The sequence below is a fragment of the Paraburkholderia sp. GAS206C genome, from assembly GCF_050435645.1.
GTDB lineage: Bacteria > Pseudomonadota > Gammaproteobacteria > Burkholderiales > Burkholderiaceae > Paraburkholderia > Paraburkholderia phenazinium_B.
The window spans coordinates 1-226,993 of the sequence record NZ_JBNDKR010000001.1; the positions used below are offsets into that span (position 1 = coordinate 1).

At 61.8% G+C, this 226,993-nt stretch carries 216 protein-coding genes and 1 pseudogene (1 of these 217 cut by a window edge); 83 read left to right on the forward strand and 134 right to left on the reverse strand.

The window, feature by feature from the left end; translation table 11 throughout:
• The 10 genes from P3T20_RS00005 to P3T20_RS00050 all read right to left on the reverse strand — a co-directional run.
• A partial coding sequence (locus P3T20_RS00005; RefSeq protein WP_429285677.1) for an HPr family phosphocarrier protein occupies positions 1–459 on the reverse strand: 459 nt, incomplete at its 3' end.
• A gap of 89 nt (positions 460–548) precedes the next feature.
• Positions 549–932, reverse strand: coding sequence for a PTS glucitol/sorbitol transporter subunit IIA (locus P3T20_RS00010; protein ID WP_074268627.1), 384 nt, complete (start codon positions 930–932; stop codon positions 549–551).
• Between the two features lie 13 nt (positions 933–945).
• Positions 946–1,980, reverse strand: a complete 1,035-nt coding sequence (gene srlE, locus P3T20_RS00015; RefSeq protein WP_074268628.1) for a PTS glucitol/sorbitol transporter subunit IIB — start codon at positions 1,978–1,980, stop codon at positions 946–948.
• A gap of 48 nt (positions 1,981–2,028) precedes the next feature.
• On the reverse strand, positions 2,029–2,583 hold the full coding sequence (srlA, locus tag P3T20_RS00020) for a PTS glucitol/sorbitol transporter subunit IIC (RefSeq protein ID WP_074268629.1): 555 nt from the start codon (positions 2,581–2,583) through the stop codon (positions 2,029–2,031).
• A gap of 111 nt (positions 2,584–2,694) precedes the next feature.
• The gene (locus P3T20_RS00025; protein ID WP_074268630.1) at positions 2,695–3,090 is read right to left on the reverse strand and encodes a transcriptional regulator GutM; all 396 of its coding nucleotides are present in this window, start codon (positions 3,088–3,090) and stop codon (positions 2,695–2,697) included.
• Between the two features lie 162 nt (positions 3,091–3,252).
• Positions 3,253–4,545, reverse strand: a complete 1,293-nt coding sequence (locus P3T20_RS00030) for an acetoin dehydrogenase dihydrolipoyllysine-residue acetyltransferase subunit (protein ID WP_429285678.1) — start codon at positions 4,543–4,545, stop codon at positions 3,253–3,255.
• Position 4,546: 1 nt separating this feature from the next.
• Positions 4,547–5,593, reverse strand: a complete 1,047-nt coding sequence (locus P3T20_RS00035) for an alpha-ketoacid dehydrogenase subunit beta (protein WP_074268632.1) — start codon at positions 5,591–5,593, stop codon at positions 4,547–4,549.
• On the reverse strand, positions 5,590–6,630 hold the full coding sequence (locus P3T20_RS00040) for a thiamine pyrophosphate-dependent dehydrogenase E1 component subunit alpha (protein ID WP_074268633.1): 1,041 nt from the start codon (positions 6,628–6,630) through the stop codon (positions 5,590–5,592). The genes P3T20_RS00035 and P3T20_RS00040 overlap by 4 nt, the downstream gene beginning before the upstream one ends.
• Before the next feature lie 35 nt (positions 6,631–6,665).
• On the reverse strand, positions 6,666–7,997 hold the full coding sequence (locus P3T20_RS00045) for an NAD(P)H-dependent oxidoreductase (RefSeq protein WP_217272845.1): 1,332 nt from the start codon (positions 7,995–7,997) through the stop codon (positions 6,666–6,668).
• Positions 7,998–8,376: 379 nt separating this feature from the next.
• Positions 8,377–9,366, reverse strand: coding sequence for a sugar-binding transcriptional regulator (locus P3T20_RS00050; RefSeq protein WP_074268635.1), 990 nt, complete (start codon positions 9,364–9,366; stop codon positions 8,377–8,379).
• An 86-nt stretch (positions 9,367–9,452) separates the two neighbouring features.
• Between P3T20_RS00050 and P3T20_RS00055 the strand changes: the two genes are divergently transcribed.
• Positions 9,453–10,292, forward strand: a complete 840-nt coding sequence (locus tag P3T20_RS00055) for a hypothetical protein (protein ID WP_074268636.1) — start codon at positions 9,453–9,455, stop codon at positions 10,290–10,292.
• Between the two features lie 34 nt (positions 10,293–10,326).
• A complete protein-coding gene (locus P3T20_RS00060; protein ID WP_074268637.1) occupies positions 10,327–10,932 on the forward strand; it encodes a hypothetical protein in 606 nt (201 codons plus the stop codon).
• Between the two features lie 20 nt (positions 10,933–10,952).
• Here the strand turns inward: P3T20_RS00060 and P3T20_RS00065 are convergent, their stop codons facing one another.
• The 6 genes from P3T20_RS00065 to P3T20_RS00090 all read right to left on the reverse strand — a co-directional run bounded on the left by P3T20_RS00065 (position 10,953) and on the right by P3T20_RS00090 (position 17,625).
• Positions 10,953–12,911: a hybrid sensor histidine kinase/response regulator gene (locus P3T20_RS00065; RefSeq protein ID WP_429285679.1), complete on the reverse strand. Its 1,959-nt coding sequence runs from the start codon at positions 12,909–12,911 to the stop codon at positions 10,953–10,955.
• Between the two features lie 24 nt (positions 12,912–12,935).
• Positions 12,936–14,747, reverse strand: a complete 1,812-nt coding sequence (locus tag P3T20_RS00070; protein WP_429285680.1) for an ATP-binding response regulator — start codon at positions 14,745–14,747, stop codon at positions 12,936–12,938.
• Positions 14,744–15,835, reverse strand: coding sequence for an ATP-binding protein (locus P3T20_RS00075; protein WP_429285681.1), 1,092 nt, complete (start codon positions 15,833–15,835; stop codon positions 14,744–14,746). The genes P3T20_RS00070 and P3T20_RS00075 overlap by 4 nt, the downstream gene beginning before the upstream one ends.
• Entirely contained in the window at positions 15,820–16,206 is a 387-nt protein-coding gene (locus P3T20_RS00080) for an anti-sigma regulatory factor (RefSeq protein WP_429286171.1), read from the reverse strand. Before P3T20_RS00080 ends, P3T20_RS00075 begins: the two co-directional genes overlap by 16 nt.
• 107 nt (positions 16,207–16,313) lie before the next feature.
• Positions 16,314–16,673 carry an STAS domain-containing protein gene (locus tag P3T20_RS00085; protein ID WP_429285682.1) on the reverse strand — a complete coding sequence of 120 codons (360 nt, stop codon included), beginning with the start codon at positions 16,671–16,673 and terminating at the stop codon, positions 16,314–16,316.
• Positions 16,674–16,707: 34 nt separating this feature from the next.
• Positions 16,708–17,625: an STAS domain-containing protein gene (locus tag P3T20_RS00090; protein ID WP_083611806.1), complete on the reverse strand. Its 918-nt coding sequence runs from the start codon at positions 17,623–17,625 to the stop codon at positions 16,708–16,710.
• A gap of 378 nt (positions 17,626–18,003) precedes the next feature.
• On the opposite strand from P3T20_RS00090, the gene P3T20_RS00095 reads away from it, so the two are divergent.
• Positions 18,004–19,305, forward strand: a complete 1,302-nt coding sequence (locus P3T20_RS00095; RefSeq protein WP_429285683.1) for an MFS transporter — start codon at positions 18,004–18,006, stop codon at positions 19,303–19,305.
• A gap of 61 nt (positions 19,306–19,366) precedes the next feature.
• Here P3T20_RS00095 and P3T20_RS00100 read toward each other — a convergent pair whose 3' ends face one another.
• Entirely contained in the window at positions 19,367–20,374 is a 1,008-nt protein-coding gene (locus P3T20_RS00100; protein ID WP_429285684.1) for a helix-turn-helix domain-containing protein, read from the reverse strand.
• A 398-nt stretch (positions 20,375–20,772) separates the two neighbouring features.
• Complete coding sequence (locus tag P3T20_RS00105; RefSeq protein ID WP_429285685.1) at positions 20,773–21,609, reverse strand: CHAD domain-containing protein; 837 nt, start codon at positions 21,607–21,609, stop codon at positions 20,773–20,775.
• A gap of 380 nt (positions 21,610–21,989) precedes the next feature.
• Between P3T20_RS00105 and P3T20_RS00110 the strand changes: the two genes are divergently transcribed.
• Positions 21,990–23,699, forward strand: coding sequence for a hybrid sensor histidine kinase/response regulator (locus tag P3T20_RS00110; protein WP_429285686.1), 1,710 nt, complete (start codon positions 21,990–21,992; stop codon positions 23,697–23,699).
• A 28-nt stretch (positions 23,700–23,727) separates the two neighbouring features.
• Here the strand turns inward: P3T20_RS00110 and P3T20_RS00115 are convergent, their stop codons facing one another.
• The 3 genes from P3T20_RS00115 to P3T20_RS00125 form a co-directional block, all read right to left on the reverse strand.
• Complete coding sequence (locus P3T20_RS00115; protein ID WP_429285687.1) at positions 23,728–24,621, reverse strand: alpha/beta fold hydrolase; 894 nt, start codon at positions 24,619–24,621, stop codon at positions 23,728–23,730.
• 127 nt (positions 24,622–24,748) lie between these two features.
• A complete protein-coding gene (locus P3T20_RS00120) occupies positions 24,749–25,177 on the reverse strand; it encodes a VOC family protein (protein ID WP_074268647.1) in 429 nt (142 codons plus the stop codon).
• Positions 25,174–25,731, reverse strand: a complete 558-nt coding sequence (locus tag P3T20_RS00125; RefSeq protein WP_429285688.1) for a helix-turn-helix domain-containing protein — start codon at positions 25,729–25,731, stop codon at positions 25,174–25,176. Before P3T20_RS00125 ends, P3T20_RS00120 begins: the two co-directional genes overlap by 4 nt.
• 180 nt (positions 25,732–25,911) lie before the next feature.
• Here P3T20_RS00125 and P3T20_RS00130 point away from each other — a divergent pair, with 180 nt between their 5' ends.
• Positions 25,912–26,469 (forward strand): glycine zipper family protein, encoded by a 558-nt coding sequence (locus tag P3T20_RS00130; protein ID WP_429285689.1) that lies wholly within the window; start codon positions 25,912–25,914, stop codon positions 26,467–26,469.
• A gap of 151 nt (positions 26,470–26,620) precedes the next feature.
• Positions 26,621–27,127, forward strand: a complete 507-nt coding sequence (locus P3T20_RS00135; RefSeq protein ID WP_429285690.1) for a universal stress protein — start codon at positions 26,621–26,623, stop codon at positions 27,125–27,127.
• 82 nt (positions 27,128–27,209) lie between these two features.
• Here P3T20_RS00135 and P3T20_RS00140 read toward each other — a convergent pair whose 3' ends face one another.
• The gene (locus tag P3T20_RS00140; protein ID WP_074268650.1) at positions 27,210–28,793 is read right to left on the reverse strand and encodes a DHA2 family efflux MFS transporter permease subunit; all 1,584 of its coding nucleotides are present in this window, start codon (positions 28,791–28,793) and stop codon (positions 27,210–27,212) included.
• A gap of 258 nt (positions 28,794–29,051) precedes the next feature.
• Here P3T20_RS00140 and P3T20_RS00145 point away from each other — a divergent pair, with 258 nt between their 5' ends.
• Both P3T20_RS00145 and P3T20_RS00150 read left to right on the forward strand, forming a co-directional pair.
• Positions 29,052–30,647 carry an FAD-dependent monooxygenase gene (locus tag P3T20_RS00145; RefSeq protein ID WP_429285691.1) on the forward strand — a complete coding sequence of 532 codons (1,596 nt, stop codon included), beginning with the start codon at positions 29,052–29,054 and terminating at the stop codon, positions 30,645–30,647.
• 203 nt (positions 30,648–30,850) lie between these two features.
• Entirely contained in the window at positions 30,851–31,021 is a 171-nt protein-coding gene (locus tag P3T20_RS00150) for a hypothetical protein (RefSeq protein WP_167379456.1), read from the forward strand.
• Positions 31,022–31,161: 140 nt separating this feature from the next.
• Here the strand turns inward: P3T20_RS00150 and P3T20_RS00155 are convergent, their stop codons facing one another.
• The 7 genes from P3T20_RS00155 to P3T20_RS00185 all read right to left on the reverse strand — a co-directional run bounded on the left by P3T20_RS00155 (position 31,162) and on the right by P3T20_RS00185 (position 37,639).
• Positions 31,162–32,724 carry a methyl-accepting chemotaxis protein gene (locus tag P3T20_RS00155; RefSeq protein WP_429286172.1) on the reverse strand — a complete coding sequence of 521 codons (1,563 nt, stop codon included), beginning with the start codon at positions 32,722–32,724 and terminating at the stop codon, positions 31,162–31,164.
• A gap of 279 nt (positions 32,725–33,003) precedes the next feature.
• Positions 33,004–33,546, reverse strand: a complete 543-nt coding sequence (locus P3T20_RS00160; RefSeq protein ID WP_074268653.1) for a DUF1003 domain-containing protein — start codon at positions 33,544–33,546, stop codon at positions 33,004–33,006.
• A 63-nt stretch (positions 33,547–33,609) separates the two neighbouring features.
• Entirely contained in the window at positions 33,610–34,779 is a 1,170-nt protein-coding gene (locus P3T20_RS00165; RefSeq protein ID WP_429285692.1) for a GNAT family N-acetyltransferase, read from the reverse strand.
• A gap of 236 nt (positions 34,780–35,015) precedes the next feature.
• A complete protein-coding gene (locus P3T20_RS00170) occupies positions 35,016–35,870 on the reverse strand; it encodes a methyltransferase domain-containing protein (RefSeq protein ID WP_429285693.1) in 855 nt (284 codons plus the stop codon).
• A 163-nt stretch (positions 35,871–36,033) separates the two neighbouring features.
• On the reverse strand, positions 36,034–36,366 hold the full coding sequence (locus P3T20_RS00175) for a hypothetical protein (protein WP_429285694.1): 333 nt from the start codon (positions 36,364–36,366) through the stop codon (positions 36,034–36,036).
• 101 nt (positions 36,367–36,467) lie between these two features.
• Complete coding sequence (locus P3T20_RS00180; protein ID WP_429285695.1) at positions 36,468–36,698, reverse strand: hypothetical protein; 231 nt, start codon at positions 36,696–36,698, stop codon at positions 36,468–36,470.
• A 38-nt stretch (positions 36,699–36,736) separates the two neighbouring features.
• On the reverse strand, positions 36,737–37,639 hold the full coding sequence (locus P3T20_RS00185) for a LysR family transcriptional regulator (protein ID WP_074268656.1): 903 nt from the start codon (positions 37,637–37,639) through the stop codon (positions 36,737–36,739).
• A gap of 135 nt (positions 37,640–37,774) precedes the next feature.
• Between P3T20_RS00185 and P3T20_RS00190 the strand changes: the two genes are divergently transcribed.
• Positions 37,775–38,758, forward strand: a complete 984-nt coding sequence (locus P3T20_RS00190; RefSeq protein WP_429285696.1) for an aldo/keto reductase — start codon at positions 37,775–37,777, stop codon at positions 38,756–38,758.
• 131 nt (positions 38,759–38,889) lie between these two features.
• Positions 38,890–39,231 (forward strand): annotated as a pseudogene (locus P3T20_RS00195) (lipocalin-like domain-containing protein); the annotation flags it as partial.
• A gap of 121 nt (positions 39,232–39,352) precedes the next feature.
• Here P3T20_RS00195 and P3T20_RS00200 read toward each other — a convergent pair.
• Positions 39,353–39,718, reverse strand: coding sequence for an RcnB family protein (locus P3T20_RS00200; protein WP_074268657.1), 366 nt, complete (start codon positions 39,716–39,718; stop codon positions 39,353–39,355).
• 340 nt (positions 39,719–40,058) lie between these two features.
• On the opposite strand from P3T20_RS00200, the gene P3T20_RS00205 reads away from it, so the two are divergent.
• Complete coding sequence (locus P3T20_RS00205) at positions 40,059–41,369, forward strand: MFS transporter (RefSeq protein WP_429285697.1); 1,311 nt, start codon at positions 40,059–40,061, stop codon at positions 41,367–41,369.
• Here the strand turns inward: P3T20_RS00205 and P3T20_RS00210 are convergent.
• The 9 genes from P3T20_RS00210 to P3T20_RS00250 all read right to left on the reverse strand — a co-directional run bounded on the left by P3T20_RS00210 (position 41,353) and on the right by P3T20_RS00250 (position 50,843).
• Positions 41,353–41,943, reverse strand: coding sequence for a LutC/YkgG family protein (locus P3T20_RS00210; protein WP_429285698.1), 591 nt, complete (start codon positions 41,941–41,943; stop codon positions 41,353–41,355). The genes P3T20_RS00205 and P3T20_RS00210 overlap by 17 nt on opposite strands.
• Entirely contained in the window at positions 41,930–43,321 is a 1,392-nt protein-coding gene (locus P3T20_RS00215) for a lactate utilization protein B (protein ID WP_074268659.1), read from the reverse strand. The genes P3T20_RS00210 and P3T20_RS00215 overlap by 14 nt, the downstream gene beginning before the upstream one ends.
• Positions 43,318–44,061, reverse strand: coding sequence for a (Fe-S)-binding protein (locus P3T20_RS00220; RefSeq protein WP_074268660.1), 744 nt, complete (start codon positions 44,059–44,061; stop codon positions 43,318–43,320). Before P3T20_RS00220 ends, P3T20_RS00215 begins: the two co-directional genes overlap by 4 nt.
• A gap of 270 nt (positions 44,062–44,331) precedes the next feature.
• Positions 44,332–45,063, reverse strand: a complete 732-nt coding sequence (locus P3T20_RS00225; RefSeq protein ID WP_074268661.1) for a FadR/GntR family transcriptional regulator — start codon at positions 45,061–45,063, stop codon at positions 44,332–44,334.
• 217 nt (positions 45,064–45,280) lie between these two features.
• Positions 45,281–46,180, reverse strand: coding sequence for a LysR family transcriptional regulator (locus P3T20_RS00230; RefSeq protein WP_429285699.1), 900 nt, complete (start codon positions 46,178–46,180; stop codon positions 45,281–45,283).
• 120 nt (positions 46,181–46,300) lie between these two features.
• Positions 46,301–47,074: an SDR family oxidoreductase gene (locus P3T20_RS00235; protein ID WP_074268663.1), complete on the reverse strand. Its 774-nt coding sequence runs from the start codon at positions 47,072–47,074 to the stop codon at positions 46,301–46,303.
• Between the two features lie 126 nt (positions 47,075–47,200).
• Entirely contained in the window at positions 47,201–47,872 is a 672-nt protein-coding gene (locus tag P3T20_RS00240; protein WP_074268664.1) for a lytic transglycosylase domain-containing protein, read from the reverse strand.
• A 157-nt stretch (positions 47,873–48,029) separates the two neighbouring features.
• Positions 48,030–49,229: a pyridoxal phosphate-dependent aminotransferase gene (locus tag P3T20_RS00245; RefSeq protein WP_074268665.1), complete on the reverse strand. Its 1,200-nt coding sequence runs from the start codon at positions 49,227–49,229 to the stop codon at positions 48,030–48,032.
• A gap of 105 nt (positions 49,230–49,334) precedes the next feature.
• Positions 49,335–50,843, reverse strand: coding sequence for an RNA polymerase factor sigma-54 (locus tag P3T20_RS00250; RefSeq protein WP_074268666.1), 1,509 nt, complete (start codon positions 50,841–50,843; stop codon positions 49,335–49,337).
• A 528-nt stretch (positions 50,844–51,371) separates the two neighbouring features.
• Here P3T20_RS00250 and P3T20_RS00255 point away from each other — a divergent pair.
• Positions 51,372–51,704, forward strand: coding sequence for a BON domain-containing protein (locus P3T20_RS00255; RefSeq protein ID WP_074268667.1), 333 nt, complete (start codon positions 51,372–51,374; stop codon positions 51,702–51,704).
• A 115-nt stretch (positions 51,705–51,819) separates the two neighbouring features.
• On the opposite strand, the gene P3T20_RS00260 is transcribed toward P3T20_RS00255, so the two are convergent.
• The 5 genes from P3T20_RS00260 to P3T20_RS00280 all read right to left on the reverse strand — a co-directional run bounded on the left by P3T20_RS00260 (position 51,820) and on the right by P3T20_RS00280 (position 55,362).
• Entirely contained in the window at positions 51,820–52,272 is a 453-nt protein-coding gene (locus P3T20_RS00260) for a PA2169 family four-helix-bundle protein (protein ID WP_074268668.1), read from the reverse strand.
• A 765-nt stretch (positions 52,273–53,037) separates the two neighbouring features.
• Positions 53,038–53,619: a hypothetical protein gene (locus P3T20_RS00265; protein WP_074268670.1), complete on the reverse strand. Its 582-nt coding sequence runs from the start codon at positions 53,617–53,619 to the stop codon at positions 53,038–53,040.
• Positions 53,620–53,681: 62 nt separating this feature from the next.
• On the reverse strand, positions 53,682–54,023 hold the full coding sequence (locus P3T20_RS00270) for a DUF1488 domain-containing protein (RefSeq protein ID WP_429285700.1): 342 nt from the start codon (positions 54,021–54,023) through the stop codon (positions 53,682–53,684).
• A 320-nt stretch (positions 54,024–54,343) separates the two neighbouring features.
• Positions 54,344–54,895, reverse strand: a complete 552-nt coding sequence (locus tag P3T20_RS00275; protein WP_429285701.1) for a type 1 glutamine amidotransferase domain-containing protein — start codon at positions 54,893–54,895, stop codon at positions 54,344–54,346.
• A gap of 116 nt (positions 54,896–55,011) precedes the next feature.
• Positions 55,012–55,362 carry a chemotaxis protein gene (locus P3T20_RS00280; RefSeq protein WP_429285702.1) on the reverse strand — a complete coding sequence of 117 codons (351 nt, stop codon included), beginning with the start codon at positions 55,360–55,362 and terminating at the stop codon, positions 55,012–55,014.
• Positions 55,363–55,662: 300 nt separating this feature from the next.
• On the opposite strand from P3T20_RS00280, the gene P3T20_RS00285 reads away from it, so the two are divergent.
• Positions 55,663–56,901 (forward strand): DNA topoisomerase IB, encoded by a 1,239-nt coding sequence (locus P3T20_RS00285; protein WP_429285703.1) that lies wholly within the window; start codon positions 55,663–55,665, stop codon positions 56,899–56,901.
• 165 nt (positions 56,902–57,066) lie between these two features.
• Positions 57,067–57,741, forward strand: coding sequence for an HAD family hydrolase (locus tag P3T20_RS00290; protein WP_074268676.1), 675 nt, complete (start codon positions 57,067–57,069; stop codon positions 57,739–57,741).
• Between the two features lie 37 nt (positions 57,742–57,778).
• Here the strand turns inward: P3T20_RS00290 and P3T20_RS00295 are convergent, their stop codons facing one another.
• Positions 57,779–58,402: a hypothetical protein gene (locus tag P3T20_RS00295; RefSeq protein WP_429285704.1), complete on the reverse strand. Its 624-nt coding sequence runs from the start codon at positions 58,400–58,402 to the stop codon at positions 57,779–57,781.
• A gap of 338 nt (positions 58,403–58,740) precedes the next feature.
• On the opposite strand from P3T20_RS00295, the gene P3T20_RS00300 reads away from it, so the two are divergent.
• The 4 genes from P3T20_RS00300 (at position 58,741) to P3T20_RS00315 (ending at position 61,796) form a co-directional block, all read left to right on the forward strand.
• Complete coding sequence (locus P3T20_RS00300) at positions 58,741–59,250, forward strand: PRC-barrel domain-containing protein (RefSeq protein ID WP_429285705.1); 510 nt, start codon at positions 58,741–58,743, stop codon at positions 59,248–59,250.
• Positions 59,251–59,349: 99 nt separating this feature from the next.
• The gene (locus tag P3T20_RS00305) at positions 59,350–59,748 is read left to right on the forward strand and encodes a DUF3175 domain-containing protein (protein WP_074268678.1); all 399 of its coding nucleotides are present in this window, start codon (positions 59,350–59,352) and stop codon (positions 59,746–59,748) included.
• 84 nt (positions 59,749–59,832) lie between these two features.
• On the forward strand, positions 59,833–61,152 hold the full coding sequence (locus tag P3T20_RS00310) for a cation:proton antiporter (RefSeq protein WP_429285706.1): 1,320 nt from the start codon (positions 59,833–59,835) through the stop codon (positions 61,150–61,152).
• Between the two features lie 83 nt (positions 61,153–61,235).
• Positions 61,236–61,796, forward strand: coding sequence for an FUSC family protein (locus tag P3T20_RS00315; protein ID WP_429285707.1), 561 nt, complete (start codon positions 61,236–61,238; stop codon positions 61,794–61,796).
• A 93-nt stretch (positions 61,797–61,889) separates the two neighbouring features.
• On the opposite strand, the gene P3T20_RS00320 is transcribed toward P3T20_RS00315, so the two are convergent.
• Complete coding sequence (locus P3T20_RS00320; protein ID WP_429285708.1) at positions 61,890–62,945, reverse strand: aldo/keto reductase; 1,056 nt, start codon at positions 62,943–62,945, stop codon at positions 61,890–61,892.
• A gap of 283 nt (positions 62,946–63,228) precedes the next feature.
• Here P3T20_RS00320 and P3T20_RS00325 point away from each other — a divergent pair, with 283 nt between their 5' ends.
• Positions 63,229–67,887 (forward strand): DEAD/DEAH box helicase, encoded by a 4,659-nt coding sequence (locus P3T20_RS00325; protein ID WP_429285709.1) that lies wholly within the window; start codon positions 63,229–63,231, stop codon positions 67,885–67,887.
• Positions 67,888–68,093: 206 nt separating this feature from the next.
• Entirely contained in the window at positions 68,094–70,097 is a 2,004-nt protein-coding gene (gene pdeR, locus P3T20_RS00330; RefSeq protein WP_429285710.1) for a cyclic di-GMP phosphodiesterase, read from the forward strand.
• 13 nt (positions 70,098–70,110) lie between these two features.
• Here the strand turns inward: pdeR and P3T20_RS00335 are convergent, their stop codons facing one another.
• From P3T20_RS00335 to P3T20_RS00345, 3 genes are all read right to left on the reverse strand, one after another.
• Positions 70,111–70,989, reverse strand: coding sequence for a crotonase/enoyl-CoA hydratase family protein (locus tag P3T20_RS00335; RefSeq protein WP_074268683.1), 879 nt, complete (start codon positions 70,987–70,989; stop codon positions 70,111–70,113).
• Between the two features lie 482 nt (positions 70,990–71,471).
• The gene (locus P3T20_RS00340; protein WP_429285711.1) at positions 71,472–72,575 is read right to left on the reverse strand and encodes a malate/lactate/ureidoglycolate dehydrogenase; all 1,104 of its coding nucleotides are present in this window, start codon (positions 72,573–72,575) and stop codon (positions 71,472–71,474) included.
• A 48-nt stretch (positions 72,576–72,623) separates the two neighbouring features.
• Complete coding sequence (locus tag P3T20_RS00345) at positions 72,624–74,087, reverse strand: M20 family metallopeptidase (protein ID WP_429285712.1); 1,464 nt, start codon at positions 74,085–74,087, stop codon at positions 72,624–72,626.
• 153 nt (positions 74,088–74,240) lie between these two features.
• Between P3T20_RS00345 and P3T20_RS00350 the strand changes: the two genes are divergently transcribed.
• Together P3T20_RS00350 and P3T20_RS00355 are read left to right on the forward strand one after the other, a co-directional pair.
• Entirely contained in the window at positions 74,241–74,549 is a 309-nt protein-coding gene (locus tag P3T20_RS00350) for a superinfection immunity protein (RefSeq protein ID WP_429285713.1), read from the forward strand.
• Between the two features lie 189 nt (positions 74,550–74,738).
• Positions 74,739–75,323, forward strand: a complete 585-nt coding sequence (locus P3T20_RS00355) for a LysE family translocator (protein WP_429286173.1) — start codon at positions 74,739–74,741, stop codon at positions 75,321–75,323.
• A 65-nt stretch (positions 75,324–75,388) separates the two neighbouring features.
• Here the strand turns inward: P3T20_RS00355 and P3T20_RS00360 are convergent, their stop codons facing one another.
• The 3 genes from P3T20_RS00360 to P3T20_RS00370 all read right to left on the reverse strand — a co-directional run bounded on the left by P3T20_RS00360 (position 75,389) and on the right by P3T20_RS00370 (position 78,323).
• A complete protein-coding gene (locus P3T20_RS00360) occupies positions 75,389–75,679 on the reverse strand; it encodes a YodC family protein (RefSeq protein WP_074268688.1) in 291 nt (96 codons plus the stop codon).
• Positions 75,680–76,159: 480 nt separating this feature from the next.
• Complete coding sequence (locus P3T20_RS00365; RefSeq protein ID WP_074268689.1) at positions 76,160–77,665, reverse strand: MFS transporter; 1,506 nt, start codon at positions 77,663–77,665, stop codon at positions 76,160–76,162.
• Between the two features lie 31 nt (positions 77,666–77,696).
• Positions 77,697–78,323 carry a TetR/AcrR family transcriptional regulator gene (locus P3T20_RS00370; protein ID WP_074268690.1) on the reverse strand — a complete coding sequence of 209 codons (627 nt, stop codon included), beginning with the start codon at positions 78,321–78,323 and terminating at the stop codon, positions 77,697–77,699.
• 205 nt (positions 78,324–78,528) lie between these two features.
• Between P3T20_RS00370 and P3T20_RS00375 the strand changes: the two genes are divergently transcribed.
• From P3T20_RS00375 to P3T20_RS00385, 3 genes are read left to right on the forward strand one after another with little or no spacing between them, the layout of a single operon-like run.
• On the forward strand, positions 78,529–79,122 hold the full coding sequence (locus P3T20_RS00375) for a cytochrome b/b6 domain-containing protein (protein ID WP_254369051.1): 594 nt from the start codon (positions 78,529–78,531) through the stop codon (positions 79,120–79,122).
• A 2-nt stretch (positions 79,123–79,124) separates the two neighbouring features.
• Complete coding sequence (locus P3T20_RS00380; protein ID WP_074268692.1) at positions 79,125–79,916, forward strand: molybdopterin-dependent oxidoreductase; 792 nt, start codon at positions 79,125–79,127, stop codon at positions 79,914–79,916.
• A 50-nt stretch (positions 79,917–79,966) separates the two neighbouring features.
• Positions 79,967–80,581, forward strand: a complete 615-nt coding sequence (locus P3T20_RS00385) for a hypothetical protein (RefSeq protein ID WP_074268693.1) — start codon at positions 79,967–79,969, stop codon at positions 80,579–80,581.
• A 93-nt stretch (positions 80,582–80,674) separates the two neighbouring features.
• Here the strand turns inward: P3T20_RS00385 and P3T20_RS00390 are convergent, their stop codons facing one another.
• Positions 80,675–81,100 (reverse strand): OsmC family protein, encoded by a 426-nt coding sequence (locus P3T20_RS00390; RefSeq protein WP_074268694.1) that lies wholly within the window; start codon positions 81,098–81,100, stop codon positions 80,675–80,677.
• A 485-nt stretch (positions 81,101–81,585) separates the two neighbouring features.
• Between P3T20_RS00390 and P3T20_RS00395 the strand changes: the two genes are divergently transcribed.
• Both P3T20_RS00395 and P3T20_RS00400 read left to right on the forward strand, forming a co-directional pair.
• Positions 81,586–81,924: a helix-turn-helix domain-containing protein gene (locus P3T20_RS00395; protein ID WP_143787701.1), complete on the forward strand. Its 339-nt coding sequence runs from the start codon at positions 81,586–81,588 to the stop codon at positions 81,922–81,924.
• Positions 81,924–83,222, forward strand: coding sequence for a type II toxin-antitoxin system HipA family toxin (locus P3T20_RS00400; RefSeq protein WP_074268696.1), 1,299 nt, complete (start codon positions 81,924–81,926; stop codon positions 83,220–83,222). The genes P3T20_RS00395 and P3T20_RS00400 overlap by 1 nt, the downstream gene beginning before the upstream one ends.
• A 24-nt stretch (positions 83,223–83,246) precedes the next feature.
• Here the strand turns inward: P3T20_RS00400 and P3T20_RS00405 are convergent, their stop codons facing one another.
• From P3T20_RS00405 to gltA, 6 genes are all read right to left on the reverse strand, one after another.
• Complete coding sequence (locus P3T20_RS00405; RefSeq protein WP_074268697.1) at positions 83,247–83,801, reverse strand: carboxymuconolactone decarboxylase family protein; 555 nt, start codon at positions 83,799–83,801, stop codon at positions 83,247–83,249.
• Between the two features lie 36 nt (positions 83,802–83,837).
• Positions 83,838–85,184 (reverse strand): aspartate aminotransferase family protein, encoded by a 1,347-nt coding sequence (locus tag P3T20_RS00410; protein WP_074268698.1) that lies wholly within the window; start codon positions 85,182–85,184, stop codon positions 83,838–83,840.
• Between the two features lie 28 nt (positions 85,185–85,212).
• Positions 85,213–86,262 (reverse strand): C45 family autoproteolytic acyltransferase/hydolase, encoded by a 1,050-nt coding sequence (locus tag P3T20_RS00415; RefSeq protein ID WP_074268699.1) that lies wholly within the window; start codon positions 86,260–86,262, stop codon positions 85,213–85,215.
• Positions 86,263–86,527: 265 nt separating this feature from the next.
• Complete coding sequence (locus P3T20_RS00420) at positions 86,528–87,388, reverse strand: MurR/RpiR family transcriptional regulator (RefSeq protein ID WP_074268700.1); 861 nt, start codon at positions 87,386–87,388, stop codon at positions 86,528–86,530.
• Between the two features lie 78 nt (positions 87,389–87,466).
• Entirely contained in the window at positions 87,467–89,740 is a 2,274-nt protein-coding gene (locus P3T20_RS00425; protein ID WP_074268701.1) for an amylo-alpha-1,6-glucosidase, read from the reverse strand.
• Between the two features lie 273 nt (positions 89,741–90,013).
• Positions 90,014–91,315 carry a citrate synthase gene (gene gltA, locus P3T20_RS00430; RefSeq protein WP_074268702.1) on the reverse strand — a complete coding sequence of 434 codons (1,302 nt, stop codon included), beginning with the start codon at positions 91,313–91,315 and terminating at the stop codon, positions 90,014–90,016.
• A gap of 383 nt (positions 91,316–91,698) precedes the next feature.
• Here gltA and P3T20_RS00435 point away from each other — a divergent pair, with 383 nt between their 5' ends.
• Positions 91,699–92,100: a hypothetical protein gene (locus P3T20_RS00435; protein WP_074268703.1), complete on the forward strand. Its 402-nt coding sequence runs from the start codon at positions 91,699–91,701 to the stop codon at positions 92,098–92,100.
• A 38-nt stretch (positions 92,101–92,138) separates the two neighbouring features.
• Here the strand turns inward: P3T20_RS00435 and P3T20_RS00440 are convergent, their stop codons facing one another.
• The 3 genes from P3T20_RS00440 to P3T20_RS00450 form a co-directional block, all read right to left on the reverse strand.
• Positions 92,139–92,939, reverse strand: a complete 801-nt coding sequence (locus P3T20_RS00440; protein ID WP_074269481.1) for an alpha/beta fold hydrolase — start codon at positions 92,937–92,939, stop codon at positions 92,139–92,141.
• Positions 92,940–92,978: 39 nt separating this feature from the next.
• A complete protein-coding gene (locus P3T20_RS00445; RefSeq protein ID WP_074268704.1) occupies positions 92,979–94,031 on the reverse strand; it encodes a rod shape-determining protein in 1,053 nt (350 codons plus the stop codon).
• Positions 94,032–94,245: 214 nt separating this feature from the next.
• Complete coding sequence (locus tag P3T20_RS00450) at positions 94,246–94,914, reverse strand: alpha/beta hydrolase (RefSeq protein WP_074268705.1); 669 nt, start codon at positions 94,912–94,914, stop codon at positions 94,246–94,248.
• A 279-nt stretch (positions 94,915–95,193) separates the two neighbouring features.
• On the opposite strand from P3T20_RS00450, the gene P3T20_RS00455 reads away from it, so the two are divergent.
• From P3T20_RS00455 to P3T20_RS00465, 3 genes are all read left to right on the forward strand, one after another.
• Positions 95,194–96,771: a DHA2 family efflux MFS transporter permease subunit gene (locus tag P3T20_RS00455; protein WP_429285714.1), complete on the forward strand. Its 1,578-nt coding sequence runs from the start codon at positions 95,194–95,196 to the stop codon at positions 96,769–96,771.
• A gap of 127 nt (positions 96,772–96,898) precedes the next feature.
• Complete coding sequence (locus tag P3T20_RS00460) at positions 96,899–97,813, forward strand: glutaminase (RefSeq protein WP_074268707.1); 915 nt, start codon at positions 96,899–96,901, stop codon at positions 97,811–97,813.
• Positions 97,814–98,043: 230 nt separating this feature from the next.
• Entirely contained in the window at positions 98,044–98,829 is a 786-nt protein-coding gene (locus P3T20_RS00465; RefSeq protein ID WP_429285715.1) for a class I SAM-dependent methyltransferase, read from the forward strand.
• On the opposite strand, the gene P3T20_RS00470 is transcribed toward P3T20_RS00465, so the two are convergent.
• Positions 98,807–99,664 carry a DUF817 domain-containing protein gene (locus P3T20_RS00470; protein WP_083611727.1) on the reverse strand — a complete coding sequence of 286 codons (858 nt, stop codon included), beginning with the start codon at positions 99,662–99,664 and terminating at the stop codon, positions 98,807–98,809. The two genes, P3T20_RS00465 and P3T20_RS00470, sit on opposite strands and share 23 nt — an antisense overlap.
• A gap of 340 nt (positions 99,665–100,004) precedes the next feature.
• Here P3T20_RS00470 and P3T20_RS00475 point away from each other — a divergent pair, with 340 nt between their 5' ends.
• The gene (locus tag P3T20_RS00475; protein ID WP_083611728.1) at positions 100,005–101,048 is read left to right on the forward strand and encodes a helix-turn-helix domain-containing protein; all 1,044 of its coding nucleotides are present in this window, start codon (positions 100,005–100,007) and stop codon (positions 101,046–101,048) included.
• Positions 101,049–101,053: 5 nt separating this feature from the next.
• Here P3T20_RS00475 and P3T20_RS00480 read toward each other — a convergent pair whose 3' ends face one another.
• A complete protein-coding gene (locus tag P3T20_RS00480; RefSeq protein WP_074268709.1) occupies positions 101,054–101,719 on the reverse strand; it encodes an NAD(P)-dependent oxidoreductase in 666 nt (221 codons plus the stop codon).
• 100 nt (positions 101,720–101,819) lie between these two features.
• Here P3T20_RS00480 and P3T20_RS00485 point away from each other — a divergent pair, with 100 nt between their 5' ends.
• A complete protein-coding gene (locus P3T20_RS00485; RefSeq protein WP_074268710.1) occupies positions 101,820–102,776 on the forward strand; it encodes a LysR family transcriptional regulator in 957 nt (318 codons plus the stop codon).
• A 99-nt stretch (positions 102,777–102,875) separates the two neighbouring features.
• Here the strand turns inward: P3T20_RS00485 and P3T20_RS00490 are convergent, their stop codons facing one another.
• The 4 genes from P3T20_RS00490 to P3T20_RS00505 form a co-directional block, all read right to left on the reverse strand.
• Positions 102,876–103,307 (reverse strand): hypothetical protein, encoded by a 432-nt coding sequence (locus P3T20_RS00490; RefSeq protein WP_074268711.1) that lies wholly within the window; start codon positions 103,305–103,307, stop codon positions 102,876–102,878.
• A 63-nt stretch (positions 103,308–103,370) separates the two neighbouring features.
• On the reverse strand, positions 103,371–104,612 hold the full coding sequence (locus tag P3T20_RS00495; protein WP_217272846.1) for an MFS transporter: 1,242 nt from the start codon (positions 104,610–104,612) through the stop codon (positions 103,371–103,373).
• Positions 104,575–104,961, reverse strand: a complete 387-nt coding sequence (locus P3T20_RS00500; protein WP_074268713.1) for a YybH family protein — start codon at positions 104,959–104,961, stop codon at positions 104,575–104,577. The genes P3T20_RS00495 and P3T20_RS00500 overlap by 38 nt, the downstream gene beginning before the upstream one ends.
• A 60-nt stretch (positions 104,962–105,021) precedes the next feature.
• Positions 105,022–105,273: a YkvA family protein gene (locus tag P3T20_RS00505; RefSeq protein WP_074268714.1), complete on the reverse strand. Its 252-nt coding sequence runs from the start codon at positions 105,271–105,273 to the stop codon at positions 105,022–105,024.
• A gap of 319 nt (positions 105,274–105,592) precedes the next feature.
• Here P3T20_RS00505 and P3T20_RS00510 point away from each other — a divergent pair, with 319 nt between their 5' ends.
• The 3 genes from P3T20_RS00510 (at position 105,593) to P3T20_RS00520 (ending at position 108,696) form a co-directional block, all read left to right on the forward strand.
• The gene (locus P3T20_RS00510; RefSeq protein ID WP_074268715.1) at positions 105,593–106,498 is read left to right on the forward strand and encodes a PadR family transcriptional regulator; all 906 of its coding nucleotides are present in this window, start codon (positions 105,593–105,595) and stop codon (positions 106,496–106,498) included.
• A gap of 53 nt (positions 106,499–106,551) precedes the next feature.
• Positions 106,552–107,367, forward strand: a complete 816-nt coding sequence (locus tag P3T20_RS00515; RefSeq protein ID WP_074268716.1) for a siderophore-interacting protein — start codon at positions 106,552–106,554, stop codon at positions 107,365–107,367.
• Between the two features lie 69 nt (positions 107,368–107,436).
• Positions 107,437–108,696 carry an MFS transporter gene (locus tag P3T20_RS00520; protein ID WP_074268717.1) on the forward strand — a complete coding sequence of 420 codons (1,260 nt, stop codon included), beginning with the start codon at positions 107,437–107,439 and terminating at the stop codon, positions 108,694–108,696.
• Positions 108,697–108,702: 6 nt separating this feature from the next.
• Here P3T20_RS00520 and P3T20_RS00525 read toward each other — a convergent pair whose 3' ends face one another.
• The 3 genes from P3T20_RS00525 to P3T20_RS00535 form a co-directional block, all read right to left on the reverse strand.
• The gene (locus P3T20_RS00525; protein WP_074268718.1) at positions 108,703–109,479 is read right to left on the reverse strand and encodes an enoyl-CoA hydratase; all 777 of its coding nucleotides are present in this window, start codon (positions 109,477–109,479) and stop codon (positions 108,703–108,705) included.
• 115 nt (positions 109,480–109,594) lie between these two features.
• Positions 109,595–111,319, reverse strand: a complete 1,725-nt coding sequence (locus P3T20_RS00530; RefSeq protein ID WP_074268719.1) for an AMP-binding protein — start codon at positions 111,317–111,319, stop codon at positions 109,595–109,597.
• A gap of 111 nt (positions 111,320–111,430) precedes the next feature.
• Complete coding sequence (locus tag P3T20_RS00535) at positions 111,431–112,564, reverse strand: acyl-CoA dehydrogenase (protein ID WP_074268720.1); 1,134 nt, start codon at positions 112,562–112,564, stop codon at positions 111,431–111,433.
• 258 nt (positions 112,565–112,822) lie between these two features.
• On the opposite strand from P3T20_RS00535, the gene P3T20_RS00540 reads away from it, so the two are divergent.
• The 5 genes from P3T20_RS00540 (at position 112,823) to P3T20_RS00560 (ending at position 118,231) form a co-directional block, all read left to right on the forward strand.
• Positions 112,823–113,866 (forward strand): AraC family transcriptional regulator, encoded by a 1,044-nt coding sequence (locus P3T20_RS00540; RefSeq protein WP_074268721.1) that lies wholly within the window; start codon positions 112,823–112,825, stop codon positions 113,864–113,866.
• A gap of 102 nt (positions 113,867–113,968) precedes the next feature.
• Positions 113,969–115,543: an NfeD family protein gene (locus P3T20_RS00545; RefSeq protein WP_074268722.1), complete on the forward strand. Its 1,575-nt coding sequence runs from the start codon at positions 113,969–113,971 to the stop codon at positions 115,541–115,543.
• Complete coding sequence (locus tag P3T20_RS00550) at positions 115,540–116,316, forward strand: slipin family protein (protein WP_074268723.1); 777 nt, start codon at positions 115,540–115,542, stop codon at positions 116,314–116,316. The genes P3T20_RS00545 and P3T20_RS00550 overlap by 4 nt, the downstream gene beginning before the upstream one ends.
• Before the next feature lie 66 nt (positions 116,317–116,382).
• Entirely contained in the window at positions 116,383–116,646 is a 264-nt protein-coding gene (locus tag P3T20_RS00555) for a DUF4148 domain-containing protein (protein WP_074268724.1), read from the forward strand.
• A gap of 283 nt (positions 116,647–116,929) precedes the next feature.
• A complete protein-coding gene (locus P3T20_RS00560; RefSeq protein ID WP_074268725.1) occupies positions 116,930–118,231 on the forward strand; it encodes an NCS2 family permease in 1,302 nt (433 codons plus the stop codon).
• Between the two features lie 102 nt (positions 118,232–118,333).
• Here the strand turns inward: P3T20_RS00560 and P3T20_RS00565 are convergent, their stop codons facing one another.
• Together P3T20_RS00565 and P3T20_RS00570 are read right to left on the reverse strand one after the other, a co-directional pair.
• A complete protein-coding gene (locus P3T20_RS00565; RefSeq protein ID WP_074268726.1) occupies positions 118,334–118,624 on the reverse strand; it encodes a DUF1488 domain-containing protein in 291 nt (96 codons plus the stop codon).
• Between the two features lie 335 nt (positions 118,625–118,959).
• Positions 118,960–119,160, reverse strand: a complete 201-nt coding sequence (locus P3T20_RS00570) for a DUF2964 family protein (protein WP_074268727.1) — start codon at positions 119,158–119,160, stop codon at positions 118,960–118,962.
• A 277-nt stretch (positions 119,161–119,437) separates the two neighbouring features.
• Here P3T20_RS00570 and P3T20_RS00575 point away from each other — a divergent pair, with 277 nt between their 5' ends.
• Positions 119,438–121,453 carry a sigma-54-dependent Fis family transcriptional regulator gene (locus P3T20_RS00575; protein WP_074268728.1) on the forward strand — a complete coding sequence of 672 codons (2,016 nt, stop codon included), beginning with the start codon at positions 119,438–119,440 and terminating at the stop codon, positions 121,451–121,453.
• A 98-nt stretch (positions 121,454–121,551) separates the two neighbouring features.
• Positions 121,552–121,854, forward strand: a complete 303-nt coding sequence (locus tag P3T20_RS00580; protein ID WP_074268729.1) for a 2Fe-2S iron-sulfur cluster-binding protein — start codon at positions 121,552–121,554, stop codon at positions 121,852–121,854.
• Here P3T20_RS00580 and cysC read toward each other — a convergent pair.
• Positions 121,851–122,438 carry an adenylyl-sulfate kinase gene (gene cysC / locus P3T20_RS00585; protein WP_074268730.1) on the reverse strand — a complete coding sequence of 196 codons (588 nt, stop codon included), beginning with the start codon at positions 122,436–122,438 and terminating at the stop codon, positions 121,851–121,853. The two genes, P3T20_RS00580 and cysC, sit on opposite strands and share 4 nt — an antisense overlap.
• A 257-nt stretch (positions 122,439–122,695) precedes the next feature.
• Here cysC and P3T20_RS00590 point away from each other — a divergent pair, with 257 nt between their 5' ends.
• A complete protein-coding gene (locus tag P3T20_RS00590; protein WP_167379457.1) occupies positions 122,696–122,845 on the forward strand; it encodes a hypothetical protein in 150 nt (49 codons plus the stop codon).
• Between the two features lie 40 nt (positions 122,846–122,885).
• Here the strand turns inward: P3T20_RS00590 and P3T20_RS00595 are convergent, their stop codons facing one another.
• Positions 122,886–123,101 (reverse strand): hypothetical protein, encoded by a 216-nt coding sequence (locus P3T20_RS00595; RefSeq protein ID WP_074268732.1) that lies wholly within the window; start codon positions 123,099–123,101, stop codon positions 122,886–122,888.
• 130 nt (positions 123,102–123,231) lie between these two features.
• Positions 123,232–123,426, reverse strand: coding sequence for a YqaE/Pmp3 family membrane protein (locus tag P3T20_RS00600; protein ID WP_429285716.1), 195 nt, complete (start codon positions 123,424–123,426; stop codon positions 123,232–123,234).
• A 271-nt stretch (positions 123,427–123,697) separates the two neighbouring features.
• On the opposite strand from P3T20_RS00600, the gene P3T20_RS00605 reads away from it, so the two are divergent.
• The 3 genes from P3T20_RS00605 to infA all read left to right on the forward strand — a co-directional run bounded on the left by P3T20_RS00605 (position 123,698) and on the right by infA (position 125,159).
• On the forward strand, positions 123,698–123,916 hold the full coding sequence (locus tag P3T20_RS00605) for a hypothetical protein (protein ID WP_074268734.1): 219 nt from the start codon (positions 123,698–123,700) through the stop codon (positions 123,914–123,916).
• A 532-nt stretch (positions 123,917–124,448) separates the two neighbouring features.
• Positions 124,449–124,730, forward strand: a complete 282-nt coding sequence (locus P3T20_RS00610; protein ID WP_074268736.1) for a hypothetical protein — start codon at positions 124,449–124,451, stop codon at positions 124,728–124,730.
• 156 nt (positions 124,731–124,886) lie between these two features.
• Positions 124,887–125,159 (forward strand): translation initiation factor IF-1, encoded by a 273-nt coding sequence (gene infA, locus P3T20_RS00615; protein ID WP_042325066.1) that lies wholly within the window; start codon positions 124,887–124,889, stop codon positions 125,157–125,159.
• 112 nt (positions 125,160–125,271) lie between these two features.
• On the opposite strand, the gene P3T20_RS00620 is transcribed toward infA, so the two are convergent.
• The 5 genes from P3T20_RS00620 to P3T20_RS00640 all read right to left on the reverse strand — a co-directional run bounded on the left by P3T20_RS00620 (position 125,272) and on the right by P3T20_RS00640 (position 130,641).
• On the reverse strand, positions 125,272–126,069 hold the full coding sequence (locus P3T20_RS00620) for an IclR family transcriptional regulator (RefSeq protein WP_429285717.1): 798 nt from the start codon (positions 126,067–126,069) through the stop codon (positions 125,272–125,274).
• A gap of 91 nt (positions 126,070–126,160) precedes the next feature.
• Positions 126,161–127,066: an SMP-30/gluconolactonase/LRE family protein gene (locus P3T20_RS00625; protein WP_074268738.1), complete on the reverse strand. Its 906-nt coding sequence runs from the start codon at positions 127,064–127,066 to the stop codon at positions 126,161–126,163.
• Positions 127,063–127,908, reverse strand: coding sequence for a citryl-CoA lyase (locus tag P3T20_RS00630; protein ID WP_429285718.1), 846 nt, complete (start codon positions 127,906–127,908; stop codon positions 127,063–127,065). Before P3T20_RS00630 ends, P3T20_RS00625 begins: the two co-directional genes overlap by 4 nt.
• Before the next feature lie 37 nt (positions 127,909–127,945).
• Entirely contained in the window at positions 127,946–129,394 is a 1,449-nt protein-coding gene (locus P3T20_RS00635) for an MFS transporter (protein ID WP_429285719.1), read from the reverse strand.
• 35 nt (positions 129,395–129,429) lie between these two features.
• Entirely contained in the window at positions 129,430–130,641 is a 1,212-nt protein-coding gene (locus P3T20_RS00640) for a CaiB/BaiF CoA transferase family protein (protein ID WP_429286174.1), read from the reverse strand.
• A gap of 672 nt (positions 130,642–131,313) precedes the next feature.
• Between P3T20_RS00640 and P3T20_RS00645 the strand changes: the two genes are divergently transcribed.
• On the forward strand, positions 131,314–131,889 hold the full coding sequence (locus tag P3T20_RS00645) for an ANTAR domain-containing response regulator (protein ID WP_074268742.1): 576 nt from the start codon (positions 131,314–131,316) through the stop codon (positions 131,887–131,889).
• A gap of 10 nt (positions 131,890–131,899) precedes the next feature.
• Positions 131,900–133,048, forward strand: coding sequence for a CmpA/NrtA family ABC transporter substrate-binding protein (locus tag P3T20_RS00650; RefSeq protein ID WP_429285720.1), 1,149 nt, complete (start codon positions 131,900–131,902; stop codon positions 133,046–133,048).
• On the opposite strand, the gene P3T20_RS00655 is transcribed toward P3T20_RS00650, so the two are convergent.
• The 7 genes from P3T20_RS00655 to P3T20_RS00685 all read right to left on the reverse strand — a co-directional run bounded on the left by P3T20_RS00655 (position 133,045) and on the right by P3T20_RS00685 (position 140,472).
• Positions 133,045–133,407 (reverse strand): BON domain-containing protein, encoded by a 363-nt coding sequence (locus P3T20_RS00655; protein ID WP_074269485.1) that lies wholly within the window; start codon positions 133,405–133,407, stop codon positions 133,045–133,047. The genes P3T20_RS00650 and P3T20_RS00655 overlap by 4 nt on opposite strands.
• A gap of 169 nt (positions 133,408–133,576) precedes the next feature.
• The gene (locus P3T20_RS00660) at positions 133,577–135,013 is read right to left on the reverse strand and encodes an efflux transporter outer membrane subunit (protein ID WP_074268745.1); all 1,437 of its coding nucleotides are present in this window, start codon (positions 135,011–135,013) and stop codon (positions 133,577–133,579) included.
• Between the two features lie 8 nt (positions 135,014–135,021).
• Positions 135,022–136,596: a DHA2 family efflux MFS transporter permease subunit gene (locus P3T20_RS00665; protein WP_074268746.1), complete on the reverse strand. Its 1,575-nt coding sequence runs from the start codon at positions 136,594–136,596 to the stop codon at positions 135,022–135,024.
• An 18-nt stretch (positions 136,597–136,614) separates the two neighbouring features.
• Positions 136,615–137,721, reverse strand: coding sequence for an HlyD family secretion protein (locus tag P3T20_RS00670; RefSeq protein WP_074268747.1), 1,107 nt, complete (start codon positions 137,719–137,721; stop codon positions 136,615–136,617).
• Positions 137,722–137,796: 75 nt separating this feature from the next.
• The gene (locus tag P3T20_RS00675) at positions 137,797–138,228 is read right to left on the reverse strand and encodes a MarR family winged helix-turn-helix transcriptional regulator (RefSeq protein ID WP_074269486.1); all 432 of its coding nucleotides are present in this window, start codon (positions 138,226–138,228) and stop codon (positions 137,797–137,799) included.
• A 162-nt stretch (positions 138,229–138,390) separates the two neighbouring features.
• The gene (locus P3T20_RS00680) at positions 138,391–139,326 is read right to left on the reverse strand and encodes a LysR family transcriptional regulator (RefSeq protein ID WP_074268748.1); all 936 of its coding nucleotides are present in this window, start codon (positions 139,324–139,326) and stop codon (positions 138,391–138,393) included.
• Positions 139,327–139,461: 135 nt separating this feature from the next.
• Positions 139,462–140,472, reverse strand: a complete 1,011-nt coding sequence (locus P3T20_RS00685; protein ID WP_429285721.1) for a LysR substrate-binding domain-containing protein — start codon at positions 140,470–140,472, stop codon at positions 139,462–139,464.
• Positions 140,473–140,733: 261 nt separating this feature from the next.
• On the opposite strand from P3T20_RS00685, the gene P3T20_RS00690 reads away from it, so the two are divergent.
• From P3T20_RS00690 to P3T20_RS00700, 3 genes are all read left to right on the forward strand, one after another.
• A complete protein-coding gene (locus P3T20_RS00690) occupies positions 140,734–141,315 on the forward strand; it encodes a TetR/AcrR family transcriptional regulator (protein WP_074268750.1) in 582 nt (193 codons plus the stop codon).
• A 102-nt stretch (positions 141,316–141,417) separates the two neighbouring features.
• Complete coding sequence (locus P3T20_RS00695; protein WP_429285722.1) at positions 141,418–142,476, forward strand: LysR family transcriptional regulator; 1,059 nt, start codon at positions 141,418–141,420, stop codon at positions 142,474–142,476.
• A gap of 40 nt (positions 142,477–142,516) precedes the next feature.
• On the forward strand, positions 142,517–143,383 hold the full coding sequence (locus tag P3T20_RS00700; RefSeq protein ID WP_429285723.1) for an aldo/keto reductase: 867 nt from the start codon (positions 142,517–142,519) through the stop codon (positions 143,381–143,383).
• A 90-nt stretch (positions 143,384–143,473) separates the two neighbouring features.
• Here the strand turns inward: P3T20_RS00700 and P3T20_RS00705 are convergent, their stop codons facing one another.
• Positions 143,474–144,283, reverse strand: coding sequence for an SDR family NAD(P)-dependent oxidoreductase (locus P3T20_RS00705; RefSeq protein WP_429285724.1), 810 nt, complete (start codon positions 144,281–144,283; stop codon positions 143,474–143,476).
• A 141-nt stretch (positions 144,284–144,424) separates the two neighbouring features.
• Here P3T20_RS00705 and P3T20_RS00710 point away from each other — a divergent pair, with 141 nt between their 5' ends.
• On the forward strand, positions 144,425–145,375 hold the full coding sequence (locus tag P3T20_RS00710; protein WP_074268753.1) for a GlxA family transcriptional regulator: 951 nt from the start codon (positions 144,425–144,427) through the stop codon (positions 145,373–145,375).
• Between the two features lie 153 nt (positions 145,376–145,528).
• On the forward strand, positions 145,529–146,638 hold the full coding sequence (locus P3T20_RS00715; RefSeq protein ID WP_429285725.1) for an alkene reductase: 1,110 nt from the start codon (positions 145,529–145,531) through the stop codon (positions 146,636–146,638).
• Between the two features lie 89 nt (positions 146,639–146,727).
• Here P3T20_RS00715 and P3T20_RS00720 read toward each other — a convergent pair whose 3' ends face one another.
• The 8 genes from P3T20_RS00720 to rhaM form a co-directional block, all read right to left on the reverse strand.
• Entirely contained in the window at positions 146,728–147,552 is an 825-nt protein-coding gene (locus P3T20_RS00720; RefSeq protein ID WP_074268754.1) for an NAD-dependent epimerase/dehydratase family protein, read from the reverse strand.
• Between the two features lie 66 nt (positions 147,553–147,618).
• Positions 147,619–148,926, reverse strand: a complete 1,308-nt coding sequence (locus P3T20_RS00725) for an MFS transporter (RefSeq protein WP_429285726.1) — start codon at positions 148,924–148,926, stop codon at positions 147,619–147,621.
• A gap of 389 nt (positions 148,927–149,315) precedes the next feature.
• Complete coding sequence (gene rhaS / locus P3T20_RS00730; RefSeq protein WP_122158912.1) at positions 149,316–150,323, reverse strand: rhamnose ABC transporter substrate-binding protein; 1,008 nt, start codon at positions 150,321–150,323, stop codon at positions 149,316–149,318.
• Positions 150,324–150,413: 90 nt separating this feature from the next.
• The gene (locus tag P3T20_RS00735; RefSeq protein ID WP_429285727.1) at positions 150,414–151,427 is read right to left on the reverse strand and encodes an ABC transporter permease; all 1,014 of its coding nucleotides are present in this window, start codon (positions 151,425–151,427) and stop codon (positions 150,414–150,416) included.
• Positions 151,420–152,484, reverse strand: coding sequence for an ABC transporter permease (locus P3T20_RS00740; RefSeq protein ID WP_429285728.1), 1,065 nt, complete (start codon positions 152,482–152,484; stop codon positions 151,420–151,422). The genes P3T20_RS00735 and P3T20_RS00740 overlap by 8 nt, the downstream gene beginning before the upstream one ends.
• A complete protein-coding gene (locus P3T20_RS00745; protein WP_429285729.1) occupies positions 152,481–154,010 on the reverse strand; it encodes a sugar ABC transporter ATP-binding protein in 1,530 nt (509 codons plus the stop codon). Before P3T20_RS00745 ends, P3T20_RS00740 begins: the two co-directional genes overlap by 4 nt.
• A 95-nt stretch (positions 154,011–154,105) precedes the next feature.
• Positions 154,106–154,999 (reverse strand): amidohydrolase family protein, encoded by an 894-nt coding sequence (locus tag P3T20_RS00750; RefSeq protein ID WP_429285730.1) that lies wholly within the window; start codon positions 154,997–154,999, stop codon positions 154,106–154,108.
• Between the two features lie 17 nt (positions 155,000–155,016).
• Positions 155,017–155,340, reverse strand: a complete 324-nt coding sequence (gene rhaM, locus P3T20_RS00755) for an L-rhamnose mutarotase (protein ID WP_429285731.1) — start codon at positions 155,338–155,340, stop codon at positions 155,017–155,019.
• A gap of 207 nt (positions 155,341–155,547) precedes the next feature.
• Here rhaM and P3T20_RS00760 point away from each other — a divergent pair, with 207 nt between their 5' ends.
• The gene (locus P3T20_RS00760; RefSeq protein ID WP_429285732.1) at positions 155,548–156,573 is read left to right on the forward strand and encodes a LysR family transcriptional regulator; all 1,026 of its coding nucleotides are present in this window, start codon (positions 155,548–155,550) and stop codon (positions 156,571–156,573) included.
• A gap of 11 nt (positions 156,574–156,584) precedes the next feature.
• Here P3T20_RS00760 and P3T20_RS00765 read toward each other — a convergent pair whose 3' ends face one another.
• The 5 genes from P3T20_RS00765 to P3T20_RS00785 all read right to left on the reverse strand — a co-directional run bounded on the left by P3T20_RS00765 (position 156,585) and on the right by P3T20_RS00785 (position 162,680).
• Positions 156,585–157,367 (reverse strand): SDR family NAD(P)-dependent oxidoreductase, encoded by a 783-nt coding sequence (locus P3T20_RS00765; RefSeq protein ID WP_429285733.1) that lies wholly within the window; start codon positions 157,365–157,367, stop codon positions 156,585–156,587.
• A gap of 91 nt (positions 157,368–157,458) precedes the next feature.
• Entirely contained in the window at positions 157,459–158,637 is a 1,179-nt protein-coding gene (rhmD, locus tag P3T20_RS00770; protein ID WP_074268764.1) for an L-rhamnonate dehydratase, read from the reverse strand.
• A gap of 73 nt (positions 158,638–158,710) precedes the next feature.
• Positions 158,711–160,033: an MFS transporter gene (locus P3T20_RS00775; protein WP_429285734.1), complete on the reverse strand. Its 1,323-nt coding sequence runs from the start codon at positions 160,031–160,033 to the stop codon at positions 158,711–158,713.
• Between the two features lie 209 nt (positions 160,034–160,242).
• Positions 160,243–160,995 (reverse strand): SDR family NAD(P)-dependent oxidoreductase, encoded by a 753-nt coding sequence (locus P3T20_RS00780; RefSeq protein ID WP_429285735.1) that lies wholly within the window; start codon positions 160,993–160,995, stop codon positions 160,243–160,245.
• 146 nt (positions 160,996–161,141) lie between these two features.
• The gene (locus P3T20_RS00785; protein WP_074268767.1) at positions 161,142–162,680 is read right to left on the reverse strand and encodes a sensor domain-containing diguanylate cyclase; all 1,539 of its coding nucleotides are present in this window, start codon (positions 162,678–162,680) and stop codon (positions 161,142–161,144) included.
• A 313-nt stretch (positions 162,681–162,993) separates the two neighbouring features.
• Here P3T20_RS00785 and P3T20_RS00790 point away from each other — a divergent pair, with 313 nt between their 5' ends.
• The 3 genes from P3T20_RS00790 (at position 162,994) to P3T20_RS00800 (ending at position 165,035) form a co-directional block, all read left to right on the forward strand.
• A complete protein-coding gene (locus tag P3T20_RS00790; protein WP_429286175.1) occupies positions 162,994–163,542 on the forward strand; it encodes an RNA polymerase sigma factor in 549 nt (182 codons plus the stop codon).
• Positions 163,539–164,459, forward strand: a complete 921-nt coding sequence (locus tag P3T20_RS00795) for an anti-sigma factor family protein (protein WP_429285736.1) — start codon at positions 163,539–163,541, stop codon at positions 164,457–164,459. The genes P3T20_RS00790 and P3T20_RS00795 overlap by 4 nt, the downstream gene beginning before the upstream one ends.
• A gap of 138 nt (positions 164,460–164,597) precedes the next feature.
• Positions 164,598–165,035 (forward strand): CHRD domain-containing protein, encoded by a 438-nt coding sequence (locus P3T20_RS00800; RefSeq protein ID WP_429285737.1) that lies wholly within the window; start codon positions 164,598–164,600, stop codon positions 165,033–165,035.
• A gap of 48 nt (positions 165,036–165,083) precedes the next feature.
• Here the strand turns inward: P3T20_RS00800 and P3T20_RS00805 are convergent, their stop codons facing one another.
• The 4 genes from P3T20_RS00805 to P3T20_RS00820 all read right to left on the reverse strand — a co-directional run bounded on the left by P3T20_RS00805 (position 165,084) and on the right by P3T20_RS00820 (position 168,745).
• The gene (locus tag P3T20_RS00805; RefSeq protein ID WP_074268771.1) at positions 165,084–165,479 is read right to left on the reverse strand and encodes a hypothetical protein; all 396 of its coding nucleotides are present in this window, start codon (positions 165,477–165,479) and stop codon (positions 165,084–165,086) included.
• Positions 165,480–165,557: 78 nt separating this feature from the next.
• Positions 165,558–166,526 carry a hypothetical protein gene (locus P3T20_RS00810; RefSeq protein WP_074269488.1) on the reverse strand — a complete coding sequence of 323 codons (969 nt, stop codon included), beginning with the start codon at positions 166,524–166,526 and terminating at the stop codon, positions 165,558–165,560.
• 534 nt (positions 166,527–167,060) lie between these two features.
• Positions 167,061–167,900 (reverse strand): hypothetical protein, encoded by an 840-nt coding sequence (locus P3T20_RS00815; protein ID WP_429285738.1) that lies wholly within the window; start codon positions 167,898–167,900, stop codon positions 167,061–167,063.
• Positions 167,897–168,745 carry a DUF2092 domain-containing protein gene (locus P3T20_RS00820; protein ID WP_083611732.1) on the reverse strand — a complete coding sequence of 283 codons (849 nt, stop codon included), beginning with the start codon at positions 168,743–168,745 and terminating at the stop codon, positions 167,897–167,899. Before P3T20_RS00820 ends, P3T20_RS00815 begins: the two co-directional genes overlap by 4 nt.
• 714 nt (positions 168,746–169,459) lie before the next feature.
• Here P3T20_RS00820 and P3T20_RS00825 point away from each other — a divergent pair.
• On the forward strand, positions 169,460–169,864 hold the full coding sequence (locus tag P3T20_RS00825; RefSeq protein ID WP_074268773.1) for a helix-turn-helix domain-containing protein: 405 nt from the start codon (positions 169,460–169,462) through the stop codon (positions 169,862–169,864).
• A 32-nt stretch (positions 169,865–169,896) separates the two neighbouring features.
• Here the strand turns inward: P3T20_RS00825 and P3T20_RS00830 are convergent, their stop codons facing one another.
• Positions 169,897–170,181 carry a hypothetical protein gene (locus P3T20_RS00830; RefSeq protein WP_074268774.1) on the reverse strand — a complete coding sequence of 95 codons (285 nt, stop codon included), beginning with the start codon at positions 170,179–170,181 and terminating at the stop codon, positions 169,897–169,899.
• Positions 170,182–170,211: 30 nt separating this feature from the next.
• Here P3T20_RS00830 and P3T20_RS00835 point away from each other — a divergent pair, with 30 nt between their 5' ends.
• The 6 genes from P3T20_RS00835 to P3T20_RS00860 all read left to right on the forward strand — a co-directional run bounded on the left by P3T20_RS00835 (position 170,212) and on the right by P3T20_RS00860 (position 175,119).
• Positions 170,212–170,505: a hypothetical protein gene (locus P3T20_RS00835; protein ID WP_143787703.1), complete on the forward strand. Its 294-nt coding sequence runs from the start codon at positions 170,212–170,214 to the stop codon at positions 170,503–170,505.
• A gap of 159 nt (positions 170,506–170,664) precedes the next feature.
• Positions 170,665–171,138: a hypothetical protein gene (locus P3T20_RS00840; protein WP_074268775.1), complete on the forward strand. Its 474-nt coding sequence runs from the start codon at positions 170,665–170,667 to the stop codon at positions 171,136–171,138.
• Between the two features lie 307 nt (positions 171,139–171,445).
• Complete coding sequence (locus tag P3T20_RS00845) at positions 171,446–172,099, forward strand: NADPH-dependent FMN reductase (RefSeq protein WP_074268776.1); 654 nt, start codon at positions 171,446–171,448, stop codon at positions 172,097–172,099.
• 367 nt (positions 172,100–172,466) lie between these two features.
• On the forward strand, positions 172,467–172,685 hold the full coding sequence (locus tag P3T20_RS00850) for a transcriptional regulator (protein ID WP_074269490.1): 219 nt from the start codon (positions 172,467–172,469) through the stop codon (positions 172,683–172,685).
• A 137-nt stretch (positions 172,686–172,822) separates the two neighbouring features.
• The gene (iaaH, locus tag P3T20_RS00855; RefSeq protein WP_429285739.1) at positions 172,823–174,277 is read left to right on the forward strand and encodes an indoleacetamide hydrolase; all 1,455 of its coding nucleotides are present in this window, start codon (positions 172,823–172,825) and stop codon (positions 174,275–174,277) included.
• A 101-nt stretch (positions 174,278–174,378) separates the two neighbouring features.
• Positions 174,379–175,119: a CDP-diacylglycerol diphosphatase gene (locus P3T20_RS00860; protein WP_074268778.1), complete on the forward strand. Its 741-nt coding sequence runs from the start codon at positions 174,379–174,381 to the stop codon at positions 175,117–175,119.
• 99 nt (positions 175,120–175,218) lie between these two features.
• Here the strand turns inward: P3T20_RS00860 and P3T20_RS00865 are convergent, their stop codons facing one another.
• The gene (locus P3T20_RS00865; RefSeq protein WP_429285740.1) at positions 175,219–175,713 is read right to left on the reverse strand and encodes a MarR family winged helix-turn-helix transcriptional regulator; all 495 of its coding nucleotides are present in this window, start codon (positions 175,711–175,713) and stop codon (positions 175,219–175,221) included.
• 242 nt (positions 175,714–175,955) lie between these two features.
• Between P3T20_RS00865 and P3T20_RS00870 the strand changes: the two genes are divergently transcribed.
• Entirely contained in the window at positions 175,956–177,044 is a 1,089-nt protein-coding gene (locus P3T20_RS00870; RefSeq protein ID WP_429285741.1) for a fatty acid desaturase, read from the forward strand.
• Between the two features lie 61 nt (positions 177,045–177,105).
• Here the strand turns inward: P3T20_RS00870 and P3T20_RS00875 are convergent, their stop codons facing one another.
• On the reverse strand, positions 177,106–179,310 hold the full coding sequence (locus tag P3T20_RS00875) for an OsmC domain/YcaO domain-containing protein (RefSeq protein WP_429285742.1): 2,205 nt from the start codon (positions 179,308–179,310) through the stop codon (positions 177,106–177,108).
• A gap of 442 nt (positions 179,311–179,752) precedes the next feature.
• Here P3T20_RS00875 and P3T20_RS00880 point away from each other — a divergent pair, with 442 nt between their 5' ends.
• The gene (locus tag P3T20_RS00880; protein ID WP_429285743.1) at positions 179,753–180,562 is read left to right on the forward strand and encodes an alpha/beta fold hydrolase; all 810 of its coding nucleotides are present in this window, start codon (positions 179,753–179,755) and stop codon (positions 180,560–180,562) included.
• Positions 180,563–180,803: 241 nt separating this feature from the next.
• Here the strand turns inward: P3T20_RS00880 and P3T20_RS00885 are convergent, their stop codons facing one another.
• Together P3T20_RS00885 and P3T20_RS00890 are read right to left on the reverse strand one after the other, a co-directional pair.
• Positions 180,804–181,571, reverse strand: a complete 768-nt coding sequence (locus tag P3T20_RS00885; RefSeq protein ID WP_429285744.1) for a hypothetical protein — start codon at positions 181,569–181,571, stop codon at positions 180,804–180,806.
• 60 nt (positions 181,572–181,631) lie between these two features.
• On the reverse strand, positions 181,632–182,552 hold the full coding sequence (locus P3T20_RS00890; RefSeq protein ID WP_074268784.1) for a LysR family transcriptional regulator: 921 nt from the start codon (positions 182,550–182,552) through the stop codon (positions 181,632–181,634).
• 288 nt (positions 182,553–182,840) lie between these two features.
• On the opposite strand from P3T20_RS00890, the gene P3T20_RS00895 reads away from it, so the two are divergent.
• From P3T20_RS00895 to P3T20_RS00925, 7 genes are all read left to right on the forward strand, one after another.
• Positions 182,841–183,494 carry a hydrolase gene (locus tag P3T20_RS00895; RefSeq protein WP_429286176.1) on the forward strand — a complete coding sequence of 218 codons (654 nt, stop codon included), beginning with the start codon at positions 182,841–182,843 and terminating at the stop codon, positions 183,492–183,494.
• 111 nt (positions 183,495–183,605) lie between these two features.
• Positions 183,606–183,896: a XapX domain-containing protein gene (locus P3T20_RS00900; protein ID WP_074268785.1), complete on the forward strand. Its 291-nt coding sequence runs from the start codon at positions 183,606–183,608 to the stop codon at positions 183,894–183,896.
• Positions 183,893–185,794 (forward strand): amidohydrolase, encoded by a 1,902-nt coding sequence (locus tag P3T20_RS00905; RefSeq protein ID WP_429285745.1) that lies wholly within the window; start codon positions 183,893–183,895, stop codon positions 185,792–185,794. The genes P3T20_RS00900 and P3T20_RS00905 overlap by 4 nt, the downstream gene beginning before the upstream one ends.
• A gap of 1 nt (position 185,795) precedes the next feature.
• The gene (locus P3T20_RS00910; RefSeq protein ID WP_429285746.1) at positions 185,796–186,251 is read left to right on the forward strand and encodes a DoxX family protein; all 456 of its coding nucleotides are present in this window, start codon (positions 185,796–185,798) and stop codon (positions 186,249–186,251) included.
• A 15-nt stretch (positions 186,252–186,266) separates the two neighbouring features.
• A complete protein-coding gene (locus P3T20_RS00915) occupies positions 186,267–187,199 on the forward strand; it encodes a glyoxalase (RefSeq protein ID WP_074268788.1) in 933 nt (310 codons plus the stop codon).
• Between the two features lie 57 nt (positions 187,200–187,256).
• Positions 187,257–187,970, forward strand: coding sequence for a YoaK family protein (locus P3T20_RS00920; protein ID WP_429285747.1), 714 nt, complete (start codon positions 187,257–187,259; stop codon positions 187,968–187,970).
• Between the two features lie 14 nt (positions 187,971–187,984).
• Positions 187,985–189,406, forward strand: coding sequence for an alginate export family protein (locus tag P3T20_RS00925; protein ID WP_429285748.1), 1,422 nt, complete (start codon positions 187,985–187,987; stop codon positions 189,404–189,406).
• Between the two features lie 115 nt (positions 189,407–189,521).
• Here P3T20_RS00925 and P3T20_RS00930 read toward each other — a convergent pair whose 3' ends face one another.
• Positions 189,522–190,115, reverse strand: a complete 594-nt coding sequence (locus tag P3T20_RS00930; protein WP_429285749.1) for a cysteine hydrolase family protein — start codon at positions 190,113–190,115, stop codon at positions 189,522–189,524.
• Between the two features lie 143 nt (positions 190,116–190,258).
• On the opposite strand from P3T20_RS00930, the gene P3T20_RS00935 reads away from it, so the two are divergent.
• Positions 190,259–190,693 carry a MarR family winged helix-turn-helix transcriptional regulator gene (locus P3T20_RS00935; protein ID WP_429285750.1) on the forward strand — a complete coding sequence of 145 codons (435 nt, stop codon included), beginning with the start codon at positions 190,259–190,261 and terminating at the stop codon, positions 190,691–190,693.
• A 51-nt stretch (positions 190,694–190,744) separates the two neighbouring features.
• On the opposite strand, the gene P3T20_RS00940 is transcribed toward P3T20_RS00935, so the two are convergent.
• The 9 genes from P3T20_RS00940 to P3T20_RS00980 form a co-directional block, all read right to left on the reverse strand.
• Positions 190,745–191,710 (reverse strand): hypothetical protein, encoded by a 966-nt coding sequence (locus tag P3T20_RS00940; protein WP_429285751.1) that lies wholly within the window; start codon positions 191,708–191,710, stop codon positions 190,745–190,747.
• On the reverse strand, positions 191,710–192,489 hold the full coding sequence (locus P3T20_RS00945) for a VOC family protein (protein WP_429285752.1): 780 nt from the start codon (positions 192,487–192,489) through the stop codon (positions 191,710–191,712). Before P3T20_RS00945 ends, P3T20_RS00940 begins: the two co-directional genes overlap by 1 nt.
• A gap of 26 nt (positions 192,490–192,515) precedes the next feature.
• Positions 192,516–193,475 (reverse strand): PDR/VanB family oxidoreductase, encoded by a 960-nt coding sequence (locus P3T20_RS00950; protein WP_429285753.1) that lies wholly within the window; start codon positions 193,473–193,475, stop codon positions 192,516–192,518.
• A complete protein-coding gene (locus tag P3T20_RS00955; RefSeq protein WP_429285754.1) occupies positions 193,468–193,893 on the reverse strand; it encodes a Rieske (2Fe-2S) protein in 426 nt (141 codons plus the stop codon). The genes P3T20_RS00950 and P3T20_RS00955 overlap by 8 nt, the downstream gene beginning before the upstream one ends.
• A 29-nt stretch (positions 193,894–193,922) precedes the next feature.
• Positions 193,923–194,966: an amidohydrolase family protein gene (locus tag P3T20_RS00960; protein WP_429285755.1), complete on the reverse strand. Its 1,044-nt coding sequence runs from the start codon at positions 194,964–194,966 to the stop codon at positions 193,923–193,925.
• Positions 194,963–196,126 (reverse strand): amidohydrolase family protein, encoded by a 1,164-nt coding sequence (locus P3T20_RS00965; protein ID WP_429285756.1) that lies wholly within the window; start codon positions 196,124–196,126, stop codon positions 194,963–194,965. Before P3T20_RS00965 ends, P3T20_RS00960 begins: the two co-directional genes overlap by 4 nt.
• 911 nt (positions 196,127–197,037) lie before the next feature.
• Positions 197,038–198,378 carry a CapA family protein gene (locus P3T20_RS00970; RefSeq protein ID WP_429285757.1) on the reverse strand — a complete coding sequence of 447 codons (1,341 nt, stop codon included), beginning with the start codon at positions 198,376–198,378 and terminating at the stop codon, positions 197,038–197,040.
• Between the two features lie 126 nt (positions 198,379–198,504).
• Positions 198,505–199,182 (reverse strand): GntR family transcriptional regulator, encoded by a 678-nt coding sequence (locus P3T20_RS00975; protein WP_429286177.1) that lies wholly within the window; start codon positions 199,180–199,182, stop codon positions 198,505–198,507.
• A gap of 29 nt (positions 199,183–199,211) precedes the next feature.
• Positions 199,212–199,928, reverse strand: a complete 717-nt coding sequence (locus P3T20_RS00980) for a GntR family transcriptional regulator (RefSeq protein WP_429285758.1) — start codon at positions 199,926–199,928, stop codon at positions 199,212–199,214.
• Positions 199,929–200,012: 84 nt separating this feature from the next.
• Between P3T20_RS00980 and P3T20_RS00985 the strand changes: the two genes are divergently transcribed.
• From P3T20_RS00985 to bktB, 6 genes are all read left to right on the forward strand, one after another.
• Entirely contained in the window at positions 200,013–200,765 is a 753-nt protein-coding gene (locus tag P3T20_RS00985) for an SDR family NAD(P)-dependent oxidoreductase (protein ID WP_429285759.1), read from the forward strand.
• 14 nt (positions 200,766–200,779) lie between these two features.
• A complete protein-coding gene (locus P3T20_RS00990) occupies positions 200,780–201,979 on the forward strand; it encodes an acyl-CoA dehydrogenase family protein (protein ID WP_429285760.1) in 1,200 nt (399 codons plus the stop codon).
• Positions 201,966–203,033, forward strand: coding sequence for a phosphotransferase family protein (locus P3T20_RS00995; protein WP_429285761.1), 1,068 nt, complete (start codon positions 201,966–201,968; stop codon positions 203,031–203,033). The genes P3T20_RS00990 and P3T20_RS00995 overlap by 14 nt, the downstream gene beginning before the upstream one ends.
• Before the next feature lie 67 nt (positions 203,034–203,100).
• Complete coding sequence (locus tag P3T20_RS01000) at positions 203,101–203,802, forward strand: CoA transferase subunit A (protein WP_429286178.1); 702 nt, start codon at positions 203,101–203,103, stop codon at positions 203,800–203,802.
• Between the two features lie 32 nt (positions 203,803–203,834).
• The gene (locus tag P3T20_RS01005) at positions 203,835–204,476 is read left to right on the forward strand and encodes a 3-oxoacid CoA-transferase subunit B (protein ID WP_429285762.1); all 642 of its coding nucleotides are present in this window, start codon (positions 203,835–203,837) and stop codon (positions 204,474–204,476) included.
• Between the two features lie 17 nt (positions 204,477–204,493).
• The gene (bktB, locus tag P3T20_RS01010; RefSeq protein ID WP_429285763.1) at positions 204,494–205,678 is read left to right on the forward strand and encodes a beta-ketothiolase BktB; all 1,185 of its coding nucleotides are present in this window, start codon (positions 204,494–204,496) and stop codon (positions 205,676–205,678) included.
• A gap of 125 nt (positions 205,679–205,803) precedes the next feature.
• Here the strand turns inward: bktB and P3T20_RS01015 are convergent, their stop codons facing one another.
• On the reverse strand, positions 205,804–206,958 hold the full coding sequence (locus P3T20_RS01015; RefSeq protein ID WP_429285764.1) for a porin: 1,155 nt from the start codon (positions 206,956–206,958) through the stop codon (positions 205,804–205,806).
• A 296-nt stretch (positions 206,959–207,254) separates the two neighbouring features.
• Positions 207,255–208,508 (reverse strand): MFS transporter, encoded by a 1,254-nt coding sequence (locus tag P3T20_RS01020; protein ID WP_429285765.1) that lies wholly within the window; start codon positions 208,506–208,508, stop codon positions 207,255–207,257.
• A gap of 1,147 nt (positions 208,509–209,655) precedes the next feature.
• Here P3T20_RS01020 and P3T20_RS01025 point away from each other — a divergent pair.
• Complete coding sequence (locus tag P3T20_RS01025; protein WP_429285766.1) at positions 209,656–209,898, forward strand: hypothetical protein; 243 nt, start codon at positions 209,656–209,658, stop codon at positions 209,896–209,898.
• A gap of 60 nt (positions 209,899–209,958) precedes the next feature.
• Here the strand turns inward: P3T20_RS01025 and P3T20_RS01030 are convergent, their stop codons facing one another.
• Positions 209,959–210,924, reverse strand: a complete 966-nt coding sequence (locus P3T20_RS01030; RefSeq protein ID WP_429285767.1) for a D-2-hydroxyacid dehydrogenase family protein — start codon at positions 210,922–210,924, stop codon at positions 209,959–209,961.
• Between the two features lie 242 nt (positions 210,925–211,166).
• Here P3T20_RS01030 and tssA point away from each other — a divergent pair, with 242 nt between their 5' ends.
• Complete coding sequence (tssA, locus tag P3T20_RS01035; RefSeq protein ID WP_429285768.1) at positions 211,167–212,207, forward strand: type VI secretion system protein TssA; 1,041 nt, start codon at positions 211,167–211,169, stop codon at positions 212,205–212,207.
• A 70-nt stretch (positions 212,208–212,277) separates the two neighbouring features.
• Here the strand turns inward: tssA and P3T20_RS01040 are convergent, their stop codons facing one another.
• The 10 genes from P3T20_RS01040 to tssI form a co-directional block, all read right to left on the reverse strand.
• Positions 212,278–212,700, reverse strand: coding sequence for a hypothetical protein (locus P3T20_RS01040; RefSeq protein WP_429285769.1), 423 nt, complete (start codon positions 212,698–212,700; stop codon positions 212,278–212,280).
• Positions 212,701–212,711: 11 nt separating this feature from the next.
• Entirely contained in the window at positions 212,712–215,609 is a 2,898-nt protein-coding gene (locus P3T20_RS01045) for a protein kinase domain-containing protein (protein ID WP_429285770.1), read from the reverse strand.
• Positions 215,610–215,619: 10 nt separating this feature from the next.
• Entirely contained in the window at positions 215,620–216,339 is a 720-nt protein-coding gene (locus P3T20_RS01050) for a PP2C family protein-serine/threonine phosphatase (RefSeq protein ID WP_429285771.1), read from the reverse strand.
• Positions 216,336–217,709: a type VI secretion system-associated protein TagF gene (tagF, locus tag P3T20_RS01055; protein ID WP_429286179.1), complete on the reverse strand. Its 1,374-nt coding sequence runs from the start codon at positions 217,707–217,709 to the stop codon at positions 216,336–216,338. The genes P3T20_RS01050 and tagF overlap by 4 nt, the downstream gene beginning before the upstream one ends.
• Positions 217,706–221,290 carry a type VI secretion system membrane subunit TssM gene (gene tssM, locus P3T20_RS01060; protein WP_429285772.1) on the reverse strand — a complete coding sequence of 1,195 codons (3,585 nt, stop codon included), beginning with the start codon at positions 221,288–221,290 and terminating at the stop codon, positions 217,706–217,708. Before tssM ends, tagF begins: the two co-directional genes overlap by 4 nt.
• Positions 221,291–221,294: 4 nt before the next feature.
• A complete protein-coding gene (icmH, locus tag P3T20_RS01065; RefSeq protein WP_429285773.1) occupies positions 221,295–222,698 on the reverse strand; it encodes a type IVB secretion system protein IcmH/DotU in 1,404 nt (467 codons plus the stop codon).
• The gene (gene tssK / locus P3T20_RS01070; RefSeq protein WP_429285774.1) at positions 222,695–224,032 is read right to left on the reverse strand and encodes a type VI secretion system baseplate subunit TssK; all 1,338 of its coding nucleotides are present in this window, start codon (positions 224,030–224,032) and stop codon (positions 222,695–222,697) included. Before tssK ends, icmH begins: the two co-directional genes overlap by 4 nt.
• Before the next feature lie 108 nt (positions 224,033–224,140).
• Positions 224,141–225,694, reverse strand: a complete 1,554-nt coding sequence (tagH, locus tag P3T20_RS01075; RefSeq protein WP_429285775.1) for a type VI secretion system-associated FHA domain protein TagH — start codon at positions 225,692–225,694, stop codon at positions 224,141–224,143.
• A complete protein-coding gene (locus P3T20_RS01080) occupies positions 225,691–226,239 on the reverse strand; it encodes a DUF6931 family protein (RefSeq protein ID WP_429285776.1) in 549 nt (182 codons plus the stop codon). Before P3T20_RS01080 ends, tagH begins: the two co-directional genes overlap by 4 nt.
• 2 nt (positions 226,240–226,241) lie before the next feature.
• On the reverse strand, positions 226,242–226,993 hold the final stretch of the coding sequence (gene tssI / locus P3T20_RS01085) for a type VI secretion system tip protein TssI/VgrG (RefSeq protein ID WP_429285777.1). It continues 1,135 nt past the right edge of the window; only the last 752 of its 1,887 coding nucleotides appear in the window; its start codon lies beyond the right edge, outside the window — the gene reads right to left on this strand; its stop codon occupies positions 226,242–226,244.

The following is a 226,993-nucleotide window of genomic DNA, read 5'->3' on the forward strand; positions in this document are numbered from 1 at the left end:
CTGCTCCTGCTCCTGCTCCTGCTCCTGCTCCTGCTCCTGCTCCTGCTCCTGCTCCTGCTCCTGCTCCTGCTCCTGCTCCTGCTCCTGCTCCTGCTGCTGCGTCTGAGCGGCTTCCGCCAGACCCGCAGCCGCTCCAGGCCCGGTTGCCCCAGCCGGTTCCTCCAGGCCGCCATTCCCGTCATGCCGCGCAAGCGCCACCCCCGCGGTAGGCTCCGAGAGAAACTGCAGCAGCCGGCGCACCGCATCGCTTTCGTCAGAGCCATCGGCTCGCAGCAGAATCTGATCGTCCTGTTTGACGCCAAGCAGCATGAGCTTCACCGCGCTTTTTGCATCGGCGCACGTCGAGCCGCGAAAGACCTGCAGCGAGCAGGAAAACTCTTTCGCGAGTTTGGCGAACTGCGTGGCGGGACGCGCATGCAGTCCTTCGTTTACCTTGACGACGATTGCGGTTTCTAGCATGACAGGACCTTCTTATTCACGGAACACATCCAGCCGATTGCACCACTCTGCCTCATGACCGCGCCATTCCGGCATGACCGCCTGCAACATCAAACATCGACAATCTCGATCACGGTGCCGCTCCGGATCCAGGCGAGCAATGCATCCGTGTCGACCGGTTGCGCGCAGATTTCGCCGGGACGCTCAGCGGTGCTCGAACCGTTGAAATTGATCACCACGTGACCCATCTCGTTCACCTTATTCCATGCCGTCGGCCCCACTGCGGTGACAAACGCACTGACTTCGCCAATGCGCAACTGCGACCCCGCACGCGGCGCCTCCGGATGCAGCTGTTCGGCCCGATGCAGCACGGACACCTCGGCGAGTTCAGGCGGCGCGCCATGCGCGTAGAGAATCATCACGCCGCCTTCCAGCAGGTCCCGCACTTCGGGACCGACCTCCGAGATCACCGTCTTGTAGTAATGCATAGTCATTCCATCTCATCCGTTAAAGTGCGAAGCTCGCCGCCCACGCGATCAGAACCGAAATGGGGCCCATAATCTGCCGGCTGATCAGGACCGCCGGCACGCCGATCCGGATCGTCTCCGGCTTGGCTTCGCCAAGCGCCATGCCGACCGGCACGAAGTCGCAGCCCACCTGGGTGTCGTAAGCGAACAGGGCCGGCAGCGCCATCTGCGGCGGAATCGTGCCGTTGCCGATGGCCGGCCCAATGATGGCCGCGCCGATCACCTGAGCGATCACCGCTCCTGGTCCAAGTATCGGAGAAAGGAACGGCAAGCCGCAAATCGCGGACAGCACGATCAGGCCGACGATGTTGCCGGCGAGCGGTGACAGCAGATGGGCGAGGCCCGTACCGATCCCGGTGGAGTTGATGATACCGATCAGCATCGTCACAAAGGCCATGAACGGCAGCACGTTGCGGATCACCGTATCGATCGCCTTGCGCCCGCTATTGAACAGCACGTTGACGACACCGCCCATGCCGCGCCCGATCCGCGTGATGAAGCCGATCAGGCCGCGCGAGCTTTCGGCTTCGCGCGTGGCAGCACCGACGACACCGCCACCAGCAGGCGCGGCAAACGGCGAGGTGGAGTGACTCGCGCTACGTGCGGCACTCGCGCGCGCATCGCCTGGCGCATCGTCTTCCACCGCCGTCAGGTTTTCCGGCGTGACGCCCGATACATAGGTATCCTCGGTAATGAATTGCGCCAGCGGGCCGGATTGACCCACTGAGGTCAGATTGATGGTCGGAATCTTCTTGCGCGGATAGACACCGCAGCGTGCGGTACCGCCGCAATCGATCACCACCGCGGCCATCTCCGATTCGGGCGGCGGCGTACGGAAGCCATCGACCAGCACACCGCCCGTCATTTCGGCAAGAACCCTCGCCAGTTCAGGAATGCTGCCGCCAGTCACGGCGACGATCTTGTTGCGTTCTGCGGTGGGATGAATCAGGAGCGGGCCACCCCAGCCGTTGGGTCCACGCTCGACCTTCACCGTTCTGTATGCTCTCGTGTCCATTTCAGGTCTCCTCAGTCTCGATGTTGGATTGCCGGCGACGGCAGTGCATCACAGTTCGATGTTTTCCCGGTGAGCCAGAATCCGGGTCAACGCTTCAGTCAGGATGCCTTTCAGCAGATTCACAACGAGACCGACGATCAGGTAGAACAGCGCGAGTTTAGGAATGGAAAACGCCAATGCATGGCTTTCCGCCAGCTTGGTGAGACCAGCCGCCACGCCGAGCCAGACAAACAGCTCGCCTGGATTGCAGTGTGGAAAGAGACCGGTAATCGGATGGCACAGCGAAACAGCGGAATCGTAAAACGCGGGCTTATGCTTCTCTTCGAGAAAAACCCCAAACGTATAGGCCATCGGATTGGTCAGGAAGAACATCGCAAGCAGCGGCAACAGCGTATAACGCGTCACGACATTCTTCGAAAAGAAGCGCGCGAGGCCTTGCACCCGCTGCTCGCCGATCAGGGCGATCAGCGTGTACACCGCGGTCAACAGCACGATCAGCGTGGGCAGGATGCCCACTACGAAGCCCACAAACGTTTTACCGCCGGCATTGAAGATGCCGATGAACCCTTCTGCGACATGCGTGAGCCAATCGAGGATGAACATGGCGAATCTCCCAGATAAACCGAAACGATCGCGAAAAGCTCCGCAAGGCGTGATTCAGCGTGACCCGGCGGAACCGGAAACAACAGTTTGCTGAACTATCTAACCAGGAAATCAGGTGGGCGCTTGCGCCGCGCGTTGGGCGCGCTCGAGGGCATCGGTGGCAGCCTGCGCAATGCTGCGGCGCAACTTCGAAGTCTTCAGACGGGCGTTGAACTCGCTCGTCGACAGGCCGGCAAACCCTTCATGAGGACGGAAACGCGTGAAGACCGTGAGACCGGACATGCTGAGGAACTGGCAGACGCGCAGATCGGGGGACAGCACGACGATAGCGACCGCGCCGCGTCCGAGTTTGACCTTGCAGGCGCCGACGCCGAGAAAGCCGCTCTGCCAGCGCTTTGCAGAGTCACGGATCGCGTCGCCATAGCGGCGCATCTGAAACCATGAACCGACCAGCTGCAACGCCCAGAACACCGCCAGGGCGAGTAAGGCACCGCGCACAAAGTCCATCGTCGTCTCCTATGTCCCATGCAACATAGTTATCTGTGAACATCTTGTACTTTGGATAATACAATTGTTCATCTGGAATATCATTGGGGAAAACGCCATCCATTCCCCTCTCACTCTCTCATCACGCGCTTTGCCGAACGGTTGCACAAGTCGCATGGTGCGCTATCGTATCGCGACACGCGCGCTCGTGTTCGCCGCCGTTGCAGATGCCATGTTTTGCACGACTATACGGGCCACCTGCGCCTCGGCTTCGACGTGCGGTAAATGACCCACACCCGCGAACCGGTGCACCGCGATATGGCCGGGCAAGCCGTCTGCATGCCTAACCGGCAGTATCCGGTCCTGCTGTCCCCAAAGCACGCGTACGGGCATCGTCAGATCGTTGAGCAGATGCCGCAGATCCAGCATTTGGGTGCCGTCGGGAAAGAACGCATCCGCCACCACCGCGAGCCGCTCACGAACCTCTGGGCTCTCCAGTTGCTGCCACGCAGTGGCGACAAAGCCTTCGTCCAGCCGCGCCGGGTCTGCAAATAACTGCTTGAGCCATGGGACGAGACTTGCGCGCCGCGTCGCGTCAGTGAGGCCGCGCAGGAACGAACCGTTGCTCTCGGGTCCCAGACCCGCTGGAGCAAGCAGAGCCAGTGAGCGCACCTCAAGCCGTGAAGCCTGTGCCGAGGTGGCCAGGGCCAAAGCGCCACCGAAAGAATGGCTGACCAGGTGACAACGCTCGATGCCTGCGTCGAGCAAGGTGTGCTCGAGCGCCGCAATCATCTCTTCCAGCGACCCCGCCGCCTCTGCCCGCGATTTGCCGTGCGCGGGCAAGTCCACCGCCAGTATGCCGGCCTCCGTCGCGCCCAGGCGCGCCACCGCCTGCGAGAACGGTCGCCAGCTGTTGGATTCCGCAGCGAAGCCGTGCAACAGCACCAGTGGATCGCCGCTTCCCTTGCGTAACGCGATGCTGTGCAGAAGGTGCGTGTGCGGTGCTCCTGTGACTGCCGGCTCTGGCATCTCCTCTAGCATGGCCGCACGCAGCACATCTTGCGCAGCCACACGTCCATGTGGCCCGGACCCCGCAATCCCCACAAGCTGCAACCCGCGTTCGCGAGCAAGGCGCCGCGCCGCCGGGGTTGCCCGCAAAGGTGCTTGCGTGCCAGCGGCAGCGACGTCGTCCTCCGCGGCCCTACCGCCATGCTCACCGTGCTCGACTAACGCCTCACCCGCCGCATAGATCCACGCTACAGCCGTACCCACCGCCACCGACTCGCCAACCGGCGTATTGATCTGACGGATGATGCCGCTTGCCGGCGCATCGATCTCCATGGTCGCCTTGCTGGTCTCGATCTCGAAGATCAGCATTCCTTCGCGTACCTCGTCGCCTTCCTTGACATGCCAGGCGGCGATCATGCCCTCGGTCATGTCCATGTCGACGCGCGGCAAGATGACTTCGGTCGGCATCTCACCCTCTCCCGCCGACGATGCGCCGCGCCGCCGCGACAATGTCGTCGACCTGCGGAACGGCGGCTTTTTCCAGCTCGGGGTTGTACGGAAGCGGACAATCGGCGCCACCCAGCCGGATCACGGGCGCGTCCAGGTAATCGAAGGCCTCGCTTTCGCAGGCGATTGCAGCGATCTCCGCACCTATACCAAGCTGCTGCACACCCTCGTACACGCAGATCAGCCGCGAGGTCTTGCGGATGCTGGCAATGATCGCCTCGCGGTCGATCGGCCGGATACTACGCAGATCGATCACTTCGGCATCCAGACCTTCCTGCTCGAGTTGCGCCGCGGCTTCCAGCGAGCGGATCGCCATGATCGAGGTCGCCACGATCGTGACGTCGCGTCCCGCGCGACGCACGGCCGCCTTGCCGATCGGCACGGTGTAGTAGCCCTCCGGCACCGGCCCCTTGCTCTTGTACAGCAGCTTGTGCTCGAAGATCATCACCGGGTCCGGGTCTTCCAGCGCGGCCAGCAACAGGCCCTTCGCATCGTGCGGTGTGCTTGGCTGTATCACCTTGAGACCAGGCACGTGAGCAAACCAGGCTTCGAGACTCTGGCTGTGCTGCGCGGCCGCACCGGTTCCCGAGCCCGCTGGAAAGCGCATCACTAGCGGCACGGAAGCCTCGCCGCCGAGCATGAAGCGCATCTTGGCCGCCTGATTGACGATCTGCTCCATCGCAAGCGTGGCGAAATCGGAGAACTGGAATTCGTAGATCGGCCGCGAGCCTGTCATGGCCGCGCCCACCGCGACGCCCGCGCCGCCCAGTTCCGAAATGGGCGTGTCCATCACCCGTTCCGCGCCGAAGCGCTGATAGAGGTCGCCCGTGACCTGAAATGCGCCGCCATAGACGCCGATGTCCTCGCCCATCAGGAACACGCGCTCGTCTCGCTCCATCGCAATGGCCATCGCCTCCTGAATCGCCTGGGCGTAGGTCAGTTCGCGCACTGCGTCGTGCGTCTCCGTCTCTTGCACCGCATGCGTGTGTTCAAGCACGTCCGCTGTCATTGCTCGCTCCCACTGGTCGACGCATACACGTAACGGGTCAGGTCGGCCCGCGCCGGCGAAGGACTGTTCTGTGCAAACTCGAGGCCAGCCTCGATCTGCGCTTCGACTTCTTCCCGCAGCGTGGCGATACTTGCGGCATCGAGCAAGCCGCACTGCAACAATTCGCTCTCGAATCGCACGATCGGATCGCGCGCACTCCACGCGTCGATTTCCTCGCGCGTGCGGTAGCGGTTGCGGTCGCTCTTCGAGTGACCGCGCAAGCGGTAGGTTTCGCATTCGAGCAGCGTGGGGCCGTTGCCCTTGCGCGCATGAGCAACAGCTTCTTCGCTGGCGTTCAGCACCTCGACAAAGCTGTTGCCGTCGACGGTCACGCCCGGCATGTCGTAAGCGAGCGCGCGCTGTGCGATGTGTGTGACCGCCGTGGAACGCTCCACCGACATCGACATCCCGTAGCGGTTGTTCTCGCACACGAAAATCACCGGCAGCTTCCAGATCGAAGCGAAGTTCAGCGACTCGTGGAAGGCGCCCTCGTTATTGGCGCCATCGCCGAAGAAACACATCACCACGCTGTCCTTGCGCTGCCGTTTGATGGACAGCGCTGCGCCCACCGCAATCGGCATCCCGCCGCCCACGATGCCGTTCGCCCCCAGGTTGCCCTGGCTCACATCGGCGATATGCATCGAGCCGCCGCGGCCGCGGCAATAGCCGGTCTCCTTGCCGAAGAACTCCGCGAACATGCGCTTCGGGTCCGCGCCCTTGCCGATGCAATGGCCGTGGCCGCGGTGCGTGGAGGTAATGTAGTCCTTGTCCGTGAGCGGCAGCGTGGCGCCAATCGCGCTCGCCTCCTGGCCGATGGAAAGATGCATGGTGCCGTGGATCAGACCACGCATGTATGCCTGCTCGGCGCTCTCTTCGAAACGCCGCACGAGAATCATTTTGCGCAAGGCTTCGCGCAGCGCCGCGGCATCGTGCCGGAACAATACCCCGCGCAGTGCCGTAGCCGGCCTGGTGGGCAATGCCTCTACAATCTCCTGCATGTCCATCCTCCTTGACGGGGCGGTGCACCCGTTCGTTACGCGACCGCGAGCGGCTTGCCGTAGACCATTTCGTCCTGCAGACGGCGCAGCGCGACGATCTGCGAATCGCTGTCCACGGCGCAGTTGCGATAGGTCAGCAGTTCGCCGCGACGAATCGGTTGCGTGACGCGACCGTTTTCGATCAGCCCGCACGGCACGGCATGCTGCGTGCGCGCATCGCCCACGGTCATGGCCCAGGCGCGATAGTTGTATTCGCCGATCGCGTCGAGCCGCTCGCCCGGTTGCAGGTCTTTCTTGGCGACGGCGCAGACCTCGACGACCGGCACCGGCAACGGCTCCATATCGGCGCGGCGGTACAGCACCGAGCGCGCGCAGGTGAGCGGCACTTCGAGGCTGGTCAGGTGATACGGGCGGTAGAACGTGTAGTACGGCCCCGCGCCGAGCTTCAGGTCCTCCATGCGTTCGCGCAGGCGTGGATGCGCCAGTTCCGCGACCACGAACACGCCGGGCGCTACGCCCTTGCCAATGGTGTAATCGACCACGCCCTTGCGCGACAGGATGCCGCCGTTCGCCACCGGGCACAGCACCTTGTGCAGCTCCTCGAGCGTCGCCGACGGCCCGTGCATGCCGGGCACGTCCGGCGTGAGGCCGGTGGCGTTGCCGATTGCCGCCATCTCGACAGCTGTCTTCGAACCGTCGACGAACTCCACCAGCATGCGAGGATTCATATTGCGGCGTTTGGCCTCGTCCATATAGACGTCGGGGGTCGCGTCGATATTGAGCGGGTTGTTCTTGCCCTTGCCCGCCGCGACGATCGGATAGCCGAGCGCGCTAACGAACTGGATCAGCTCGATGGTCGAGCTCGGTTCGTCGCCCGCGCCCAGCGAATACACCACGCCAAGCCGCTCCGCCTCGCGGCGCAGATAAGCGCCGATGGTCACGTCCGCTTCCACATTCATCATGACCAGGTGCTTGCCGTGCTCCATGGCAAGCAGGCCGATCTGGGCGCCGACCGCGGGCTTGCCGGTCGCATCGATCACCACGTCGATCAGGTCGCTCGTGCAGACCGCGTCGACGTCCTGCGTAATCGCAATCTCGCCGGCTTCGATTGCCTGTTCGAGCGCGCTGCGCGTATCCACCATCCGGTACCCGGTGTCCGCACCGTTGGCGACTCGCACGGCGGCGCGCGCCGCCTCGGGCCGCAGATCGGCGATCGCGCCAATTTCCAGGCCGTGCATCTGCCGCACCTGCGTCACGATATCCGTGCCCATCTCGCCGCTGCCAATCAGACCAATGCGGATCGGACGGCCGGAGGCGGCACGCTTTTCGAGGTCGGCCGCGAGGCCGCTGGGAGTGATGTTGTGCATGGGCATAGCTCCTGAAATTCAGCGCACGAGCGCACGAAGACGTATCGGCAGGCGCCTGTGCGCCCCGAGATAGAATAGAACTTATGTATTTCACAATAGCACTTTGTTCACGCCAGGGACAAGGTCGAGTTTTGTCCAGACAGCGTTTTCAGGCTTGGGATTTACCCGTACGCGGACGCGCGCATGCGACGCGGCGATGGCCGTTTCCAGGGTTTATCTGGAGCGTGGAAGTTCAGAGGAGAACGAACGAGCGCACGAATGCGCAGGCGAACGCTGCTTGATGCGGAGGGCGGAGAAAATGGGGCGGATGCCCGTCAGGTGGCACGACAGGCAGGCGGATCAGCGCACGCCAGCCCGCCGGCCTTAAGATGCGTGCCGCTCAGCCAGGACCGGCAAGCTTGAGGACGTCTTTCGCGGTGTACTCGTCCGTGATGAGAACAGTCGGCCTGATTATCTTCAGCGCGGCAGCCAGTGCCGGCACCTTGCTGGCACCGCCCGCGGCCATCACGCGTACGGGTACCTTCTTGACGATATCGAGCGGCACCGACATCACGCGTTCGTTGATCGGATGATCGACCAGCTTGCCGCTGGAATCGAAGAAATTGAACAGCACGTCGCCCACTGCGCCGGCCTTCAACAACGACGCGCGGTCGGCATTGGAGATGAATTTCGACACATGCGCCGTCGCATCCGCGCCCATGCCTGCGGCACCGAGCACAACTGCGTCGAGCGACTTGGCGAGTTCGAAAATATCGCTAAGGCCACAGCGTTCGATCAGGGTTTGACGCGTGGCCGCGCTATCCACTACCAGCGGTGCGGTCATCAGATAACAATCCGCCTGAAACAACGATGCAAAACGCCAGGCGAATTCAGCCGGGTTGAACTTGCGCGCTTTCATGATGCCGCCGAGCAGCGACACCACCGACACGTTCTCCACCGTGCGCTCGCTCATGAAGGCGAGCGAGCTGACCAGGGTCCGGCCCCAGGCCACGCCAATGCGCATGTCGGCACGCACCAGCGACGATACATAGGCGCCGGTCGCCGCCGCGATCGGACCGGTTGCGTCGGCGCCGCGCGCCGATAGCGGCACGACGATCGCCTCGTCGATGCCGAAGCGGCTTTCGAGCAGACGCTCTGCCTCGACACACTCCGCCAGACGATCGCCGATGCTGATCTTCACTTCGTTGCGCTCGCGCGCAGCGGCCAGCAACCGCACGACGGTCACACGCCCGACGCCCAGCTTCAGGGCGATTTCGTTCTGGGTCATTTCCTCGACGAAATACATCCACGCGGCCCGCAAACGCAGACGCCGCGCGGGATTCTGTTCGTCGTTCTCGACGCTTTCCGGGGCAACACTCGCTTTCTGCAACCTCGGCTCCTAAGATGAAAAAAGGCAATCTATGCACTGAACACTTGTGCTATCTTAACTTCAAATGTTGCAACATTGAGACACCCATGGAGTCAAAATCGCCCTTGCCGCAGCATCTCAGCCGCGACATCAACCAGCTCGGGCTCGCGCTGCGCGATTGTGCGCGTCAACTGCGTTACGCGGCACGCAATGTGCCCGGACCGCTCAGAAGCGACCGGCCCGTGGCGCCGCTCGCGTCTTCCGCAACACCGCTCAAGGCGCCCTCCTATCTGTCGCTCGAATCGGTCGCCCATCTGGCGGACGATCTGATCGAAACAGCCGAGTCATTTGCGGGTCACGCTGTACCAACCTTGCAGGACCACTGGAAATCACCGGTTCTGCTGGAACCCCTCACCACTTACCTCGAGATGGCCACCGGGCCCGCAAAGACGCTGCGCAAATTTTCGATGTCGTATTACGCGGCGGCGAAACGGATGATCATGCAAAGCGGCGCAGCCGACGTGCTGATCTTCGAGCACCGCATCTGCACGACGCTCGAACGCATGGGTGCGGCGTTATCGGCGCCGCAAGCGGCCCGCGCGATGTCCTCGCGCAGCGCGCTATGCCTCGCATGCGCGCAACTCGTGTTGTCGCTGCTCGAGACGCAACCGATCCGCAGTACCCGTTTCGAAGTCCTACCGGATGTGAACGCACCGTGGTGGCTCGTCACGGAACCGAACGCCTACGTGTTCCTGATGCTGTCGTTAGTGTCGCTCGCGAAGGACACCTGTACTTCAGGCATTCCCACCGAGCCGGACGCTGCCGTGCGCTTTTTCTCCGACGTGGTGGGTGCACGCGAAACAGCGTTCAAGCAGGCACTCAAGGGCCCCGAACCGCTGCATGCGCTGAGTCACGAAATCGAGTACGCGATCGCCCATCTTTGCTGAGGCCGGCGCTGCACGTCTGCGAGGAGTTGTGCGAATGAGCCAACCGATCTGTAGCATCGAAGGACAGGAAATAGCGACGTGGAAGCGTGTGCAAAAGCTCACGCTATGCCGCCAGCTTTTGCAACGGTGCTGCGACGAGTACCGGGAACGGCACGCATTGCCGGTCGAAATCGACGACCGCAATTTCACCACGGCATTCTTTGCGTGGATCGACGTCGTCGAGCGCAGTGCAGACTATCGGCGTCAGAACGAGCAGGACTACTTCCAGTTTGTGTTCGGCGTGCTGCTGCGCGACTTGCTGCGCGAGAAAGCGATTCACCTGAAGAAAGACGCGTCGACGCAGTTACGTCCGTCGCCGGGAAACATCGCCGACTGGTGGCCGGCCGGTTACGTGCTGACCCACTTTTGCATCGGCACGCTCAAAGCCACCCTGCGTGAACAGTGCGCGGTGGAAGTGCAACCGTCCGACGCGATCTCTCACCCGGCGGTATGGCAATCGTTTCGCGAGAACATGATCGAAGAGCCGGGCCTTGCCATCGCGTTCTTCGACAAGTTCATGGGACTCGAGCCCAACTGGCGCGAGCCGACCCAGATCAATAACCGGCCGGCCGCAGCGCGACGTCCCGCGAAGATCCAGTAGCGTCTACACAAAACGAACGCTTAGGCCTCCGGCACTCCGCTTCCGGACAGACTCGAGGCCTTGGGGAAGCGAGTCTCGATCACCCGGTGGATCTCCTCCACCGCCACCGGTTTGACCAGGTGATAGTCAAAACCCGCGTCGTGGGATCGCTGACGGTCGCCCGCCTGGCCGTAACCGGTGACGGCGACTAGCAGCGCACCGGCGGTGCTATCCAGCTTGCGCATCTCCTGGGCAAGCTGAAAGCCGTCCATACCTGGCAGGCCCAGATCCAGCAATACGATCTCGGGCTTGAACTGCGCCGCGATTTCCAGCGCCTGCGTCGCCTCGTGTGCAATGCGCACGTCGTAGCCGTCCGCTTCCAGGACCATCGACAGTAAAGTCGCGGCGTCCACGCTGTCGTCCACCAGCAGCAGGCGCAACGCCGGTCCTGCGCTCGGCGCTACCGGCGATGCAGCGACGGACTCGGCCGGCAGCGCCGGCTGCCCCGACTGCACGCGGCGCGTGAGCGGCAAGCGCACCACGAACTCGCTGCCCTGCCCGGCGCCGGCCGAGAATGCCTGGATCTGGCCGCCATGCAATTCAACCAGCGTGCGCGCCAACGGCAGCCCGATACCGAGGCCACCCTCAGAGCGCTCCAGCGAGTTCTGCGATTGCACGAACAGGTCGAAGATATGCGGAATCGTCTCGGCGCTCATGCCAACCCCGTTGTCGCGAACGGTGATTTGCACGTCTTCATCTGACTCGCGCACGTCGATCAGAATTTCGCCTTCCTGCGGCGTATATTTCACCGCGTTCGAGAGGATGTTGCCGAGCACCTGCGCAATCCGCACGCCATCGCCGACGATGTAGAGCGAGTCGTCCGGCATCTCGGTCTTCACCGTATGCGCCTTTTTGGCGAGTGCGGGTGCGACGGTTTCGACGGCTGCCTCGATCGCTGCGGCGAGACTGACGTTCTCCTGGCGCAGCGTGATTTTGCCCTGCGTGATACGCGCCACATCGAGCAGGTCGTCGACGAGCCGGCTCAGGTGCCTCACCTGGCGTCCGATCACTTCGCGCATCGTTTCGAAATTCTGCGTGGTGGGCGCACGGCTCGGATCGAGCAACTCGATCGCGTTGCGGATCGGCGCAAGCGGATTGCGCAGCTCATGCGCAAGCATGGCGAGAAACTCATCCTTGCGGCGATCCGCGTCGCGCAACACCATTTCGTTGGCCTTGCGCTCGGAGATATCGTTGACCACGCCGGCTAGCCGATAGATCGAATCACGCGAATCGCGCACCGGAAAGGCGCGCTCGGCAACCCAGCGCATCGTGCCGTTGGGGCGCACTATCCGGTATTCGATCTCGTATGGCGTGCCGCTGACGAGCGCACGGTACGCCGCCTCGACCATGGCTTCGTCCTCCGGGTGAACCCTGCCTGCCCAGTGCGCCGGTCCCGGCTGCGGCAAGGTCGCCGGGTCTCCCCACAAACGATGATAAGCAGGACTGACGTAAAGCAGTTGATCCGTCGCTGGATCGAGCATCCAGAACACGTCGTCGATGTTTTCCGCCATCTGCCTGAAGCGCTCTTCGCTTTCGCGCAAGGCACCCTCCGCGCGGCGCACGCGCAGCAGCGCACGCACATGTGCGATGAGTTCGGCGGGTTCGATAGGCTCGATCAGGTAGCTGTCCGCGCCGCTGTCGAGCCCTCTGATCCGGTCGATGCTTTGCACAGCCGCAGCAGAGGTCTGCAGCACCAGAATGGCCGCGGTCTCCGGAGAGGCCTTGATCTGGCGGCATACCTCGAAGCCATTGATGTCCGGCAGCTTGACGTCGAGCAGAACCAGGTCTGGCAGCGAGGCGCGCGCGAGTTCGAGGGCCTGAGTGCCATTGGCGGCCTCGATCACCTCGAAGCCGGCACGTGAGAGGATTCGACTCTTCGCATAGCGGGCGCCGTCGTTGTCATCGACATTGAGTATCAGGTTGGCGGTCGCGTCGTTCATGGAAGATTCTTGTCCGTGGATCGGTCAGGGGGCGCTCAACATCGCGTCCAGCGAAGTGAGCAGTTCGTTGCCCGACAGCGGTTTAACAAAGAAAGCGTCTGCGCCAAGAGATTCGGCGCGGCCGCGCTGGTCCACATCGCTCAGAACGATCACCGGCACGTGACGCTTGCGCGAATCGCCAGCGGCTCGCACCACGCCTTCAACGCGGCCCACAACCGAGTCCTGCTCGCGCAATTCGCCTAGCCAGGACCAACCGTCTTCGCGTCCGGATTCCATATCGATCAGCACGGCGCACGCCGCCGTCATCGCCAGGGTCGACCTGGCTTCCCGCACGGTGGCCGCGTTGGCCGAGCGGTAGCGCGTGTTATGCAGGGACGCCTCATAACGCAGCCGGTCATCCTGACTGGTCGAAACAAAGAGCACCATATCGCGCCCGGTATCGGTATCGCTAGCCAGAGGCGTGCGAGGCTCCGGTCCGACGATCTGCGGTAGATAGGCCTGAATGGTCGCCGTGAAAGTCGAGCCCTTGCCCAGCTCGCTCACCAGACCCACCGTGCCGCCTAACAGCTTGCAGAGCTTGCTACATAACGGAAGTCCAAGCCCGGTACCTTTTACATAGGTCTGCAGCCGGTTTTCCACCTGTTCGAATTCTTCGAAAATGCTTTGCTGATGCTCGGGCGCAATACCGATGCCCGTATCCGAAACCGCGAACGTCAACAGTTTCTGATCAGCGTCGTATTGGGCTCGCACACGGACTTCGCCGTGCTCGGTAAACTTTAATGCATTGGATACAAAATTGCGGAGAATCTGCGAAACCTTGCCTTCGTCGGTGTAGACCGGCGGAATCTCATCGCATGGCTCGAACACCAGTTCGACGTCGGCGGTCGGCAAGAGCGGTCGTAGCATGCCGCGCAACGCCGAGAACAGATTAGCCACCTCAAACTCGGCCGGACGCAATTCGACCTTGCCCGCTTCGATCTTGGCGAGATCGAGCAGGTCGTCGACGGTTTCGGAGAGTTCTTCCGCCGCCTTGCGGATGAAGCGCACCTGTTTGGCCTGCTCATCCGTCAAGTCGCCGTCGGTGCGATCCATCAGCAGTTTCGACAGCGCGCGAATCGAATACAGCGGCGAGCGAAATTCATGACTCATGTTCGACAGGAAGCGCGACTTGGCGTCGTCGGCGCGCCGCAGATGGTCGGCGCGCTCGTCCAGTTCCGCGTAGAGCGCAACCACCCCGCGATTGGTGTCTTCCAGTTCGCGGGTAAGCCGCGTGAGTTCTTCCTGGCGTTCCTGCAGTTCATCGAGCGCCGCGGCCAGTTCGCGACTTTGCCACTGCATTTCGTCGAACGAACCTCCCGCGCCTGACGTACCGGTTTGCTGGACGAGCACTGCAGCCGCTTTGTCGACAGCAAGCGGCGCCTGCGCCGACAGGTGCTTCACCAGCGTGACGACGGCATCGCCGTCCACATCGTCAATCGAACACGCATCCATCAGCCGTTGAGCTGCAAGTACCCCAAGCGGACCCGGAACCTCACCGGTGCCAGCGTGTTCTGCGCCGGCTGACCGTTCCAGCAGCTTTGCGACCGACATTGCGGGCGCCACCAGACGGATCAACAGCCCTGGTGGTTGAGTCGCCTTCTCTAGTAAAAATTCCGCGCGTCCGCTGGAGGTCGCGAGAAATACAACCCGTGCGACCTCGAGTACGGAGGTTGCGATGCGGATCTGGTCATGCTTTGTGAAAGCGAGCGCTTCGCTGATTTCGCGGGCACGCCGACGCGCCGCGACTACCGAGAGTTCGCTGTCGAGCGGAAGGACTTGCAGCGGCTCGGCCATCATGCGTCCCCGCTGCGCCGCGCACGCGCGACAAACACCGTCACGTCGTCGCGACCGCGCGTGAAGTCGCGATAGAGCACTGCCGCAATCAATGCCGGATGACGCTGCGCCAGACCCGGATAGCGGCCCAGGTCCCAGCGCGTTGCAAGGCCATCGGAATGGAGAATCAGGAGTCCGTCATAAGGCCAGTCGACCTGAAACTCCTGGGTCTTGCGTATCTGATGACCGACGATGCCCGCGTGCGACACCAGATGGCGATGACTCGACGACGTCCACACGCTCGCCGCGATGTTGCCGACGCCGCAAAAACGTGCGCTGCCGGTAGCACCTTCTCCCGCCTCGGGGGCTGGAATGCTCGCGACGCCGAGCGCGGCTCCGCGTGTAGGCCGCAGCGCTTCATGCGACGCCGCGACAATTTCTGTCACGCTCGCGGCGCCGCGTCGCGCAAACGTCTCCGTGGCGGCGAGTGCTGCTGTGTTGGCAAGCGGACCGTGCCCCAGGCCGTCGGCAACCAGCACCTGGAATTCGCCGTCCGCGTAGCCGCAAATCCACGCATCGCCGCATAGCGTTTCGCCGTGCAGCGGCAGATTGATCGCGCCGTACACAATCGGCGATGGGTTGTCTGGCACGCTCGCATCCGCCCCCGCGGCCCACATCACGATACGCAGTGCCGTACCGCGGTCTGGCACGCTCCAGATGTCGAGCTCGTCGCTGAGCCGTTGAATCGCACCCATGCCGTTGCCGGGACTGCCGGCCGTCGTGTAGCCGTCGACAAAACAGGCGTGCAGATCGAGGATGCCGGGGCCGTTGTCTATCGCGAGCAGTTCAACGCCATAACGGACAGGCAGCGATGAGCCAGATCCGCTCTCGCGGACAATCGGCCGCACCAGCAGTTCGCCGCGTTGCGCATGTTTGAGCTGATTGGTCGCGCACTCGGTCACGATGATCGCCAGCTTGCCGAGCACCGTGTCGTCAAAGCCGACGCTATACGCCACTTCATTGATGCCACGCCGCGCAAACGAAATCGAGCTGGGATCGCCGATCTCGAACCGCCGCTGGGTCACGCTCAGCCCATTCAAAACGGTTTCCATTTGGTCACCGAAATATGTGTACCTTCGCCGGGCGCCGAACGGATATCGAACTCATCGCACAGCCGCTTGGCGCCGCCCAGGCCGAGGCCCAGACCGTTGCCGGTGGTATAGCCGTCGGACAGCGCTCGCGAAATATCTGCGATACCAGGTCCGTTGTCGATGAACTCGAGCCTCAGGCCAATACGGCCATTACGGTGCAACGTGTATAAGTGTACGTCGCCTCCCCCGCCATATATCAGCGTATTGCGTGCGAGTTCGCTGGCCGCGGTCACGAATTTCGTCTGATCGATCAGCGAAAAACCGTGGGCCACCGCCTTCTCGCGCACGAAACGCCGCAACCGCACGATCTGTTCGTCCGAGCGGATCGGCATGATCTCGTCAGGCGGCTGACCGTCAGCGCCTACCGGACCCGCAGTCTTTTCGTCGCTGAGCATGGAGGATAGTGGGCTACGCTCGGTTGTCTTGCCGGGGATCGCGCTCAAAGCGGTGATGTACCGGTCAGGAGCGCCACGCCTTTTTCAACGTTCAGCGCAGTACGCACGCCGGGGAGCGCCAGTCCGAGTTCGACCAGCGTGATCGCGACGGAAGGCTGCATGCCGACCACCACGGTTTCAGCGTCGAGCACACGCGCCATCGCGGCCGTGTCGCCGATCATCCGGCCGATGAACGAATCCACCACATCCAGCGACGAAATATCAATCAGCACGCCTTTGGCGCGGTCTTTGACGATACGGCTCGTCAAATCGTCCTGCAGCGTCATGGCGAGACGATCGTGCATGTCGACCTGAATGGTGACAAGCAGGAGTTTGCCCATCCGCAGAATCGGAATGCGTTCCATTGTCGTGGTCCGGTTGAACCCGCGTGAGCCGGCGTCAGTCGCCGGCGAACTGGTTGCCGCGCAACGGACCGGGTGCGCCGGGCGCTTCGCCATGCGTGCCCGTGCCCGAGACCGACTTGCCGGTGCGGTTCAGCGCCACGACGAATGCGTCCGCGAGCGTAGCCTTGGTGATGACGTTCTGCAGATTCACCCCGAGGTGAACGATGGTCTGTGCGATCTGCGGACGGATGCCGCTGATGATGCAATCCGCGCCCATCAGCCGGGCGGCGGCCACGGTCTTGAGCAGATGCTGCGCAACGAGCGTATCGACCGTGGGCACGCCGGTAATGTCGATGACCGCGATTGCCGCGCCCGTCTCGACGATCTTTTGCAGCAGACTTTCCATCACGACCTGGGTGCGCGCGGAATCGAGCGTGCCGATCAGCGGCAGCGCCAGAATTCCGTCCCACAACTGCACGACCGGCGTCGACAGTTCGAGCAGTTCCTGCTGCTGACGCACGATGACCTGCTCGCGGCTGCTCTGGAAGACTTCGGTGGTGTAGAGGCCCATCGCATCGAACAGCGTGCTGATAGTCCAGGTGAGCTCGGTGAGACTGGCAGGGTCGGCCACGAGTTCGGTACGCAAGCGGGCGAAAAGCGGTTCCTTCAGCGAGAACACGAACATGGCGGTCTCGACCGGCGTAAAGCCTTGCCGCGCGCGCTGCGTCGAAACGTCCGCGAGAAAGCCGCGAACTTCGTCCCACGCTCGAGTCTTGAAGTCCACGCGATCGGACGACTCGAGCGCCGAGCAGACGACGGCGACGAACTGTACGAACTGGTCACGCAACTGCACTTCGGTGACACCGCCGCGGCGCGAAGCAATTGCATACTGCTGCGCCACCCATTCGCCGAGCAACTCGTTTTGTCGTTCATTGAAGAGTCGGGCGAGACGCGATCCGCCAAGCGTTTCCATACAGTGTCCCCAGTCGATGATCAGCTGAAGGCGCAAGGCGCCGGCAATGTCGTTTTGCTCGCGCCCTGACCAACCGCTCAAAAGGCGCAATGGACTTTAACATGCGCCAGGGCGCCCTCACAATGGCACATGCAGATTGCTGCGAGCCTTGCTGGACAGGGCCGACGCCGATCGCAACCGGCCTTCGTGTGCCAGGTCGAATGTGCCTGAAGCCTAATGACCGATGGTTTAAAAGGTAACAATTACCTCGCAATTCGAGGACTCTGTCGAGCTTCAAATGCGCGCCCGTGATATGTTGCGGTGCACCTTGCAGTGAGCCCGCATTTTGCGACTCGAAGCTCACGCATCCACATTGACCACTCCAGAAAAAGAATGCGCATGCCTCCTGTCGCGACAGGCGACGAACCGGACAGTAATCAGGAAGATCGCCGCGAGCTGCTCAAGGCCGTGGTCGCAGCATCGCTCGTAACCGGCTTCGAAATGTTCGATTTCACCGTTTACGGCTTCTTCGCAGCAATGATCGGAGAGCAGTTCTTTCCCGCACGAGACCCGTTGACGTCGCTATTGCTCGCAGTCGGCACGTTCGGTGTGGGCTTCTTCATGCGCCCTCTTGGCGCGATGATGATCGGCGCATACGCGGACCGCGTAGGGCGTCGCGCCGCAATGGTCAGGACAACCTGGATGATGGCGGCAGGCACTGCTGCGCTTGGACTGTGTCCGCCGTTTGCGACGATAGGCGTGGCGGCTCCGCTCATTGTCGTCGCGGGCCGTTCGCTGCAGGGTTTTGCACTAGGCGGCGATCTTGGCGTTGCCGCGAGCTTCGTGATGGAGACTGCGCCCGCAGCGCGCCGGGGCTATCTGCTCAGCTGGCAGTTCACCAGCCAGGGCGCCGCCGCATTGCTTGGAGCAAGCCTGGGAGTGCTACTCAGTCACACACTGTCTCCCGCAGCGTTTACCGCGTGGGGCTGGCGCGTGCCGTTCCTGATCGGCCTGCTGATCGCACCGGTCGGTTTGTACGTTCGCCTTCGGCTTCGCGAAGATCCGCCTCGTGGCGCCACGGCAGAAAACACTAGAATGCCGTTGGCGGAACTGTTTCGCACACACGGCACAACGGTTATCCTGGCCACGCTGATGTTGATGGGGCAAACCTTGCCGGTCTACACGACCGTCTACTACATGCCAAGCTATGTGACCAGGGTGATGCATATGCCCGCCATCACCGGCTACCTGGTATCGGCGTGCTCGACCGTGCTGCTTGTCGGCATTCCTCCCTTTGCCGGCCGTCTCACCGACCGTTTGCGGCGCCGCAAGCCACTGGCGCTCATCAGCTCGGCGGGTATGGCTTTGCTGGTCTATCCCGTGTTCCTGCTGATCACCCACGCGAAAAGCGCGTTGCCTATCCTGTGCGGTGTCGGGTTGATTAGCGTCCTGCTGGCGCTGGGCGCCGGCGTGACCACCCTGCTGGTGCTGGAAGCGCTTCCTGTCAAGGTGCGAGCCAGCGGCATGGCGGTTTCACATGCGCTCAATGTCGCCGTGTTTGGCGGCACCGCTCAATTCATCGTGACGGGACTGATCAAATGGACCGGCGATCCAATGTCTGCGGCATGGTATGTGGCGCCGGCGTGTGCGGTGAGCTTCTGTGCGTTGATGCTGTTCCGGGAGCGGCCGCGCGAACCCTGACTGACAGAGATGGCGCTTGCGTTGGCCGTGCACAAACCGGCCGTGCGTCAGCCAGCCGTGCCTAGGTCGCCTCTGCCGCCAAAGCCCGGAAATCCTGCGGCGCCATATCGAAGGCCCGCCGGAATGCCCGCGTAAAGTCCGAAGCGCTTTTAAAGCCCACGCCGTAGGCGATCTCCGTCACCGTCGCATGCGGGTAGCGCGTCAGATCTTCGGCTGCGCTGCGCAGCCGGAGATGACGGATATACGCGCTCAGACCGCCCTCATGTTCAAACAGGCGATACAGGCTCCTGCGCGGAAACGGCAGCGCGCCGAGCACGCTCTCGGGCGAAAGCGTCTCTTCGTAAAGGTGCGACTTGATATAGCGCCGCGCCTCATCGAACATGACCGACCGGGCCGCCGCGCGAGCATTGCCGCTCAGCCCTGCGTCCTTGCCGAACCCCGCGACGAGCAGTTGCGCTCCCGCCCGGATGGCGCTGTCCGCTTCGCCGGCACTCATGCTGCCGATGTTCTGCGCGAGCGCCGACACGTGCCTGACGATCATCCCCGCGAACGGCGCTGCAGCGGAAAGCGTACGGCAGTGGATAGCTTCCGGATCGGGAAAGACTTCCTGCACGAGTTCGCCGGGTACAAAAAACGTCAGCACCCTGCAGTCGTTGCGCTGCATGCGCACGGGCTGACCCATATCCAGTGCAACGATTTTCGCAACAGCAGGCGTCTCTTCGCGCTGCCTGGGTAGGGCGATGTTCGCGATTCCGCCCTCCAGAAATACGTGGAAGACGAAGTCACGCACGGTGTCGACCGAGATCCGGGCCAGCGAGCGATCGAGCACCATCAGATCGGAGCGGCAGTCGGTGAATACCAGATCGCCGACCTGATAACGATCGATCGAAGCCCGGAAGGGCCTTTCAAGATCGGACCGCGAGGGCAGGACGTCAATAACATGGCCGACGCGATCGCGCCAGGCGAGCAAACGCCGCTGCGGAGGTTCCGCCTGCACATTGAAATGGCTGTATGCAATGCCCTGTTTCATCGGGCGGCGCAGATCAGCCGGATTAACGCGGGAGTTCATGTAACGCAATTCTTGTACTGGAATGGTCCCCCAGAGGTCTGCTGGGGTGGTCGCTCCTGAAATTTAACCGAAAAATTCACCTTGCATGAATTTTTCCCAAACTGGAGGACGAAAAAGAATTCGCCCGGCGTTAAAACCAGCCGGGCGAGTTGCGCAGACGATACAACCAGGCCGCCAATGCGACATATGAACTCTCTCAGGTTCTGGCATAGCCCTCGGAATGGCCAGATCCTTCGCCGACCGTAACCGGTCTGTTTTTCTTATTTTGTTTTTTATTTTTTAGACGGATTGCTCATTGGGTCTCTCCGCCCGCTCTAGCAACCGGACGCCATTCTGACCGTTTTTTACTGGCAGGCTTGACCGTGCGTGCCAGTTTTTGGGAATTTTTTACTGCCCGTTCATAGCAGCTTCGCCGCGGCGCGAACCCGGCGCTTGCGCTGCTTTTCCAGGGCCGCCAGAGCCGTAGCGACAGATCGGCTATTGCTGAACAAGTCGCGGCTGCTGCTCCGTAACAGCTCTTCGCTCGCCACCACGTCGTTCAGTGCGCCGAACCGCTTCTGGAGCTTCTTCAAGCCCTTCAGCGTTTTCAACTGCCTGCTGGACAGCAACGGCTCGAAAAACTCAAGCAGGTAGCGAACCTTCTTCCCTGCCTTGCGGACGTCGTGATACGAGGTGTATTCGGCGCCCTTGGCGTCCCGGGCGCGGCGCATACGTTTGTGGAGCGATTTCTCCGCGGCCGCCACGCGCTTGCGGGCAAACTTCTTCAACGACGTGGGTTTGCGCGTTTGGCGCAAGGTGTCGTTCGCATCGTTCAGGGCGTCCTGCAATTCCGAATTGATGCCGGCATGAGCCAGCCTCTCCCGGCTGTCGCTTAGCGCAGCGGCGCGTGCGGAAAGCAGGCGCTCAGTCGGCGCCCGCTTCTCGCCCAAGGCTTCATTCAGCAACTCGATCAGGATGTCCCAATCGCGGGTTTTGCCGGCCGCGCCTGCGAGAGACCTGAAACGCTCTCCCTGCCGTTCCTCGAGTTCCTCGCCAAGCAGCGGCCGGTAGGCCCAGAGCAGCGTTCGCAGGCGCCTGAGCGCAACCCGCAGCCTGTGCAGCACCTCGGCGTCGGAGTCCGAGCGCAGCGCTGCAGCAGATGAATTCGCCTCGTCAATCAACGGCCTGGCATAGTCCGAAAAGTGCGCTTCAGCGGCGTCGGGTTCGGTGGAGCCCGGCTCCTTATTCGTTTTCATCTCGTCTCCTGCTGGTGGCCGACCGGTTCTGCGGTCACGGCATCCTGCATGCGGGGCACGTTTTGATATCGTAAGCAACCTGCGTACCCACACGCAAGCCGCCACAGCGAAGGCGCACTCGCAGGCGTTCCGGGTTAACCCGTCGCGGATAAAGCCAATTCCTCGACGCGCGCCGTGACCAGAGTACCGACAACGTGTATGTGGACTCACGCCCGCTGCGCGCTAAAGCCTCGTACAATCTTCTTCGGATCAGTTAGTCAATCCTTGTCTTCTGCCAGACCTGCCTTTGCCGCGAGATGTCATCCTATCGTCCTGCGGGGCTTCATGCAGCCTTCCCATCGCAACAATTCACCTGCCCTTTCTCAGCGCGCCTCGATGCCATGGAAAGCAATCACAGACCCGCACAGCCGGATGAACTCCGCATGCGTTCCGCGCGGCCGGCGGACCACGCCGCGGAAAACCGTGTATTGCTGAGGCTCGCGCGCGCCCAGTCGGGATCGCGCGAGCGGCTCTTGCAGGAGATAGCAGACGCCGCCCTGTCGCTCTGCGATGCGGGTAGCGCAGGCATCAGTCTCATGGAAGGCGTCGACGCCGGGCGGCACTTTCGCTGGCTGGCCGTGGCCGGCTTATGCGTAGGCTTGCAAGGCAAAACGACAGCATGGCACGAATGTCCGTGCCGGCTAGCGGTGGAATCCGCAGAACCCCAATTATTTCTTCGCCCGCAAGATAGTTTTCCCAGCCTGCAGTTTCCCGGCGTGGAGATTGTCGAAGGACTCATCGTTCCGATTCCGACTGAGAACGGGCCCGTCGGCGCGATATGGGTGATGTCGCACATCCCGGCACGCCAGTTCGATCTCGAAGACGTGCGCCTGCTCTCGGACCTGGCGGTCTCGGCCGGTGCCGCGCTGACCACCGTGGATGCCCGTGACACCGGCGAGGAAAGCGAGCGCCGGCATAGCGAATTCATAGCGATGCTCGGACACGAGCTTAGAAACCCGATGGCGCCTATCGACAGCGCGGTCGGCGCAGCCATCAAGCTCTGTGCGGAAAACGAAAAAGCGGTCGAAGTCCTGACCATTGCGCAACGGCAGATGAGGCATCTGCGAACGCTGGTCGACGACCTGCTCGATGCCGCGCGACTGAAGCATGGCAAGCTCGCCATCAAACATAGCGATACCACACTCAACGAAATTGCCTTCGATGCCGTGACCGCGGTCAAGCATCACATCCAGTCGCGGCGCCACTCACTCCGGTTGACCGGTCTCGAGAAACCGGTGCCCGTCCGCGCCGATCACATCAGGCTAAGCCAGGTGCTCGGCAATCTGCTGTCCAATGCCGCGAAGTACACGCCGGTCGGCGGGACCATCGAACTGGCGGTAAAGATCGTGGCCGAAGATCGCGAACCGGAACAGAAGGACGTGGTTGTCATCGAAGTGAACGACAACGGCATTGGCATCGACAGCGCGGTCCAGCCGCACGTCTTCGAACTTTTCGCCCAGTCGGCACGCGGCAATGCCCGTTCCGAAGGTGGACTGGGAATTGGTCTTGCCGTGGCCAAGCGCATGGTCGAACTTCACGACGGGACGATCTCGCTGCAAAGTGAGGGCAGCGGGCGAGGCACTTCGGTCACACTGCGCCTGCCCATCCTGAGCGTCCGCGACGAATCGGCGGCCACGGGCGATACGACCGAATCGCTAGGTCTGGGATCGGTGCGTCTGCTGCTCGCCGACGATAACGCGGATGCGTTGCAGTCGCTCAGCATCCTGCTGGAGCTCGACGGACATCACGTCACGATGTGCGACTGCGGACGCGAAGCGGTGCGTCTGATCAAGGAAGAATTGCCCGAGGTTGCCATCATCGATGTCGGCATGCCCGGCATGGACGGCTTCGAGGTCGCCCATGCGGTACGGTCCGACAGCCAGCTCGACGACGTCCTGCTCGTGGCGTTGACTGGCTATGCCGCGGAGTCCGATAAGTCCCGGGCGTTGGCAGCGGGTTTCGACTATCACCTCACCAAGCCGTTGTCGCTCGACAAGCTGCGCTACATCCTGGCGAATCGTGCCGGCGGAAAACTCGGCGGCATTGTCTGACCGGGCGGTATCGCGTCTTCCTCTCTCCTCAACCCGCCCACGCGTTGACATCGAGAATTGCGCCGGCGAACGCTTCCGGTGCCTCCTGCGGGAGATTGTGGCCTGCATTCGGCACGACGCGGTTCTCGTGGCGCCCGGTGAACTGCTTCAGGGACGCCTGCCCTCCTCCCTGCGGCGTAACGCCATCGGCGTCGCCCTCTAGCGTGACCGTTGGTACGGTGATCGACGGTGTGGACGATAAGCGCCGCTCCATTTCATCAAACTGGGGATCACCATCGACGAGTCCGTAACGGTGCCGATACGAATGGATCACCACGTCGACGAAGTCTGGATTATCGAAGGCCGCTGCCGAGCGAGCGTACGTATCGTCGTCGAAGCGCCAGGTGGGCGACCATAACGACCACAGCAGGCGACAAAACTCGAAGCGGTTTTCGGTCAGTCCGGCCTGGCCGCGCTCGCCATGAAAGTAATACTGGTACCACAAGCGATATTCCTTTTCCGGCGTACTCGGCCGCATGGCAGCAGCAATATTCTGGATGTTGTAGCCGTTAACCGAGACAAGGCCGCGCGCTCTGGATGGATACAGCGCCGCCACAATGCACGCGGCGCGGCCGCCCCAGTCATATCCGCCCAGCACGGCCCGTTCGATCTGAAGCGCATCGAGCAGCGCCAACAGGTCCGCACCGAGTGCGGCCTGCTGGCCCGAACGAAGTGTGGTCGAATCGAGAAAACGCGTTGACCCATAGCCGCGAAGATAAGGGGTGATAACGCGCGCGCCTTTGGCCGTCAGGCGTGGCGTCACTTCGTCGTACGCGTGGATATCGTACGGAAAACCGTGCAGCAGAATAACCGGCCATCCTGCGCTATCGCCTTGTTCGTCATAGGCAATCTCGAGCAGATTGGTTGCAATGCTTTTAAGCATGACGCCTCCAGAGCGGCAAGACTAAACAATAAAGCGTTCAGCCGATTATGCCGGAGGATGCAAAGCGTCTGCGGCCAGGACGTAAGCGCGTTTCTCGCCGGGCACTAAGGTCGGCGCGGCGACCCGGTTACGCCGATGAGGCAGCCTTCGCCGGCGCGGACTGGATCATCTTCCAGCCGTTGCCAGCGGGATCGCGGAAACCGGCATCGATGCTGCCGTAGCGCTCCATCGGTTCCTGGGTGAATTCCACGCCGCTCGCTTTCAGACGGTCATAGCTGGCGCGGCAGTCGGCCACTGCGAGGACAAGAGGCGGCATCGCCCCCTTGGCGACCATCGCGCGCAGGGTTTGCGCAGTGGCTTCGTCGTGAATCGGCGGCCCGGGCGTGAACAGCCCGAGCTGGAACGACGGCTGTTCCGGATGCTGGACCGTGAGCCAGCGATAGGAACCGTTACGCACGTCCGTGTGGACATTGAATCCGAGTTTGTCGACGTAAAACGCGAGCGCTTCGTCCTGGTTGTCGACATACAGGCCCACTACATTGATACCCTGGTTCATGACACCTCCTTGATGGATGGCCGCACTGTACCTTTGACCACGCGGCGGCGCTTCTCCAAAACTGCGATCGTCAGATCCGGGCGTTTCGCGGCCTTCACGACACAGGCAGGCATGCGGTCAAGTCCAGGCAGGTTGGCGCGGGCCTCGAGGCGCATGGCACTGGGGCTGCGTCCGGTGATGTCGTGGAATGTGCGGCCGAAAGTGCCGAGGCTCTCCCAACCTGTCGCGAAGGCAATTTCCGTGATGCTTAGCTCGGTGTCGCGCAGAAGCGTGGTCGCCTGCTCGATGCGGCGAGTCAGCAGGTAACGGTGTGGCGGAACGCCGAAGGCCTGCTTGAACGAGCGCGCGAAATGGGCTTCGGAGACGCCGCTGACCTCGGCCAGTCGCTTGACGGGCCATGCCTCGTGCGAGGCGGCATCCATGCGATCTTTGGCGCGCAGCAGACGGCGCAGCAAGGCGGGGTCTTGCAGGGCGCTGGCTTTGACATCGAAGGTGGCTGCTTCGGAGGATCGGGCGAGCGGTCCGCCGCTGTGGTCTGCCCGGTCCCTTGGCATGGCGTCTCCTTGCGCTGCGGTTGCGGTTCGAAACAACGATTATGCACGTTCAACCGTGCGTCCCGAGTCATCGAGCAGCGCTGAGGTCCAACCCACAACACGCAGCGCACTGCATCAGCCTAATTCGCCGCTAAGTTTGCCCCCTCAAGATGGCGTCATCGAATAGAGGAGGCAAACATCATGAAGCTCGTCCGAATCACTCGCCTGGCCCTGCCCGTGGGGCTCGTCGCCATTGCGCTCACCGGCTGCGCCGTTATTCCGCCGTCCGGCCCGTCAGTCGTCGCACTGCCGCCCAGCGGCAAACCGATGAACGTGTTCCAGCAGGAAGACTATGCCTGCCGCGACTACGCGTTCCGCTCCGACAATGCCGGCGCACCGGCCCATAGCGCGATACCGGAAGGCGTCGGCAGTACGGCCGTCGGCACCGTAGGCGGTGCGGCCGCCGGCGCGCTGCTCGGTGCAGCAGCGGGCAATGCCGGCATCGGCGCAGCAATCGGCGCGGGCGCGGGCCTCCTGTTCGGCAGTGCTGTTGGCGCAAACAACACGCAAGCCACCTCGGCCAGCCTGCAGTCGCGCTACGACGCCGCCTACGCGCAATGTATGGCGTCAAAGGGCAACACCATTTCCCAGCCGGCCGTCTATAGCACGGTGCCGGCCTACGCTCCGCCGCCTGTCGCTGTTGTGCCGGCTCCGGTTGTTTACGGCTACCCGCAACGCTACGGTTACTGGGCTTACTGAGCGGGCCTACTGAGCGGGCTCACCAGGCGAACCTGCTGAGCGCCCGCGCTAATTTCCTGCTCACTCTGCCGCGCGATGATGCGGCCATGGATCACGCAGAGCACCAACCTGTTGCCGTGCCCTGCCTGGCAAATACTTGAGGATACCTATCATGTTCAAGAAGATTCTCGTTGCAGTCAGTACAAGTTCCGCCGATAGCGTCCTGGCGCCCGCCATCGAAGCCGCGCGAAAGTACGATGCGCAAGTTGTTGCACTGCACGTAGTCGATCCATCGCCCAGCTATATCGGGGGTGCGGACTGCAACTTCGGCCTGATCGTCGAGGCCATGGAAGCACACGGACACCGGGTCGTCACGCACGTCAGGAGTGTGCTGGATACTCATGCGCTGCCGGCGGAAGTCCGCATGGTGACGCTGCCGTTTTCGGGCATGACGGTGGGTAGCGCGATTGCCGCCGTCGCGGAAGAGACCGGTGCCGACCTGATTCTTCTCGGCAGGCGAAGCGCGTCGCGGTGGCACTGGCTGAGCGAAGACGTGGCAGCGGAGGTGATGCGTCACTCCAGCCAGCCAACGCAGATCGTCAGCGACAAGCCCGTGGCCAATCCGGCGCGCCGTGGCGGCAGACGCTGGATCGATGTGACGGCCGCCGGCACCTGGTAAGGCGAGTGCCTCACCGGTCGGTCGTCACATCTGCATCGCCGCTATTCGAAGTTTCGCACCGTGCCGCAGATCCCGGCCAGGCTCAATGCGCGGCGGACGCTTCTCCAGAGTCCGCTCCGCCCTTCGCCGGCCGGGTGATCCAGATCAGCGGGATGATGAGGATGAAAATGAACGTGGACGCATAGAAGAAGTCGTCCAGTCCCATGACCGCAGCCTGACTCGTGACCATCGATTCAAACATTGCGTGCGCGGCCCCCACGTCCAGATGTAGTTGCGATTGCAACGATGCGATGGCTGAGTTGAAAACCGGATTGTCGATGTTCGCCTGCTCCATGAGTCGAACGTGATGCACGGCAGTGCGGTGGCCCCAGACCGTGCCCGCGATGGACGTGCCGACCGCGCCACAGAAAATACGCGCGAAATTGGAAAGCCCGGCCGCCGCTGGAATACGTTCAGGCGGCAGTCCCGAGAGGATGATCGACACGAGCGGAACGAACCACAGGACGGTCGGAATGCCCTGCAGCAAAGTGGGTATCACCAGATGCCACGCGTCCACCGTACTCAGATACTGCGTGCGCATGAAAAACACGCCCGCCAGACCCACGAAAGCGATGGACACCAGCGTCCGGGCGTCCACCAGCTGCAGCATGCGCCCGATAAACGGCGAAAGCAGAACCGTGAAAATACCGACGGGCGCGGTGACGAGACCCGCGTCGAAAGCCCGATAGCCGAGGTACTCCTGCATCCACTGCGGCAACAGCACGAGGTTGCCGAAGTACAGCGCGTAGGAGACGGAAATCGCAATCGTGCCGCTGCTGAAATTGCGCAACGCGAAGAGCCTGAGGTCGACGACCGGATGCTTCTCGGTCAGCTCCCACACGAGGAAGAACGCAAAGCTGACGAGCGCAATCAGCGCCAGCGCAACGATGAACGAAGACGAGAACCAGTCGAGGTCCCGTCCCTTGTCGAGCATCACCTGAAGCGACCCGACCCATGTGACGAGCAGCGCGAGACCGACGGTATCGATCGGCAGTTTTCTGGTCGGCGTTTCGCGCTTGCGGTAGATGAACCAGGTGGCGCTGGCGGCGATGAAACCAACCGGAATGTTGACGTAAAAGATCCAGGACCAACTGTAGTTGTCCGTGATCCAGCCGCCCAGCACCGGCCCCGCGATCGGGCCCACGGTGGCCGTCATCGCCCAGAGCGCCAACGCCATGTTGGCCCGGGCCTTCGGGTAGGAACTCAACAGGACAGCCTGAGACAACGGAATGAGCGGGCCTGCCACGAGTCCCTGCAGAATCCGCGCGCCCAGCAGGAACGGCAGGTCCGGGGCGATGCCGCAGAGCCACGAGGCAAACACGAACATCAGGATCGCGCCGACGAAAAGCCGGATCTGGCCAATCTGCTGCGTGAGCCACCCCGTCAGCGGAATGGACACCGCATTGGCGGCCGCGAAGATCGTGATGACCCACGTCCCTTCGTCGACGGACACCCCGAGGTTGCCGGACAGATTGGGGACCGCGACGTTCGCGATCGATGTGTCCAGAACCGTCATGAAAGTCGCCAGCGCCACGACGATCGTGGCGATCACAAGCTGGCCGCCACGTAGTGGCGGATGTTGGACGGGTGCTGCGGGTGAGGCGGGAGGGGTCGATTCCTGCGTCATAAATCGTAGCTTGTGGTGTGGGCAAGGACGGCGAACCTGCGTATGGTACGCGCTTCCGTCACATTTATTAAATACTTACACCATCATGCGGCTTTGAAAAAGATTTGCAATCGGGCCTTTCACCAAGACGGCATGTTCGCGGCGTCAGCGGGTAGCGCAGGCGTGCCGTTTGCGTGGGCTGAAAACGGGCTTTACCAGATGGGTCATCCGGCATCTACTCTTGATGCCGATACCCGCCAATCTTGGGAGGAATTCGCCATGGAGCAGCACACCCCTGTTTTGGTCGCCGGCGCGGGGCCGACGGGATTGACACTGGCGCTGACGCTGCGTCGTTACGGCATTGCAACGCGGGTGATCGACAGGCTCGAGAAGCCTGCGGACCTGTCGAAAGCACTCGCCGTATGGCCGGCGAGCCTCGAAGTGTTGAGCAGCCTCGGCGTCGGCGCGGCGTTCGACGAGGCGGCCGTAGCGATGAGCGCAGTGACGTTCGGCGACGGCGCGCGGCGGCTTGCGCGCGTGTCGATGCAAGACGGCATCGACAGCGCTCATCCCAATCCCCTTCTGCTCCCGCAGTCGCAAACCGAAGCGATCCTCACGGCGAAGTTCGTCGATATGGGCGGCGTGATCGAGCGTGGGGTGGAACTGACCGGGCTTAGCGAAGCATCCGACGCCGTGACCGCGACGCTGCGGCATGCCGATGGACGAATCGAGAACACGACTGCCTTGTGGTTGGTCGGCGCCGACGGCGCGCGCAGCGCGGTGCGGCATGCGCTCGATATCGCGTTCGAGGGGGACACGGAACCCGACACCTATCTGCTGGGCGACGTGCGCATCGACGGGGTCGATCTCGACCGGCACAGCATCCATATCTGGTGGCACGGCGGCGGGACGGTCGCGCTGTTTCCGTTCGCTCATGACGTATGGCGGGTGATCAGCCGCCGCGTCGACGATGAAGCGGCGGCGCGCGGCGAAGAGCCGCCGACCCTCGATGAACTGCAGCAGAAGATCACACGCCACGGGCCGCCGGGCGCGACGTTATCGGAACCCGGCTGGCTGTCCACGTTTCGGATCAACGAGCGACTCGCGGCACGCTATCGCACGGGTCGCGTATTTCTCGCGGGTGACGCTGCGCACATTCACAGTCCCGCAGGCGGCCAGGGCATGAACACCGGCATTCAGGACGGGGCGAACCTCGGCTGGAAGCTCGCCTACGTGCTTCAGGGACGCGGCGACGCCGCGACGCTGCTCGATAGCTACGAGGCCGAACGGCGACCGGTTGCGCGCAACGTGATCGCCAACGCGGCAAGACTGCTGCACGTCGGCATGGCGCCGCATCCGCTTGCGCGTCTCGCACGCGACGCAGCAGTGTCCGTGCTCGATCACGTGCCGGCGTTGCAGGAGCGGCTGCGTACCGAGATGGCCGAAACGGACGTAACCTATCACGACGGCCCGCTGGTTGCGCTCGCCGAAAGTGCGCGTCATCCGTCGCGCGGCTTTCCCGGCACACGTGCGCTGGATCTGCACTGGGCCCACGCAGCCGATGGATCGCCGCGCACGCTATGGCCTCTGCTGGATGTACGGCACACGTTGATCGCGTTTCGCGAAGGCAGCGAAGTGTCGCGTGCCGAGACGCTGGCTGCTGCGCATGACGATGCGGTCCAGGTTGTGGCGCTCGATGCTGCTGACGACCCTTCCGGCGACGCGCGTCGACGCTACGGGTTCAAAGGCGCAGGATGGGTGCTGATCAGGCCCGACCAGGTGGTTGCGGTACGTGGTGAGTCGGAGGAGGTGGCTCCGCTCGAGCGTTATCTGAAGAACGTTGTCGGCTTGCGGGTGGGTGACGGGACACATTAGTTGGTGGCGTTGGCGGCGTTGGCGGCGTCGGCAAGAGTCCGGCTTCGGGCCTCGGCCTTCAGCTCGCCTCCTCAGGCGCGGAATCTGCTACTCAACAGACCGGCTGGTAACTCGCGCCGGCCCCATCATTCGACGACCGCACCGGGATGAAGCGCACATGGCAGGCAGCCCGTCGCAGCCGTCGACCATAAAAGGAGAACACGATGACCCTGGTCATTTATCTTGTCGGCTGGATCGTTCTGATAGGCGGCGTCTGCTGGGCGCTCATCGCCATGCACGTCTCGCAGCACACGATCGAAATCGTCGCGGTCATCATGCTCGGCGTCGCGATCATCACGGGCGCCACCCGGACTCGCAACCGGGACCGTTCGTAGCGAGCGGTATCGCGCGGGGAGTCAACGATCGCGGCAGCGATCGCAGCGTAATCGGCAGCGGTTCAGAGCCAGAGGAGGAAGAGAAGATTGCGGGACGCCGCCATACGTCGCACTCTGCGGACGTCCTGCGTGCAGACGCTCTACGGCGCCGCGTAGGACATCTCGCTATCGACACTGAAGACCGACACCGCATCGCGCAGCGCTTGCGCCTGCTGCGCCAACGCCTGCGCCGCAGCCGATGCCTGCTCGACGAGTGCCGCGTTTTGCTGGGTGACTTCGTCCATCTGGGTAACCGCGGTATTCACCTGCCCAATGCCGATGCTTTGCTCCTCGGACGCGGCAGCAAGCTCGTTCATGATGTCGGTCGTGCGCCCCGCGGAGGACACGATTTCATCCATCGTGCGGCCCGCGTTTTCGACCAGCTTCGATCCCGTATCGATCCTCGTCACCGATTCCGTGATCAGATCCTTGATTTCCTTCGCGGCGCTCGCGCTTCGTTGCGCGAGTGCACGAACCTCGCCGGCCACCACGGCGAACCCGCGGCCCTGTTCGCCGGCGCGCGCCGCCTCGACCGCCGCGTTGAGCGCCAGGATGTTGGTCTGGAATGCGATCCCTTCGATGACGCTAATAATCTCCGCGACCCGCGCCGAGCTTTCGGCAATCTCTTGCATGGTCGCAACGACGCGCCCAATCTCCGCACCGCCGCGTTGCGCGACGCCCGAGCCCGCGCCGGCCAGCTGGCTTGCCTGCTTGGCGTTGTCCGCGTTGTGGCGTACGGCGCTGGTCAACTGTTCCATGCTGGACGCCGTTTGCTCCAGGGAAGCGGCCTGCTCTTCCGTTCGCTGGGACAGATCGGTGTTGCCTTGCGCAATCTCGCCGGCCGCCACGGAAATGGATTCGCTCGAGCTTTTGATGCCTCGGACGATGCCCGTCAACTGCTCTTTCATGGTGGCAAGCGAATGCATGAGGCTCGTGTTGTCCCCCGCCTTCAACCGCACGGCGACTCGCAGATTGCCGGCTGCAATCGCGCTCGCCATGGCCGCGGCCTCGCTAGGTTCGCCGCCGAGTTGCCGCGCGAAGCCGCGGGCGATAAAGAGCGCCACGCCCAGCGCGACAGCAGCCGCCGCGACGATCAAACCGACTACCAGCGCGATCGCAGCGTGGTACGCCTCGTCGGCCACCTTCCCTTCTTGCGACGTGCCTTGCTCATTGATAGCGACGATCTTGTCGATGTCTTTCGCGATGGCATCGCGAACCGTCCCGGACTGTCCGGTCAGGACGCTCATGGCCTGCTGCGGATTGCCCGCTTTCGCCGCGGTCCGAACCTGCTGATCGAGGTCCATGTACTGCGACATCAGGAGCTGGATGTCCGCAAACGCCGTCTTCTCCTCCGGTTCGGAGATGAGCTTTTCGTATTCCGCACTCGCGCTGCGGAAGGCCTCGATGCGCGGCGCCATCCTCGCATCCACCGCCTGCGCCTCGGCAACCTTGTCGGTGGAGGCCATGCGGAACTCGGAGAGACGGATCTGGTTCAGAGCGTTCTGCATCCGCAGACTGCTGCTAACACTGGCTGACCATTTATCGCGAAGCGCTGCGACGTGGTCATTTTCGGCACTCACCTCGTAGAGCGAAAACGCGCCTAGCCCGATCAGCAGCAGGATAACCACCGCAAAGCCTGAAACAAGCTGCGTCACGACTCTCATGTTCTTAAGAAACGGCAAGATAACGTCCTTATTTGCTGTGACTGACAGAACCGGGCGCCGACTCGTTTCGCGGCGTCGCGACACATCCCGCAAGCAACACGTGATCAGGAGACCCGTTGCGCTACGTGGAAAACGAAGGCGACACTATTCCGGTTCCACTCAGTGCGGTGGCTCGAATTGTCAAGGTCTCCATGTTTTATCGGCAAATCGCTTCAATTCTTTAAGCGGCGACCAGTCGGCCGCCCTCAGAAAGACTTACGTGTTCTTTCCCCGCCGCGCTTACCTTGCCGACAGCACCTTCGCGTGCATTTCGATGGTCAGCGCCTCGATCCTCTGGCTCAGTTGCCGCGTGATTTCCGTGAGTTCGGTGTTCTGCTTCAACAGCGTGGCCATCTGTGAGGTGTGCTCAGCCATCTGCAGTTGCCGCTCTTCGGCGGACTTCGCGATCGCTTCCCGATGCTGGGCGTCCGCATCTGCGAGTGCCTTGTCGCGATCGGCCTGACGCGTCTGCGCCAGCAGGATCAATGGCGCCGCGTAGGCGGATTGCAAACTGAAAGCAAGATTGAGAAGGATGAAAGGATAGACGTCGAATTTGGTGACGCCCGTCATGTTCAGGATGACCCAGATTGCGACGATCAGGGTCTGCCCGAGGAGAAACGTAGGCGTGCCGAAGAAGCGCGCGAACGCTTCGGCCTTGAGCGCAAACCAGTCGTCTCCGAAGGTCGACGTTACGTGGTTGTAAGGAAGGTGAAACCGCAGATGCGGCCAACGTTCGTGTTTCGGGGACGACTTGTCGGCTTTGGCTTGATCGAATGGCGTCATGATGTTGAACTCGCTCTGGGTGGAAAACGCGTCAATCTACATGAGCGAGATGAAATTCGCCTCCTACAGTCGCTTCGTTAAAACCGCCGCTATCTTCCGATACACGCGTTCCGCCAGCGCCCATACCAACGGCAACTCGATCAACCGCCCGCGCAGATTCAGCACGAGCAGTAGCGATTCATGCCGCGTCACCCGATCGGCCCAACGCGCTTTATAGTCGCCGTGCAGCGGCCGGAAATCGAAGTCGCGGCCATTCGCGTGCGCCCATTGCGCGAGAAACTCGACGAGCAGATTCCCCACCGAAAACGTCCCGAAGGCCTCGTCATAGGTCGTGATGAAATACTCGACGGTCCGCGCACCGACGAGGTTGACCGAAGCCGCTACCGGCCGCCTATTCACGGTCACGAATGCGACGAGCGGGACGTTAGACAGGTCTGTGCGCCGCGCCAGCGCGATGAAAAAATCGCGCACCTGATCGTCCATCAGATAGCGCGACCCGATCCCGCGCGCAACAGCCCAATTGCGTTTGTTCTCAAACAGCCACGTCAGCGTGCTTTGCGCTTCGTCGGCCGTGCGGCACCATCCGAAACTTACGTCGCCCTGGCGGCGCAGCCGCTTCACACTCGAACGCAAGGCGGAGCGCAGCGTGGCGTTGCGCGTCGCGAGGAAGTCGTCCCATGACGGATAGGCGCGCAGTCCGATCGCGTATCCTGGCAACTCGCGCCAGCGCGGTGGCAGCCGTCGCCGCACCCACGAGCCAGGTGCAGCACTCAATGCGTGCTGCAATGCGCTGCCGTTTTCGACCATCGGAATTTCGAGCGCATCCGCATGAATCCGCATCATCGCAGCGACCGCGGCCGGGTAGAGCTCAGCACGCCGCGTGTCTTTGATCAACGGACCGCCGTATTCTTCGCCGCTTCCGCAACCAAGCGAATGCGCGAGCCGCAGCGCTCCTTTGCGAGTAATCGCGACCGGCCACAGCGCGAGCAATTCGTGCGCGCCGTACACCATCGCGACTTCGATCACCGCACCGCTCGCCAGCGCGCGTTCAACCGCAAGCTCGCAGTATTCGAAACTACTGAACGGGGAATGCGCCTCTGCTGTCGCGGACAACGCGCACCATTGTGGCTGCAACGCGCGAAATGCAGCGAGCGTCTCGCACGATCGTACGTCGTATCGAAACGAAGCTGTTGGCGATGAGGGTTCGAGCATCGCGGCCGTGGCTGTAGACACTGGACTCCTGAATTATTTTGCAGCGCATGCCCCGTGGCGGATTTGCCGTCCTGCCATAACGGGCAATTTACGCGGAGGGGTAAAGGTGGTCTGGCGGCAGCGCATAGTGTCGAACGAAAAGCAAACTCGCGCGACCTATGGTTTCGGCCGTTTCTGGATTTTGGCGGACAAGACCTGGCGGAGCGCCGGGCAATGTGCAGGCATGGTCGCGCGCCGCGCCGAATGGCCGTTCGACGCTATTCAACGGCCGCGCTGAGTTTGTCTTTTGTCGTAATGCGACGATTGCGGTCGGCAAAAGCATCGGGCCGCGCACCGCGCACGCTTTGCCAGATGACGACGCCTTCCCGCTCCTCCGGTCCGAAACCCAGTTCGTGCTGATCGTAGTCGAACATCGTCGCAAACCAGCGCTTTAAGTGTTCCGAACCGTCGAACACATCGCCGCAGACCGGGTTGTCGTAGACGAGGAAAAGATGCTGGATTGCGCCGTTCGCGAGCGCCTCTTCGAGCTTGTGCAGCAGCGTGGTCATCAGTTCAGGGCCGAACGGATTGAACATGAACACAACTACGTTGCCGGACGGCACAGCCATGTCGGCGACATTCGCAACGACCGCGCGGATCGGCGCACGTGCCGGAAAGCGTCGCGCGATGGCGGCCGCGTTTTCGTTCGCGGTCTTCACGAGGTCGACGCTGATGTCGTAGCCCATTACCCGCGCGAACGGATACTCGGACGCGACGATCAGTGGCCGGCCCTTGCCACAGCCGATGTCGACGAACGTATAGCCGGCGATATCGCCGAGCGTATCGAGCGCGCGGCGAATGATGGTCGGCTGTGAGCCCATGTAAGGACTCAGTTGATCGGCAAGGAGCGGATCGCGCTGCAACGCGAATGCGTCCACCAGGCCGCTGGTATCGATACCAAATTGCAGGTCAAAGGGATGACGGCGCAGACAGCCCGAGTACACCGCGCGCAGCAGCGGCACGCGAATGCAGATGCGGCGCAACTGTGGCGTTAGCATTGCGCGCTGCATGAAGTCGGGCAGTTTCGCTACGCCATTCAGGAATGGCTGTTTAAGCGTGCTTCTTAGAGTCATTCGGAGGCGCCGTCTGGAGTGTTCCGGGATCCCGGATCCTCCAGACATGATCGCGCCGTCGGGCGACAAGCTGCCGCCATAGGTTGGTTGTAATGCGACAAGACAACGTTGGCGGTCGCGGCCCGCGGAACCCGTTAGTCACGAGTCCGCGGGCCGGACCGTTTCAAGGCCCGCGCACCCGGTGGAACAAATGCATTGCGAGATCTTGCAGCCATCCGGCAAGGATCACCGGCCGCTTGAAGGATCGACTTTCGATTGCGCGACCGGGACGTGAGTCAGCCGGCGAGTCTTCCACGTCAGCCTGAATGCCCGGGCTTCCATGCGCCCAATATTCGAACGGATAGAACATCCGTGATCGCGCTATCGTCATCGCTCGCTCGGCTTGATGCCGGGCGTGGAAGTCGTTGTCGACGCTTGACCCGGTGGGACGCCGGGTCGGGTAGATCGTTTGGATGGACTCGCCGTCACGGGCGGGGGTCGATGTTTTCGTGTTCATAGATATCTCCGTTAGTAAGGTCGGAAACGGAGACGGTACAAACAAAACAGGCCTCATCCGTTTCCGGAGAGGCCTGTTGATCGACGCTTGTACCTGTAAATCTAAAGCGAACGAGCCTCCCCCAGGGTGTCCTTGCGGAAACCCTCGCCGCCTTGCAGCGCGAATGCTGGGATGAGGTTCGAAATCATGACGCCGAGTTTCTCTTTGAATGCGTGGTCTGTCAATTGATGCATGTTGTGCTTGTGCGACATTTCAACGGATCGTGTCGGATGTCGCGAGGCGATCTGATGCATAGGACATGAAATGCCGTTCGTCATCACCTTTGTTTCCACGGTCAGGACTCGATATGAGCAAGCGGTAAAGCCAGAGACTATTGCGACCGGCTCGCCCACTCACGCACCGCCTGAACAAACAACCTGAGTGCGATCGGCGGATGACGATTGGCGGGATAGTAAAGACACGTCCCAGGAAACGACGGACTCCACTCAGGCAGCAGATGAACCAGATGGCCCGACGCCAGGAGCTCGGCGACCTGATACTCGGGCACCCAGGCGATCCCGATGCCGGCCAGTGCTGCTTCGACCATCAGGTTAAGGCTGCCGAGTGTCATCGGCCCGTCGACATCGATGCTCGCTGTTTTGCCACGATGCTCGAGATCCCAGCGGTACAGCGCTCCGCTCTCAAAGCGAAAGCGAATGCAACGGTGCTGCTTCAGATCGTGCGGTTCTTTTGGCGACTCATGACGCGACAGATACTCGGGCGATGCCACAGCCGCGAACCGCATATCCGGTCCGAAGCGAATCGCGATCATGTCGCGCGGTACGTCCTGAAGCACCCGGATGCCGGCGTCGAAACCGTCCGCGACAATATCCACCAATCGCGTGTCCACCACGAACTCGACATGGATGTCTGGATAAGCCGCGAGAAACTCCGGAAGCACATGGCGCACGAGCGGCCTTGCCGCCGACTCCGATGCGCTAATCCGGATTGAGCCCGACGGACGATCGCGCGTGGAAGCAACCTCGTTCACCGCGTCTTCAAGGTCGGCGACGGCAGGACCAACGCGCCGCAGAAGTTGTTCGCCGGCTTCGGTGAGCGCGACGGACCGGGTCGTGCGATTGAACAGTCGCACGTTTATCCGCTCCTCCAGACCTCGCATTGAATGGCTCAGCGCCGACGGTGAGACTCCGAGCGTGCGCGCCGCTGCGCGGAAGCTTCGATGCTCGGCAATGGCAATGAAAGCAGTCAGCTCGGACAGGCCGGCACGCGGCATAGTTGAATTCTCCTCAATATGCTGTACAAGTCTAGCCTGATTGTTGAGCAACATACAACAGCCTAAGATACCTTCATACACCGCACCGCCCCTCGGGGCAGGCGGCCACCCGCAATTTTCGAAGGGAGAATGGACATGCAAAAACGCACACTGGGAAACAGCGGTCTCGAGGTATCGACGCTCGGTCTCGGCTGCATGGGTTTGAGTTTTGGCTTTGGGCCAGCCACCGAAAAGTCCGCAGCCGTCAAGGTGATCCAGACCGCCTTTGAACGAGGCGTCACGTTCTTCGATACCGCCGAATGCTACGGCCCGTTCACCAACGAGGAGCTGGTGGGCGAAGCCCTTGCTCCGATGCGCGACGAAGTGGTGATCGCCACGAAGTTCGGCTTTCAGGACGGCGATTCAAAGCTGCCGACCGACAGCCGGCCCGAGCGCATCCGTGCCGTGGCCGAGGCTTCGCTGAAGCGTCTGAAGACCGATCGCATCGACCTGTTCTACCAGCATCGCGTCGACCGGAACGTGCCGATCGAAGATGTGGCCGGCGCCGTCAAGGATCTGATCCAGCAGGGCAAGGTCAAGCACTTCGGCATGTCCGAAGCGGGCGCCCAATCGATCCGCCGCGCGCATGCCGTGCAACCGGTGGCCGCGTTGCAGAGCGAGTATTCGCTGTGGTGGCGCGAGCCGGAGGAAAGTGTGCTTCCGACGCTCGAGGAACTCGGGATTGGCTTCGTGCCGTTCAGCCCGCTAGGCAAGGGCTTTCTAACTGGTGCGATCAACGAGACCACCGCCTTCGACCAGGGCGACTTCCGCAACATCGTGCCGCGTTTCTCGGAAGAGAACCGTAAGGCCAATGCTCATCTGGTCGAGGTGCTCGGACAGATCGCCGACGGCAAGGGTGCGACCCGTGCGCAGATCGCGCTTGCGTGGCTGCTCGCGCAAAAACCGTGGATCGTGCCGATTCCGGGGACGACCAAACTGCATCGGCTGGAAGAGAACATCGGCGCCGCCGCCGTCGAACTGTCGGGTAACGATCTGTCGGCGATTGAAGCGGCGCTTAAGCAGATCAAAGTAGTCGGGGATCGTTACCCGGCGCAAATGCAGCAGCGCGTGGATCGCTAGAGCGTCGAAGGGTTCAGCGCGCGCTGCAACGCGCTGACACAGTCAGAACCCTACGAACCAAGGTTAGCCGTCGCATTCTCCATCACAACCCGCTTCAATTGCGCCAAAGCCGGCGGCGCATCTGCGCGCCCGGTATGCAAAACAAGGGACTGCTGCTGATCGACTCTCAGGGGCACTATTCGCTGCAGATTTTCAAGGCGGAACGCCCGCAATTCGCTTCGGGCGACAAGGGCGCGGGAACACCGGCCGAGTACAAAGAGGCCGTCATGGGTTCCAGCACTCACTTCGGTACGATCAGCGTCGACCCGGTTAATGGAACCTTGACGTTCCATGTAGAGAACGCGTCCTTTCCCAATTGGGAAGGACAGTCGCAAAAGCGAAGCTACGAACTTAAGGACGGTGAATTGAGCTACCGCGTGACACCTCGCCCGAATGGCGATGTGCCGATTTCGGTGTGGCGACGGGTGGACTGAAGGGGATCAGGCAAACAATCACAGCAGGTCTGCCGCTCGAGACAACGAACGGCAGACCTCGCAACCGATAGAACGCAAACCGGTTGCCGGCATCGGCAACCATCGTTCTCAGCCCGGTCGCTTAATGCGCGTTGAGCAGGACGCTGGCAATAACGCCGGTTGCGACGGCGGCGAGCACGTAGTCGCCGTTCACACCGACCCACTGATATCCGCGCGGCGGCGCTTGCAGGCCGTGGTCATGCCAGTCGTCGACCACGTAGTTACGATCGCGGTACTCCGCCGGCAACCGTTCACCCTTGTGCCAATCGTTGTGCGGAACCGGACCGCCCGGGCCGCCCATCGACGCCTCATGCGGTGCAGGTCCGCGGCCATGTCCACGCTGAACCGGGCGCTGGCCGTGATCATCATTGTGCGGCTGGGCAATAGCGGCAACGGACGTACCCAGTAACGATACGATCAAAAACGGTACGGCAAATGTCGACTTCATGGTTTCGCCTCAGAGTGAATGACGGAATAGCGGTTTGGCGCTCCAGCTCCAGACGGGGCAAAGCGCCAGTTGCGTCTTGACCGTGTCGCTATGCGAAATGGATCGCCTGGCGGGGGTCAACGTCGGACGCCGGCAAATGATGTCATAAGAATGCGTGCCGGCTCAAATCGATCGGCACATTTCGGCTGCTTCGAAGCGCGTTCTAAGAATGTTTGACATTCGACGCTACCACCGTGACCACATCAATTGTGTGAATTGCAGCAATTGCTTCGGGTACCTGACCTGGGCCAACATGTGTTGCACCAGAAACAGCACCCTTGCATGGCTCCCGACGCATACGATGAAACCGGTCAACGAATCCTGGATCCGCGACGCGGCGGCCGGTCTGCCGTCCACGCCGTCTATCGCAGCACACCCTGCCTACCCTGCAAGTACCTCCGCAACTGCGAGCACCCCGGCACCCGCCGGCGGCCTGCAGGCGACCGCCATCCTGCTGTTCGGCTACGCGATTCTGATTACCGGCAATGGCCTGCTGGGCACGCTCATCTCGCTGCGGCTGATCCAGCAGCAGACGCCGTCGCTGGTGGTCGGCGTAGTGCAATCGGCTTATTACATCGGCTTCATGGTCGGCGCGCTATGGGGCGGCGGCCTGATCGGGCGGGTCGGACATCATCGCGCCTTTGTCACGTTCGCCGCGGTCTCGGCGTGCTGCGCGCTCGGTTATGCCGCGTGGAATTCGGCCGCGACGTGGGCTGCGTTGCGCTTTGTGATGGGCTTTTGCCTCGTCGGCATTTTCACGGTGGTGGAAAGCTGGCTGCATCAGTCGGCCAGTAACGCGCAGCGCGGACGGGTGTTTTCCGCGTACATGATCACGAACTATATGGGCGTCGGCACGGGGCAGTTTCTGATCAGCCTCGCCGATCCGGCCGGCTTCGCCCTCTTCAGCCTCGTCAGCGCGCTGTTTTCCGCTTCACTGATACCGGTTGCACTGGCCGGTAACGCACCCGTGCCGACTACTCCGATGGAGGCTCCTGAGAGCAGCGGCGGTTCGCGCCTCGCACGCGGACTCTCGGGCTTGAGCACAGTCTACAGATGGGCGCCGCTCGGAGTGTATGGCTGCCTCGCCGCCGGTCTGCTGAACAGCGGTTTCTACACAATGCAGCCGGTGTTCATGCGCCGGCTCGGCTATTCGGTCACCGACGTCTCGCACTTCATGGGCTTCGCACTGCTCGCGGCGCTCCTGCCGCAATGGCCGGTTGCGAGGCTCGCCGATCTGTTCGACCGGCGCATCGTCATCGTGTCAATTACTGCGCTTGCTGCGGTGTGCAGCCTGCTGCTGTTCGTGCTGCCTGGCGGCACGCTGGTCGAGGTGCTTGGGTACGTGTATGTCAGCGTGGTGTTCTCGCTGTACGGCGTGGTGACGTCGTACGTCAACGACTGCATTCCGGCCGGCCAGCGTATCGCCGTCAGTGCCGGGCTGCTGCTGATCTTCTCGCTGGGCGCGAGCGCGGGGCCGACTTTGGCGTCGGCGCTCATGGGACTCGCAGGTCCAGGCGGACTCTATCTGTTCACGTTGCTTGTGACCGGCACGCTCGCGGGCCTCGCGCTCAGCAGTTTGCGCGCGACCCCACGCGTCAATGCGGCGCGCTGAGCCACACCACCGTCAACGACCGCACGCCTTGTGCGCCACGAATCAGCACACCTTCGATATCGGCTGTGGCCGACGGCCCCGTTACCAGCGCCGCATATCGTGCACGCTGAAAATCCGGCCGCTGGTAGACGTCCTGCAATCCATCGATCATCTGTGCAGGGTCGAGCAGCACGACCAGATGCTGCACGATATAGCCGATCGCGTTGACCACGTATTCCTGCTCGCTGAACCACACCGAGCCGGTCTCCGCGACGCCAAAGCGGGCCCGCACGACGCCCACGTCGATGTCCTGCAGCGACACCGGTGGTGTGTCGGCGCTCAACGGGCGCGTGCCCGGTACTTCGGACGTAGCCGAACACACCGAGGCCTGCGCGCCGAAACGCTCGTGGATCAACGCAAGCACGTCGGCGCCCGAAGCGGCCTCGACACACGTTCCGCCCATGCCCGCCAACGCCGCGGTGAAACGCGCCCACAGGTCGCCGCCGGTCGATGCGAACAGCGGTACCTCGGGACGCTCGCGCGCGTCCGGTTGAGCCGCACGCACTTTCGCGAGAAAAGCCTCACGCGTTGCCATCGCCACCTCCACGATTCTTCCGGTACCACGCGTGAAACGTCAGCTTCGGCGCTTCCGGCAATTCGCGCTGCCGGCCCCAGATATTGAGCGGGTTATACAGCACGAAATTCGGCAGCCGCCGCAATGCGCCGCCCATCGACGACACCGTCGCCCGGTACAGCGTTGGACTCGCCAGCAGACGCCCGGCCATCTTCAGCACTTCCTGCTTCACGAACGGCACTTCATGGCGCTCGGTAATCACCTGCCGCCACTTGTAGATCTGTTCATGGATATTGATCTTCACCGGGCAGACGTTCGTGCAACTCCCATTGAGCGTGGAAGCAAACGGCAACGCGCTATAGCGTTTCAGATCGTAGGTCGGGTTGATGATCGCGCCAATCGGTCCTGAATACGTACCACCGTATGAGAGACCGCCGCTGCGCCGGTACACCGGACAGGTGTTCATGCACGCGCCGCAGCGGATGCATTTGAGCGAATACCAGAACTCCTGCATCGCAAGCCGCTCCGAGCGGCCATGATCGACGAGGATAAAGTGCATCTCGGTGCCCGGACGCGGTGCGCGGAAGTGCGACGTGTATTGCGTAATCGGCGAGCCGAGCGCGCTGCGCGAGAGCATGCGCACAAACACGCCAAGGTCCGAGACCTTCGGAATCAGTTTTTCAATGCCGATCGAGGCAATATGCAGCGGCGGCACGTTGGCCGACAGATCCGCGTTGCCTTCGTTGGTACAGACCACCACTGTGCCCGTTTCCGCCACTGCGAAATTGCAGCCCGTCATGCCGGCCGTTTTCTCACGCACAAAATACGGCCGAGTATTCATCCGCTGACTTTCGGCGAGGTAGTGAATGTCGCTATTCTCGGGATCGGTGCCGATGGTGCGGCCGAACAGCTGTGCAACGTCGGCGCGCAGCTTGTGCACGGCGGGCACCACCATATGGCTCGGGTCCTGATGATCGAGTTGCTGGATGCGCTCGCCGAGGTCCGTCTCCATCACCGTGATGCCGCGCGGCTCGAGATATTCGCGCATCGCACACTCGTCGGTGAGCATCGACTTGCTCTTGACGAGCGTCGTCATGCCGCGTCCGGACATGATCTGGTACACCAGCTCGTTATGCTCCTCCGCGGTTGCCGCCCAGTGCACGGTCACGCCGTTCGCTTCCGCTGCGGAGGCAAACTGTTCGAGGTACTCGGACAGATGCGACAGCGTATGTTCCTTGATGCCCGAGGCCAGCTCGCGCAGCGTTTCCCATTCGGCGATGTTGTGCGCCTGCGCATCGCGCTTTTCGCGCAGGTCCCAGAGACGCTTGTCATGAAACGCCACATGCTCCGTCTTGGCGATGAAAGCGCCCGCGGCTTTTGCGTGATCGATCCGGCTCATTCGCGTGCTCCGTTCAAAACCTGCGCGATATGGATAAAACGTGCGTCCGCTTTCATCCGTTCCGCGCAACCTTGCTGGTGCATCAGGCAAGACATATCGCCAGAGACGATGTACTCCGCGCCGGCGTTCAGGTGATCGCGAACCTTGTCCTGCCCCATGCGGACCGATACCGGCTCTTCCGTCACGGAGAAGGTGCCGCCGAAGCCGCAGCATTCATCGGGACGGGCGAGCTTGACGAATTCGATGCCTTTGACGCCCTTCAGCAAGGCCAGCGGTTTTGAAAACGGCGTGCCGGCGATTTCCGAGACCGACGCCTCTTTCAGATGCCGCAACGCGCTGCAGCTGTTGTGAAGCCCTACCCGATGTGGAAACTCAGCCCACGGAAAGTCACGGGCGCCGACCACGTCGTGCAAAAACTCGACCAGTTCATAGGCGACGGCGCGTACCTTCTTCACCTCGGAGGTTTGCTCGATTGCAGTCAGATGCTCGCGCACGTGATGAATGCAGCTCGACGAAGGTCCGACGATGTAGTCGTATCCCGCGAAATTGCGCGCAAAGACCTTCTCCGCGCCGGCCGCTTCGGCCTGGGCGCCGCTGTTCGCCATTGGCTGGCCGCAGCAGGTCTGCTCCTGGGGATAGTCCACCTCGATGCCGAAGCGCTCAAGCAATTCAAGGGTGGCGATGCCTACTTCCGGATAGAACGCGTCGATAAAGCAGGGTATGAAAAGAGCGACTTTCATGGAATCGAGGGGCCGGCATATTTGAGGGGACGAAGCGCTGCGCTCCGGATGCGGGCGCATGTGCCTACTCTACTGCGGATTCCAGTCCGGCGACGTGCTGCTGGCCGCCCAAGTACGCTTTTTGTATGACTGGTCTTGTTGGTCTGACCAAGAATATAAGGAAGTTGGAGAAACGTGTCAATTTAGGCGCCAGCCTTTGGGTGCCAGCCTTGACGCGACCGCAATGGACTGGACTTACCGCGCCCTCAGCGCGAGTACCGCCCCGCAGCGTCAGGAAGGCTTGGCCGCCTCTTCTTCATACAGTTCGCGTACGAACGTCAGATGGCGCTCGGCGGCCTTGCGCGCCTTCTGGGCGTCACGTGCCATCACGGCGTCGAAGATCGCCTGGTGCTGCGTCAACAGTTGACGCTCCTTGGCATCGTCGTAATCGATCAGCCGATGGTATTGCCGCATCCCTTCCCGAATCAGCGTATGGATACCGTGGATCACATGCGCGAGCGCCACGTTATGCGTCGCATCGGCGATAGCCAGGTGAAAGGCGGCGTCCAGCTCCGGCAGGTTCGTGCGGTCGTCGGAGAGGGAGCAGGTTTTCAGTTCTTCGAAAGCGTTGCGGATCTTCTTGAGATCGGCAGCGGTGGCGCGCTCGGCTGCGTACACCGTCGCGATCGATTCAAGCCCCTGGCGCAGTTCGAGAATGTCGGCGCTGGTGCGCGGATTCTGCAGCAGCAGCTCCGCCAATGGCTTCGAGATGATCGGCGCCGTCACGTCCACCACCGTAAAACCGCCCCGCCCCGAGGTCTCGATATAGCCGTCCGCCTCCAGGCGGATCAGCGCTTCCCGCAGCGATGGACGCGATACGCCCAGTTGGGTCGCCAGATCGCGCTCGGCGGGCAGGCGGTCGCCCGGCATCAACGCGCCGTCCGAGATCAGCCGTTTGATCTGGTCGGACACGACGTCGGACAGCCGTTTGCGCGTGAAGGACTGGATCGGATGAAATTGCATGGGCAAGGTCGTAGCGGTAGAGGGTATGACGCGCTGCGTTGGTGGACAAGGCCGGCCGGCGCGTCAGGGGTGGCTTCTGGAGACGGCGGCCGCAACTGCCTGGGGCAATTATAGCGTCCGCTCTTTATGGCACCTGAGAGGCCATGAGAGCGGCCGTTGCCGTTTGCACACACCGCGCTTGAATGGCGCCCGTTAAAGAACCCCGCTAAAGCACCCTTCAATCGAACCGGCTCTGCAACAGACTAATCAACCAGCTCACAAACGCTTCGACCCGATCCGCGCGGTGCCGCCAATGCGGATAGATTGCCGAGACCTGCATCGGCGCCGCACGCCATGCAGGCAACACTTCGACCAGTTCACCCGCTTCGAGGTGCTCCTGCACGTCGTAGCGCGGAATCTGAATCAACCCCAGGCCCGACAGGCAGCAAGCGATATAGGTTTCCGCGTTGTTCACGGCAACCCGGCTGCGCATCGGCATATTGATGGTCTGCTCGCCGCTTCGATACTCCCAGGCGGCAATGCGCGCGCCGCCTGCCGACGCGTAATCGATCGCCCAGTGCTTCGGTAGATCCTCGGGTGTGTTCGGCACGCCATGCCTGGCCAGATAGGCGGGACTGGCGCAGTTGATCAGCGTCAGCGCACCAAGCGGCCGGGCGACGAGGCTCGTGCTGTCGAGCGGTCCCACGCGGATCGCGCAATCCACGCCCTCCTGAACCAGATCGATCGGCCGGTCGGTCGAGCCCAGCATCACCTGTACGTTCGGATAGCGCTCGAAGAAGGCCGGTAACGCGGGCGCCACGAGCCGCCGGGCGATCCGGCTCGGCACGTCGACGCTCAAACGCCCCGCGATCTCGGTGGGCGCCTTGCGGAACAATCCGTCGATCGCATCCGCATCCGCGAGCCAGCTACGGCTGCGTTCGAGCAGCGTCTGTCCATCCGGGGTCAGTTGAACGAGCCGGGTGGTCCGGTGCAACAGACGCGCGCCCATGCGCTGCTCCAGTTGCTGCACGGCGAGCGAGACCGTTGCGCGTGGCAGGTTCAGCGCCTTGGCCGTCTTGATGAAACTGCGCATATCGGCGACATGCACGAAGACCCGCAGCAGGTCGACCTGATCCATTGAAGTCCGGCTCCATTTGCTTTGTCACGAACCAGACTGAAGCATGAATGCTGCATAGGCACAAGCAACGTCAAAGACTCGGGAAGCCAAGGCATAGGTCGAATGCGCCGGGCCTGACAGTTAGCGCGTCGTATACCCGCCGTTGGCAAAGATCGTCTGCCCTGTGATCCACCAACCGTCGGTGACGAGGAATTTGACAATCGGTGCGATATCGCCGATTTCGGTCAGGCCGCTTTTCGTCGATTTGCTGAGTGCGGCGGCGGTTGCGTGATAGGCAGCGGACTCTTTCGATTCAGCCGGATAGAAAAACGGCGTATCCATCGGACCCGGGCCGATCGCGTTCACCGAGATGCCGCGCTCGCCGAACTCCTTCGAAGCAGCGCGCGTGTAGTGTTCGATCGGCGCCTTGCTGCCGGGATAGATCGAATAGAACGGCGTGTAAGCCGACAGCAGCGAGGTCACGATAGTGACAACCTTGCCGTTATCGGCCAGCTTCTTGCCCGCTTCCTGCAGAAAGAAGAACGCCGCCTTTGAATTGACTGCGAAGATCGTGTCGTAGTCGTGCTCGGTCACTTCGACGATCGGCTTCTTGATGACCATGCCCGTGGTATTCACCGCGATATCGATCTTGCCGAACTGCTTCAGCGCTTCGTCGAACAGCCGTGTAACGTTGGCGGGCTGGGTCAGGTCGCCCTGCACCGCAATCGCCTTCGCGCCGGCGGCCTGCACGGCGGCAACGGTTTCTTCCGCGGCGCCGCGGGTCGCATCGCTGTTGTAGTGCACCGCGACCGCAGCCGCGCCGCCCTTGGCGAGCTCACGGGAAATCAGCCCGCCCAGGTTCTTTGCACCGCCTCCGATCACGACCACCTTACCGTTGAGAGAGTGATCTGCCATGACATCCTCCGGGACATTGAGTGGGGAGTCACAGTATAGGAGCGGCAAGCGCCGCTATTGGCCGGTCGCGGCTGGATGGAAAATCCAGCAATCGTGAACAATCTGCGCGAAGCAACAAGCAGCGCTTCAGCGCGGCTCGACCAGCGCGACCTTCACGAATCCATCGGGCTGCGCCTGCAATCGCGCGGAGAACTGCTGCATATGCAAGGCCACGCGCCGCGCGTAGCCTTTGCCGCCGCCGCTGTAGCGCGACAAGGCCTCGTTGAGATCGCCACCCGAGGCGTCCAGATAGCCGCGCAAGATCGACGAGCCGATGGTCACGTTGACGACGGGGTCGGACAGATCCTTGCCGCCCGACACCAGTTGCGGATGCGCCGAGGGCAACACCTGCATCAGACCTTTCGCGCCGGCGGTGCTGACCGCGCGTCGGTTGAAGCCCGATTCGGTGGCGATCACGCCGAGCAGCAGCACCGGCGACATCGCAAAGCGATTCGCCGCATCGAGCACGGCTTGCGCGATGGTGGTGGATTCACCGCGCGCCACGCGAAATTGTCCCGACAGGATAGTTGCAATTTCAACCAGTGCCGATGCGTTGGAGCCGTCAGGCGGTTGGCTCGCCATGACCGGGGCAGCAACGTGCGGTGCATCGAGCATCGGCGCATCCGTGATACGCGGCGCTTCGGCCGCCTGCATCGCGCTCGCAAATGACAGTGTCAACGCGCCGAGCGTCAGGCCCACTACTCGTGTGGCCCGTGTGGTGCGGTTTTCCCTTCCCCTGTTCGTCTGGCTGTTCTGCATATCGCCCGCTGGCTATTCGCGTGCGATGAACAATACGTGGAACGACGTATCGGGCGAACAAAAACGTGTCTGCCCGACGTAAACAGGACATCAAAACACAAGGCATTACAACAAGGCATCAAGATCGCAGCGCGAGAATCGCTGCGACAAGACCGCCTCAGCCGGCGTTCAGCGCCGGTGCCCGGACCTGCAGACCCGCGACGAAGGCCGCGATCCGGTCGCAGGCTTCGGCCAGACGAGCTTCGTCGACCACAAAGCCGAGCCGCACGAAGCCGTTGGCCGTCTCGCCGAACGCGCTTGCGTCGAGCAGCGAGACACCCTGAGCGCGAAACAGTTGCCAGGTGAATTCGACCGTATCGAGACCGCAGCCGCTGACGTCGACCATCATGAACATGCCTGCTTCGGGCAACAGACAGCGCAGTCCCTGCACCCGGCTCAAGCGCTCATACACGACGTCACGGCGGCGCCGGTAGACTTCGCGCATGTCCGCGACGATCTGCGCCTTGTGCTCGAACGCCACAAGCGCGGCCTCCTGGATAAACCCAGGCAGGCCATACAGCATGCATAACGCGAGCCGCCCGAGATGCCCGATCAGCTCGGCCGGCCCGATCGCCCAGCCTACGCGCCAACCCGCCATCGCATGCGACTTCGAGAGGCTCGCGATCGTCACGGTCCGTTCGGCCATCCCTTCGAGCGAGGCGATACTGACGTGCTCGCGCTCGAAGGTGAGATCGGCATACACCTCGTCGGACACGACCCACAGATCATGCTGGCGAGCGAGTTGCGCGATGCGTTCCAGATCGGCACGCGGCATCACGACGCCGGTCGGGTTACACGGAGTGGCAAAGAAGATCGCTTTGGTGCGCGGCGTGATAGCCGCTTTGAGCGCATCGCAATCCAGATGAAAACCACGAGCCGGGTCGACGGGCACAGGCACCAGCGTAGCGCCCGAGGCCCGCACACAGGCTTCGTAGGTCAGATAGAGCGGCTCCGGCACGATCACTTCGTCGCCGGGTTCGCAAAGACACAGCGCCGCGGCGAAAATGCCGTTCTGCGCGCCGGCGCACAACATCACGTTTTCGACGCCGACGGAACGGCCAGTGGTGCGGGTGTGTTCGCGGGCAATCGCCGCCCGTAGCGGCTCACGCCCAACCACCGTGGTGTAGTGCGTGTCGCCGCCGCGCAGCGCTTCGACTGCCCTTTCGACGATCGCCTCAGGTGTCGCGAAGTCCGGATCGCCGACGCTCAGCACGATCACATCTTCGCCTCTCGCCCGCGCCTGTTGCGCGGCATGGTGAATCTCCCATGCGGACGTGCGCTTGCCCTGCAGGCGCTCGACCAGACTTGAATACTTCATCCCCACTCCTCACGGCAAAACCTGTCCGGCCATCAATGTAATGGGGAGTGGGCAAAACGTCCATCGTTGCGAACAATGTGCAAGGGAGAAGCCTGCGAGATTTGCTCAAAGCTGACGACGCAACTCAGCCGGCGGCACCTTCATCAGATGGCGGTACTTTGCCACTGTCCGCCGTGCGACCAGCACGCCCTGCTCGGCGAGCATGCGAGCCAAGGTCACATCCGACAGCGGATCGTTGGTGTTTTCCGCGGCGATCATTTCCTTGAGCAGCGCACGGACAGCCGCAGCCGAACAGGTGCCGCCACTTTCGGTGCCCAGTTCGCGCGGGAAGAAATGCTTGAATTCGAAGATGCCTCGCGGCGTCGCCATATACTTGTTGCCCGTCGCGCGCGAGATGGTGGATTCGTGCAAGCCAAGTTCTTCGGCGACGTCACGCAGCACCATCGGTTTAAGCGCGATCTCGCCGTACTGGAAAAACGCCTTCTGATGCGCGACGATGCATTCGGCCACGCGTTGAATCGTATCGAAGCGCTGTTGTGCGTTGCGGATCAGCCAGCGTGCCTCCTGCAGTTGCTGTGCAAGCGGCGAACGGCTTGCACCGGCTGACTGCGCGAACAGCTCGGCATACATGCGGTGAATCCGCGCGCGCGGCTGCACAGCCGGATTAATATTCACAATCCATTTATTACGCACCTGGCGAACGATCACGTCCGGCACGACATAGTTGTCTTCCGTGCGGCCATAGAAATTACCTGGCTTCGGATCGAGTTTGCGCACCAGGGCACAAGCCACGCGCAGTTCTTCCGCCGAGCAGCCAATCTGCTTTTGCAATTCGGCCTGCTCGCGGCGCGCAAGACGTTCGAGATGATGCTGGACGATCTGCAGGGCGACATCGCGACCCGGCACGTCGACGGGCATCGCATGCAGTTGCAGCTCGAGACACTCGGAGAGCGAACGTGCGCCGAGTCCCGGACGATCGAGCGACTGCACGAGGCGCAGCGCCACCAGCAATTCCTCTTCCGTCAAAGCCGGTTCGAGTTCCACGATTGCGGCCAGATCCGCGAGATCCTGGCGCAGGTAGCCGTCGTCGTCGAGCGCTTCGATCACGAACCGGGCAACTTCACGGTCACGCTGGTCGAGGCGGTACAGCCGCAGCGCGTCGTGCAACTGTTCGCGCAGCGAAGGTTGGGAGCGTGCCCATTCGGCCGGGTCGCTGCCCTCGGAATCGCCGTTCTGCCGCGACGAGTTGCGGCTAAACGAGTCACCGGAGAATTCGCCTGAGAAGTCACCGGACGACATGTCGCCCGACGATTCATCCGACGCCATGCTCTCGCGCGAATCAGCTACTGCAGTGTCGAGCATCGTATCGGGCTCGCTCGCGCTGACGGTGTCGCCAGCCGCAACCGGGATGCTATCGTCGCCGGTCGAAGAGGTTGCGAGCGCAACGTCTTCCGTGTCGGTCGCGTCGTACTCGAGAAATGGATTGGTGTCGAGCGCAGTACGCAACTCCTGCTGGAACTCGAGGGACGATAACTGCAATAGCCGCACTGACTGCTGTAACCGCGGAGTCAGTGCCAGTGATTGCCTTGTGCGTAGTTCAATTGAAGGCGGCATTGTAGTCAGTCCTTGGGATAGTTCTAAAAAAGAGGCTTGGCACTACCAGAGCAACTGTCGTACCAGCTCGCGCAAACCGCTGTTTTTTCTCATCTTTGCTTTTTCGCCAGGCTCAGGCAGGTCGCTTGCGGCGCCATTTTTTACAATTGGCCGGAAAAATGCGCAGCGGACGGCGACGCCTTTTACAGGCCCGCTCCGCGGGCCGCCACACCAGTCCCGGCAGGCTTACACGCCCTCCAGGCGACCCATGTCCGCCCTTTGCGAAGCAAACTCACACCGTTGGGCACACTCCTTGCGGCTATGGTCGTGTGGACGGATAAACCTCAGTCAAATGACAAGCGCGCCGCGCCAACGCATGCGCAACCAGCGTCAAGTGAATGAGTCGCGTATCCGGTGTCGATTAACGGCCCTGACGGAACCGTAGCGGCAACGATCCCACGCGTGTCATCGGCGGCTGGCATCCAGTTGCGATCGACCGCATAGGTAACAAGACCGCATCTCTTATCAACAACACGAAGGAGCAGTTATATGAAGACCATCCATTTTCTGAAGACCGCTGGCGTCGCTGCCTGTGTCGCTTTTGCCCTGAACGCCTCGGCCCAGACCAATGCACCGTCCGCCAGCTCGGAAACGATTGGCCAGCACGTCGACGACGGCACCATCACCACCAAGGTGAAGGCCGATCTGCTCGGCGCCAAGAACGTCAAGTCGACGCATATTCACGTGAAGACCCGCCAGGGCGTGGTGTGGCTCACGGGTACGGTGCCGACCTCGGATGACAAGTCCGCTGCAGCGGAAGTCGCGAAAGACGTCGATGGCGTGGCGAGCGTGAAGAACCATTTGAAGGTGGTGGCCGAGTAAAGCCGCCAGCAACTATTCGTTCGGACATCGCTTCGGCGGTGTCCTGATGAAAAAGGGGCCATCCGCGTTGCGGACGGCCCCTTGCTTTTGGGCTTTTAATGCGCGGCGTTTGGGCTTAGTGCTTGGCAGCCGCGTACTGGTCACGCAGATCGCGAATGCGATCGTGATTCAACAGAACGCCCTGATACTGCTTTTCCACCACGATTCGCACGTCGGCCGGCAACTCCTTGTCGAGTGCATCGTGATAATGCTTCTTCGCTACGTCCTCGCCCTTTTCACAGTCCGCGAGGATCGAGTGGTCGTCACGACCGGCCACGGCGCTCTTGACGTCTGTCCAGCCGCGATGGAGCGCACCGCTCACGGTGCCGCCAGTTTCCGGCTTGCCGCCCAGTCTCTGGACCAGGTCCTGCAACTCGCGTGCACCGCGTGTGCAGTCGTCGGCACGCGAGACAAAGAGCGACTTGAGTTGCGCATCGTGCGCGTCTTCGGCAGCCTTGCGAAAGCCACGCTCGCCGTCCTTCGATGTTTCAACCAGATCGTTCAATACAGCGGTCACGTTGGTAGACATTGCATTCCTCCGTTTCATAGTTCATCGGCCCGCTGCCGGTGGCAGCGGCTCCCATTCAATGCCGCATGACGTGTGCCCGGGCTGGGCTCGCGGGCGTCCTCACGGTGGGTGTGGAGCGATAGCGCATACAAGCCTCCGCGGCCCGCGCTTGCCCGCAAACCGCGTTTGGCAAAGTTACCCAGCCGCGTAAATGTTGCCCGGCGGCAATCGTGCGCAGACATCCGGCGGCGTGCCAAACGTCCCTCGAACTGGCTTCGGACGGCCTTCTACCGGGCCTGCGAGCGAATGCAATGCAATGGCATAGATGTTGCTGTATCCATGGTGCTGCCCGCACCGGTGTGCGCCTCCTGCGAGACAGGACGAGCCCTCCGCAATCGAAAATCAATGGGCACGCAACGACAAAGGGAGCCTCATCATGAAGATCAGGAGAGCCGAGTTTCTGCTGGCGGTGGCAATCGTCACGTCGGCTGCTGCCATGCAGGTCCGTGAATACGTACTGAGGACTGCGCCGCAAAGTGCCGCACAAACAATGAGCTGCGGCACAACGCACCAGGGGTTGGCGCCAGCGGCTTGCGAGACTATGCGCGGCGAACGTTCGGTGGACGGAGCGGCCCACCCACAGCAAACGGCCCTACGTATCTGGGTATAAGAAATCCGGGCTATAAAGAAAGCGCGGCGGCCGCATCGATTGCGACCGCCGCTTCTTTTATGCGCGGGCCATGAGTAGCCCTGCGTTATTTGTGGCCCCGCCGTCGTTAAGCTCGCTTAGGCATGCTTCTCATTGAGTTCAGGCATCGTTTCCGGCGGACGCGTGGGATCGAAATCGGCCCAACGGCCGCGTTGCCAACGTCCGTTCGCACGTTCGATTGCCGCACCGCCCGTATCGCGCAAGATACGCGCAGCGTCGTACTGGCTATCCGGCGAAACATGTACCGCGAGCAGCACACCTGAATCGCGCGTTTCGTGCTGCTGTGTCCCGTGGCGCCCTAACCTGCCCCCGCTGCGCGTATGCGACATGGCGCCGACCAGCGAGCCGACATAGGCGCCCACTCCCGCTGCGATAACCGATACGAGCAGCGGCGCCGAAAACACGGTAAAGATGCCGACGCCCACTGCCGCTCCCAGAACAGCGCCGATCGTCACGCCCTTGCCCGCGCCTTTGGGCGCCTCCGCGGAACCGGCGTCCGTGGCGGTATCGCCGCCAATCGGATAACGCGCATGCTGTCCGGTCGGATTGACGAAAAACAGCGTCACGTCCTCCTCGACGAAACCGCTGTTGAAAAGACGTTGGGCTGCATCTTCAGCGGCCGGAAACGTGGTGAAACGTGCTGCGACGATGAGTGACATAGATCCTCCTTTCATCGCGGAAAATGATTACAGACATACCCTTTCGCGGTCCTGACAAGTGTCTACCGGTCGTGGCCGGATTCCATTCCCTCGACGCGGAACAGTCCGCTATGCAGTATTACGCTTGCTCCTTCGCTTTGGTCAAGCGCCTCTGCGCACACCGAATGAATCCGCCGGCGGCCCTGCCTGAATGCGCCAAGCAAGGCGTCCTCGAGCGCTGACTCCGCGCCGAAATGATCCTCCAGCGCCTCCGCTGTGATTGCACAAATAACCGGTTCGCCGTCGACGCGTGCCGTGAACTGCACGGTCAGACTGGAGCCGTCGAACCCCGGTGCTTCGTCAGGAAAAGTAATGCGCATGGTGGCGTCCTCGTAGGCGGGCCGCGGCAGAATAATGGCGTTCATGGCGCGCTCGGTTCGAATGTCTTCACGTGGGGCCTACTCAGGTTTCTGGTGGCAAACTGTTGAGTGTTCGCAGTGCGCTGTGGGCCGGTCTGCGGAGTAGTCTGAGCCGCAAAAACCTGCGCGCCGGGCTTCGCCTGGCTGGCGGCGCCAGCTTGCGTCTGCATGGCGGCCAGCAAGGCGGCGCCCAGTCCCATCGCCGCGATCATGGCTTGTATGGAATACCGGAATCTCATGCACTTTCTCCCAGTTCATCGGGCCGATTGCGGGCCAGCCATTGCCACCGGCTGACCCGTTTCAGGGGCTCAACGCAATAGCCATTCTTAAGCGGCCTTGCGCTTGGTCAGTTGCGCGATCAACGTTCTGTTGAAGGCTGGCAGATCGTCGGGTTTGCGGCTGGTGATGAAGTTGTCGTCCTCCACCACTTCCTGATCGACCCATGTACCACCCGCGTTGCGAATGTCGTCCTGAAGGCTGGGCCAGCTCGTCACCGTGCGGCCTTTGATGATGCCCGCCGATACCGGCAGCCATGTGCCATGACAGATCACGGCGATCGGCTTGTGTGCGCTGTTGGCTGCCTTCACGAAGGCTTGTGCCTGCGGCAGCGAGCGAATCGCGTCACCGTTCACCACGCCGCCAGGCAAGACGACAGCGTCGTATTCGGCTGCGGTGGCCTTGTCAAACGTGGTGTCGACTGCGACCGAGTCGCCTTTATCCACATGTTTGAAGCCCTGGATCTTGCCCGGCTTTGCCGAGATCACATGGACCGTTGCGCCGGCCTCGGCGAGCGCGCGTTGCGGCTCCAGCAGTTCTGCCTGCTCAAAGCCGTCCAATGCGAGGACTGCTACCTTGCAGCCTTGAAGTGACTTAGCCATCAATGTTTCTCCTTTGCGAGCATGAAAATGAATCGACCGGCGCTGCGCCGGGTCTCGCCTTGAACTCGTTCACTCCGTTTCCGAAGGTATCGAGCAAGAGCTGTGCCCGTGCAACATCAGGCGGGACGCGATGCATCCGGATCGTCGGGATCGTCTGATACGTCGGGCGCAAACGGGTCGTCGACGCGGTCCGGTACGATGTCCGCGTCGGGAGAGAGCGTGGCGTCGCCGTCCGCGGCGGCGCGTTCGCCGGTGCCATGGCGGTCCGTGTCGCTGCGAAGTTCGGCGTCGCCGGTTTCAAGCGCGTGGTTGTCGAGTTCCGAGTCCACATCGAACACGTGACGCTTCGCGCCGGCCACGTCGCTGCCACTGTCGGAGGAGTCGCTCGGGCCTAACGCGCCGGTCGAACTGGCCGTCTCACGAACCTCGTGTTGCGGTTCCTCATCAGGATTCAGGGTGCTGCTCATTTCAACCTCCTTGGGTTTTTGACACCTGCACTGAAGCGCCGCAAGGAGTGTTCCGCAGGCAGTGCCGCGGACGGGCACTGCCCTTGCTTGAGGCGAATGCATGGATCGCCTGGTTAATCGACGTGTTGAGGTTGAGTCGGACAGGCTGAGTTGATAATTGAGTTGATAAATGAGTCCACCTGGCCGCGCCACTTACTACATGGATTAAAGGCAACCATGACCGCCCCGCCCCGATCTGCCCGACATCAGTCCGCGACCGTCGCTGCCAGCACAAGCGCGACGGCAGCAACGCAAAGCACAATGCCCAGCGGCTTGCGGCACGCCGACGACACACGTCCCGGCTACTCGCGCAAGCTGCTTAAAGAGGGCTTTGCCTATTTCGATGTCGCGGGCAAACGGATCGAGGATGCCGATGAAATTGCCCGTATCAACGCACTGGCGATTCCCCCTGCTTATGCCGACGTCTGGATCTGCCCTGACCCGCGCGGCCATATCCAGGCAACTGGCCGCGATGCACGTGGACGCAAGCAGTACCGCTACCACCCGCGCTGGCGCGAAACGCGCGACGCCGACAAATACGAACGCATGACGGCATTCGGCCGGGCATTGCCAAAAATTCGCGCGCGCGTGTCACGCGATCTGAAGCTTCGCGGCATGCCGGGCGACAAGGTAATTGCTGCCATCGTGCAGTTGCTCGACTCCACGCTGATCCGGATCGGTAACGCCGAATATGCACGTGACAACCAGTCGTATGGACTTACGACGTTGCGCAAAAAACATCTGAAAGTGGAAGCCGGCCGGGTTCGCTTCCGTTTTCGCGGCAAGAGCGGTATCGAGCACGACGTGACCATCGATAATCCACGCGTGAAGCGCATCGTGCTTCGCTGCGCCGAGTTGCCCGGGCACGATCTGTTTCAGTACGTCGATGAGGACGGTACGCGTCACACGGTCGGCTCGGCCGAGATCAACGACTATCTGAAACGCGCGAGCGATGCCGATTTCACTGCCAAGGACTATCGGACGTGGGCCGGCAGCGTGTATGCGTTCGCTGCGCTGCGCCGTCTGCTGTGCGATAGCGCGGCGGAGGCAAGGCGGCATGTGGTGGCGACGGTGAAAGAAGTGGCCGCGCTGTTGCGCAATACGCCAGCTGTGTGCAGACGGTGCTATATCCATCCGGCTGTGATTGCCGCGTTCGAAGCCGATGAACTGCAAGGCATTGCGAATTGCCGGCCGCGGCGAGGTCTGCGGGTCGACGAAGCGGCTTTCGCGATCCTGCTCTCGCGCAGCGCGAAGCAGGCGGCGCGACAGGCAGCTAACGGTTCGCGCAAGCGCCGCTCGTCGAGTGCTCCGGTCACCACGACGCTTGCGCGCGAGGCGGTCGATACGGCGAATTCCGTGAGCGACGCACAACTCACCGCACTCCTTACCAAATCTCGCGCCATGAGGAAATCGTCGGGCACGCCGAACGCGCCACGCGTCACGCGCGTGCGCAATTCGGCCCGCACGGCGTCGCGGCAGGCCCGGCCGACTACGACGTGACAGCGCACCTGGCCGGCCGCACCTCGCCGGCCGCACCTCGCCGGCCACACCTGGCCGGCCGCACCAATTTCCACCCCCGCTTTCGCTCGCAAAGGTGCACCATAGTGCCTCGTGGATTTCGTCACTTTCCCGGCACTATCGCTCAACCGTTTTCGGAGGAACACCATGCGCATCCAGACCGCCTTTCTGTTCGATCTCGACGGCACGCTCGTCGACAGCGTTTATCAACACGTCCTTGCGTGGAAGCAGGCGCTCGATCAGGAAGGAATCGAACTGTCGGTATGGCGCATCCATCGCAAGATCGGCATGAGTGGCGGCCTCTTCACGAACCAGCTACTGCGCGAGACGCGCAGCGAAATGAGCGCGGAGCGCATCGAGCACTTGCGGCACGCGCATGCCGAGGCCTATAAAAAGCTAGGCAACCAGGTGCGGCCGTTGCCCGGCGCTCGCGAACTGCTCGCCGCTCTGACCGAGAGCGGCACACGCTGGGCCATCGCGACGAGCGGCCGCATGGAAACCGCCGCCGTGAATCTGGCTGCGCTCGGGGTCGATCCTGAGAAAACGGTGGTCGTTACGCGCGACGCCGTCAAATACGCCAAGCCCGATCCCGATTTGTTCATTGCCGCGGCGCACCGCCTGGGCGTGCAGATTGAACAAAGCGTGGTGGTGGGCGACAGCATCTGGGACATGCTGGCCGCGCAGCGCTGCCGCGCGTTGGGAGTTGGGGTGCTGTCGGGTGGCTACGGTCAGGATGAACTCGAACGTGCCGGCGCGTTGCGCGTCTACGAAGACCCCGCCGATCTGCTGCTGCATCTCGACGAGGTCGCCGCACGGCCGTGACGGGAAAGTTCTCGTGTCGTCTATCGCGCCGCTGCGGCTACCACGGGCTGCACGGTGCGATGACCAGCATCGCGACATCGGTGGCAATCAGGCCGAGGATAAACATGGTGCTGGACATCGCGCAGATTCTCGACAAAAACCAGTCGCGCTCGGCGCGTGTGCCTTTGAGGGCTGCGGGGAAGCGCCACGGAATGTGCGCGGTACGCCACAGGTTGCGCCATGCCACGAATGTGCCAAACGCGGCGAATATCAGGCAGACAACGCTCGCGACGACGACCGTAAGCGGCGTCCAGGCCATGGCGCGCACGACGAATAGAGGCGCGCCGGCCACACAGCGCTGCCCGAGCACCATCTCGGCGATGCTCACCTGAGCAAGCCAGGCAAGCGGCGTCACGAGCAACGCGATCAGAATCTGCAGCGCGCTGATTTGCTGCGGAGCAGACTGGATAGCGGAACGCGTTGCATCCGTGTGTTGGGACTGCGGGGAATGTTGGGATTGCTGGATCTGCTGCGCCTGCTGGATCTGTGCCTGCGGGATCCTGACCGGTTGTGCGGACGCCGGCTCGCGCACAACGGTTCGGCCGGTCGGGGATTGGCTGTCAGTGTCACGGCGAGGGCCGTGACACGAGGGGGCGCGCGCATTGAATCTGTCCGCGGTCATGCTGATTCCGAAAAAGATACGGTGTTTACTGCCCTGGTTGCTGTGCAACGCAGCAAGAAACGGGCCGATTTAGCAAACTACCGAATACGTGCCCTGCCGCGGCCATATTTCGCCCGCGACGCCTCAGCCACCGTCGCCCATCGCGCAAGAATTGCAATCTGCGCGACGCTTTTTACGCGCTGTGTCATGGGTTGCGGAGCAGACCGCAGAAGCCGCCGGGCGCTCGCACAATGAAAGCGTATGGAAAGCAAGCTCGCGAGAGATATCCAGCGACGCGTCATCGAAGGAACAAGCGTTGCTGTGATGAAGGGACATCAATCTGTCCAGGGAGACACATCATGAGCATACTCAACGAAACCCGCACGAGCACCGGTGCTGGCGCCGGCGCGAAGATCGTCGGCAAAGGCAGCCGTAGCGCTGACGGGCCCGGACCGGACGTGATGGCAGCGGCCACGCTCGACGGCAACAAGGTTCTCAGCAGCGAAGGCGACGACATCGGCAAGGTCAAGGACATCATGCTGGACGTACGCTCGGGGCGCATTGCGTACGCGGTGCTGTCGAGCGGCGGCTTCCTCGGCATGGGCGACAAGCTGCTCGCCATTCCCTGGGATGCGCTGACCCTCGACACGGAACGCAAGTGCTTCCAGCTGGGCATGTCGTCGGAAAGCATCAAAAACGCGCCAGGCTTCGACAAGGATCATTGGCCGTCGATGGCCGATCAGACATGGGCAACCTCGGTCCACCAGTTTTACGGCAGCGAACCGTACTGGGGCCGCGACGATCTCGGTGTCGGGGCGACTCTGCCGGGCGGCGTGGAAGCGCCTGAGGCCGGTGGCGTCAAACTGTGACCGGAGGGTCAACCTGATGGCGGCGCTGCACCGGGTGGCGCTCCACCGCTTAGCGGTCCACCTGGTGGCGCGCCCACTCTTCATACGAGGCACAACATCATGGTCAGCAAAAAATCGAAGCGCCCCGTGGCCCGCGCAAAGTCCGGGCGACCGCCCCGCCAGCGTCATGCGCGGGCCACCGCAAGCCGCCATGCGAAAACAGGCGGTGCCCAGCAAGCGAGCCGTTCGAACCGCTGGTCGCATCACGTCATGGAAACCAGCGACGCCATGGACATCGAAGCGAATGTCTTCAAGACCGGTAGCGCGGAGTCGATTGCCGAGTCATTGAAACGCTCTTCGACGCATAGCCGGCGACGCAAGGGCACGCCCTTCCAGTCGGCCATGTCGATGCTCAATTTCTATATAAATCGCGCCGGCAAAAACCTGCCCAAAGGACGCCGCGCGACCCTCGAGCAGGCCAAGCGCAAGCTGCGTATCGCCTTCGGCCGCTCCCCGTAACGCGCGTTACGCCCCGCGGATCGGCGCTGGTTCGGCGCAAAGCCTCCGTTGACCCCCGCCAGCGCCCCGCCTCACCGGATGCCTATGGACGAAACACTCTGGTTTCTCATCGTCGGCGGCGTGCTCGTCTTTATGGGCGTCGCCGCGACCACTTTCAGGCGGCTGCCGGTCAGCGCCGCCATGTTCTATCTGGGCATCGGCTACGCACTCGGGCCGGCCGGAGTGAACCTGTTGCACCTCGATATCGTCGGCGACGCGCATTTGCTGCGGATCATCACCGAGATCGCCTTGCTGGTCTCGCTGTTCGCCATCGGCCTGCGACTGCGCGTACCGGTCTTCGACGCCCTGTGGTGGTTGCCGCTTCGCCTGGGTGCTCCAGCCATGCTCCTGACGATCCCCTTGCTGATGCTGTTCGGAGTCTACGTGCTGCGCCTCGACTGGGGGCCCGCCCTCCTGCTCGCGGCGATTCTTGCGCCGACCGATCCCGTGCTCGCCCACGACGTGCAGGTTCACAACCCAGGTGACCGCGACCTGTTGCGCTTCGCGCTCTCCGGCGAAGGCGGCCTGAACGACGGGATCGCGCTGCCGTTCGCAATGCTCGGCCTCGCGCTTTGCGCGGCTCCGTCTGGCTCCATGACCACGGCGTTAAGCTGGCGTTTTGCTGCCACAGCGGTCTGGGGAATCGCGGGTGCGGTTGCGATTGGCGCCGCGCTCGGCTGGGCCACGACGCACGCCGTCACCTGGCTGCGGACCCATCACGCGCAGGCGCTCGGCCTGGAAGGTTTTTTTGCACTGGGACTGATCGAACTGTCGTTTGGCGCCGCCCAACTCGCCTATGCCTACGGATTCCTTGCGGTATTTGCAGCGGGCGTCGCGATGCGGCGCGTCGAACACCAGGCGAGCGGCGAGCGCTCGCCGCGCAGCACGATCGGCACGGTCGATTCCGAAGACGTGTCCGCGACCGCCGCGGATCCGGACAAGGCCCACGCTTACATGACCGAATCGGTGCTGGGCTTCACGATCGAGCTGGAGCGGATCGCCGAAGTGGCCATCATGGCCATGATCGGCAACGTGCTCGCTACTCTGCGCGCGCCGCTTTTCACGTGGCAGAGCGCGGCGCTGATCGTTGTGCTGTTTCTGCTGGTGAGACCCCTCGCGGTCGAGCTATCGTTGCTGGGCTCGCGAGCGTCGCAGGCGCAACGCCGTCTGATGAGCTGGTTTGGCATTCGCGGCACGGGCTCCTTTTACTACCTCGCCTATGCACTCGAACACGGTCAGGCAGCGCAGATTCTGCCACTGGCGCCGCTGGCACTTGCAGTCGTGACGGGCTCGGTCGTCATACATGGAGTCTCGGCGACGCCGCTCATGAACTGGTACCACCGCGCGCGCGGCCCGGATCCATGAAAGTGCGCCTGAATACGGTTGGGCCCCGCAATGAGTCGATAGAATATCCAGCTGTTCACCCAGTCTCTATGCGACAAGGCCTCATGACGGAATCTCCCCAGACCCGGCGCGCAGCGCAGGCAAGCGCCGCCGATTCACTATTCGCATTCCTGAAATCGCTGCCGCTGCCCGATCGTCTCATTGAGGGTTGCGTGATGGCGCTGCAGGCGGTGGCGGGCGCCAGCATTGCGTTTACAATCGCACGCGCCTTGCACACCCATCAGCCGTTCTGGGCCGCCATCACCGCGATTGCGGTGAGCCAGCACAACTACGTCGACACCCGCAAACTCTCGCGCGACCAGTTTCTTGGCGCGATGGTCGGCGGCGTATGCGGCCTCGTCGGCACGCTACTCGGCGGCGGCTATTTCGTCGCGTATATGGCGACCGTGGCGGCCGCGATCATCATCTGCTGGGTGGCCAATATCGGCAGCGCGGCGCGTCTTGGCGGCATCACCGCCACCATCATGTTGCTGGTGCCGCGCATCGGACCACCATGGGAAGTCGCGCTGATCCGCCTCGGCGAAGTCACGATCGGAACGGTCAGCGCGTTACTCGTGTGCCGCCTGATTCATAGCATCGAGCAGCGCTGGTTCGTCAAGTCATAAGCGGCGCGACGCAGTCGGGCATGCAATTGCCCCGAATTGCAACCGCTGTGCCCACTGCACTCGCACCGCAAACGTCCCCCAACGCTGAACCGCTTACTTCAGCGAACGCCGGCTGCTTTCCTTCACCTGCGCGCGACGCGGCTCGCCCTGACGCTCCAGCATCCAGCCCGGATACTCGGCCGGCAACTCACTGACGGCATCGAGTTTCGCCAGTTCGTCGGCGTTCAGTTCGACCTTGGTGGCGGCGATATTGTCGTCGAGCTGCTCGACCTTCTTCGCACCGACGATCACCGTGGTCACCGCACGCTGATGCAACAGCCAGGCGAGTGCGATCTGCGCGACCGACACCCCCTTTGCCTCGGCGATGCCGCGCATCGTATCGATACAGTCGTAGGCGCGCTCGCGATTCACCGGCGGAAAATCGAACGTGTTCCGGCGGCTGCCAGCCTCGCCTTGCTGCTCACGCCCGTATTTGCCGCTCAGCAGGCCACCTGCGAGCGGGCTCCATACCATCAGTCCGAGCCCTTCGCTATGCAGCATCGGCACCAGTTCGCGTTCGAGATCGCGGCCTGCGAGCGTGTAGTACGCCTGCAGCGTTTCGAAGCGGGCGAGGCCGAGACGGTCGGCGATACCCAACGCCTTGGCGATCTGCCACGCGGCCCAGTTCGACACGCCGACGTAGCGCACATGGCCGTGCTGAACCAGCGTATCGAGCGCACGCACCGTTTCTTCGATCGGCGTGGCCGGATCGAAGCCGTGGATCTGGTAAAGATCGATGTGATCGAGTTGCAGACGTTTGAGGCTTGCCTTGATGCCGTCCATGATGTGATAGCGCGAGGCGCCGCGCGTGTTGGCGGATTCCGCCGTCGCGCCGAACACCTTGGTGGCCACCACGACCTGGTCGCGCGGCACCTTGAGGTTCTTCAGCGCGAGGCCGGTGATCTGCTCGGACAGACCTTGGGCATAGACGTCGGCGGTATCGATAAAGTTGATGCCGGCGTCGATCGCGCGACCAACGAGACGTTCGGCGTCGGCCTGTTGCAGATCGCCGATCTGACGCCAGATGCCTTCGCCGCCGCCGAAGGTCATCGTGCCAAGACAAAGTTCGGACACAAAGAGGCCCGTGCGGCCTAGCTGGTTATAGCGCATCGTTATTGCTCCGACTGGTTGGGGGGAAACCAATGAGAATACTGCACGGGGCGAAATCCAGCAGCGGCGGCGACAGGCAGATGACCGGCGCGTCATACTCGTTGTCAACGGTGCAATCTCTACTCGCCGCCGCCTGAAAAGCAGCAAAACCTGCCGCTTTACGACGCTTCAGTCCACATGGCGCGCCGCCCGAAAACCTGCGAGACTGGGCCCTGGTTCCTCACATCGCGCGGCGTGCGCCGCTCCTCTGGATATGGCCGGTCGCGCCCCCATCTACGGCAGCATGACTCCCGCCGTTTCTCCCTCTCCCGCCTCTTCCTCGACCGGCGTGCTGGACAGCTTTCATCCGGCGGTGGCCGGCTGGTTCCTGAAAACGTTTCCGGCGCCTACCGATGCCCAGGTGGCCGCATGGCCGTCTATCCGCAGCGGCCGCTCGACCCTGGTCGCCGCCCCGACCGGTTCCGGCAAGACGCTCACCGCGTTTCTGTCGGCGCTCGACGATCTGGTCCAGCAAGGGCTCGCCAATAGCGGCGCGCTGCCGGACGAAACACTCGTGGTCTACGTGTCGCCGCTCAAGGCGCTTTCAAACGACATACGTCTGAACCTGCAGCTGCCGCTCGAAGGGATCGCCGCCGAACTCGCGCAGCGCGGCCTGCCGCCGCTCGAGATCCGCACCGCCGTGCGCACCGGCGACACCACCCAGCAGGAGCGCACCGCGCTACGCAAGCGCGCTCCACACATCCTCGTGACGACGCCGGAATCGCTGTACGTGTTGCTCGGTAGTGACTCCGGGCGCCGCATGCTGTCGACCACCCGCACGGTGATCGTCGATGAAATCCATGCGCTCGCCGGCAGCAAGCGCGGCAGCCATCTGGCGCTCAGCCTGGAGCGGCTCGACGCGCTATGCGGCCGGCGTCTGCCGCGCATCGGCCTCTCCGCGACGCAAAAGCCGATCAGCGCGGTCGCGCGGTTTCTGGTGGGCGGTGCGAGTGTGGACAGCGCCGAACCGGCCGATTGCGCGATCGTCGATGTAGGCCACGTGCGTGCCCGCGATCTCGCGCTGGAAATTCCACCGGTACCGCTCGAAGCCGTCATGGCCAACGAAGTCTGGGAGCTCGTGTATAACCGGCTCGCCGAACTGATTGCGCAGCACCGCACCACGCTTGTTTTCGTCAACACGCGCCGCATGGCGGAGCGTGCCGCGCGTCATCTGACCGAGCGGCTCGGCAAGGAAGCCGTGGCCGCACACCATGGCAGTCTCGCCAAGGAATATCGCTTCGACGCCGAGCAGCGTCTCAAACGTGGCGATCTGCGTGTGCTGATCGCCACGGCGTCGCTGGAACTGGGCATCGATATCGGCGATGTCGATCTGGTCTGCCAGATGGGCTCGCCACGCGCGATCGCGCCGTTTCTGCAGCGCGTCGGCCGCTCGGGACACCATGTGGGCGGCATGCCAAAAGGACGGCTGTTCCCCACCTCGCGCGACGACCTGATCGAATGCGCGGCCTTGCTCGATTGCGTGCGGCGCGGCGAACTCGATGCCTTGCAGATTCCGCGGGCGCCGCTCGACGTGCTGGCCCAGCAGATCGTCGCGGAAGTCTCGAGCGCCGAGTGGAGCGAGGATGCGCTGTTCGATCTGATGCGGCGCGCCGCGCCCTATGCCGACCTCGCGCGCGAGCAGTACGACGCGGTGCTGCGGATGCTCGCGGAAGGCTATACGAGCCGCCATGGTCCGCGCGGCGCTTATCTGCATCGCGACGCAGTGAGTGGCACATTGCGCGGACGACGCGGCGGCAAGCTGGTCGCGGTAACGTCGGGTGGCACCATCCCCGAGAACGCGGACTATGCGGTGATTCTCGAGCCGCAGGCCGTCAATATCGGCACGGTCAATGAAGACTTCGCGGTCGAGAGTCTGGCAGGTGACGTTTTTCAACTCGGCAACGCGTCGTATCGTATCCAGCGCGTGGAAGCCGGCCGCGTGCGGGTGGAAGATGCACAAGGGCAGCCGCCGAATATTCCGTTCTGGCTCGGCGAAGCGCCGGGGCGTAGCGATGAGCTGTCGTTCGGCGTGGCGCGGTTGCGGGCACAGATCGATCAGTTGCTCAGTGACGACGATGATGATGTCGTTGCAGGCGGCACTACGGGCGCCAAAGACGCAACAGGCGCTAGGGAAGCAGCAACGCAGAGGAAATCAGCCAGCGCGAAGACAGCGGCCGTAGCAAATCTCGCCGCAGCCCGACGTGCCTCACGCCGCGAACGCGCGCTTGCCATTGTCGATTCGCCCGCGGCTTCCGGTTCTGACTCACTTCCGCAATTGCGTGACGTGGACGTGGACGTGACCCTGGCGGACGCGCCCGCACGCGCACCGTTATCCCATGCACCCCGCCTCGAACGCGCCATTGCCTGGATGACTGCCACGCTCAATCTCGACGAGCCGGCCGCACGCCAGATCGTCGACTATCTGGCGCGCGCCCGCGCCGCCTTGAGCACGCTCCCGACGCAAAACACGCTGGTCATGGAGCGCTTCTTCGACGAATCGGGCGGCACCCAGCTCGTGATTCACGCGCCATTTGGCAGCCGTCTCAACCGCGCCTGGGGCCTCGCGTTGCGCAAACGCTTTTGCCGTACCTTCAACTTCGAATTGCAGGCGGCCGCCACCGAGGACGCCATCATTCTTTCGCTGACCGGCAGCCACAGCTTTGCGCTCGATGAAGTCTGGCGCTATCTGCATTCGAACACGGCCGAGCATCTCCTGATTCAGGCGTTGCTCGATGCGCCGCTGTTCGGCGTGCGCTGGCGCTGGAACGCAACCACCTCGCTCGCCTTGCCGCGCTACAGCGGCGGCCGCAAGACGGCGCCGCAACTGCAGCGCATGCGCAGCGAGGACCTGCTGGCAGCCGTGTTTCCCGATCAGGTGGCGTGTCTCGAGAATATCGTCGGCGAACGTGAATTGCCGCATCATCCGCTCGTCGATCAGACCATCGACGATTGCCTGCACGAAGCAATGGACACCGAAGGCTGGATCAGCCTGTTGCGCCGGATGGAACAAGGCGAGGTAAAACTGATTACGCGCGAATTGCCGGCGCCCTCGCCGCTCGCGGCCGAAATTCTCACCGCCAAGCCCTACGCGTATCTCGACGACGCGCCGATCGAAGAGCGTCGCACCCAGGCCGTGCTCAACCGGCGCTGGTCCGATCCCGCCTCGGCTGACGATCTCGGCGCGCTCGATGCCGACGCAATTGCCGGCGTGCGCGAGGAAGCCTGGCCGCAGCCGCGCAACCTCGATGAAATGCATGAGGCGCTGACCGGACTCGCGTGCGTCAGCGATACCGAGGCCCAACAGAATCCGGAGTGGTCAGGATGGCTTACGACCCTGGCGGAATCGGGCCGGGCCACCCGGCTGCAAAACCGGGCCGGTGCCGACCTCTGGCTTCCGGCGGAGCGGCTGACCTGCCTCGCTGCTATCTATCCGGACGCCGCCTTCACGCCGCCGATCAGCGCGCCCAAAGGTTTTACCGACACCTGGAGCGAAGAGGAAGCGCTCGTCGACGTGATCCGCGCGCGACTCACCGGCTTCGGCCCGTTACCGGTGGCCTCGATTGCCGGCTCTCTGGCACTGCCTTCTGTCGCCGTCGAGCAAGCCTTGACCGCGCTCGAGGCGCAAGGCTATGTGATGCGCGGCCGCTTCACACTGGGCGCGTCCGCAGAAGAATGGTGCGAACGGCACCTGCTCGCGCGGATTCATCGCTACACCGTGCGGCGTTTGCGCCGCGAGATCGAGCCGGTGGAACGGCACGATTTCATGCGTTTCCTGTTCGAATGGCAACATCTGACGCCCGCCACACGCGGTGAAGGGCGCGACGCGCTCGCGGCGGTGCTCGATCAGCTGGCCGGTTTCGAGGCGGCGGCCGGTGCCTGGGAAGAAGACATCCTGCCCGCCCGTCTCAAGGACTATTCGATCACGATGCTCGACGAACTGTGCCGCTCCGGCAAGCTGGTCTGGACGCGTCTGACCGAACGTTCGCGCGTAACCAGCGGACCGGTGCGCAGCACACCGATCGTATTGTTGCCGCGGCGCGACATCGGTCTATGGAGCGCGTTGATCGATCAAAGCAAGCAGCCCGAACTTTCATCGCACGCGCAAAGTGTTTATGACACGCTTATTAAACACGGTGCGATGTTCTTCGACGAGTTGGCGAGCGACACGCGTCTGCTTGGCATTCAGCTGGAATACGCATTAAGCGAACTTGTTGCGGCAGGACTCGTGAATTCGGATAGTTTTGCCGGGTTGCGTGCCTTGCTGAAACCGGCCGCGAAGCGTAACGCGCATCACAGCAACCGGCGCCCGCGTGCTGGTGCGCTGATCGGAGGCATGGACGACGCGGGCCGCTGGGCGTTGCTCCAGCGCCGCAGTGCGCTTGCCGTCGAGGAAGGCGCGGCTGCGACGCCACCGTCGCAATCCGCCAGTCGCGCTCCCTCCCTTGCGCCCGAAGTCCTCGAGCACCTGGTCATGACTTTGTTACGCCGTTATGGCGTCGTGTTCTGGCGGCTGCTCGCGCGCGAAGCCGAATGGCTGCCGCCGTGGCGCGACCTGCTGCGCGTCCTGCAGCGGCTCGAAGCGCGCGGCCAGGTGCGCGGCGGACGCTTCGTCAACGGTCTTTCGGGCGAGCAGTTTGCGCTGCCCGAAGCGATCCCGTTGCTGCGCGAAGTGCGCCGCCATGCCGACGACGGCACTTTTGTCTGCGTGGCCGGCACCGACCCGTTAAATCTGGCTGGCACGTTGTTGCCAGGCGACAAGGTGCCCGCGGTGGCCGGCAATCGCGTGTTATACCGGGATGGCGTGGTGGTGGCGACGCTGGTGGCGGGCGAATTTACATATCTGACGCATGCTGAGGGCGACGCGCGGGAACAAATGCGCATCAGAATGGCGCGCCGTCATTAATGTCGCCATTAATTAATGCATTGCCATTAATATCTAACCTATGTCTAAAGGATCATAGTACCTTGCCGTTATTGTTAACGACTCTCAGTCACGGCCATCTGGATACAATGAAGTCAGTCTTTCAGCTGAAGTAGACTGCTTGCCCCCCGCCGGCCTGACTATCCGAGCTGGCGGCCCGCAGGCATGCTTGCCCGGGGATAACACTTATGAACGACGACCAACACGACCAGGTGCTCTATGCCCAGTTCGGCACAAGCAGCCCTTGCTGGCGTCTGTCCAAAGACAGCAACGCGCTCGAACTGACGCCGGTCACGGGTGACATGCCGGCCAACGCCGCCATCTCCCTCACCCCGCAACAGGCCGGGCAGATCCGCCGCCTCGCAGGCATCACTTCCCATCTGGTTCTGGACGTGCGCCTGTTCGGCCAGCCGCTCAAGCTGCATCTGGTCGGCAAGAAACTCAGCGGCAATCTGTGGGCGGGCACCGCGTCAGCCTATGAGGACACCGAATCGGTCGCGCGCGATCTCGTGCATGGCCTGTCGTTCGCCGAGCAGGTGGTGTCGGAGGTGAACTCGGTCGTGGTGATCGTCGATCGCAATGGGCGCATCCAGCGCTTCAATCGCCTCGCCGAAGAACTGACCGGCATGAGAGAGGAAGACATTGTCGGCCGCAGCGTCTGGGCTCTGTTCATGTCGTCCGAGGCAGGTGCGGCGTCGAGCCAGAATATCGCCGGCTTTTTTAACCGCGGCGTCTCCTACGAAGTCGAACGGCTCGTGAAAACGGTTCACGGCGAGCGGCTGTTTCTGTTTCGCAACAAGTTCGTGCAGAGCGGCAGCGGCGTCAACGAGCAATTCCTGATCTGCTCGGGCACCGACATCACCGAAGAGCGTCGCGCGCAGGACCGTCTGACCGAACTGGCCAATACCGACTCGCTCACCGGCCTCGCCAATCGCAACGCGATTCAGGACAAGGTCCGTGCGGCGATCTCGAGCGCGGCTGTCGACGAGTCGGTCGGCATCCTGTTCCTTGACCTCGACAACTTCAAGAAGGTCAACGACCACTACGGCCATGTATTCGGCGACCGGCTGATCAAGGATGTGTCGGCGGCCATCAGTACCTGCCTGAACGAGGGCGACACGCTCGCGCGGCTGGGTGGCGACGAGTTTATCGTGCTGGCCGCGAACGGCAGCCTCGAGTCCCTCGAAGCCACCGCGCAGCGCATTCTGGAGCGCCTGCGCACGCCCTTCAGCCTGGGCCTCGTCGAGGTCTACACCGGTTGTTCGATCGGCATCGCGCGGTGCCCGGAGCACGGCGACAGCCTCGAGTCGCTGATCCGTTCGGCGGACACCGCCATGTACGTCGCCAAGGATGAAGGCAAGCGGACCTACCGGGTGTTTTCGCAGGAGATGGACCGCAAGGTGGCCGAGTATATGTGGCTCGATACCAATCTGCGGCGCGGTCTCGAAGAGGGCCAGTTCACGCTGTACTACCAGCCCAAGCTGTCGCTTGCCACGGGTGCGGTAACCGGCGCCGAGGCGCTGATCCGCTGGAATTCGCCCGAGCGCGGCCAGATCATGCCGACCGAGTTCATTCGTTATGCCGAAGAATCGGGGCTGATCGGCCATCTCGGCCGCTGGGTCATGCAGACCGCAGCCCAGCAGGCCGCGCGCTGGAAAGCCGCTGGGCTCAACCTGCGCGTGGCGATCAACGTGTCGGCTCGCCAGCTGGTCGATACCGCGGTGGTCCGGCATTTCGCCGAAGCGCTCCAGCAAGCGGGGCTCGATCCGTGCCTCGTCGATCTCGAACTCACCGAGAGCTGCCTGATCGAAGACGAAGCCGCGGCGATCCAGTTGATCACGCAGTTCCGCCAGCTTGGCGCGCAGGTGCATCTCGACGACTTCGGCACTGGCTATTCGTCGCTGTCGCAACTCGGGCGCATTCCGCTCGACGTCATCAAGCTCGACCGCAGCTTCGTGCGCTCGATCAACGCCGACAAGAAAGCCCAGGCGCTGGTGCGCTCGATGGTGGCAGTGGCCCAGGAGCTGAATTTCAAGGTGGTCGCAGAAGGCATCGAAACCGAGGCGGAAGAAGCATTCATGAAAGGGCTTGGGGTGGAATACGTACAGGGCTTTTTGTACGGCCAGCCCATGCCGGCCGCGGAATTCGAGCAGTGGTTGCACGACCGGCAGAAGCTCAGGCTGATCGCCTGAGCCTCCGTCCGAGTCAGGCGATGCTGGCGCTCGTCTGGCGCATGCTCGCGGTGCGGCGGTTCTGCAACATGACCAGCCGTTCCATGAAAGCCAGATCTTTTTCTTCAATCGTGAACGCGGCCTCGACCCAGTCTTCGGTAATTTCCATCAGCTCGGCGCGCGAAAGCTGCAGTACGCGTTGACGTGCCCGCAGCATAGCCCGGATGCCATTCATCTTGGGGCGCAACGTGTCGATAAACGTACGCGTCGCCACATAGGCCTCGCCCGGTTCAAACAACTGGTCGACGAGCCCCTTGCCCGCGTACCACTCAGCCGTGTGCGACTCGCCAATTCCGATCAGTTCTTCCGCGAGCCGCATGCCGGCCTTGCGCGCTACCAGCGAATACCCACCCATGCCCGGGAACAGATTGAATGCAATCTCCGGGAAGCCCATTCGCGCATCGTTCTGCGCGAGCAGGAAATGATGTGCGAGGGCGGCTTCGAACCCGCCCCCCAGCGCGGTCCCCTCCACCATCGCAATCGAGATCGCACCGGTATCGAAGCCGCGTGCTGCGGCATGCACGCAATCGACACACGCTCTGGCATACGACATCAAGGCCTGGCGCCGGCCAGCGCGGATCGTCTCGGCAAAGAAGTCGAGATCGCCGCCGACGTTGTAGATCGACGGAATCAGCGACCCTGTCACCCAGAAGTCGATCGGTAAGCCGGACTCGCGCGCGGCCTGTGCCAGGCTGAGAATATCGTGCACCAGTTCAAGGTTAAAACAGGGACGCGGTTGAGCACGCAACATCATCCACATGATGTTGCGTCCCTCTTCGTAATAGGCAGAAATCTGCGACAGGTTTCCGGCTTCGAGGAACGGACGGCAGGCGTGATGATTGTGAAGATTCATTTTGAACGGTCCTTTAAGGTTAAACGGCGGCAATGCAAGTCGAGCCTAAAGCAGACCTCAATGAGCTGGGAGCGGGTTTGCTAACGGACGAACGCAAGTTCTCCTCACATTCCCTCCGGGAAAGGGTTTCCGGGTGAGTTCCAAACGGGAGGCCGCACATCTGGCCGCAAACGATTGCCCGTGAAAAAACACACGGAAATGCTTGTGCCAAACCGCCGGAAAAGCCGGTGGAGACTGGATGTGGAATTTATTGCCGGCGGCGAGAACGACGGTAAATATTTACTCCCAGGCAATGCAATCGAAAATGCTGCTTGAGGTAATCTTTAAGTCGTGGTGTGTGGGAGAGAGAACATTCCCACCGCATAACGAGAGGGGTTATGCGTGTTTAAGGACGCGGCTGAACAAAAAAGTCGAGGCACTAACGCCTTACAGCGATAGCGGCAACGGCGGTGATGGCGACGCTATTCGCGACAACCAGGCGGTTATTGCAGATGCGTGGCCCAGCGTTCGATCTGCTCGGCCGGCATGCCAACCGCGAGCGCGGCGGCACAAATCTGTTGCCAGCTGGTGGGGTCGACCGGCACGCCGTGCGTCTCACGGTCGGCTCGCGTGAGCCGCTCGGCTTCGCCGGGTTCAAGAATGCGCTCGGTACCCGATGCAAGCGGCGAAGCCTTCACCCATTCGATAAACGCGTCGGCTTCGGCCTCGGCGTTCGGGGCGTCGAAGGCTGCGGGATCGATGATCACCGACAGCATGCAATTAATGATGGCGTGGTTCGTGCCGAGGGTATCGGCATGGCTCGTGAAGCCTCCAGACAGCGCCCCGCCGAAGATCTCGCACATCGACGCCAGCCCGAAACCCTTATGACCGCCAAACGGCAGCAGCGAGCCGACCGGTGGCTCTATCATCACTTTCGGCTCGAGCGAGGGGCGTCCTGCGTTGTCGATCAGCGCGCCAGGGGGCACCTGTTTGCCCTGGTTATAGGCGACCCGGACCTTGCCGAACGCCACCGCGCTGGTGGCGAAATCGAGCACCAGCGGCGGCCTGCCGCTGCGCGGATAGGCGGCGCAGAACGGATTGGTGCCGATGCGGCGGTCCGTTCCGCCGAACGGCGCGACGAGCGGATCGCCCGCCACATTGACGAAGTGAAACGAGACGAGTCCGGCGCGCGCGCACTGCTCCGCCCAGTGACCGATGCGGCCAATATGATGCGCGCCGTGCAGACCCACGGCGCAGATGCCGAGACGTTTCGCGCGCTCGATGCCGAGCTCCATTGCCTCATACGCGATGACCTGGCCGAAACCCTTGACGCCGTCGATGGTCAGCACCGCGCCGGCATCGCGCACGACCTTGGCATGCAGATTGAGCTTGAGTTCATTGTCGCCCACCGATGCCACATAGCGCGGAATCATGCTGACGCCATGCGAGTCGTGACCGGTCAGGCTCGCCGCGAGCAGGTGGTCGGCGACCAGCTCGGCCTCGCGCGGCGAGCTGCCGGCCTGCTCCCAGATCGCCCTCACATAGGCATGCAGCGTTTCGGAGGAAATTCTTGGGAAAGACGATTGGGCCACGCGGGGATCGTTCATTCGCAGTATCTGGGAGCTGGGTTGGGGTTCAGGTTAAGGTTCAGGTTATTAAGGCGCCGCTGCAATGACATCGGCAACCGCGGCCGTCAACTTCTTGCCATAGGGCACATGCAGAAACTCGTTCGGCCCGTGCGCGTTCGACTTCGGTCCGAGCACGCCGCACACCATGAACTGCGAGTGCGGGAAGCCTTCCTTCAGCACGTTCATCAATGGGATAGTACCGCCCTGCCCCATATACGCGCAGTCTGCGCCGTAATGCTGGCGCGACGCGTCGTTGAGTGCCGAGGCGAGCCACGGAGCCAGCTCGGGGGCGCTCCAGCCGGTTGCGGCGCCCGCGTCGGGCTTGAACGTAACCTTGGCGTTGTAGGGCGGCTCGAATTCCAGCAGCGCTTTCAGCTCCGCGACCGCCTTCGCCGCATCGAGAAGCGGCGGCAGACGCAGCGAGAGCTTGAACGCCGTGCGCGGGCGCAGCACGTTGCCGGCGTCGGCGATGGCGGGCAAGCCGGCCGCTCCCGTCACCGACAACGACGGACGCCACGTCGAGTTGAGCAGCGCCTCTTTCGGATCGGCGGTGGTCGGCAGCACCTGGCGGCCGTCCTGGCCGCAGGCCCATGGGATTTTTTTCCACACGTCGTCACCCAGAATATGGGCAGTCGCCTCGGCTTCGCGCAGACGGTCGGCAGGAATCGGGCAATGGAAGCCCTTCGGCAGCAGATTGCCGTTCGAGGCATCTTCGAGACGGTCGAACAGTTGCCGCATGATGCGAAAGCTCGACGGCGTGATGCCGCCGTAGCCGCCCGAGTGAATCCCTTCGTCGAGCACATGGACTTCCAGATCGCCCGCCACCAGGCCGCGCAGCGAGGTGGTCAGCCACAACTGATCGTAGTTGCCGGCACCGGAGTCAAGGCACACCACCAGGCCCACTTTGCCGAGCCGCTCGCGCAGTGCGTCGACATACGGCAGCAGATCGTAGCTGCCCGATTCCTCGCAGGTCTCGATCAGGCCGACGCAGCGCGGCCGCTCGACGCCTTGCGCGTCCAGCGCAGCCAGTGCGGTCAGGCTTGCGTAGATGGCGTAGCCGTCGTCCGCGCCACCTCGGCCATACAGCTTGCCGTCTTCAAGTTTCGGGGTCCACGGCCCGAGGTCGTTGCGCCAGCCGTCGAATTCGGGCTGCTTGTCCAGGTGGCCATACAGCACGATGGTCTCGGTGCTGCCCGAGCGCGTGGCCGGCGATTCGAAGAAGATGACCGGCGTGCGGCCCGGCAAGCGGATGACTTCCAGCTTCAGGCCTTTGACAGGCTGTTGCTCTGCCCACTGCGCCGCGTCCGTCACCACGCGCTCGATAAAACCGTGCTTGACCCAGTCCGCGTCAAAGCCCGGGCTCTTGGCCGGGACGGCAATATAGTCGGTCAGCGCCGGCACAATTTCATCGTTCCATTTGCGATCCACGAATTCGCGCAGCGTATCGTGGTTGATGGTCTTGGCCTGCTGGGCGGTGTCGTCGGAAATCATGATGGCTGTCCGGTCGGTCGGTCAAAACGCACATGATAGACCTCTCCGTTGCCGTCCTGAAGTCCCCCGTTCGGCCAGGGTGCCGCGAATGGCTGCGCGCATGGCACAATCGAGAGACAATCGAAAGATTCGGACTAAACCGGGAGCACCGCGATGGGAGGCAACACGCTCGTTCAAGCGGTCGCCGCTGTCGTCGCGCTGGGTTTGTACTTCCTGCCGGCGATCCTCGCCGACCGCCGCAAGCGCCACGATCTGCTGACGCTGGCCTTGTTCAATGCATGTCTGGGCTGGACCGGGTTCGGCTGGCTGGCCGCGCTTTATTGGGCGCTGCAGCCGAATCCTCCGAAGGACGTTGCGGAAGAAGTCGTGCAAACGCGGCGCGTGGTGCGGATGCGCAACTTCTCCGCGGCGCTGGTCCAGCGTGTGCAAAGCCGGGCGACCCGCAACAAGACCGGACGGTGACACGAGCGGCACAAGCCGCTGGACCCGCCGCTGCGCAGGACGTTGCAGGCGCCACATACGCCTGCCGCTTTGGCCGCCTTTGCACCGCCGCAATGAGTCACACACGCCGTTACGCACACGTCACTTTCATGGAGCCATTCAGTGCCTGAACTCGCAAAACTGCTGACCTTTGCCCTCGTCTCGCTCGGCATGGCGCTCACGCCTGGCCCGAACATGCTCTACCTCGTCTCGCGCTCGATCTGCCAGGGCCGTACCGCCGGTCTGATTTCGCTCGGCGGTGTGGCGCTTGGCTTCGTGTTCTATATGTTCAGCGCCGCGCTCGGCATCACCGCCCTGCTGCTAGCCGTGCCATTTGCGTACGATGCGCTGCGCTTCGGCGGCGCGCTCTATATGCTGTGGCTCGCGTGGCAAGCCGTCAAACCGGGTGGCCGTTCGCCGTTCATGGTGCGCGACCTGCCGGCGGACAGCCCGCGCAAACTGTTTGCCATGGGTTTCGTCACCAATCTGCTGAACCCGAAAATCGCGGTGCTGTATTTATCGCTGCTGCCGCAGTTCATCGATCCGCAACACGGCAACGTGCTCGAGCAATCGCTGGTGCTGGGGTCGGTGCAGATTGCGTTTAGCCTGACGATCAATGCGATGGTGGCGATGATGGCCGGTTCGATCGCCGTGTTTCTCGCCAGACGGCCCGCCTGGATCCTCGCCCAGCGCTGGCTGATGGGAACGGTGCTCGCGGGACTGGCAATTCGGATGGCAACCGAGGCGCGGCGCTAACAGGCCAGAGGCAGGCCGCCTTGCGCGCGACCCGATGGGTCGCGCGAAGAGGACGTTAAGGTGATTTACTCGGAACGCGAGCTGGAATACGCACTGCGCCCGAAGGAACGCAGCGTCACGGAGCCGGCAGGAATCGAGCGTGGCTCGAGCCGCACATGTTCCTGCTCGAACATCTGCTGGCGCAGTTCACCGTGCTCGTCGAACCACTGGCAAATTACCCAGTCGCCCGAAGTTAGCGCGACGGGACCGGCATAGGTCACCGTCATTCGCGGCCCACCCGTTTTGAGCGTGACCACGTCACCGACGCTCAGTGGCGCGAGTGGTGTATCAAATGCATCGAGGGTAGCGGTCAGCATATCAATCCCCGGAATGAAAACGTTGATCTGTTTTAGCCCATTGTCTCAGCCAGCCTACTGGCGGAAGATTTTAAAAAGTTTGCCAAGATTAACAATTGAATATCCCGTCTGCAAGTGATTTTTATTGATACCGTTTTCACGCAGGCGAGAATCGAATTTCGATCATCGGCTCACTCACTGAAACAATGATCGTTTCGCTAAAACCTCATCAGCTAACGCCTACCCCCCGCCCAGCGGACGTGAGCGCGGGAACAATTTACGCAGGCTCAAAATATTCAAAGTAAAACATGCCGGGGTTGATTTGTCAGACATTGCGATTTGATTCCAGTCGCCATGCGACCGATCACCCGGTTATTTTTATCAGATCATTATTGCGAAAATCATCTGTGAACTGAGCAGCCATCCATGAATATCACCAATGCAGGGCGAAGTGCATTAAGTCGGTGCAGTGTCATATTCCTGTGGTAAACGACAATGGCATCAATGGCGGACCACGCGTCGCTGATGCTGCACCAGCAGCACGCTCAATCCAATACACACCAGCATCAATAATGCGTTGATTCCGAGGCTGTACTGGAAGGCATGCGCGTAGGCACCCGGCGTCGAGCGGCCGCCCAGCACGCCGAAGAACGCCCCGCTGATCGCCGCCGTGCCGAACGCCGAGCCGATCTGCAACGTCGACGACGCCACGCCCGAGGCCAGACCGGCCTTCTCCGGCGCGACTTCCGCGAGAACGATCCGCATGATCGACGGCAGCAGCAGGCCCTGCCCCACGCCGGCGCACACCAGCCCACAATAGAACAGCAGGTCCGGCGTAGCAGCTTGAGTGGCCGACCAGCCGGTGACCGTAAAGCCGATCGCCATCATCGAAAACCCCAGTGTCAGCACATGACCGCCGATGCGCCGCACCACCGCCGGCGAGGTCAACGGCCCGATCACGAAACCGATCGCAAACGGCATGATGGCCACGCCGGAAGCGAGCGGCGTCCAGTGCAGACCCGTCTGCAGGAAAATGCCGTAGGTCAGAAAGAACGCGCTGTTGCAATAGAACAGGAACGCGAGCACGAGACCGAGCGCAAATGCTGGATTGCGGAACAGTTGCAGATCGACGAGCGGGTGGCCGCCGCGGCGCTCGAGGCTCCGCTCGGTGGCGATAAAGCGCGCAAACACGGGCACGCTCAACGCGAACATCACGAAGGTCCATGCGGGCCAGCCGGCTTCGCGGCCGTGCGTCATCGGGTAGATGACGAGCAGTAGCAACAGCGAGAGCAGACCCACGCCCTTCAGATCCACGCCCGCGCGTACCGCCGGCTGACTCTCCGGCACGAACTTCCAGCTACCGATAAACGCCAGGATGCCGACCGGGATGTTGATCAGAAAAATGACCCGCCAGTCGAGGCCGAATGGACGGTAGGTAATCAGCGCGCCGCCGCCCAGTTGGCCTACGATCGACGAAAGTCCGAACACGAAGCCATAGAAGCTCATGACACGCGTTTGCTGGGAAAGCGGCACCACCGCGCGGACGGTCGCCAGCACCTGCGGCGCCATCACCGCAGCAGCCATGCCCTGGATGATCCGCGCGATCACCAGCACGTGGCCGTTCGGCGCCAGGCCGCACAGCGCTGACGCCACCACGAACCCAGCCATGCCGGTCATGAACATGCGGCGACGCCCGAACAGGTCGCCAAGCCTGCCGCCCGTGATCAGCAACACGGCGTATGAGGACGCGTAGGCGGAGACGATCAGTTGCAACTGCGCGTCGGTGGCGCCGAGCCCCGTGTGGATCGCCGGCAGCGCCAGATTGACAATGAAGTAGTCGAGCGGCGCGAGAAACGCGCCGACGAACAGCACGGCCAGCGCGAGGCCCTGACGCTCGAAGCGCGGCGCTTCGGCGGCGCTGATCGCACGGGCGGCATTGGATGCGGCGCTCGCGCTACCGGGAACCGCCAGGGTCACCGGTGCGGACTTCATGCATTCGCTATTCATGACCGTTTGTTCAAAAATTAGATAAAAAAATTTACCCGAGCGCGCGCATCGCCACGTCGACGATGTCCGTCAACTGGTCCTCGTCATTCGCGACCCTGCCCAGCACGCGCAATCCCTGCATGATGCACAGCAGAAATTTGCTGACCGCTTTTTCGTCGAGCGTCGAACTGAAGGCGCCACTCGCCTGGCCGCGAATCACGGCACCCGCGAGCAGCGTCGCCATGCGGCGCTGGATCGAGCCGATCCGTTCGCGCAGCGCGGTATCGTCCGCTTGCATTTCCAGCGCGGTGTTCGTAATCAGGCAACTGCGTTGCTGGGTAAGTGAGCACGACGTCTTCGCATAATGCAGCAAGGCGTTGCGCAGCGACTCCTCGGGCGGCAGCGGCGCGTTCAGACGCTCCGCCAGGCGGGCAACCGAGCCATCCGCGTAGTGGTCGAGCGCCGCCAGCATGATGCCGTGCTTGTCGCCGAACACGCCGTACAGGCTACCGCGCAGCAGGCCGGTAGCCTTGCACAGATCGTCGATCGAGGTGGCGTGGTAACCGTGGCGCCAGAACACATCGCTCGCGTGGGCCAGCACCGTAGACGTGTCGAACTCACGCGGGCGCCCTCGGGCGCTCGTGGTGCGGGGTTTGTTCGAGGTGGCAGGCTGGCTCATGGGTTTGGATATTATGACTATCCATTCAATAAATCAAGCGCGCTGGCAGTGAGGTCTTTGGGACGCCTGTGACGTCACGCCCCTCTTAAGAAAAATTCTTCGGCCTCGGTGGAATAGCCCCGGCCAAACGGTGTTAGCCCTCTCGACGCCGGCAAATGCGTCCACGCCCTCCCCCACGTGAATGGCCAACAACCACGAGATCGCTTTGAGTCACACCACGATTCAACCCATCTGGGTCCGCATCACACACTGGATCAATGCGCTGGCAGTCGTCCTGATGGTGATGAGCGGCTGGCAGGTCTATGACGCCTCGCCGATCTTTCCCGCCTTGCAGTTTCCGCCTGCCATCACACTAGGCGGCTGGCTCGGCGGCGCCCTGCTTTGGCACTTCGCGGTGATGTGGCTGCTGGTGGCGAATTTCCTCGTCTACGTGGGTCTCAATCTGGCGTCCGGACGCCTGCGCCGCAAACTGCTGCCGCTCACCTTCCGCTCGCTCGCCGCCGATATCGTCGCAGCCGTGCGCGGCCGTCTCACTCATGGCGATCTCTCGGTCTACAACTCGATCCAGAAGCTCGCCTACCTGGTAGTGATCGTCGATATCGCGCTGCTGGTGCTGTCAGGGCTGGCCGTGTGGAAGTCGGTGCAGTTCCCGCTCCTGCGAACGCTGATGGGCGGCTACGACAACGCGCGCGTCGTGCATTTCGTCTGTATGAGCGTGCTGGTGGCCTTTTTCGCCGTGCACGTCGTGATGGTCGCGCTGGTGCCGCGCTCGCTGCTCCTGATGATCCGGGGACGGTAGACATGGCGATTCGCAAGCGCAACGCACAACCCGGCACGACGCTCGCCTCGCATGGCGACGCGATCCTGAAGGATGCCCACCGCGAACTGAAGGACCCGGCGCGCCGCCTGCTCGGCAAGCGGATCCTCTCGCTCGGCGGCCTCGCCTTGCTGTCGGGCTGCGATCTGAGCACCGACAAATCGGTGAACACGATGCTGCGCAAGATCTCTTTCTTCAACGACGACGTGCAGGCGCTGCTGTTCGATCCGAACCACATGGCGCCGACTTATCCGGAATCGATGATCACGCGGCCGTTCCCGTTCAACGCGTTCTACGACGTAGACGACGTACCGGAAGTCGACGCCGCCACCTACCGCCTTCAGGTGGGCGGCCTCGCGAACGGCAAGCGGGTCTGGACGCTCGATGAACTGCATGCGCTGCCGCAGACGGACCAGATCACGCGGCATATCTGTATTGAAGGGTGGAGCGCGATCGGCCACTGGGGCGGCGTGCGCTTTGCCGACTTCCTGAAGCGCTCCGGCGCGGATACGACGGCGCGCTTCGTGTCGCTGCATTGTGCCGACAACTACTGGACCAGCATCGATATGCCGACAGCCCTGCATGCGCAGACGCTGCTCACGCTGACCTACGACGGCCAGGTGTTGCCGCCGAAATACGGCTTTCCGATGAAGCTGCGCATGCCGACCAAGCTTGGCTACAAGAATCCGAAGCACATCGTCGCGATCACCGTGACGAATGAATATCCCGGCGGTTACTGGGAGAACCAGGGCTACAACTGGTTCGGCGGTTCCTGAGCAGCATCCCTGTTTTTCAAGTCAACCCACACTCAATCTACGGAGATTCCATGTCTATCCGCCTGAAACTTGGCGTTACGCTTGTCTCGCTCGCTTTCGCCGGTGTCGCGCTCGCGCAGACGCCCGCGGTCAAACCGTCGCGGATTCGCGGCGAAGTCGTCTCGCTGAATGGCGATGTCCTGCAGGTGCATCGCCGCAGCGGCGATACGGTCTCCATCAATCTGGCGCCGACCGTCACCGTTTCCGCCGTCAAGGCAATGCAACTGGCCGATATCAAGCCCGGCTCGTTCATCGGCACGGCTGCCACCACGGGTACCGACGGCAAGCTGACCGCCACCGAAGTGGTGGTGTTTCCGGAATCGGCTCGCGGCACCGGTGAAGGCCACTATGCGTGGGACCTCGGTCCTAACAGCTCGATGACGAACGCGAATGTCGACCAGGTGGCCGAAGGCACCAGCGGCCGCGATCTGAAGCTGTCGTACAAGGGGGGTAACAACGTGGTGACGGTACCGCCGAATGTGCCGGTCGTGACCTTCGTTCCGGCCACTCGCACCGACCTGACGGCCGGCAAGAAAGTGTTCGTGGTCGCGACGCCTGCGGCGCAGGGTGCGTTCCTGGCGCAACGCGTGGTGGTTGAGAAGGACGGTGTGGCGCCGCCGATGTAACTCTGTCTGTCAACATGACAACTCGGGTGTGCGGCGCCAAAGGGCGCCGCACACCCGCTCTCAGACTCTCATTGCTACTTCACCGGTTCGCGCTCAGGTTTCGAGCGTCGCATCCATGGTGATGGTGGCCTTCAGTACTTTCGAGACTGGACATCCCGCCTTGGCGTCCGCCGTGGCTTTCTCAAACGCCGCCCGGTCGCCGCCGGGGATCTTCACCTTGACGTCAAGGTGAACCGCGGTGATGGCGAATCCGCCGTCGGCCTTGTCGAGCGTCAGGGTTGCCGTGGTGCCGATACGTTCCGGTTTGATATTCGCCTTGCCCAACTCAGCCGATAGCGCCATGGAGAAGCACCCGGCGTGTGCAGCCGCGATCAGCTCTTCCGGGTTGGTGCCGATGCCGTCTTCGAAACGTGTCGCAAACGAATACTGGGTGTCCTTGAGAACCCCGCTGTCAGTAGAAATCGTGCCTTTCCCGTCCTGCAGGCCGCCTTGCCAGACCGCTGATGCCTTGCGCTTCATCGTTCTCTCCTGTTGGTGCCCTGTCAGCGCTGCTGTGCTATCCCATCATGGCGCCTGCCGCAACGGTCACGCCCGGATTCTTGCGGGCTCGGCGCCGGTCGATGCATGCCGCGCAGCGCGACAGACGCGGGCGTAGACCGGTCTTCATCATAGGCGCTTCTGGAGATCGGTGCGGTCAAGTGTTTGGCAGGGTCGCGCGAGGGCCGTCGCGATCAACATAGAGCCAGTGGCGGATCAAGGGCGAGTGCGCAAGCAGCTTCGGAGCCCCGGTTTGCATAGCGGCGGCGGCCCCGCACCCTGCCGTCGGATGCCTAGGTGCAAATTCGACCAATCCAACCTTACCTCCGATCACTAACGGTCACATATAGCCTTTAATCTATTTTATAGAGTCACATGTGACCTCTAACGTACAATTTTTACGAGAACCCCGATTTCAATCTATAATCAGTCATATGGAACCGTTAAATTTACCTATCAAGTCACATATGACTGCAAAAGCGGACGCACTCCCTTTGCCGGTTCGTCGTGGATTGAAAAAACTCGGTGCGGACATCGCGTTGGCCCGTCGTCGTCGACGCATCTCCACGCAATCCATGGCGGAACGCCTGCAGGTTTCGCTAAAAACCTTGCAGCGGCTTGAAAAAGGCGACCCAACGGTCGCCGTGGGCACGGTCGCGACCGCAATGCTCATATTGAGCGAGTTGGAGCGCTTTACGAACCTTTTGGACACTGCCGGAGACGATGTTGGCCTAACCCTGATGGATCAAGACCTTCCCAAACGTATCCGCAGCAAGAAGACCACCTCATCGTCAGGAGCCCTGTAATGGCTGTACCCGTTGAGCGCACAGTCAGCGTAGCGTTGGGGTCGTCGGCATTGCCCGTCGGCCAACTGACTTATGCAAAACTGGGATCCCGTGAAAGCTCGGCGTTCGTCTATGACACAAACTGGCTTCAAGACGACTCTCACTTCGCAATTTCTCCAGACCTTGTCCTGACCACCGAACGGCAGTTCCGCAAAGCTCCCACCAGAAACGACTCCGTCTTTCATTTTGCGATCGCGGACACCGAACCTGACGGCTGGGGCTGCCGGGTCATTGCGCGTGACCACGCAAAGCGACGCAAGCGCGCGCAGGAACAGGGTAAGAACTTTAGTGGTGCGCTGACCGAGATGGACTACCTGCTTGGCGTCGATGACGAAAGCCGGATTGGAGCGATCCGCTTTGCGAACGACCAGGGGATATTTCAGCGCGCGATGGAGGACGGCGGCCACCGCGCTCCGCCGCTAATCGAACTAGGCCAGCTACTGGGCGCGTCACGTGCGGTCGAAAGCGGTACTGAGACTGAAGCTGACTTGCGTTATCTACGCGGGCGCGGAACGTCGCTCGGTGGAATGCGGCCCAAATGCACGATAGTCGACGACGACGGGCATCTCGCCATTGGCAAGTTTCCAAGCGTTCAGGACGAGCGCGCGGTTACGCGCGCCGAAGTGCTTGCCCTGCGCCTCGCGCAAACGGCCGGTATCGACACGTCACACGCGCGCATCGTGCTATCCGACAACGTGCCGGTTGCGCTGATCCGTCGCTTTGACCGCCATAACGGCGGCCGGATTCCGTACCTGTCGGCAGCATCGCTACTCCAGGCGTCGCGCGAAGAAGATCACTCGTACACCGAGATCGCAGAACGGATCCTGGTTGTCAGCGACGATCCGCGCAGAGATCTGACTGAGTTATGGCGCCGGATCGTGTTCAGCATGCTCATCACCAATGTGGACGATCACCTGCAAAATCATGGTTTCCTGCACGTAGGGCATGGGCAATGGCGTCTTGCCCCTGCGTTTGATCTCAATCCGATGCCAGACAAGGATCGCGAACTCAAGACATGGCTCACGGAAGAATCTGGACCGAGTGGTTCGATCGAAGAAGCCGTCGCGGCGGCCAGGCATTTCCATCTGACTGACGGCGCGGCTCTCGATCTACTCGGCAACATATATCTTGCAGTACGTTCATGGCGGGAGATGGCACTCTCGAAAGAAATCGGCATGACAGCTCGCGAAGCGGACGAATTCGAACCCGCTTTCGAACACGCCGAACTAGCGGCGGCCAGGAGACTGCTAGAACGTTGACCATTGCCTCGTTCCTGCTCGCGCTTACTCCGCAAACGGCAACGTCTCCTGCCCTTCGGCCCGCATCCCGAACACATTCAACGTCATCGCTACAAGCGCGTAATACCCCAGCAAGCCGACCAGGTTGATCGTGACCTCATGCCCGAAGCGCTCCACGGTTGCCGCATAGGTCGCATCGGACACCCGCTTCGTGTCATACAGCTCATTGGCAAACGCGTAGATCAGCGCGTCTTCAGGATTGGCAAAAGACGGCCGCTGACCCAGGCGAATCGCCTCCGCCTCGGCCTCGGTAACGCCAGCCTGTAACGCAATCGGATAGTGTATGTACCACTCGGCCTGCGCTTGCCAGCGCGCGGCCGTCACCAGAATTGCCAACTCCGATAAACGCAGCGGCAGGCCAGTCCGGTAGCGGCAAAACGCCCCCAGCCGTTGCGCCTGCTGCGCGAGTTCGGGACTGTGAATCCAGCCCAGAAACGGACCATTCAGATTCCCACGCGGACCGGACAATATCTCGTCGAGTACGGCCCTCTGCTCAGGCGTGGCATACGCGGCGTCGAAACGCGGCAAACGTTCAGTCATGGAAACTCTCGCAAGTAATGAAGCGGCGGTCCACTCTCAGCACACCGCGCGCACGCCGGTTGAATGAAGCGCGCCGTCAATCGCGTCGGTGAGACGGCTCACAATATTGTCGATATCCTGCGCCGTGCAGATAAACGGCGGCGCCAGCAGCACATGATCGCCACTTTTGCCGTCCACTGTGCCACCCATCGGATACACCATCAGCCCGCGCGCGAAAGCCTCGCGCTTGATCGCTGCATGCAGTTTGAGCTTCGCGTCGAATGGTGTCTTGCTCGCCCGCTCCTGCACCAGTTCGACACCCACAAACAACCCGCGCCCGCGCACATCGCCGATATGCGGATGCTGCGCGTAGTGCTCGCGAAGCTGTGCGCGCAACTGCTCGCCACGCGCCTGCACGTTCGATAGCAGATTGTCCTCGGCGATCACGCGCTGTACTTCGAGTGCAGCCGCGCAAGCCGTTGCGTGCCCGATATACGTATGACCGTGCTGGAAAAAGCCTGAGCCGCCGACGATCGTATCGTAGATGCGCTTGCTGACCAGCGTTGCGCCGATCGGCTGATAGCCAGCTCCCAGACCCTTCGCGATCGTCAGCAGATCCGGCGCTACACCGTCCTCTTCGCAGGCATAGAGATACCCGGTGCGCCCCATTCCCGACATGATCTCGTCGAGAATCAGCAGCACTCCATAGCGATCGCAAACAGCGCGAATCTTGCGGAAATATTCACGCACTGGCGGCACTGCGCCTGTAGTAGCGCCGACCACCGTCTCCGCGACAAAAGCTGCCACCGTCTCGGCGCCCAGTTCGAGGATTCTCTGTTCCAGCTCATCCGCCAATCGCTGCGCAAAGGCCTCTTCGGTTTCGTCAGCGCGCTGCTCGCGATACGCATAGCACGGGCTGACGTGATGCGCTTCGATCAGAATCGGCAGAAACGGCTCGCGGCGCCATGCATTACCGCCAATCGCAAGCGCGCCCAGTGTATTGCCATGATAGCTCTGGCGGCGCGCAATGAAATGACGCCGCTGCGGCTCGCCCTTCTCGACGAAGTACTGGCGTGCGAGCTTCAACGCCGCTTCGATCGCTTCCGAGCCGCCCGACACAAAATACACATGATCCAGGCCGGACGGTGCGCTGGCCACGAGCCGGTCCGCGAGTTCTTCCGCCACCTGCGTCGTAAAGAACGACGTGTGCGCGTACGGCAATTGCTGGGACTGACGCCTGATGGCGTCGAACACGCGCTGGTTGCTATGACCGAGGCACGAAACGGCGGCCCCGCCGCACGCATCGATATATCGTTTGCCGGCGGCGTCGATAATCTCGATGCCATCGCCAGCTACGGCGACCGGCAACGCCTGCTTCGGTGCGCGGTGAAATACGGTGGACATGATAGGTATCCTTATCGCTTGATCGCGGTCAGAAGGCGGCGTTCGAAGGCGCCGTCCGTGGAATAAACGTATCGAACGCACGTTGCCCCTGACGATAGACCTGCATCGCCACACCGTCCGCTTCGATGCGAAACAGCGCGGTGGCCAAGGTGTTTTCGTCGTCGGGGTCGTGTGGGTCGTCGCGATAAATGGGCAGTCCGGAAGGTTCCTGATCGCTTAGAACGCGCAGCAGTGCGTCGTCTGTTACTGGTGCGCCAAGCCTCGAAAGCAATGCATTCACACGCGCCTGACGGTCGCGGGAGGACTCGGTGATGATTTGCGCTTCACCATCACTGCCGTCGTGAATCATATGATTCGCGTGACCGAAACGTGGGGTATCGGCAACCACCGAGCAACGCCGTGCCGTTGCTTCAACACTGACCAGACGCGAGTCGCCCACACAACCTAGCGTGTGATGAAAACCGCTCGCACGTGGCACATCGCGCAACAGCGCAACGGCTTCGTCGAGCGAGTGTGTATCAAGCACGGCGCGCGCGAGGATCATGCGGGGCACACCCACCGCCGGTACGCGGATGCGCAAATTGTTGATGGCCTGCACGAGGCCCGCGCGGCTGGCGGCAAAGGTATGTCCCGGCAATGAACCGGGGTAATAGAAACTCATGAAGCCGGGCTTGCCGGCAGGCTGAACGTCTACGAGAAAGCATCGTTCGCGCAAATACGGATCGCCGTCTTCGTTGTGCGCGATGAAACGCGCATTGCCTGACGCGGCTGCCAGCGTCGTGCAACCGTCTGGCGCGTTGTGGATCAGTTCGCCGCGGCAGTTCCACAGGAACACATCTTCCACGGGCCATGCCAGACCCGCAGCCATACCGTCCAACTCGGCAACCAGCGCCGGGAAATACGCTTCAGCTGCCCGCCGTAGCGCTTCCACGAATGGATGGCCACGCCACCGGCTCACCTGCTTCCACGCAGCGCTTTGCTGCATGTACGCTGCCATCACAGGCCGCACCAGTTCGCCCAATCTGTAGCCGATGTCATCCGGTTGCCCGGTGACACGAAAGAGACTCCATTCCTGCATTGACGGTTATGCCTCGCTTAAACCCGGTTTGCTGTGGCGCCGCAACATGCAGCAGTGACCCGCTCATCATGTGCGGCGCGGTAAAAGGACGCCTTCAGCCACGATGACATCGATTCAACACTCGATTCCAATTTATACCTCTCAACAACATATGTTGTCAATACGGCCGAGCATGTATCGAACGGAGCGAGCGGCACAAAAAACAGAGTAAAAGGCGCGGATGTCGCGGAGCTGCAGGTCAGCAGCAGCCCCGCTCCGCGCATCCTCAAGGCACGTAAGCGCCCTTCGCATGCAGCGAGCGTTCGGCAATCTCAAGTTGCTCGACCGCGTCGGCGCCTTCAAGCGCCAGCAGATGCGCGACCAGCGATTCCGCAATGGCGGTGGCCGCGACGAGCGAAGGAAAAAACGAAGGGCTTTCGTGTGAAAAAATCAGCACCTTGTCGGCATTCAGCGCGATCGGGGACACCGCGCTATCGGTAATCGCAATCAGCTTGCTGCCCTTCTCGAGCGCCGCCTCGGCCACGCGGGCTGCCTCCACCGAATAAGGTGCGAAGCTGATAACGACAGTCGCACTATCGCGTTCGATGGTGCGCAGCTGCATCTCCAGCGTACCGGCCTCACCCGTCAGCAACGACACCGACGAGCGGAACAATCGATATCCATACACCAGACCAAATGCCACCGCATAACAGGAGCGAAAGCCTGCGACGTGCACATGCGGCGCGCGACGCAGCAACCGCGCGGTTTCAACGGTGACACGCGTGTTATGCGCGGCCGTGACATCGAGATTGTGTTGTTGCGCCACCAGCAGATCGTGCGCCAACGCGTCTTTGGCATTGGTCTTGACGAGTGAACGGGCGCGGCTGGCGAGCGGCTCGGGCCGCGTACGCACGCGCGCCACGAACAGATTGCGCAGTTCATTCCAGCCGGGAAAACCGAGTTGCTGCGACAGCCGCACGAGCGAGGCGGGTTGCACCTGAGCCCGCTCGGCCACCTTGCGCATGGAAGAAACAGCGACTTCGTCGGGATGATCCAGCAGGAACGCGGCTCCCATCTGGAATTGCGGACTGAGTTCAGAGAAGCGCGCCCGGATCAGGGCGGCGAGCTGGTCAAAACTGTCGGGCATGCGATGGACCAGGGAGTAAGTTGACAACAAATGTTACCACCCGGAACACCGCATGCACCACCAACCCAGGACCCGCGTTTACAGCAATGCCACGACCCGCACATCGCCCTGTTCCGCCGAGGCGACCACCTTGCCCGCGACGCGCCGGAAGGTGATGGTCACGCTCGAATCGCCGACACGCATATCGCCGATTTCGAGCCAGTCGATACCTTCAGGCAGCATCGGCTGTTCGATCAGGACTTCGCGCTTCGCCGCATCCACGGTCACACCGAGGCACGCTTCCAGCATCATGAACGGCGAGCCGGCCGCCCATGCCTGTGGCAGACACGCGACCGGGTACGCAGTGGGCGGCTCGCCGCGCCGGCGCGGGAAACCGCAGAAGAGTTCGGGCAGACGCATGTCGAAATTGACAGCCGCCTGGAACAGCGCCTGCAGCAGATTCACCGCGGTCGCCTTGCCGCCGTAGCGTGCCACGCCGCGCGCGCAGAGCGCGTTGTCATGCGGCCAGACCGAGCCGTTGTGATACGCCATCGGATTGAAACGGGCCTGTCCTGCAGCGAGCGTGCGCACGCCCCAGCCGGTGTGGAACAGCGTCGACTGCAGACCGCGCACCACGGCCTCGCCGCGCTCGCGTGACGGCAAGCCGAAGGCGAGCAGATGGCCGGCATTCGACGCCATCACACGGCACAGTTCACCATGGCCGTCCAGTGCAATGCCGTAGAAACCGAACTCCTCCATCCAGTACTTCTCTTCCACGCATTGGCGGATGCCCTTCGCGCGTTCGCTATAACCGGCGGCCTCGTCCAGCAGACCGCGCAGCCTGGCGAAATGCGCCATGGTGTCGAACGCCGCGCTCGCATAGGCTTGCACCTCGACCAGCGCAATCGGCCCGTCAGGGAAGCGCCCATCTGCGTGAAAGACCGAATCGTGACTGTCTTTCCAGCCCTGGTTCGCAAGACCGCCATCCGATTCGCGCTGATAGTCGAGCAGGCCGAAGCGGTTCTTGTCACACACGCCTGAGACCCATTGGGCCGCGCGCACCAGCGCCGGCCACAACTCGTCGATCAGACCCAGGTCGTTGGTACGTGCCACGTAGGCACCGGCCAACACGATAAACAGGGGCGTCGAGTCGACCCCGCCGTAATAGAGCGCAAACGGCACTTCGCCGGTGGCGGCCATTTCGCTCTTGCGCATCTCATGCATGATCTTGCCGACCGCCGCGTCGCGAAACGCCGAATTCTCGCGCGCCTGATGCTCGGCAAGAAAGCGCAGGACGCCACGCGCCAGTCCCGGCTGCAACCAGAGCGTTTGCAGCGACGTAATCAGCGCATCGCGGCCAAACGGGGTCGAAAACCAGGGGATGCCGGCATACGGGTAAGGACCGGTTTCCAGATCGGTGGTGAGCAGTCCGAGATCGGCGAGTGAGCGGTCGATCCACGCGTTAAACAGCGGATTGCTCGAACGCACGCGCGCCGTCGCCCGGCGCCGCTCGCGCATCACCAGGTGGGCATCGACCAACGCCGCGCGCACGGCAGCGCGTCCGACGCGCGGACGTGCTGCATCGATCTGCGTGAGATGCGCCTCGTTCAGCGAATGAACGGACTTTGCGACGTCGGCATTGGTAGCGGCCTGCTCTGCCTCCACCTCGACATTGACGGCGAGATAAATCGACACGCAGGCTTGCGCCGGCAATTGCACCGTGTAGTCCGCGCGGTTGGCAAAGAGCTTGTCCGGAGTCGGCGAAAACGCAATGCCGACGTTGCGTGCGACATTGTCGAGCCCTACGTAGCTGAGCAGCACCTCGCCGTTTTCGACGCGCGCCGGTTCGATCTTGCCCTGCTTGTCGCGTTTCAGACCACGCACTTCAAACATGTCGCGGAAATCGCTGGCGAACGAAATGGAAAGCGGCACGACGGCATCTTTCGTGCCGTAGTTGGTCAGTTCGATCGCTTCGTTGAGCACCGTGCCGGACAGTACACGCACGCGCTCGACGTGGATCACACCCTCGGGCGTGCTGTCGCCGCCCAAAGGCGGCAACGGCCGGTTGGTCAGATGCGCCGTGAACGCTGTGTTATCGCTGCTGACACTGCCTGAAAGCAGCGACGGTGCGCGCCCGCCGAAAGTCAGCCGCAGTTGTGAGAGGACCCGCGTGTCGTTGACGAACAGGCCGTCGTCGTGGCCGGTAATATCGCCGAGTGGGTCGTTGACAATAAAGGTGTCGCCCGACTTCAGCACGAACTGGTTCGCGCTAGCGACGTTGAGGTTTTCCGGCGGGATAAATGCGCCATCCGGTTCGTGTTCGACATGGTCGACGCCGCCTGAGAGTCCGCCAAGGGCTTCGGGTTGCTGCATCAGCTTGCTCCTGTGCTATGGGCTTCGTTCCGATTGTAGAGGGTCTGCGCCCGTCGAACGAACTTAACACAGGTAGGTGGTGGATTTACGCCGGTAAGCTATTTCGAAGGCGTAACAAAACGCTACGAACGATGCGCCGGACCGGTGCATATGTGCGGTGGCACGCGTCATGCAGTTTTGCCGTAAACGGACTGCGGGCGTTGTCTCCTGTCTGGAGACAACGCCCGCAGAGCGTCCGCAATCAGGCGGCACTCAGGCCATGCCGGCGGTCAATCAGCGCTGCGCGATCGGCTTGGCTTCACGCGGCGTGGAGCCGACAAACAGTTGACGCGGACGGCCAATCTTCTGCTCCGGATCCGCAATCATTTCGTTCCATTGTGCAATCCAGCCCACCGTACGTGCCATCGAGAAAATACACGTGAACATCGCGGTCGGAATACCCAGTGCACGTTGCACGATGCCCGAGTAGAAGTCGACGTTCGGGTACAGCTTGCGCGACACGAAGTACTCGTCTTCCAGCGCGATCTTTTCCAGCGCCATGGCCAGCTTGAACAGCGGGTCGTCGTGCAGGCCCAGTTCTTCCAGCACTTCGTGGCAGGTTTCGCGCATCAGCTTGGCACGCGGGTCGTAGTTCTTGTACACGCGGTGACCGAAGCCCATCAGCTTGACGCCCGAGTTCTTGTCCTTCACCTGCTTGATGAACTCAGGAATGTTGTCGACCGAGCCGATCTCTTCCAGCATGTTCAGCGCGGCTTCGTTCGCGCCACCGTGTGCCGGGCCCCACAGGCAGGCGATACCGGCTGCGATACATGCGAACGGATTCGCACCCGACGAACCGGCCAGACGCACCGTCGACGTGGACGCATTCTGTTCGTGATCCGCATGCAGGATCAGGATGCGATCGAGTGCGCGCACCAGCACGTCGTTGACCTTGTACTCCTCTGCCGGGTTCGCAAACATCATGCGCATGAAATTCGCGCTATACGACAGCTCGTTCTTGGGATACACGAACGGCTGGCCAACCGTGTATTTGTATGCCATCGCCACCAGCGTCGGCAGCTTGGCGATCATGCGAATCGCCGACACCTCACGATGCTGCGGATTGTTGATGTCGAGCGAGTCGTGATAGAACGCGGACAGTGCGCCGACAGCGGCCACCAGAATCGCCATCGGATGCGCGTCGCGACGGAAGCCGCGGAAGAAGAAGTGCATCTGCTCGTGCACCATCGTGTGCTTCGTGACGGTCTCGACGAACTCTTCCTTCTGCGCTGCATTCGGCAGTTCGCCGTTCAGCAGCAGATAGCAGGTTTCGAGAAAGTCCGCATTCTCCGCAAGGTTATCGATCGGGTAGCCGCGGTACAGCAACTCGCCTTTGTCGCCGTCGATATAAGTGATCGCCGAGTTGCACGCCGCCGTCGACATAAAGCCCGGGTCATACGTGAACTTGCCGGTCTGGCTGTACAGTTTGCGGATGTCGATTACGTCCGGGCCCAGCGTGCCCTTGTAGATCGGGAAATCGACGGTCTGGTCGCTGTCGGAAAACTTCAGCGTTGCGTGTGTCTTAGAGTCGTTCATCTACGTGTTCCTTTTTTGCTATCACATCGCACTCGTGCCGGACTACGAAGGTTCTAAAGCCGGCTCAGGCTTTGCATTTTACGGCCACCTCGTCCATTAATTGCGGCGATTGGCCACAACAATCCATCTCGACCTAAGCAACATTCGTTGCGAATCGTATTAAATCCAATTCATTCCTACGAATATTGGCCAGCTAGACTCAGCCAGCCAACTGAAAGATAGCGTAGTTATTGCAACAATGTTTTGCTCTGCCTAAGCAGCAGAAGCGCGCGCCGTCTGAGATACTCGTTGCGTGTGTTGCTTCCCCTGCAAAACACATCGCTGTCTTTGGCCCGCCGTTCGCGGCGGGCCTTTTTATCCAGTCTGAAGAACAGGATTACCAGATGAACGCATCGCTCGAAACGCTGTTTCCGGATCTCAACCACACCGAAGACAGCATCGTTACCGCGCTGAACCATCAGGACATCGTGGTGGCGTTGTCCGCAGCACTGAAGACGCAAAACGTCGCCGTGCTGCATATGCTTTATCCGCGTACCGACGCGCGCACGCACAGCAGCCTCGACGAACTTGTTTCCAGGCTCAATAGCCACGGCCTGCATAAGGTCGCCGGACTGGTGGCCAATGAAGCGCACTACCTGGTGTTCAAGGAGCCGGTCAAGGCGTGGAAAGCCTTCCAGGAAATCCGCAACGACTCGCTCGCGATCGGCGTGCATCTGTACTATCACGGTCTGGTCGGCGAAGCAGCCGAGCGCGCGCTCGACGCTGACGCGCATCGCAAGGCTTAATGCTGGATTAGCTGAACTGGCTGGCTGAATCAGCCGGTTCAGCGCTGTGAGGCGTCGCCGCCCACGCTGCGGATAAATTCGTCGATATAGCGATTGAACGCAGCAGGGTGCGCCAGATTCATCCCGTGCGATGCGCCGCGCACCGTCTCGCGCCGCGCATCCGGCAACCACGATGCGAGCGCAGTGGCGGTGCGTCTGAACATCTCGGGACTCTTCTCCCCGTCGATCAATAGCACGGGGCAGCGAACCTGCGCGGCATCTTCCGGCGTATAGGCCGGCAGCGGATCGCGGAACTGGCGCGCCAGGGTGTGGGCGTTGTCGATCGCCATCGTGCGGAATGCCAGCGTGCTTTTCGCCCAGAAGCCAGGACGGCTCACCGAATCGACGAACAGTTGCAGGCCCGCGTCCACATTGCCTTCTTCGATCAACTGAGCGGCCCGCGCCCGCAATGCATTGACCGTTTCCGGCAGGCTCGCAACAGGCCGCCCTGCAATCTGCAACGGCCCGCCCGGGTCGGCGAGCGTCACCGTGCGCGCATGCTGCGCGTGGCGCCGCGCAAAATGAAACACCACGCAGCCGCCGCGCGAATGCCCCACGACATGTGCCGGCCCAGAGCCCAGGCGCTCGATGAATTCGGCCAGTTCGTCTGCGTGATTGCTCCAGCTGAACGGCATGTCGGCCGGCGTATCCGTCACCGGCCAGTAATGAGTGAGGCTCACCGCTACGCAGCGGTAATGCTTCGCCAGTCCGTCGAGTTGTGGCTGCCAGTAGCGGTAGTCGCACAGCGAGCCGTGCACGAACAGCAGCAGTTCGCCCTCGCCTGCTTCGACGTAGGGCATGCGCAAGCCATTGGAGAGCTCGATATCGCCCGTCACGCGTTATTCGTAGACGAGTTCGTCCAGCAGGCCGGCTTCCGCTGCCGTCCCCGCACCGCGCACCGCGCATGTCAGCGGTTCATCGGCGATACGCACGCCGAGTCCGAGTTCGGCGGTCAGACGACGTCCCAGGTTGGCGAGCAGCGCGCCGCCGCCGGTCAGTACGATGCCCGAGCTGGCGATATCGGTTACCAGTTCGGCCGGCGCGCATTCGAGCGCCGTTTTCACGGCGCCGATCACCTGGCGCAACGGCCCTTCGATGGCATCGGCGATATCGTGGTTGTTCAGTTCGACCGTGCGCGGCAGGCCGTCGTCGACGCTGCGTCCGGTGGCGTTCATGCGCTCCATCGGCACGTCGCGCATGGCAGAGCCAATGGTCTTTTTCACGTGTTCCGCGGTCTGCTCGCCGAGCAGCACCCCATACAGCGAGCGCACGTAGTTGATGATAGCCACGTCGAACTGGTCGCCGCCGACGCGAACCGAGCCGTTATAGGCCATGCCGCCAAGCGCGATCACCCCGACTTCCGTCGTGCCGCCGCCGATATCGACCACCATCGAGCCAGTTGCCGACGATACCGGCAAGCCCGCGCCGACTGCCGAAGCCAGCGATTCGCCGATCAGGCTCACTTTCCAGGCCCCCGCCGCCACGGCGGCTTCCTTGATGGCGCGACGCTCGACCTGGGTTGCCCCGGCCGGTACGCAGATCGTGAATGCAGCACGGCGGCCGAACAGCGGTCTGGGCCGGGCCATCTCCACGAACTGGCGAATCATGTGTTCCGCGGCGGAAAAGTTGGCGATCACGCCGTGGCGCATCGGCCGTACCGTCTCGAGATTGTTGGGCGCGCGGCCGAGCAGTTGTCTGGCCTGGGCGCCCACTGCCGCCACCCGCTTCTGGCCGGCTTCGGGCTGCTTCTGGAAGCACACCACCGACGGCTGATTGAGGACGATGCCGCCGTCGTCGGTGTAGATCAGGGTATTAGCCGTGCCGAGGTCGACCGCCACGGTGTGACGGAACAGTCCCCTGAACAGTGAATGATGCGGCTTCGGTCTGGCCATATGAAGGCTCTGCGTTTGTCGTTATCGCCCTTGCAGGCGCTGCGATGAATCCCCGTTGTACCGCACCAAGCCCACCCAACACCCCCGCGGGTGCAGCAAGATCTTTATGCAGCGCGCGTGATTTTCGCGCTATTGAACCATTAACGGCAAGTAGAACAAATTCTTTAGGCTTACTTTATTTTCCATTTCATTTCGGACCGAGTTTCGCCCTGTTTCAAGGGGCCTTTGCTCCCAGTGCACGGACGAGCGCATCGCGTCCCAGTACCAATCCTTCGCCCGAAATCGTATGACCAATGCCGGGCAACGCAAATGCGCCGACCGCATAGCCGGCATCGCTGAACGCATGGGCCGCGCGCTCGAGTTCGAGGACTGGGATCACCGCATCTTCGACTCCGTGCACCAGCGTCAGCGGCGTGCGCGCCTGCGTGGTGATGCGGGAAGCAAGGCGTCCTGAATACGCTACGACGGCAGCGGGCGCGTCGTCGCTCGTCGCCGCGTGATGAAGCGCCATCATCGAGCCTTGCGAGAAACCCACCAGCGCAAGCTTTTCGAAAGGAAGCTGCCAATACTGCAACTCGCTTTCGAGCATGCGCCGTAGCGGCGGGTAGGCATCCGCCACGCGGCCAATGCGGTTAGCCTCGTTTACGTCGCGCAGGCTGAACCATTGGCGGCCACCAAAGCCGCCGTCGAAGCGTTCACTACCGTCGAGCGAGGTAAAGGCGACATCGGGAAATGTCTCGCTCCAGCTATCGGCGAGCGGAAGGAGGTCTTGCGCGTTGCTGCCGACGCCATGCAGCAGAACCACCAGCGCGCGAGCCGGCGCATCAGCCGGCGGGACGGCAGGCGCGAGGCGCCAGCCATGTTCGAATTCTTCCCAGGCCATATCAGACTCCCTTTGCTTTCTGTCTTTTGCTTCGATGCACATCAACGAACGACCCGACGCCGTTTGCGCGACGCCGGGCAAATCACAGCCGCGAGCATACGCTTTCGTGATTTTTTTTGCCGCCTTTGGCGAGCCCTGGCCAGCATGCGCTGTGCACGTCGACAACCCTACTTGAGGAATGCAGGTATGCTTTTGACAGCCATTGGGCCAGCGGTGAGCCGCCTGCCGTCCAGCAAGCCGGCATCCCGCATCGCTTAAGACACCGCTCCGGAGAATCGATTGAGCCAGCCCGCACCTGCGCCCGCATCGGCCCCGCCGCCGCCTCCACCGCCGCTTAAAGGCGGCCAGCTCGTACTCGCGACAATCGCCGTTGCGCTCGCCACTTTCATGAACGTGCTCGACACGTCGATCGCGAACGTCGCCATTCCGACCATTTCAGGTAACCTGGGCGTCTCGGTGGACGAAGGCACTTGGGTCATTACTGTGTTCGCCGCCGCCAACGCGGTGTCGATTCCGCTGACCGGCTGGCTCACGCAGCGCATCGGCCAGGTCAAGCTGTTCGTCGGCGCAATTCTGATGTTCGTGCTGTCGTCGTGGCTGTGCGGCATCGCACCCACGTTGCCCATCCTGTTGCTCGCGCGGGTCTTGCAAGGCGCGGTGGCTGGTCCGCTGATTCCGCTGTCGCAGGCCATTCTGCTCGGCTCGTATCCGAAGGAGAAGTCGTCGACAGCGCTCGCCCTGTGGGCCATGACCGCAACGGTCGGCCCGATTGCCGGACCGGCGCTCGGCGGCTGGATCACGGATAGCTATAGCTGGTCGTGGATTTTCTACATCAATATCCCGGTGGGCATCTTCGCGGCCGGAGTCACGTGGATGATCTACCGCACCCGCGAAACGCCCACCCGCAAACCGCCTATCGACGTGGTGGGGCTCGGCCTGCTGATCACCTGGGTCGCTTCGCTGCAGGTGATGCTCGACAAGGGCAAAGACCTCGACTGGTTCTCGTCGCCGGTGATCGTCATTCTCGGCATCACGGCGCTGGTCAGCTTTGCGTTCTTCCTCGTGTGGGAGCTCACCGAAGAAAACCCGATCGTCGATCTGCGTCTGTTCACGCAGCGCAACTTCCTGGGCGGGACGATTGCAATCTCCGTGGCTTATGGCGTGTTCTTCGGCAACCTCGTGCTGCTGCCGCAATGGATGCAGGAGTACCTGAATTACCGGTCAGTGGACGCCGGTCTTGTGACCGCGCCGCTCGGCATATTCGCGGTGCTTCTCGCGCCGGTGATGGGCCGTGTGCTGCCGCGCTCGGACGCGCGCATTATCGCGACGCTCGCCTTTATCGGCTTTGCGATCGTGTTTTACATGCGCTCAAAATACGTGATTGAGATCGACACGTGGCATCTGGTGCTGCCGACGCTGCTGCAAGGCATTCCGATGGCGTTGTTCTTCGTGCCGCTGACGGCAATTATTCTGTCCGGGCAACCGCCTCAGAAGATTCCGGCGGCAGCAGGTTTATCGAATTTTGCGCGGGTGTTTTGCGGCGCGGTGGGTACGTCGATCGCCGGCAATGAGTGGAATAATCGCACCGTGCTCCACCATGCCAGATTGACCGAGCGGGCCAGCATCAATAATCCGCTGTTCAACCAGCAGATCGATTCGACCCAGTCGCTGCTGCATCTGAATACACAATCGTCGAACGCCCTGTTCGATTTCACTGTGAATACGCAGGCGGCGATGATGGGGCTGAACGATATTTTCTTTATCTCCGCGATCATTTTTATTTTGATCATTCCGCTGATCTGGATTACCCGGCCTGCCAAGGGCGGCGGCGGTCCGGGTGCGGCTGGGGCACACTGAGCGCGGGCGCTGGGTGTGTTGAGCGCGTTGGGCGCGTTGGGCGTGGACAAGCAGTGGGCATGGCGGCCGATTTACCATTTGCAACGGCTTGCCAGTAAAATCCCGGCGTCCACGCTCGCCCTCGCTTATGAACTACCAAGGCATCCTCGAACAGATCCACCACGATCTGCAGCCCTACCTGGGTACCGGTCGCGTTGCCGACTATATTCCCGAGCTGGCCAGGGTTCCAGCCAACAGCTTCGGCATGGCCATTGTCACGAACGCCGGTGAGGTGTTCCGGACCGGCGAGGCCGACACCCGCTTTTCCATCCAGAGTATCTCCAAGCTATTCGCCTGCACGATGGCGTTTCGGCTGCTCGGCGATGCACTGTGGCAGCGCGTTGGGCGCGAGCCGTCAGGGACGCCGTTCAATTCGCTGGTGCAACTCGAAGCGGAGCAAGGCAAGCCGCGCAATCCGTTTATCAACGCTGGCGCGCTGGTGGTCACCGATGTGCTGTGCCGACGGTTCGTGCAGGCGGAAACCGCGCTGGTGGAGTTCATGCGGCGGCTGACCGGCGAAGTGACGATCGACTACGATTTGCGCGTCGCGCAATCGGAGCTGCAAAACGCCGATCGGAACCAGGCTATGGCGCATTTCATGGCCAGCTTTGGCAACATGGAAATGCCGGTCCACTCGGTGGTGGATGCATATTGCCGGCAATGCGCGATCTCGATGAGTTGCGTCGAGTTGGCGAAGGCGGCGCTGTTTCTAAGCAATGGCGGCGTTGTGCCGGCGACCGGGGAGCGGATTCTTGACAGCAGTTCGGCCAAACGATTGTCGGCGCTGATGTTGACCTGCGGTACCTATGATGCGGCGGGGGATTTTGTCTATCGCGTGGGACTGCCGGCCAAGAGCGGGGTTGGTGGAGGAATTGTCGCCGTGCTGCCGGGCGAAATGGCGGTTTGCGTCTGGTCGCCAGGGCTGGATAGCAATGGGAATTCGTTGGCGGGGGTGAAGTCACTGGAATGGCTAACCACACTTACCGGACAGTCGATCTTTTAATAGCGCCGGGGCAGGTAATTTTGGCGGCGTAAAAGAGCGCGACTCTGTCCGCAGCGGACAGAGTCGGCGCAACTATAATACGAAATCGCCCATTTTCTCCAGCTGGCTCAGGCGGCAAACAGGCATCTTTCCGACGGATGCTCCGATTCGCTCGAAAACCCGAAGCATCGAAAGTCACCGAACAAGGCATAAACGCTAGCAACTCGGGGACATCGCACAGGAGAAGAGTTATGCCCGATAATGCACTTCCCTCATCCAGCGGAAAACCCGGTGCGGAGTATGGAAAATCATACCGCGAATGGAAAAATTGGGAAGTCAGCAACTTTGGCAGATTAGGAAAATCAGAAAGCTGCTACTTCGATGCGGAAATAAAAAAAGCGAATATTAAAACCGACAGAAAGATACGCGCGCTGGAGATTGGCTTTGGTAACGGCAGCTTTCTCACCTACGCCAGAAAAAAGCAATGGGATATCGTCGGCACAGAAATCAACAAGGATCTGGTCGAAGCCGCCAGGCGCCTCAATTTTGATTGCATCTGCACAACCGGTCTGAGCGCATTTCCAGACGATACCTTCGATCTGGTAGTGGCTTTCGACGTTCTCGAACACGTTAGTCAGGAAAATCTTCTGACCTTTCTAAGAGAAGCAAAAAGAATACTGAAAGACGGTGGAACTTTCATCGCCCGGTTTCCAAATGGAGACTCACCATTCGGATTGTTCAATCAGAATAGTGACATGACTCATATAACGGTAATTGGAAGTGGCAAGGTAAAATATCTTGCCAACGAATTGGGTGTGGAACTCGTGTTTGTTGGCGGGGAGGCTCAGCCGTTAATTACCGGCACTCTGCGACGAATGATACATGGACTATTTTCCATACCCATTAAAAAAATAATAAACCTGTTTGTCAGTCTTGTTTTTTTCCAGGGAGGCGCCATCGCCTTCTGCTCGTTGAATCTTGTCATGATTTTTCGCACCAGAAAATCCAGCTCCATCACAGCTTCCGGGGGCGATTGATCAATGTCACCATCACGTAACTCATGATGGTCAGCATGAACCATGAACCCAGTTTTCCCACGGACACCATCGCCCACCCATGCATCTGGCCTGGATACAACCAGGCGTGACTGAACGTGCCGATGTTTTCTGCCAGCCAGATGAACGTGGCGATAAGCACGAAACCGAGCAATAACGGCATCCGGTGGTAGCTTCGACCAATCAGAAAGAACACGGTACAGCGGCGAAAGGCAATCGCGACGCATGCCATCAACAGGTATCGAACGTCAGGCAGATAATGGTGGGCAAAGAAGTTGACATAGATCGCGACGGACAACGCGCCCGTCACCGCCAGCGAAGGATGATGGGAGAACCGCAGGTCGAATCCCCTGCATGCCCGGGTGATATAGCTCCCAACGGATGCATACATAAAGCCGGTGAACAACGGCACACCGCCAATCCTTAGGTACGCGAACTCGGGATATATCCACGATCCGACAGCCGTCTTGAACAGTTCCATGCCTGTTCCGGCGATGTGGAAGAGCAGGATTACGACAACTTCGTCCCACTCTTCAAGGCGGAATGCGATAAGAAGCGCCTGAATCAGAACGGCTGCAATTGTGAGCGCATCGTACCGAGGGAGCGCCGCATCCGCTGGATACCAGAAATGACTGCCGACCAACAGCGCGACCATAAGACCGCCAAAGAGGCAGACCCATGCCTGTTTGATTCCAAACGCGGCAAGGAGGCGGAACGCGGAGCCGATACGGCTTCGTTCATCGTTGCCAGAAAGAAGACCGCTTACAACCCGTTCGACCCACGCATTGGGACTCTCCGATGCCGCCTGTAATTGCATTTGCGATGTCGATGAAAGATTGATGTGTAAGTTTGCCAATCGGCACTGTTGCTATCGCAAATGACCGGCGCACCAATTTCTGCGACAGGATTGTCGACGATAAAACCGAAGAAGTCGAATGTCGCGATCAAGGGCACCGTGCGATTTATCGTAGGTGGCCTTTGAGGAGGGAACACCTGCCGAGGTGAATTCAACAGGTCGAGGCTACGAGTTGTAAAATCGCTCGGAGCCCCGGGAGGCCGCCAGTGGTCTATGCCAACGGGCGCCGCGTCCAGGTGACGTTCGGCCGGCTCACCGCAGAACCGCCCTGCCAGACCATCCGATCCACCGAATCCTCGCCATGCCCGCCGTCAAGACACACTTCCAGGATCTGCCCATCGTCCTGGATCCGGCCCAGCGGCTCGAAATCGCGCACCAGCATTTCGACGTTTGCGCGCTGCCCGTCCAGCAGCAGTTGCTGGCGTGGTGCGACCGTATGATTGGGGTGGTCAACCTCCTGACGACGCGCGACGAACGCAGGCAGCCGTTTCGCGGCTGGATCGACCGCTATGCCGTGGGCGAATTCCTGTTCGCCGACTGCCACACCGACCGCATCACGCAAGACCGGACGATCGCGCGCATCTCCCAGGACAACGCGCGCAGCATCGTCTTCCACGTGTTTTTCGACACTGCGCCCGGCAACGAGCTCATATACCCCGGCAAACGCACAGGCACGGCGCTCGAGGGCGGCATCTTCGCCGTCGATCTCAATCAGCCCGTGCAGTTCAAGCGCGCGCCCTGCCGGCACGTCACGATTTTTCTGCCGGGCACGCTGCTATGTAATGTGTTCCCAGACCCATCGGTCCTGCACGGACGCACACTCTCGCCACACTTGCCCGTAGTGCGTTATCTCACGGGCCGCGTCCTGTCGCTTGCTGCTCACGTCCGCCACATGGCGCCTTGGGATGCTCACCGGATCCTGCGCGAGATCGTGCTGCTGATCGCGGACGCGTTCGGCGAGCAGGCGGGGCTGAAGGGCGGCAAGCCCGCGCTCGCCCGGGCAATGGCGTTCGACCAGGCACGCCGCTACGTGCATCGGAATCTGCACGACGGCGATCTTTCGCCCGATGGCGTCGTGGAGTCGCTCGGCCTCTCACGACGCGCGGTCTATCGCCTCTTTGAGCACGAAGGAGGGCTTGGCGCCTATATCCGGCATGTGCGCCTGCGCGCCGCCGCCGACGAGCTCGTCGCATGGCCGGGCGTCCCAGTGCAGGACATCGCCTATGCTCACGGCTTTCGGAGCGCGTCGGACTTCACCAGAGCGTTTCGGCGTGCTTACGGCCTCGCGCCACAGGACATCCGGCAGTACCGCGACGACATGGGCGCATCGCCGAAGCGGTCTTGACGCGGTTAGCCGGCCGCCTTGCGCGCAGCTGTGAATCGCGCCTTGATATGACGAGGCGTTTCAAGCTCGTCGACGACCGCCACGGCGAGATCGGCTACCGAAATACCGGCCGGTTTGTCGCCATCCATCAGCAGTTGCTCTCCGCCAAGACGGTAGGTACCGGTCCGCTCGCCCTCTTCGAGGAATGCTGGCGGGCTCACAAATGTCCAGTCCAGAGCCGTGTTGCTGCGCATCGAATTCAACGCGTCCCGAGCCGCCCTCGCGCCAGGTACGATGTTCGGCGGGACATGTGCGATGAAGGAATCGGTGTCGACAAGCTGGACGCCCGGTGCAACAAAAAGGCTACCCGCGCCACCGATGACCACAAGACGCCGCACGCCGCTGGCTTCTACTCCGCGAACAATCGCTTCGCTCCCACGGAGGAAGTTATCGAATAGTTCGGGGTCGTTCCAGCCTGGGTTGAAAGCCGACACGACGGCATCGTGATCGCGCACGGCGTTTGCGACCGACTCCGGCGAATAGGCGTCGCCGGTCACGACATTGAGGCCCGGTTGTGACGCAACGCCCCCATTCTTTCGAACCATCACCGTGACCTCATGCCCACGGTGAAGCAATTCCTTCTGCAGATGCTTGCCGACGAAGCCGGACGAGCCAATCAACGCAACTTTCATGATCCCTCCCACGATAAAAGCATGAGGAGTTATGCTACCGGTCAATTTTCGACTTTAAAATACAGCGCAAACTACGATATCTTTTAAGCTGAGCTACAAAATGCAAGATCTACGTCAGTTGGTGGTCTTCGCGGAGACGGTCTCACGCGGCTCGATGAGTGCAGCGGCGAAGCGGCTGGGGATGACGCCTTCGGCGGTAAGCCAGACCATCAAGGCGCTGGAACGGCAGTCTGCGGTCACCCTGCTGCATCGTTCCACGCGCAAACTGACACTCACTGAAGACGGCAAACAGTGCTATTTCCATTGCCTGCAACTGATGGCGTCATGGAAGGCCGCAACCGATTCATTAACGCAGGCTCGGGATGCGCCAACCGGGGAGTTACGTATTGCCGCGCCATTGGGCCTTGGACCTCGGATCGCACCAGCGCTGGCGTCGGTCCTTTCCACCTGGCCGCAACTACGCCTGCGCCTGCTGGTGAGCGACGAGATGGTCGATCTGATCGATGCGCGAGTCGATCTCGCCATCCGGATAGGCACCATGGCCGACTCCGGGTGGACCGCCCAGAAGCTATGCGACCTCGAAACCATCATGTGTGCCTCTCCGGCCTATCTGGCGCGCAACGGCACGCCTGACAGTCCACAGGACTTAAGCGACCATCAATGGATAGCCCTTGAGCGGCAGGTCGACGCTGCCCGGTCCGTCGACTCTTCGGATGGTGCAACGCCGGTCATACCGGTGACGCTCTTTGGCGAGAGGCGGATGAAACAGACGGTGCACGTTGGCGTGCGCGTCGTCAGTACGACGCAACCTGCGATTCAACAGATGTGTGAGGAGGGGCTCGGGATAGCGCGCCTTTCGTATATCGAGGTACTCAACTCGCTCAAGCATCACAGTCTGGTGCATGTTCTGCCGAAGTGGACGTTTCCGGCACTCCCTGTGACACTCGTGACACCGCGCAAGGACGGCCAGCCCGCCAAGGTACGGGCCGCTGTAGACGCGTTACGGTCGTACTTCCGGGACCTCCCTACCGTTCACTCATCCACGTCCACGGATTGATCTCACGTCAGAAAAGGCGCGATTCGACGTGTTGGCACCCCCTCGCCTACAGCGGACCTTCAACTTCTCGCGAACGGGTGATTCGATCTGTGTGCGTGATCAGTGGTACGTCGTCGTCGAAGACTGCAGCTTCGTCAGCACTCCTTGCTTGAATCGAAACCAGCCTTGTGGGCCTTGCATCACGACTTCGTCGCCTTGCCAGAAAACGCGCTTAACCATCATGCGCATGGTCAGGCGCTCCACCAGTGGCGGATGGTGGCGAAAGTCGTACAGCACCGGCCCGGAATCGGTCTGCACAAGCATTCGCGCGACGGCGTCATTTGCGCCGCCGATGTCATCGAAATGCGTGAGCGTATTCGCGCCGAAGCGATCGAAAATGCCGTTGTCGACGGTTGCCACGAAACCGCGATCGACGCGCTCAAATTGCAGTTCGCCTGAGGGTGTAACAAGTGGGCCGGACGCGTTGCTTTGCGCATGAACACAAGTCGCGAAGGAGGCGGCTGCGAGCGCGGTGAGGAACAGTCGTTTCATGTTGCCTTTCAGATTCAGCGGCTTCTCCGACCAGGGAAAGGCGCGCGAAGAGACTCGTCGAAATCAATACACCTTGAAGCTTTCAGTGCGTGCCATCAATGCCAGTCCGATAACGGCAATGCCGGCGAAGAGCGCTGGCAGCAGGAAGACATTAGGAATACCCAGGAATGCCACTCCGAAACCGCCCGCGACGCCTCCTAACGCCGAGGCGAGAGCCGTCGAACTCATGAAGATTGCCGACGCCGTCGCTACCGCGCTGGGAAGCAGGCGTTGCGCGACGATGATGCCCAGAACCATAAATATGCCCCAGACACCGCCCATGAGGATCTGTCCGGCGAACATGCCCGCTGCAGACGGCCAGAGCGCAAAGCAAAAATTGGCAAGCACCGCCATGGCGGCCGCGATACACATCAGCCACACGTTGCCAAGCTTGCGGCCCAGGCCGATGCTGAAGGGCATGATCAGCAGTTCGATGAACGGCTGTATTCCGATGACCGCGCCCCGTACCGCCGGACTCAGCTTGAGGTGCTCTTCCATGTAAATCAGCAGGAATCCGTACTTCACTGGCTCCCCCGCGTAGACCAACACGAAGAGTCCTGTGAACGTCAGCAGTGGAAGCATGGCACGTAGGCTGGAGTGCCGCGCGGGCTCACTCGCCGGCTCCGGTTTGAGCTTGACGGGTGGATTCAGCGTTCCGAGAGGTACGATCTGTAACAGCGTACAGATGGCGGTCATCCAGAGCATGGGGCGCAGGCCGTAGGCAGCCGCCACCCACGATCCCAGGACAGGCCCGACGATCCATCCGCCGGTAAGCGCCATACGGACGACGGCAACGACACTCTCATTTTCGTCGCCGGGCTTATCAGTGAGTTCATCGTGAACGGCCGCAAAAATTTGCGAGGCGGTAGCACCGGAAACGGCCAGCAAAGCAATGGCGATGACGAAGGGCATCCAGACCGAAGTGGAGAGGGCTAACCCCGCCCAGCCCAGAAAGCCCGCCACAGCACACAGGCGAAAAAGACCGAGGCGATTCCCGGTTCGATCGGAATAACGGCCGACGAGATACCCCGTGACTGGCGCCGCAAGGCTGGTCATGTAATAAAGTCCCGCCAGCGGCAGCGAGGCGCCGAGTTCCTTCACCAGAAACAGAACGATCTGTGGTGCGGCCGCCGATGTGCCGAGCCCCGAGAGAAACATCGCAATCGTTGCGCCGAAGAGAAGCCTCGACACTGCAACTTGACGCAATGCAGATTGACTGCCGCTTTGGTCAGACATCGTGAGACGGCCGGGTTGCAGACGGTCCAAGGTGCTCCTGAATGATTTGCCACCCATCTCCGACACGTACGACGACCGTAGTGCCTCGGCCCGTTCCCGAGGCTGGCTGGCCCTCGATCAGTCCACTCCACTCGAAGCCATATGTGCAGGCAGCGCTGTCGTCGTGGACATAAGTCCAAACGAGATCCTTAATAACGTAGCGCTCGCCCTGTATGAGATCGAAGGTCGCTCTGATGGCACCTTCGATTTCCGCCTTTCCGAAGTAAGTCCCTTCACTGAAAATGAAACACGCGTCTTCGTGAATCAACGGTGCGACTGCCTCCCAGCGGTGAGTCGCTAACGCATCTTTGTATGCTGCGAGCAATGTCTTGTGGTCCATGTAATTTCTTTAGCGCCGGCACATCCATGCTCTCGACGATCCAGTTATCCGCGTGGGATCTCATCGACGACGTAGACGTTGCAATTCGGTTGGTAGAAAGCGGACCATCAAATGCAATGCCATCGGGACCAGCACACCGTCGTCCACAATCCCGACGAATGGAACAGCAAAATTGAAAGGATCGATCGCGTACAACGCCACAAGAGCGAATGCGGGCATCAGCCATACCGGACGGTCCGGGTGCCTCAGCGCATACCAGAGCACCCGAAGATCGTTCTTGACCACCTTCAACAGCAAAACGATTTTTTTCATCTCGACAGATCCTCCACCCGTTCCGTTCCTGCATCGGCTACGCCGCCTGCCGCTTCTGAATCTGCGAGCGCCGTATTTCGCAACTCGAATGCTACTCCAGGATCGGACGCGATAGCCTGCGCCTCCACTGTCTCCCAACCCCCGCACCAGGCAACACCTCAATTTTGTGCTGCGCATAACGCCTCAGCACTTCGACCGCGGCGCCCCCGCCCTCCACACACCAAACAAAAAACTGATCCATCCCCGTATTTTCTCTTTGACAGAGTATCTTTAGATATATATCTTAAGACACATCTTAAGACACACCCGGAGAACGCAGATGCGTCATTCACATCATTCCCGCCGTCATCACGACATCGACGGCATGTATTCCACCGACCGTTTCTCGCTGCATGCGCTGTGGCATGCCCTCAGCCGCGAGCAATACCGCGAGGGCGGCCGCGAACGCCACGAAGGCCGTGGCGAGCGCGAAGGCCGCGGCCACGCCCGCTCACCCCGTGGTTTCGAAGACTTCTTCGCCGCCCGCGGAGCCTTTCCCGAGCGCTTTGCGCTGCACGCCCTGTGGCACGCCATCGGCCGCCATCAGCACCATCGCGGCGAACGCGGCGGTGACCGTAGCGGCCGCTTTGGCGGTCCCGGCGGCCCTGGGGGTTTCGGCGGCGACGGAGACGGTTTCCCGCGCGGCCGCAAATTCAGCTCGGACGATCTGCAACTGTTGCTGCTGGCCCTGCTGGACGCCCAGCCGAGCCACGGCTACGAACTCATCAAGGCGCTCGAAACACGCTCGAACGGTTTCTATAGTCCGAGTCCCGGTATGGTCTACCCCGCGCTGACCTACCTCGAAGAAATCGGCTTCGTGACCGTCCAGCTCGAAGGCAACCGCAAGCGCTACGAACTGGCCGACGCCGGCCGCCAGCACCTCGCTGACAACCGCGAACGGGCAGAGATGATGCTCGCCAAGCTGAACCATATTGCCCGCAAGATGGATTCCGTGCGGCGCGCCTTCGCTGGCGAAGAGCCGCTGGATCCGAGCGAAGGCGGTTGGCTGCCCGAGCTGATCGAAGCCCGCCGTGCCCTCAAGCATGCGCTGTTCCGCCGCGACAACGTACCGGCCGACGAACAACGCCGCATCGCCGCGATCCTCGCGCGCGCCACGGCTGAAATCGAAGGCAAGCCGGACGCAGGCACGAACACCGGCACCGACGCCGGCGCGGGAGATATCTGAGCCCAGGTGGCCAGAATCCCGCGCGCTACCCGACATCACCGGAGAGAACATTTATGCTGACCAGGTCCGATCTCGCGGTTACCCGCGTACGTCATCCGCTGAAATTCCGTTTGCTGCAAGTCACGCGGGTTCATCCGCTGACGCCTCATCTGATTCGCGTCACCCTCGCCGGTGACGATCTGCACGACTTCGAATCGGCTTCGTTCGACGATCACATCAAGGTCTTCTTCCCGGCGCCGGGCGCCGACAAACCGGTGCTGCCAGAGGCAGGCCCGAACGGCCCGGTGTTCCCGGAAGATCAGCCGCGACCCGTGGCGCGCGATTTCACGCCACGCCGCTATGACCGCGCCGCGCGCGAGCTGGATATTGAATTCGCGATGCACGAAGCCGGGCCGGCCGCGAGCTGGGCAGCGCAGGCAAAGGTCGGGCAATATCTGGGCATCGGTGGTCCGCGCGGCTCACTGGTCATTCCCACCGCTTTCGACTGGCATCTGCTGATCGGCGACGAGACCGCCCTGCCGGCCATCGCCCGACGTCTGCAGGAGCTGCCTGCCGGCACCCGCGTGGCGGCGGTCCTCGAAGTCGCCGATCCGTCGGCGCGCATCGAATTCGATACGCAGGCCGAACTGCATGCGGTGTGGCGCTACCGCAGCGACTCACCGTATCGCGGCGACGCATTGCTGCAAGCGGTCCGTGAAACGTATCTGCCGGATGGCGAAGGCTATGTCTGGGCTGCCGGCGAATCCGCCACGATGCGCGCGGTGCGGTATCACCTGTGCACTGAGCGCGGCGTCGACAAATCGCGCATCCGTGCGGCGAGCTACTGGAAACAGGGCGCCGTAGCGGTGCACGAAAACCTCGACGACTGAGCCCGCGCAAACTCGCCAACATCATCGCCAGCCCCACGGCTGGCTTTACCCTTTTCAAGGATCTTGCCGATGTATTCCATCAGCACAAAGCACGAACGGCGTCTACTCTGGCTGCTCGCGCTGACGCAGTTCACTGTCATCATGGACTTCATGGTCATGATGCCGCTGGGTCCGCAGATCATGCATACCTTCGGCATTACACCAGCGGCCTTCGCGACGGCAGTGTCGGCTTACTCGTGGTGTTCGGGACTGTCGGGGCTGTTCGCCGCCACCTATATCGACCGCTTCGACCGGCGCAAGCTGCTGTTGACGGTGTACGCACTGTTCGCGGTGTCCAACCTGGGCTGTGCGCTCGCCAGCAGCTTTCCGTTGCTGCTCGCGGCGCGCGCATTTGCCGGTATTACGGGCGGTGTGCTGGGCTCGGTGGTCATGGCGATCGTCGGCGACGTGGTTCCGGTGCAGCGCCGTGGTGCGGCCACCGGCATCATCATGACCTCGCTCTCGCTGGCCGCGATTGCCGGCGTGCCGGCCGGCGTCATGCTCGGGGCGCACTTCAACTGGGCGGCACCGTTCCTGCTGCTGGTGGTGCTCTCCGTGGTGATCTGGTTTGTCGGCATGCAGATCGTGCCTTCGCTCGCCCAGCATCTGAGCCGCCGGCCACCGCCGTTGAACCAGGTCTTGCCCGACCTCGGACGCCTGCTCACCAATCCGCGGCATCTGAATGCGTTTGCGCTCACCTTCATGATCATGGTGTCGCATATGCTGGTGATTCCGTTTATCTCGCCGATGCTGGTGCTCAATCACGCCGTGGCGCCCGCAAATCTGTCGTGGATGTATATGGGCGGAGGTTTCGCGACGTTCTTTACGTCGCGTGCGATTGGGCGCCTTGCTGACCGCTACGGCAAGCATCGGGTGTTCCGCATTGCCGCTCTGGTGTCGTTGCTGCCGGTGCTGTTCGTGACCCACCTGCCCAATCTTCCGTTCGTGGCGATGGTGCTGTTTTTCCCGTTCTTTATGGTGTCGATGTCAGGACGGATGATCCCCATGCAGGCCCTGCTCACGACGGTTCCCGAGCCTACCCGCCGGGGTGCATTTCTCAGTGCGAACAGCGCTTTGCAGGCGCTGGGGATGGGCTGCGGTGCATGGCTCGGCGGCTTGATGCTGACCAATACCGCGAGCGGACAGATTGCCGGTTATGGCACGGTGGGCTGGGTGGCGGCGGGCATCACGATCGCGGCTGTGTTGTGGGTCAACCGGGTCAAGGCAGCGGCCGATAACGCACCGCCTGCCGCCGCTGAGTTCGTTGCGGAACCGTTGAGCGAGGTTTGACCCAACCTATGCTACATGCCATTGCGGCGGCCGCTTCTCGAGAAACGCGTTGACGCCTTCGCGTTGATCCGGCCCATCGAAGAGATCGACGAAGCGCTCGCGTTCAACCGCGAGCGCCGCCGAACGCGGCACACCTTGACGGCCCTGATGGATCAGGGTCTTGCTGAAAGAGACCGCCTGCGGACTGAGCGCCGTCACACGTGCCGCCATTGCTAAAGCGGCCTCGCGTGCGGCGCCCTTCTCCACCACTTCTTCGACGAGGCCGATCCGCAATGCCGTCGCGGCATCGATGCGCTCGCCCGTCAAAATCATCCGCTTCGCCCAGCCTTCGCCGACCAGCCACGGCAGCGTCTGCGTGCCGCATCCGCAAGGCAGCAAGCCCACTGCCGTTTCCGGCAACGCGAGCTGCGCGTGCTGCTCGGCAATCCGGATATCGCAGGACAGCGCGCATTCGAGGCCGCCGCCCATCGCGTAGCCGTTGATCGCGGCAATCACCACGGCGCGTGCGTTTTGCAGCGTCTCGAAGGCGGCGCCGAAGCGCGCAGCGGCGGTACGTGCGACATCGCGATTGCCATCCGCGAAGGTGTTCAGATCTGCGCCCGCGCTGAAGAATTTCGGGCCGTCACCGGTGATGACAATCGCGCGCACACGAGCCTCGCCGTTCAGGCGTTCGACCGTGTGTTGCAGTTGCAGGAGTCCGTCCGGGGTGAAAGCGTTCGCGGGCGGGCGTTTGAGCGTGAGCAGGGCGACGGCGCCGTCGTTTGCGTAGTCGAGTTCGATCATCATGCGTCTCCGGCTGGAAATGCTGTGCTATCGCCGCTGCGCGTAACCGGGCGGACGGCTCATAGCGTTTGAAAAAGAGGTAGACAGTGCAGCATTGCGCTGCAACGGCTTCGATCTATTTACTATTCCCGCCCGACAGATCCGCGAAGTCCTCTTCCCAGTACTCCCCAGGCAGACGCGCGGGTTCGGCGGTCCGTTCCAGTTCGCGGCGCCGCAGTTCAACGCGGCGGATCTTGCCGGAGATGGTCTTGGGTAGCTCGCTGAACTGCAGACGGCGAATCCGTTTGTACGGGGACAGTTTTTCGCGCGAAAACTGGAACACGCTGCGCGCGAGTTCGGGGCCGGCTTCATAGCCATGACGAACCGTGACAAACGCTTTCGGCACGGACAGGCGCACGGGGTCGGCACTCGGCACCACGGCCGCTTCGGCAATCGCCTCGTGCTCGATCAGCACGCTCTCCAGTTCGAACGGACTGAGCCGATAGTCGGACGACTTGAACACGTCATCGGCGCGGCCCACGTACACGTAATAGCCATCGTCGCGCCGCAGCGCCACGTCGGAGGTGTGGTAATAGCCGTTGCGCATCGCCTGCACGGTTGCATTCGCGCTGTTCGCGTAGCCCGTCATCAGGCCAAGCGGGCGCTGCGCGAGCGGCAAGGCAATTTCGCCTTCGCTGACGGGATGATCGTCGGCATCGACGAGTTCGATGCGGTAGCCCGGCAGCGGCCGGCCCATCGAGCCCGGCACCACTGGCTGGCCGGGTGAATTGCCGATCTGGCAGGTCGTCTCGGTCTGGCCAAAGCCATCGCGGATCGTCACGTTCCATGCATGCCGCACACGCTCGATCACCTCCGGATTCAACGGCTCGCCCGCGCCGACGATCTCGCGCAGCCTGACCGGATAGTCGGCCAGCGGCTCCTGCACGAGCATGCGCCAGACGGTCGGCGGCGCGCACAGCGTCGTGACGTTGCAGCGCACCAGCACATCGAGCGTTTCCTTCGGCACGAAGCGCGCGTAGTTGAAGACAAACACGCAGGCCTGCGCATTCCACGGTGCGTAGAAGCAGCTCCACGCGTGCTTGGCCCAGCCGGGCGAACTGATGTTCCAGTGGATATCGCCCGGTTGCAGGCCGATCCAGTACATCGTCGACAGGTGTCCGACCGGGTAGCTTTGATGCGTATGCTCCACGAGTTTGGGCTTCGACGTGGTGCCTGACGTGAAGTACAGCAGCAGCGGATCGGTGGCGCGCGTCGGACCACCGGGCGTGAACTGCGCGGCGGAATCGTAAGCGGCGGAAAGATCGATCCAGCCGTCACGCGGCGCGCCGACCGACAGACGCGTCAGCGGGATATCGAGGCCATCGAATTTCGCCAGTTCCGCGCTGTCCACCACGACGAATTTCGCCTCGCCGATCTGGATGCGGTCGCGCACGTCGTCGGCGGAAAGCTGGGTGGTTGCGGGCAACACGATCGCGCCGAGCTTCATCGCCGCCAGCATCACGTCCCAGAGTTCAACGCGATTCGGCAGCATCAGCAGCAGGCGGTCGCCACGTCCTACGCCGATACCGCGCAGAAAATTCGCCATCCGCGCCGAGCGTTCGGACATCTGCGCATACGAGAACTTCGTACCCGGGCCACTGGGATCGTCGACGATCCACAAGGCCGGGTTGTCGTTGCCTTGCGAAATCACATCGAAATAGTCGAGCGCCCAGTTGAACTGATCGAGCACCGGCCAGGCAAACTCGCTATACGCGCGCTCGTAGTCCGTGCGATGGCGCAACAGGAGATCGCGCGCATCGAGGAAGGCCTTCGTCGAAATCGGAATGGTTCGCTCGGTCATCGTCGTCTCCTTTGTCGAAGGGGGTCAGCGCTTCAGGGCTAGCTCCCGTCTCGTGCAGATGCTGCCGTAGCGTCCGGCGCATGTGCGTTCTATTGGCGTTTCATTCTGCACTCAAACGTGTCGCGCGATCACCATTCTTTGTACTTCGCTCGTCCCTTCGTAGATCTGCGTGATGCGGGCATCGCGATAGTGACGCTCCACCGCGTAGTCCTCCAGGTAGCCATAGCCGCCATGAATCTGGATCGCGTGCGAACAGACCTCCTCGGCCATCTCGGACGCATACAGCTTCGCCTGCGATGCCTCGGACAGGCACGGCTTGCCCGCGCTGCGCAGCCGCGCCGCGTGATGCACCAGCAGCCGGGCCGCGTTCAGGCGCGTGAGCATATCGGCCAGCATATTGGCAACGGACTGGTGTTCCGTCAGCGGCTTGCCGAACTGGATCCGCTCGCGAGCATAGAGACGCGCCGCATCGAAGGCTGCGCGGGCGATGCCCAGTGCCTGCGCCGCGATGCCGATGCGTCCGCCTTCGAGATTCGACAAGGCGATGCGCAGCCCTTCGCCGCGCTGGCCGAGCAGATTCGCCTCGGGGATGGCACAGTCCTCGAACGAGATCGGGCAGGTATCCGAGGCGCGGATGCCGAGCTTGTGCTCGGGGCGGCCCACGTTGAAACCGGGGGTATCGGTGGGCACGATAAAAGCCGAGATGCCTCGCTTGCCCAGTTCGGGATCGGTCACGGCAAACACGATGGCGATGTTCGCCCGCGCGCCGTTGGTCACAAACTGCTTGCTGCCGTTGATTATCCATTTACCGTCGCGCAACTCGGCACGCGTGCGCAGGTTATGGGCTTCCGAGCCGGCCTGCGGCTCGGTCAGGCAGAACGCGCCGATCCGGCGTCCGGTAGCGAGATCCTGGAGGTACTCATTTTTCTGCGCCTCGGTGCCGAAGTTGAGAATCGGGCCGCAGCCGACCGAGTTGTGCACGCTCATCAGCGTCGCGCACGAGGCGCAACCGGCGGCGATTTCTTCGAGCGCTAGTGCATAGGCGATGTAGTCGGTGTATGAGCCGCCCCATTCGGACGGCACGATCATGCCGAGAAAACCCAGCTCGCCCATCTGCGTGACGACCTGATCGGGCAGTTTTGCCTCGCGGTCCCATTGCGCCGCATGCGGCACGAGGCAATCGACCGCGAAGTCGCGAGCCGCGTCGCGGATCATCCGCTGTTCATCGGTGTAGAAATGGTCCATGGCTTACGCCTGTGTCTCCGTCCAGATTGAACAAGTGTAGCAAGCCGCTGGACAGCTTCGATGCTCTGCCCGATCATTCTGCGTGAGCGCATTTGCCATGCCCGCGTGATCCGGCAACGTTTCTGCACGTAAATTGACGGGGTCGCTGTTCTCCGGCACGCGCAATCTTGAGCGCGTTTGCCAGCCTGGGCCGGTTGTGCCCCACCCTTGGCCGCCCACCGAGCTTGAGGCCCATGCCATGCAACCCATTCCGATTCAATGACGCCGAAAAACGATAAAGGGACGATCTCGCTGAGCCTCGTCGAAGAAACGCTGGCGCTCGCGCGGGCGCGCGGTCTCGATGTGAAGCCGCTCGTCGAAGCCGCCGGCATTGCGCCGCAGATGCTGGCCGCGCCGAAAAGCCGGGTTTCTTCAGCGCAATACGGCGCGCTGTGGGTCGCCATTGCAAACGCGCTCGACGACGAGTTTTTCGGCCAAGACCCGCATCCCATGCGTCGCGGCAGCTTTATCGCCATGACGCAGGCAACCTTGACGGCACGCACCGGCGGCCAGGCCCTGGCAAGGGCGCTCAGTTTCATGCGCCTGGTGCTCGACGATCTGAGCGCACAACTCAGCACAGACCCCGGCCGCGTGCGGATTACGTTCAACCATCGGGACGGCACTCCGCAGCCGACCATGTTCGCCTACGCAACGTATTTCATCCTGGTCTACGGACTGGTGTGCTGGCTGGTCGGACGGCGCATTCCGCTGCTGGCGGCGCGCTTTCGCTGCGCCGAGCCGCCTGCCGCGCAGGAATACCGGCTGATGTTCTGCGAAGACATGCAGTTCGGCGAGGACGCGTCGTACGTCGACCTGGCGCCGGCGTTTCTCGAACTGCCCGTGGTTCAGACCGCGCAGTCGCTCAAGCCGTTTCTGCGCGATGCGCCGGGCAACTTTGTCGTCAAGTATCGCAATCCAGGCTCGCTGGCCGCGCGGGTCCGCAAGGTGCTGCGTGCGCTGCCGGCGGCCGGCTGGCCCGCCGCCGATCAGATGGCACTCCGTCTGCATGTTGCGGAAGCAACCATGCGGCGGCATCTGAAGCAGGAGGGCTATACCTACCAATCCATCAAGGACGACCTGCGGCGCGATATTGCCATCGCCGAACTGCAGGACACTCGGCGTAGCATCGCGCAAATCGCTACACGCGTGGGTTTCGCCGAGCCAAGCGCATTCCATCGCGCGTTTCGCAAATGGACCGGCATGCGGCCGACCGATTACCGGCTCGAGCGGGCCGATCTCACGCATCCCGCGGAATCGGACTAAGCTGTAAGCAGCAGGCCCTTTTTTCGGCCGGCGCCGCTCGATCACACTCGCCACGTCTCATCTGGGACGGTCGGGTCCGATACGGCGCTCTGGCCGTCCGCGATGAGAACGTACCCGTTTCTCCCGTTCCGGCAATCCGGCCCGCACCCCCGGCGTATCCCCGGTGGTCTAGCGGTCCGGTTTCTACGCGGCGTCGCCGCGCTAGGCCTCCTGCTGGCGTTCGCCAGCACCCTTCCCCTTGGCATAGAGGCTGCGCCGGCGCCCGGCGGCGTCATCGTGATCCCCGTCAGCGGCGCTATCGGACCCGCGAGCGCCGACTTTATCGTGCGCAGTCTGCAACGCGCGGCGCAGCAACAGACGTCGCTCGCGGTGCTGCAGCTCGATACGCCCGGCGGTCTCGATACCTCGATGCGGCAGATCATCAAGGCCATTCTGGCTTCGCCTGTGCCCGTCGCCGCATTCGTGGCGCCGAGCGGTGCGAGGGCCGCGAGCGCGGGCACGTATATCGTCTACGCAAGCCACGTCGCGGCAATGGCGCCCGGCACCAATCTCGGCGCGGCGACGCCGGTGCAGGTCGGTCTGGGCGGCGCGGAGCCAGCGGGACAAAGCGCACCCGGCTTGCCGGCGATGAACCCAGGCGGCCAGGGAAGCGCTGGTGCACCAACGTCCGTATCAGGAACATCCGGGTCATCAGGCGCCGCGGCAGCCTCAAGCGCTCCTGCCGCGCTGCCACTCGACTCGCAATCGACCGAAATGCGCAAGCAGGTCCACGATGCCGCCGCCTATATTCGCGGCCTCGCGCAACTGCGTGGCCGCAATGCCGATTGGGCCGAGCATGCCGTGCGCGAAGCCGTGAGCCTGTCGGCTAACGAAGCGCAGGCCCAGCACGTGATCGACCTCACCGCGCGCGACGTCCCCGATCTGCTGCGCAAACTCGACGGCCGCATGGTCAACACCGTTTCAGGCAACCAGCCGCTGCATACGGCCAACGCTCCAATCATCACGCTGGAACCCGACTGGCGCAGCCATTTCCTCGCGGTTATCACAGACCCGAACGTGGCATTGATTCTGCTGATGATCGGCATGTACGGCCTCTTTTTCGAATTCGCCAATCCGGGCTTCGTGCTGCCCGGCGTGGTAGGCGCGATCAGCCTCTTACTCGGCCTGTTCGCCATGCAGATGATGCCCATCAATTACGTGGGACTGTGCCTGATCTTGCTGGGCCTCGCCTTCCTGGTCGCGGAAGCGTTTCTGCCGACCTTCGGCGCGCTGGGCTTTGGCGGCATTGTCGCGTTCGTGGTCGGCGCGCTGATGCTGATCGATACCGATGTGCCGGGCTACGGCATTCCCTTGCCGGTGATCGCGGCCGTCACCGCATTCAGTGCGCTGTTTGTATTCACGGTATCGAGCGTGGCGCTGCGCGCGCGCCGACGGCCGGTCGTGACCGGTTCGGAAGCGCTGATTGGCAGCCTCGGCGTGGTGCTCGAGGAAGGGCTTGTGCCGCACGGAGGCGGGGATGCAGGCGTGGGTTGGGCGCGCGTGCATGGCGAGCGCTGGCAGGTGTGTAGCGCGGCGCCGCTTGCGGCCGGCCATGCGGTGCGTGTAACGGCGCGGCGCGGCCTCACGCTGACCGTGGTGCCGGAAGGATCACAACATGGAGAAGGGGACCCCTCATGATTGGTTTCACATTCGGCTTCAGCAGCATTCTGATCGTGCTGGTGGCCGTGCTGATTGCCTCGTCGATACGTATTTTTCGCGAGTACGAACGCGGTGTGGTCTTCATGCTCGGCCGCTTCTGGAAAGTCAAGGGACCGGGGCTCGTGCTGATCATCCCGATCGTCCAGCAGGTGGTGCGCATGGATCTGCGCACCGTCGTGTTCGACGTGCCGCCACAGGACGTGATTACGCGCGACAACGTCTCGGTGAAGGTCAACGCGGTGGTGTATTTCCGCGTCGTCGATCCGGAACGCGCTGTGATTCAGGTGGCGAAATACTTCGAGGCGACCAGCCAGTTGTCGCAGACCACGTTGCGCGCAGTGCTCGGCAAGCACGAACTTGACGACCTGCTTGCCGATCGCGAGCAACTCAACGCGGATATCCAGAAGGTGCTCGACGCACAGACCGATGCCTGGGGCATCAAGGTGGCGATCGTCGAAATCAAGCATGTGGATATTAACGAAACGATGATCCGCGCGATCGCCCGCCAGGCCGAAGCCGAACGCGAGCGGCGCGCGAAGGTGATTCATGCTGAAGGCGAGTTGCAGGCCTCGCAGCATCTGCTGGAGGCGGCCCAGACGCTGGCGCAGCAGCCGCAGGCGATGCAACTGCGCTATCTGCAGACGCTCACGACGATCGCTGCGGACAAGAACTCGACCATCGTGTTTCCGCTGCCGATCGATTTGCTGAGTGCCGTGCTGGACAGGATGGGCAAGCCGTCGTCGGCAGCTTAAGTGTCGAATCAGGCAAACCGCACCCTGAGTCCAGGGTTTGTACTGATCGCTCCAAAGGAGCTTGTGATGAAAACCCTCTCTCGCATCACCCTCGGCGCACTGCTGGCGGCATGCTGCGCAAGCACCGCATTTGCGCAGACATCGCAGGGTTCATGCAACCCGTATGCGCCCAAAACCCGCGCCGAAGTGAAAGCGGATTACATCCAGTGGCGTGCGGCGGGCTACGATCCGCAGGATTGGATCAACTATCCCTACAACGCGCAGCAGGCCGGACGGATCGTCGCACAGCGGCATGCAATGGCGGGTATTCCGGCTGGCTGCGTGCAGTAAACGTGTCTGCTGCGGCAAGCGCACTTGCCGCGCCTTGCCTGGTGTCGCGCCGCACCGTCCGGGCGCCGGCACGGTATCATCTCGCCCCTTCGATAACACACAAGCGGCCCGGCATCCGGGACTGTTGCATCGGCTCCACGCCAGCCATGCCGATCCGGTACATCAGCGTCAATCGTGACTACAATCCGCCCGTAGCGCTTTGCGAGCGTCCGCCGCCGTGTGAAGCGGCGGCGCCTGCCGATCACCACAACAAGTAACTTCATCACGATCCGAGACCCGCCTAATGGACTCCGTAAAACGATACTTCGGCTTCGACGAAGCTGGCACCAATCTGCGTACCGAACTGCTCGCAGGCCTGACCACCTTCCTGACGATGGCGTACATCATCTTCGTCAACCCGGCGATTCTCGGCGACGCAGGCATTCCCAAAGATGCCGTGTTCGTCGCGACCTGCCTGGTTGCGGCGCTCGGCTCGCTGATCATGGGTCTGTACGCGAACTATCCGATTGCGTGTGCCCCAGGCATGGGCCTGAACGCGTATTTCGCCTATACGGTCGTCAAAGGCATGGGCTTCACATGGCAGGCTGCGCTCGGCGCGGTGTTTATCTCCGGGTGCCTGTTTATGATCGTCACGCTGTTCCGCGTGCGCGAGGTGATCGTCAATGGGATTCCCCATTCGATCCGCATCGCCATCACTGCGGGTATCGGTCTCTTTCTCGCGATTATTTCGCTGAAGTCAGCCGGTGTGGTGGTCGGCAATCCGGCTACGCTGGTCACGCTCGGCAATCTGCATGACCCGCATGTGATTCTCGCGGTGATCGGCTTTTTTGCCATCGTCACGCTCGATTATCTGCGGGTACGCGGCGCGATTCTGATTGGTATCGTCGGCGTGACCGTGCTGAGCTTTTTCTTTGGCGGTAACCAGTTTCACGGCATCCTTTCAGCACCGCCGTCGATCGATGCGACGCTGTTTCACCTCGACATTCGCGCGGCCCTCTCAGGTGGTGTGCTCAACGTCATCATGGTGTTCTTTCTCGTCGAACTGTTCGATGCAACCGGCACGCTGATGGGCGTCGCCAACCGCGCGGGCCTGCTGGTCGAAGGCAAGATGCATCGTCTGAACAAGGCGCTACTCGCCGATAGCACCGCCATTCTCGCGGGCTCCTTGCTGGGCACTTCGTCGACCACGGCTTACATCGAAAGCGCATCGGGCGTGCAGGCGGGCGGGCGCACCGGCGTCACGGCGATCACCGTCGCGGTGCTGTTTCTGCTTGCACTGTTCTTTGCGCCGCTCGCGGGCGTGGTGCCCGGCTATGCGACCGCACCGGCCCTGCTGTATGTGTCGTGCCTGATGCTGCGTGAAATGGTCGACCTGCCATGGGACGACGCCACCGAAGTGGTGCCCGCCGCGCTCACGGCGCTGCTTATGCCGTTCACTTATTCGATTGCCAACGGTGTGGCGTTCGGCTTTATCTCGTACGCGGGACTGAAGCTGCTGACGGGCAAGGCGCGCCAGGTCAAGCTGGTGGTGTGGATCATCGCGGCGATCTTTCTGTTCCGCTATTTCTATCTGGGCGCCGACTGAGCATCGGTTGGGCGGCGGGCGAGCAGGCAGGCGCTGCCGCTCAAGCCTGGCAGCGCCAGGCTTTGCTTGATTAGCCTTACTGAGTAGTGCCCAGAGGTAGCGTCAGTTGCGCCAGTTCGCTTCGTAGAAGCGCACATAGCCGCTGCGCAAAACCAGGCATTGCGCACGCGTTTCCGACAGCAGACGGCGCGTTGCAGCTTCAATACGCGCCCGATGCTCGGCGAAAGCGCCGACCATATCTTCCAGACGCGGCGATGCTGCGCCGTAGTGGTCCTCAAGTGCCTCGGCGGTGATCATGCACTCCACCCTTTCCCCATCAATCATTGCCGGGAACGCCAGGGTAAGTTCGCGCCCCGAATACTCAGGGGTTTCGTTCGGGAAAATGATCTGCATGGGATTCGCCTTGGTTTGACAGGGTGGATCACTCGAGGCCGCGCACGCCTGTTTTTAAGTGCCTCCCTCAGTGCTCGAGGCGCGGGCTACACCAACCGCAGAAACGCGCGCAAGCACGCTCGCTGCGGGTGATTTCATTACTGTAGACGAGTTCCGGCGCGCCGCAAGTTTTCCTTCGAGGTGGCCCAATTCTGGTGCAGGTCAAACGCTGCCCGGGGCCACACTACTCACACTGCGCGCGCTGCGGACACAGCCGCGCCCGCCAGCGGGTGTACTTACGCATCCGTCGTCGACCTGCTTGCGTCGGACAGCCTCGCAGGCTGTCACCGAGCTGTCTACGAGTGATCTCGCGGCCAGAGATTCAGGAAAGCGGCAGAGGCGATAACGCCCAGTGCCACCGTTGCGGCCCCCGAGAGGGTCACCCCGTTCTCGTCGAACAACATTCCGTGGATCACGACCGCTATGCCTATGACTGCGATAAACGTCGCAAGCAGTGCAAGGACAACCCCTACTTCCGTGTGTTCCGTGTGCACCATGGCGTACTCCCAAACTGGCGCTAGCGAGGCGGGCAAGGCCTCAATGGGGCACGGCGCGAACGCGTCCCATAGTTCAAATCATTGCACCTCTGCGGGCGAAATCAAGTACGGAATAGCCCGCAGCGTGTGGCGTGCGGGGTATACGCCCGATCCTGTAAGATGAAACTTCGACGGCGCGGCATGCTGCGCTGCGGGATGGCAACGGACGGGCAATGTACCCGCTGTGTCGAATTCCAACCGGAGACGAGCAGTGACCCATCGCCCTTGCGCGCCCCCTATGGCGCCTGCCCCTGGCCACGCCCTGGCTGGCCATCTGGATCTGATTGCGCAGTCCCATGCACGTTCGCTCGAGGTGGGACTGCGCGCTTCGGAAACGCCTGATTTCCATCCATTGCGCCAAACGGCCCTGCGCCAGCTCGTCGAGCGCAATCACTCGCTGTATGCGCACGCGCTGCCGGTGATGGAGACGCTGCACGCACAGATCGTCGACACCCAGAGCATGGTGCTGCTCACCGACGATCACGGCGTGATCTTGCATAGTCTCGGCGACAGCGACTTTATCGAAAAGGCCAACCGGGTCGCGCTATGTCCAGGCGTGTCGTGGGCCGAAGCGGACCGCGGCACCAACGCGATCGGCACTGCGCTGGTCGAGCGTCAACCGGCGGTCGTTCATGCCGACGAACACTTTCTTCACGCGAACCGCATCCTGACCTGCTCGTGTGCGCCGATTGCCGATCCGTATGGCCGCATCATCGGCGCGCTGGATGTGAGCGGCGACACGCGCGGTTTTCATAAGCACACCTTGGCGCTCGTGCGGATGTCCGCGCAGATGATCGAAAACCATCTGTTTGCTAATCAGTTTGCCGATGCCGTGCGGATCCATTTTCATGCGCGCGCCGAATTTATCGGCACACTGTACGAAGGGCTCGCGGCATTTGCGCCTGACGGCACGTTTCTGTCGGCCAATCGCAGCGCCCTGTTTCAATTAGGCGAGCCGCTTGCGGCGCTGCAACGGCAATCGTTCGAAACGCTGTTCGGCAGCGCATTTGCGGCCCTGCTGCAACAGACGCTCTGCGCGCCTGGCGAATGCACGACGCTGATGCTGCCGAGCGGTGTGCGCGTAATCGCGCGCGGTGAATTTGCTGCGCCGCGTCAGTTCGTGCAGGCCGGCGGCGTTGGCGGGCAATCGGGCGTGGCCACGGTGATTCGTCCGACAGCCCGTGCGGTAACGCCGGCGACGCTCGCCACGCTCGATACCGGCGACACGCGGATGGCGGCGATCCTGCGCCGTGTCGAGAAAGTCCGCGGCCGCGATATTCCGATCCTCGTGCTCGGCAAAACGGGCACCGGCAAGGAATGGCTGGCCCGCGCGATCCATCACGATTCGCCGCGCAGCACGGCGCCGTTTATCGCCGTCAATTGCGCGTCCCTGCCCGACACGCTGATCGAGGCCGAGCTGTTCGGCTACGAAGACGGCGCATTTACTGGCGCAAAAAAACGCGGCCGCGTCGGCAAGATCGTGCAGGCCGATGGCGGCACGCTGTTTCTCGACGAGATCGGCGATATGCCGCTCGCGCAACAGGTGCGGCTGATGCGTGTGCTGCAGGAGCGCACGGTGACGCCGCTCGGCAGCACGCGGGCGATTCCGGTCGACTTGCGGATCGTCTGCGCAACCCACCGCAATGTGCGCTCGATGATCGAAGACGGCACCTTCCGTGAAGACCTTTACTACCGGATCAACGGGCTGGTCGTGAGCTTGCCTGAACTCAGCGAACGCACGGATATGCCGGCGCTCGTGTCGCACATCCTCGCCGCGCAGTGCGAGGGCGAACGGATGCCGGTGCGCGTCTCGGATGACGTGCTCGCGTGTTTCAGACGGTGCCGTTGGCCTGGCAATCTGCGGCAACTGGCGAACGTCCTGCGTACGGCCGCGATCATGGCTGAAGGTGCAGCGCAGATCGAGATCGAACATCTGCCGGAAGATTTCCTGCAGGACTGCGACGATGCGTCGGACGTCGCAAGGGCGCGGGAGATTGCGACAGAAGCAGTGTCCGCAACGACGACGACGCACAACGCAAACGTAGCCGCCGCGCCCCAGCGCACGTCCGCTTCGCCAGCCTCGCCGGCGCGGATGGAAGAGTGGCAGGCTACCCTGATCGCGCAAACCCTCTCGCGCCACGGCGGCAACGTCTCCGCTGCGGCACGCGAACTCGGCCTCGCGCGCAATACGGTCTACCGGTATCTGCGCCGCGCGCCGAACCCATCAATGGGGACACCGGGGCAGCGCAAGTAGAGACGCAACTTCACCGGTATTCGCAGTCGGACAGGCGAGTCTGAGGTATCGTGACGGGCTGACTCCAATTCCACGCACGATGGTTGCTGTCTGAAGCAATGTCCGAAACCAAGCCCCCGTTCTCGGTGCGGGTCGAGCCACTCGGCCGCACGTTCGAAGCGCCAGACTCGCTGACCGTGCTCGAAGCCGCCGGCTTCGCCAATCTGCGTTTGCCGCGCTCGTGCCGCAATGGCACATGCAGGACGTGTATGTGCCGGCTGGTCAGCGGCGCGGTCTCGTACATCGTCGAATGGCCGGGATTGAGCCGCGAAGAGAAGGCCGACGGGTTTATCCTGCCCTGCGTAGCGGTGGCACAATCGGATGTGGTGATCGAGGTACCGGACGCCGTGGAGATAATCTAGCGGCTTTGATGTCCCGCGCCCTTCACGCTCTCCGTTCGCACACGCTTGCCCAGACGCAAAATAATGGTGGCCACCGCGCTCTCGACCCGGCAACGCGACGTCTCGATCACGAGATCCGGGTTGGCCGGGACCTCATAAGCGGACGAGACGCCGGTGAATTGTGCAATCTTGCCGAGTCGCGCCTGCGCGTACATGCCCTTCGGATCGCGCTGCGAGCAAAGCTCGGCGGACGCCGAAATGAAAGTTTCCAGAAAGCCAGCGCCGATAATCCCCCGGGCCAACTCACGCTGAGCGGCGAGCGGCGAAATGGTGGCGACCAGCACCACGTGACCCATCTGCTGAAACAGTCTGGCGACATGAGCAATGCGGCGAACATTCTCGAGGCGGTCAAGATCTGAAAATCCCAGATCCGAACACAGGCCCTCTCTAAGCGTATCGCCGTCGAGCACCACGACTTTTGTGCCCTGCTCCAGCAATGCTGTGTTCAGTGCCTGCGCTATCGTGGTCTTACCCGCACCTGGCAGTCCCGTCATCCAGATAACCGGCGGTAATTTGGCGCTCGTCAATCCAACATTGGCGTTCATGAAATCGCATCCAGATTATTTTCGACCTCACTTTAACGTTTGCGCGCCGATATTCCGTCGCAGAAAAAAATAGTCTCTTTACCGAAAATTTCGCCGCCGCATTGGGGAATGGATGCGCTGTCCGGCGACGGCGTTCCAGGTGGAAACCGGCCGCGCCCGTTCATTCGCGTTGAATGAACAGTGTGTTGTCATTTCAGCTGATTTTCTCAAGCAGGCAACGGACTACACTCACGGCACTCCATCACCGTGAACGCATCATGCTGCTCGCATTTTTTATCTTGTCGCCGCTAGCCATATGGGCGCTGATCGGGTTCGCGCGTCGTATCAATCCGCTCACTGGCCATTTCACCCCCGGCGAATGGCGCCGCCGCTCGCTTGAAACCCTCAAGGTAAGCCGGCCAATGTAAAAGCTGCGCGCGTGGCTGGCGATTTTTTCAAGCGCTGGGCTTAACGATGGCCGTCGATGTCGAGGCCAGTTGACTCGGGCACGCCGCCCGCCAGAAATGCTTCAAGTCCGAACAGCCACGCGAAGCAGAACGTGACGCGAGCCAGCGAGCCGCCATGCCGTTGTGAACGGGAAGCCTCAGGGTTTGCCTCGGGCGGTGCGAGCGGTAGTACCGGGCGGGGCGAGGCGTAGTCGGCAGCGGTGTGGTCAGGGCGCATGGTGATTCTCGTTATGTGCTTCGGGTAGCCTCACCAAGCAAACGGCGTGCCTTCCCGCCCGAGCCCCCGCCCAGCCGACGAAACCCGTGTTCCATGCATTAAAGGACACCCGGGTTCCGTCGCAACTGTCTCACCTGCGCGAACCTCGCGCGCGTTCGATTTTCTGGTCGGTCTTGTACTGGCTCAGCGCATACACCGACCAGATCGCCGCTGGAATCCAGCCAATCAATGTGATCTGCAAAATCAGGCAGATGATCCCGGCGAACGGCCGGCCAATCGTAAAGAACTGAAACCACGGCAGGATGATGGCAAGCAGCAGGCGCATGCAGATTTCCTTATGACATCCGGCTTGCCTGACTCGAAGCGGCGTACCGGATCAATTGACTGGAGCGAAGCGCGGCGCACTGCCGGCTTCGTATTCGACCCGCTCGAAAATGACGGGAGCTGGACGCGCCAAGATCGTACCATTGGCGGTTTGCCGACCTGGGGCTGTGGGGTCCGCAGACACAGATGCATTTTTGTTCGCGTGGCGGGCAGAATTTTTTCGTGCGATAAGGGAAACACCTATGGGTAATCCCTATTCCACGGAGCAACAGATGGCCACGCTAGAAGCGTTTCGCGCCGTGCTTGACGATGAAGGCACGCCGGAAATCATCCGCAATCACATCATTGATTCGCTGCAATACACGCTGCGCAATTACGGGCAGGTATTCACGTCGAAGGAAGTCGAGTGGCTAGCCGTTTGGGATGACGCCCGCATTCCGCTCGCCGCCTCACGTGAACTGAAGAAACGCGTCGCGGAAACCACCCGCTGACACGATCATCATAAAGAGTCGCCGGCCGGAAGCGCTGGCGCCCTCCCTTGCCGTCCGTCCAGGCATCCTCTCGCCGCTCGCAACGGGGTCCGCGAGAGCGTCTGCCGTGCCGTTTTCAGGCCCGCCGTTGCTCGCGCGGCAGGTTTTGCTATCCAAGCTGGCCCATTTAGTGCATCATATTGGAATAGCTGTATTCGGCACCTGCAGCATCGGCAGCACCAATCGGCATCTCCGCAGTACCCCCGACTGTTCGACCGCCGCCTGTCGGCGATCCCGTCACTCCGGCAATGCGTAACATGCATTCGCCGTCGCGAGTTGTGCAGTTTTCATGCGCCTGATGTCCACGCGACATTAGCGTGTTTCTTCTCCATCCAATCCGCGATTTTGCGCGGCTGCGCTCAAGCCCCCTGCCATCGGGCCTGTGCCACTCTTTTTCCATGGCGGCGCGCCCCAAGGTGCTGCGCTGCCGGGCCTGTTGTGCCGGGCGTAACACGCCTGACACGGCAGCCACGTATTACAGGACAAGTACTTCATGAATCAAGTTGTAAAGACCTACAAGGGCTACGAAATTCATCCGCTCGTGTATCCGCGCCGTCCCGCTGACGGCACGACCAGTCGCAATCCGGACGCAGGCTACGAAGCCTCGGTGCGCATCTGCCGCGTTGGCGCCAATCCGGCAGCCGACGGCCGGGTGTTCCGCCTGCCGTATCTGTGGCCGTTCGAAGGCACGGGCAAGGCCCGCATCGCTTGCATGGCGCACGCTGAACAGTTGATCGACGGCCGTGTAGACGGCCAGTCGGTGGCCGATCTTTGATTGGCAATCGCAAAACTGCCCCCATCTACGCAAGGTGCGCCTCGCGCGCCGCGCCGCTCCATCCTCTGCGGGTGCGCCGTGACGGCACCCGTCCTACCTCATTACAAGCTTTGCCGTTGAGCAAGGCACCCTTACCCCATCGACCAGGAGTAATGCATGGCGAAAGAAGAACTGCTTGAACTTGACGGTATCGTCGACGAAGTACTTCCGGATAGCCGTTACCGCGTGACGCTCGACAACGGCGTCGTGGTTGGCGCTTATGCGTCCGGACGCATGCGCAAGAATCACATCCGTATTCTCGCGGGCGACCGCGTGACGCTCGAACTGTCGGTCTACGACCTGACCAAAGGACGGATCAATTTCCGTCACAAGGACGAACGCGCCTCCGGTGGCGGCGGCGCCCGCAATACGCAGTTCCGTCGTCGCTAATCGTAGTTGCAATGGCGGCGCGTTTGCTGCCGCCTTGCGGGCCGGTGTTGAAGAGCCATCGTGTTGATGGCCTGTTGATTGCCTCCACCCGCTAGCGAAACTTCTCGCGCGCCTACTCCGGCTTGAGTAATGCCAGAGCGGCGCGCAGTGGAGTCGCATCGCCGCCGAGCTGCTCGCTGGCTTCGATTGCCGCGTCCAGCATCGGCTGACGCATGCGCAACATCAGCGCCTCATCGACCCGCGAACGTGGCCCTGCCAGCGTGAACACGCCGGCAAGCGGCCGTGCCGCCGAAAACACCGGCGTCGAAACCCCCGCCGTATCGGCATCCCGCTCTCCCACCGACAGGTAATAGCCGTTGCGGCGGATTCGCTCGAACAGTTCTCCATGACCGCCGTCGAACGCGCTTAGCACGCGTCCGCCTGAGCCTCTGTCCATTGGCAGGACGTCGCCCTCGCGCACGTGATCGCGGATCGCGTGGGTCGAATCGACCCGATGCAAACACACGCGCAGATCTTTCTGCCGCACGTAGAACGACACGCTTTCGCCGCTGGCGTCGCGCAGGCGGCGCATCAACGGCAACACCACATCCCCTAGTTGCAGACTGCGCTGATACAGCGCGCCCAGTTGCAGCGTTGCCGGACCGACGTAGTAGAGACCGTCGTCCGAGCGCAGCAGCATCCGGTGATGCGCAAGCGACGCGATCAACCGCAGGATCGTGCTTTTGTAGAGGCCCGTGCGAGCGGCAAGTTCGGCGAGGGAGACGCCTTTATCGTCAGGGCGAAATGCGAACAGGATGGCAAAGGCGCGATCGAGCGCGGCGACGCCGTCGGGTGCGTGCGAAGGACCCGCGGCAGCGTCGGCGTCCGCGGTGGAGGGACCGGAAGCGCTGGAAGATCTTGAGGCAGCCATAGGGAGTGTGTGGGGCGAGCGGTGAAAAGCGCTGGGGAGCAGCGTTGAGAAACGCCGGATTGGCCGGCGTTATGCGTGACAGAACGCTATCTTACCCGCCGCGGCCGGGTGTATTCCACTGCGCCGTCAAGACCGACCCGGTACTCGAATCCGTGATAAATACAGAGCTGTGATGCGGTCCGCCAAACGTGACATTGGTGATCGTACGGCCCGCGCATGATTCGATCTTGGCGATCCCCTCGCCATGCGAATTCAGCACGAACACCGCGCCAAGCGATGCATGCGCGACAAACAGATTGCCGTCGCGGTCCATCGTCAGGCCGTCGGGGCCGCTGACGCCATAGAACTGAGCAAAGCGCCCCACCTTGCTGGTGCTGCCGTCATCGAGCAGCGGCAGGCGCCACACCGAGTTGTCACGCGTCATCGCCACAAACAGCACTTTTTCGTCGGGACTTAGCACCAGTCCATTCGGGCTCGGGCCATTCGTAATCAGACAGTCGAGCCGTCCATCGGGACGCAGCCGGTAGACGCGCCCCGTGGGGTCATGCAAGCCCGTCTGGCCCTGATCGGTAAAGTAGATATCGCCATTGCTCGCGACGATCAGATCGTTCGGTCCTTTGAAACGCTCGCTGTTGCGCCGTGCGATGACCGGGCTGACCGCGCCGCTCTCCGGATCGAATGCGAGGATGCCGTTCTTGTAGTCTGCGATCAGCAGTCGGCCATCGGGATGCCACGCCAGACCATTAGGCTCGCCATCGTATTCGGCCACCACGCTCCATTCGAACTCCGGCGAAATCCGCAGGATCCGCCCGTGCGGAATATCGACGAGATACAGATTGCCATGCGGGTCAAAGCATGGCCCTTCGATAAACGAATCCACCACTGCCCCGCCCTTGTTGGCGCGCGACCACTCCGTCACGTCGTGGCGGCGCATCGGTTGCGGCATGGCCGTCAGGATCGCGGTTCCGACGATGGGCGGCACGGGAGACCAGTTCATTGCCCCTCCTCTTCCTGCTCGAGATGGCGTGTTGCGGGCCCGGTATAGCGATAGGCCATCTGGCGCGGCATCGGTCCCTTGTTGCGCTCGCCGCGGCCGCGCTGCTCCCACGCATGAGACAGAATGCCGACCGCGCGTGACAGGCAAAAGACGCCGCGCGCCAGTTCGGGGGCGAAGCCGAGCTCGGCGTAAATGACGGCGGTGGCGCCGTCGATATTCATCGGAATTGGCTTCGCTTTGCGCTGCTTGAGCACGGCCTCGATAGCACGCCCGATGGCGGCGTATCGTCCGGACACGACACCTTCGGCGGCGGCTTCGTCGACCATGCCAAGCAGGCGGCCCGCGCGCGGATCGACAGGGTGGAAGCGGTGCCCGAAACCCGGCAGATATTTGCCGTGCTCTGCAATGAAGTGGTCAATGCATGTCTGAACCGCTGCTTCCAGCGTTGCGCCGTCGGCCTGCGCCCGTTCGATCGCATGGAAGAGCTCGACGGCCTGTTGCCCTGCGCCGCCGTGCACATCGTCGAGGGTATTCAGCGCCGAGGCCATGGCACCGTTCAGCGGCAATCCGCAACTCACCGCCATACGCGAAATCGCAATGGAAGGCGCATGCGGACCATGATCGACGGAGGCCACCAGCGCTGCTTCCAGCAGACGTGCCTCACCCGCGCTCGGCAAATCGCCGCGCAGCATCAGCCAGATCATCTGCGGAAAACTGATCTGCCCGATCAGCTCCTGAATCGGATAGCCGCGCACCTGGATCGAGCCAGGGTGAATATCGATGATCGAGGTGCTCCAGTAATCGGCAGCGAGCGTGGCGGGGTCGAGCGGGGTTTGAGTCATAGCGGTTGTGTCGGTGATGTCGGTGATGTCGGTTGTATCAGCGATTGATGTCTTCGAGCGCGAGGCCTTTCGTGGCGGGTCCCATGACGCCGATCAGCAGCATCACAAACACCATGCAACTGCTGATCATGACGAACACGCCGTTCGCGCCGAAGTCGCGCAGAAAGAACGCCACCAGAAAGCCGGAAAAGATCGCGCTCAGGCGGCTCCATGAGTAGACAAAGCCAATCGCCCGCGCACGGATTTCGGTCGGATACAGTTCAGACTGATAGGTCTGAAACGAGTAAGTCATGATGGTCAGTGCGAGGTTCATACAGAAGCCGAAAACAATGAGCCCCAGCGAGCCGGTCTGATGCGCGAAAGCGAGCCCGAATACGGCGATCGCACCCGACGAGCCGACCAGACTCCACTTACGTTCGATCCTGTCTGCAAAGTAGAAAAACAGCGCAGGCCCGAGCGGCAGCGCAATCGACATCAGAAAGGAGTACTGCAGGCTATGCACGAGATTGATGCCCTTGCTCGTGAGTAGCGAAGGAATCCAGTTGCTAAAGCCGTAAAAGCCGATCACCGAGACCGCGTTATAGACCGACATCATGATCGTGCGCTTCAGATACGGCGTTTTGAGGATGTCGCGAAAGCGGCGCTCGACGGTCGGCACGCTGTGCGCATGCGGAACCGCCGCCGGCAATGGACGGCCATACTGGCGCTCGACAATGCGCTCGATCTGCTGCGTCACGCGCGCCGCTTCATCGAGTCGGCCACGCGTCACGAGCCAGCGCGGACTTTCGGGAATGCCGAGCCGGATAACCCATACGATCGCTGCGCCGACGGCGCTGGCTAGCACGACCCAGCGCCAGCCATCGAGACCGAATGGTTGTTGCGGCACGAGCCACCACGACATCAATGCGACCACCGGCACCGCGCAGTACGGCACGATTTGCGTGATTGCAAAGGCGCGGCCACGCAGATTCTTCGGTATCAGCTCCGCGACGTAGGTGTTGATGGTCACCATCTCGACGCCAAGTCCGATCCCCGCAAGCAGACGAAAGAGATTCACGCCGAGGGCGCTTTGCTGAAACGCCATCATGAGGCTCGCCGCCGTGTAGCCCAGCAAGGCCACCACGAAGATGCGTCGGCGTCCGAAACGATCGGCAAGAAAGCCGAGTCCCATGGTGCCGATAAAGAGCCCGAGAAATGTCGACGCCACAAACGCAGCGATGCTGTTCATGGCGAAAATCGATGTCGACGTCTTGACGAACAATCCGCTCACAATCAGCCCCGGCGCAATATAGCCGGTCATAAACAGATCGTAGAACTCGAAACAGCCGCCGAGCGATAGCAGGAACACAATGGTCCAGATATGCCGCGTGGCAGGCAACCGGTCCAGGCGCGCGACAATACCGCGTGCCTGGCTCTCCTGATCGACGCGGTGTTCCACGCCGTCCGCAAAGCTGCTACGGGCGATCGTATCTGATGCTTGTCTCATGAATTTCCCCATTCAGGTCTCTTCGGGACGCGGGCTTAAATAGCGCCGTCTTTTCGCAGTTGCGCAATGGCGCTGGCGTCGAACCCCAGACGCTGCAAATGCGCGTCTGTGTGCTCGGACAAATGCGGCGCGCGCGAGGTAGGCGCACCGCTCGAAATTTCTCCTTTGGCGTCGACAAAGCGAAAGCCCGCGCGGGTCACACGCTGGACCGTCTCGCCGTCCTGCAACTCGTGGACGAAAGCGCGTTCGACCAGTTGCGGCTGGCTGATTGCTTCCGGTACGCTCAGCACGAGGCCGGCCGGCACGCCGGCCTCGGTCATGCGTTGCTCCCAGTTGCTGGCGGCGTCACGCGCGAGCGCGGCTTCGATCTCGTGCTTCAGTTCGAGGCGATACTGCTTGCGTGAATTGCGCTCGCTAAAGCGTTCGTCATGCGGCAAATCCGGCCGGCCAATCAGTTCGCATAACGCAATAAACTGCTTGTTCTCGTTCGCGGCGATATTCAGCATGCCCTCGCCGCAGACGAAGGTCCCGGACGGCGCGGCCGTGAAGTTTTCATTGCCCATCGGCGTGGGCGTCACGCCGGCATTCAGATAGTTGGAGACCACCCAGCCCATGCTGGAGAGTGTCGCTTCCAGCATCGACACATCGATCACCCTTCCCTCGCCGGTGCGTTGAGCTGCCACCACAGCCGCGCAGATCGCCAGCGCTGCGCTCATGCCGCCGACGGTGTCCGACACCGGGTAGCCGACGCGCAACGGTGCGCTTTCGGCATCGCCTGTCACGCTCATTGCCCCCGACATTCCCTGGATGATCTGGTCATAAGCGGGACGATGCGCCAACGGACCGTCATTGCCGAAACCCGAGATCGCGCAGTAGACGAGCCGCGGGTTCACTTCGAGTAGCGCTGCCGCGCCCACCCCCAGGCGGTCCATCACGCCCGGGCGGAAGTTTTCGACCAGCACATCGGACTCGGCCACGAGCTTGCGCAGGATCTCTTTGCCCGCCTCGTGCTTCAGATTGAGCGTCAGCGACTCCTTGCCGGCATTCACGGCCACGAACGACGCGCCCATATTTCGCGCCGACGCTTGCGGATCGGCGCCTAGGCGACGGGCGAGATCGCCGCCAGCGGGATTCTCGATCTTCAGGACGTCGGCGCCGAGCAGCGCAAGCTGATAGGTGCAGAACGGGCCGGAAAGGACATTGGACAAATCCAGCACGCGAATGCCGGAAAGCGGGAGAGAAACCATCACGAGCCTTTACTGGATTTCCGATTGTTGTTCTATCTGATAGAACGACGTTCTATAATTCGATGAGGCGGATTGTGGTCCTTGGGATTGGGGTGGGGAATAGGGGTTACCACCGAGCAGCTAGCACTGCGGGAGCGTGCGAAGGTGAGTGACATCAACCGGGAAACGCCTCTCTGACATTCGCCGCGTTAGCCGCCAAACGAATCGCCATGACCAGCGTACGCATATCGGACTTTCGGCGCTGGGACTCACGCAGGGGATCTGGTCGCCCATGCGAGGTTTTGCGCGAGAGCAAGCGGCTACTACACCCATCTCGTAGCGGCCGACGCACGTCGTAAGGGCCATTACGATGGCCGGGGGGTATTGAGCGAAAGCGGTCTGGTGGAATTCATCACCTTCGCTGTGAATGCCAGAAGCAGAAGCGAGCACGGCTTAACTACACAGTCGCCTATCACGCGCCACTCCTGTGCGCTGCGTTCGCATCGCACCACCGCGGTGCACCCCAGACCCGCCGGCGGTTGGACGTTCAGCCCAAAACCGCTTACAGCAACGAGCATCAATGGCATATAGCTTGCTTCCAGTCTCTCGGCGTCCATCGCCCGCTGACTGAAACGGCGAAACCTACAAAGCCTCACCCGACCCGCCAAAAGCCGCCGCCCCCCCTGCCGACCCATGCTGCGTGTACTGCTCGTAACCGACACCGATAAGCCGATTGGCGATCTGCGCGAAGCCCTCGCGCGGCTAGGCTACGACATGCTGGCAGGCACCGCGGCCTCGCAGGCGCTGCACAGGAGAGTGGAAAGCGAGCGGCCCGATGTGATCATCATCGACACTGAATCGCCATCACGCGACACGCTCGAACAGCTGGCGGTGATGAACGCGACCGCCCCGCGCCCCGTGCTAATGTTCAGCAACGACACCAACCAGCAACTGATTCGCGACGCCGTAGGCGCTGGCGTCACCGCTTACCTCGTCGAGGGACTTGCGACAGAAAAGCTCGCGCCGATCCTCGAGGTAGCGCTCGCCCGCTTCGCCCAGGAAAGCCAGCTACGCGAACGCCTCGCTCAAGCCGAAAACGAACTGGCCGAGCGCAAGCTGATCGACCGCGCCAAACGTCTGCTGATGGATCAGCAGAAAATGACCGAACACGCCGCGTATGCAAACCTGCGCAAGCGTGCAATGAACCAGGGCGTCAAGCTCGTCGAGGTCGCGCGCCAGATCGTCATGGCCGCAGACTTGCCCAAATAGAGCGTGGCTCATGAACCAACCTGCTCCCATTAGCCAACCCTCCGCACCTATGCGGCTAGAGAAAACGCATCTGCGGCTGGGCTTTGTCTCGCTCGCTGACGCGGCACCGCTCGTCGCGGCGAAACTGCTCGAATTCGGGCACGCACATGGCCTGACTCTGGAGTTATTGCGTCAACCGTCATGGGCCGCGTTGCGTGACAAACTGCTTGCTGGCGAACTGGATGCCGCTCACGCGCTGTACGGTCTCGCGTATGGTGTACAGCTCGGCCTGGGTGGTCCACAAACGGATATGGCCGTCCTGATGGTGCTAAACCGTAACGGTCAGGCCATTACGCTTTCGAACCGCCTTGCCGACGCGTTAAATGAATATCAAACGCTGCCGCGTGCATTGGCGACGCTCGGTCGCAAGCCGGTGTTTGCGCAGACTTTCCCGACCGGCACGCATGCCATGTGGCTCTACTACTGGCTGGCGTCGCAGGGCGTACATCCGTTGCGCGATATCGAAAGCGTTGTGATTCCGCCGCCTGATATGGTCGCGGCGCTGGCCGAAGACCGGCTCGATGGGCTGTGTGTCGGCGAACCGTGGAATGCCGCCGCTGAAGCGCGCGGCGTTGGTCGCACGATCGCGTACAGCAGCGAAATCTGGCCCGACCATCCGGAGAAGGTGCTCGCCTGCCGCCGCGATTTCGTGGACCAGCATCCCCATACGGCGAAAGCGTTGGTGCAGACCATGCTCGAAGCGTGCCGCTGGCTCGACGGCGACGGACATCGCAACGAGATTGCGCGCTGGCTGGTGCGGCCGGAGTTTATCGGTATCGATGAAGCGTTGATTGCAAAGCGGCTAACGCACGATAGCCGATCGCTGACGCCTGGTCGTCTACCGGTGCGGTTTTTCGAAGACGGTACGGTGAACTATCCGAGAGCGGACGATGGCGTATGGTTTCTCACTCAATACGAACGCTGGGGGATGATCGCGCACCGCGACGATTATCGCGAGATCGCAGCGGCGATCAATCAGACCGAGTTGTATCGTGATGCGGCGGAAAGTATGGGTATTGCGATTCCGGCTGAAAGCGTCTCGCAGCGACTGATAGATGGCCGGGTGTGGGACGGTAGCGAACCCGATCGCTATGCGACTGGGTTCGAGATTCATGCCTAACCATTCCCCCCATGAAACAGCGTCAGCTTGTTCGACACCGAATTCACCCCAGACACTGACTTCGCAACCGTTTCAGCCTGAGTAATCTGATCTCCGGTATCGACGCTACCAGACAGCGTCACCGCACCGCTGCGCGCCCGCACATACACATTCGAAACGTTAAACCCCTGGGCCTTCGATAGCGCGCGGCGTACAGCCCGCGCAAGCGCCCGGTCTGCCTTCGAAACGGCTTTTTTGGAACTCGTCATCGAACTGGTGTCTGGTGCGGACATCGCGTCGCTAGCTTGCGCATAAGCGGCAACGGGCATCGCAACCGCCGCTGTCAGACATAAAGCGCTCAAGATTCCGGCTGTCTTCACGTTCATCTCCTGTCATTGCCAATCGTTGGCCAGCGTCATTCGTCTGCGGGAAGGTCTAAAAATTGCCAATTAAACGGGTAGGCGACGCGCCGACCTTGTTCAATCTAATTCATCAGCTAGCAAAGCGAAAGCGCAAAGCGTCCGACAACCGTTATTTTTCCGGCCGTTCTCATTCGCCGGCAGCATGATCGCTGGAAGCAAGCGCTGGTCCCGCCGACTGACTCCACCCGCCCCCAAGCGAGCGGTATAACGCCACCGCCGCCAACGCATGCTCGCGCTTCGCCTGATTCAGCGAATCGGAGTCCTGCAGATACGTCTGCTGCGCCGACAAAACATCGAGGAAGTCCGTCGCGCCGCCTTTATACAACTGGTTCGCCAGCTTGAGCGACTGGTCCGACGCACCCAGCGCATCGTTCAGTTTTTGTGTCGATGCTGTCGTGCTGACCAGATCGCTGCGGGTATCTTCCACTTCCCTGAGCGCCTGCAACATCGTCTGCTGCAGATTCAGCTGCGATTCGCGCATTTTGCTTTCGCTCTGCTGAATATCCGCCGTGATCCGGCCTGCGTTGAAAATCGGACTGCTGGCGTTCAATGCCGCGCTAAACAGGTTATCGGTCAATGTCGGCAAGCCAATATATGAAGCGGCCAGCAAGCCATCGCTCAGATTCAGCTGAAATTTCGGGTAACGCTCCGCTCTCGACACCCCCACTTCCGCGGCACGCTGTTCGACGGTGGCATAGGCCACCAGCACATCGGGACGGCGCAGCAAGGCTTCGGACGGCAGCGTTGTAGGCGCGGCACCTTCCGGGTTAGGAATCGGACCAGGCGTGGCCAGCACCAGCTTATCCACCGACTCCGGCGTGCGGCCCGAATACACGGCAATCAGGCTCAGCTCATGTTCGATCGTCGATCGAGCGCGTGGGATTCGCGCCTGCAGTTCATCCAGTTGATTCTGTGCACGAGCGACATCGAGTTGCGTCGACAAGCCGTACTTGAGACGTTCCTGAGTCAATTGCAACGCACGTTGCCGGATTATCTGGTTATCCTGCAGAATCTGCAGTTCCGATTGCGCCCAGCGCAGATCGACATAGGCCGATGCGGTGTTGGCTGCGAGCGCAAGCCGCAGTGCATCCTCGGCATGCTGTTGTCCGACCAGTTGCGCCTGGGCCGCCAGCAGATCGAGCCGTTCTCCGCCGAACACATCGGGCGACCAGTTCAGCGCGAGACCTGCGCCGCCCTCACGCACGTAGCCGAGCGGCGGCGGCGTGTTGATACGGCTATCGGCAGCGGTCGCGGTCGCGTCGAGTTCCGGCAGCAGCACCGCGTGTTTCTGCGTGGTAATCGCTTGCGCCTGCTTGACACGCTCCGCGGCGGCCTGCAGATCCAGGTTGCCGGTCAGCACAGCGTCCACCAGTTCGTCGAGTACCGGATCGCCGAACTGCGCCCACCAGGTCTTTGCATCGACAGCGTCCTTCGGTGCTTCGACGCTCCAGCTAGCCGGTGCGACGGTTCTCACCGTGGCCGGCAAATCAGCGTGAGTAGCCGGCTGAACCGCACATGCGGCCAGCGAAACACAAGCCATAATTTCTATCAGAAGCTTTTTCATGATTGGCCTCAATGTGCGTCAGGCGGCGGCGCACTGTTAGAGAAAGGTTTGGAAAACAGCACACTTGCTATCGCCACGATGAAGCACAGCGACAGCACATAGAAGGTGTCCGAGTAGGTCAGCACCAGGGCTTCGCGCAACACCAGTGCGTGAAGATTGGCGAGCCCGGACTGGGTCGTGTTGAGCACATCGCCTGCCACGGATGACCAATGCGCGGTTTGCTCGGTCAGCAAGGACTCGACTTGCGGACTGCCAGTCGTGACGCTTTCGTTGAGCCGCAGATAGTGGAAGTTGAGGCGGTCGTTGAGCATGGTCGCACTAACCGCAATGCCGATCGCGCCGCCCAGATTTCGCATCAGATTGAACAGTCCACTGGCTGACTTCAGCCGCGACTGGGGTAGCGATCCGAGCGCCATCGTGACAATCGGTGGCACTGCGAACTGCTGACCGATGCCGCGCAAGGCCTGCGGCAACAGCAGTTGCTGCCAGCCCCAATCGTGCGTCAGCGGTACATACAGGTAACAGCCGAGGCCGAAGCAGATCAACCCGAACAGCAACAACAGGCGCATATCGACAAAGCGCGCCACCATTGCATAGACCCCGAGGGCGAACAACTGGAATACTCCAACCGAAAGCAGCGCGATACCGATCTGCAGCGAACTGAAGCCGCGAACTTGGCCGAGAAATTCAGGCGTGAGAAACACCGCCACAAAGATCCCGATTCCGGTGATGAATGACAGCAAGCTGCCGATGCCGAAATTCCTCACCACCAGCGCGCGCAGATCGACGATGGGGTCATCGGTCGTCAGCGCATGCACGAGAAAGAGAAAGCCGCAGATCGCCGAAATCCACGTACAGGTAATGATGATGTGATCGCCGAACCAGTTCTTGCGCGGACCTTCTTCCAGCACATATTCGAGGCAGCCGAGAAATCCGCTCATCAGCAGGATTCCCAGGTAATCGCCCTTCTTCAGCAACGACAGGTCGGGCTTATCGACATTCACATACTTCGGCACCAGCGCAGCCACCACGACACCAGGCACGACGTTCAGATAGAACAGCCAGTGCCACGACCACTGATCGGTGATCCAGCCGCCGATTACCGGCCCGATCGCCGGCGCAAGCGAAGCCAACGCGCCGATCGTGGTAGACGCAACCAGCCGCTGCTTGCCGGGGAACAGCACGAAAGCCGTGGTGAATACCGTCGGGATCATCGCTGCGCCCATGGCACCCTGGAGGCCGCGAAACAGGATCATCGAGTTGATGTCCCAAGCGATGCCGCACAGCATGCTGGTAATGGTAAAACCCACCGCAGAGGCGACGAACAGCCAGCGCGTTGAAAACACTTTGGAAAGCCAGCCGGACATCGGAATCACGAGAATTTCCGCGATCAGATAAGCCGTCTGGACCCACGACAACTCATCCTGACTCGCAGAGAGGCCGCCGCCAATGTCCCTCAACGAGGACGCGACGATCTGGATATCCAGGGTTGCCATAAAAAATCCCAGACACATGAGTGCGAATGCAAACACGCGTTGCCGCATCGGCTGGGAGGCCGGATCGAGGGGATGAGCGCTTGTCATGATGTTGGCCTTGTCCGCTCAATGAGCGCTCGATGCTTGCGAGCCGTCCGCAAGATGCACTTCGACGGTCGCAGACAGACCGGGGCGCAACACGTTCTCCATGCCGCGCGGCACGTTCAGCCGAATCCGCACCGGTACGCGCTGCACGATCTTGGTGAAGTTGCCGGTCGCGTTTTCGGGCGGCAGCACGCTGAAGGTAGCGCCGGTAGCAGGCGCCAGGCTTTCGACATAGCCGTGCACGGGGATGCTCGATGCGTCGAGCGCCACGTCGGCCTTGTCGCCGATCCGCATCTTCCTGAGCTGATCTTCCTTGAAGTTCGCGTCCACCCAGAGATCGGTGGACGGCACCACCGTCAGCAAAGGTGCGCCGATATTGGCCAACATACCGACCCGCGCGGTGCGGTTGCCGATATAGCCATCCACCGGCGAGCGGATCGTCGTGTATTCGACGTTCAGTTGTGCGACCCGTTGCGCGGCCAGCGCCGTGTTGACGCGTGCCTGCGCATCGGCGATCTGCGCGCCCAGCACATCCAGTTCGCGTTGAGCAGCAAGCACCGCTGCCCCACTGCTTTGCACCGCGGCCTGTGCCTTGGAGAAATCCGCGTCGGCACGCTCGACAATCTGGTTGGACACGGCGTCGTCCTTGACCAGTTCGCGGTAACGCGTCTGGTCCTGAGCGCTACGCGTCAGTTCAGCCGAAGAGGCCCGCACTTCCGCCTGGTGCTGGTTGATCACCGCCGCCTGCAAGACCTGTTGTGCCTGCAACTCCGATACGGCGGCACGGGCGCTATCCACTTCTGCCGTGGCCTGCGCAAGCCTGGCGTCATAGTCGCGCGCGTCCAGCCGGATCAGCACCTGGTTTGCGCTGACGTGCTGGTTGTCCTGCACAAGGATGTCCGTGACGAAGCCGTTGACCTTGGGCGCCATCACCGTCACGTTGCCGCCGACGTAGGCATCGTCGGTAGATTGCTCGAAGCGCAGGACAAGGAACCAGTAGCCCGCAGCGGCGGCAAGGACCACCGCCACGAGACCATAGGCAAGGCGCATCCATGGAATGCGCCTGCCCTTGGCAGCTTCGGTAGGGGCCGCGGGAACGACCGGAACGGGTGTTGAAGGACTCGACATGTTTTCACCTGTGTATATGCACAAAATTGAATGGAAAATTGCCTTTACTGCCTGGGCCAACGGCCCAATCTTTCTTTAAGCCTTCGAAACGTCGCGGGTCAGACGGAACAGTTCGCGTCGGAGCATGGCAGCCTGCTGCGGTCCAAATTTGCGCTCAAACTCGTCCTGAGCGGCCAGCCAATGCACCATCGCTTCATCCAGCCTCGCGCGACCGCAGGCGGTCAGCACCAGTTGCAGACGCCGGGCGCCCTGTCCATCCGGTTCATTGGCGATCAGACCGTTTCGAAGCAAAGGCCTGAGCGCGCGTACCAGCGTGGTTCGATCCATCACCATCGCCTGTGCGAGTTCGAGCATCGTCAGGCTCGCGCCGTCCCGCAGCGCGGTGAGGATGCTGAACTGCGTCGGTGTGACTTCTGCTTCAGACAAATGCCGCTCGTAAAGCTGGGAGATATGGCGGGCGGCTTGCCGGATCGCGAAGCAGTCGTCGTTTTCGGGTGATGTGTGCATGTGCACAGATTAGAGATGCAGACTTGCCGGAGCAATCTCCTGGGCACATCTGATTGTTGTGATTGCGACAAGAATCCAGTCGGCAAGCGGCTTGGGCTGGTTGGGCGCGTCGGCGTCAGCCCTAGTGAGCCCGATTATCGGCCTACGGTTAAATCGTCCGACCTATGCCCTGCCCTTCAGATCCGATGCTGCCTCGACGGCCAGCACATCGGCAAAGAACTCCGCCGCGTGTTCGACAAACGCCTTGACCTTGGCAGGCAACAGCGTGCGCGTGTTATACGCGAGCCGCAGATCGACCACGGCATCGATGAGCTCGAATTCTTCGAGAATGCCTACCAGTCGTCCGCCAGACAGCTCGGCCTGGGCCAGGCCTGCGGGCAAGACGCCAATCCCAAACCCCTGCAGCACCATCTCCCGGTTGAATACCGCGTTATTCGAGGCGATATCGTATCTGAGCGGTACCGTCAAATCCTCGGCGCCAAGCCGGAAGGTTAGCTGGGGCTTGCGAAACGCCGGCGAGAGCACGACCACCATGTGCTCGGTCAGCTCCGACGGATGCGTCGGTCGCGAATGCTGCTTCAGATAATCCGGCGTCGCGACGATGGCAAACGGCATGCGCTCGAGCAGCCGCGTGACAACCGTGTCGGAACTCAGCATAAAAGGCAGCACGAGACCAAGGTCGAAGCCGTCCGCGACCAGATCGACGGGCCGCTCCGTGAGCGTGACGTCAAGACTTACCTTGGGATGCTTGAGCTTGAAGCTGGAGACCAGCGGCACCAGCCGGTTGACGGTGGCGGTTGTATGCGCGACGAGGCGCAGCACGCCGCTCGGCTCGCGGGTCTGCGCAGACGCGTCGGCTTCGAGCGCTTCGAGATCGTCGAGAATCCGCGCACAACCTTCGTAGAAGTGTTCTGCCGCTTCGGTCAGCGAAACCTGTCGCGTAGTCCGGTTGAACAGACGGCTGCCGAGACGGCGTTCGAGTCCGGAAATAGAGCGCGACACGATCGGCGTGGTCAGACCGAGCATGTCCGCGGCACGCGTAAAGCTCCTGGATTCGACGACGGCGCGGAAGACTCGCAGACTCTCCAGATAATCCATAGGTCACCTCGTGGTGGGCTCGACGAAGAGCAGTTGGCGGCGTGGGCCCGCAGGCCTACGCCGCCAACTTGCTCAATGGAGCGTCAGGAGATTACCGCATAGTTGGGCCCGGCTGGACAAGCCGTGCTCGTCAGCTCAGACCGCCAACTCCAGATCATCCGCAGCCACCACTGGGGCACTGCGCCGGATGGCCGGTTCAGCCGCAACGGTCGGCAGGCAACGCTGTTCGGCATCTTCCTGACCCGAGAACAGCGGGCAGCGGCCAAACAGTTCCGCCACCCAGTCGACGAAAACCCGCACCGTAGGCGACAGATGCCGGTTATGCGGATACACCGCCGAGATCGGCAGCGGCGACGGCTGCCATTGCGACAACACCTCGACCAGTTCGCCGGAACGCAGATGAGGCAACGCCATAAACCGCGGCGCCTGCAGGAGACCCACCCCTTTCAGGCCGCTCGCGACGTACGCTTCCGCGTCGTTCACGGCGATATTGCCGCGCATCTTCACATCGACGGTTTGCCCGTCGACGCCAAAGCTCAGATCCATCACGCGCCCGGTGCGGCCCAGGAAGTAGTTAACGGCGACATGATCCTGCAGATCTTCGATCGTCCGCGGCGTACCGCGTTGTTCGAGATAAAGCGGGCTGGCCACCGTCACGCGCTGAAACACCCCGATACGTCGCGCGACGAGCCTCGAGTCCTGCAGGGTGCCAATGCGGATCACGCAGTCCACGCCTTCCTGAATCAGGTCGACGGGTTTGTCGCCGAAGCCCACCATCAGTTCGATGTCGGGATAGCGCTCATGAAACTCGTCGATCTTGGGCATCACGACCAGCTTGCCGAGCGCGCTCGGCATATCGACGCGCAACTTGCCGCGCGGCGTCCTTCTCGCCTGCGACAAGGAGCTTTCCGTTTCCTCGATGTCCGCCAGGATGCGCACGCAACGTTCGTAATAAGCGGCGCCATCCGGCGTGAGGCTCAGGCGCCGGGTCGTGCGCTGCAACAGCCGTACTTTCAGATGCGCCTCGAGATTCTGGATGATCGTAGTGACCGACGCACGCGGCAGATCCAGCGTGTCCGCGGCGCGCGAAAAGCTGTTCGTATCGACAACCCGCGTGAACACTTTCATTGCCTGAAGCCGGTCCATATTCCGATTCCTTTGAATTCTGACGTTTGCCCGTCTAGCCGGGCAGAGTTTGCAAGGCCGGCGGCGCGATAAGCCGTGCACGATAAGCGCGCACGATAAAAATTCGCGATTTTCCACCAACCAATACGACTGTCCGTATTAAAATTGAACCCATAATGGATGTCAAGGATTCCCCTGGTATCCAGCGGGATAAGGTTCCGGCTGCTCCGGCGGCCGTTTCCGTTGACGCCCCAATATGGACGACCGTACAATTTCCTGACCATGCCAAGACCCTCACACCGCGGAAAAATCCTTACCGAAGGCCTCAAGGTTGTCCATGAACGAGGCTTCGCGGGCGCTAGCGTGCGCGACATCGTCCAGGCCGCGGGCGTTCCGCAAGGGTCGTTCACGAACCACTTTGCCTCCAAGGAAGCGTTCGGTCTCGAGGTTCTCGAGCTTTACTTCGCCAATAGCCGCCAGGTCCTGGACGAGACGCTGCGCAACGATGCGCTTGCGCCGCTCAAACGGCTGGGCGACTACATCGACTGGAACATCTCCCGCCTTTGCGTGAACCAGACGCGCAACGGTTGCCTGCTCGGCAAATTTGCCCTGGAGGCAAGCGACTACAGCGATGCGATTCGCCATCGCGTCGTGGAGATCTTCGCGGAGCAGCAGCAATGCCTCGAATACTGCCTGGCGTCGGCGGTCAAAGCGGGCGAATTGCCGGCGGATTTCGACTGCAATGATGTGGCTGGCTTTATCGTCGCCTCGCTTCAGGGCGCGTTTATGCTCGCCAAGGCACAACGCAGCGCGCAGCCGGTGGTCCGTTTCAGGCATGTCCTGTTTTCGAAAATCCTGCGCTGAAGAAACATACGGCGCGCCGCCGTATTTGCGGCGCTCGATGTCCTGCCCTGCGTAAGGAAACAGCCTAAGATGTGCACGTCCGACACGAACCGGCCGAGCGCAATGAACGATCGTCAAAAGCCCACGGCCGTAGCAACGGCGCCCGGGCTCACCTCTCGCCTCGAAAGCTCTGAGCACCCTGACCGCTCAGAGCGTCCCGAGCGCGACGACGGCGCAAGCGGCGCCTCGGCCATGGACCGCGTCGGCTCGCTTAACGTCTTCGTGAGATCCGCGGAAACAAGAAGCTTCACCGCCGCCGGCCGGCAAATGGGAATTTCCGCATCCGCGGTGGGAAAGGCGATTTCGCGGCTGGAGACGCGTCTGGGCGTGCGCCTGTTCCACCGCAGCACCCGCAGCATTACGCTGACACCGGAAGGAGCGCAGTTCCTCAAACGATGCTCCCGCATCATTCAGGAGATCGAGGCGGCCGAGGCCGAACTCGCACTGGCGAACTCCATGCCACGCGGACGCCTGCGCGTCAGCCTGCCGCTCGTCGGTATGCTGCTGATGCCGGTAATAGGCGCCTTTATGAAAGCCTATCCCGAGATCACGGTGGATCTCGATTTCACCGACCGCCTCGTGGATGTGATCGAGGAAGGTCTGGATGTCGTGATACGCACCGGGGAGGTCGGCGATTCGCAGTTGATCACCCGCACGCTGGGCCGCTTCACGCACATCATCGTCGGCTCGCCGGCGTATCTGGCCGAGCGCGGCACGCCTGCCACGCCGGAAGATCTGCTAAACCACGCCTGTCTGCAGCATCGCTTTCAGTCGACCGGCAAGCTGCGCGCCTGGCCCCTCGAACGGAACGGCGAGACGCTGAATCTCGATCTGCCGAACGCGGCTATCGTCAGCAATACCGAATCGCTGATTTCGCTGGCGGAACAAGGGTTGGGCCTCGCCTGCGTGCCTGGCTTCACCGTACGCGAACCATTGCGACGTGGAACGCTCGTGCATGTGCTGCAAGAACTGCCCGGCAATCCCGGTGTACTGCGAGCGTTATGGCCTTCCGGCCGGCATCTCTCGCCGAAGATTCGTGTCTTCGTGGACTTTATGGGCGAGCACCTGTTTCCCTCCTCAGACGCCAGGCAACAAGACGGCTCGCCGGTTGAGTTTCGTTAAATCTTTTAGACTCACGACATTCACCATAAGGAGACGAGCAATGAGCGATCTGAGCAATCCGTCGGCAGAAGCGTCGGGTACTTTCAAACTGGGCGGCGAAGTCGAGATCCATCGTCTGGGATACGGCGCCATGCGCATTACGGGCCCGGGTATCTGGGGACCGCCTGACCATCCGGCCGAGGCAGTGCGCACATTGCAGAGCCTGCGCGAGCTCGGCGTGAATTTCATCGATACGGCGGACTCTTACGGCCCCGATGTGTCCGAGCAGCTCATCCGCGAAGCGTTGCATCCGTACACCGATCTGCTGATTGCGACGAAGGCCGGGCTGCATCGACCAGGACCGGATCGCTGGGAGCCGGATGGCCGTCCGGAACATCTGCGGCAGAGGCTGCAGAAGAGCCTGCAGAATCTGGGCGTCGAGCAGATTGCACTATGGCAACTGCATCGGATCGATCCGAAGGTGCCGCGCGACGAACAGTTCGATGCAGTCCGTTCGTTGCAGAACGAGGGGTTGATCCGCTTTGCCGGCTTGAGCGAAGTATCGGTCGAGGACATTCAGGCGGCCTCGAAGTATTTCAAGGTCGCGACGGTGCAGAACCGCTACAACCTGTCCGATCGCGCCAGCGAGGACGTGCTCGAACACTGCGAAAAACACGGCATCGGTTTTATTCCGTGGTATCCGCTCGCAGCCGGCAGTCTGACGCAAGCGGACTCGCCGCTACAAAAAATGGCGGCCGCACGCAACGTCAGCGCGGGCCAGATTGCACTGGCGTGGCTGCTCAAGCGCAGCCCGGTGATGTTGCCGATTCCGGGGACGTCGAAGCGCACCCATCTTCGCGAGAATGTGGCCGCCGCGGAGATCAGTCTGAGCGATCGGGAGTTCGCTGAACTGGAAGCGCTGCGCTAATCACGTAAAGCCGTGCCGCGTCGGCAAGCAAAGCCCGGGCACGGATAAAGGAGCCGCGAACACCGCGGCTCCTTTACTTCAAGCAGTACTTCAAGCGGCGCTCTTCACGCCGTAACGCGCAGCCGGCTCACTGCGGGACAGGTTTGGTCCCAGCTTGGCGCGCGCCGCTTCGAACGCGGCCCAGTCGGCCGCATCAGGCAGCGACGGAACCGTGGCCAGTTCACCCTGATCCAGTCCCGCGAGCGCCGCGTCGACGAGATCGTCCGCGCTCATCACAATGCTCTGCGGCAGGTTCTCAACGGGGTGGCCCGCGACGTCCCAGAACTCGGTGCGAGTCGCACCTGGCAGCACCGCTTGCACGCGGACACCCTTCGCCGCCAGCTCATGGTGCAACGACTGGCTGAACGCCAGCACGAATGCCTTGGTGCCGCCGTACACGCCGTTCAGGATTTCCGGCGCCACCGCCACGATCGAAGCAATATTGACGATCGTGCCCGTTCCCCGCGCGACGAACGCCGGCGCAATCGCATACGTCAGCCGCGTAAGCGAAGTGACGTTCAGATCGATCATCGCTTCCATGGTGTCCACGTCGGAAACGAGCAGCGGGCCGGCACCGCCGATCCCTGCATTGTTCACCAGCATCGTGATGCTCGAATCGCTGCGCAGAATCTCTTCGATGCGCCGCACGTCGGCCTTGTTACCCAAGTCCGCTGCAACCACTTCGATCGAACGGCCCGTCGCGCTCGTCAGACGATTAGCCAGCTTGTCGAGCCGTTCGCGGTTGCGCGCCACCAGAATCAGATCGTAACCGCGGTGGGCAAGGCGATCTGCGTAAATCGCACCAATTCCGGAAGAAGCGCCGGTAATCAACGCTGTGCCCTTGTGTGTCGTGTCGTTCATCAACTTTCTCCGTTAGCGCCAACCCATGTCGGCCTGCATGGAACGAAGATTAAGCGTAGACTCGGAAGTCTCAAATGTCATAGATGCCACTTTTTAGGACATCACTTTGACCATCGGTGCGAAACGCCCAGGGAATCCATCATGTTGCGTATTGGAATCGTGCTGTACCACGGCTTCCAGGTCATCAACCTGGCTGTCACGACGGTCTTTGAATTTGCCAACGTGACGGCTAGCGAGCCCCTCTATGAGTTCGTGCTGCTGTCCGAGCATGGCGGCCCAGTGCAGACCTCGACCGGCTTCGCGGTCGAGACGCAGCCATTCGACGACAGCCGTTTTGATACCGTGCTGGTGGTCGGCGATAACGAAGTGATCGAACCCGGCGCAGCACTGATCGCCTTTTTGCAGCGCTCGGCGCAGACCTCGCGGCGCATCGGCTCGACCTGCACTGGTGCGTTCAATCTTGCGCAAGCGGGTCTGCTCGACGGACGACGCGCAACCACCCACTGGTTTTTCGCGGCGCGCCTGCGTCAGGACTACCCCGCGGTGAAGCTGGAGGAAGACCGCATTTTTATCATCGACGGCCCGGTGTGGACCTCGGCGGGCATGACAGCGTGCATCGATCTGGCGCTGGCACTCGTCGAAAAAGATGCTGGGGCCGAGATCGCGCGACTGGTGGCGAAGAAACTCGTCGTCTATCATCGCCGCGCGGGCGGCCAGTCGCAGTATTCGGCGCTGCTCGAGCTGGAGCCGCGCTCCGACCGCATTCAGATGGCGCTCGCCTATGCGAAACAGAATCTTCATACCGAACTGTCGGTCGAGCAGCTTGCCGAAGCGGCCCATTTGAGTCCACGGCAATTCAGCCGCGCGTTTCGGGCGGAGACCGGCCAATCGCCGGCAAAGGCGGTCGAGCATCTGCGCATCGAGGCGGCGCGTCTGATGCTCGAGTCGGGTCTGCATCCCATTGAAGTCGTGGCGCGCGATACCGGCTTTGGCGATCGCGAACGGATGCGGCGCGCGTTCCTGCGCGCGTTCGGGCAACCGCCACAGGTGATACGGCGCGCTTCGCGCGGCGATGAATCGCGCCATTTGTGACACCCATGTCCGCAATGTTCGGAACGTGAGCCTGTTTTTCCCGCTGCACGATCGGCATAGAGTTCTCGTCAAGGCAACGGACTTTCCACACTCTCAGGCAAAAACCTGGCGGAACGTCCACCGTGCTAAACCAGATCTCAAGCAGAGGGAATCATGTCCAAACTCTTTACCGGCGTTCGAGTCGGCCCATATGAATTCGCGCACCGCGTGGTGCTCGCTCCGCTCACGCGCATGCGCGCCGAAGACGGCGCCAAACCAGGCCCTCTGATGGCCGAATACTACGCACAACGTACTTCCGAAGGGGCATTGCTGATCAGCGAAGCCACTATCGCCGCTGCGAATGGCAACGGTTATCTTGGCGCACCGGGTCTCTTCGACGACAGCCAGATCGCCGGCTGGCGCCTTGTGACCGATGCTGTGCATGCCAAGGGTGGCAAGATCTTTCTACAGCTCTATCACGCCGGGCGGCAATCGAACTCCGAAGTGCAACCCGCTGGCAGCCAGCCAGTTGGACCCTCAGCGATTCCCCATGGCGGCGTTGCTTATACGAAGTCGGGCTGGGTTCCCAACACGCCGAATCGCGCGCTGGAAATCGAAGAAATTGCCGGGCTGGTGGAAAGCTTCCGGCGTGCTGCAGAACGCGGTGTCGCAGCAGGTTTCGACGGCGTGGAACTGCACGCAGCTAACGGCTATCTGTTCGACCAGTTCCTGCAGGACGGCAGCAACAAGCGTACAGATATCTATGGTGGCTCCTTCGAGAATCGCGCGCGCTTTCTGCTGGAAGTCACCCGTGCGGTGATCTCGGTGTGGGGTAGCGACAAGGTGGCCGTGCGCCTTGGTCCGAGCGGCTCATGGGGCGATATGTCGGATAGCGATCCGGTTGGGCTTTTCAGTTACGTGGCAGAGCAACTGGACAAGCTGGATCTGGCTTACCTGCATCTGATCGAACCGCGGGTGCTGGGGAATGTCGACGATGAAAGCAAGGATCAGCGCCCAGTGGCGGCACAACTGATCCGCCAGCATTACAAAGGCACGATTATCGCGGCGGGTGGCTTCAAGGGCGATACGGCCGAGGCTATCGTCAAGGCTGGCGACGCGGACCTGGTTGCCTTCGGACGGGACTTCATCGCCAACCCGGATCTGCCTGCGCGTCTGCGCGACAAGCTGCCGCTGAATCCGTACGATCGCCCGACCTTCTTCGGCGGCACGGAAGCCGGCTATACCGACTATCCGTTTTATAGTGAGGAAGCCTTAGCGGTCTGAGAGCGCAGATGATACCGGTGAGGCGGCGGTGACGGCACAGAACTGCCTCACCACCGTCGCCTCCCCGGCAGCGCTACCCGAGAATCGACTCAAGACTGCGGCAGCCCGACCACGTACATCCCACCCTGAAACTGCTGCGCGGGATCGTCGAATTCCTCAGTCGGCGCCTGAACCGGAAACAGCCCATCGAACTCGGCGGAACTGTCCTGCGGCCGATAACCCAAAAACGCAGCCTTGCTGTTATCCCACCACAAGACCCGGTTGTTCGATACGCCGTACACAATCGCATGCCCCACGCGATTCGTGAACAGCGAGCAGCGCACCAGTTCGATAAAGTCGCGGTAGCTCAGATAGGTCACCAGCATGCGCGGATTCTTCGGTGCTTCGAACGAGGAACCGATCCGCATACAGACCGTCTCCAAGCCGAAGCGGTCGAAGTAGTAGCGCGACAGCGATTCGCCAAAGCACTTCGTCACGCCATAGAGACTATCCGGACGCAGCGGGGAATCCGCATCGAGCACAGACGTGGTTGGATGAAAACCGATTGCGTGATTGGAGCTCGCAAACAGCACGCGCTTCACGCCATGCTTCTGCGCCGCGGCGTACAGATTGTAGACGCCGCGAATATTCGCTTCGAGAAGATCGTCGAAGCGCGCATCCGTGGAGATGCCGCCCAGATGCACGACAGCATCGACGCCCTCGAGCAACGCGTCCACCGCTGCACGGTCTGCAAGATCGAGCACGACGTGCTCTTCGTGCGCAGCCGCTTCGCCCATTGGCGCGATATCGGACAGACGCACCACATCCGCCCATTGCGCCAGCGCGCCGCGCAACTGCCGGCCGAGATTGCCGGCCGCGCCGGTCAACAAAAGCCGTTTAAACGGCTTACCCGTCGATTCCTGCTGATTGCTCATCCTGCGACTTCTCCGATTCTGCCACCGCCGTCCAGCAGGCCGTGGCCGGACAGAGGTAGCGGTTGCTTATGCGCGTGCCGCGTCGGCACCGCGCGGAACTGCATCGGCGGCGCGCTGCTGCGGCTCGGCCGGTTCTTTCAACACGAGCCATACTACGACGGCCCCGATAAGATCGAAACAGGCGAGCGAGACAAACAGCGGGTCATAACCGACCAGCGCCACCAGCACACCCACCGCCAGCGAAAACAGCGTGGCGCCGGCGTAACCGGCCATGCCCGTCAAGCCGGTGGCAGTTGCGACATCGTTCTTGCCGAACACGTCGGAAGCGAGAGTGTAAAGGGCGCCGGACAGCGTCTGATGCGCAAACCCGCCGATACAGAACAGCGCGATAGCGACATACGGGCTGGTCACCAGACCGATGCAGGCAGGTCCGATCATACACAACGAACCCGTCACGACCACCAGTTTGCGCGAGGTGATCAGCGAGGTGTTGAAGTGCTTCTGATACCACGGCGCGAGATAACCGCCCAGCACGCAACCGATATCAGCCGCGAGGAATGGCAGCCACGCGAACATCGCGATCTCTTTCAGATTCATGTGACGCACGCTCACCATATAGAGCGGAATCCAGAAATTGAAAGTCTGCCAGGCCGGTTCGGCGAGAAAACGCGGAATCGCGATGCCCCAGAACGCGCGGCGCTTGACGATAGCGCGCCATGAGGGGCGGGTTGCCGTCGCCGTCTTGTGTTGCGCTTCCTGGCCTTCAAGGATGTAATCGCGCTCGCTATCGGACAGGCGTGGCTGATCTTTCGGCGCACGGTACAGCAGCAGCCACAGCACGCTCCACACAAGCCCAAGCACGCCGATCGACACGAACGCCATACGCCAGTTGCCATGCAGCACCCACCAGACGACGAGCGGCGGCGCGATCACCGCGCCGATCGACGAGCCGATGTTGAACCAGCCCGTAGCAATCGAACGCTCTTTGGCGGGAAACCATTCGGAGGTGGCCTTGAGGCCGGAAGGGATGCCGGCCGCTTCGGTCAGGCCGAGCATGCCGCGAAACACTGCGAGCGAAATCCAGCCGTTGGCCGCGCCGTGCAACATGCAGGCGCCGGACCACGCGATGGCGAACAGAGCGAAGCCGATCTTGGTGCCGACCACATCGAGCACGTAGCCAGCCACCGGTTGCATGATCATGTACGCGCCCTGGAACGACGCGACGATATACGAGTACTGCGCGGTCGAAATGCTCAGCAGCCGGTTCATTTCCGGCGCGGCCACCGCCAGCGAATTGCGCGCAATGTAGTTGACGATCAGACCCGAGGTGACGAGTCCAATCATCCACCAGCGCATGCCTCTAACCTTGCCCATTTGCTCCTCCGGAGTGCCGCCGTGTGCTGACGTGCTGTTTAATTTGGTGTGCGGCGTCTGCTTGCCGCGGATCGCACCGCGGACGCACCACCATGCAGCGTCGCACCATGGACGCCAAGATAATCAACCGGGGGAATAGTTGTCAAGCAACATTGAAGTTGAATGATTTTATGCGAAGGGCCGATCGTTATTTTTGGTTATATTTGTGTCTTATTTGACAGATTTTATAGGAGACTTAGGCGATCAAACAGCTGACCGGGTGTTTACCCGCAATGTATTTTTGCCAAACAACTTTGCAAGATTCACAAATAGTTCCTTCCGATAGCAAAAACGCCCCGAAGGGCGTTCTACCAGGCACAACCGCGTGCCCTCTTCCTGACGCTTGCGCGTTAGAAATTGAAGTTGTCGATATTGCTCGAATCGAACGTGGTCGGCGGTCCAAGAATGATTTCGCCCTGCGGCCCAATGGTGCGCTTGCCGAGCTTACCCGCGTCGAACGACTCGCCTTCCTTGCCGGTAATCGTCCCCGATGAGAGCGCCGCAGCGGCATAGGCAGCGAGGTACCCGAGCTGGTTCGGGTCCCACAACTGGAACGCTTTCACGGTGCCGTTCTTGACGAACGCGCGCATCTGGTTCGGCGTGCCCAGGCCGGTCACATCCACTTTGCCCTTGCTCGACGACGTCGAGATGTAGCGTGCCGCCGCCGCAATGCCTACCGTCGTCGGCGCAACGATCGCCTTCAGATTCGGGTAAGCCTGCAGCAGACCCTGAGTCTCGACGAACGACTTCTGGTCATCGTCATTGCCGTAGGCGATTTTCACCAGCTTGATCTTCGAGTATTCCGGCTTCTTCAACTCCTCCTGCATCCACTTGATCCAGGTGTTCTGGTTCGTTGCGTTAGGCGTAGCCGAGAGAATCGCAAACTCGCCCTCGCCGCCCATCAGCTTCGCAACCAGTTGGACCTGCCCGCGCCCGATGCCTTCCGCGTTGGCCTGATTGACAAACAGTTGCCGCCCTTCCGGCGCCGTATCCGAGTCGAACGTGACGACCTTGATGCCTTGCGACATCGCCTTCTTCAGATAGGGCACGACCGCGTTCGCGTCATTGGCGGCGATCACGATCGCATCCTGACGCTGCGTGATCAGCGTATTGATGTATTGCACCTGGGACGAAGCGCCCGCATCCGACGGCCCCACCACCTTGCCGACGCCGCCGAATTCCTTGATCGCGGCCATACCGCCGTTATCGGCGATCACCTCGTAGGGGTTGTTGATCTGCTTCGGGATGAATGCAATCTTCAGGCCGCTCTTGAGATCGGCCGCGCCTGCTGCGAGGCTGATGCCCAGCAGCGTGGCGCAGAGCGCGACGGCTCCGGCCTGACGTAGGGGTTTGAACATGAAGTGTCTCCTGGCTAGATAATCGGACGTTGAAGCGTCCGGGTTGTTGATATCAGGAACGGCACACCGTACAACAGCCGTACGGCAAAACTAGGACGCCGACGACCTGGCGATAAACCGCCGGTCGCGCATCGAGCGCCAGCGGGCCACCAGATTGGGGATCAGCACCGACGCCAGCAGCAGCACGCCGGTGACGATCGTGAGCGTTTCGCTCGAGACGTCATCGAGCGTCAGCGCGTTTTTCAGCACGCCGATAATCAGCAGCGACAGCAACACGCCGACCATCGAGCCGCGCCCCCCAAAAATACTGACACCACCGAACAGCACCGCCGCGATCACGGAAAGCTCGAAGCCCTCGCCGTTGTCGCCACGCGCGCTGGTGAAGCGCAGCGTATAGACCACGCCGGCTAGTGCGCTCATCGCGCCCGACAACACAAACAGGCGCAAGCGGATTTTTGCCACTTCGATACCGGAGAACGTCGCGGCAGTCGGATTGGCGCCGATCGCGTAGAGGCTGCGGCCAAACGCCGTGGCCTGCAACAGCACCGTGAAAATCACGGCGCCGACGATCACGATCACAAATGGCAACGGGATAAACGTCGGGCCAAGGTTGTTCATGCCCAAGGCCGTATAGCCTGCCGGAAAATCCGCGACCGCCTGATCGCCGAGCAGCACGTAAGCCAGGCCGCGAAACAGCGCGAGCGTACCGATCGTCACGGCAAGCGACGGCAGGTTCAGCTTGACGATCACGAGACCGTTCAGCAGCCCTGCCAGCGCGCCGACGATCAGCACCAGCACGATCACGACCGGCATCGGCAGACCCATATGCCACAGCACGCCCATCAGCGCACTCGATGCCCCGAGCACCGAAGCCACCGAGAGATCGATTTCAGCAGCGACGATGATCAAGGTCATCGGCAGCGCCATCAGCGCGATTTCGGTGAGATCGGCGAGGACGTTGCTGATATTGGCGCCGGTCAGAAACACCGGCGACAGCACACGGCCCAGGGCCAGCGACAACGCCAGCACAATCACAAGCAGCACTTCCCAGCGCAAAGGCGTCTCGCGTTTGCGGGTCAGCAGCGCGGAATCGGGTTTAGCCATGATCGCGTTTCCTTATCATGCGTTTGGCGACGGAGCGGGCCAGCAAGGTATCGGCTGCGATCGCCACGACGATCAGCGCGCCCTGAATGGCCTGTTCCCAGAATGGCGACACGCGCAATACCACCAGCGCGATACTGATCACGCCCAGCACCAGCGCACCCAGTGTCGCGCCGAGGATGGTGCCGACACCGCCCGTAATCGCGACGCTGCCCACCACCGCTGCGGCTACGACCTGCAGTTCGATACCTTTAGCAGTACTGGCATCCACAGTGCCGAAACGCGCGAGCCATAGCGCGCCCGCAAAGCCCGCAATCGCACCGGACAACAGAAAGCCCGACATCACGCGCCGCTCGACATTGACGCCCGCGAGCCGCGCCGCTTCCGGATTCGAACCGATCGCATAGTGCTCACGGCCGGCACGAAACTGCTTGAGATACACCGACAACCCGATCAGCACCACAATGGCAATCAGGGCGAGCGTGGGCACGCCGAAGAACACGCCGGTGGCGAGCCGCGAATAGGCATCGGGCAAACTGGTCGCATTGATCTGTCCGCCATGCACCCATGCATAGTCCGCGCCGCGGAAGATATAGAGCGTCGACAGCGTGGCGACCAGCGACGGCACGCGCCCTACCGCCACCAGCAGCGCATTGATGCCACCCGCTACCAGGCCGATCGCGAGACCAGCCGCCAGCGCCACGATCACCGGCATATGCGGAAACGCGACATACAGACTGCCAACCGCATAGGCGCTGATACCGACCGTCGATCCCACCGAGAGATCGATATGCCGCATCAGGATCACGACCGTCATGCCGGCCGTCAGCAGGCTGATAATCGACACATTCAGCAGCACGTCGCGCAGATTCTGCAGATTCAGAAACCGCGGCCGCGCGAGTGCCGTGCCCACGATCAGCAATATCAGCACGACAAACAGCGTGGTTTCGCGGCTTTTTGCCAGTGCGGAAACCAGTCCGCCCGTTTTCGCAGGCGGGCCACCGGCGACGGGAGGCCGCACCGGCGCCGGATGAGGATGAGTTTGGGAGTGGCGCATCATGCGGCGTGCCCTAGTGGGTTCACAGGCTGGCCTAGCGCGGCGCCCATGATCCGTTCTTCGTTCGCATCGGCGCGTGCAATCTCGGCGCTGATACGTCCTTCGTGCATCACCAGTACGCGGTCGGCCATGCCGAGCACCTCTGGCAATTCGCTAGAGATCATCAGCACGGCCATGCCGTTCGTGACCAGTTCCGCCAGTGCGCTATACACCTCCGCTTTGGCGCCGACGTCGATACCGCGCGTGGGTTCGTCGATGATCAGGACCTTGGGGTCGGTCGCGAGCCATTTGCCGAGCACGACCTTCTGCTGGTTGCCGCCCGAGAGCGTGCCGACCGGTGCATTGGCATCACCTGCTTTCAGACGCAGACGCGTGCCCCACTGCGACGCAAGTTGCGTTTCGCTGCGCGTGGAGATGAGTCCGTGTTTGACGAGGCGCCCGAGCACCGTCATCGACGCATTGCGCGCGATGCTCAGTTCAAGCGCCAAACCTTGCTGACGACGGTCTTCCGGCACCAGCGCTAGCCCGGCGCGCACTGCTGCGACGGGGCGTCCAGTGGCAAGCGGTTTACCGGCAATCCACACCTCACCCGCGTCGAGCGGATCGATACCGAAGATCGCCCGCGCCACTTCGCTGCGTCCCGCGCCAACCAGACCCGCCAGCGCCACGATTTCACCCGCGCGGACTTCGAACGAGATGTCCTTGAACACACCCAACCGCGTCAGTCCACGCACCGACAAACGCACTTCTCCCGGCGCGACATCCGCCTTCGGGTAGAAGCTCTCCAGATCGCGCCCGACCATCTTTGCCACAATCGCCGCCGTCGTGAGATCCGCGGTAGGCGCGTCGAATACCTTCGCACCGTCACGCATGATGGTGACGTGCTGCGTCAAGGCAAATACCTCGTCGAGACGGTGGGTAATAAACAGGATCGCGACATCGCGTTCACGCAACTTGCGCACGATCGCAAAGAGCCGCTCTACTTCGGTCAAGGACAACGCCGCGGTCGGCTCATCCATGATCAGCACGTTCGCGTTCAGCGACAGCGCCTTGGCAATTTCAATCACCTGCTGATCGGCAATCGACAACCCGCGCACGAGTTGATCCGCCTGCAGATCGACACCGAGCGATGCGAGCAGGCCATTCACTTCGTTGCGCATGGCGTCGTACTGAATCCGTCCAATACGGTCCACCGGCTGGCGGCCCATGAAAATATTTTCGGCAATCGAGAGATCGAAGAACAGCGTGGGTTCCTGATAGATCACCGCGAGACCGGCATCGCGTGCCGCGGCGGGCGTCGCAAAGCTCTGCGCAACGCCGTCGATCAGGATCTCGCCGGTATCGGGTTGATGCACCCCGGCAAGAATCTTCACCAGCGTCGATTTGCCCGCGCCGTTTTCGCCGAGCAGCGCATGCACTTCGCCCGGCAATAGCTTGAGGTCGCCGTCGGATAACGCGCGCACCCGACCGAACGATTTGCTCGCATGCCGCAGTTCAAGCCGGGGCGTAGCGGTTGTCTGTTGCTGCACTGCCTGTCTCCTCCATCATGCGGCGTCGTAAGCGCGCCGCGTTTCATCGGGGATGCTGTGTTGCCACGTCGCCGGGTGACGACGTCAAATCCGCATCAGATCCGGTACACGCGCTCAGCGTTGCGGCGAAACAGCGCGTCCTTTTCGGCAACGCTTGCATCCGCAACGATCGATGCGTAGGCGCGCCAAAGATCTTCGTACGAGCCAAACAAACGGTCCACCGGGAAATTCGATGCAAACATCGCGCGCTCGACGCCAAACGCATCGATCGTCTCGAGCACATAAGGACGCAGGCTTTCCACCGTCCATTGATGATCGAACATCGCGAAGCCACTGAGTTTCACGGTCACGTTCGGACAGCCGGCAAGCTTCCGCATGCCGTCGCGCCACGCGCGGTATCCGGCCACGCTACTGCGGTCAACGAACATTCCCGCGTGGTTGATGATGATCTGCGTATCCGCGTGAGCCTGGGCCAGCGCCACGGCCTCGTCCATCTGTGACGGATAGATTTGCATATCGAACGACATGTCATAGCGCCGCAACAGCGCGAAATTCTCGCGCCAGACGGAATCGCGCATCAGATGGCGCCCGATATAGTCGAACAGCTTGTTCTCGTGCACGTTCAGGATCTGCCGGATGCCGCGCGTATTCGCAAAGGCCGCGTGCCCTTCTAAAACCTGCGTGGCATCCGGCGCCGAGAGATCAACTCCCGCGACGATGCCATTCGGCATGCCGCGCGACCCAGCCTCATTCGCGAGGCCTTGCAACCAGCGAGTCTCCTCGACCGGATCGGCGGGGTCGTGATTCGCCTCCACGTGCACCACTTTCAGAACCTCGACCTCGCCCGCTTCGCGCAGCAGATCCGCCAGCAGATAGTCGTGCTTGAGTTCGCGCGCGTCGCCAACAAACGACACGCCCGGATTCGCAAGCCACGGGTAATGGTGCGTTTTCAGATCCCACAGATGGATATGCGGGTCGACAACTTGCATGGAATCGCCTCCTTGCTTCAACCCGGCGACTGCAGATGAAACACCGGCTCCAGCGCCTGCTGCAGCGGCGTGTGATCCGGGGCGGTCTGCATGATGTCGGCCATGTGATCCCACCATTTGCGCATGACTTCGAGCTCGGGCAAACGGTCCATATGATGATCGGGGGTACGTGTCAGGACAGCAAAGAGGTGGTGGGTGCCCGCGTCGAAGAAGATGCGGTAGTCGCGCACGCCCGCCTGTTGCAATGCATCGACCAGCTCGGGCCAGATCTGCTGATGCCGGCGCTCGTATTCGTCGCGCATGCCGGGGTTAAGCACCATCCGGAAAGCGATTGTCTCCATTGCGGCCTGTCTCCCGTGTTGGGTTTTGATCTGCCGGGGCGCTTTCTGGGGGAAGCGTCTGAACCGACTATAATTCCTCGATCGATAGCATCTCAATCCGTTGTTGGGATTGGGCGATCCAGAAACCGGATCGCACGACCGCGAACCGCACCGGCTACCCGTGTCTTCCGACGCGCTTTTCACCGCTTCAGTCACCGCATTTGCCCAATGAGCCAGAACGCTGCCACCGTCGCCCTCGTCAACCGGCTCAAATTCAAGCATCTGGCGCTGCTCGTTGCGCTCGACGACGCCCGCAACCTGCATCAGGCCGCCGACGCGGTCAATGTCGCGCAACCCAGCGCGTCCCGCATGCTGGGCGATATCGAGGAAGCGTTCGGCTTCCTGCTGTTCGAGCGCAACGCGCGCGGCATGCAGCCCACCTCGCTTGGCGTCGTCACCCTCGCCTATGCGCGCCGCGCGCTGGCGGAGCTGACCCGCTTTGCCGAAGACCTCGACGTCAAACGCAAAGGCGGACATGGACAGTTGACCGTGGGCGCCATCATGGGCGCCGCGCCCGACCTGCTGGCCATGGCGGTCGCCGCGCTGAAGACGGAACGGCCGCTGCTCAATGTGCGCATCCTCGGTGAAACCAGCGATCAGGTCGTCCAGTTGTTGCACCGCCGCGAAGTGGACCTGGCGCTTGGCCGGCTGACCAGCCCCTTGCAACACAACGACTTCAGCTTCGAACCGCTCGCCCGCGAAACCTTGATGCTGGTGGTGCGCGCCGCTCATCCGCTGGCGCAGCGCTCGGCCATTACCTTGCGCGAGCTGATCGACTGGCCGTGGGTCGCGCAGCCCGTGACCAGTCCGGCACGCGTGCTGTTCGAAGAGGAACTGGCCCGCGCGGGGCTCGCCACGCCGGTCAATCTGACCGAATGCGCCTCGATCTTCGCCACCCTGCAATTGCTCGAAAACTACGACGCCGTCGCGATGTTGCCCGAATCCGTTGTGCGCGATCATGTGCGTGGCAAACTGCTGGTGGCGCTGCCCGTCGAAATCGGCAAAAGCCTGTCCGGCTTCGGCATTCTGACTCGCAAGGAAGAAGCGCTCGCTGAACCCGCGCTGCATTTCATCGACCTGCTGCGTAGCGTCTCGCATCAGCTTGCCCGCGACGCGAATGCGCAACCGGAAAGCAGCAAGGGAGCAGCGGTCGCAGCTCCCGCCGGTCACATTGCGCCGCTGCCCGCCCACTGAGCCTCGCACGTTCACTGCAGGTTGACGAACAGACCGCCGTCTACCAGCAATGCCGCGCCCGTCACATAGCGGGCGTAGTCCGAGGCAAGGAACACCACGCAGTCTGCGACATCCTCCGGACGCCCTAGCCTGCCTAGCGGTATCCGTTTCTCGAAGTAGGCTTTCTTGCTTTCGTCGGCAAGGTCCTCGGCGTTCAGATCCGTTGCGATGGTGCCCGGCATCACCGAGTTGCAGCGGATGCCATACGGTCCCAACGCAATTGCGCATGACTGCATCAGCGAATGCACGCCGGCCTTGGTCGGTGTGTAATGGGTCTGCATACCGCCGCCCACCAGCGCGCTGATCGAACTGGTCGCGACGATCGCGCCGCCTGTTCCCTGCGCCTTCATCTGCTGTGCCGCAGCCTGCGTCACAAAGAACGCGCCGTTCAGGTTGACCCCAACCGTCGTTTCCAGCACCTCCGGCGGCATGTCGAGGAACGCGTGAAACGGACAGATGCCCGCATTGCTCGCCAGCACGTCGACCTTGCCGAACGCTTCCACCGTGCGACGCACCAGTTCCGTGCCGGTTTCATGCGCGGCCACGTTGCCTTCCACTGCCAGCGCGCGCCGGCCCAATGCCTCGATCTCGGCCAGCACTTCTCCGACGGCCGAGCGGCGTCCGTACGACGCGTCGTTATCGCCCCAGTAGTTGATCGCCACATCGGCGCCTTCGCGGGCGCAAGCCACCGCGATGGCCCGGCCAATGCCGCGCGATCCGCCTGTGACGATCACCACCTTGTCCTTGAGCAGCACTTCTTTCTCCTTGATCGATCGGATTGCATCGTGCGCCTTTCGACGCACGTTTCGACATGCCGTTCAACGTGCCCGGCGCATCTGGCGCATTTCAACGCGGATAAGGCCGCACCAACGCGCATTCCGGATTGAGCCGCACGCCAAAACCCGGGGTGTCCGGCACCTTCATGCGGCCGTTCACGGGCACCGGTTCGTCGAGCAGCAGCGGTGTGAACATCGGCACCACCTCGTCGGCCTTCGGCGCCATCATCAGAAACTCGGCGAACGGCGAGTTATGACGCGTCACCACGAAGTGATAGCTGTACACCGACGAGCCGTGCGGCACCACCATCACGTTATGCGCATCGGCCAGCGCGGAAATCTTGATCAGCTCGGTGATGCCGCCACACCAGCCAACGTCCGGCTGGATCAGATCGCAGCATTCCATCTCGAGCAGCATGCGAAAGCCCCAGCGCGTCGCCTCGTGTTCTCCCGTGGAGACCATCATGCCGCGCGGGACGTTGCGGCGCAGTTCGGCGTAACCCCAGTAGTCGTCCGGCGGCAGGCATTCTTCCAGCCATTTCAGACCGTACTCGTGCGCCGCGTGTGCGAGTTTGGTAGCGTACGGGACGTCGAGGCTCATCCAGCAATCGAACATCAGCCAGAAGTCGTCGCCGACTTTCGAGCGCATATCGGCGAGTTTCGCGAGATTCTTCTTGAGTCCTTCCGCACCTTCGGCCGGGCCGTGTTGCAGCGGCAGCTTGCCGCCGATAAAGCCCATCTCCTTGGCGAGATCGGGCCGTGCGCCGGTTGCGTAGAACACCAGTTCGTCGCGCACCGGACCGCCCAACAGCTGATATACCGGCTCTTTGCGAACTTTGGCGAGCAGATCCCACAAGGCCAGATCGACGCCCGAAATCGTATTCAGCACCACGCCCTTGCGGCCGTAGTAGAGCGTGGAGAAATACATCTGATCCCACATTTTCTCGATGTCGGTGACAAGCTGGCCTTCGAGGAAACGCGCCAGGTGCTTCTCGACGATAAACGCGCCGATCTCGCCACCTGTTGTCACAGCAAAGCCGACGGTGCCGTCGCTCGCTTCGATCTCGACCACCAGCGTGCCCAGCACATTGATGCCGAACGACTGACGGCTCTGGCGATACTCGGGGTAACGCGCCATGGGCGTCGAGATGTGATCGTCGATCCAGTGGCCGTCCGGCTGGTCGTGATAATCCGCGCCGCCGCCACGGACGATAAAGGCACGCACGTGCTTGATAGTAGGCATGGCCATAAGAGAGGCTCCGTTTGTAGTGCAGTAAAGCGCGGCCGTCGATGCCTGGCGGGCGCGGTGTCTCGGTGATGCGTCAGTGATGTGTCAATGGGGTAAGCGGTTGGGGCGTCGGCGCGCTGTCCCGGCGAAACAGCGTGCCGATCAGCAACGCAGCCAGCAGACTCGCCGCGCCGAGCACCAGCAAGCCCGCTGAGGTCGAAGCAAAGTTGTGTTCCGCAGCGGTGCGCAGCGACGGCGCGATAAAACCGCCCAGGCCGCCAAGCGAGTTGATCAGGGCAATGCCTCCTGCTGCTGCCGCGCCGGTCAGATAGCGCGTGGGGAAGGTCCAGAACAGCGGCTGCGCGGCGATAAAGCCACTGGCCGCGCAACACAGCGAAAGCAGCGCAAACAGGGGGCTATGCGTCAATCCCGATGCACCGATGCCAAGCCCGGCAAGCACTAGCAACGCAACGGCCCAGGCGCGATGTCCGCCGGTGCAGTCAGCGCGGCGCGGCACGAGCCACGTCACAACTAGCGCACACAGCCACGGCAGCGCCGCGACCAGGCCGACACGCAAACCCACCGTCGTGCCCAAAAGCGCGGCCACCTGTTGCGGCAGATAGAAGATCACGCCGTAGACGCTCATCTGGATCAGCAGATAGATTCCCGAGAGCCCCAGCACGCGGCGGTCGAGCAGCGCGGCGAGGAGATTGCGAGGCCCATGCGCGGCGGCATCGCGAGCGTTTTCGTCGAGTGCGGCGCGTAAGGCGATACGTTGCGCCCTATCGAGCCAGCGCGCGTCTTCGGGTTGATTGTCGAGATACCAGAACGCCCATACGCCGACCGCCGCGGCCATCGCGCCTTCGATCAGAAACAGCCATTGCCAGCCCGCCAGACCCGCGGTGCCATGCAGTTCGAGCAGCAGGCCCGAGAGCGGACTGCCGAAGATAAACGCGAGCGGCGCGCCGAAATAGAACACGCCCACGGCACGCGCCCGCGACGATTGCGGGAACCAGTGCGTGAGGTAATAGATGACGCCCGGGAAGAAACCAGCCTCCGCGACGCCGAGCAGAAAACGAATCGTGTAGAACGCGGTGGGCGTGTGTGCAAGGCACATCGACGCCGACACCAGGCCCCACGTCACCATGATGCGGCACATCCACAGACGTGCGCCCACCCGATGCAGCAGAATATTGCTTGGCACTTCGAACAATGCATAGCCGATAAAGAACACCCCGGCGCCAAACGCAAACGCCGCGTTCGACAAACCGGTATCGTGCTGCAGCGCTTTTTGCGCGAAGCCGATATTGGCGCGATCGAGGAAAGCCAGCACGTACATCAGCAAAAGAAACGGCAACAAACGCCGCATGACCTTGCTGTTAATCGCCTCGAGGGATGCGGGCGAATTCGGATTCATGTTGTCTCCTGCTCCTGATCCGCTCGTGGGACGTGGCGGCTTGACTGCCGTACGCCCCAGCGACCGGTGTCACTACCCCGTCTACGCGGGCTAGGCTGGCCGGCAGCGTGCTGACGGCTTCGCCCTCATGGCGCGCTGCGATGCGCGTCCAGGCTGCCACATACGTTGATGAGCACGCAGCACTCGCGTGCTCAACGTCTGACTGAACATCAGTAAGTCGCGCGCCCACCCGACAAATCGAACACCGCACCGGTGCTGAACGCGCAGTCTTCCGACGACAGCCACAGAATCAGCGAAGCAGCCTCTTCGGGCAGCAGGAAGCGGTTCATGGGGATCTTGGAGAGCATGTAGTCGATATGCTGCTGCGACATCGAATCGAAGATTTCGGTCTTGGCTGCCGCCGGCGTGACGGCGTTGACCAGAATGTTTTTGGTGGCGAGTTCTTTGCCGAGAGATTTGGTGAGGCCGATCAGGCCGGCCTTCGAGGCGCTGTAGTGCGACGCGTTCGGGTTGCCATCCTTGCCGGCTACCGAGGAGATATTGACGATGCGGCCGTAGCCCTGCTTGAGCATCTGCGGCACCACAGCGCGGCAGGTCAGATACGGGCCGATCAGGTTCACGTCGATCACGCGGCGCCAGACATCGGGTTCCAGCTCCCACGTGGTGCCGTTACCGCCGGTGATGCCCGCACAGTTGATGAGCACGTCGATCGTGCCGTGAGCGGCAAGCGTTTCGCTGACCGCCTTATCCACCGAGGCCTCGTCGGTCAGTTCGACGATCGCCGTCGAGACTTTGCCGAGTTCGGCCAGTTCGCCGCGGCTGCGCTCGAGGCGCGCCGCGTCGACATCCCACAGCGCCACCGAGGCGCCCGAGTTCAGCGCGCGCTGCGCCACTGCATAGCCAATTCCACGCGCCCCGCCAGTAATGACGACGGTACGCCCCTCCAGATCGATTCGGTTCATCGCTTGTCTCGCTCCTATGACACCCAGTCGTACCCGGGTCACAGTGTGGTTGTGTTGGTGTCAGCCAATATACGGCGTGGCCGATACCGGAACAATTCGAGTATTGGAAGATGCGATAACAAAAGTGGATCGCGAGAGCGCGAACGTCAAGCCGCCGCACTCACCCGATTTCGCCCCGCCGACTTCGCCGCATACAACTGCGCATCAGCGGCAGCCATCAACCCGGAAGCACTCGCCCCCTGAGCCGGTACACAAGTGGCGCAGCCCACACTCACCGTTACGCTGCCGTGGCCGCTCTGCCCATAGAACAGGCTCATGCCCTGGACCCTTTTGCGGATCTTCTCCGCGACGCTCGTCGCCCCTGCCGCCGGGGTATCCGGCAGCACCACGGCAAACTCTTCGCCGCCATAGCGTGCCACCAGATCCACCGGACGCCGCACCGCCGACGCGATGCATTCGGCCACCGCGGTCAGCACTTCGTCGCCGGCGGCGTGGCCGTAGGTATCGTTAAACTGCTTGAAGTGATCGATGTCGACAAACAGCACCGACATCGGACTGCCATGACGCCGCGCGCGCAACCACTCTTCGTCGAGCCGGCGGTCGAGTACGCGACGGTTGCTCAGGCCGGTCAGCGGGTCCGTCGCCGCGAGCCGGATCAGTTCTGCCTGCGCCGCGACTTTGTCCTGAAGGGTAAATGCAAGCAACCACGACAGCACCACGAACACCGCGCCCAACGCGAGCGTGAGGCCGCCGGCAATCAGGCTGCGCCGCCGCCATTCGGCAAGCACATCGTCGAGCGACGGCGCCACCACAGCGATCAACGGCGTGTTGTGCACACGCGCATAGGTAAACATGCGCCGTACGCCGTCGACGGCCGAACTCGCGATATACGACCCCTCCGCGTGCGCCGCCATGATCGTGAAAGTGGGAGACTTGGCGATGCTGGTGCCGATATCGCTTTCGGCAAACGGTTTGCGGGCCAGCAAGGTTCCGTCGTCGAGGACGATAAACACAGACCCGGACGTGCCCGTGTTGATCCTGTCGAGCAGGTGCTGAAAATATTCGAGCCGGATAGCCAGCATCGCAACGCCCGCGAAGCTGCCGTCGGGTGCGTTGATACGCCGGGTCAGCCCGATCGACGGATTGCCGCCGCGCCATCGGGAGCGGTACGGATGCGATACGAACAGGCCCAGCGACGGATTGCGCTGCTGAGCGACAAAATAGTCGCGGTCGCTAAGCGGCACCACTGGATTGCGGTCGCCGTTCTGGGAAGCGCGCGGGAGGCCGTCTATGCCCAATACATAGGCGCCACCGAGGTAGGCGGCGGTGGTCGCGCGATCGAACAGCACAGCTTGCCGCAGCGCCGGCGACAGGCGCCAGGTGGCCGGGTCCTGCGCGTTGTCGACCATCGACTGCAACGACAGATCGTAGATCTCGACATTGCGCGCAAGGTCGCTGGAAATCAGCGATACGAGGTTCTCCGAAGTTTCGTGGGCGTGGCGCAGCGCGTCGGCCCGGCCATCGTAGAGTGTCAGAAAGGTCAGGCTCGCCATGGCCGTCGCCACCACCGTCCCGGCGAAACCCGCGAGAAACGGGTGGCCGCCCACGCTCTGCGCGACCAGCGCTCCGTACGTGCGGAATGCTTTGCGCCAGCGTCGACGCAGGGAAAGCTTTCGATGCCTCACTCGTCCCCCTTCGTCGTGAGTACAGCGCGCGTTCGCGGCTCGCGGCTGGCCCGCCGCGCCTTTCCCGGCAGACGGTCGCCCTGCCGGGCGCCTGCCATACCTCGTCTGCGTTACAGCGCACTACTTCGACCGCAGTAGTTCGACCGCAGTAGTTCAACTTTAACCGCTTCGTGTCGCCACGGGAAATCCGCATGTCCCCGGTTCGGACCCGCCTTGCCCGCCCGGCGAGGCCAATGTGAGCGAAGAACACCAGTTGTCGTTAAAATCCAGCCATCCGTCCAAAGACACCGAACACCTAGCAAGGAACCTGTCGATGACCGGCTCAGACTTACCCAGCCAGCTACCGGAGTTGCTGCCGCGCCTGTGGTCGTTCGCGTTACGCATTTCAGGCGACCGGCACGATGCCGAAGACCTGGTGCAGCGCGCCTGCCTGCGCGGGCTCGAACGCGCCCACCAGTTACAGCCCGGCACCTCCACCCTCAGCTGGATGTTCGCCATCGTGCACTCCACCTGGATCGACGAGTTGCGCGCCCGCAGCCGGCGTAACCGCTCCAGCACGGAGTGGGACGACGACATGCTTGAAACCGTCGCCGATCCGGCGGCGCGCACGCCGGAGGAAAACGCGATCAATAACCAGATTGTCAATGCGGTCGGACAGTTGCCGGAAGCGCAGCGCGTCGTCATGCTGCTGGTCGCCGTCGAAGGGCTTAGTTATAGTGAAGCGGCGGAGGTGCTCGAGGTCCCGATCGGCACCGTCATGAGCCGCTTGTCGCGCGCGCGCCAGACCATCGGCACGCTGTTCGGGGTTCGGGACAATCAAAAAACAAAAGTCGCAGTTGCGAGTAAGGACCCGGTCTCATGAAAATGGACTCTGTTTTGTTGATGGCATATGTGGACGGCGAGCTGTCTGCAGAAGAATGCCAGGAGATCGAAAAGGAGATCGCTGTGTCGCCTGATACCGCCGAACTCGTCGCGCAGTTACGCGCGTCGCAGTTGCCGTATGCGCAAGCGTTCGCCCAGCAAAAGCTGCCGCCGGTGCCGGACAGCCTGACCGAAGCCGTTGCCGCGATGGCGCGCGCCCATGCACAACGCACCGCCACGCCGGGCGCCAACGACGCCGCCGTCACGCGCGACGCCTTTACGGCACCTTCGGCGCCCATCCGCTCGCGCCTGCGTATCGAGCCGCAGTGGCTCGCGGTCGCGTTTGTTGCGGGGGTAGTCTGCTACGGCATTGGAACGCGCTTCCTGCCGGGTTTTGGCGCGACCCCGAACACGAGTCCCACTGCGACGCTCGCGGCAGCCAATCCCGAAGAGCCAGGCTGGGTCGCCGCAGCAGCGGGATATCAGCAGCTCTATTCGCGCGAGACCGTGGCACAGGTGCCGGTCAATGCCGAACTCACGGCGCAAACCGTCGACGAAATCCAGCATCAGGACGGTCTGAACGTACGGATTCCGGATCTGAGTCAGGCGGGCCTGACCTTCAAGCGCGTGCAACGGTTGCGCTTTAAAGACAAACCCCTGGTGCAGATCGTCTATCTACCGCAGCAGGGTGCGCCCATCGCGCTATGCGTCATGAAGGAAGGCAAGCCTGACACCACGATCGCAGAACGACGCGTCGAGAGCATGAACGTCGTGACCTGGCGGCACGCCGATCTCAGCTACGCGCTGATCGGCAAGCCCGAAGGGACCGACCTGCCTGCACTGGCCAAGCGTATCTCCGATAACGACGTGCAGACGCTGTTCGGCGATGCGGGCATCTCGATGCTGGCGGCTAACTGAACCCGGCAAAAAAATATCGTTGCGGCAGGGAATAAGCCGGAAACAGCGAGCGTTCAATGGAGTAACCGGTGACGCACCGCATGGCCGCAAGGCCACGCGGCGTCGGAGGTTACATCCTGTCCATTTCAAGAGACGTCCATGAAAATGAATCGAACGCTTACCGCACTGGTGTTGTCTCTGAGTCTCGCCGCACCTGCGCTCGCCGTTGCCGACACGCTCAACCTGCAAGCCCACCTGCTCGCCTCCTCCGAAGTGCCGCCCAAAACCAGCGACGGACACGGCGAATTGACGGCAACCTACGACACCACGTCGAAGGTGTTGCATTACAAGGTCACCTACGCGGACCTCACCGGGCCCGCCAGCATGGCGCATTTCCACGGCCCGGCACCGGTCGGCAAGAACGCGCCGGTGGCGGTTCCGATCCCGATGGACAAACTGGCCAGTCCGATTGAAGGCGACGCCACGCTGAGCGCTGCGCAGGAAAGCGATCTGCTGGCCGGCAACTGGTACTTCAACGTCCATACCGCGAAGAACCCCGGCGGCGAGATTCGCGGTCAGGTCGAACAGGTGAAGTAAAGCATTTGCCGCCTGGCGGCCTGAGCGCTGTATCGCTTTGCGGGACACCTAAGGCTTCGTCTGGCTGCTGTTGTCAGGCGCCTTCGTAACCCGCTTGCCGATTCTGTGCAGCGTTGCGCAAACGAGGTGCACCCGCGATTCGTAGTCCTGCGGGTCACCCACTTTCAGCGACTGGTATTGGAGCAAGGTGGGCGTGGCCCGCTGCCATCCGTAGTCCCATTGCGTGTCGAAGCTGGGCGGCGAGGAAAGCGAGCGCTTCAGATTCGCCTTGTAGGTCGCGATTTGCGCGGCCGTGAAGCCGCACAGATCACGTCCAAGGTGCGCGCCGCGGCCGGCCGACTGGATGCGGTCAGCGACGGCCTCGTCATCCGCGTAAGCGCTCGTCGTAACCAGGCTACCCACAGCCAGGCACAACGCGACGATGACGGAACCTGTATGGGCCATGGAGTACCTCCTTCAGCAATACGCCTGCGCAACCTGCGCCGCCCTCGTTGCCGGTTCGGCTTGCGTTTCAACCGGCCGTCAGAACCGATAGCCCGCACCAGCAAATATCACATCAGAATCGCGGTTGTAACGGGTCACCACCCGGTTCCATTCAAGCCGCGCATCCCAGCTTCTGGTGAAACGATAGGAACCTGCAATGGTGACGAGACCGGAGAATTTGCCGGCTCCTGGTCCCGGTGATTCGCTGTTCTCGTTTTCGTTGATCGCGTAGTACGCGCCGGCTCCCACGCCGAGCGTCACCTTGTCGTTAAAGAACGCACGGGTTGCCCAGAGCTGACTCGTAATGCCATCCCGGCGCGCCAGTTTGCTGCTGCCTTCATGCAGATAGCCGAGCGTCACATCGAGATATCTGGCAAGACCTCGCCGGTACTCGATGGCGCCGCCCAGCGCAGACGGCGAGCTCGTCGAGTTGACGATAGTCTTGCCCAGATACACAGCCACCTCGTTATTGGTCACGTTAGTGCTGCTGCCGGCTGCCCAGTCTCGCGGACCTGGCGTATCCGGTGCGTCGAGCTGATAGCCTACGCCGAACATAACGCTGGTCGCATCCGGACCACGCTGTACATGCACGCGATTGAGCTGCAGCTGCGTAATCCAGCGACTCGATGCGTAATATGCTGCACGCACGCTATAGACCACGCCCCAGCCGTGGGTGTCGGAATAGCTGCCGCCCTGATCGGCGGTGGTCGTGTCGAAATAGCGATACGGGCCGATACCCGCCTGCAGAACGAACTTAGGATTGCCGACGGGAATGCGGCCCCAGAGCTGAACCATCTGGCCGTCACGATGATGGTCGGGAATATGGCCTTCGTTCAGCCAGCTAAAGCTGGCTGCAAAGTATTGTCCGAGACCTTCCTGGTAATTGAAGGCCCATGTGTAGGTATTGGTGCTGCCGGCGCGGGAACCTCCACCGAACAGTGAGAACTCCTGTGCATCGGCCGCCGGAGCACCGAGCAATCCACTCGTGACGAGCGCGACGCCTAGCACCGCATTGCGGACTGGGCGTGCCGCGGAACGCGCAGCGGCAGCGGCCTCGAGCGCCTCTTGCGCGTCCGCGGGCAATTCCTCTTTGGCGGCTCGGGCATGCCGGTAGACCTCTTCGCGCGCTTCACGGGCAAAGCGCTGTTTTTCCACGAGTTTGAGTTTGCGGGTGCGGTCTGCGCCGAGCACCGTGTAATAACGCTCGGCGTGCAGACGCTTGAAGCGGGCGTAGAAGTCCGGGCCCGGCAAACCCGAGTCAGTGCAGAGGAGCGATGCGTAATCGGCAAGCTGCAAATCGCAGATGGATGCAGCCGTGCGCTCCAGGGCGGCATAGCGCCTGTTTAACGCGTAATCCGCGGGGAAAATAGCATGGAACGCGCCGTACGGAACCAGTTTCCTGTGCCGCGCTGCCCGCAAAAGCAACTGTGCGATCCTCGCCTCGAAGTCGATTGGCATCTACAGTCCCTATAAAGACAGCGAGCGTGAGCAGGCACCGCTGCAGCGCGCGGCCTGGACCTGGCCGGCGCGCGGGTTCAGCGTTTATCGGGGCGGCGTGACCACCACGTATTTCACCGTCGGGCCCACGTATTGCGGCTGATACCAGTTCGGCCCGCACTGCTGATACAACACACCGCCGACCATCACGCTATTGCAGCTCGGCGGTAAAGCCGCGACGGTCGTTCCGACTACGACTGCCGTCGTCACGCCCACTGCCACGCCGACCGCCACCGGGTCGACGTACCAGCCGTCGTCGTGATGATGGTGATCGTAGTCATCGTCGTGATGATCGTGGTCGTCGTCGTGGTGTCCGTCGTCGTGGTGTCCGTCGTCGTGGTGACCATCGTCGTGGTGATCGCTGCCGCCGTTGTGGTCGCTGCCGCCGTTGTGGTCGCTGCCGCCGTTGTGGTCGCTGCCGCCGTTGTGATCGCTACCACCATTGTGGTCGCTACCGCCGTTGTGGTCGCTGCCACCGTTGTGATCGCTACCGCCGCCGTTGTGGTCACTGCCACCGCCGTTGTGGCTGCTGCCACCGCCGCCGCTGTGTTCGCTGCTGCCAACGCCGTGCGAGTTCTGGCCGCCCCCTCCGCCGTTGCTGCCGCCACCGCCTCCGTGCGCAGATTGACCGCCGCCACCATGAGACGGACCACCGCCCTGCGCCCCGCCGAAATTACCGCCACCGTGAAAGCCTCCCCCACCTCCTCCACCACCGCCCTGAAATCCGCCACCGCCACCGCCAGCACCTCCATGGAAACCACCGCCACCGCCGCCATGAATGCTGGTCCGCGCGCCACCACGAAAACCAAAGGCAAACGTCGAGGTTGAGGTTGCCGAAAACATCACGGCGAGCGCAATACCGGTCAATCGCGTCAGTGGTTTCATTGCGCGTCTCCCTGTTGGTCGTCGCCCGTCGTGGTCGGTGGCCGCATCGGAATCTCCCTCGCGCCAGGGCCCGGATGGAACGTGAAGGTGCCCGCTTCGAAGGTGGGGTTCAACGTCCACTGATAGTTGACCGCATGCTGCGGCCGCGATGGCTGGGTCGTATCCGTCACGACAAACCGGCACGGCAATGGCCGCGCGCCGGTCTGGATCCAGAGCTCCCAGTCGAGGCCCGGCTGTTGATAGGCATAGTGGTTGCACCATTTGCCGTCGACCTTGTCGAGGCCGATAAAGAGCGCGCTCGTCAGCGACTTTTCGTCGTCCGACTGCTCGCCCCAGTAGAACAGGTCGACGAGCGGAAGCTGGACGCCGTACTTGTCGTCGGCGTCGGCAATGAGTTCGCGAATGGTAGGCGGCGCCGGCACCCGGCTGTAGTAGTGATGGGTGTCGTTGAACAGCACGAACGTGTGACCGTCGTAGATCAGGCCCTTCGGCGCGCGGCTCCCTGTGACCACGACCCTGACCTTGTCCGGACGCTGCACCGACATCTCCGTGCGATGCAGGAAGCCGACGTTTTGGCCCGTTGTCAGCACGGCGTCCGTCACGCTATCGGCCTCGATACGGAAGCTCTTCAGGGTGCGCAAGTAGTTGCCGAGCTTGTTCAGCGCATCGACGGCCTGCTGCTGCATCTCGGGTTGCGCCTGGGCCGGCGCGTTGCTCCCAGACGCGGGAGCCTGGGCGAGCACCACGGGGGCACCGACCAGCGCCGCCAGCGCGGAGCCCATCAGGACCATGCGCCGCACCCGCAAGGCAGGCTCGCCGCCATCACGCGAAATAAACAGGTTCACTATGCTCTCCTAACTCATTGAAACGTTGCACTGACCCGGCATTCCGGCAGACAAACCGCTATACGGCGCTCCACCCGCGCCTGCGCTTAAGCGCGAATTGCCATTTCCGACTCCGCAGTCGCTCAGGAGTCAAGCGATGGCCAAACGGATAAATCTGTTTATATCGAATTCCAAAACAATTGATGTTTTCTGTCAGAGAATGACGGTGAAACCGAAATTCGCGATGGGAAGAATAGATAAAACCGCGATATCTCATGTTCTTCCATCAGTCGCGCATTAAAATAAGAGAATGCGGTGATGAAGCGCCGCACAACGTTTCTCAACGAGACGTGGCAGACAGACGGTGAGCCCGGTGTGGATTGAGTTTCTGCGACATTCTGCAGACCATGTAAAAGTGTTACTGGATGCTAGCAAACGTCTTGCCGAACATCAAGCACCATTAAGGTGATATCGAAATCAGAAATAATCAGTAGGATTGTTTCAATCCTACTGAACCGCCAATTCCCCACACACCTCTTCATAGGAAAAATGGAAAAATCACGACCGCAATTATTTTTATCCCTTTCCAACACATTCAATAAAAAATCATTTATTAGTAATGCTATCCGCCCCTGCGCGGCCGTTTTCTGGGTTCAATGACAACGGCTGGGCATGGTTTTCCAGATGGAACGCTCGCATTGCCTATGCGCCCGGACTTTGACGGACGGTCAATCTATGCCATCCCGAACCGAAGAGCTTCCCACTGTCGTCCGGCGCATGAGCGCGGGCCAGATGCTGATGGCGGGTTCTTCGGTCAGCGCAGTGGCCGATGCCCTTCATCTGTCTACCGCCACCGTCAAACGCTATAAGGCCATGCTGGAGAGCGGCGGCCTCGACGCGTTGAAGAAGATGAGCGTCGGTGGCCGCTCGTCCGCGCTCGACGCCGCGGCGCTCGAGTGGGTCGCCGCCGCACTGCGCGGCTCCGCACGCGAGCACGGTTTCCCGAGCGATGCATGGACCAACGTACGCTTGCGCGAGCTGATCGCCGCGCGCTTCGGGGTGCAGTACTCGCGGGTCTACGCCTGGCAGATCGCGACCAATCTGGGACTCGGCCACCGGCTGTCGAAATCGAGCCGTTGACCGAACCCGTTATCCTCCTCTGCTCGCGCTCCTCACAACCGCCAGATGTCCTTCAACCGGCCAAATTCCGCGGGCCGGGTAAAGGAACGGTACAACTCGCCCACCGTGCCGATTGCGTGGGCCGGCTTGAGCGTCGCGCCGGGTAGCGCCTGGGTGATCCAGTCGTAGGCATTCATATCGCGCTGTTCGGCATGCATAGCGTCGGTCAGTGCGATTAGCGCCTTGTCGGCCGAATGGCTTCCAAGGTCCATGAAGCAACTCTCGAACGGGTGTTTCGCAGCAATCGTGGGGCGTACATCGGTAGTTCGGATGCTCACATCGGTCTCCTACGAGGGTTGTCCCTTCCCATGTACCAGATCGATGTGACAACGGATCGAATCTCTACAGGAATTCGCCCTGATTTTATGGGCGGGTTGCCGGCGCGCCACAGGTTTAAGGCCATTCGAGCCAGCGCGGCGGAGCGCCGTATTCTGGAGTTCCATAAAAATGCATGCCGCATGCGAAACCGTCCTTATTATTCGAGCGATTATGTCAGCACGTTGACACAGCACACCTGCCTCACCCTATCGGACGGCCCGGAAGCACAGGCCGCAAGCGATTCGAATATTTTCGACCCGGAATGCATGATTCCAAATAGTTAAATCGAACTGATGATTACCCGTCATTCCAGCAAGGACTCGGGATCTCCTCACGATTATTTTCCAGCTGACTTTTAAAAATCAAAAAATTAAATCAATATGAGAGCGAGCGCATATAAAATCGCGACTCAAAATCCAGCAAGTCTGTGAGTTTTACCCAAGATGAATAAAAGAAAACATCCGGCCCTGCGAGGTTCCAGAGGGAAATCGGCAGCGAAAGCCATGCTGCTGCCGCTTACAGTCCAATCGATCCGAGAACGGTCGTTACGCAGCCATCTCGCACTGGAAGCGTTGCGTGCCGGCTCGGGAAACGGCCATCTGCTGAGCGAACTGATTCATGTCCTGTATGTGGCCTGGTATCTGCAGGAAGCAGGTTTCGGCACGGCTGACGCCACGCTCTATACGCACGCGGAGCAGGCGCTCGAGCGCAGTGCGGCGCGGGCCACCGGGGCAGATGTCTGGCACCTGGAAGACGCCGAAGCACATGCGCTGGAACGGTTGCTGGCGCTGCACGACCAGCAGTTGCAGGAGACCCCCGTCAAGGTGATACAGGACGTGCACAAACGTCTCGCCCGCTTTGCGCAAAGCGACCGGATTGCACCGTGGCAAAAAAATGGCCCCGTCATCTCGCGATAGCGGGGCCGAGACCCATGTCAAGGAGTTAGTCATGGAGGAGACGGGCCAATCATAGCGGCGCCCCAGCCCACAGCCAACGAAGCGTTTTCGCTTTGCTTATCCATGCCCGCTTCAGGTGCATTTCACGGCGGCCCTGCGTCGATAACCCTCCCGGCGTATATCGTTAGAACGAAAAGTCGCTTCGTGCTGCTAGTATCGATCACTAAGATGGCGGTTTAAGTCCCGCGGGCCAAGTCCCGTTTGCCCGGCGAGTTTGCGCGCAGCCCTGCGCCGCGCCCCCGGCAGCCGCTACCGAAGGAGCATTTCGTTGACCAGTTTCGATCACCAACGCCGGCCGCTCGTCATCGGCATCGGCGGCACCACGCGTGCGGCATCGTCGACCGAGCGTGCCCTCGGTTTTGCACTGCGCGGCGCCGAAGCAGCCGGTGCACGCACCCGCCTGTTCGGCGGCACGTTCCTGCATAGCCTGCCGCACTACGCCCCTGAAGATCCGCAACGCACCGACGCCCAGCTCGAGCTGATCGAAGCCGTGCGCGAAGCCGACGCGCTGATCATCGCCACCCCCGGCTACCACGGCGGCGTCTCCGGTCTCGTGAAGAATGCGCTCGATACGCTCGAAGAACTGCGTGGCGACGAGCGTCCTTACCTCGACGGCCGTGCGGTGGGCTGCGTGGTCACGGCCTATGGCTGGCAGGCCGCCGGTTCGGTACTGACGTCGCTGCGCTCGATCGTGCACGCCTTGCGCGGCTGGCCCACGCCGTTCGGCGCCGGCATCAATACGCTCGAGACACGCTTCGAAACCGTCGATACCTGCTCCGACCCGAAAGTGGTCGACCAGCTTGCTACAGTCGGCCAGCAGGCCGCACAGTTTGCCCTCGCGTTCAGCACGCAGCACACGTCGGTGCCTCGCGGCGCGGCGCCCGAAGGCCGCACGGCCAAGGTGTTCACGCTCGCCAGCTAACTGGCAGGCGAAGGTACGCGGCGCCCCGGTGCCACGCAGCCCGTCAAACGGCGCCGCTACCTGCATCGGCATACGAAGCCAAAGCCGCAGCACGCCTGAATCAACCCTAAAAAGCACCCCTACGCTGCGTGTGCCAAGTAACAGACAGGCAGCGCGACGCACCGGATAGTGGTCTCGACGCATCCGGGGTCGCCTCATCCGAAATTGCGAAGACAGTTCCAGGTCGAGCGTAATTTGCTTGCGACGAATGATTGGTTCACTGGCGAGGCCACCGCGCCTACGCTTGTTCCTGCCCGCCGACCCTCCGGTCGACACTATGCGTCTGGCTTCCCTTGCAACGCACATGGGCAGAATCATCGCCAAAATCATGAATCGACAAGCTATCCAATACAAAGGTTACGAGGTCGCTCCGGTCGCGCAACAGTTGCCCAACGGGCTGTTCGCCGCGAATCTGACCATCGGCAAAACCACTGCAGATCCGAGCCGGGCGCATTCGTTCGATGCGCTCGATTATTTCTTCGACGAAGAACACGCGGTGGCCTACGCGTATCGTTGGGGACGTATGTGGATCGACAATCATCAATGACCAATACGTGACACGCACCAGTGGGAGCTGGTGTACCAGTTGGGTTTGACCTGAACAGAACGGCTTGCGCCGGTCTGCTCGATGACGCGCCTGGAATGGCTGTGACAGAATAGGCGTCATTCGAGGAGATCTCACGCATGACATGGACCGTCGACGAACAGTTGGCCCTAACGGCAACGCAAGCGGTGACTGCGATCCAGACCGGCCGGCTGAAAGCCACGGACTATGTCGCCACACTACTCGCTCGCGCTGCGGCGCTTTCGACCCTCAACGCCCTCACTGCGCTCAACATGGAGGGCGCACTCGATGCGGCCAGGCGGATCGACGCCATGACACCTGAAGCGCGCTCGGCATTGCCGCTTGCGGGTCTGCCAATCGTTGTCAAAGACAACATCAATACGGAAGGGCTTGTCACTTCGGCCGGCACGCCCGCGCTGGAGAACTTCGTGCCGCGCGCGAACGCGCCCACCGTGCAGCGCCTGCTCGACGCGGGCGCAATCGTGCTCGGCAAGGCCAACATGCACGAACTGGCGTGCGGCATCACCAGTACGAACTTCGCGCCGCATGCCGGTCACGTTCGCAACCCTTACGATCCGGGCCTGATTCCGGGCGGCTCCTCGGGCGGCACCGCCGCTGCCATTGCGGCGCGCATCGTACCAGCCGGACTCGGCGCCGATACGAGCGGGTCCGTCCGCATTCCTGCAGCGCTAACCGGTACTGCGGGCCTTCGTCCATCGGTAGGCGACGGAGGCGAAGAGCGCCGCTATCACGATCCGGACGCCGTGGTGCCGATCTGCCATACGCGCGACACCGTCGGGCCCATGGCGCGCGACGTCGCCGACATTGCGCTGCTGGACGGCGTCGTGAGCGGCGCCGGGCCGTTGCCTGAGGTTGCGCTGGGCGGTCTGCGCATCGGCTTGCCGGCGCCGCTATGGGACGGCCTGGAGTACGCGCTGGAAGACGTCGTGCGGGACGCGCTGACGCGGCTCGAAGCGGCCGGTGTGACGCTGGTGCCGGTCGAGATGGGCGAGTTGTTGCCACTGAGCAGCAAGGTCAGCTCGGCGGTGGCGATTCACGAAGCTCATCTGGATGTGCCGGCATGGCTCGTCGCCAACGATGCGCCGGTCAAAACGCTGGCCGAACTGGCGGCACGCATTGCCAGTCCGGATGTACGCGACATCTACGATGCGGTGCTTGCCGACCCGCTCGCCCATGAGTATCAGGATGCCCTCACCGTGTGGCGGCCGCAGCTTCAGCAACTGTATGCCCAGACCTTCGCCACGCAACAGCTCGATGCGCTGTTGTTCCCAACCACCCGCCTCGCCGCGGTGCCGATCGATGACCTCGCAGGTTCGTCGGCCGTATCGATCAACGGCGGAGTACCCATCGACGAAATGGACGCTTATCTGCGCAATGTTCAGCCTGCCAGCAACGCAGGCATTCCGGGCCTGTCGCTGGCTGCAGGCTTGACCGCTGAAGGTCTGCCGGTCGGTCTCGCACTGGACGGACCGCTTGGAAGCGACCGGCGGCTGCTGGCTATCGGCGTGGCGTTCGAGCAGTTGCTCGGCACATTACCGGCGCCGACCCTTTGATGCGCGCGCGGAAAGTTTCAGCGGCCGCTGACGGCCGCTTGCGCGAGTCAGCTCGCGTGGTAAGGACCGGAAGCAGATTCAGCGGTCGCGCACCTCTCGTGATGGCCAAGGCAGCCGCTCTGGTGGCTGTCGCCGTCGTAGCGAGCAGTTGCGCCGAGCTTGCTGCGGCCGATCCCGACGCGCTATGGAAAATCGTCGGCGGACAATGCGTGCCCGAAGCGCGCGCCAGCGGTCATCCCGGTCAATGTACGAGCGTGGATCTGGCCGACCACTACGCGATTCTGAAAGACATCAGCGGACGCAGCCAGCATCTGCTGATTCCGACTGAGCGTGTCACCGGAATCGAAAGCCCGAGCATCGTGGCGCCCGATGCGCCGGACTACTGGGCCGACGGCTGGAGTTCACGCAATACCGTGGAAGCATCGCTCAAGAAGCCGCTCGCCGCCGATCAGTTCGGACTGGAAATCAATTCAGAGTTCCGCCGATCGCAACAGCAATTGCATATTCATATGGATTGCATGCGGACGGATATCATCGACGCGTTGGCGCCTTACCGCCGCGATCAACCTGGCCAGTGGCACTGGGAGACGATAGACGGCGTTCGCTACCGGATCATGCGCGTCACCAGTCTGTCGCAGGACAACGACCCGTTCCGCATCGTTGCGCGCGATCACCCGGACTCGCAGTCGATGGCGACGCAGACGATCCTCGTCACCGGCGCGGGGCCTTCCGCCGATCAGGACGGCTGGCTCGTGCTCAATAGCGGACTGGATGTGGACAACGGCACGGGCACGGCAGAGGGGTTACTCGATCACGAGTGCCATCTGGCCGACGCACATTAGTGCGCAGTCGGCTGCTGGGCGGTTGGCTGCCACGAGGCTGACGGCCACCTGGTCAGTCACGCGCCAGCCGCGCTAATCAACCTCGCCAGTCAGCCACGTTCACTCGACCTCGTTCGAACCGCCCTCAACAGCAACGCTCACTAGCCAGCGGCGAATCACACTCTCCTCATCGGCGCTGAAGCCCGCGAGAATCTGCTGCTCGATCGCTTTCACGCGTGAGCGGCATTGCTTGAGCAGCGCCTTGCCGGCCTCGGTGACATCGATATGCTGAATGCGGCCGTGAACCGCATGAGGCCGCCGGGCGATCGCGCCACTGCGCAGCAGATTCGCGACGATCACGCTGACGGTTTGCGGCGTGAGCATGGCAAGGCGGGCGACGTCCGCATTTGACAGCCCGGGATACGCCACCAGCATCGTCAGCACCGTGAACTGCGGCGGCGTCACGCCGAGGTCGGCGAGCGCCCGCTCCATGCGTAACCGGTGGGCGCCCCCCGCCTGACGCAGCAGGTAGCCGATATACCCCTCCTCACCGCGCTTGCCCTCGCCGATGCGGGGTATGTCAGGTCGATCGTGTATGGTGGCCGGTTTGTGCATGGGTATCAGAGGTTTGGAAAGTATCAGAACTCGAATATTTTAACGTTCGTGCTCTGATATTAACCGGTAACGCCGTGCGCTGACAGCGGGCTCCGACAACCGCCCTACCGCCCTAAGCGCTTTTTTGCAGATGCTTTGCGCAACAAATTGGTTCGTCACCGGCGCAGGTCCCCGTACGATCGGTTTTAACGCGTCCGCTGACGCTTCCTGCATCCCGATCCGGTCCGACCCGTACTCTGCCGATGGCGATTTACCTCGACGACAAGCAACGCGAAGCCCTGACGCGCATGAGCGCGAGCTGGGCATGGCGCACAGAATGGCCGACCTGGGTGTTGATCGTCACGATTTACGGGGGATGGTTCAGCGTCGCGACGCACGCGCGCAGCCTGGGACTGCCGCTCACCACCGGTCTGCTGGCGCTGCTGAGCGCCTGGTACATGTCGCTGCAGCATGAACTGCTACACGGCCACCCTACCCGCTCGCGCCTCGTCAATGGTCTTCTCGGTTTCGCTCCGCTCGCTGTCTGGTTCCCGTATGGCATCTACCGCAATTCGCATCTGCGGCATCACGACGACGTGCATTTGACACGGCCCGAGCACGACCCGGAAAGCTACTTCGTCACCGGCGAAACGTGGCGACGTGCAGGCACCGCGACACGCGCGCTGCTAATGTTACGCAATACTTTTGTTGGGCGCCTGCTGGTAGGGCCGGCCTTCGCGATTGCTGCGACAACCATCGACGCGATGCGTAAGGTCGGTCGTGGCGACTGGCGCGAGGTTCCGTTGTGGCTTGCGCATGGCGTGTCACTCGGTGGCCTTGCGTGGTGGCTGCACACAGCCTGCGGAATATCTGTGTGGCTGTTTATGCTGGGCGTCGGCTACGGCGCGCTGTCGTTGAGTTCGATCCGCTCGTTCTACGAGCATCGTGCAGCCGAGGCTGTCGAGCACCGCACCGTGCTCAACGAAGCTGCGTGGTTCTGGCGTCTGCTGTTTCTGAATAACAACTATCATGCTGTACATCATGATCTTCCGCATGTGCCATGGTTTGCACTACGGAACGTCTATGCGACCTGCCGCCAGCAATACATGGAGCGCTCAGGAGGTTTTCTGGTGCACGGTTATAGCGAATGGCTAAGGCTTTTTGCATTCGCTCCGGTTGTGCATCCGGTGCATGACAGTCTGCCCGATCTCATCCAAAGGAATCAACCTGCTTCCGCCAGTTTTGCGGGTAAATTGCGGGCTAAATACATGGCCGTTGTCCCCCGAGGAGAACTCCGTGAAGCTAACCCACCCGCTACTGCTGAACGCCAACGCGCAAGACAAGTCCTATAAGATCCGCGCCCGCTACTCCATGTATGAACAGCATGATCGCATCCAGCCATGACCCGCGCCCCTAACTGGTTGTGGCCGCCACATTGGCCCGTGCCTTATGCAATTTTTTGTAGCTGTCGATCAGGCGGTGGTGCCTATCGAGCCCCTCCAGTTTCATACTCGTTGGCGTTAATCCGAAGAAGCGCACGCTGCCGTCCACCGCCCCCATGACCGCGTCCATCCGGGCGTTGCCAAACATCCGGCGGAAGTTGACCGCGTAGTCGTCCAGTTCCAGGTCGTCATCGAGCAGCACCTCCAGCACTACATTCAACGCCTGGTAAAACAATCCGCGCTCGACCGTGTTGTCGTTGTACTGCAGGAAAGCGCCCACCAGTTCCTGCGCCGCCTCAAATTGCTGCAAGGCGAGATGAATCTGCAGCTTCAACTCGAGAACTGTTAGCTGCCCCCAGTCCGTATTCTCGTCAAATTCGATGCCGATCAAAGTGGCAATATCGGAGTGCTCGTCCAGCTCACTGTTCTCCAACCGATCGAGCAGTGCCGCCAGGGCGGCATCGTCCAGTCGATGCAAATTCAAAATATCGGCGCGGAACAACAGCGCCTTGTTTGTGTTATCCCAGATCAAATCTTCTACCGGGTAAACTTCCGAATAACCGGGCACCAGAATCCGGCAAGCGACGGCACCCAGCTCGTCATACACCGCCATGTAAGATTCTTTCCCCATGTCTTCGAGAATGCCGAACAAGGTTTTTGCTTCGTCGGCGTTTGAGTTTCCACCCTGGCCAGAAAAATCCCACTCGACAAATTCGAAGTCCGCTTTGGCGCTGAAAAAGCGCCACGACACTATGCCGCTGGAATCAATGAAGTGCTCGACGAAGTTATTTGGTTCGGTCACGGCGTTACTGACGAAGGTGGGCGGAGGTAGATCGTTCAGACCTTCAAAGCTACGCCCCTGCAGCAATTCCGTCAGACTCCGTTCCAGCGCCACCTCGAAGCTTGGGTGCGCGCCGAACGAAGCAAAGACACCGCCTGTGCGCGGGTTCATCAAGGTGACGCACATTACCGGATAGGTCCCACCCAGCGACGCATCCTTGACCAGCACCGGAAAGCCCTGCTCTTCCAATCCCTGAATCCCCGCCAGAATGCGAGGGTATTTCGCCAGCACTTCGCTCGGCACATCAGGCAAGGCGATTTCACCTTCCAGAATTTCGCGCTTCACCGCCCGTTCGAAAATTTCGGACAAACATTGCACCTGCGCTTCGGCCAGCGTATTACCGGCACTCATGCCATTGCTGACATATAGGTTTTCGATCAGGTTGGACGGAAAGTACACCACTTCGCCGTCCGACTGCCGCACAAACGGCAGCGAACAGATACCGCGCTGCACGTTGCCGGAGTTGGTGTCGATCAGATGCGAGCCGCGCAACTCGCCATCGGGGTTGTAAATCTCCAGGCAGTACGCATCCAGAATCTCAGCCGGCAGTGTGTCCTTACGGCCGGGCTTGAACCAGCGCTCGTTCGGGTAATGGACAAACTCCGCATTGGCGATGTCTTCGCCCCAAAATGCACCGCCATAGAAATGGTTGCAATTCAGACGCTCGATAAACTCTCCCAACGCCGACGCCAACGCGCTTTCCTTGGTCGATCCCTTGCCATTGGTAAAACACATCGGCGAGTGTGCATCGCGGATATGCAGCGACCACACATTGGGAATGATATTGCGCCACGAAGCGATTTCAATCTTCATGCCCAAGTCCGCCAAAATACCCGACATATTGGCGATGGTTTGCTCCAACGGCAGGTCTTTGCCTGGAATATTGGTGCGAGCCTCGGGATCGGGATTTAGAGTCAGCAACGCCTGGGCATCGGCATCCAGATTCTCCACCTCTTCAATCACAAACTCGGGTCCGGCTTGCACCACTTTTTTGACCGTGCAACGGTCGATGGAACGCAAAATACCCTGGCGATCTTTGTCCGAGATGTCCGCCGGCAACTCAACCTGAATCTTGAAAATCTGTTGGTACCGGTTTTCCGGATCAACAATATTATTCTGCGACAGACGGATATTTTCGGTAGGAATATTGCGGGTTACGCAGTACAACTTCACGAAGTAAGCTGCGCACAAGGCCGATGAGGCCAGAAAATAATCGAAGGGTCCAGGCGCCGAGCCATCGCCCTTATAACGGATAGGCTGGTCTGCCACTACCGTGAAGTCATCGAACCTGGCTTCGAGACGTAGCTTATCGAGAAAGTTGACTTTAATTTCCACGGCGAAATTCCAAAAATGGTACTCAAGACAAAATATAAAGCGCCGTAAAAACTGGGCTTTAACAATAGCCAATCAACTAGCGAATGACGTTTCCTACCGCGAATTCTACTCCCACCCGGCCGTCAATCGCGGGGCTGAGTCCTTGTGGGGGGGCGTTCCTCCGCCGACCAAGCTTGTCAAAAACGCAACGCTGCGGTCTACCCCGGCTACCCGCACGGCGTGCTCACCACTCACGCCGATGTGATCAACCCGGATCTGCTTGCCTTTATCAAAGGCTATTCTCGCGACTTCCGTATATGGGGAACGACTGGAGATTCGTATCACAGAGATATGGAATCGAAACTTTACCTATTAAGCTCGTGACTTCATGATACCCGGCTGAGACATGTGGCATCACGCGGTGCTCCGTTGCGCCATCACCTTGCTTTTTTGGAGAGCATCTATGGTCGACGTCAAGAGAGAAAAGCTTGATCTGCGGGTTCGAGGAGTGGATTTGCGCATCTCGTCTATGCACAGGCAAGGTGTCGGCGAGCCGATTGTCTTTCTCCACGGATTCGGCTCCACCAAAGAAGATTACGCGGACATCGCGAGACTGTCCGCGTTTGATGGACGACCGTTCATCGCCTACGATGCGCCAGGCTGCGGCGAGAGCGAATGTGGCGAACTATCGGCGATATCTGTGCCATTCCTTGTTGACACCGCTCGCGCAGTGTTGAGCCGCTTTGATATCGAACGACTCCATCTGGTCGGCCATTCAATGGGTGGTCTGACATCGTTGCTGCTCGCACATGAAGAAGGCAGTCGTGTGCTGAGCTTTGTCAACATCGAGGGTAACGTCGCGTCTGAGGATTGTTTTCTGAGCCGGCAAATCGTGAGCCATTCTTCCGATGACCCTCACCGGTTCTTTACGGAATTCATCGACCGGAACTGGGGTGGCGTCGATCTTTCAAGCTCGCTGCACGCGTCGAGCCTCAAGCACAAAGTCCGCGCAGAAGCCGTGCAAAGCATCTTCATGTCGATGGTCGAACTATCCGACCACGGCGACTTGCTAGCGAAGTTCGTCGGATTGTCGTGTCGCAAGATGTTCATGTATGGCGAGCAAAACGCCCATCTCTCATACCTTCCGCATCTGGAGAAATCGGGCGTGACTCTCGCGTGCATTTCACAGTCGGGGCATTTTCCGATGTACTCAAATCCCGTTGAAATGTGGAAGCGAATCGCCTGCTTTCTTGGGTACGTCGTCCCCGAATGAGCCTGACTAAAAGGCCATTGTCGACAAAGCGCTTCGCTTCCTTGGGCCTGGAAAAAGCTCAGTCGGCAGGAGCCTAACGGCTGGCGATTGCCCGGGAGGCAGAGCGCTTCCCCCCTTGGGGGTCTGCATCTTCATCCATGAATCGTATCAGACGTATCCGTCATTGCGATTTTGCATATCAGGGTGAAAACACGAAATCCGGTTGCACGACATAGGCAGGTCCGACCTATCGTACTGCGCCTCAGCGTCTGGTCTTCGGTTTACGTTCCGGCTCGGGCGGCTGGTTCCACAGATCGGCTCCGAGATCCCGCACAAGCGTTCCGTGCACGTGCCGCAGCCGTGCCAACGCATCGCCTGCCTGCGCGGCCAGTTTCCTGCGGGGGAACCGGAGTGCGCGCGGGCAATCGTCTGCAGCCGGGCGCTCCCAATCCCATTCCAATGTGAATACCGCATCCGGCGTCGTGACCATGCGCAGCGCCCACCCCTGGTCGAGATTGTCGTAGAGCGTGTCCGGCGGCGCGTCGACATCGGCCAAAAGGGCAAGCAGTTCGCCGGCGCCGCATGCCGCGCCATTGAACATCTCGAGCCGCAGTTCGTGCTCGCCCTCGATGCATATGACGAGGTCAACATCGAAGCAGCCACGGTGGGCTTCACGCCACTGGCGCCATGAGGGCGCGGCCAGCAGAATGCGACGGTAATGCTCCGCGAGGGTCGCCTCCTGACCGATCGCGGTTTCGGCGCGGACGTACCCAAAATCATTCGCGAATGGCGTCAATGCGACCGGCGGAGTCTCGCGCGACCCGTCGGCCAGCATCCAGCCCGGCACGTAGTGAGGCGCCTCGAAGCAGACATCGAGACGGAAAGGTGGTGATGGGCGGCTGGAGGGCATCCAGTCTGTCGTGTCGGCTTCGCCAAGCCTGCTGACGGTCTCGTGGGCGTCCGCTGGTGCGATTGGCGCCAGCGCGCGGGGCCACCAGCGCCGCCAGAGCTGGGCGAGAGATACGGGCATCTCAAGCCTCCAGGCGGTTGGTCGACGTCGTGGCACTCCGTTGCGACGATGATCGTGCCGTCATGTGCCGGTCACCGCCCACGGCGCAACCAACAGGCATTCGGCCAGGTAGTCCAGCAACACCGTCACGCGTGCCGGCCGCAGAATACCCGGTGGAGTCACGAGGTTCACGTTAATGTCCGCTATACGCCATTCAGGCAGAACCTCTTCCAGTTCGCCACGTTTCAGGGCATCCCAGACGATGAACTCGGGCTGCAGCGCGAGGCCCCGTCCGGCGAGAAGCGCGGGACCAATCACGTCCGCATTGTTGCTTCTGATCCTGCCGCTTACCGGCACCGCGCACTCTTCCCCCGACGCGTGACGGAAGCGCCACAGGTCCGGCGTTGGCAGGTTGGTGTAGATCAGGCACGCATGCCGTTCCAGTTCTCGCGGATGACCAGGGCGCCCGTGATTGTCGAGATAGGCGGGCGACGCGACCAACGGCCTGCGCACCGCGCACAACCGCCGAGCACGTAGTGAGGAATCCTCCAGTTCTGCGATGCGAATGGCCACGTCGAGCCCGCTGGCCACCACATCGACCAGATGATCGCTGAGCGAGAGGTCGACGCCGACGTCCGGGTAGCGGTCAAGGAACGCAGGGATCAGCGGAGCCAGATATTTGAGCCCGAACGACATGGGCGCGGTAACACGCACGATGCCCTGCGGCGTGAGCGCCTGGGCGGAAGCCTCGGCTTCCACGGCTTCGCCATCGTTCAGGATGCGGATCGCGCGCTCGCGCGCCATCTCGCCGGTAGGTGTGAGCGAAAGCCGCCGCGAAGTCCGGTAAAGCAGCGCCGTTCCCAGCCGTTGTTCCAGCCGGCCAATGGCTTTCGATACGGTGGGTTGCGACATACCGAGTGCTTCCGCGGCTTTCGCAAACGAACCAGCGTCGGCGACGCGGGCAAAAATTGCCCACGCTTCAAGGTCAGGAAGAGTGTTCATGAAAGATCTGGCATAGGTTCAATTCCATTCATTCTATTTCTTGATTGGCAACGCTCAAATAGTATCAGCGCTACTGAGCACGGTGCAGACGGATCGGACCTAAGGGCGCTTCGCAACGCTTCAATGCAAGCGACACGCCTGCGTCACGGCAGCATGTTTGCGCGCCCGACAGCCAACGATGCTCAGTACGTATGGATGACCGGCTCGCCGATCTCCTGCGGGCGTGCTGCCGCGACCCGACGAGTCGCGGGCCGCTGCGTGTCCACTCCTTCCAATCGAGAGACGATGATGCCCCAAGCTCAAGCCAAACCCGGAAAGTTGCTTTTGTCCCCTTCCGACCACACGCTGATCCTCATCGACCACCAGTCGCAGATGACCTTCGCGACAAAGTCGATCGACCCGGTCGTGCTGCGCAACAACGTAGCGCTGGTGGCGAAGGCGGCGAAGGAGTTCTCCGTTTCGACGATTGTCACAACCGTTGCTGCGAAGACGTTCTCCGGTCCGATCTTCGACGAGATCAGTTCGGTGTTTCCCGGCGAGGAGTTCATCGACCGCACTTCGATGAACACCTGGGAAGACGCGCGCATCACCGACCGCGTGAATGCCATCGGCAAGTCGCGCATCGTGATTGCGGGCCTGTGGACGACCGTGTGCGTCGTCGGCCCGGCGCTGTCCGCGCTCGACCAGGGTTTCGAAGTGTACGTGATCGCTGACGCGAGCGGCGACGTCACCGACGAAGCTCACGAGCGCGCGATGCAGCGCGTCATTCAGGCAGGCGCGCGCCCGATGACCTCACTGCAATATCTGCTCGAGTTGCAGCGCGACTGGGCTCGCAGCGAGACCTACAACCAGACCGTTGCCACCGCGATCCAGCATGGCGGCGGCTATGGACTCGGCCTGGTCTACGCGAAGACGATGTTCGGCGGCAGCGAGGGTCACTGATCCTCACACGCACCGCACGCACTATAAAAATTGCGGCCCTCGACCCGGCGCAAAGCGCGGGCCGCCGTCCGCTTTCCGACCCAACTCCGACGAAGCGAAGTCAGCCCACCCATGAAGGTCTATCTGCTCTCCCTGGGAGCCGGCGTCCTCGTCGGCGTCATCTATAGCCTGATCAACGTGCGCTCGCCGGCACCACCGCTCATCGCACTGCTTGGCCTGCTCGGCATGCTCGGCGGCGAGCAGGTGATACCGGTCGCGAAGCGCCTCCTGTCAGGAACCACCCTGTCGGCCGCGTGGCATGACGCTCATTGCACGAGCCACGTCTTCGGCATGCTGCCGGGCCGCCAGGCTTCAGAGCAGGCGCGACGCGCGACGACCGACACTGAGGAGAACCGTTCATGACTACCTCTCACACCACTCCCGATCTCGTACTGCGCAACGCCCGCTTCACGACGCTCGATCGCGCGAAGCCGATAGCGAGCGCCGTTGCAATCCGGGAGGGCAAGTTCGTTGCCGTCGGCGACGATGCCGAGGTTGTGCCGCTTGCCGGCGCGACGACTCGTGTGATCGACCTGAAGGGCCGGCTGGTTCTGCCTGGTCTCATCGATAACCACACGCACGTCGTACGCGGCGGGTTGAACTTCAACATGGAACTGCGCTGGGACGGCGTGCGCTCGCTCGCCGACGCAATGAACATGCTCAGGCGCCAGGTTGCTGTCACGCCGCCACCGCAGTGGGTGCGTGTGGTTGGCGGCTTCACCGAGCAGCAGTTCGTAGAGAAGCGACTGCCGACCATCGAGGAGCTGAACGCCGTTGCGCCGGATACGCCGGTCTTCATCCTTCACCTTTACGACCGGGCGTTGCTGAATGCGGCCGCGCTGCGCGTCGTCGGCTATACGAAGGACACGCCCGAGCCGCCGGGCGGCCAGATCACGCGCGATAGCCAGGGCACCCCGACCGGGTTGTTGCTCGCGAAGCCCAACGCGTCGATTCTCTACGCGACGCTCGCGCGAGGGCCGAAGCTGCCGTTCGACTATCAACTGAATTCGACCCGTCACTTCATGCGCGAGCTGAACCGGCTCGGCATCACGGGCGTCATCGACGCAGGCGGCGGCTTTCAGAACTACCCGGACGACTACGAGGTCGTCCAGAAGCTGGCCGACGAAGGACAGATGACCATCCGTCTCGCCTACAACCTCTTTACGCAAAAGCCCAAAGCGGAGAAGCAGGACTTCCTCGACTGGACCAGGACTTCGAAATACAAGCAGGGCGACGATTACTTCCGGCACAACGGCGCGGGAGAAATGCTTGTCTACTCCGCCGCCGACTTCGAAGACTTCCGCGAGCCGCGTCCGGACATGCCGCCCCAGATGGAGGGCGAACTCGAGGAAGTGGTGCGCGTGCTGGCCGAAAACCGCTGGCCGTGGCGCCTTCACGCCACCTACGACGAGACGATCAGCCGGGCGCTCGATGTCTTCGAGAAGGTCAACCGCGATATTCCACTAACCGGCATCAACTGGTTCTTCGATCACGCGGAGACGATCTCGGAACGTTCGATAGACCGTATCGCCGCGCTTGGCGGCGGCGTTGCTGTGCAGCACCGTATGGCGTATCAGGGCGAGTACTTCGTCGAGCGTTATGGAGCGCCAGCAGCGGAGGCCACGCCGCCGGTCGCGAAGCTGCTCGAAAAGGGCGTGAAGATTTCAGCCGGTACCGACGCGACACGAGTCGCTTCGTACAACCCCTGGGTCTCGCTTGCGTGGCTGGTGACCGGCATGACGGTAGCCGGTCTGCGTCTCTATCCGCGGCGCAACTGCCTCGATCGCGAGACGGCGCTGCGCATGTGGACCGAGAAGGTCGCCTGGTTCTCCAACGAGCAGGGCAAGAAAGGCCAGATTGCGGTCGGCCAGTTCGCCGATCTGATCGTGCCAGACCGCGACTTCTTCGCCTGCGCGGAGGACGAGATTGCGCAGACGACATCGGAACTGACGATCGTCGGCGGACGCGTGGTGTACGGCGCGGGCGAATTCGGCCCTCTCGACGACAGCGCGCCGCCGCCCGCGATGCCCGACTGGTCGCCGGTGCGCCGGTTCGGCGGCTTCGCGGCGTGGAAGGACACTGCCGGCTCGCGCAGCGAAGGCGAATCCACGTTGCAACAGGTCGCCGCCGCGGCGTGTGGTTGCTCCACTGCCTGCCCGGTGCACGGCCACAGTCACGCGCGTGCGTGGTCGGGCAATGCTCCGACCTCCGACCTGAACGCATTCTGGGGCGCGCTCGGGTGCGCGTGCTGGGCGGTCTGACGTGAGCACCCTCAAAGCAGGCAACCCCGGCTGGGTGAGCGCGATCCTCGAATGGCGCTGGCTCCTGCCGGTGGCGCGCGCGGCGCTGGTGTCGGCGTACGTCCTCGGCGGCGTGACCAAGCTCGTGCATTTTCCCGCGGCCGTCGCCGAGCAGGAACATTTCGGGCTTCGTCCGGGATGGCTCTGGGCGGCGCTTGCGATCGCCGTCGAGCTTGGCGGGTCGGTCTGCGTGATCGCGAACCGGCTGGTCTGGCTGGGCGCGGGTGGACTGGCCTGTCTGACGGCCATCGCCATGCTCGTCGCCAACGACTTCTGGAACGCGGCGGGCAACGTGCGCTTTTCGGCGACCAACAGTTTTTTCGAACACCTGGGACTGATCGCCGCCCTCATCATGGTGGCACGGCTCTCCGATCTGTATGGCCGGCGCGGCGATGCCCGCTCCCAGCAAAAACACTAAAGGGACTCCAATACCATGCCAATGATCCGTTCCCTGATCGCGACCGCTCTGGTTTCAGCCAGCGTCGCGATGTCGTTTCCCGCTACCGCGACGCCTCCGGCGAACAGCGGCGTGCTTGCTGCACTGCATCCGGCGAGGCCGTCCATTGCCGTCGGACCACAATACGATACAACGCACGTCTATGTCGCCCCCGAGGACTTCGACCGCTTCACGGACAGCCTCGTCGCAACCTTCGGCGGCCACAAGTCACAGCAAGGCGTGTTTCAGGTGACGCCCACGCCGAGCCAGACCATGTCGCAGCTTGTCTTCACACCGGTCGGCACGGTTTCGGTATTCGGCTTCAAGACGCCTGTTCCCTGGCCGTTCGGCGACGAGCGTACAGGCTATCTCGTCACCGACATGGACGCCGCGGTCAAATCCGCGAAACTCCACGGCGCCGACGTGAAGGTCGCGACGTTCCCCGACCCTATCGGCCGCGACGCGATCGTCGAATGGCCGGGCGGTGTGCACATGCAACTGTACTGGCACACGCAGGCGCCGCACTACGACCCGCTGCAGACCGTGCCGGAGAACCGCGTCTATGTGTCGCCGCAGCGTGCCGATTCGCTGATCCACAACTTCGTCGCGTTCTCGCACGGCAAGGTTGTCTCCGATGAGCGCAATGCGCCGGGCGTCGAAATCGGTCGGCCGGACGACACGTATCGGCGCGTGCGCATCGAGTCGGGCTTCGGCAAGATGACCGTGCTGGTAACGGACGGCCATCTGCCTTGGCCGTTCGGCCGGGAGACGACCGGCTACGAAGTGACTGACCTCGCCGACACGCTGAAAAAGGCCGATGCCGCGGGCGCGAAGGTACTGGTCCCGCCGTTCTCAGCCGACCAGCGCGAAGCGGCACTCGTGCAATTCCCGGGTGGCTATATCGCCGAGATTCACTCGGTGGCCCATTAACAGCAACGTGCGCCGTGGGTACTTCTTGCACGACATCCATTTAACCGGACACCGGCGATGAAACCGGAAGACAACATACTCGCGGCGATTGCCGGCTATGTGGATACGCTCAGCTTCGTGGCCCTCTTCGGTCTGTTCACGGCGCATGTGACCGGCAACTTCGTGCTGATCGGCGCGGACGTTGCGGGTTTCGGACAGGGCGTATTCATGAAGCTGATGGCGTTCCCCGCGTTCATCGCTGGGGTGGGGTTGAGCAGCGCGCTCGTGAAGGTCGCGCGACCGCAGGGAGCGAACTGCAGCGCAGCGTTGCTGTATGCCGCTCAGGCGTTGCTGCTGCTGGCTTTCTGCCTCTCTGGAGTCGGCGCTGAGCCGGTTATCAGCGCAGGCAGCCTGCCGGTCGTCGCGTGCGGGATGCTGGGCGCTGCAGCGATGGGTGTACAGAATGCGCACGGACGTCTGATTGTCCGTGGCGGCGTACCGAATACCGTCATGACAGGAAACGTCACCCAGGCTGTGCTCGACGCGATCGAACTCGTTTCTTCCGAGATGGCGGCCGACGCGAAGACGGCCGTCCGCACACGCTTTGGCAAGACGCTGCAGGCAGTAGCATGTTTCGGTGTGGGCGCCATTGCCGGCGCGCTTGCATACCGGCATGTTTCGTTCTGGGCGCTGCTGTTGCCCTTTGCGTTGCTCGTCTGGCTGGCACTCGCCGCGCGCCGCGACGGGGCGGACACGGCCGATCGCGAAGCGATGCCGGATTCGCCCCGATGATCGGGAGATTGCGTATGCGCAATGTCCCGCCGCTGTTTCGGTATTCGCCGTACATCGTCGCGATCACGCTTGTCCTGAATGCCGGGTCATACGCGAACGCCGATGAGCTGGCGTCGGATTGTACGGTTCCGCGGCCGTCGGTATTGTTCAACCGGTGGCAGGAAGACTGGTCGGTTCTGGCGAATCCGTGCGTGCCGGCAAAGCCGCTGGATGGACTCAAATACATGCCCCTTGGCGGCGATCCGGATTCGTACCTGTCTCTTAGCGCGAATCTGCGGGAGCGCGTCGAGGTCAACGATGCGCCGCTTTTCGGCATCGGCGTGGGACATTCGGATACGTATCTGATTCAACGGGCTCAGGTCAGTGCCGATGCATATATAGCGCAGCATTTCCAGTTCTTTGTCCAACTGGAGGATGCGCGAGCGTTCGGCAAGGACACCGTCTCGCCGGTCGACAAGAACCCGCTGGATCTGGAGCAGGCCTTCGTCGCGTGGGTTGGGCAACTGGCAGGCGGAACGGTAAAACTTCGCCTCGGCCGTCAGGAAATGGCGTTCGACCTGCAGCGATTCATCTCCGTTCGCGATGGCCCGAACGTGCGGCAGACCTACGATGCCGTCTGGGCCGACTATGAAAACGGCAAGTGGCGCTTCATCGGCTACGCGACGCAGCCGGTGCAGAACGGCGACGTCTCGGCGTTCGACGATGCATCGAACCAGCACCTCACGTTCAGCGGCGTACGCTTCGAGCGTCAGGATGCCGGGCCGGGCGATCTCTCCGGATACTACTCGCTGTACAGCCGGAGCAATGCGCAGTTTCTCGACGCAACCGGCGATGAGCATCGGAACGTGTTCGACCTGAGATATGCGGGGAAAACTGGACGTGCCGACTGGGACGTGGAATCGATGTGGCAGACCGGCCATGTCGGCAGCAAGACGATCGGCGCGTGGGCGGTCGGCTCGCTTGCCGGCTACACGCTCGACGCACCGTGGACACCGCGCCTCGGCATCCAGATCGACGCGGCATCCGGTGACCGGCATCCCAACGACGGACGAGTGGAAACGTTCAATCCGCTCTTTCCGAACGGTTACTACTTCACGCTGGCGGGTTATACGGGCTATGCGAACATCATCCACATCAAGCCATCGATTACGCTGAAGCCGTCGAGCCGTCTCGCGTTGCTGGCCGCACTCGGTTTCCAGTGGCGCGAGACGACGGGCGACGCCGTGTACCAGCAGGGTAACGCCATCGTGCCCGGTACCGCGGGGCACGGCACCCGGTGGACGGGCATGTACGCGCAGCTACGGGCAGACTGGACGATCGCTGACAACCTGATCGGCTCGGTCGAAGCGGTCCATTTCCAGGTCGGCAATTCCATCCGGAGCGTGGGCGGCAGCAATGCCGATTACGTCGGTGTCGAACTCAAATATGGCTGGTAATCCGCTGTTGTCCTGGAATTGCTGGGATACATGGAGCGTTCGGGAAATTTTCTGGAAATGGGCTACAGCGAATGGGTAAGGCTACACGTATCGGCCCCTCGCCGGCAGGTCCACATCAGACAGACAAGGCGTCGATAATCCGTCGCGCGGAAACGACCTCCGCGTGCTGCGCAATGACCTTGTCGAGCAGCATCTGGTGTACATCGGGATTGGGATCCGCACAGCAGTCGCCGGCGACCAGCGCACGATAGTCCATATCGAACGCCTGTCTGACGGTCGACAGCACGACGCCAGCCGTCGTGATGCCGGCGAGCACGAGTGTCTCGATACCGCTCGCACGCAGCAGTATCTCCAGGTCCGTCCCGGTGAATGCGCCCACGCGATGCTTGATGACGACGGGCTCGTCCTCCGCTGGCGCGAGCGCCGGATGGATTGACGTATCCACGTCACCACGCGCGAACAGGCCGTTTTGCTTGAGCAGCATGAATAGCCGGTTTCGCGCGCTGACTTCCGGGTGGCCAGGTCTGAACGCGACCGTCACGTAGATGACCGCCATGCGGCCTATGCGTGCGGCGGCGATCATGGCCGCCGTGTTGGCGAGCACCGTGTCGACCTGGTCAGCGGGGACATAGTTTTCCAGAAGCATCTTCTGGTAGTCCATTACAAGCAAGGCCGATTGACCTGGATGAAGGCTAAACTTTTCGGACATGAACAAACTCCCTCAAAGACCAGAAGATGGCGCAGGCTGGACCCGACCACCTCCACGAACGTGTGCGCGTCGTGTGATACATTCACGGATCCCACCTCGTGGATATAAGTGGCGGTATCCTGCGGCGCAATTTTTGATCAAACATGCAAAAAAACAGAGATTCCGTTGCGGAGCTCGCGTTCGAGCTTCGCGAGACTTTAAGCCGTGGCGCGAGACTTATTCGAGTTGAGTCAGGCCCTCCGTTATCGCAGCTCACAGTCCTTGGCCATCTTCAGCGCCAGGGCGCGCTAAGCACGAACGACCTCGCCGCGGCCGAGCGTGTCCGTCCGCAATCAATGACAATCACTGTTCGAGCGCTCGAAAACGACGGACTCGTCGAACGCCGGCCACATCCGACTGACGGTCGAACAGTATTGATCCAACTGACACGCAAAGGCATCAAGACGCTGGAAAGTATTTTCGCAGTCCGCGAAGACTGGTTGAATTCCGTGATGCTTGAAAAGCTAACGGAAGTCGAACGTCACGAGCTGCGCCGAGGATTGGCACTCATCAAGAGAATTATCGACACGCGGGAATAGTTCGCCAAGCGTGCGCAGCCTCGACCTGACGAACCTGGCGAGCTCCGGCCTCTAGTGCGGCTCGAATTTGCGTAAGCATCGATGCGTCCGGTGCGGCTTGCCGGTGTAATTCGCGAGGGACTCAGGCACCTCAGACACGTAAATCGCACCGGTGGAGTCGACCGCGATCGCATGCGGCGCAAGGAACTCCACGCCAGGACAAACTACTTTCGCAACGATGGTGCCATTCGAGGACCGTATCGTCACCCGTCCGGGCGATTCTTGCCCTGCCCGCCCGAGTCGCCAGGACTTAAGGTCTAGTGGACCGCGTGGCAGTTCCGTTACATACACGTATCCCCGGCGATCGAGGGCGACGTCCGCGGGCCGTTGCACATCGTTCCAAACGTCAAGCAAAAGGCCGTCGCTGGAAAAAATCTGTATCCGGTCGTTTTCCCGGTCACAGACGAAAACGCGCCCTTCGTTGTCAACCGCGACACTGTGTGGAATAACAAAGCAGCCTTCGCCGGCCCCAGGTCCACCCCAGGAATGTAATAGCTGACGATCCGCGGAAAATCGGTGCACACGGCAATTGCGGTATCCGTCACTAACGAAGAGTTCTCCATTTCGCCATGGAGCCGCCTTGGTAGGCCTGTTGAATGGCGGCCCACCCTCTATCCGGTCAAATGAAATCTCTGGGTTCGGGGCGTGCGTGTCGTATCCCGTCTCAGATGGAGAACCGCTACCAATCGTTTCTAGCAGGCTCCCTGCAAGGTCAAACACGTAGACTCGATGGCCACCGTCATCAGCGATGTAGATCCTGTTATCGTTGCCGATTGAAATGAAGTGCGGCCGCCTGGAGAAGCAACCTTGGCCCCAACGGTCGAGAACAGTCCCGTCAGATTGGAAAACTGTGACCGGAACGTCACCGTGCCGCAGGACATAAACACGGTCGTGAGAATCGACTGCAACTCCAGTGACGTCGCGGTCCCAGGTCTCACCACCCCAGCCAGTGACTTCCTCAAAGTTCATCAACATCATCACTCCGTAGCCGCACGAACCCAGTGCGGAACAAGCGCCCGGCCTTGATCACCCTTAACGTCGAGGAGCGCGGGAACCGGATCTTCGTCCATAAACCAGGTAGAGAAATCGTATGACTCCCACCCGGCCCCAGGCGCATTGAACGACGAAATCTCTAGCGGGTTGCCACTGGGGTCGGAGAAATAGATGGAGGAAATGAACCGATGCGTGTTGTTCGCGCCGCGCCGCTCGGACAGATCAGACACTGCAACGCCGTGCGAGAGCAAATGCTCGCGGAACCACACAATGTCAGCGTGCGTGGGCACGTCGAACGACAGGTGATCCAACTTCTGTGGCTCCGTAGGCCGACTCCATTTTTCTGTACCGGCCGCCGGCCACAGGACTGAGCTCACTGGAGCGGCTGGTCGCTTTGCGACGCCGGGAGCCTCGTAGAGCGAAAACAACAGGCCGTTACTCATCTCAAAGAACACCTGCCTAACCGTCATCTTTACCGCGACGGACGAGGGATCGGCCTGTTGAACAGCCAGCCCGCTCGAATGGTGAGCGGCAGAACGCAGGCCTTCGGCAGTGGTAGTGAAGCGAACAGTTCGCACGACCCGAAGACCGAGTACATCCCGGTAAAAGCGTACGCCTTCGTTCATGTCCTGAACAAACAGGACCAGGTGGTTGATTCCCGAGATCCGGCCAGTCGCCGGACCGGATTCTTGCAGAATTCGCCGGTGGCGCGGCTGCTCACCGGAGGCAGGCAATTCAATTTTAGAAGCCATTGCAGTCATCATTCATACTCCTGATTTAACCACTTTCGCTATGCGTCGAGAACCAGTCGAGCCGAGCATGATCGCGAAACGCAGACCATAATCGTCTGGCCCGCAGCACGCTCTTTCTCGCTGAGCACCGAATCCCGATGATCGGGTATCCCACAGATCACCTTTGTTTCACACGATCCGCAAACGCCCTCCTGGCAGGACGAATCGATGCCCACGCCAAGTTCCTCGGCTACTTCCAGGATCGAGCGGTCAACCGGTACCGTTGCTACAAGGCCAGAGCGCGCGAATTCGACCTCAAATGCAGCGTCCGAATTCTCGGAGCCATCCTCGCGACGAGTGAACCGCTCGACGTGGACCCTATCGTCCGACCATGACGCGCAGCACTCGTCGACTGCGCGCAGCATCGACTCGGGCCCACAGCAATAAACCACGGTCTCGGAATCGGTCCCGACGATAAGCGCAGGCAGATCCAGCAAACCACTTGTTTCACTCTCGTGAAGCAAGACCCTGTCCCTCCCGAACGCTACAACGTCATCGCTAAAAGCCATCGATTCAGCAGACCGGCCACAATAGACAAGGCGCCAGTCAACATCGGACGCGGAGACTTCAGCGAGCATCGGTATGATTGGCGTGATTCCGATGCCGCCGGCAATGAACAGATAGCACTGCGCTGCCACCAGTGGAAAGTTATTGCGGGGACCCGTGACGCGTACCGTGTCCCCTTCCGAAAAGGCCGCATGAATGTGAGCTGAACCTCCTCGTCCATCAGGTGTGCGTAGCACGGCCACTTGCCAGTGTCGCCGGTCGGAAACCCGACCGCACAAGGAATACTGCCGAACGTACTCCACACCGTTGGAGACGAAACGGAGGTCCACATGAGCACCTGGTTCCCAAGGCGGGAGTTCGGCCTCGTCCCGACGTGCCAACGTAAGACGAAGAACTCCCTTGGCGACCACGTCCATACGGGTAATCACAAGCTCGAAGTCGCGCTCAGACATCGAGGACAACCGTAGCGCCTTCGACCGAAACCGGAATGGTCTCGACACCGGCTTTGAGCCGCTCGAGCTCCTCCGCGGTCTCAATCGAAACCGGGTAGGTACGCACTTTCTGGCGCGATTCAAAAATCGTTCGCCCCGTCTTGATGTCGAATTCCCAGTGATGCCAGGGACACGAGACAATCTCGCCTTGACGCACCCAATGCACCTCGGGTTGACAATCCAGCGGCATTTCCGCCGCCGAGGTGCCTCGTATCTTACCCACACACAGAGGACCGCCCATGTGCGGGCAGGTATTTTTTAGTGCGTAGAACTCACCATCGATGTTGAATACACCGACGCCACTTTTCACCCTTTCCGGGAAAACTACTTTTGACGAGCCGGGCGGAAGGTCGGCAACCGGACCCACTACATAGCGCATGTTCAATCCTCCTGTTCAGTGCTGCCCGGTCACGAGCTCATTTCAGCCGACACCCGTGCTGCAAGACGCGGGTAAAACTGCAGCGCATTTTCGGCAAGACAGCGAGCCCGGTCTTCCCTGGACCACGTCGTGAACACATCGTCCGCACGCACGCCGTCCCAATACGGATGGCGACTGCCGAACACCACAAGCGAGGAATTGTCGCCGCCGATCGTGCCAGCCGCTCTGCCGCTGTGGGGTGATATCTCGTCGTCGGGTTGAGTGACGAAGCGAACATTACGCTCGAGGTACGTCGTTGGATCCTTGCTCACCCAGGGAACCTCGAGCCGATCGGACTGCCAGTCCTTGTCCGTTCTGATTGCCAGTGAGCGCGCCGCATGTACGCTGACATCGCCGAGAACCACGCGAAGCTCAGGCAGGCGTTCGAAGACACCTGCGACGATAAAGCTGGTGAGATGCACGATCGCCGACATCGGCCGAATAGCGTGAATCTCGGCAAAGTGGCTAGGAAAGCCGACCTGTGACGGCGGCGGCTCACACAGCGTGCCCAGGTCGTCGTGGATGAAGACGGCGAGGCCTCGTTCAACCGCCGTACGCCAGATCGGAAAGAAACGCTGCTCGCCGTAGGTACCCAGGGCGCGCGCGGGCACGACCAGTTGGACGAACCGCTCATCGTCGGCCCAACGGTCGATCTCACGCAGCGCCACGTCGACATCGTTCAGCGCGATGCGGATGGAGCCCAGGAATCGTCCCTCACCTTCGGGCGCATTCAGCCACTTCTCAGCGAACAGCTTGTTGGCAGCGCGTGCGACCGCTGTGGCCTGCTGCGGATTAGGCCAGTATCCGCGAGTCGTCGGGCTCAGCACCGCATAGTCGACTCCGGCGCGACGAAGTTGCTCCGCAACCGCGGCCGGGCTGGATGCGTCCGCGGCTGGGACTGCCAACTGATCGAGTGGGGCCCGGTATCGGTCACCGAAGAGCGGCGGCAACTTGAGCAGATTCCACGGTCCGCCGATCTCCCGATTGAATTCCTCATCTCCCAGCACGGGGTGAACTGCGCAATCGATGATCATTGCAGACCTCCCGCCGCGCGATCAAACCGGTCCACCGGCCTCGTCTTCGGCAAATCGTAGAGCACGCGTGCATTCTCAGACAGGATCCGCTTCTTTACCTCGGCATCGAGCGAACGCGGAAGTGCCCTGCTCGGAGGGTCATAGTCGTAGTGAGGATAGTCGCTGGAAAATAGCAGCAGTTCAGCGGCATTTGCTTCTTCGAAAAGAGCGGCAATTTTTTGCGAGTCCGTATTCTCTTCGATGGGTTGCGACGCGAACCGGAAGTGGTCGTGCACGTACTCGAGCGGCGTCTTCCGCAGCGAAAGCTCGTGCCCGGTCATTTTCCATTGACGTTGCAGCCGATCCACCACGGGGCGATACCACAAGAACCCGCCCTCGACGAAAACGACTTTCATCTCAGGATGCCGATCAAGAACACCGTTGCAAATCCAGCTGACCATATGAGATGCATAGGCCATCGGCGCAATCAATGAATGGTATTCAACGAAGTACTGCAGCGGACCCGTCGACGTCCAACCAAGGGGTTGCGTAGCGCCACCCCGGAAGTGCATCGAAATCGGAAGCCCGTGTCGTGCAGCGGCTTCCCAGATCGGATCGTAGGACGGGTGACCGAAAGGTCTTGGTCCATAGTGGCCAATCAGCACCTGTCGAAACGCGGGATGGCCGCCCCACTTGTCGATTTCACGAGCCGCGCCAACTGGATCGTCGACCGAAACCGTAATCGCGCCAAAGTATCGACTCTCAGCGTTGTACTTTGATAACCAGGTGTCGGCCAGCCACTTGTTCACCGCCGACGCCAGCGCCGTATCCAGCCGCGGATCGACGGTCAAGCCGCGAAAACTCCACGGCAATAGCATCGCGAAGTCAATCGGGTCGTCAACGAAGAGTTGCCGGCCAACCATCTCAGGATCGGACCCGATATCACCTTTCTCCGGATACGCATCCTTTCGACCGCCACCGTCGAGCGTCTTGTAGGTCGAGCGACTCCACGGCACGGCATCGATGAGATTGGCGCGGTCGCGCCACGGTGCATCCAGATAGGGGATGAGCTCATCGAACGAGCGAGGTTCCACATGGACATCCGTATCGATTACTTTGATATCCACTGTATCGAGTCGATTGTCCTGGGCTTGCGGCCTTGTAAGTGTTGCTGTCGTCATGCTGTTTCCTCCCGGCAATATGTTGCTGTCGCCATGATGTTTTCTCGCGACGACGAGTGTTGTCGACGTACTGATCAGTCTGCCTGTATATTTTTATGATGTCAATCCGACCTCGGCCAGGGAGAACCCGAGACATATCGTTCAAGAAAAACCTGGAGATCGGCAGACGTGGGGCGGGTCCCCCAACCGCTGGAAGTATTGACGGCTGCCAGCGCTATCCACGAATCGGGAGGGCGAATCGCTTCGACAGTTGCGGGGCCCTCGGTGATAACCAGCCGCCCTGTCGACGGCTGAAAGTGAGCGCAGATCTGTCGGCCGTCGACAAGGACTTCCGCAAGCACACTTCGCGACTTCATTCCACCCTCCTGCCCATTGGTGTCGTACCCCGGCGAATCGGCGGATCGGATGCCGCACATCCCCTCTTTTAATGCTAGCCGTTCGATATCTGTTGCAGCAGATGCAAGACAATCACCGCAAGGCCACTGACAAAAATCGCGAATCCGACTGCTTTATGCGCGAGCGTCCAAACACGCCGGCGGAATGGGTAACGCACGAACGGCGAATCAGTTTTACACATCATCAATAGTCCTAATTTTTATGCGAACACGTCTGGTTTTTCGCTCTTTATCGTTGACTCTCAACAGCACTGAGTTGGCATTCCCGAGTCTGTGGTCGAGAAAGTGCGGGCGTCGTCGTAAAGTCCCCAACACGACGAAGTGTTCGCGTATATAGTCAGTCTGACTGTATATTTATGGAGTGTCAACCGTCGACGGCCAGGGAGAACCCGCAGAGAAGTCTGGGCAATCGCCAAGCCCAGACTGGCGCTCCACCCCGACCGCTCTCCGCCAACTTATCGGTCGGTCAGCGGGTGGTGGAGCACAGGTGTCATCAGGTCAACTGCGTACTGCGCCTCACCTCGCTAACCTGAGCTTGCCTATATGTCGTGCGCCCTCACGGACAACATCGAAGCCGGCGCCAAAAGGTTTGGAAAGGTCGTCAAGCCGGGCCAGAATGCGGGCGCCGTCGTTTGCAGAGGCTAACTGAGGGCAGCCGCGCCGACTGCGCGGTGCATCCCGTCCGAGCGTGATCGGATGGAATGCGCTGTCGACGAGGACACCATTCTCATAGGTGAAGCGCGGCAGCACCGACTCCCAGAAGAGCGACTGTTTCCCATAGCCGTTCACCACGTCGAACAGATCCGCGGACGTGGACGTCAGCGGCATGCCCTGCTGTTCGTATACTTCGAGCGGAAAGGCCGAAAACGTCTCTACGTTGAAGATGAAGTTGCCGAGCGAATAACAGATCGGCCGGCCGGCATAGAGCTCGACGCCGCGTAGCATATGAGGTCCATGCCCGAAAACGCCATGCGCGCCGGCGTCTATCAGTTGACGAGCGAGAGGCTGCAGAAACTCTGCAGGCGTGTCGGTGTTCCAGCGACCCTGCATACCTTCATGACAATGAAGTCCGACAAAGACGAGGTCCGCCTGGCGAGAAGCTTCCGCCACCGAAGCAACAAGTGCGTTGACGTCGCGTTCCAGCGCGTCAGTCTGTACGCGCGAGTTATCGCTCGGCGCGAAATTGACGCCCTCCACGGAGAATCCGCCCGGAGGCGGCGGATCATAAACGGCCTTGTCCGGATAGGGGAAATGAATCCCAGGCGCAGTTGTCCCGGTTGCCGAAACGTTGACGCCCGCTTCAGCCATGATTTCACGCAGCTCTGCGAAGCGCTCCTTCCGGATGTAATGCGTTTTCTGTACACGGACAGGGGCAATTCCGGGCCGTCCTACGTCGCCGACGCTGGGATCTGCCGCAAGGGAGAGACGAGCGTTGCTCGATCCGGCGGCGATGTATGCGACGCGGCAGCCAGGCGCGCTGAAATATCGAGGAGCGCGCGCCTCGCTCAGCGTTCGCCCTACCCCGGCATAGGTCAGGCCGCGCGCCTCCAACGCTTCGATTGAAGAGACTAACCCAGCTACTCCGTAGTCGGTTGCATGGTTTTGTGCCATCCCGTAGATGTCGATGCCGAGCCACTCAAATTCTGAAAGAAGCTCAGGCTCCGCACCGAGCGGAATGCCATGCATGGTCGTCGAGGCCATCCGACCTCGGCCGGGAAAGACCATTTCGACGTTCGTGATGGTGACGTCGGCGTTCCGAAGCAACTCGACGAGAGCGAGAAAGTCGGCATCGGGATTGGCCGAGATGCGCTGCGTGAGTATGGAATCGCCCGTGGCGAGAACACTTACTTTTGACACAACCGTTCCTCCATAGTTTTGGGATACCAATTTGGTATACACTGCTCTACGTAAGGTTGATTGTCAACGCAAAAACGCAATGACGCGGTCTGGAAACGCCCCAAGGCAGCCTGCGACGCGCTTTGTTTACGCCACGAGGATCCCGCGCGCTCGTAGCGTGCGGCTACTCTCCGTGAGAAGCTTGAGCAGGCGGACCCGGCTGTCGCGCAGGTGGTCTCTCATGAGCTTTTCTGCGGTATCCGCATCGCCCTTTCTCACCGCTGCCAGCATTGCCCTGTGCTCGCCCCAACCTTCACGGTCTTCGGCTGTATCAAGGTAACGAGCCCGTGACAGCCGGGTCATCGCGTCGACAATGCCCCGCTTGATGAAATCGTTTCGAGCCAATTCTGCGAGGCGAGTGTGAAACTCAGTACCGATCCGGTGAACCTCAGCCGTGCTCGCTTCCGGCCCCCAGGCGTCGAGCGTCGCGTCGAGCGACATGAGATTTTCACGATTCGAGCTTTGCGCCGCTAACCGAATGGCAGCAACTTCGAGCACCTCGCGATATACGTAAAGCTGTTCAATTTCCTGAATGTCGAGCGGCGCCACCTTCCATCCGCGGCCTTCGCGACACACGAGGCCGTCTGCTTCAAGATGCAATAGCGCAGCGCGGACCGGAGTTCTTGAAGCACCGAATTGCGCTTCAGCCCAACGTTCCGTGAGACGTTCGCCCGGCCCGAGTTCCAACTCGAGGATCATCTCTCGCAGCTTCGCTTCGACCTCTTCTGCCTGTGTCATGTTTTCTCCAACTGTCCTGATGTCCATCAAGGCCGAATGTAATGCCGATATTAGTCTTACGACGGGCGGCGGTCCGCATATGACGGTAGTTGAACGCCGGGAGCCTCGCAAATTGAAGTCCGGACATTCTGCACGTGCTCACGGCCAAGCGCTTCGGCCTTATCGGCGTCTCTGGCGAGGACGGCCGCTGCTATACGCGCGTAGTCGCGTAGGCGCAGTTGCTGCAACGACGGGAGACGGTACTGCGCATAGACGATCGGCATGTGGATCGCCGGAAACAGCCGCCTTAACTCGCGATTACCGCCCAATTCAAGCAGCACCCGATAAAAGCGCCGACGCGCTAGCGAAAAGCAAGCACTGTCGTGCGCTTTGTCGGCTGCTTTTAGTTCGCGTACAACCTGTTCGATCGCGCGAACCTGCTCGGACGTCGGCGTGGCACTTGCGGCGGCGCGTGCGAGCAAACCGGTCATGAGTTCCGCGACATCCAGCACGTCAAGGGTGTCCTGAAAACTCAATGAGCGGATGACGGCCCCCTTGTGCCGCAGCAATTCGACCACGCCGTCCGCAGCGAGGCGCTGCAAGCCCTCCCGAACCGAGTTGCGGCTCACTCCAAAGCTCGCAGCCAGATCTGCTTCGACCAGCCGCTGAGCCGGCACGATGGTCTGGTTCTCAAGACCGCTCAAGATTCCAAAGAAAATTGCGTCCGAAGCGGAGCCTGTTTCAAGGACCTCGGATGCTTCGGTTTCTAGCGGTGTGGTCGTCAGTTTGATCATGTCCAAAATTGTAACAGAGGATCCATGAGCGATTTTGTTCAATATAATTGTCCAACAATCTCATAGACAATCAGTGCTCACAACATGCCGATGACGATGAAAGACCTCACTGGGAAGCGTGCGCTGATAACGGGCGCATCGAGTGGATTGGGTGCACATTTCGCGGCGCGACTTGCCGCATGGGGCGCGGAGGTGTTCGTCGCGGCAAGACGCACTGCCGCACTGGAAACGCTCACCGCTGCTCTGCGCGAGAAGGGTTGCAAAGTCACGCCGGTGCCGCTGGACGTCACTAGCGCAGCTTCACGAGCGGCAATGGCGGAAGCCGTCGGTGCACTCGACATTCTGGTCAACAACGCGGGGGTCGCCGTTGAAGGTCCAGCACTGGAGCAGTCCGAAGCGAACTGGGATGCTGTGATCGACACCAATCTCAAGGGCATGTTCTTTGTTGCGCAGGCAGTTGCACCGGCGATGAAAGCGAGAGGCGCGGCAATCATCAATGTGGCGTCCGTCCTCGGCATGCGGCAAGCCGGCGGCGTACTCCCTTACGCGGTGTCCAAGTCTGGTGTCATCCAGTTGACGAAGACACTCGCCCTTGAATGGGCACGTCACGGCATTCGCGTCAATGCGCTCGCGCCCGGTTATATAGAGACGGAACTTAACCAGGCCTTCTGGAGGACACCCGCCGGTGAAGCGCTAATCAAGCGCATTCCACAGCGGCGGCTTGGGCGCATGGAAGACCTCGATGGTCCGTTACTGCTGCTCGCGTCCGATGCAGGGCACTACATGACGGGCACAGTGCTGGCCGTCGACGGCGGTCATCTCGTTAGCAGTCTTTAGAAAAGGAATTGCAGATGTTTACCCCATGCCCCACCGAGCGCAGCCGGGCACTCGCGGATCGCGTCGAGGCGTTCGTCCGCGAGGTGGTCTCGCCTTACGAGCGCGATCCGCGTAGCGGGCCCCACGGACCATCCGCCGATCTGGTTGCCGAATTGCGCGCTCTTGCGCGCGAAGCCGGCGTCATGACACCGTACGTTCTCCCTGGCGGCGAGCACCTGACACATCAAGAAACGGCCGCAGTGCTCAAACGCTCCGGACTATCGCCTCTCGGTCCGGTAGCAGTGAATACGATGGCACCCGACGAGGGCAATATTTTCTTGCTTGGCAAAGTGGCAACGGCCGATCAGAAGCAGCATTTTCTGACGAAACTCCTCTCCGGCCACGCGCGCTCCGCCTTCTTTATGACGGAACCCGCCGAAGACGAAGGCGCTGGATCTGATCCCTCGATGCTTAAGACGACGGCGCGTTTCGACGGCAACGAATGGGTGATCAATGGTACGAAAACCTTCATCACTGGAGCGGATGGTGCTGAGGTAGGTATCGTGATGGCGCGCACCGACGACGGCGACCAGGCCCGCGCGAGCATGTTTCTCGTCAGCCTGCCGCACCCTGCCGTCAAGATTGTGAAGGTGCTGGATACCATCGACAACTCGATGCCGGGAGGACATTCGCGGGTTGCGATTGAAGGGCTGCGTCTGCCGGCAAGCGCTGTGCTAGGCGACATACACAGAGGACTTGAATACGCGCAGATCCGCCTCTCCCCTGCGCGCTTGTCACATTGCATGCGGTGGCTTGGAGCGGCGACCCGGGCACATGAGATCGCGGTGGAGTACGCGACCCGGCGGCACGCTTTTGGAAAACGCCTGATCGATCACGAGGGTGTCGGCTTCATGCTTGCCGACAACCTGATCGATCTGCAGCAATCCGCGCTGATGATCGACTGGTGTGCGAGTGTGCTCGATTCGGGAAGCCTCGGAACAACCGAAAGCTCGATGACGAAAGTCGCTGTATCCGATGCGCTGTTCCGCGTTGCTGATCGTTGTGTGCAGACGATGGGCGGATCCGGCGTATCGCGCGATTCGATCGTTGAGCAGGTGTTCCGCGAAGTGCGGGCATTTCGTATCTACGACGGTCCCACTGAAGTTCACAAGTGGTCGCTGGCAAAAAAGATCAAGCGCGCGGCGCTCGAAGGAGACTACCGTGCCGGACGTTGACCAGTTCTCCGGAATCGGCCCGATCCGGGCACAGCACAGATTCGACGAACGCGCTCTGGCGCAATGGATGGCGGATAACGTCGTCGGCTACGAAGGACCGTTGAACGTCGAGCAGTTTAAGGGCGGGCAGTCAAACCCGACGTACCGCTTGCGCACGGCGCAGCGCGACTACGTGTTGCGGCGCAAACCACCCGGGCCTCTCCTCAAGGGCGCCCATGCCGTGGAACGCGAGGCGCGGGTAATGGCGGCCTTAGGCTCGGCTGGCTTTTCGGTGCCTCAGGTCTTCGGTGTGTGCAACGACGAGCAGGTACTCGGCAGTAGCTTCTTCGTTATGGAAATGATGGAGGGGCGCATCTTCTGGGAATCGGGATTTCCCGGTCTACCTGTGTCCGAGCGCGCGGCGTACATGGACGCGATGAACGCAACGCTCGCGCGGCTTCACACGCTTGACTATGTGGAGCTCGGCCTTGTGGACTACGGCAAGCCGGGGCAATACGTTGCGCGCCAGGTGAATCGGTGGTCGAACCAATATCTGGCCGACGAAGCGGCCGGCCGTGATACGAACATGGATCGCCTGGTGGCGTGGTTGCCCGCGCATCTACCTGCACGTGATGAGACCACACTCACGCATGGCGATTTTCGTGCGGACAACCTGATATTCCATCCGACGGAACCACGAGTGCTCGCCGTACTCGACTGGGAACTGTCGACGCTCGGCGACCCCGTCGCGGATTTCGCGTACCACGCGATGATGTACCGCTTACCGCCAAGCATTCTCGGCGGGATCTCAGGACTCGATCTTGCCGCACTGGGGCTGCCCGACGAGGCAAGCTACGTCGAGGCATATTGTCGACGCACCAGCCGCGAGCGAATCGCCGATCTCGACTACTACATCGTCTTCAACATGTTCCGTTTTGCTGCAATCCTGCATGGAATCCGTGCACGTGTAGCTCGCGGTACTGCGGCCAGCGACGAAGCGCGCGCGATGGGTGACCGCTTTGTGCATGTAGCACAACTAGCATGGGAACAGGCGCAGAAGATACATCGCGCTTGAATCGACAGTCAGACACCAGGTATCCACGCCAGATGCGCCTGAAAAATAGTTGTTAACAGGAGACATGATGGGAAAAATCTATCCGACAGCGGCAGCCGCGCTAGATGGCCTTCTGCACGACGGCATGATGCTCGCGGTGGGTGGCTTCGGTCTTTGCGGCATTCCAGAGGCGTTGATTGATGCGACGATGGGTTCAGGCGTACGCAACCTGACCGCAATCTCGAACAACGCGGGTGTCGACGACTTCGGGCTTGGCAAATTGCTGCAGACAAAACAGATCAAAAAAATGATCGCGAGCTATGTGGGCGAGAACAAGGAGTTCGAACGTCAGTTCCTGAGTGGAGAACTGGAGGTTGAATTCACGCCACAGGGCACGCTCGCAGAGAAACTCCGGGCCGGTGGCGCAGGAATACCCGCGTTTTTCACGAAGACCGGTGTTGGCACCGTCGTGGCGGAAGGAAAGGAAACGCGTCGGTTTGACGACGAGACGTATGTACTCGAGCGGTCGCTGACACCCGAGTTGGCATTGATCAAGGCCGAAATCGCGGATACGGAAGGGAATCTGCGCTTCCGGTACACGGCTCGAAACTTCAATCCGGCGGTCGCGATGGCTGGACGAACATGTGTTGTGGAGGTAGAGAAGATCGTCGATGTCGGCACGATACACCCCGACGACATTCACCTCCCCGGAATATACGTTCATCGGATCTGTTTGAACGCAGTGCCTCAGAAGCGCATCGAAAAGCGGACCATTGGTGCAAGCAGGTAAATCAAACAAGAGACAACGCATGGGAGATAGCGATGGCATGGACAAGAGATCAAATGGCCCGACGCGCTGCGTTGGAATTGCACGATGGCTTTTACGTCAACCTCGGAATAGGCATTCCAACGTTAGTTGCCAATCACGTACCGGATGACATAAACGTCTGGCTGCATTCGGAAAACGGGTTGCTTGGTATCGGATCGTTTCCTGAGGAACACAACGTAGATGCGGACCTTATCAACGCCGGAAAAGAGACAGTTACGACAATAGCCGGGAGTTCGATCGTCAGCAGCGATCAGGCGTTTGCCATGGTGCGGGGCGGAAAAATTGCGCTCAGCATCCTTGGCGCCATGGAGGTCAGCAAGAACGGCGACCTTGCTAACTGGATGATTCCCGGCAAGCGGGTGAAGGGAATGGGCGGAGCAATGGATCTCGTAGCAGGTGTGCAACGTGTCGTTATCCTGATGGAACACGTGGCTTGTCGATCCGACGGTGGATTCGACTTCAAAATCGTGGAGTCTTGCTCTCTGCCGCTGACGGGACAACGGGTCGTGGATCGAATCATCACAGATCTTGCGGTGATCGATGTTGAGAGAGAAGGTCTGAGAGTCGTCGAGATGGCGCCCGGTGTCGATATCGATTTCGTGCAGGCTCGTACCGGCGTCCAATTGTTGCAGTAAGTACTGGAGAGACAGCGATGAGCAGAGAGGTGGTTGTAGCAAGCGGTGTGCGGACGGCTATCGGAGACTTCGGCGGCAGCCTTAAAGACTTCCCTCCTACCGATCTCGGCGCGCGGGTCGTGCGCGAAGTACTATCCCGAGGTTCTGTCTCAGGGGAAGAAGTGGATCACGTTGTATTCGGTAACGTGGTGCACACCGAGCCGAAGGATATGTACCTTGCTCGCGTCGCTGCCATGTACGGAGGCGTGGCCCAACATACGCCAGCGCTGACGCTGAACCGCCTCTGCGGCTCTGGATTGCAAGCCATTGTTTCAGCTGCCCAGTGCGTGCTTCTTGGCGACGCCGATATCGCGATCGCCGGAGGAGCAGAAAGCATGTCGCGCGCGCCCTATTCCGTGCCGGCCGCGCGCTTCGGTCAGCGAATGGGTGATTCCCGGCTTGTCGACATGCTGGTCGGTGCATTGAGCGATCCGTTCCAGACGATCCACATGGGCGTAACGGCCGAAAACGTTGCGAGCAAGTACAAGATTGCGCGCGAGACACAAGATGGGCTCGCGCTGGAATCGCATCGTCGCGCAGCCAGGGCGATCGCCAACGGCTACTTCAAGGAACAGATCCTGCCAGTCACGGTGCCTTCAAGAAATGGAGACAACGTGTTCGCTACCGATGAACACGTCCGCCTCGACGCTTCGCTCGAAGACTTCTCCAGGCTAAAGCCGGTTTTCTCAAAGGACAATGGCACCGTCACCGCAGGTAACGCGTCGGGCATTAACGACGCTGCAGCAGCCGTTTTGCTGATGGAGCGTGGGGTGGCAGAAAAGCGCGGCATCACACCACTCGCACGGCTCGTCGCTTATGCACACGCAGGGGTCGATCCGGTCTATATGGGCATCGGTCCGGTTCCGGCCACGCGTAACGTGCTCAAGCGCGCGGGTTTGACAGTCGACGACCTGGACGTTATCGAGGCTAACGAAGCGTTCGCTGCGCAAGCCTGCGCCGTGACGAAAGAACTCGGACTCGATCCAGTCAAAGTCAACCCGAACGGTTCGGGGATCTCCCTCGGACATCCCATCGGCGCGACTGGCGCTGTCCTTACCGTCAAGGCGCTGTACGAGTTGCAGCGAATCCGGGGGCGCTACGCGCTTGTTACGATGTGCATTGGCGGCGGCCAAGGTATTGCAGCAGTCTTCGAAAGGTTGTGAACGACGCTCAAGCGCTAGCACATATATCGTAGGACCTGGCCATGCGCCTTCAGTTGCTGTTGCAAACCCGTCGCGACCGCAAGTCGCGCCCACCATGGATAGTGGGCGCGACGCCGTTACAACTCTCAGAATCGATGTTGTATACCCACCACCGTGACGACCTGGTTTTGGGTCGTTGATGGGCCCGCGAAGTAAAGCTCCGCTACCGCCGCCTTTCCCGTTGAATCAGTGCCCGAAGCATGCTGGTACATCACGTCAGCGAACAAATCAGTTCGCGCCGAGAGCAAGTAGTCAGCGCCAAGGCCGCCTTGACTGTATTTAGCATCGTTGACGCCATACCCTTGCAGATAATCGTAGTCGGCGCCGAGCAGCAGGTGAGGCGTGAGCTGGTAGCGGAAGCTGACTTCGATATTGTTGAATTTTGCGTCGCCGCCTGCGCCGACCGCGGGAAGGCCTGCCAGCGCGCCGATATCCTTGAACTGAGTGTTGCTGTACACCACCGCGAACGTTGACGCCTTATAGTTGTACGACGCGCCAGCAACCACAATCTGCTGCGACTTTGCAGAAGCGTAGCCCGAATACACAGGGCTCGCGCTCATGTTTGAGGCGGTGGTGCTCGAAGACGGGTTGCTACCAAAAAAAGAGTAATTCGGATCCTTCGCATTAAGGTACGCAACACCAACTATGAGCGGGCCGCGAGTGTAGTTCGCACCAAGCGACCAGATCTGGTTGCGGCTAAACTGGCCAGCCACACCACCGAAGCTATACAGACCGCCAAAAGTGAAGCCGTCGTACGACACGCTTTTGAACTTGATGGAGTTGTTGACGCGGTTTGTGCCATTCAGGTTATCCAGATCGCCGGGATGCGCCCCGAAGTACGGCAGCCAGACGTCCGACGCCTCGAACATATAGGTGTAATCGATTGAAGAGTCGTATTGGCGGCCCAGGGTGATTGACCCGAGATGCGAAGACGACAACCCGAAATAGGCCTGCCGGCCGAACTCATCCCCGCCCTGATCGAGCCCCCCGTTTGCAATGACAAAGCCGTTTTCGAGCACGAACAGCGCTTTTAAGCCGTCGCCAAGATCTTCAGTGCCACGGAGCCCCCAGCGATTTCCCAGAATATTGCTACTGGTCATCTGGAATTGGCTGTGACCGCCAGTATCGTTTGTATAGGCGACGCCTGCATTAAGCACGCCGTAAAGCGTCACAGAACTTTGAGCATTCGCCGCCGTGGCAAAGACAATAGAAATCGCCGCCGCAAATAGGGTTTTTTTCATCGCAAAGATCTCCTGAATTGGTTTTGGAATTTGATACCGAAGTCCGTTGGACCGATCTGTTTATTACTTATAATCAATAGTACTAATTTAATAGACGGCGAAATTTTCAATGTTAGCGCGGCGGTAACGTCTCATACCTCGCTGCGCTGCTTGGGTTGCGGCCACGTCTGTACAGAGCTTCGGATGGTTTCTGCAAATCCCGCCTCTTGTTCTTTTGCGCGGCCATACAGATCCGGAGACTCTTCTTGAACGCCGTTCAGCTGGAAAAGCAGCAGCGTTTTGGCCGATGGCCCAGCTTAGTCCGGCAAGTGCCGCGCGCGGAAAGCATAGTAGGCCTGGACCGTCGCAGAAGACGCAAGCAGGAGCACGCTAATAACCCTGAGCAATGCAGCGCTCGTGAACCGGTCGCCTTCGTGCGTGAGGATCCAGCCTGCCAACGCGGGACCCAACGAGATGCCTCCCACGGCGACGATGTAATAAACGCCATTCATCTGGCCCGATGTATCCAGCTTGGACATCACACCAAGAATCATTGGATTGATGACCCAGTATGCGTAAGCAAAGAGCAGCGCGGATGCCACGAAGAACGAGAAAGACCGGGGAAAGAAGAGCTGCAGCGCGACGGAAAGACATAACCCGATGAAAACCAGAGTAATGATCGGAGCCGACGCTTTGCGATCTCCCGCGAAAATTGCCGTTATAGATCCCAGCGCGCTGACGAGCGCGCCCCAACCCAGGACGGCGGTTATCTGCGCACGGCCAACCCCAGCGGTCTCGCCGAGAACTGAAATGAAGGGCCAAAAGGTTCCTACCCCTAGATAGAACACCCCGAAGCTCGTGGCGAGAACCAGCTTCTCCACTAATCCCAATGGCTGCGATTGCGCGGCCGAGATCGCTTTTTCTTTCACGGCCCTCACGTGATGCTCTGGAATCCACGCGATCATGAGCAGTGCGAGCGGAATTGTTCCGGCGAGAATAACAAAGATGGAGTTTGTCCCACAGAGCCGCTCGATAAGCGGCATGGCAAAGGCAGCGGCGGCTCCGTAAAGTTGGGTGGTCACCGAGTAAAGCCCCGCAGTTCTCCCGGGGCGCGCCGACAGCGCAATCAGAATCCCAAGGCGCCCCAAACCAAAACCAGCACCAAGGCCCGACAGGCAGCGTAACCCGTACAACACAATACCAACGTCACCCTTGAACGGGATGCTCGCCAGGTTGGCTAACATCGTCAAGGCAAGGGCAACGAACAAGTACTCTCGCCGGCGCAGGGCAAGCGGAAACGCTGTCGCCACGATGGTGCCGGCGCTCGTCGAGATCATTTCGACCGTTAGAAGATATCCGGCGGTTGCCTTGTCGAAGCCAATCGAATGGACAAAGGCTTGAATGATGAGCGGCTTGAGGGTTGAGGTCGCATGCCCTGCAACGCCTGCCAACACGATCGCAACCAAAGGCAAAGCACCTAAAAAGCGCACGCCCCAACGCCCACCGCCGACGGAAGAGTCGACGGGAGCTGGGTTGGCCTTCTGAAAATCGGTTGCTGCGGGATCGCTCATTTCAAATGTCCTCCTCATCTTCGAACGAGCGCAGTCCAGCATGGACGGCGGTATCGATCACTTGAATTCCAGTGGGGCCGAATCGGCTGTCGGCCGACCTTGGTCGAGACAGTGTTCTAACCGGCATACTGATCAGTCTACCTGCACATTGTCGAAGCGTATGTAAGGGAATCTACTTAAGCGCGGGAATGTACTTAAGCTCGTCCGCGAACCTGCCGGGAGGGCGTTCGCTGCGCCAGGGAAATTACCTAATGCCTTAAGCAACCCAGCAATCTGGGAATAGAATCGACGTCCCATCTGTTTACGCAGTTGAGTTTACGCAGTTGAATTCGAAACACACGGTCGACGACTCGCAAACTTGCTTCATACCGGCACCTTCGAGTCGAAGCGAACACGGAGCGAAGACATCGAGACCGTCTGAGCACGGCCACCCTAATCGACAGATTCAGTCCTCCACCTCTCACCGATATGCTTCGACTTTCCAGGATTACTGAGTTCGCGCTATCGTTGGTCGAATTGGTCACGAAGGTTGGTGCGCTCATTCTGGTTTGCTGCAAAACGCCGCAAAGGACCCTGGATGAAACCTCCCCCTGATGGTGAGGAGCAGCAACATTGCCTGCACGACTGGCGATGTAATCGCGTGATACCGGTTGGACAGCACGAAGCGCTCGGGTCGAAGGAATATTTTCGTGTATCCAGTTGTTTAGTTGTTAAGGTCCGACGACAAGCTCGTGACCGAGCGGCCCAAAGCCAACGTGACCGTCATCTGCCGAGCGGATCGATGCGCCTGCGTGTACCCCTCTCCTGGCCGATACCGCTGGAGAAACCGCAATGCATAGCCTGTCCGATCATATCGCCCTCATCACCGGTGCTTCGCGTGGCTCGGCCACCGGCACTCCTGAATAAAACGTGATGTCTGGAAAGATGATAACTTCTGCCCAGCGGTTGTCGAAATCTTAACGATTAGTTATGCTGTTAATAGCTGTCGGGGGGCTCACCTGGAGCGAAACAGCCAAAATTCTCTGCATCCCGGTTGGCACAGTCATGAGCCTCCTGTCCTAGGCACATCGGAGAATTGGCAAATTTTTCAGGCGAGCGGGAAGACCAGAAAACAAAAAAATACCGGAAGCAAAAAGGAATCGCGTTCATGAAAACGGACGATATCCAGCTCATGGCGTATGCGGACGGCACTTTGTCGCCGCATGAGCGCGAGCAAATCAACGCCAGGATCCATCGGTCAGTCAAGACCGCGATCCAGGTAACGCGACTGCAGGCATCCCGCCTGCCCTACAGGGAAGCGTTCGCGCATCAAAAGTTGCCATCTGTCCCGCAAAGACTGATTGAGAAAATCACGGAGATGGTGGCAGCTGCCGCAGAGACGGGCAAGTGAGGCATGGCCCCCGCACAGGACGAGGGGCCTCCCCGTTCGAAAACGCTGCAGTCCCTTCGCTCAAAGCTGCCGGATCGGCGCCCCGTCAATCCATGCGCGAATCGCCTCCACAATCTGCGGATAAGCCACATGGTAGGTATTCTCCGTGACATAGCCAATGTGAGGCGTAGCCAGTACGTTCGGCAGAAACCGGAACGGATGCCCCGCGGCTAGCGGCTCTTCGTCGAATACATCAAGCGCGGCACCACCAATACGGCGTTCCTGCAGCGCTTCGATCAGCGCGTCTTCCGAGACGATGGGCCCGCGAGACGTGTTCACCAGGTACGCGCCCGGCTTCATCAGTCCAAGCTCTCTCGCACCCACAAGCCCCTTTGTGCGATCGCCAAGCTTGAGGTGAATCGTAAGCACGTCCGCCTCACGAAAGAGTTCATCCTTCTCGACACGTTGCACGCCCACTTCCGCGGCCCGTTCGGAGGTCAGGTTCTGACTCCACGCAATAACCCGCATTCCGAATGCGACGCCGATGCGAGCGACGGCCTCGCCGATACGTCCGAGCCCGAGCACTCCTAGCGTTTTGCCATTTACATCCATCCCCACACGGGTCTGCCAGCCACCCGCCCGCAATGACGCAGCCTCGCCGTATAGATTCCGCGTGGCGGCGAGTATCAGACTCCAGGTTAGAGCCGGGGTGGCGGCGGCATCGCCGCCCGTGGTGCCCGATACGACAATGCCGCGCGACTTCGCGGCATCGAGATCGATGGCGGCATTCCACATGCCGACGCTGACAATCAGCTTGAGACGCGGCAGACGTGCGAGGAGATTCGCGTCGAAGCGGGTCCGCTCGCGCATCAGCACGACAGCGTCAAACGGTGCGAGCCGGGCCGCAAGCGCATCCGCGTCGCTGACATGATCATGAAAGAATACGGTGTTCGCCTGGGGCTGCAGGCTCGCCCAGTCCGCGAGCGAAGGGGCGACATGCTGGTAATCGTCAAGGATGGCGACATTCAAGGCAGCGGAACCGGACATGCAGTTTGTCTCCTACACAGGTGATATTCGTGGATGCGCTCAGATGGGCAGTCTAATGCGGCTGCTGTTTTTCTGCTGGCGGGCCCTCCGGTCAGCGAGCCGTTGGAATAACCGGGTCGGCTCAAGCGTTTCCATTTCCAGAGACCCTGCGTGAAAGTCATGCGCCGACTCACCTGCGTCAGCCGAAATCCTTGACGGGTTTCACTTTCCCGCAACCCTTCCCCTAAACTCAGATCTCCACGATGCAACTCGACCTCGACCGCTTCCTGGCCCCAATCGATGACAGCGCGCCAACGGGGCAAAACCTCGAATACGACCCTGCGTTTGCGGAACTGGAGCGAATCGCCACGCCGGTTTCCGAACGCGCGATGGGCGAGAGCATCAAAGCCGCCGTCGAACCCGACTGGGACAAAGTGGCCGATGCGGCCGACGCACTGCTCGCTCGCACCAAGGACCTGCGCGTCGCGCTCCATCTGAGCGCAGCGTGGACACGCAAAGCGGGACTTGATGGCTGGGCCGCGGGCCTAGGTCTGGTTCGCGGGTTGCTTGAGCGCTACTGGGACGACGTCCACCCTCAACTGGACGCCGACGACGACAACGATGCCACTGCGCGTGCCAACGCACTCATGGCCCTTGGCAATCCGCAGAGCGTGCTGGGCTACTTCCGTGCCGCGACGTTCGTGCAGTCGGTGAGGCTCGGCCGTTTCTCGCTGCGAGATCTGCGCGTCGCGACGGGCATGGCAGCTGCGACACCGTCCGCGGACGGCGCATCTGCTCCTAGCCTTGTCGATCTCGAGGCGGCCTGCATGGATTGTCCGGAGGATGAGCTACCCCGTACTGCTGCGTTGCTTGCCGACGCACTGGAACACGCAGAATCGATCGATGCGCTTCTGGGCGAAAAGCTGGGAACGTCGAGCCCGGACCTGAGCCATCTGCCGGCCGACATCAGGGATCTGAAGAAATTCGTCGACGCGCAACGCACCCGGCGATTTCCGGACCAGCAAAACACGGATACTAACGGCCGCGAGCCACAGATGCGGTCAGAAGGTACAGACCCGATCGACCCGCCCCGCCCGCGAGGCATCGCAGGACCTGACGATGTCAGGCTGCGCATCGACGAAATCTGTGAGTACTACGAACGCAACGAACCCTCCAGTCCGCTGCCCATCCTGCTCAAGCGGGCCCGCCGTCTGGTAGGCAAGAATTTTGTCGAGATCATGCAGGACATCACGCCCGGCGGTCTGTCGGAACTGCAAACACTGTCCGGTTCCGAAGTCGACTGACACGCTTGCGGGTCTTGCTCATAGCGCGCTCGACCCCGGTACCGTCCTCGCCCATACCTGGTACACCGCCTCACGTGCATGTAAGCCAATAGCACAGTAAAACACCCGAGCAGAGGGCGATCGCGCAAAGCAGTGCGGCTCTTTCAATGAGCCACGCTGCGTCGAAGGCCGTGCCCGAGCTGTTTAGCTTTCGCTCCTCTTTGCCGTTGCGCGCCTTTCCCAACTCGCCTGGCGTCGACATGTCGTAAGCTGGGACCGCGCGACGCACCGTTTCGCGCTCCGCCTGAGCAATCTCGTCACCCAGCGATTCGAGCAAGGCGCGCCGGCGGTGCCGGTATTCGTCGCGCGCAATGCGGCCCAGCCGATGATCTTCGTCGAGCGTGCGCAGTGCTTCGTTAACCTGGCGTTCGCGGACCTTCATTGCGGCCCGCGCGGCGCTCTCGACCAGGCTGCGCGGGCTGTCGCCTGCCGCAACCGACCACTGTTCCATCATGCCGTTCCTCATCAGTTATCGACACCGCTGGCGGGGAGCGCAGAGCCATCCAACGTGGAGGAAGCATCTCCACCGACATCGCCAGACGTGTCCGGGTTCTGCGTCTTGATCTGATCGAGCAACGCACGCAGGCCGCCTTGTGGCGATGTCACGCGGGCGCCAAGGTCGCGCTCCAGCTGCTGCATGCCGTCCGGATCGGCAGCGGCTGCGCTTGCGTAGCGCGCGCGCAGAGTCTGGTAGTCGGGGTCCGCCATCGGCTGGCTACGCGCCGCGAGGATGCTCGCAGCCACCTGGTAGCGTTGCGCCGCGTTGCTCAGTCTGGCGTCGTCGCTGAGCGCGCCGGCGCCCTGCGCCGCGGTCTTCGCGGCATCCGCGAGCAAGCCCTGCTGACACAAGACACGTGCATTGCCAAGAAAGGCGGCGGCCACCAGTTGCCTCCCTTCTGCGCCCACGAACGGATCCGATGGCTGCAGCGTGCGCAACCGCTCGAACGCGGTAAGCGCACGTGGCCCATCGTTAGCACTCGCGGCAAGGCGCACCGCGTCCATCAGCGAGGCCGGGTCGCCGCTCGCAATCTGCTGGTCGATCTTCTGCTGCTGCAACAGGTCCTGCATACGGTCGCGCTGTGCAGCAAGTGCCGTCGAGCGCGGTGCGTAGCGTAGCCCTGCCTGCACCAGATCGAGATATTGCTGCGCCTGGCCCGGGTCGTTCACCTTCTCCGCCGCGGTGATGATCCCGTCAACCAGCATTTCGATCGCCTGCTCGGTCTCGGGTGCGTCGTCGCCTCGCAGCGACGACATCGCACTGGTCACTGCGTCAAGCCACTCGCTGCTCGCCGCAGGCCTGGCGGCGAGTTGCGTCAGCGCGCGGCGCGCGTCGGCCACGCTCGCGCGATTCGCGTGCGCGTCCGGATGCGCCGCCGCATCCGCCACAGCGGCGTCCAGCTGCGCGTGACGTTGCTGCAGGAGCATCGAGTCCGGGAATAGCTGCAACGCCAGCGTCATTCTCGAGCGCGCCTTGTCGAGTTGACCCAGATCGATCGACTGCCCGATCGCAGCGTCGTATTTCGACTCCAGCTGGCTGTTTTTCAGCAACACGCTACCCGGGTCGAGCGCGCGGATGCGCTCGAGAATTTCGGCGGCGCTGCCGGGCTGATCTTCGAACAATGCGTCGCGCTCGCTCGCCTGATCGAGGTCACCGCCCAGTCTGCCGAGCAGATCGTTGCGCTCGTCTTCGATCTGCTTACGGCGCCCGTCGAACGTCGGTGAAAACAGCTTAAGCCGATCGCGCAGCTCGAACACGTGCCGCACCGCGCCATAGTCGAAGCGGCCAAGCGTCGGATTCCAGTATGCGTCGAGGCGCTCCAGCAAAAAGGCCTGGATAGCCTCGCTCTGGTCGAGCACCGCGCGTTCGCGTTCGTCTTCGCCGAGCGCATCGAGTGCCGTCATCATCTGATTTTCGTTCACGTAGTGCTGCGGATTCGCTGCCGCGAGGCGCTCGATCGCCGTTTCCAGTTGCCGATGACGCATCTGGGTATGCAGCATCGCCCCACCCGCCGCCAGCGCCGCAACGGCGAGCGCCGTGCCGACGTACGGCGCGAGGCGCTCGCTCGTGCTCCTGCGGCGCAGTCCGTCGATCAGCGCCTCGACACTATGCGGCCGCTCCTCGCCATGAAACGCAACTGCGTCGCACAGCGCCTTCTGCTGGCGTCGGGACAGACCGGCTACGACGGGCGGTTGCCGCCCTTCCTTCATCGCCACATCGGCGCTCTGACGATCGAACGGGTGGCTGCCGGTCAGCAATTCGAAGATCACGCAGCCGAGCGCGTAAACATCGTCGCGGACGGCAGGATGCGCGCCTTCGATCATTTCCAGACTCGCGTAGGCTGGCGTAAGCGCACCGAGCGTGCCCGCGTCGAACACCGTTTGCTCGCCCACCGCGCCGGCGCCGGACATACCCGCGCGGGCGATGCCGAAGTCGAAAACCTTGGCGACGTAATCGCGCGTCACCATCACGTTACCAGGCTTGAAATCCGAGTGCACGATGCCGCTCGCGTGGGCCCGCTGCAACGCGTGCGCCATGCCTTCGATCAACGGCCATGCCTCGTCGAACGGCACGCCCCCGGAGGCCCGTTCGCGGATCAGCGTGCGCAGATCGGTGCCGTCGATGTACTCCATCGTCATGTAGACGATCGTGCCGTCCTTGTCGAAGTCGTAAACGTGCACGATGTGGTCGTCGGCGAGCCGTTGCGCGCGGCGCGCTTCGCGTTGCAGCGCAATCAGCGCATCGGGATGGCGGCGGAACTCGTCGTTGAGCACCTTGACCGCCACGTAAGGATCGCGGTCGCGCGCTTCCACCTTGCGCTCGTCCTTCGCGAGATAGACCACACCCATGCCGCCGCGGCCCAGTTCACGCTCGAGCAGAAAACGGCCTTTCAGCAGCATACCGACGCTCGCGTGCTCCACGCTCTGCATCTCTGCGAGACTTTGCCAGCTGGCGCGATTCAGGCTGCCGTCCGCGGCCGAGTTGCCTGTGCCGGTGCGACGACTGTTGGCGCTGCTCGCAGGCTTCACGACCGTCGCGTCGGCGTCCGCCTCGTGCACGGATGCGAGAGCACGCTGATGACCGCTGCGTGCAGACTGCACCCTGGTCGGCTCGAAGTCATCGGCGTCGGATCCGGCCTCTGATCCGGCATCGGAATCGGATAGCGAACGCGCGGATGACGCAGCGTGCCCTGGCGGAGGATGCGATTCGACGTCGGCCGTCCGGTGCGTGCCCGGTGGCAACGCAGCGACGGCAGGCTTCGATGCAATCAGCCGTCCATACCCGGCCTTGACCGAATCGAACAGCGTCGCGAGCGTTGAAGTGCGTTCGCGGCATGCGGCTAGAAAGTCGTTGAAGTTGTTCATGACGAGAAGTTCACGATGCGTCGAGCCGCACGAAAACGGCAGAAATGTTGTCCCGTGCGCGTCCCGCGAGCGCGAGCGCAAACAGGCGCCTGACCCGCTGCTGCGGGTCGTCCGGCGTGCAGCATGCGTTCGCCAGTTCCGCGTCGTTCAATTCCTTGTTAGCGCCGTCCGTGCACAGCAGAAACTGCATCCCCGGTCGGCTGCCGGCCACGACCCAGTCGACATAGAGCGTCTCGTCGACGCCCACCGCCCGCGTCAGCACACCCGCTCCCGCGCCGGGCGGCGCACGGCGTCCGAAATGCGTCACATCGACCGGCTGACCGTGCACGTGGTCTTGCGTGAGCAACGTGAACGCGCCGTGATCGTCGACATAGACGCGACTGTCGCCCACCCAGCCGCACAGCACGAACTGCTGGTCGTGCACCAGCAACGCGACCGTCGAGCCAATTACATCGACCTGTTGCTCGATAGCGGAGGCGCGCAGTTCGTCGTTGACCTGCTGCAGGCTGTCCTCGATCGCTGCGACGAACTCGTAGACATCCCCTTCGCGTCTGAGCGAGCCGAGCCGCTCGACGATCAGCGCGCTCGCAAGGTCGCCTGCCGCGTGACCGCCCATGCCATCAGCGACCACCCACAATCCGAGGTCGTCACGCAGCAGGATCGCGTCCTCGTTGCGGCGTCGCACCTTGCCGGTCTCGGTGTGGCCAGCGGAACGGCAACGGGTCGTCATGCGCCCACTCCGATGACCGCGAGCGGCCACAGTTCGGACCGGCCGCTGAGCCCCGCGCAGACGGCCAGATGAATGCGAGCGTCTTCGTGACTGGACAAGCCAAGCGCCTCGGCAAGACAGGTGCGCGGGAGTTGAACCAGCTCACGCGTGACGAGCAGCAACAGACGATCGCCATGCTCCAGCACGATGTGCGCCTCGTCGCAATCCGGTTCACCTGCCGCGCCGATGCCGGGCATGTCGATCCACGTGTCGCCGAACAGCAGATCGTCGAATTCGCCGCCCGCGCCTGCTGCCCGTTCGACAAACAGCGGATGCAACTCACCGTGCCGCCAGAGCCACGCGGATGCCGCCCCGAAGCGCAGCAGGCGCACCGCAGCACCCTCGAAGCGGGCGATCAGCGCGGCGCCGTTTTCCGGTGTCTCATCGCGCGACGCCTCGTCATGCACGCGCAATTGCGCGTGCAACTCCATGAGCGCCGATCGCAGGCGTTCGAGATCCCCCTCGACCGTACGCGCGGCTTCGCGGATGCGGTATGCAGCGAGACGACCCGGCATATCGGGACCATCGTCAGCGCACAGCACCAGCATGCGGCCGTCATCGAGACTCGGCATCGCCGGTTGCATATCCACGGCAACATCGACGTCATGGACCGGTTGCAGACCCCGCTCGCTTCCGGAATCAGGAATGCTTAACGAGGCAGTCTCGCCGGGCTGCTCGGCACGGTGCTCCAGCAGAGTCGCATAACTGCGCGGCAAGCCACGCGTCGCGAGCAGAGTGCTCGCGCTCGCAGTCCACCACAGGCACCACGGCCCCGGGCGCAGGCTCAACTGCGTCCACGTTTGCGCCAGCATGATCCCCGTAGCCGCACCGGCAGGCAGCGTCATCATCCATTGCCCACTGTCCCAAGGCAGCGCCCGCCAGATTGCGCCAATACCCGCCTCGTATGTCGAAGGGCCGGCCAACGCGGCGACCCGCGCATCGAAGGTCTCGACGCTCACAGCGTCGTAGAGCGCGCCGCGATAGACACGCTCGAGTGCATCGAACCACGCATCGTTACTGAGGATCGCGGTGACATCGCCGCTACAGGGCGCCGCGAGCACGAGCGGAAACGCGCGACCGAGCCGGTCCACCGCCGGCCCGACGAGTCCGCACCACGCACCCTGGCCACACACCTGTGCAGGCAACATGAAGCGCCACGCCGCACCTTGCTTCCAGGCCTGCGTCCACTGCTCACCCAGTTCGCGCCGCCCGGTTTCGACAGCGCGCTGGAAATGGCGGTCCCAGTCATCGACGAAAGCCGGGGCCAGCCGTCGCTGGACAAAATCGCCTGCCCCCGGCAGCTTGCCGTAAAAGCCGACGCCGCCCGTCATCGCGGACACCTGAATTCCCGTACCTCGCCGTTGAGGAACGGGTTCTCGAGGCTCGCCGGCTGGATCGGCAGTTTCACCGTGTGCCCGTCGAAATCAAAACTGGCGAGATAGTGCAGATCGCCCTGCTTCTGCAGATGCGCAGCATCGAGCGCATGGAAAAAGGCCCAATCGCCGTCGTACTTCAACGGTGCACCGACCGGCTGGCCAGATGTATCGAACGCCGTCACGACCACGTGCCCAGGCTGCGGACCCGGCCACGTCATCGTCATGCTGGCCGTACCGTTGGCGGAGTAGTCGTACTTCTGCCCGTCGATCTCGATCGAAAGCTTCGCGATGGACGGATCCAGTTGCGGCGCGAGCAGCGTGAAGCCAACCGCAAGCTGTGCACCGTTGCGGAAATAGATCTGGCGGATCGCGTCAGCAGCCTGCGCTTCACTCAGCACCGAAGCGGGACCCGCCGGCACGCCGGGTTTCCAGCGCCATGCCCGCCCGCTGGTATCGACGAATTTCGCCAGTGTCGATTTGAAGAAGCCGTCGAAGCGGCCGCCATTGCCGAACAGATCGGTGAAATTCTGCAACGGAATGTCCGAGGCGCCGTTCGCCGCGAACGGATAGCGCCCGTCCACCATGCGCGCGCAGTCGTTGCCGGCCGCTGCGCGGAACTGATCGGCGAGCGCCGCACTGTTGCCGCTCGCAACAAGCGACGCGCTCTTCGTCGCCACACCCGATACCAGCGAGGCGACCTGCGGTGGCAGCTCGCCCGTCTCCTGGCGCGCTGCGAGGACCGCGGGGTTGTTCTGCGTGGCGGGGTCGCTCAGATCGGACATCGATAGCAAGCTCTTGCTCAACTGGTCGAGCACACCGATCGTGTGGTCGAGCGGTGTCGAACCGGGCGTGCCGGCGCTCAACTGGTTCAGCTGCGCGAAGTGCGCCTCGATGGCGGCGCCCGGACGGGTGCCGCTTGTCCCGCTCGCCGTGTCCACGCCGTTCGCCGCGACAGCAGGCGTGCCATTGGGCAGCGTGGCGCCAGCGCCGCGCAACTCGCTGCCGAGGCGCGTATTGAGCGCCCTTCGCGCCGCGAGGTTCTCCCCCACCGTCTTCGCCTGCGAAGCGGCTGCAGCCTCGGCTGCGCCCGATGCGGCCTCATCATGCGCCGGACTCCGCAGCATGTCGTTGGTGTTATCACGCACCAGCTGCAGCAACGCCTTGAGCGGCGAGCCAGGACCAGACAGTTTCGCGGCTACGGCACTTGCGCTCTGGATATCGCTGACCGGTTGCAGTTGCAGGTCGTCAAGCAGGGCATCCCATGCCTTGATGTAGTCCTGCTCGTACAACGCCAGCACCTGCTGGGCATAACGCGAGCGCGCCAGCGGCTCGACGCGGCCCGCATTGAATACCCAGTAGTCCTTGACGAAGCGATCCACCGACTGGTCGATCCCGCCGTTCACCTCGGCCGCGAAATACGGCTGAGTGAAAAGCGCCGGAAACGGCTGCGATAGCGGCGCACCGCTCTTGCGGCGAAACACGTTGCCGAGCAATCCGAGCGTCTGATCGAGCCGCACCGGCGGCACGCCGGAACGCGCGGCGTCGAGCTGGACGCTGCCGTACACGAGGGTCGCCAGATCGGCGGTCTTGAGCGTCGCACGCGCCTGATCGATCAGTGCATTGTCGAGCGTCAACGCGCGCGGCTTCTGCGAATCGTCGACCAATGCCGAGAAGTGCCGGTCGAGTGCGCTCTGGATCGCGGGGTCCTGCGGGAACAGACGCCGCCATTCGATGCTCGCAAGCGCCGCAAGCTCGCCCGGATCCAGATGCTGCGGCTGACCCAGCATCAGATAGCCCTTCAGATAGTCGTAAAGCGACTGCGGGTCGTTGGCGCTGGCACTGAGACCTTCGCGGAACCGGACGCCGACACCTGGCAGCAGCGTGCCGTTCAGCTCGCGCAGATACGCACTGTGAACCTGCGCATACAACGCATGCCCTTCGAACAGACCGAAGCGCATCAGCAGCGGAACGTGCCCCTGGTACTGACCCGCGACGTCCTGCGCGTCTGCAATGACCTCGAGACGGCCGAGCGCACGGGCAAACCAGGCCTTCAGATCCGGCGCGCCAGCAAGGCTGTTGCCGGGCGGCAGATCCTTCAGCTGACCCTGCACCTCGTCGACGTAGAGGCGGTTGCGTTCGTAGCTGGTCGCGAAGCCTGTCACCAGCAGCGCGGTCAGCAACGCGATGCCGGCATAGATGGCCGCCTGCATCGCGATCTTCTGCCGCTCCAGCCGCGGATTGGTGCCAGCGAGGCCCGACTCCCGGAACAGCACATCCTTGAGCAGCCGTTCGACGAAGAAGGTGCGGCGCTGCGTCGAGCGGCCCTGAACGCGGCCAGCGTCCACGCCGAAGGTACGTGCGACGGCGCTCAGCATGCGGTCGATCGGCGCGCCCTCCTGGGTGCCCGAAGTCAGGTACGCGCCGCGCAGCAGCGGCGTCGCGCCGTATTGAGAATTCCCGAATGCGCCTTCGACGAATTGCCTGGCAATCTCGCGAAACGCGCCGAGCTGCTGCGGAAAACTGAGCACAGCGGCGCGGCGGCTACGGTCGCGCTGGGCGTGCAGACGCTCGATCACGCGTGTGTTCAACTGCTCCAGCAACAGGTCGAATTCGCCCGTAAAGCGTGTGCTGGCGGTGCCGTCGAAACTCGAATCGACCGGGAAGGTCATGCCCCAGACCTGGCGGCGCAGGTCTGGTCCGAGGTCGTCGAAGAACTCCCCAAATCCCGCAACGAGGTCACACTTGGTGAACACCAGATACACCGGAAACGCCACCTTCAGATGCTCCGACAGCTCATCGAGACGGCGGCGTACCGCGCGGATGTGCTGTTGGCGCGCGTCGTCGTCGAGTGTCAACAGATCCGATACGCTCATCGTCACGATCACGCCGTTCAGCGGCCGGCGCTTGCGATATCGGCGTAACAGCCCGAGGAACGACTGCCATGCCGAGCCGTCGGCGAGCGCATCGGAGTCCTGAGTTGTGTAACGGCCAGCCGTATCGAGAAACACCGCTTCGTCGGTGAACCACCAGTCGCAGTTGCGCGTGCCGCCAATACCGCGGATCGCATCCTTGCCAAAGCGTTCGGCGAGGGGGAAGTCCAGTCCGGAATTCTGCAGGAGGGTGCTCTTACCCGAACCGGGCGGCCCGATCACGACATACCATGGCAACGCGTACAGGTTGCCGCCATTGCGCCGTGTTTTGCGCAAGGTGTCGACCGCCTCGCGAAAGCGCTGCTGCAATTGCGTGCTCTCGGCGAAATTGCGCTCGTCAGCAGCAGACGACGCGTTCTGTCCGGCAAGTTCGCCCGGCAGTTGCGCAGTCTTGCGCTGCATCCGCCACTGCATTACCTGCATGTACAACAGCCAGATCAGCACAAGCGCAAGGATCAGGGCGACGCGCGATGCAGCGCTCGCGAGCGGCTGCCGGTCGCCGATGCCGAGATACGGACCAGCCAGCCAGATCAGTGCTGCGATCAGCAACATGCCGGCTGCGATCGCAAACCATCGGGACGTCGCCCAGGTTTTTAGCGAATTCATGGGCTCAGTTCTCCGGGATGTAGAGGATTTCGACGCGCCGGTTGCGCGCCCGGTTGGCGGGCAGATCGGCCGGCGTGGCGATCGGCTGCGACGAACCTGCGCCGTTCGACTCGAGCCTGCGCGGATCGTCGAGGCCCTGCGCGAGGATCTGCGCGGTGTTCTGCGCACGCGCCGTCGACAATTCGAAGTTGTCCTTGAATTTCAGGGAGCGCACGGGCTGGTCGTCGGTATGGCCGACCACGACAACCCGGCCTTGCACCTGATTCAACGCCCACGTGATACGGTGCAGGAGCGGCACAACCTCGGGGGCGATATCGGCACCGCCAGACGGGAATAGCTCCGCCGCAGCCAGACGCACGGTGTCGCGGCCGTCGGCCTGCTCGTCGACGCTTAGCTGCCCCGCCTGCTCCTGTGGCGCAAGCAGTTGCTTGAGCGTCAGATGCGCGGCCTTGGGCATCGCGACCGTTTGTGGCGGCGCGGCCTCCTCGAGGCCTATCGTGGCAAGCTGCGCGCTGACGGGTGCCGTAAGTGCGTTGAGCCGCGTGAAGAAGAACAGGAACGTCCCCACCACGATCAGGAGCGCAGCGGCGCTCGCCACCCACAGCGGCGCGTGGCGCATCACCGGATTGCGCCGGTCTTCGACACCGCGCCAGTGCGGCGCCAGTTCGTCAGCGGGTGCTTCGCGAAGCCCGCGGATGCGGCGGTACAGGTCGTCCTGAATGTCGGCCAGACGCGCGAGGCCGCCCTGCTCCACCAGATAGCGACCACCGAAACCCAACGCCAGGCAGATGTACATCATTTCGATCAGGTCCAGATGACGCGAGAAGTCCACGCTCAGTCGATCGAGAATCTGGAAGAACTTGGCACCGCCGTAGGTTTCGCCGTGGAAGGTTACGAGCAATGTTTTCTGGGTCCAGCCACTCTGGTCGCTCCATGGCGCGTTGTTCACAGACTCGTCGAGCATCGTGCACAGCACGTAGCGCGCGGCCATGATCGTCTGCGTGTTGATTCCCGCATCTTGCGTATAGCGCTCAAAGCTTCGCACGTGCGCTACGGCCTGCTCGCGCAAACGGCCGATGTCGACCGGTGACGCCACGCTGTGCCGCAACTGCACCGCCAGCAGCAGTAGCGGATTGGCGGCGCGAACGAGCGGATTAGCGACGCCGCTAAGGAAGTCGCCCAGTTCGGCGCGCAGTGGCGCCCGCCTGGACGGCTGGGCGAATTGACCGGGTTGCGTGGTTTGTGTGCTTTGTGCGGCACGCACGGTCTGCGGGCGCGGCGACATGATGCGTGTCGCGTCGTCGGCGTTGCCTGTAGCCGTCGCACCGGTCATGTCCAGCGAGTCACGCGGACGCACGAGGGTCGCGTCGGCGCGCACCGAGTCATTGGAGCGGTTGCCGGTATTCATGCGCGCACCGCCCACAGTTGCAGATCGAGCCCGGCAAAACCGCTGCCGAAGTGCATCGCGATGCCTCCGGATGTCTTCAGCATGCGCCACATCGGCGAGTTCCGGTCGCACTCGAAGTACAGGAAGCCAGACGTGTACGGCAGTTGGCGCGGCGCCACTGCCATCGGCGATACGCCGATGCCTGGAAGTTGCAGATTGACCAGGTCACGGATCTTTTCGACCGGGCCGATCTTCGACTGCGTCGGTAACTGCCGGCGCATGTCCTCCGACTTCAGATCTGCTTTCGCCGCCAGCACAAAGGTTGCCGTATCGAGCAGCGTCAGATCGGGCACGACACCCACCCAGACACCGTACTTGCGCTGCTGCAGCGGGATGGCCACGGCGTTTTGCTCGAGCACCGCGCTCAGCGCGATGCGCAACGCCGCGATCACCGGCTCGAAGCTCTCGCGCAGCGCCTCGTGGCGGTACGGCGGAAAGGCTTGTACGCGCTTTCCGGGCGACGTGAAGGTGGCAAGTTCGCCAGCCAGTTCGAGCAGCAGGCCGAATAATGCTTCAGGGTGCAACAGCGGCGCTTCGGCCAGATGCGCAACGAGCGGCTGATAACGATTGATGACCTGCAGCATCAGGAAGTCGGCGATCTCGGCGGCGCCGCCACGATCGGTTTCGGCGACACGGCCCGCGAGTGCCTCGCCACGCTGATGCAACAAGCCGAGCAGTTCGGAGAGGAACGTCACCAGCCGCCTCGCCGCCTCGGTGTTGAGCGCGCTCGGCATAAAGCCGTCGTCGAGAATCACGCGCCGGTCGGCCCGGCATTCGACCACCCGGGCGAGCGGAATGCTCATCAGGCCTTCGGCGGGCTGCGACTCCGGCAACAGACGCGTGCTCATCCCCGCCACTTCGAGTACCGTGACCCCTTCCATGCTGCCGGAGGCATCGAGCACTTCGGTTTCGCGCACCCGATAGCGAAACAGCTGGTCGGAGCCCGCATCAGGCCACGCGCTGTCAGGTTGGGTTGGCGAGCGCAGCGGCAACGTCAGATGCACGACCTGGTCGCGCCAGTTCGCGTCGATGTCGAGCGGTGGCGGCAACGGATCATCTCCAGGCATCGCGAACGGCGTGCCATCAGGAAACACGCCTCGCGCACGCTTGATGCCGAGCTTGCCGATCGCTAGCAGCTCGCTTTCCAGCTCGAGCTCCTGAAAGCCCCAGCCGTGCGGACGCAGCGCGCCGGTGCGCAGTTGCACGTAGCGTTCGAAGTAGCGCTCCTGCTGCTGCATGTGCTGCGGCCTGAGAAACAGGCCCTCGCTCCATACCACCTTGTTGTTCTGAGTCATGTCGGAATGCCGGGTAATGGTTCTTCAAGCGTCGTGCGCGATCGGTCGCTCACGACGGCGGGTGATAGCCTGGAATGCTTCGTGTCGCGATAGACCCGCGGACGGCCTTCAGTTGCGCCGCTTTTTCAGGCGCCCTAGCTGCTCTTCATAGGCGCGAGCGAATTCGTCGCCAAACAGTCTTCGAAAGCATTCGTCAGGATTCCTTGTGACTGCTTCGAACTCTTCCTTGTAACGTTCCCAATGTCGCGGCCGGCCGCCAAACGGCAGCCGCCGCGTTCCGCCTTCGTTGAACTGCTCGATTCGTGCGGGGTCGAAGTGCGCAAGCATCGAATCGAAAGCGGAACGTACGCCAGCCAGCATCGCCATCTGATGATTGCGGATGTCCTCGGCGGCATCGGCGAGAGCGGCGCTACCCGAGAGAAATCCGCCGTCGGGCGCTGCGAGCAGCCGTTTGACCGCCTCCTTCGCGGTCGGCGCGAACTTAAGCGGATTGTTTTCCGAGCGCTGGATCAGTGTTGCGGGTAGCCGGAAGCTGTTTTTCAGTTCTGCCCGGGCGCGTAATACGTCCATCATCGCGTCCACGGCAATCTCGAACATTGCGTCGAGTCCGGATGAGTGTGGCTCAGCGGCAGGCGCCTGTACTGGGGACGTGGGCGGCACCGCAAGTGGGGCGGCGGGCTCGGCCGACGGCACACCTGCGTCCGCCATACCCGCGCCCGGCATCAGCGCGGGCGGGGTTTCCGGCGCTGACGGTGCGCGCACGGGTGGCTCCGTCACCGTCTGTGATGCATCTGCGCCGGCGTCGGTAGCAGGCGCTTTATCCGGCGACTCGAATGCCATCCCCGTCGACACCTCACCTTGACCCACGTCCGCCGCCTCAGCATGCACGGCAGCCCGATAGCCGGTTGCGTCCCAGTCGTCCGGGAGCATCGGCGCATCGACGCGCGCCGCCTGCGGTTGCGGCGGCCGATAGCGGTCGGCAACCGAGGGCGTGTGGTTCCAGTCCTGAGCCGGCGGCGCGAGCGGCGGCGGTTCATCCTGATACGAAGACGGCGCGTCGAACAGCGCCAGCGGATCGAGGCTCGAGTCAGGAGCAGGCGACGTAGCGCCCGGTATCAAGCCTTCGGCTTCGCCCCCAGCGTCTGACCCGCCATCACGCGCCGGGCGAAGCAGCAGACTCAGGTCCAGCGGATTCCTGTTTTCATCCGCAGCAAACGCGGGACGCGCGAGCACCGCGGACGCGGGTGCAGATGCAGGTGCGGGCGTGGCTGCGGGGAGGGACGCCGCTACAGGCGTTGCGACAGCACTCTCACCCAGGCCACCGAAGCGCGTTTCATCTTCCCGGCTCAACCGCACGCTCACCTCGAAGGTATCGATCTGCAACCGGTCACCCTCCTTCAGTGCAGCCGGCTCCCCCTTGCGCAACGGCGCGCCGTTCAGCAGCATGCCGTTGGTACTCCTATCCTCGATGAAGTAAATGCCATTCAGGTAACGCACGACAGCGTGGAGGCGCGATACGCCTTCCGAGCCGAGCATCCAGTCGCACTCCTCGGAGCGGCCAATGCTGCCATCGCGGCAGTCGAACCGCTGTTCACGGCGACCGTCGAAACGCTGCGCGCGTTCGCCTTCCAGCGCGAGGATCAAGCCAGGCGCGACACTCATTGCAACCCTCCATCGATACCATCAGGAATGCTCAGCAGATTCAGGGCGTCGCGCACAAATGCCGTGCGGCGCGCATCGAACTGCGCCGGTTCCAGCGCAGCCATGTAGGCGACTGCGGCACTCGCCGCAATCGCACTCAGGTGTGCAGGCGGCGGAGTCGGCCGCTCATGGTCGGGATTCAGATTGCCGCCCGACCAGCCTGCGGCAGCGGCGATCCACGCCCCGATCGTCTGATAACGATGCGCTTTTGCGAAGGCGAGCGCGGCAGCCTGTTGAGATTCCGCAGGCTCACGCAGCCATGCCTCCGCCAGCGCGAGACCAGCCTGATCGTGCCCGGTCAGCGGCTGCCGGCGCCCACACTGGCAGGCCCACGCCACCGCATACCCGCGTGGCAACACACGGGCCAGCAGCCGCAGCGCATCGCTCCGGTGCCCGCCGTCGAGGAGTGCCTGCACGGCCGCACGCGCAGACGCGACCGGTCGCACGCAGGCGATCGCCTGTTCGGAAAGCCGCATCTGCCGGGCTGCATCGAGGATCGCGATCATGATTACAGGATCATCGGAGCAGCACCGCCGAGCACCGCGGTCGCAGTCCCGATCAGTTGCAGATTGGTGGACTGAACGAGGCAATCGGCTTCCGACATGATTTCCATCGCCGCGACCGAACTCATGTTCAGGTTCGCCTTGGAGTTGATCTCCATAGCGAGGTCCGAGGTCATCGTGACGTTCATGTCGCCGTTCAGGGTGAGATTCGTGCCCGAGATCACGATCTCGCCGGAGCTGTTCATCGTGATGCTCGCAAGCCCGGTGACAAGCCTGATCTGGCTGGCCGCAGTGAGCGTGTAGTCGTTGCCCACCTGTACGTCATGGTCGTGTTCCGATTCTTCGCACAGATCCTTCTGTGCATGGATGAGCACCTGCTCGCTGCCCATCCGGTCCTCGAAGCGGATCTCGTTGTAGTCCTCACTACCGCCGCCTTGATGACTGCGGCTCTTCACACCGCTCTGCGTCTTGTTGTCGGGCAAGCCATACGGCGGCATGTTGTCGGCGTTATAGACGCTGCCGATGATGAGCGGGCGGTCCGGATTGCCGTCGAGGAAACTCACCACGACTTCCTGCCCGACGCGTGGAATGAACTGCGCCCCCCAGCGCTTGCCGGCCCACATCTGTGCGACCCGCACGGGACATGAGTTTTGCGCATTGGGCTTGGCCGGGCGGTTCCAGAAGAACGTCACCTGCACGCGGCCGTATTTGTCCACGGAGATGTCCTCGGGCGTATCCCCATAGACCACCGCCGTCT

What these genes read in the sequence shown, in the direction of transcription:
- P3T20_RS00010 (WP_074268627.1), bottom strand. Translation starts at nt 932, where the DNA reads ATGACTATGCATTACTACAAGACGGTGATCTCGGAGGTCGGTCCCGAA.
- srlE (WP_074268628.1), bottom strand. Translation starts at nt 1,980, where the DNA reads ATGGACACGAGAGCATACAGAACGGTGAAGGTCGAGCGTGGACCCAAC.
- srlA (WP_074268629.1), bottom strand. Translation starts at nt 2,583, where the DNA reads ATGTTCATCCTCGATTGGCTCACGCATGTCGCAGAAGGGTTCATCGGC.
- P3T20_RS00025 (WP_074268630.1), bottom strand. Translation starts at nt 3,090, where the DNA reads ATGGACTTTGTGCGCGGTGCCTTACTCGCCCTGGCGGTGTTCTGGGCG.
- P3T20_RS00030 (WP_429285678.1), bottom strand. Translation starts at nt 4,545, where the DNA reads ATGCCGACCGAAGTCATCTTGCCGCGCGTCGACATGGACATGACCGAG.
- P3T20_RS00035 (WP_074268632.1), bottom strand. Translation starts at nt 5,593, where the DNA reads ATGACAGCGGACGTGCTTGAACACACGCATGCGGTGCAAGAGACGGAG.
- P3T20_RS00040 (WP_074268633.1), bottom strand. Translation starts at nt 6,630, where the DNA reads ATGCAGGAGATTGTAGAGGCATTGCCCACCAGGCCGGCTACGGCACTG.
- P3T20_RS00045 (WP_217272845.1), bottom strand. Translation starts at nt 7,997, where the DNA reads ATGCACAACATCACTCCCAGCGGCCTCGCGGCCGACCTCGAAAAGCGT.
- P3T20_RS00055 (WP_074268636.1), top strand. Translation starts at nt 9,453, where the DNA reads ATGGAGTCAAAATCGCCCTTGCCGCAGCATCTCAGCCGCGACATCAAC.
- P3T20_RS00060 (WP_074268637.1), top strand. Translation starts at nt 10,327, where the DNA reads ATGAGCCAACCGATCTGTAGCATCGAAGGACAGGAAATAGCGACGTGG.
- P3T20_RS00065 (WP_429285679.1), bottom strand. Translation starts at nt 12,911, where the DNA reads ATGAACGACGCGACCGCCAACCTGATACTCAATGTCGATGACAACGAC.
- P3T20_RS00070 (WP_429285680.1), bottom strand. Translation starts at nt 14,747, where the DNA reads ATGATGGCCGAGCCGCTGCAAGTCCTTCCGCTCGACAGCGAACTCTCG.
- P3T20_RS00075 (WP_429285681.1), bottom strand. Translation starts at nt 15,835, where the DNA reads ATGGAAACCGTTTTGAATGGGCTGAGCGTGACCCAGCGGCGGTTCGAG.
- P3T20_RS00080 (WP_429286171.1), bottom strand. Translation starts at nt 16,206, where the DNA reads ATGCCGATCCGCTCGGACGAACAGATCGTGCGGTTGCGGCGTTTCGTG.
- P3T20_RS00085 (WP_429285682.1), bottom strand. Translation starts at nt 16,673, where the DNA reads ATGGAACGCATTCCGATTCTGCGGATGGGCAAACTCCTGCTTGTCACC.
- P3T20_RS00090 (WP_083611806.1), bottom strand. Translation starts at nt 17,625, where the DNA reads ATGGAAACGCTTGGCGGATCGCGTCTCGCCCGACTCTTCAATGAACGA.
- P3T20_RS00095 (WP_429285683.1), top strand. Translation starts at nt 18,004, where the DNA reads ATGCCTCCTGTCGCGACAGGCGACGAACCGGACAGTAATCAGGAAGAT.
- P3T20_RS00100 (WP_429285684.1), bottom strand. Translation starts at nt 20,374, where the DNA reads ATGAACTCCCGCGTTAATCCGGCTGATCTGCGCCGCCCGATGAAACAG.
- P3T20_RS00105 (WP_429285685.1), bottom strand. Translation starts at nt 21,609, where the DNA reads ATGAAAACGAATAAGGAGCCGGGCTCCACCGAACCCGACGCCGCTGAA.
- P3T20_RS00110 (WP_429285686.1), top strand. Translation starts at nt 21,990, where the DNA reads ATGGAAAGCAATCACAGACCCGCACAGCCGGATGAACTCCGCATGCGT.
- P3T20_RS00115 (WP_429285687.1), bottom strand. Translation starts at nt 24,621, where the DNA reads ATGCTTAAAAGCATTGCAACCAATCTGCTCGAGATTGCCTATGACGAA.
- P3T20_RS00120 (WP_074268647.1), bottom strand. Translation starts at nt 25,177, where the DNA reads ATGAACCAGGGTATCAATGTAGTGGGCCTGTATGTCGACAACCAGGAC.
- P3T20_RS00125 (WP_429285688.1), bottom strand. Translation starts at nt 25,731, where the DNA reads ATGCCAAGGGACCGGGCAGACCACAGCGGCGGACCGCTCGCCCGATCC.
- P3T20_RS00130 (WP_429285689.1), top strand. Translation starts at nt 25,912, where the DNA reads ATGAAGCTCGTCCGAATCACTCGCCTGGCCCTGCCCGTGGGGCTCGTC.
- P3T20_RS00135 (WP_429285690.1), top strand. Translation starts at nt 26,621, where the DNA reads ATGTTCAAGAAGATTCTCGTTGCAGTCAGTACAAGTTCCGCCGATAGC.
- P3T20_RS00140 (WP_074268650.1), bottom strand. Translation starts at nt 28,793, where the DNA reads ATGACGCAGGAATCGACCCCTCCCGCCTCACCCGCAGCACCCGTCCAA.
- P3T20_RS00145 (WP_429285691.1), top strand. Translation starts at nt 29,052, where the DNA reads ATGGAGCAGCACACCCCTGTTTTGGTCGCCGGCGCGGGGCCGACGGGA.
- P3T20_RS00150 (WP_167379456.1), top strand. Translation starts at nt 30,851, where the DNA reads ATGACCCTGGTCATTTATCTTGTCGGCTGGATCGTTCTGATAGGCGGC.
- P3T20_RS00155 (WP_429286172.1), bottom strand. Translation starts at nt 32,724, where the DNA reads ATGAGAGTCGTGACGCAGCTTGTTTCAGGCTTTGCGGTGGTTATCCTG.
- P3T20_RS00160 (WP_074268653.1), bottom strand. Translation starts at nt 33,546, where the DNA reads ATGACGCCATTCGATCAAGCCAAAGCCGACAAGTCGTCCCCGAAACAC.
- P3T20_RS00170 (WP_429285693.1), bottom strand. Translation starts at nt 35,870, where the DNA reads ATGACTCTAAGAAGCACGCTTAAACAGCCATTCCTGAATGGCGTAGCG.
- P3T20_RS00175 (WP_429285694.1), bottom strand. Translation starts at nt 36,366, where the DNA reads ATGAACACGAAAACATCGACCCCCGCCCGTGACGGCGAGTCCATCCAA.
- P3T20_RS00185 (WP_074268656.1), bottom strand. Translation starts at nt 37,639, where the DNA reads ATGCCGCGTGCCGGCCTGTCCGAGCTGACTGCTTTCATTGCCATTGCC.
- P3T20_RS00190 (WP_429285696.1), top strand. Translation starts at nt 37,775, where the DNA reads ATGCAAAAACGCACACTGGGAAACAGCGGTCTCGAGGTATCGACGCTC.
- P3T20_RS00200 (WP_074268657.1), bottom strand. Translation starts at nt 39,718, where the DNA reads ATGAAGTCGACATTTGCCGTACCGTTTTTGATCGTATCGTTACTGGGT.
- P3T20_RS00205 (WP_429285697.1), top strand. Translation starts at nt 40,059, where the DNA reads ATGAAACCGGTCAACGAATCCTGGATCCGCGACGCGGCGGCCGGTCTG.
- P3T20_RS00210 (WP_429285698.1), bottom strand. Translation starts at nt 41,943, where the DNA reads ATGGCAACGCGTGAGGCTTTTCTCGCGAAAGTGCGTGCGGCTCAACCG.
- P3T20_RS00215 (WP_074268659.1), bottom strand. Translation starts at nt 43,321, where the DNA reads ATGAGCCGGATCGATCACGCAAAAGCCGCGGGCGCTTTCATCGCCAAG.
- P3T20_RS00220 (WP_074268660.1), bottom strand. Translation starts at nt 44,061, where the DNA reads ATGAAAGTCGCTCTTTTCATACCCTGCTTTATCGACGCGTTCTATCCG.
- P3T20_RS00225 (WP_074268661.1), bottom strand. Translation starts at nt 45,063, where the DNA reads ATGCAATTTCATCCGATCCAGTCCTTCACGCGCAAACGGCTGTCCGAC.
- P3T20_RS00230 (WP_429285699.1), bottom strand. Translation starts at nt 46,180, where the DNA reads ATGGATCAGGTCGACCTGCTGCGGGTCTTCGTGCATGTCGCCGATATG.
- P3T20_RS00235 (WP_074268663.1), bottom strand. Translation starts at nt 47,074, where the DNA reads ATGGCAGATCACTCTCTCAACGGTAAGGTGGTCGTGATCGGAGGCGGT.
- P3T20_RS00240 (WP_074268664.1), bottom strand. Translation starts at nt 47,872, where the DNA reads ATGCAGAACAGCCAGACGAACAGGGGAAGGGAAAACCGCACCACACGG.
- P3T20_RS00245 (WP_074268665.1), bottom strand. Translation starts at nt 49,229, where the DNA reads ATGAAGTATTCAAGTCTGGTCGAGCGCCTGCAGGGCAAGCGCACGTCC.
- P3T20_RS00250 (WP_074268666.1), bottom strand. Translation starts at nt 50,843, where the DNA reads ATGCCGCCTTCAATTGAACTACGCACAAGGCAATCACTGGCACTGACT.
- P3T20_RS00255 (WP_074268667.1), top strand. Translation starts at nt 51,372, where the DNA reads ATGAAGACCATCCATTTTCTGAAGACCGCTGGCGTCGCTGCCTGTGTC.
- P3T20_RS00260 (WP_074268668.1), bottom strand. Translation starts at nt 52,272, where the DNA reads ATGTCTACCAACGTGACCGCTGTATTGAACGATCTGGTTGAAACATCG.
- P3T20_RS00265 (WP_074268670.1), bottom strand. Translation starts at nt 53,619, where the DNA reads ATGTCACTCATCGTCGCAGCACGTTTCACCACGTTTCCGGCCGCTGAA.
- P3T20_RS00270 (WP_429285700.1), bottom strand. Translation starts at nt 54,023, where the DNA reads ATGAACGCCATTATTCTGCCGCGGCCCGCCTACGAGGACGCCACCATG.
- P3T20_RS00275 (WP_429285701.1), bottom strand. Translation starts at nt 54,895, where the DNA reads ATGGCTAAGTCACTTCAAGGCTGCAAGGTAGCAGTCCTCGCATTGGAC.
- P3T20_RS00280 (WP_429285702.1), bottom strand. Translation starts at nt 55,362, where the DNA reads ATGAGCAGCACCCTGAATCCTGATGAGGAACCGCAACACGAGGTTCGT.
- P3T20_RS00285 (WP_429285703.1), top strand. Translation starts at nt 55,663, where the DNA reads ATGCCCAGCGGCTTGCGGCACGCCGACGACACACGTCCCGGCTACTCG.
- P3T20_RS00290 (WP_074268676.1), top strand. Translation starts at nt 57,067, where the DNA reads ATGCGCATCCAGACCGCCTTTCTGTTCGATCTCGACGGCACGCTCGTC.
- P3T20_RS00295 (WP_429285704.1), bottom strand. Translation starts at nt 58,402, where the DNA reads ATGACCGCGGACAGATTCAATGCGCGCGCCCCCTCGTGTCACGGCCCT.
- P3T20_RS00300 (WP_429285705.1), top strand. Translation starts at nt 58,741, where the DNA reads ATGAGCATACTCAACGAAACCCGCACGAGCACCGGTGCTGGCGCCGGC.
- P3T20_RS00305 (WP_074268678.1), top strand. Translation starts at nt 59,350, where the DNA reads ATGGTCAGCAAAAAATCGAAGCGCCCCGTGGCCCGCGCAAAGTCCGGG.
- P3T20_RS00310 (WP_429285706.1), top strand. Translation starts at nt 59,833, where the DNA reads ATGGACGAAACACTCTGGTTTCTCATCGTCGGCGGCGTGCTCGTCTTT.
- P3T20_RS00315 (WP_429285707.1), top strand. Translation starts at nt 61,236, where the DNA reads ATGACGGAATCTCCCCAGACCCGGCGCGCAGCGCAGGCAAGCGCCGCC.
- P3T20_RS00320 (WP_429285708.1), bottom strand. Translation starts at nt 62,945, where the DNA reads ATGCGCTATAACCAGCTAGGCCGCACGGGCCTCTTTGTGTCCGAACTT.
- P3T20_RS00325 (WP_429285709.1), top strand. Translation starts at nt 63,229, where the DNA reads ATGACTCCCGCCGTTTCTCCCTCTCCCGCCTCTTCCTCGACCGGCGTG.
- pdeR (WP_429285710.1), top strand. Translation starts at nt 68,094, where the DNA reads ATGAACGACGACCAACACGACCAGGTGCTCTATGCCCAGTTCGGCACA.
- P3T20_RS00335 (WP_074268683.1), bottom strand. Translation starts at nt 70,989, where the DNA reads ATGAATCTTCACAATCATCACGCCTGCCGTCCGTTCCTCGAAGCCGGA.
- P3T20_RS00340 (WP_429285711.1), bottom strand. Translation starts at nt 72,575, where the DNA reads ATGAACGATCCCCGCGTGGCCCAATCGTCTTTCCCAAGAATTTCCTCC.
- P3T20_RS00345 (WP_429285712.1), bottom strand. Translation starts at nt 74,087, where the DNA reads ATGATTTCCGACGACACCGCCCAGCAGGCCAAGACCATCAACCACGAT.
- P3T20_RS00350 (WP_429285713.1), top strand. Translation starts at nt 74,241, where the DNA reads ATGGGAGGCAACACGCTCGTTCAAGCGGTCGCCGCTGTCGTCGCGCTG.
- P3T20_RS00355 (WP_429286173.1), top strand. Translation starts at nt 74,739, where the DNA reads ATGGCGCTCACGCCTGGCCCGAACATGCTCTACCTCGTCTCGCGCTCG.
- P3T20_RS00360 (WP_074268688.1), bottom strand. Translation starts at nt 75,679, where the DNA reads ATGCTGACCGCTACCCTCGATGCATTTGATACACCACTCGCGCCACTG.
- P3T20_RS00365 (WP_074268689.1), bottom strand. Translation starts at nt 77,665, where the DNA reads ATGAATAGCGAATGCATGAAGTCCGCACCGGTGACCCTGGCGGTTCCC.
- P3T20_RS00370 (WP_074268690.1), bottom strand. Translation starts at nt 78,323, where the DNA reads ATGAGCCAGCCTGCCACCTCGAACAAACCCCGCACCACGAGCGCCCGA.
- P3T20_RS00380 (WP_074268692.1), top strand. Translation starts at nt 79,125, where the DNA reads ATGGCGATTCGCAAGCGCAACGCACAACCCGGCACGACGCTCGCCTCG.
- P3T20_RS00385 (WP_074268693.1), top strand. Translation starts at nt 79,967, where the DNA reads ATGTCTATCCGCCTGAAACTTGGCGTTACGCTTGTCTCGCTCGCTTTC.
- P3T20_RS00390 (WP_074268694.1), bottom strand. Translation starts at nt 81,100, where the DNA reads ATGAAGCGCAAGGCATCAGCGGTCTGGCAAGGCGGCCTGCAGGACGGG.
- P3T20_RS00395 (WP_143787701.1), top strand. Translation starts at nt 81,586, where the DNA reads ATGACTGCAAAAGCGGACGCACTCCCTTTGCCGGTTCGTCGTGGATTG.
- P3T20_RS00400 (WP_074268696.1), top strand. Translation starts at nt 81,924, where the DNA reads ATGGCTGTACCCGTTGAGCGCACAGTCAGCGTAGCGTTGGGGTCGTCG.
- P3T20_RS00405 (WP_074268697.1), bottom strand. Translation starts at nt 83,801, where the DNA reads ATGACTGAACGTTTGCCGCGTTTCGACGCCGCGTATGCCACGCCTGAG.
- P3T20_RS00410 (WP_074268698.1), bottom strand. Translation starts at nt 85,184, where the DNA reads ATGTCCACCGTATTTCACCGCGCACCGAAGCAGGCGTTGCCGGTCGCC.
- P3T20_RS00415 (WP_074268699.1), bottom strand. Translation starts at nt 86,262, where the DNA reads ATGCAGGAATGGAGTCTCTTTCGTGTCACCGGGCAACCGGATGACATC.
- P3T20_RS00420 (WP_074268700.1), bottom strand. Translation starts at nt 87,388, where the DNA reads ATGCCCGACAGTTTTGACCAGCTCGCCGCCCTGATCCGGGCGCGCTTC.
- P3T20_RS00425 (WP_074268701.1), bottom strand. Translation starts at nt 89,740, where the DNA reads ATGCAGCAACCCGAAGCCCTTGGCGGACTCTCAGGCGGCGTCGACCAT.
- gltA (WP_074268702.1), bottom strand. Translation starts at nt 91,315, where the DNA reads ATGAACGACTCTAAGACACACGCAACGCTGAAGTTTTCCGACAGCGAC.
- P3T20_RS00435 (WP_074268703.1), top strand. Translation starts at nt 91,699, where the DNA reads ATGAACGCATCGCTCGAAACGCTGTTTCCGGATCTCAACCACACCGAA.
- P3T20_RS00440 (WP_074269481.1), bottom strand. Translation starts at nt 92,939, where the DNA reads ATGCCCTACGTCGAAGCAGGCGAGGGCGAACTGCTGCTGTTCGTGCAC.
- P3T20_RS00445 (WP_074268704.1), bottom strand. Translation starts at nt 94,031, where the DNA reads ATGGCCAGACCGAAGCCGCATCATTCACTGTTCAGGGGACTGTTCCGT.
- P3T20_RS00450 (WP_074268705.1), bottom strand. Translation starts at nt 94,914, where the DNA reads ATGGCCTGGGAAGAATTCGAACATGGCTGGCGCCTCGCGCCTGCCGTC.
- P3T20_RS00460 (WP_074268707.1), top strand. Translation starts at nt 96,899, where the DNA reads ATGAACTACCAAGGCATCCTCGAACAGATCCACCACGATCTGCAGCCC.
- P3T20_RS00465 (WP_429285715.1), top strand. Translation starts at nt 98,044, where the DNA reads ATGCCCGATAATGCACTTCCCTCATCCAGCGGAAAACCCGGTGCGGAG.
- P3T20_RS00470 (WP_083611727.1), bottom strand. Translation starts at nt 99,664, where the DNA reads ATGCAATTACAGGCGGCATCGGAGAGTCCCAATGCGTGGGTCGAACGG.
- P3T20_RS00475 (WP_083611728.1), top strand. Translation starts at nt 100,005, where the DNA reads ATGCCCGCCGTCAAGACACACTTCCAGGATCTGCCCATCGTCCTGGAT.
- P3T20_RS00480 (WP_074268709.1), bottom strand. Translation starts at nt 101,719, where the DNA reads ATGAAAGTTGCGTTGATTGGCTCGTCCGGCTTCGTCGGCAAGCATCTG.
- P3T20_RS00485 (WP_074268710.1), top strand. Translation starts at nt 101,820, where the DNA reads ATGCAAGATCTACGTCAGTTGGTGGTCTTCGCGGAGACGGTCTCACGC.
- P3T20_RS00490 (WP_074268711.1), bottom strand. Translation starts at nt 103,307, where the DNA reads ATGAAACGACTGTTCCTCACCGCGCTCGCAGCCGCCTCCTTCGCGACT.
- P3T20_RS00500 (WP_074268713.1), bottom strand. Translation starts at nt 104,961, where the DNA reads ATGGACCACAAGACATTGCTCGCAGCATACAAAGATGCGTTAGCGACT.
- P3T20_RS00505 (WP_074268714.1), bottom strand. Translation starts at nt 105,273, where the DNA reads ATGAAAAAAATCGTTTTGCTGTTGAAGGTGGTCAAGAACGATCTTCGG.
- P3T20_RS00510 (WP_074268715.1), top strand. Translation starts at nt 105,593, where the DNA reads ATGCGTCATTCACATCATTCCCGCCGTCATCACGACATCGACGGCATG.
- P3T20_RS00515 (WP_074268716.1), top strand. Translation starts at nt 106,552, where the DNA reads ATGCTGACCAGGTCCGATCTCGCGGTTACCCGCGTACGTCATCCGCTG.
- P3T20_RS00520 (WP_074268717.1), top strand. Translation starts at nt 107,437, where the DNA reads ATGTATTCCATCAGCACAAAGCACGAACGGCGTCTACTCTGGCTGCTC.
- P3T20_RS00525 (WP_074268718.1), bottom strand. Translation starts at nt 109,479, where the DNA reads ATGATCGAACTCGACTACGCAAACGACGGCGCCGTCGCCCTGCTCACG.
- P3T20_RS00530 (WP_074268719.1), bottom strand. Translation starts at nt 111,319, where the DNA reads ATGACCGAGCGAACCATTCCGATTTCGACGAAGGCCTTCCTCGATGCG.
- P3T20_RS00535 (WP_074268720.1), bottom strand. Translation starts at nt 112,564, where the DNA reads ATGGACCATTTCTACACCGATGAACAGCGGATGATCCGCGACGCGGCT.
- P3T20_RS00540 (WP_074268721.1), top strand. Translation starts at nt 112,823, where the DNA reads ATGACGCCGAAAAACGATAAAGGGACGATCTCGCTGAGCCTCGTCGAA.
- P3T20_RS00545 (WP_074268722.1), top strand. Translation starts at nt 113,969, where the DNA reads ATGAGAACGTACCCGTTTCTCCCGTTCCGGCAATCCGGCCCGCACCCC.
- P3T20_RS00550 (WP_074268723.1), top strand. Translation starts at nt 115,540, where the DNA reads ATGATTGGTTTCACATTCGGCTTCAGCAGCATTCTGATCGTGCTGGTG.
- P3T20_RS00555 (WP_074268724.1), top strand. Translation starts at nt 116,383, where the DNA reads ATGAAAACCCTCTCTCGCATCACCCTCGGCGCACTGCTGGCGGCATGC.
- P3T20_RS00560 (WP_074268725.1), top strand. Translation starts at nt 116,930, where the DNA reads ATGGACTCCGTAAAACGATACTTCGGCTTCGACGAAGCTGGCACCAAT.
- P3T20_RS00565 (WP_074268726.1), bottom strand. Translation starts at nt 118,624, where the DNA reads ATGCAGATCATTTTCCCGAACGAAACCCCTGAGTATTCGGGGCGCGAA.
- P3T20_RS00570 (WP_074268727.1), bottom strand. Translation starts at nt 119,160, where the DNA reads ATGGTGCACACGGAACACACGGAAGTAGGGGTTGTCCTTGCACTGCTT.
- P3T20_RS00575 (WP_074268728.1), top strand. Translation starts at nt 119,438, where the DNA reads ATGGCGCCTGCCCCTGGCCACGCCCTGGCTGGCCATCTGGATCTGATT.
- P3T20_RS00580 (WP_074268729.1), top strand. Translation starts at nt 121,552, where the DNA reads ATGTCCGAAACCAAGCCCCCGTTCTCGGTGCGGGTCGAGCCACTCGGC.
- cysC (WP_074268730.1), bottom strand. Translation starts at nt 122,438, where the DNA reads ATGAACGCCAATGTTGGATTGACGAGCGCCAAATTACCGCCGGTTATC.
- P3T20_RS00590 (WP_167379457.1), top strand. Translation starts at nt 122,696, where the DNA reads ATGCTGCTCGCATTTTTTATCTTGTCGCCGCTAGCCATATGGGCGCTG.
- P3T20_RS00595 (WP_074268732.1), bottom strand. Translation starts at nt 123,101, where the DNA reads ATGCGCCCTGACCACACCGCTGCCGACTACGCCTCGCCCCGCCCGGTA.
- P3T20_RS00600 (WP_429285716.1), bottom strand. Translation starts at nt 123,426, where the DNA reads ATGCGCCTGCTGCTTGCCATCATCCTGCCGTGGTTTCAGTTCTTTACG.
- P3T20_RS00605 (WP_074268734.1), top strand. Translation starts at nt 123,698, where the DNA reads ATGGCCACGCTAGAAGCGTTTCGCGCCGTGCTTGACGATGAAGGCACG.
- P3T20_RS00610 (WP_074268736.1), top strand. Translation starts at nt 124,449, where the DNA reads ATGAATCAAGTTGTAAAGACCTACAAGGGCTACGAAATTCATCCGCTC.
- infA (WP_042325066.1), top strand. Translation starts at nt 124,887, where the DNA reads ATGGCGAAAGAAGAACTGCTTGAACTTGACGGTATCGTCGACGAAGTA.
- P3T20_RS00620 (WP_429285717.1), bottom strand. Translation starts at nt 126,069, where the DNA reads ATGGCTGCCTCAAGATCTTCCAGCGCTTCCGGTCCCTCCACCGCGGAC.
- P3T20_RS00625 (WP_074268738.1), bottom strand. Translation starts at nt 127,066, where the DNA reads ATGAACTGGTCTCCCGTGCCGCCCATCGTCGGAACCGCGATCCTGACG.
- P3T20_RS00630 (WP_429285718.1), bottom strand. Translation starts at nt 127,908, where the DNA reads ATGACTCAAACCCCGCTCGACCCCGCCACGCTCGCTGCCGATTACTGG.
- P3T20_RS00635 (WP_429285719.1), bottom strand. Translation starts at nt 129,394, where the DNA reads ATGAGACAAGCATCAGATACGATCGCCCGTAGCAGCTTTGCGGACGGC.
- P3T20_RS00640 (WP_429286174.1), bottom strand. Translation starts at nt 130,641, where the DNA reads ATGGTTTCTCTCCCGCTTTCCGGCATTCGCGTGCTGGATTTGTCCAAT.
- P3T20_RS00645 (WP_074268742.1), top strand. Translation starts at nt 131,314, where the DNA reads ATGCTGCGTGTACTGCTCGTAACCGACACCGATAAGCCGATTGGCGAT.
- P3T20_RS00650 (WP_429285720.1), top strand. Translation starts at nt 131,900, where the DNA reads ATGAACCAACCTGCTCCCATTAGCCAACCCTCCGCACCTATGCGGCTA.
- P3T20_RS00660 (WP_074268745.1), bottom strand. Translation starts at nt 135,013, where the DNA reads ATGAAAAAGCTTCTGATAGAAATTATGGCTTGTGTTTCGCTGGCCGCA.
- P3T20_RS00665 (WP_074268746.1), bottom strand. Translation starts at nt 136,596, where the DNA reads ATGACAAGCGCTCATCCCCTCGATCCGGCCTCCCAGCCGATGCGGCAA.
- P3T20_RS00670 (WP_074268747.1), bottom strand. Translation starts at nt 137,721, where the DNA reads ATGTCGAGTCCTTCAACACCCGTTCCGGTCGTTCCCGCGGCCCCTACC.
- P3T20_RS00675 (WP_074269486.1), bottom strand. Translation starts at nt 138,228, where the DNA reads ATGCACACATCACCCGAAAACGACGACTGCTTCGCGATCCGGCAAGCC.
- P3T20_RS00680 (WP_074268748.1), bottom strand. Translation starts at nt 139,326, where the DNA reads ATGGATTATCTGGAGAGTCTGCGAGTCTTCCGCGCCGTCGTCGAATCC.
- P3T20_RS00685 (WP_429285721.1), bottom strand. Translation starts at nt 140,472, where the DNA reads ATGGACCGGCTTCAGGCAATGAAAGTGTTCACGCGGGTTGTCGATACG.
- P3T20_RS00690 (WP_074268750.1), top strand. Translation starts at nt 140,734, where the DNA reads ATGCCAAGACCCTCACACCGCGGAAAAATCCTTACCGAAGGCCTCAAG.
- P3T20_RS00695 (WP_429285722.1), top strand. Translation starts at nt 141,418, where the DNA reads ATGAACGATCGTCAAAAGCCCACGGCCGTAGCAACGGCGCCCGGGCTC.
- P3T20_RS00700 (WP_429285723.1), top strand. Translation starts at nt 142,517, where the DNA reads ATGAGCGATCTGAGCAATCCGTCGGCAGAAGCGTCGGGTACTTTCAAA.
- P3T20_RS00705 (WP_429285724.1), bottom strand. Translation starts at nt 144,283, where the DNA reads ATGAACGACACGACACACAAGGGCACAGCGTTGATTACCGGCGCTTCT.
- P3T20_RS00710 (WP_074268753.1), top strand. Translation starts at nt 144,425, where the DNA reads ATGTTGCGTATTGGAATCGTGCTGTACCACGGCTTCCAGGTCATCAAC.
- P3T20_RS00715 (WP_429285725.1), top strand. Translation starts at nt 145,529, where the DNA reads ATGTCCAAACTCTTTACCGGCGTTCGAGTCGGCCCATATGAATTCGCG.
- P3T20_RS00720 (WP_074268754.1), bottom strand. Translation starts at nt 147,552, where the DNA reads ATGAGCAATCAGCAGGAATCGACGGGTAAGCCGTTTAAACGGCTTTTG.
- P3T20_RS00725 (WP_429285726.1), bottom strand. Translation starts at nt 148,926, where the DNA reads ATGGGCAAGGTTAGAGGCATGCGCTGGTGGATGATTGGACTCGTCACC.
- rhaS (WP_122158912.1), bottom strand. Translation starts at nt 150,323, where the DNA reads ATGTTCAAACCCCTACGTCAGGCCGGAGCCGTCGCGCTCTGCGCCACG.
- P3T20_RS00735 (WP_429285727.1), bottom strand. Translation starts at nt 151,427, where the DNA reads ATGGCTAAACCCGATTCCGCGCTGCTGACCCGCAAACGCGAGACGCCT.
- P3T20_RS00740 (WP_429285728.1), bottom strand. Translation starts at nt 152,484, where the DNA reads ATGATGCGCCACTCCCAAACTCATCCTCATCCGGCGCCGGTGCGGCCT.
- P3T20_RS00750 (WP_429285730.1), bottom strand. Translation starts at nt 154,999, where the DNA reads ATGCAAGTTGTCGACCCGCATATCCATCTGTGGGATCTGAAAACGCAC.
- rhaM (WP_429285731.1), bottom strand. Translation starts at nt 155,340, where the DNA reads ATGGAGACAATCGCTTTCCGGATGGTGCTTAACCCCGGCATGCGCGAC.
- P3T20_RS00760 (WP_429285732.1), top strand. Translation starts at nt 155,548, where the DNA reads ATGAGCCAGAACGCTGCCACCGTCGCCCTCGTCAACCGGCTCAAATTC.
- rhmD (WP_074268764.1), bottom strand. Translation starts at nt 158,637, where the DNA reads ATGGCCATGCCTACTATCAAGCACGTGCGTGCCTTTATCGTCCGTGGC.
- P3T20_RS00775 (WP_429285734.1), bottom strand. Translation starts at nt 160,033, where the DNA reads ATGAATCCGAATTCGCCCGCATCCCTCGAGGCGATTAACAGCAAGGTC.
- P3T20_RS00780 (WP_429285735.1), bottom strand. Translation starts at nt 160,995, where the DNA reads ATGAACCGAATCGATCTGGAGGGGCGTACCGTCGTCATTACTGGCGGG.
- P3T20_RS00790 (WP_429286175.1), top strand. Translation starts at nt 162,994, where the DNA reads ATGACCGGCTCAGACTTACCCAGCCAGCTACCGGAGTTGCTGCCGCGC.
- P3T20_RS00795 (WP_429285736.1), top strand. Translation starts at nt 163,539, where the DNA reads ATGAAAATGGACTCTGTTTTGTTGATGGCATATGTGGACGGCGAGCTG.
- P3T20_RS00800 (WP_429285737.1), top strand. Translation starts at nt 164,598, where the DNA reads ATGAAAATGAATCGAACGCTTACCGCACTGGTGTTGTCTCTGAGTCTC.
- P3T20_RS00805 (WP_074268771.1), bottom strand. Translation starts at nt 165,479, where the DNA reads ATGGCCCATACAGGTTCCGTCATCGTCGCGTTGTGCCTGGCTGTGGGT.
- P3T20_RS00815 (WP_429285738.1), bottom strand. Translation starts at nt 167,900, where the DNA reads ATGAAACCACTGACGCGATTGACCGGTATTGCGCTCGCCGTGATGTTT.
- P3T20_RS00825 (WP_074268773.1), top strand. Translation starts at nt 169,460, where the DNA reads ATGCCATCCCGAACCGAAGAGCTTCCCACTGTCGTCCGGCGCATGAGC.
- P3T20_RS00835 (WP_143787703.1), top strand. Translation starts at nt 170,212, where the DNA reads ATGTACCAGATCGATGTGACAACGGATCGAATCTCTACAGGAATTCGC.
- P3T20_RS00840 (WP_074268775.1), top strand. Translation starts at nt 170,665, where the DNA reads ATGAATAAAAGAAAACATCCGGCCCTGCGAGGTTCCAGAGGGAAATCG.
- P3T20_RS00850 (WP_074269490.1), top strand. Translation starts at nt 172,467, where the DNA reads ATGAATCGACAAGCTATCCAATACAAAGGTTACGAGGTCGCTCCGGTC.
- iaaH (WP_429285739.1), top strand. Translation starts at nt 172,823, where the DNA reads ATGACATGGACCGTCGACGAACAGTTGGCCCTAACGGCAACGCAAGCG.
- P3T20_RS00860 (WP_074268778.1), top strand. Translation starts at nt 174,379, where the DNA reads ATGGCCAAGGCAGCCGCTCTGGTGGCTGTCGCCGTCGTAGCGAGCAGT.
- P3T20_RS00865 (WP_429285740.1), bottom strand. Translation starts at nt 175,713, where the DNA reads ATGCACAAACCGGCCACCATACACGATCGACCTGACATACCCCGCATC.
- P3T20_RS00870 (WP_429285741.1), top strand. Translation starts at nt 175,956, where the DNA reads ATGGCGATTTACCTCGACGACAAGCAACGCGAAGCCCTGACGCGCATG.
- P3T20_RS00880 (WP_429285743.1), top strand. Translation starts at nt 179,753, where the DNA reads ATGGTCGACGTCAAGAGAGAAAAGCTTGATCTGCGGGTTCGAGGAGTG.
- P3T20_RS00885 (WP_429285744.1), bottom strand. Translation starts at nt 181,571, where the DNA reads ATGCCCGTATCTCTCGCCCAGCTCTGGCGGCGCTGGTGGCCCCGCGCG.
- P3T20_RS00890 (WP_074268784.1), bottom strand. Translation starts at nt 182,552, where the DNA reads ATGAACACTCTTCCTGACCTTGAAGCGTGGGCAATTTTTGCCCGCGTC.
- P3T20_RS00895 (WP_429286176.1), top strand. Translation starts at nt 182,841, where the DNA reads ATGCCCCAAGCTCAAGCCAAACCCGGAAAGTTGCTTTTGTCCCCTTCC.
- P3T20_RS00900 (WP_074268785.1), top strand. Translation starts at nt 183,606, where the DNA reads ATGAAGGTCTATCTGCTCTCCCTGGGAGCCGGCGTCCTCGTCGGCGTC.
- P3T20_RS00905 (WP_429285745.1), top strand. Translation starts at nt 183,893, where the DNA reads ATGACTACCTCTCACACCACTCCCGATCTCGTACTGCGCAACGCCCGC.
- P3T20_RS00915 (WP_074268788.1), top strand. Translation starts at nt 186,267, where the DNA reads ATGCCAATGATCCGTTCCCTGATCGCGACCGCTCTGGTTTCAGCCAGC.
- P3T20_RS00920 (WP_429285747.1), top strand. Translation starts at nt 187,257, where the DNA reads ATGAAACCGGAAGACAACATACTCGCGGCGATTGCCGGCTATGTGGAT.
- P3T20_RS00925 (WP_429285748.1), top strand. Translation starts at nt 187,985, where the DNA reads ATGCGCAATGTCCCGCCGCTGTTTCGGTATTCGCCGTACATCGTCGCG.
- P3T20_RS00930 (WP_429285749.1), bottom strand. Translation starts at nt 190,115, where the DNA reads ATGTCCGAAAAGTTTAGCCTTCATCCAGGTCAATCGGCCTTGCTTGTA.
- P3T20_RS00935 (WP_429285750.1), top strand. Translation starts at nt 190,259, where the DNA reads ATGCAAAAAAACAGAGATTCCGTTGCGGAGCTCGCGTTCGAGCTTCGC.
- P3T20_RS00940 (WP_429285751.1), bottom strand. Translation starts at nt 191,710, where the DNA reads ATGATGTTGATGAACTTTGAGGAAGTCACTGGCTGGGGTGGTGAGACC.
- P3T20_RS00945 (WP_429285752.1), bottom strand. Translation starts at nt 192,489, where the DNA reads ATGATGACTGCAATGGCTTCTAAAATTGAATTGCCTGCCTCCGGTGAG.
- P3T20_RS00950 (WP_429285753.1), bottom strand. Translation starts at nt 193,475, where the DNA reads ATGTCTGAGCGCGACTTCGAGCTTGTGATTACCCGTATGGACGTGGTC.
- P3T20_RS00955 (WP_429285754.1), bottom strand. Translation starts at nt 193,893, where the DNA reads ATGCGCTATGTAGTGGGTCCGGTTGCCGACCTTCCGCCCGGCTCGTCA.
- P3T20_RS00960 (WP_429285755.1), bottom strand. Translation starts at nt 194,966, where the DNA reads ATGATCATCGATTGCGCAGTTCACCCCGTGCTGGGAGATGAGGAATTC.
- P3T20_RS00965 (WP_429285756.1), bottom strand. Translation starts at nt 196,126, where the DNA reads ATGACGACAGCAACACTTACAAGGCCGCAAGCCCAGGACAATCGACTC.
- P3T20_RS00975 (WP_429286177.1), bottom strand. Translation starts at nt 199,182, where the DNA reads ATGGACATCAGGACAGTTGGAGAAAACATGACACAGGCAGAAGAGGTC.
- P3T20_RS00980 (WP_429285758.1), bottom strand. Translation starts at nt 199,928, where the DNA reads ATGATCAAACTGACGACCACACCGCTAGAAACCGAAGCATCCGAGGTC.
- P3T20_RS00985 (WP_429285759.1), top strand. Translation starts at nt 200,013, where the DNA reads ATGCCGATGACGATGAAAGACCTCACTGGGAAGCGTGCGCTGATAACG.
- P3T20_RS00990 (WP_429285760.1), top strand. Translation starts at nt 200,780, where the DNA reads ATGTTTACCCCATGCCCCACCGAGCGCAGCCGGGCACTCGCGGATCGC.
- P3T20_RS01000 (WP_429286178.1), top strand. Translation starts at nt 203,101, where the DNA reads ATGGGAAAAATCTATCCGACAGCGGCAGCCGCGCTAGATGGCCTTCTG.
- P3T20_RS01005 (WP_429285762.1), top strand. Translation starts at nt 203,835, where the DNA reads ATGGCATGGACAAGAGATCAAATGGCCCGACGCGCTGCGTTGGAATTG.
- bktB (WP_429285763.1), top strand. Translation starts at nt 204,494, where the DNA reads ATGAGCAGAGAGGTGGTTGTAGCAAGCGGTGTGCGGACGGCTATCGGA.
- P3T20_RS01015 (WP_429285764.1), bottom strand. Translation starts at nt 206,958, where the DNA reads ATGAAAAAAACCCTATTTGCGGCGGCGATTTCTATTGTCTTTGCCACG.
- P3T20_RS01020 (WP_429285765.1), bottom strand. Translation starts at nt 208,508, where the DNA reads ATGAGCGATCCCGCAGCAACCGATTTTCAGAAGGCCAACCCAGCTCCC.
- P3T20_RS01025 (WP_429285766.1), top strand. Translation starts at nt 209,656, where the DNA reads ATGAAAACGGACGATATCCAGCTCATGGCGTATGCGGACGGCACTTTG.
- P3T20_RS01030 (WP_429285767.1), bottom strand. Translation starts at nt 210,924, where the DNA reads ATGTCCGGTTCCGCTGCCTTGAATGTCGCCATCCTTGACGATTACCAG.
- tssA (WP_429285768.1), top strand. Translation starts at nt 211,167, where the DNA reads ATGCAACTCGACCTCGACCGCTTCCTGGCCCCAATCGATGACAGCGCG.
- P3T20_RS01040 (WP_429285769.1), bottom strand. Translation starts at nt 212,700, where the DNA reads ATGATGGAACAGTGGTCGGTTGCGGCAGGCGACAGCCCGCGCAGCCTG.
- P3T20_RS01045 (WP_429285770.1), bottom strand. Translation starts at nt 215,609, where the DNA reads ATGAACAACTTCAACGACTTTCTAGCCGCATGCCGCGAACGCACTTCA.
- P3T20_RS01050 (WP_429285771.1), bottom strand. Translation starts at nt 216,339, where the DNA reads ATGACGACCCGTTGCCGTTCCGCTGGCCACACCGAGACCGGCAAGGTG.
- tagF (WP_429286179.1), bottom strand. Translation starts at nt 217,709, where the DNA reads ATGACGGGCGGCGTCGGCTTTTACGGCAAGCTGCCGGGGGCAGGCGAT.
- tssM (WP_429285772.1), bottom strand. Translation starts at nt 221,290, where the DNA reads ATGAATTCGCTAAAAACCTGGGCGACGTCCCGATGGTTTGCGATCGCA.
- icmH (WP_429285773.1), bottom strand. Translation starts at nt 222,698, where the DNA reads ATGAATACCGGCAACCGCTCCAATGACTCGGTGCGCGCCGACGCGACC.
- tssK (WP_429285774.1), bottom strand. Translation starts at nt 224,032, where the DNA reads ATGACTCAGAACAACAAGGTGGTATGGAGCGAGGGCCTGTTTCTCAGG.
- tagH (WP_429285775.1), bottom strand. Translation starts at nt 225,694, where the DNA reads ATGAGTGTCGCGCCTGGCTTGATCCTCGCGCTGGAAGGCGAACGCGCG.
- P3T20_RS01080 (WP_429285776.1), bottom strand. Translation starts at nt 226,239, where the DNA reads ATGATCGCGATCCTCGATGCAGCCCGGCAGATGCGGCTTTCCGAACAG.